Here is a 225,659-nt window from a genome sequence, read left to right as displayed (position 1 = left end):
GGGACTTCCCTCCGGGCGTCCCGGCGGAACCGGGGCCGTGATCCGGCCGCCGGCACCCAGGGCGGTGAGATCGAGGGCGACCCCGCCCCACTCCAGCCAGTCGAGCAGACCCTCCAGCTCGTCCGCGCTCCCCGCGGCCACCAGGAACCGCATCCTGCGCCCCGTGAGCGCCACCGGGCCCGTGGCGACCGGCCTGCGCAGCAGCTCCGTCCCCGCATCGGCCGGCAGCTCCAGTACGTCGAACCGGGCCCCGGTGACCAGCTGGGCGGGCGGCCCGCCCACCACGGCCCAGCCGAGCACCTCCTCGTACCAGGACGCGTACGCGCCCCAGGGCGAATCCGCGGGTGAATGCTCGGGCGCGACGCGGGGCAGCGGAACGGTGACGGCCATGCCCGGAGCAACTCCGATGGCGCCGTGGAGTTACGCTGCGCGCCGGTCTCAATGCGGAACGTAAACATCCGACGGGGTGGAGTCCCACATTCGGGACGCAATCGTGTTCGCCCGTAGCGGAGGGAACCGGTGCCACCGGCATGGAGTGTCGGTCCTTACGGGTAAGACATTCCTAGTGGATCGGGGCGACACGCTGTTTTGGGCAGCTTCCGTTCGCCATCGGCGTACACGTGTGACGGGTATCTGCCTGGCCTGCGGGAACATCGTCTCGCACCATCGGGTTGGAGCAGTTGTCGGCAGTTGAAGCCGGTTTTCCCCACTGACGTGGGGGTGAGCCGCGGACGGATGTCGGCAGTTGGAATGAGCTGTCCCGCCCCGCGGGACTAGCATGCGGAAGGACAGGGCGGGGACCGACCCCGAACTGCCCGACCGCTCTGAGGAGCGATAAACGATGTTCGAGAGGTTCACCGACCGCGCGCGGCGGGTTGTCGTCCTGGCTCAGGAAGAAGCCCGGATGCTCAACCACAACTACATCGGCACCGAGCACATCCTCCTGGGCTTGATCCACGAGGGTGAGGGTGTCGCCGCTAAGGCCCTGGAGAGCCTCGGGATTTCGCTCGAGGCTGTTCGCCAGCAGGTTGAGGAGATCATCGGCCAGGGGCAGCAGGCCCCGTCCGGCCACATCCCCTTCACCCCGCGGGCGAAGAAGGTCCTGGAGCTTTCGCTCCGAGAGGCCCTCCAGCTCGGCCACAACTACATCGGCACCGAGCACATCCTGCTCGGCCTCATTCGCGAGGGCGAGGGCGTCGCCGCCCAGGTCCTGGTGAAGCTGGGCGCCGATCTCAACCGAGTCCGGCAGCAGGTCATCCAGCTGCTCTCCGGCTACTCCGGCGGAGGCAAGGAGTCGGCCACGGCCGGCGGCCCGGCCGAGGGCACCCCCTCGACCTCCCTCGTCCTGGACCAGTTCGGCCGCAATCTCACGCAGGCCGCCCGCGAATCCAAGCTCGACCCGGTCATCGGGCGCGAGAAGGAGATCGAGCGGGTCATGCAGGTCCTGTCCCGCCGTACCAAGAACAACCCGGTCCTCATCGGCGAGCCCGGCGTCGGCAAGACCGCCGTCGTCGAGGGCCTGGCCCAGGCGATCGTCAAGGGCGAGGTCCCCGAGACCCTCAAGGACAAGCACCTCTACACGCTTGACCTGGGTGCCCTGGTCGCCGGTTCCCGCTACCGCGGTGACTTCGAAGAGCGCCTGAAGAAGGTGCTCAAGGAGATCCGCACCCGCGGCGACATCATCCTGTTCATCGACGAGCTCCACACCCTCGTGGGTGCGGGTGCCGCCGAGGGCGCGATCGACGCCGCCAGCATCCTCAAGCCCATGCTGGCCCGTGGTGAGCTCCAGACCATCGGTGCCACGACGCTTGACGAGTACCGCAAGCACCTCGAGAAGGACGCGGCCCTCGAGCGCCGCTTCCAGCCGATCCAGGTGGCGGAGCCTTCCCTCCCCCACACGATCGAGATCCTCAAGGGCCTGCGCGACCGCTACGAGGCCCACCACCGCGTCTCCATCACGGACGAGGCCCTCGTCCAGGCGGCGACGCTGGCCGACCGGTACATCTCGGACCGCTTCCTGCCGGACAAGGCGATCGACCTGATCGACGAGGCCGGTTCCCGGATGCGCATCCGCCGGATGACCGCGCCGCCGGACCTCCGCGAGTTCGACGAGAAGATCGCGGGCGTGCGCCGCGACAAGGAGTCGGCCATCGACTCCCAGGACTTCGAGAAGGCGGCTTCTCTCCGTGACAAGGAGAAGCAGCTGCTGGCGGCGAAGGCCAAGCGCGAGAAGGAATGGAAGGCCGGCGACATGGACGTCGTCGCCGAGGTCGACGGCGAGCTCATCGCCGAGGTCCTCGCGACCGCGACCGGCATTCCCGTCTTCAAGCTCACCGAGGAGGAGTCCTCGCGACTGCTCCGCATGGAGGACGAGCTCCACCGTCGGGTCATCGGCCAGAAGGACGCCATCAAGGCGCTCTCCCAGGCGATCCGCCGTACCCGTGCGGGTCTGAAGGACCCGAAGCGCCCGGGTGGCTCGTTCATCTTCGCCGGCCCGTCCGGTGTCGGTAAGACCGAGCTCTCCAAGACGCTCGCCGAATTCCTCTTCGGCGACGAGGACGCGCTGATCTCCCTCGACATGTCGGAGTTCAGCGAGAAGCACACGGTTTCTCGCCTCTTCGGTTCGCCCCCCGGCTACGTGGGCTACGAAGAGGGCGGCCAGCTCACCGAGAAGGTGCGCCGCAAGCCGTTCTCCGTCGTCCTCTTCGACGAGGTCGAGAAGGCCCACCCGGATATCTTCAATTCCCTTCTCCAGATCCTGGAGGACGGTCGCCTGACCGACTCCCAGGGCCGGGTCGTGGACTTCAAGAACACGGTCATCATCATGACGACCAACCTGGGTACCCGGGACATCTCGAAGGGCTTCAACCTCGGCTTCGCCGCCGTGGGCGACACCAAGACCGGTTACGACCGGATGAAGGCGAAGGTCAACGAAGAGCTCAAGCAGCACTTCCGGCCCGAGTTCCTCAACCGCGTCGACGACACGGTCGTCTTCCACCAGCTCACCGAGGAAGACATCATCCAGATCGTCGACCTCATGATCGCCAAGGTCGACGAGCGCCTGAAGGACCGCGACATGGGCATCGAGCTGAGCGGCGACGCGAAGCTCCTGCTCGCCAAGCGCGGCTACGACCCGATCCTGGGTGCCCGGCCGCTGCGCCGGACCATCCAGCGCGAGATCGAGGACATCCTGTCGGAGAAGATCCTCTTCGGCGAGCTGCGGCCCGGCCACATCGTGGTCGTGGGCAAGGAGGGCGACGGCGAAGAAGCCAAGTTCACCTTCCGCGGCGAGGAGAAGTCGGCTCTGCCGGACCTCCCCCCGATCGAGGCCTCGGGCTCCGGCCCGGACCTGAGCAAGGGCGCGTAACCGCTGCCCGCGGGGAGAACGACAAAGGGGCGGCCCCGGAACCGAAAGGTTCCGGGGCCGCCCCTTTGGCTTGCGTGCACGGTGACAAGCCGCACAGGGCAAATCGGACCTACTAGGGCGACTCGTAGATTCGATGTCCGTTTTGCCCCGTCTGGCCCACACCCTCGGCCCAGCAGGGATGCGGTCAACCGGCTGCGTCACACCTCCCGGGCCTACGAGCCCCGGTAGTAAACGGGACGTTTGGGGATGTGGAGGGACACGGGTTACCAAGGATGGGCAAGCCCGGCATCCGCTACCCAGCGTGCCGGGTGACTTCATGCCAGAACCGCCCTTGTCCCCGGCCCGGAGGTCTCCTTACATGTTCGCGAAGCGCGTCAGCACCCGTCGTACCCGTCTCGCCATCGGCGCCACCGCTGTCGGTGCGGCCCTGGCTCTCGGGGCCGGGACGACCGCCGCCTTCGCCGACACGGCCCCGCAGACCGCCCTGACCGGGACCGCCGGGATCGTCGCGGCCCAGGCCGCGGCCCAGGGCTCCGTCGCCGCCAAGAAGGCCGCCGCCTGGCAGAAGCCGGTCGCCAGCTACACGCTCTCCGCGACCTTCGGCAAGGGCGGCACCATGTGGTCCCACAAGCACTCGGGCCAGGACTTCGCCTGCCCCGTCGGCACCCCGGTCAAGGCCGCCTCCGCGGGCGTCGTCGTCAAGGCCGGCCCGAACGGCGGCGGCGACGGCCCGGCGTACGGCAACGCCATCGTGATCAAGCACGCGAACAACACGTACTCGCAGTACGCGCACCTCTCGAAGATCCAGGTCCGGATCGGCCAGAAGGTCTCCAAGGGCAAGCAGGTCGCGCTGTCCGGCAACACCGGCAACTCGAGCGGCCCGCACCTCCACTTCGAGATCCGGACCACCCCGAACTACGGCTCGGCCGTGAACCCGGTCGCGTTCCTGCGCAACGCCGGCGTCACCGTCTGAGCCCTCTGACCACGGTCAGTACAGGAGCCAGGAGCCCGTCGGCTTCGCCGCCGCGTCGACCCTGCCCGGCTTGAGGGTGTCGATCTGGGCGGGCGAGAGCACCACGTCGTAGGTCTGCACGGTCTCCATGGCCCCGCTCCACGGCGCGGTCCACTTGTCCTCGTGGCGCGAGCGCGCCAGCTGCAGCGGGCCCTGTGCCTGGAAGACGCCGGGGACGGGGGCCTCGCCGGTCTTCTTGCCGTTGACGTAGAGGGCGATCTGCTTGCGCTCCGCGTCGTAGGTCCCGGTCAGGGTGGAGAAGGTCTTCTCCATCTTGGGGCTCTCGCCGGTCACGGTCACCGCGGTCGCCTCAGCGCCCTGGTCGCCCGTCTGGACGCGGAAGACCCACGTCGGCTTGCCGTTCACCTGGTCCAGCCCCAGCTCGAACGAGAAGGACTTCTCGTTGCCCTGGCTGACGGCGATCTGGCGGCCCTTCGGGGCGCGGTTCCAGACGTGCGCCGAGACGGTGAAGCTCTTGGACGTGTCCACGACGCGCTTCGCGGACTCGGCGTACGAGTTCTCGTTGCCCTTCGTCCGGATCTCGAAGCGCTTCTCGATCGGGAAGACCCCGGCGTCCGGGCCCATCTTCAGCGGAGCCTTTCCGCTGCGGTCCCGGATCTGCGTCGGGTCGTCCTTGACGGTCGGGGTGTTGTCGACCGGGGTCTTGCTCTTCGACCCGGTAGGGGAGGGCGTGGGCGGCGCGGTCGGGGACGGCGTGTCGTCCTTCGCCGCGTTCTCGCCCTTGTCGTCGCCGCCCAGCAGCAGGAACGTTCCACCACCGGCGAGCAGCGCCAGTACGGTCACCGCGGCGCCGATCATCCACAGCCGCTTCTTGCGCTTCTCGGCCGCCGAGCGGTCGGCCATGGCCTCCCAGTCCGGCTGGTCCGACTGCGGCGCGAACGGCCCGGGGAGCCCGGGGCCCGCGGCGCCGGGCGCGGCCGGCCCGCCCATGTTCGGGAGCCCCTGGGCCCACTGCTGCGGCGCGGCGGGCGGGGCCGGAGCCTGCTGGTACGGGCCGGGCTGAGCGCCGGGCTGTGCATCCGCCTGCGGGTAGCCGTAGCCGCCGCCACCCGCGGGCGCGCCCGGCGGCGGGCCGAAGCTGCCGCCGCCACCCGGCGCCGGGGTGCCGGGCGGGTAGCCGTAGCCGGCCGCGGGGGCCGGCGGGACCGGCGGGAACCCGTAGCCCCCGTTCCCGGGGGCGGGCTCGGGCTGCGGGTTGCTGGGGGGATTCGTACCGTCGGTCATGCCACGGATGCTAAAACACGGGCCCGCACAGCTGTACGGCCCGGTCCCGATCCGCCGGCGATCAGCTCTTCACTTTGATGATCGGGAAGCTTCCCGTAGCCGTCGGCGCGTGCTCCGGCAGCCACAGCACCGCCACCGCTCCGGCCGCCGCGCCCTCGCGGTCCACGCCGCCCGGGGCCGCCACGTTGCGGAACGTCAGCCGGGCGCCCAGCACCCGCGCCTGCCCCTCCGCGATGGTCAGCCCTAGGCCGTGGCCCACCCCGGCGCGGTCCGTCGACCCGGTCCGGAACCGGCTCGGCCCCTCGCGCAGCAGCGCCTCCGGGAAGCCCGGCCCGTGGTCCCGGACCCGGACGACCCGCCCCTCGATGTCGACCTGGACCGGCGGCTGCCCGTACCGCGCGGCATTGGCCAGCAGGTTCCCCAGGATCCGCTCCAGCCGCCGCGGGTCGGTGCTGACTATCTCGTCCGCGACCACCCGTACCGAGGCCTCCGGCATCAGCGCGGTCACCCGCCGGCTCACGAACTCGCCCAGCGCCACGTCCTGGAGCTCCGCCCGCTCGGACGCGCTGTCCAGCCGGGCAACCTCCAGTACGTCCTCGACGAGCGCCCGCATCGCCTGCGCCCGGTCCCGCACCAGCTCGGTCGGCCGCCCCGGAGGCAGCAGTTCCGCCGCCGTGAGCAGGCCCGTCACCGGGGTCCGCAGCTCGTGCGCGATGTCCGCGGTCACCCGCCGCTCGGCCTCCAGCCGCTGCTGGAGCGCGTCCGCCATGGCGTCCACGGCCCGCGCGAGGTCGTCGGTCTCGTCGCGTACGACGCCACCGACCGCGTCCCGCACGCGTACGTCCGGATCCCCGTGCGCCACCCGCTGCGCGGCGGCCGCGGCCTTGCGCAGCCGGCGCGAGATCTGCCCGCCGATGAGTACGCCGAGCGCGGCGCCCGCGACGACGACGGAGATCGACCCGACGACCAGGGCCCGGTCCAGGTCGCGCACCATGTTGGCGCTCTCCTTGAACTCGCTGTGCAGCGACAGCACCTGCCCGTTGCCGAGCGGCACCGCGGCCCACACCTGCGGCACTCCCCTGCGGGACTCCTGGACGTACGTGCCGCGCCGCCCCGACCGCGCCTTCTCGCGCAGCGCGGCGGGCAGCTCGGGGTCGTTGAGCTTGGCCCCCAAGGCCGGCTTGCGCCCGGCTTCGACGAAGCGGGCGATCACGTTCACGTTGGCCAGCTGCGCGTCGCGGGCGCTCTCCAGCATCGAGACGCGGGCAGCACTGTGCACGACCAGGCTCAGTGCCACGGCGACGAGTGCGCCGACGGCGGTGATGGCGAGCGTGATCTTCCAGCGGATCCCCGTACGGAGGGTGAAGCGCCTCATGGTTTGAGCTTGTATCCGAATCCTCGGACCGTTTCGATGCGGTCCTGTCCGATCTTCGTGCGCAGCCGTTGGACGTGGACGTCCACGACGCGGGTGTCGCCGCCCCAGTCATAGTCCCAGACCCGCTCCAGGAGCCGGTCGCGGGACAGTACGGTGCCGGGCGCGGAGGAGAACTCCAGCAGCAGCCGCATCTCGGTCGGCGTCAGCGCCACCGGGACGCCGGCCCTGCGGACCTCCATGCCCTCGGTGTCGACCTCCAGGTCGCCGAAGACCAGCACCCCGCGCTCCTCGGAGCCGTCCTCGCCGTTCACCCCCGGCCGGCCGTTCTGCGGGCCGCCGGCGTGGCCGAAGCGGCGCAGCACGGCGCGGATCCGGGCGACGAGGACCGAGCCGTCGAAGGGCTTGGTGACGTAGTCGTCGGCGCCCGCCTCGAGGCCCAGGACGACGTCGATGGAGTCGGCGCGCGCCGACAGCATGATCACGGGGACGGTGGACTCGTCGCGGATCCGGCGGCACAGGCTCACGCCGTCCATGCCGGGCACCATCACGTCGAGCAGCGCGATGTCCGGCTGGTTGGCCCGGAAGGACTCGAGGCCGGACAGGCCGTCGGGCATGGCGGTGACCACGAACCCGTCGCGTTCCAGCGCCAGGGTCGTGGCCTCACGGATGACGTCGTCGTCCTCCACGAACAGGACATGGGTCTCGGCCATGCGGAAGCCTCGCCTCGGTTCTTCGCTTCTTCGGTACGTCGGTTCTTCTGGTCTTCGGGTCGTCAGTTCTTCTGGGTGACCGCGGGGGCCGGCTGGGCCGCGCCGTCGATGTTGCTGTAGTCGGTGTGCACCCGGTCCTGCTCGGTGAACTTCTCCCCGTTCCAGCGGTACGTGATCACGTCCTCGCCCGACGGATAGGCGAGGGCGTCGCTCTTCCCGTAGACGGGCTTGGTGACCACCAGGTCGCCCCGGTCGATCTCCGCGTAGACGGGCGGCTGCTCGTCCGAGAACACATTCTCGTACGTCCCGCCCTCCGCCCGGTACACGTACGAGCCCCGCCCCAACGCGTCGGCGCAGGACAGCACGTTGATGACGATGTCGACGACGGAGCCCCCGGTGACCTTCCCGTAGCTCACGTCGACCGGGTAGTCCTTGCCCGTGCAGGGCTTGAGGTCCCGCTTGACCTGGGCGCTGACCTTGGGGTCCGCCTGGAGCAGTGCGACGGGGTCGACCCGCTTGGCGGGCTTGCCCGAGGCCTCCGTCGTGGCCGGGACGTGGTCGGGCGGGGTGGCCGTCGGCGAGCCGCTCTTGGCCACGGCCTCGGTATGGGCGGGTCCGCCGTCCTTCAGGCCGGTGCCGCCGTTGGCGCAACCGACCGCGAGCAGCACTGTGCCGACGAGGACGACCGTCCCCGCCGACATCAGCACCAGCGGACTTCTGCCGCTCAAGCTCTGGCCATTCAGGCCGCGCACCGCTCACGCCCCTCGTACCGGATGGTGTGGTCACCGCGGTGGTCACCGCGCTCCAGCGCACGCATGTCCAGATCCCGGCTCTCCAACTCCTGCCGGAGCCGGGCCAGCGCGCGGTGCAGGGTGCTCTTCACAGTACCCGCCGACATTCCGAGCGCCGCGGCGGTCTCCTCGGTGCTCATCTGCTCCCAGTGTCGCAGCACGACCACGCTGCGCTGCTTGGGCGCGAGAACCTTGAGGATGTCCATCAGCAGCGCGCGGTCGGCGCGCTGGTCGGAGCCGTCCTCGACGGAGGCGTCCGGGAGCTGCTCGGTGGGGACCTCTTCGAGCTTGCGGGCGCGCCACCACTCGGTCCGGGTGTTGATCATGACGCGGCGCAGGTACGCGTCGGCCAGGGACTTGTCGGCGATGCCGTCCCAGCGGCCGTACGTGCGCACCAGCGCGGTCTGCAGGAGGTCCTGCGCGTCCGTGGGGTCCGGGACCAGGCGCCGGGCACTGCGCAGGAGCGCGTCCTGCCGAGTGCGTACGTACTCCTCGAATCCGAGTACCTCGCCGTGCGCCATCTCAGACCGCCTCCACCCGTCCAACCACTCATCCCCGTGTCCTACGCATTCGAAGGTACGGAGGGGTTGTCACGGGGTTGTGCGGGCCAGACTTCGGTGGGCGCACGGACACCCATAGGTTGTGTAACAGTGCCGTGAGCTGGGGTTTGGCCGGAACAAGCGGAATCCCCCACTCAGTTCGGCTCAGTCCGTCGCGGCGCCCTGGGCCGGGGGTCTCGCGGGGCCCTGCGGCAGCCGGTACATCCCCCCGGCGAGCGGTTCGACCAGCCCGTCGGAGACCAGCCCGTCCAGCGACCGGGCCCGCTGCACGGGCTCGTCCCAGACCGTGTCCAGCACCGCCTGCGGAACCGGCCCGACCGCGTCCCGCAGCACCGCGAGGAGCTTGCCGCGCACCTGCCGGTCCGTCCCCGCGTACGTCTGCCCGCGCCGCGGCGGCCCCTCGTGGGCCGGCTTCCCGGCCAGCCGCCACGCGCACAGCCCGGCCACCGGGCAGCGCACGCAGTCCGGGGACTTGGCCGTGCACACCAGGGCGCCGAGCTCCATCGAGGCCGCCGCCCAGCGGGCTGCGGTGTCCTCGTCCGTCGGCAGCAGGGCCCGGGCCAGGCGCCGCTCGGCCGCGGTGGTGGCGTTCGGCGGATACTCGACGCCGGTCGTGGTGCGGGCGAAGACCCGGCGCACGTTGGTGTCGAGCACGGCGTGCCGCTGCCCGTACGCGAACGAGGCCACGGCGGCCGCCGTGTACTCGCCGATCCCGGGCAGCGCGAGCAGCTGCGCGTGCTCCCGCGGTACGTCGCCCCCGTGCCGCTCCGTTATCGCGACGGCCGCGCCGTGCAGGCGCAGGGCCCGGCGGGGGTAGCCGAGCCGCCCCCAGGCCCGTACGGCCTCGCCGGGGGCCTCGGCGGCCAGGTCGGCGGGGCGGGGCCACCGGGCGAGCCACTGCTCGTACACCGGCAGGACCCGGCTGACCGGGGTCTGCTGGAGCATGAACTCGCTGACCATGACCCCCCAGGGGCCGGCCTCGGGGCGGCGCCAGGGCAGGTCGCGGGCGTGCTCCTCGAACCAGGCGATGACCGGGGAGTGCAGCGCGTGGGACGCGTCGGGGGACGTCTCGGGGGAAGGGCTGGTGGATGCAGTCATGGCAGACGGCATCCTGGCACGTTTCAGGGCCGCCGCGCGGGGCCCGGGCCGGTGAACCAGACAGCGGCGCGCCCCCCGCTCGCCCGCATGGCGGTGGTGATCGTAGTGATCGGACCGGTGAGGCCGAGGACGAAGAGCGCGGCGAGCGCACCGCCGAGCAGCAGGCCCACGCCGACGTCGTGGGGGTAGTGGACGCCGACGAACACCCGGGAGAAGGCCATCAGCAGGGCCAGCGGCACGGTCAGCAGCGCGAGGCGGCGTACGGCGAGCGCCAGCGCGACGGCGGCCGCGCCCGCGATGGCGGAGTGGTTGCTGGGGAAGGACCAGTCACCGGGGGCCGGGCAGGCCACGAGCGAGGCGGCGGCCCCGGCGACGGCCCGGCAGGGCCGCTCCTCGTCCACGGAGGACTTCACGACCTCGGAGGCGACGTACGCGACGGCGGTGGCGAGCGGCGCGAGGACGGCGAGGGCGACGGCCCGCGGGCCGGCCTGGGTGCGCGCACGCCACCACACGGCTATGAACAGCAGGCCGAAAAGCAGGAGCCCGTACTCCGTCCAGACCTCGAACGCCGACTGCACCCAGCCGGGTGCGGAGCGGGCGGAATCGGTGATGTCGCGGTAGAGGCCAGAGGTGTCCATGGTCACCGACCGTACTCAAACGCGACCGCGCCTGACGTGGGACTCTTGGCCGATTCTCATCGCTCGGGCCTCCGCCCGCAGGATGATCATCGGCAAAACAAGCCGCTTGCGCGGCATGTGGGGCGCGGATCGGGCCGCGGACTCTCGTAAAGTTCCGTCCGTGGGATCTATGCGCAATCCGGTCGGGCCGCTCCCCTCCTCCATCTACTGGCGACGGAGGGCTGTGCTGGCGTCCGTCGTCGCGCTGCTCGCGCTCCTCGCCGTATGGACCGTCAGTTCCGGTGGGGGGAAGTCGAGTACGAACGGCAAGGGCGGCGACAAGGGGCCCGACCCGGTCGCCTCGATCACCCCCGGGCCCGCGGGAACGGGGCCGGCGATCAGTCAGGCGCCGGGCGGGCGTGCGGAGTCGGGCGGCGGCGCGGGCAAGAACGGCGAGCCGGGCGGCACTCCGGGCACGGCGGCGGGCGCGGGTTCGGGCTCCGCCGGCAGCGGCGCCGGCGGTGGCGGCGGCGGTACGGGTGGCTCCACGTCCCAGGTCCCGGCGGACTCCCCGCTTCCCACGTGCGCCCCGAGCGGGCTGCAGTGGGAGGTCAAGAGCGTGAAGAACGAGTACGAGACGAGCGAGAAGCCCCGCCTCGAACTGGTCGCCCGCAATGTCTCCGGCACGACCTGCAAGGTCGACCTCGGCCCGAAGCAGGCGGTCCTGACCATCCTGCAGGCGAGCACCAGCAAGGCCGTCTGGTCCTCGTCGGACTGCCCGTCGGGCGCGGGCAACGCGTTCTTCCGGGTGCCGGCGCAGGGGGAGACGAAGCAGTCGCTGGAGTGGGACAGGAAGTTCAGCGCGGCGGACCAGTGCCAGACGCCTCCGGCGGGGAGCGCGGCTCCGGACACGTACGTGGTGGAGGTCAAGTCCCCGGGCATGCCGGTCGCCCGAACCTCGTTCGTCCTCAAGCAGGACTAGGACCCGGCCCGCGTAGAGGAATCAGACGTAGCGCTCGAGGATCGAGGACTCCGCCAGGCGGGACAGGCCCTCGCGGACGCTGCGCGCACGGGCTTCCCCGACCCCGTCGACCGTCTGCAGATCGTCCACCGACGCGGCCAGCAGCTTCTGCAGGCCCCCGAAGTGCTCCACCAGCCGCTCGATGATGGCCCCCGGCAGCCGCGGAATCTTCGCCAGCAGCCGGTACCCCCGCGGGGACACCGCCGAGTCGAGCGTCTCCGGCGAGCCCGTGTACCCCAGCGCCCGCGCCACGATCCCGAGCTCCAGCAGCTCCGGATGCGTCAGCGCGTCCAGCGCCGGCAGCGCCTCCTCCACCGTGCGGGAGCGCTTCGCCGTCGGCTCCGGCACATAGTCCCGGATCACCAGCTCCCGCTCCTGCTCGATGCCGACCGTCAGCTCGTCCAGCTGGAGCGACAGCAGTCGCCCGTCCGTGCCCAGCTCGACCACGTATTCAGCGATTTCCGTGGCAATGCGGCGCACCATTTCCAGCCGCTGCGCGACCGCCGTCACGTCGCGCACCGTGACCAGGTCCTCGATCTCCAGCGCCGACAGCGTCCCCGCGACCTCGTCGAGCCGCAGCTTGTACCGCTCCAGCGTGGCCAGCGCCTGGTTCGCCCGCGACAGGATCGCCCCGGACTCCTCCAGGACCCGGCGCTCCCCGTCCACGTACAGCGCGATCAACCGCATCGACTGCGACACCGACACCACGGGGAACCCGCACTGCTTCGAGACGCGGTCCGCGGTGCGGTGACGGGTGCCCGTCTCCTCCGTCGGGATCGACGCGTCCGGCACCAGCTGGACGCCGGCCCGCAGGATCTTGGTGATGTCCTTGTCCAGGATCAGCGCGCCGTCGAGCTTGCACAGCTCGCGCAGCCGGGTCGCGGTGAACTCCACGTCCAGGACGAAACCGCCCGTGCACATCGCCTCGACGCTCTTGTCCATCCCGAGGACGATGAGGCCGCCGGTGTTGCCGCGGACGATCCGTTCCAGACCGTCACGCAGGGGCTGACCAGGTGCGACCGCGCTCAGCGAGGCGCGCATCATGGCCTCCTGCTTGGAGCTCGCGCCCGACTTTCCGGATGCTGCTGCCCCGTCCTTGGCTGCCACTGCACTCCTCCGGTCGCGGGTTGCGCCGCCTGCGTACGGCCGGGCGGACCATCCAGAAGTCTACCGGCGCGCGCTGCGCGCCCGCCGTGGCTTGGCCAGGTGCGCCCCCGAGGGACCCCGTACGGGCCCCTCACCAGGCACTCCTGCCGCCAACTCCACCGCTCCTGCACGGCTCCTGCGCAGTCACTGCGCCACACCTTCGCGGGTGCCGACGTCGTGAGCGCCCACTGCGCGGCCCCCGCTCCCCGGACGCCTACTCCTTGGCCGCCGCCCGCGACCGCCCGCGCGGCAGGACCCGCAGGGCGTCGCCCATGTCCGCGACCTCGGTGACCTTCATCCCGGCCGGCACCTTCCCGGGATCGCCGGGCACCAGCGCGTGCGTGAAACCGAGCCGGTGCGCCTCCGCGAGCCGCCGCTGCACGCCGGTCACGCGCCGCACCTCGCCCGCGAGGCCGACCTCGCCGATCGCGACGAGGTTCTTCGGCAGCGGGACGTCGCTCGCCGCCGAGGCCAGCGCGAGCGCGATCGCCAGGTCGGCGGCCGGCTCCGTCAGCTTCACCCCGCCCACGGTGGCGGAGTAGATGTCGCGCTTGCCGAGCGCGGTGATCCGGCCGCGCTGCTCCAGCACCGCCAGCATCATCGAGACGCGTGAGGTCTCCAGGCCCGAGGTGGTCCGCCGGGGCGAGGGGATCTGCGAGTCCACGGTCAGCGCCTGCACCTCGGCGACCAGCGGGCGCTTGCCCTCCAGGGTCACCGTCAGGCAGGTCCCGGGGACGGCCTCCGCGCGCCGGGTCAGGAACAGCCCGCTCGGGTCGGCGAGCCCGGTGATCCCCTCGTCGTGGAGTTCGAAGCAGCCGACCTCGTCGGTGGCCCCGTACCGGTTCTTCACGCCGCGTACGAGGCGCAGGCGCGCGTGCCGGTCGCCCTCGAAGCTGAGGACCACGTCCACCAGGTGCTCCAGCAGCCGGGGGCCGGCGATCGCCCCGTCCTTGGTGACGTGCCCGACCAGCAGGGTGGCCATCCCGCGCTCCTTGGAGGCGCGGATCAGCGCCCCGGCCACCTCGCGGACCTGGGCCATGCCGCCGGGTGCGCCGTCGATCTCGGGGGAGGCCACGGTCTGTACGGAGTCCAGGATCAGCAGCGAGGGCTGCACGGCGTCGAGGTGGCCCAGTACGGCGGACAGATCCGTCTCGGCGGCGAGGAAGAGGTGGTCGCTCAGCGCGTTGATCCGGTCGGCCCGCAGCCGCACCTGGCTCGCCGACTCCTCGCCCGTGACGTACAGCGTGCGGTGCGCCTCGCTGGCCGCCTTCGCCGCCACGTCCAGCAGCAGCGTCGACTTGCCGACGCCGGGCTCGCCGGCCAGCAGGACGACGGCGCCGGGCACGAGCCCGCCGCCGAGGACCCGGTCCAGCTCGTCCACGCCGGTGCTGCGGGCGGTCGCCGTCCGGCCGTCGACCTGCGCGATCGGGAGCGCGGGCGCCGAGACCCGCCCGGCGGCGGTGGTCCGCACCGCGGGCGCCCCGCCCATCTCCTCCACGGTGCCCCACGCCTGGCATTCGGGGCACCGCCCGAGCCATTTCGCGGTCGTCCAACCGCACTCGGAGCAGCGGTAGGACGGCCGGTCCTTGGCGGATGAACGAGATGTACGGGCAGCCATGCGGCCCACGGTATCCGGCCCCTGTGACAGCGCCCGCGCCCCGGCCGCACGCGCGGCGTCAGGGCCGCCGTCAGCACGGGTTCGATCTGTTCACCCGTAAGGGCTAAAACAGCTGAAGGCTTCACGGCCGTCACCGACGTGCGGCCTACCTTCGCCAGGGTGAACAGCAGCAACCAGGAGAGCCCCGCCCAGCGCACCGGCGCACAACGGGCGCACGGGCGCACGCCCCCCGAGGGCCCCGAAGGCCGTGAAGGCCCCGAAGGAGAACGGCAGCCGCCCCCCTTCCGGCACGAGCCGTACCTCGACGGCCTGTTCACGTACTGCCTGTCGGTCCTCTGCGACCACGACACCGCCACCGAGGTGCTCGCCGACGTCCTCGCCGTCGCCGAGCGGCACCCCGGCCGATGTCCCGACGAGGGGGGCCGGCGGGCCTGGCTGTACGCCCTCGCCCGCTGGGGCTGTCTGGTGCGGCTGGCCGAGCACCGCCGGACCCGGCAGGGGGCGCATTCCGCCCGGCGCACGCCGGAGCGCATGGATGCCGAGCACGCGCCGGAGGCGCACCGTTCCCTGGACGTGAATGCCTACCGGCGCACCGAGCTGGCCCGCCTCGCCTGGCCCGAGGCCGCCGGGACCACGCCCGCGCAGCGCGAGGCCCTCGAACTCGCCGTCCGCCACCGCCTCGGAGTCCCCGAACTCGCCGCCGTCCTCGGCACGCCCCCCGCCACCGCCCGGGAGCTGCTGGCCGGCGCCGCCTGCGAGGTGGAGCGGACCCGCGCCGCCCTCGCCGTCGTGGAGACCGGCAGCTGCCCCTCCGTGTCCCGGCTCACCGGCGACGGCCAGGTGCTCCTGTCCACCACCCTGCGCGCCGAGCTGGTCCGCCACGTCGACGACTGCCCGCGCTGCCGCCGCGTCGCCGAACGCGTCGACGCCGCCGCCCCCTGGCCCGGCACCGGCGGCATCCACGCGGCGCTCCCGCTGGTCCCCGCCCCGCGCACCGCCGTCCACGCGGCCATGCTCCGCTCCGGCGGCGGTCGGCGCCGCCGCAAATCCGGCCCCCGCTTCGACCGCACCGGCTTCCCGATGGACCCCCGGGACCGCGCGGCCCGCCGCGACCGGCTGCGGGCCCGGGCCGTGACCACCACCGTCGTCGCCACCGTCGTCGCGGCCCCGGTCCTCGCGCTCTGGGCCGCGTACCGAGGCGCCCCGGAGACCGGCGAGCCCGTCGGCGCGGACTCCACCCGGATCTCCGCGAGCGAGTCCGAGATCCCCCTCCCGCACCAGGACGGCCGCCCGCCGCGCGCGTACGAGAACGCCGGCAACACCGCCCACACCACCGGCGAGCCCGGCTTCGCCACGGGCCGCGCCGCCCCGGACACCCCCGACGTCTCCGTCGAGGTGATCAGCACCGGGCCGACGTCCGCCCCCGACCGGGCCGGGAACCCCGGCCGGCTCTCAGTCGCCGCCTCCTCGCGCGGAAGCACCACCCTGCTCACCCTCACCGCGTCCGGCGGGGCCCCGGTGGACTGGCGGCTCTGGTCCGACGCCCCCTGGCTGCGCGCGAGCCGGACCGCGGGCACGCTGGCCCCTGGAGAATCGGTCACTCTGCAGATCACCGTGGACGCCGAGGCCCAGCCCGTGGGCGCCTGGTCCGCCCGGGTCGGCGTGGATCCGGGCGGCGCGGTGGTCTCCCTCCAGGGCCGCGGCCGCCCGGCGCCCACGCCGACGGAGCCCACGCACCCGACGCCGACCCCGACACCCACCCCGACGCCGACGCAAACCCCCACGCCCACGCCCACGCCGCCCCCCGCGCCGACGCCGAGCGCCTCAGCAGGAACGGTTTCCCCGCCCGCGGACCCGAGCGGTCCGGCGCCGGGCTAGGCCGGGTCGGGTCGGGTCGGGTCGGGTCGGGTCGGTCAGGCCGGGTCCGCGGGGTGCGGGGCCATCGGCAGCAGCGAGGACAGCCGTGCCTCGCAGAGCTTCACGAGGGCCTCGTAGCCCTCCTTGCCCATCAGCTCCGTCAGCTCCGCGCGGTACGACACGTACACCGGATCGCCGGCGCCGTGCGCGGACGTCGCCGACGTGCACCACCAGTGCAGGTCGTGCCCGCCCGGACCCCAGCCGCGCCGGTCGTACTCGCCGATCGACACCTGCAGCACCCGCGTGTCGTCCGGCCGGTCGATCCACTCGTACGTCCGGCGGATCGGCAGCTGCCAGCACACGTCGGGCTTGGTCTCCAGCGGCTCCTGGCCGCTCTTCAGCGCCAGGATGTGCAGCGAGCACCCGGCGCCGGCGGGGAACCCCGGCCGGTTCAGGAAGATGCAGGCGCCGTCCCAGCGGCGGGTCTGCTTCTCCCCGTCGTCGTCGTGCTGCGTCCACCCGGTCTCGCTGCCGACGTCGTGGAACTGCCACAGCTCGGGAGTCAGCCGTGCCACGTGCTCGGCGACCCGCTTCTCGTCGTCCTCGTCCGAGAAGTGCGCGCCGAGGGTGCAGCAGCCGTCATCGGCCCGGCCGGCCTGGATGCCCTGGCAGCCGCTGCCGAAGATGCACGTCCAGCGGGAGGTCAGCCAGGTCAGGTCGCAGCGGAAGACCTGCTCGGCATCGGCGGGGTCGGGAAACTCCACCCAGGCCCGCGGGAAGTCGAGCCCCTTCTCGTCGTCACGCACGACCGAGGCTTTGGCCTGGGGCTTCGCCTTCTTGGCCTTCTTGGCACTGTCGGCCTTCTCGGCCTTCTCGGCGGGCTTGGACTTGTTGGCCTTCTTCGTATTTGGCACAAACCCAAGCCTAAGCGCCCCTTACGCCGCCCATACTCCAGCCGCACAGTAGCGTTTCCTCGTATGAGACTCGGTGTCCTTGATGTGGGTTCGAACACGATCCATCTGCTGGTGGTGGACGCGCACCCCGGCGCGCGCCCGCAGCCGGCGCACTCGCACAAGGTGGAACTGCGGCTGGCGGAGCTGCTCGATGAGGCCGGGGCGGTCACCCCGGCGGGCATAGAGCGCCTCGTATCGGTGATCGGCGAGGCCGCGCAGGCCGCCGAGGACAAGGGCTGCGAGGACGTGCTGCCCTTCGCGACCAGCGCCGTACGGGAAGCCACCAACGCGGACGAGGTCCTGGCCCGGGTGAAGCTCGAGACCGGCGTCGACCTCCCCATCCTCAGCGGTGAGGACGAGGCACGGCTGACGTTCCTCGCCGCCCGCCGCTGGTTCGGCTGGTCCGCGGGCAAGCTGCTGGTCCTCGACATCGGCGGCGGCTCGCTGGAGATCGCGTACGGCATCGACGAGGACCCCGACGCGGCGGTCTCGCTGCCGCTGGGCGCGGGCCGCCTCACCACCGGCTGGCTCCCGGGCGACCCGCCGGACGCGGCGGACGTACGGGCCCTGCGCCGGCACGCGCGGGCCCAGATCGCGCGCACGGTTCGCGAGTTCAGCCGCTTCGGGACGCCGGACCACGTGGTGGCGACGTCGAAGACCTTCCGGCAGCTGGCCCGCATCGCGGGCGCGGCACGCTCGGCGGACGGGCTGTACGTACGGCGGGACCTGACCCGCAAGTCCCTGGAGGAGTGGGTCCCGAGGCTCGCGGCGATGACGACCGCGCAGCGGGCCGCCCTCCCGGGCGTCTCGGAGGGCCGCGCGTCCCAGCTGCTGGCGGGAGCGCTGGTCGCGGAGGGCGCGATGGACCTCTTCGGCGTCGACGAACTCGAGATCTGCCCCTGGGCCCTCCGCGAGGGCGTCATCCTGCGCCGCCTGGACCACTTGCCGTCCTGAGGCGCGTACGGGGCCTGCGGCGCGTGCGGGCGCTGTCGGCGCGGCCGGGGCTTCGGGGGCTTCCCCGGGACGGGGCCTTCACCTCCCTGGCTCCACCACCGCGCGGCGGTGGCTGCCCACCCGCCCCCCTCGGGGGAGAGGCCGATGGCCGGTAGCCCCCGTCGGGTCGGCACAGGCGGCATTTCGCTCAGGCAAGCGCCGCCTGCAAGACCAGGGCTTCGGGGCCGGTAGCCCACTGATCGGCATCGGGGAAGGTTTGGGGGTTTCCCGCCAGTCCCATCGTCTCTCCGCGTCGGGCCGGGCCCTCAAGGGCGCTCCCTGCGGTCGCGTCGCTTCGCGACGGCCTTCGGCCGCCCTTGACCGCCCGTCCCGCCCCGGAAAGACAAGGACTGTCGGGAAGCCCCCAAAAGGACGGTCACCTGGGCACAGGCCTTGAGCAGGGCGGCATCAGCGATCTCGCGGCTTGGTTCCGGGGGGCCGGATGCCCAGCCGGGGCCCATGAGCAGGCCCGCTCCGGGTCGGAGCTTGCCCGGCCGGAGCCGGACAGCGACCAGAACACCCATCGGCGCCGGGCAGGCGGGTAGGCGCGTCAGATCGCTACTCGCTTCGGTTGGTATCGCGGCTCCCGGGCGTCTGGGCTCTCTCCCGACCCCGTGTCGACGACGGCCCGGCCCGGTGCGGGCCGGCGTGGTCGGCGTCACGGTCCTCGGCGGCTGCGCCCCGTACCCTGTCCCCGTGGCAAAACCAGTCCGGATCCCGACCGCGAAAGTCGCCCTCTCGACCGCCTCCGTGTACCCGGAGTCGACGGCGACCGCCTTCGAGATCGCCGCGCGCCTCGGGTACGACGGCGTCGAGGTGATGGTCTGGACGGATCCGGTCAGCCAGGACATCGATGCGCTGCGGCGGCTGTCCGATCATCATCAGGTGCCGATCCTGGCCGTGCACGCCCCGTGTCTGCTCATCACCCAGAGGGTGTGGTCCACCGATCCCTGGACCAAGCTCCAGCGGGCGCAGACCGCTGCCGAGCGGCTGGGGGCGTCCACCGTCGTCGTGCACCCGCCCTTCCGGTGGCAGCGGCAGTACGCGCGGGACTTCGTCAGGGGCATCTGGCGGATGGCCGACGAGACCGACGTCCGGTTCGCCGTCGAGAACATGTACCCGTGGCGGTACCGGGACCGCGAGATGCTGGCCTATGCCCCCGAGTGGGATGTCACCAAAGACGATTACCGGCATTTCACTGTCGATCTTTCGCATACCGCCACCGCCCGTACGGACGCGGCCGCGATGATCGACCGCATGGGGGACCGCCTCGCGCACGTGCACCTCGCCGACGGCAACGGCTCGGCCAAGGACGAGCACCTCGTCCCCGGCCGCGGCACCCAGCCCTGTGCCGAGCTGCTGGAACGTCTCGCCACCAGCTCCTTCGCCGGGCACGTCGTCATCGAGGTCAACACCCGCCGCGCGATGTCCTCCGCGGAGCGCGAGGCAGACCTCGCCGAGGCCCTGGCCTTCACCCGGCTCCACCTCGCGGCCAGCGCCGCTGCCACCCCGGTTCGGACCCCCCGGCCATGACGGAACCCGTCAAGCCGCGGCGCGGGCCCGGCCGTCCCCGGCAGGACGAGGCCGACGACGGCCCCGGCACCCAGGAGCGGATCCGGCTCGCGGCCCGCGAGGTGTTCGCGGAGCGCGGGTACGACAAGACGTCGGTGCGCGGCATCGCGAAGGTCGCCGGCGTGGACCCGGCGCTGGTCCACCACTACTTCGGCAGCAAGGACGACCTCTTCGCCGCCGCCATCGAGGTCACGATGGAGCCCGCCCTCGTCGTCCCCGCGATCGTGGGGCAGGGCCCCGAGGGCATCGGTGAGCGGCTCGCGCGTTATTTCCTGGGGGTTTGGGAGAACCCGGCCACCCGGGCCCCCCTCCTCGCCGTCGTCCGCTCCGCCCTCACCCACGAGGCCGCGGCGGCCGTGCTGCGCCGGCTGATCCTGCGCCGGGTCCTGGAACGGGTCGCGGCCGACCTCCACGTCCCCGACCCCACCTTCCGCGCCGAGCTCGCCGCCTCCCACATGATCGGCATCGCGCTCCTGCGGTACGTGGTCCAGGTCGAGCCCCTCGCGTCCGCCGACCCGGAGGCCATCGTCGCCCTGGTGGCCCCGACCCTCCAGCGCTACCTGACCGAGGAATGAGCCCTGCTCGAGGAATGAGCCGGGCGTCCCGTCATGCGGACAACCTGTCCGCATCCCGAGCCGGGGGCGTAGCCTCGTAACCGAGCCATATCCACAGTCGTAAAGTCGCGGCGGGCGCCTCGCGTCACCGCACTCATGGGGAGTGAACCCGATGCCCGAGCTGAGGTCCCGCACCGTCACCCACGGCCGCAACATGGCGGGCGCACGCGCCCTTATGCGTGCGTCGGGCGTAGCGAGCGAGGACATCGGGAAGCCGATCATCGCGGTCGCCAACTCGTTCACCGAGTTCGTCCCCGGGCACACGCACCTGGCCCCGGTCGGCCGGATCGTCTCCGACGCCATCCGCGCCGCGGGCGCCATCCCGCGCGAGTTCAACACGATCGCGGTCGACGACGGCATCGCCATGGGCCACGGCGGCATGCTGTACTCCCTGCCCTCCCGCGACCTGATCGCGGACAGCGTGGAGTACATGGTCGAGGCGCACTGCGCCGACGCCCTCATCTGCATCTCCAACTGCGACAAGATCACGCCCGGCATGCTGATGGCCGCCATGCGCCTCAACATCCCCGTCGTGTTCGTGTCGGGCGGCCCGATGGAGGCCGGCCAGGCCATCCTCGTCGACGGCACCGTCCGCAAGCTCGACCTGATCGACGCCATGGTCGACGCCTCCAACGAGAACGTCTCCGACGAGGACGTGCTGCGGATCGAGGAGAACGCCTGTCCGACCTGCGGGTCGTGCAGCGGCATGTTCACCGCCAACTCCATGAACTGCCTCGCCGAGGCCATCGGGCTCGCGCTCCCCGGCAACGGCTCGGTCCTCGCCACGCACACCGCCCGCCGCGCCCTGTACGAGGACGCCGGCCGGACGGTCGTCGAGATCACCAAGCGGTACTACGAGCAGGACGACCACTCGGTCCTGCCGCGCTCCATCGCGACCCGCCAGGCCTTCGAGAACGCCATGGCCCTCGACATCGCGATGGGCGGCTCCACGAACACGATCCTGCACCTGCTGGCCGCCGCCCAGGAAGCGGGCCTGGAGTACGACCTCACCGACATCGACGAGGTGTCGAGGCGGGTCCCGTGCCTGGCCAAGGTCGCCCCGAACGTGGCGCCGGGCGGCACGTACTACATGGAGGACATCCACCGGGCCGGCGGCATCCCCGCCATCCTCGGCGAGCTGCACCGCGGCGGCCTCCTGAACAAGGACGTCACCACGGTCCACTCCGAGAACCTCGAGGACTGGCTCGCCAAGTGGGACGCCCGCAGCGGCACCGCCTCGGAGGTGGCCATGGAGCTGTGGCACGCGGCCCCCGGCTGCGTGCGTTCCGCCACCGCCTTCTCCCAGTCCGAGCGCTGGGACACCCTCGACCTCGACGCCGAGGGCGGCTGCATCCGCTCCGTCCAGCACGCGTACTCCAAGGACGGCGGGCTGGCCGTCCTGCGCGGCAACATCGCGGTCGACGGGTGCGTCGTGAAGACGGCCGGCGTCGACGAGTCGATCTGGACCTTCGAGGGTCCGGCGGTCGTCTGCGAATCGCAGGACGAGGCGGTCGACAAGATCCTCCGCAAGGAGATCAAGGCGGGCGACGTCGTCGTCATCCGGTACGAGGGCCCGCGCGGCGGCCCCGGCATGCAGGAGATGCTCTACCCGACGTCGTTCCTGAAGGGCCGCGGCCTCGGCAAGGTCTGCGCGCTGGTGACGGACGGCCGCTTCTCCGGCGGTACGTCGGGCCTGTCCATCGGCCACGCCTCCCCGGAGGCGGCCTCGGGCGGCGACATCGCGGTCGTCGAGGACGGCGACCGGATCCGGATCGACATCCCGAACCGCTCGATCGAGCTCCTGGTCGACGAGGCCACGCTGGCGGCCCGCCACGCGGCCCTGGGCGGTGTCTACGCCCCGAAGAACCGCGAGCGCAAGGTCTCGGCGGCCCTGCGCGCGTACGCGGCGATGGCCACGAGCGCCGACAAGGGCGCAGTCCGCGACGTGAGTCAACTTTGATGCGGCCCTCGCACCGCTCCGCGGGCTTCGGGCCGCTGCGCCGGACTCCGTCCGCCGTCGCCTGACCGGCAGCCGCTCCGCCCCGCCCGCAAACCCAGCCTCGCCGGCGTTTGAGGCGCGGGGGCCTGGGGGACGAGCCCCCAGGCTTTACGGGGTTCGGGGCGGAGCACCGGGGAACGGCGGAAGGGCGGGTAGGGGACAGCCCCGCGCAGCGGCACCCCGGACGGGCCTTGCCGGTGGCACCCCGACGGGCCGGCCCGGGGCCGTCACCACTCGGCGGGACCCGCCGGACGGGCCGGGGCCGTCACCGCCGTGGTGGGTCCGGCCGGAGCGGCGGCGTCACCAGCCTGCGGGGTTACCGGCGTCGACGGCGAACACCGACCCGTCGGGCGCCGTCCCGAACACCCGCCCGGCCGCGGCCACCGGCGCCGGCAGCGCCGCCGCGAAGCCGTCCCGCACGTCACCCATCCGCGGCTTCGTCTGCCCCACCAGCCGCCCGCTCCCCGCATCGACCGCCAACAGCCGCCCGTCCGGCGCCGCCAGGTGGATCCGGCCGTCGGCCGCCACCGGCCGGGAGGTCACGGCCAGGCCGGTCTCCAGCCGCCACTGCTCCCTCTCGGCGTCCACCGCGACCAGCCCGCCCGAGACCCCCACCACGTACACGACGCCGTCCGGGCCCACCACCGCCTCCGCGTCGAGCAGCGGCGCCGACAGCCGGACCCGCCGTACGGCGTGGGTCGTCACGTCCACCCGGACCACCGCGCCGGTCTTGGCCCCCGCGTCGCCGTCCAGCAGGTACAGCCCGCCGTGCGCGGCTCCGACCGGCCGCAGCCGCCCTCCGGTCCGCAGCTGCCAGCGCAGCGTTCCGCTCGCCGGGTCCACCGCCGCGAGCTGCGTCGTACCGCCGCCCCCGTCGGGCGTCGCCACGTACGTCACCGGCGCTCCGGATTCCCCGGGGCCGCCCCACCACACGGAGCCCACCCCGCCGAGCTGCTTCGTCCAGCGCGGGGTCCCGCTCGCCGCGTCGAGCGCCGTCACACTCCCGTTCGGCGGCACGAGCAGCACCTGCCCGCCCGCGGCCACCGCCCGCGCGCCGTCGGGCAGTTTCCGCTTCCAGCGCTCGGCGCCCGTCCCCGGATCCAGCGCCTGGAGCGTCCCGCTGCCCGGGGCGACCGCGAGGACCAGCCCGCCCGCGTGCAGCGGCGCGCTCTCCGTCGCCGTCCCGGTGGCCGGGGCGGCCGCCTTCACCGACCACAGCACCGAGCCGTCCGCCGGGTCGAGCCGGGCCGCGGTCAGACCCGGACCCGCGCAGTACAGGGCCGCCTCCCAGGAACAGGAGCCGGAGCCGGAGCCGTTCCGGTTGCCGGCACCCGGCGCGCCCAGCGCGACCGCCCACGGGACGAAGGGCTTCGCGGGCGCGGGCCCGGCCTTCGCCGCGGCGGTCTTCCCCGGCGGTCCGGCACCCGCCCCGAAGTGCAGGTATCCGCCCACGGCCCCGCCCGTCAGCAGCAGCCCGACGGCCACCGCCGCGGCCACCCGCGCCCCGCGCCGCCCACGACCGGGGCGCCCGGACCCGAGGCCGAGCCGCTCCCTGCGGTGCGTGGCGTCTTCGGCCGCCCCCGTCTCGGCCGGCGGCCCCGGCCGCGGCCGCGGGATGAACGTCTGCGTGTCCTCGGAGGTCGGGTACGCCACCGCCCGCATCTGCGCGATCAGCTGCTCCGCGGTGGGCCGGTCCGCCGGCTCCTTCGCCAGGCACCGCGCGACGAGCGGTACGAGCTGCTCCGGCAGCCCGCTCAGGTCGGGCTCGGCGTGCACGACCTGGTACGCCACGAGGTAGTGGCTGTCGGAGTCGAACGGCCCGTGTCCCGTCGCGGCGTGGACGAGCACCGCGCCCAGGGCGAAGACGTCCGCGGCCGATCCCACCTCCCGCGGCCGCTGGAACTGCTCCGGCGCCATGTACGGCGGCGTCCCGATCAGCTTCCCCGTCTCGGTCCGCAGATCGCTGTCCGCCGGCCGTGAGATGCCGAAGTCGATGACCCGCACCCCGTCCGGGGCCATCAGTACGTTGCTGGGCTTCAGGTCCCGGTGCACCACGCCCGCGCGGTGGATGTCCCGCAGGGCCTCCGCCAGCCCGGCGGCGAGCCTGGCCAGTTCGACGGGGTCCAGCACCCGCTCCCGTACGCGCTCGGCGAGCGTCGGGGCGTCGATGAACAGGGTGGCCATCCACGGCCGTTCGGCGTCCGGATCGGCATCCACGACGGGAGCGGTGAAGGCTCCGCTCACCCGCCGGGCGGCGGTGACCTCCTGCCGGAACCGGGCCCGGAACTCCGGATCGACCGCATGCTCGGCATGCACGATCTTGACGGCGAGTTTCAGCCCCGAATCGGAGGTGGCCAGGTGGACGACGCCCATCCCGCCGGAACCGAGCACCGATTCCAGGCGGTACTGCCCGGCGTACTCCGGAAAGCCCACGTAGTCCGCGCGCAGCGAATGCACCGCTCAACCACCCCCGCCGGAGCCTAGTCGATGGGCCGTACGAATCTCCAAGGGTCCTGCTACCCTGCGCGAGTTGCGCACGGCAACACCCGTGGGGGGAGATTTCGCATGTCGACAGAGAATGATTCCAGCCAAGTCCAGGACCTCGCAGCCGACTCCGGATTCCAGACATTTCCGGTCGCTCCGGGGTACCGCGTGAACGTCCGCAGCGGCCCGGGCACCAACTACTCGGTCATCGACGTCCTGCCCTACGGGGCTTCCGTCACGATCCGCTGCCAGAGCGACGGCACGACCGTCTCGGGCCCGTACGGCACATCGAACATCTGGGACTGCGTCGGCAACGGCCGGTTCGTCTCCGACGCCTACGTGAAGACGGGCAGCGACGGCTACGTCGCCACCCACTGCGGTTAGCGGCCCCCGTCTGCCACGTGAGACAACCCCGGCCGGGTCGGCGGGGCGGTGGATAATCGCTGGTGTGAGCGACGACGACCAGCGAGACCAGACCCCCGCCGAGCCGGCCGCGCAGGCTCCTGAGGCTCCCGCCCGCGCCGGCGGGCCCGAGCCCGAGCCGATCCGGTTCTTCGGCACCACCTGGGTGAACCACGACGGCGGCTACGCGCTGCTCCGCGTCGGCCTCGCCGTCGGCTCGCTCGTCACCGCCGTGGCCGCGGCCGTCCTGCTCCGCCTCGCCTACGAGGGCCTGGAGATCGGCAACGTCGGCTCGTTCCTGAGCATCTCCGTCGTCGTCCTCTTCGCGATCGCGAGCTCCATCGCCTTCGTCAAGACCTGGGACTCCTTCAACCGCCGTCCCGCCCCGTCCTCCGACGAGGCCGCCCTCAAGGGCCTGAAGACGATCGGTTTCATCGGCTCCCTCATCGCGTACTTCCTGCGCTGCCTCGCCGAGGCCCCCGGCGAGAAGCTGCGCCGCGCCGAGTACGAGCGCGCCACCGCCGAATTCGCCCGCCGACGCGGCACCCGTACGGGCAACCCGGCCGCGCGCCGCCCCAAGCGGAAGAAGTAGCCGGCCCCGCTCCTTCGGCCGACCCCGTCCTGTTGACGCCCCGGCACCGCCAGGAGCATTATTCATCACATGATGAATAATGCTGAGCGAGAGGCCGCCACGGCCACGGCGGAGGTCTCGGCGCAGGCCACCGCCGAGGCCACGGCCACCGCCGTGCACGCCCGCGGCCTCACCGTCCGCCGCGGCACCGGCCGCACCCCCCGCACCGTCATCGACGGCATCGCCTTCGACGTCCCCCGCGGCCGCATCACCGGCCTCCTCGGCCCCTCCGGCTGCGGCAAATCCACCCTCATGCGTTCCATCGTCGGCACCCAGGCCCACGTCACCGGCACCCTCGATGTCCTCGGCCGCCCCGCCGGCCACCCCGAGCTCCGCTCCCGCATCGGCTACGTCACCCAGGCCCCCTCCGTCTACGACGACCTCACCGTCCGCCAGAACCTCGACTACTTCGCCGCCGTCCTCGACCCCGGCCGCGCCGCCGCCGACCGCCGCCGCGCCACCGTCGCCCGCGCCATCGCCGACGTCGACCTCACCACCCACGCCGGCGCCCTCGCCGGCAACCTCTCCGGCGGCCAGCGCAGTCGCGTCTCCCTCGCCGTCGCACTCCTCGGCACCCCCGAGCTGCTCGTCCTCGACGAACCCACCGTCGGCCTGGACCCCGTCCTGCGCCGCGACCTGTGGAACCTCTTCCACGACATCGCCGCCACCCGGGGCGCCACGCTCCTCGTCTCCTCCCACGTCATGGACGAGGCCGAGCGCTGCCACGACCTGCTCCTCATGCGCGAGGGCCGCATCCTCGCCCAGGACACCCCCGACGCACTGCGCACCCGTACCCACTCCGCCACCGTCGAGGAGGGCTTCCTCCGCCTCGTCGACGAGGCCGACACCCTCGCCGCCCAGGAGCCGACCCCGTGAACAGTGCCCGCACCGCCGCCACCGCCGCCCGCGTCCTGCGCCAGCTGCGCCACGACCCGCGCTCCATCGCGCTGATGCTCCTGGTCCCCCTACTGATGCTGACGCTGCTGCGCTTCGTCTTCGACGGCGGCAACACTGCCGGGGGGCCGCGCACGTTCGACAGCATCGGCGCGTCCCTCCTCGGGATCTTCCCCCTCATCACCATGTTCCTGGTGACCTCGATCGCGACCCTGCGCGAGCGCACCTCCGGCACCCTCGAACGCCTCCTCGCCATGCCGCTCGGCAAGGGCGACCTGATCGCCGGCTACGCCCTCGCGTTCGGCGCCGTCGCCGTCGTCCAGTCCCTTCTCGCCACCGGCCTGGCCCTCTGGTGCCTCGGCCTCGACGTCGTCGGCTCCCCCTGGCTGCTCCTGCTCGTCGCGCTGCTCGACGCACTCCTCGGCACCGCGCTCGGCCTGTTCGTCTCCGCGTTCGCCGCCAGCGAGTTCCAGGCCGTCCAGTTCATGCCGGCCGTGATCTTTCCCCAGCTCCTGCTCTGCGGGCTGTTCGCCGCGCGCAACACCATGCATCCCGTCCTCGAAGGCGTCTCGAACGTGCTGCCCATGTCGTACGCCGTCGACGGCATGACCCAGGTCCTCACCCACACCGACATGACCGCCGACTTCGTCCGCGACGTCGTGATCGTCGCCGCCTGCGCGCTGCTCGTCCTCGCCCTCGGCGCGGCCACCCTCCGCCGCCGTACGCCCTGACCGCACTGCGGACAGCACCCCGCCGCCGCGTGCACGGGTGCAAGGATGAGGACGGAGAGCAAGCACACGTGCAACACAGTTCGGCGAGGTGAATCGGGCATGACCCAGACAGTCGCAGTCCTCGGTACCGGCAAGATCGGCGAGGCCCTGCTCAGCGGAATGATCCGCGGCGGCTGGCCCGCCGCCAAACTCCTCGTCACCGCCCGCCGCCCCGAACGCGCCGAAGAGCTCCGCGCCCGCTACGGCGTCGAGGCCGTCAGCAACGCCGAGGCCGCCAAGCGCGCCGACACCCTCATCCTCACCGTCAAGCCGCAGGACATGGGCAAGCTCCTCGAGGAGCTCGCCCCGCACGTTCCCGCCGACCGCCTGGTCATCAGCGGCGCCGCCGGCATCCCCACCTCCTTCTTCGAGGAGCGGCTCGCCTCCGGCACCCCCGTCGTCCGCGTCATGACGAACACCCCCGCCCTCGTCGACGAGGCCATGTCCGTCATCTCGGCCGGCAGCCACGCCACCGCGGAACACCTCGCCCACACCGAGGAGATCTTCGGCGGCGTCGGCAAGACCCTGCGCGTCCCGGAGTCCCAGCAGGACGCCGCCACCGCCCTGTCCGGCTCCGGACCCGCCTACTTCTACTTCCTCGTCGAGGCGATGACCGACGCCGGCATCCTCCTCGGCCTGCCCCGCGCCCAGGCCCACGACCTCATCGTCCAGGCCGCCATCGGCGCCGCCGTGATGCTCCGCGACAGCGGCGAGCACCCGGTCAAGCTCCGCGAAGCCGTCACCTCCCCGGCCGGCACCACCATCAACGCGATCGTCGAACTCGAACGGCACGGCGTACGGGCCGCCCTGATCGCAGCCCTCGAAGCAGCCCGCGACCGCAGCCGCGAACTGGCCTCCGGCAACAGCTGACACCGCCGGCACCGCCGGCACAGAGGTACGGGCCCCGCGCGCGGGGCCCGTACCTCCGCCTCCGTCAGGGCTCCAGCAGCCCGATCGCCCGGTACGCCCGGTCCACGACCGGCCGCGCCAGCGCCCGCGCCCGCTCGGCCCCCTCCCGCAGCACCTTCTCCACCGCCGCCGGATCGGCCGCCAGCTCGGCATGCCGCTCCTGCACCGGCCGCAGCACCTCCACCACCGCGTCGGCGACATCCCGCTTGAGCGCCCCGTACCCGCTGTACTCCTCGGCGAGGGCGGCCGGATCCCCGCCGGTGCAGGCGGCCAGCACGTCCAGCAGGTTCGCGACCCCCGGCCGCGCCGCCCGGTCGTAGACGACCCCGCCGTCCCCGCTGTCGGTCACGGCCCGCATGACCTTCTTCCGGATCACCCCGGGCTCGTCCAGCATGAACACCACGCCGGGTCCCGCCCCGCCGGACTTCCCCATCTTCGACGCGGGCTCCTGCAGGTCCATGACCCGCGCGGCCACCTCCGGCAGCGTCACCTTCGGCACCGTGAAGGTGTGCCCGTACCGCTGGTTGAACCGCACCGCCAGATCCCGGGCCAGCTCCACGTGCTGCCGCTGGTCCTCACCCACCGGGACCTCCTGCGTCCCGTACGCCAGGATGTCGGCGGCCATCAGCACGGGATACGTCAGCAGCGACAGCCGTACGCCCTGCCCGGACGCCTGCGCCTGCGCGGACTTCTCCTTGTACTGGACCATCCGCCGCATCTCCCCGTCGGTGGCGGTGCACTCCAGCAGGTACGAGAGCCGGGTGTGCTCGTCGACGTGGCTCTGCAGGAACAGGGTGCATTTCTCCGGGTCCAGCCCGGAGGCGAGGAACAGCGTCGCCGCCTGCCTGCTGAGCCGGCGGACCCGCGCGGGATCGTGCTCGACGGTCAGTGCGTGGAGGTCGACGACGCAGAACAGCGCCTCGTCCGGAGCCTGGTCGGCGGCGACCCACTGGCGGACGGCCCCCAGGTAGTTCCCCAGCGTCAGATGTCCGGACGGCTTGATCCCGCTGAAGATCCTCGTCATGTCCTGTCTCCCTGTTCGTGGCTGGTGTCGGGACCGCCGCGTCGGGCGACCGAGCCACTCCCGGGAGGGGAGAAACAGAAACGGCCGCCGTAAGCGGCGGCCGTGAGCGCATGCGTGCTCGCGTGGAAGGTCGGCCGCCGTCAGGCGGCCCACCAGCAGAGGCTGAGCGTGAGCGCATGCGTAGTCATGGGCCTCAGGCTAGCGCTCCCGGGGGCCCCTGTCCTGGAGTTGACACACGAGTCCGAGATCCGTAAGGTTCTTCGAGTTGTCCGACGTGAGCGCCGACTCCGGTCGGTCCCCGGACAGCCATCCCGCACTACACATTCGAACGAACGACGCACTGTGTCGTCTCGTTTTCATGCGTATTTGCGAATGAGGAATCCGTGTCCAAGGACGCGGCCGCCGATTAGGTTCGGGGGCAAGGAATCCGCTACTGTCTCACTCGCTGCAAGGGCCCAACAGCCCAAGCGGCACAACCCGCTGACTGGGAGTCAGGCCCGAAAGGATCTGATAGAGTCGGAATCGCCGGAAAGGGAAAACGCGAAAGCGAAGGACCTGGAAAGCAAGCGAGACCGACTCTGATAGAGTCGGAAACGCAAGAACGAAAGCCCGGAGGAAAGCCCCAGTAAGTGTTACTGAGGGTGAGTACAAAGGAAGCGTCCGTTCCTTGAGAACTCAACAGCGTGCCAAAAATCAACGCCAAAAGTTGATACCCCGTCCACTTCGGTGGATGAGGTTCCTTTGAAAAAGACCTGTGAGGTCGCGGTTCGCCGTGATGCTTGCAGGCAATTACACAGCGAGGACGCAGTGGTCAGTCGGTCATATTCCGACATGACTGACCCGCTCTAAGTGCGTGTGCACCCGATTACGGGTAAACATTCATGGAGAGTTTGATCCTGGCTCAGGACGAACGCTGGCGGCGTGCTTAACACATGCAAGTCGAACGATGAAGCCCTTCGGGGTGGATTAGTGGCGAACGGGTGAGTAACACGTGGGCAATCTGCCCTTCACTCTGGGACAAGCCCTGGAAACGGGGTCTAATACCGGATAATACTCCTGCCTGCATGGGCGGGGGTTGAAAGCTCCGGCGGTGAAGGATGAGCCCGCGGCCTATCAGCTTGTTGGTGGGGTAATGGCCCACCAAGGCGACGACGGGTAGCCGGCCTGAGAGGGCGACCGGCCACACTGGGACTGAGACACGGCCCAGACTCCTACGGGAGGCAGCAGTGGGGAATATTGCACAATGGGCGAAAGCCTGATGCAGCGACGCCGCGTGAGGGATGACGGCCTTCGGGTTGTAAACCTCTTTCAGCAGGGAAGAAGCGAAAGTGACGGTACCTGCAGAAGAAGCGCCGGCTAACTACGTGCCAGCAGCCGCGGTAATACGTAGGGCGCAAGCGTTGTCCGGAATTATTGGGCGTAAAGAGCTCGTAGGCGGCTTGTCACGTCGGATGTGAAAGCCCGAGGCTTAACCTCGGGTCTGCATTCGATACGGGCTAGCTAGAGTGTGGTAGGGGAGATCGGAATTCCTGGTGTAGCGGTGAAATGCGCAGATATCAGGAGGAACACCGGTGGCGAAGGCGGATCTCTGGGCCATTACTGACGCTGAGGAGCGAAAGCGTGGGGAGCGAACAGGATTAGATACCCTGGTAGTCCACGCCGTAAACGTTGGGAACTAGGTGTTGGCGACATTCCACGTCGTCGGTGCCGCAGCTAACGCATTAAGTTCCCCGCCTGGGGAGTACGGCCGCAAGGCTAAAACTCAAAGGAATTGACGGGGGCCCGCACAAGCAGCGGAGCATGTGGCTTAATTCGACGCAACGCGAAGAACCTTACCAAGGCTTGACATATACCGGAAAGCATTAGAGATAGTGCCCCCCTTGTGGTCGGTATACAGGTGGTGCATGGCTGTCGTCAGCTCGTGTCGTGAGATGTTGGGTTAAGTCCCGCAACGAGCGCAACCCTTGTCCTGTGTTGCCAGCATGCCCTTCGGGGTGATGGGGACTCACAGGAGACCGCCGGGGTCAACTCGGAGGAAGGTGGGGACGACGTCAAGTCATCATGCCCCTTATGTCTTGGGCTGCACACGTGCTACAATGGCCGGTACAATGAGCTGCGATACCGTGAGGTGGAGCGAATCTCAAAAAGCCGGTCTCAGTTCGGATTGGGGTCTGCAACTCGACCCCATGAAGTCGGAGTTGCTAGTAATCGCAGATCAGCATTGCTGCGGTGAATACGTTCCCGGGCCTTGTACACACCGCCCGTCACGTCACGAAAGTCGGTAACACCCGAAGCCGGTGGCCCAACCCGTAAGGGAGGGAGCTGTCGAAGGTGGGACTGGCGATTGGGACGAAGTCGTAACAAGGTAGCCGTACCGGAAGGTGCGGCTGGATCACCTCCTTTCTAAGGAGCACAGTACCGATTGCAGACAAACGTTCTGCACGGTCAGCTCATGGGTGGAACGTTGATTAGTTGGCACCAGACGGTCTGATGGTTCTCGAGTACTGCTTCGGCGTGGAAAGAGGAGACGGATGACTGACTGGTGCTTGGCACGTTGTTGGGTCCTGAAGGTACGGCCGTAAGGTCATGTCTTCAGTGCCGGCCCCAGTGAACTCGCCAGCTTGTCTGGTGGGGTGATGGGTGGCTGGTCGTTGTTTGAGAACTACACAGTGGACGCGAGCATCTGTGGCCAAGTTTTTAAGGGCGCACGGTGGATGCCTTGGCACCAGGAACCGATGAAGGACGTGAGAGGCCGCGATAGGCCCCGGGGAGCTGCCAACTGAGCTTTGATCCGGGGGTGTCCGAATGGGGAAACCCGGCAGTCGTCATGGGCTGTCACCCACTGCTGAACACATAGGCAGTGTGGAGGGAACGAGGGGAAGTGAAACATCTCAGTACCCTCAGGAAGAGAAAACAACCGTGATTCCGGGAGTAGTGGCGAGCGAAACCGGATGAGGCCAAACCGTATGCGTGTGATACCCGGCAGGGGTTGCGCATGCGGGGTTGTGGGAATTCTTTTGATCGGTCTGCCGGCCGGTCGGCGAGTCAGAAACCGTTGATGTAGTCGAAGGACATGCGAAAGGTCCGGCGTAGAGGGTAAGACCCCCGTAGACGAAACATCAGCGGCTTGCTTAAGAATCTCCCAAGTAGCACGGGGCCCGAGAAATCCCGTGTGAATCTGGCGGGACCACCCGCTAAGCCTAAATATTCCCTGGTGACCGATAGCGGATAGTACCGTGAGGGAATGGTGAAAAGTACCGCGGGAGCGGAGTGAAATAGTACCTGAAACCGTGTGCCTACAAGCCGTGGGAGCGTCGCCGTCATTCTTCGGAATGACGGTCGTGACTGCGTGCCTTTTGAAGAATGAGCCTGCGAGTTAGCGGTGTGTAGCGAGGTTAACCCGTGTGGGGAAGCCGTAGCGAAAGCGAGTCCGAATAGGGCGATTGAGTTGCACGCTCTAGACCCGAAGCGGAGTGATCTAGCCATGGGCAGGTTGAAGCGGAGGTAAGACTTCGTGGAGGACCGAACCCACCAGGGTTGAAAACCTGGGGGATGACCTGTGGTTAGGGGTGAAAGGCCAATCAAACTCCGTGATAGCTGGTTCTCCCCGAAATGCATTTAGGTGCAGCGTCACGTGTTTCTTGCCGGAGGTAGAGCACTGGATAGGCGATGGGCCCTACCGGGTTACTGACCTTAGCCAAACTCCGAATGCCGGTAAGTGAGAGCGTGGCAGTGAGACTGTGGGGGATAAGCTCCATGGTCGAGAGGGAAACAGCCCAGAGCATCGACTAAGGCCCCTAAGCGTACGCTAAGTGGGAAAGGATGTGGAGTCGCAGAGACAACCAGGAGGTTGGCTTAGAAGCAGCCACCCTTGAAAGAGTGCGTAATAGCTCACTGGTCAAGTGATTCCGCGCCGACAATGTAGCGGGGCTCAAGCGTACCGCCGAAGTCGTGTCATTGCAGCAATAGGGCCAACGCCCGCTGTGATGGGTAGGGGAGCGTCGTGTGCCGGGTGAAGCAGCAGCGGAAGCTAGTTGTGGACGGTTCACGAGTGAGAATGCAGGCATGAGTAGCGATACACACGTGAGAAACGTGTGCGCCGATTGACTAAGGGTTCCTGGGTCAAGCTGATCTGCCCAGGGTAAGTCGGGACCTAAGGCGAGGCCGACAGGCGTAGTCGATGGACAACCGGTTGATATTCCGGTACCCGCTTTGAAACGCCCAATATCGAATCAGGCGATGCTAAGTCCGTGAAGCCGTTCCGGACCCTTCGGGGAAAGGAAAGTGGTGGAGCCGACGAACCAGACTTGTAGTAGGTAAGCGATGGGGTGACGCAGGAAGGTAGTCCAGCCCGGGCGGTGGTAGTCCCGGGGTAAGGGTGTAGGCCGAGGGGTAGGCAAATCCGTCCCTCATTAAGGCTGAGACCTGATGCCGAGCCGATTGTGGTGAAGTGGATGATCCTATGCTGTCGAGAAAAGCCTCTAGCGAGTTTCATGGCGGCCCGTACCCTAAACCGACTCAGGTGGTCAGGTAGAGAATACCGAGGCGTTCGGGTGAACTATGGTTAAGGAACTCGGCAAAATGCCCCCGTAACTTCGGGAGAAGGGGGGCCATCACTGGTGATCGGATTTACTCCGTGAGCTGGGGGTGGCCGCAGAGACCAGCGAGAAGCGACTGTTTACTAAAAACACAGGTCCGTGCGAAGCCGTAAGGCGATGTATACGGACTGACGCCTGCCCGGTGCTGGAACGTTAAGGGGACCGGTTAGTGCGCTTTCGGGCGTGCGAAGCTGAGAACTTAAGCGCCAGTAAACGGCGGTGGTAACTATAACCATCCTAAGGTAGCGAAATTCCTTGTCGGGTAAGTTCCGACCTGCACGAATGGCGTAACGACTTCTCGACTGTCTCAACCATAGGCCCGGTGAAATTGCACTACGAGTAAAGATGCTCGTTTCGCGCAGCAGGACGGAAAGACCCCGGGACCTTTACTATAGTTTGATATTGGTGTTCGGTTCGGCTTGTGTAGGATAGGTGGGAGACTTTGAAGCAGCCACGCCAGTGGTTGTGGAGTCGCCGTTGAAATACCACTCTGGTCGTGCTGGATGTCTAACCTCGGTCCGTGATCCGGATCAGGGACAGTGTCTGATGGGTAGTTTAACTGGGGCGGTTGCCTCCCAAAGAGTAACGGAGGCGCCCAAAGGTTCCCTCAGCCTGGTTGGCAATCAGGTGTTGAGTGTAAGTGCACAAGGGAGCTTGACTGTGAGACCGACGGGTCGAGCAGGGACGAAAGTCGGGACTAGTGATCCGGCGGTGGCTTGTGGAAGCGCCGTCGCTCAACGGATAAAAGGTACCCCGGGGATAACAGGCTGATCTTCCCCAAGAGTCCATATCGACGGGATGGTTTGGCACCTCGATGTCGGCTCGTCGCATCCTGGGGCTGGAGTCGGTCCCAAGGGTTGGGCTGTTCGCCCATTAAAGCGGTACGCGAGCTGGGTTTAGAACGTCGTGAGACAGTTCGGTCCCTATCCGCTGTGCGCGTAGGAATATTGAGAAGGGCTGTCCCTAGTACGAGAGGACCGGGACGGACGAACCTCTGGTGTGCCAGTTGTCCTGCCAAGGGCATGGCTGGTTGGCTACGTTCGGGAGGGATAACCGCTGAAAGCATCTAAGCGGGAAGCCTGCTTCAAGATGAGTATTCCCACCTCCTTGAGAGGGTAAGGCTCCCAGTAGACGACTGGGTTGATAGGCCAGATGTGGAAGCCCGGTAACGGGTGGAGCTGACTGGTACTAATAGGCCGAGGGCTTGTCCTCAGTTGCTCGCGTCCACTGTGTTAGTTCTGAAATAACGAACAGCTGTGTTGTCGGCCAGCGTTCAAATTTCATAGTGTTTCGGTGGTCATAGCGTTAGGGAAACGCCCGGTTTACATTCCGAACCCGGAAGCTAAGCCTTTCAGCGCCGATGGTACTGCAGGGGGGACCCTGTGGGAGAGTAGGACGCCGCCGAACAATCATTGTAGAAAAGCCCCGTACCGGGATCCGGTACGGGGCTTTTCTGCGTTTACGGGCATCTTTTGCGTAGGGTCGGGGCCATGGGCTACGACCTCGTCATCTTCGACAACGACGGCGTGCTGGTGGACAGTGAGCCGGTCGCCAACAGCATTCTCGCCGGGTACCTGACCGAGCTGGGGCACCCCACCTCCTACGAGGACTCGCTCCGCGACTACATGGGCGCCGCCGTGCACCGGGTGCACGATCTCGTGCTCGAGCGGACCGGGGAGCGGCTGCCCGCCGCGTTCGATGCGACCCTGCACGCGCGGACGTTCGCCGCGTTCGAGCGGGAGCTGACGCCCGTCGCCGGCGTCGTGGACGTACTCGGTGCGCTGACCGCCCACGGGATGCCGTACTGCCTGGCCTCCTCCGGGAGTCACGAGCGGATCCGGGTCGGGCACAGGGCGGCCGGGCTCGACGGGTGGTTCGAAGAGGAGTGGATCTTCAGCTCGCAGGACGTGGGGAAGGGGAAGCCGGCTCCCGATCTGTTCCTGCACGCGGCCCGGGCCATGGGCGTCGAGCCGTCGCGGTGCGTGGTGGTCGAGGACAGCCCGCTCGGGGTGCAGGCCGCCGTCGCAGCAGGGATGGACGTGTACGGGTTCACCGGGATGATGCCCGCCGGGCGGCTGGCCGGGGCCACCGGTTTCTTCGGGGAGATGAAGGAGCTGACGGGGCTTCTGGAACTGCCTGTGTGATCTCTCTACCCACGGGTAGCCCGCGGGCCTACGCTGTGCCGCCATGACAGAAGACGTACGGCTGCGCCGGGGGCGGGGCTCCCTGGGGTTCAGCTTCTTCGTGCAGGGCGTGACCTTCGCCCTGCTCGTGACGCGGATCCCCGCCATCCAGGACCGGTACGGGATATCCGACGGGCTGCTGCCCGCCTTCCTCGCCGCCGTGCCGGTTCTCGCCGGGGTGTCCAGCGTCGCCACCGAGCACCTCGTGAAGCGGGTCGGGCCCGCCGCCGTACTGCGGTGGGCGCAGCCGCTGGTCCTGCTCTCCCTGCTGGGGGTCGGGGCCGGCAGCGCGATGTGGCATGTGGCGGTGGCCCTGGGGGCGTTCGGGCTGTCCGTCGGTGCGCTGGACGCCTCGATGAACATGCTCGGGGTCAGCCTGCAGCGGGCGTACGGGCGCAGCATCATGCTCGGCTTCCACGCCACGTACAGCCTCGGCGGGATCGTCGGTGCGTCCGCGGCCTGGGCCGGGGCGCACTGGCACCTGTCGCTGTTCACCTCGTACCTGCCGGCCGTGGTGCTGCTGCTGCCGTCGGCCTTCTACGGGAGCCGGTTCTACGTCGGCCGGCGGGGCGAGGGCGAAGTCCCCGAGAAGGGGCTGGGGGTCGGCGGGTTCAAGCTGCTGCTGCCGCTGTGCCTGGTGATGGCGTGTGCGTACATCGGGGACTCGACCGTCTCGAACTGGAGCGCCAAGTACCTCCAGGACGTGCTGGGGAGCTCGGAGCAGCTGGCGACGGTTCCGTACAACGTGTACATGGTGACCACGCTGATCGGGCGGGCGGTCGGGGACCTGGGCGTGCGGCGCTTCGGGGCGGTGGCCGTCGTACGGATCGGGACGGTGGTCGCGGCCGGCGGGTTCGCGGTGGTGGCGGCCGCGCCGGGGGCGTGGGCGGGGATGCTCGGGTTCACGCTGCTGGGGATCGGGCTGTGCGTGATCGTGCCGCAGACCTTCGCGGCGGCCGGGCGACTCTTCCCCGGGGCTTCCGACACCGCCATCGCGCGGCTGAACATCTTCAACTACGTCGGCTTCCTGATCGGGTCGCCGCTCGTCGGCGGGATCGGGGACGCCTGGAGCTACCGGGGCGCGATGCTCGTGCCGATGGCGCTGGTGCTCGTGACGCTCTTCCATGCCCGTTCGTTCGGCTCGCAGGGCGCCCGATACGGTGTCGGGCATGAGCGGCGAGCCGGTGACCGGGCTGTTGATGTGGGACGAGGCGGTAACGAGGTATGACTTCGGACCGAGCCATCCGATGGACCCGGTGCGCCTGGCGCTGACCATGGGCCTGGTGCGTGCCTTCGGGCTGGACCGGGAGATGGAGGTACGGGCGGCCCGCGCGGCCGGCGACTCGACGCTGCGGCTGGTCCACCGGGAGGACTACGTGGCCGCGGTGCGCGAGGTGTCCGCGGATCCGGGGGTGGCCGACGGGTCGTACGGGCTGGGGACGATCGACGATCCGGCCTTCCACGGGATGCACGAGGCGTCGGCGCTGATCGCGGGCCAGTCGGTGGCGGCCGCGGAGGCGGTCTGGCGCGGGGAGGCCGAGCACGCGGTGAACTTCGCGGGCGGGCTGCACCATGCGATGCCGGGCGGGGCCGCCGGGTTCTGCGTGTACAACGATGCGGCGCTGGCGATCGCGCGGTTGCTGGAGCTGGGGGCCGAGCGGGTCGCGTACGTGGATGTGGACGTGCACCACGGGGACGGGGTCCAGGCGGCGTTCTGGGACGACCCGCGGGTGCTGACGGTCTCCCTGCACGAGCATCCGCGGACGCTGTTCCCGCAGACCGGTTGGCCGGAGGAGACGGGCGGGCCGGCCGCGGAGGGCTCGGCGGTGAACGTGGCGCTGCCCGCCGGGACCGGGGACGAGGGGTGGCTGCGGGCCTTCCATGCGACGGTGCCCGAGCTGTTGGAGGACTTCCGGCCACAGGTGCTGGTGACCCAGCACGGGGCGGACACGCATTTCGAGGACCCGCTGGCGCATCTCGCGGTGTCGCTGGATGCGCAGCGGGCGGTGCAGGAGGCGTGTCACCGGCTCGCGCACGAGCATGCGGGAGGCCGGTGGCTGGCGCTGGGCGGCGGCGGGTACGCGGTCGTGGACGTCGTACCGCGGTCGTGGACGCATCTGGTGGGGATCGCGGCGCACCATCCGGTTGATCCGCAGTCGGTGGTGCCGGACGTGTGGCGGGACGAGGTGTACGCGCGGACGCGGCAGCCGGCGCCGGCCCGGATGACGGACGGGCGGACGGTGGCGTGGCGGGACTGGGAGGCGGGCTACGATCCGGCCGACCGGATCGATCAGGCCGTTCTGGCGACCCGGCGGGCGGTGTTCCCGTTGCGTGGCCTGCTCACGTAAGGCCGGCTGCGAGGCCTGGGCGTGGTGATGCATCGTTACGCCAACTGTGGGTCTGTTCCCCGGAATTGGTGATTCGCCAGGTCCGGTGCGGCAGCATCGGAGGGTGTTGAGCACCGGCGCGCTGCGTGCGCATCTGCTGGCCGCCCGGTTGGCCGGGCCCGTCGCCACCTCGCGGGAGGCGAGCCTGCGCAGTTACCGGCTGTTCGCGGCGCGGGATCCGCGGGTGCTGCTGGGGCTGGAGCCGGACTGGGGCTGGGGCGAGGGTGACCTGCTGAGGCTGATGGCGGACAGGTGCGGGGTCTCGGCGGATCCTGCGCACGTCAGCGGGCCGGACGCGATCGATCCGGAGCTGACGCTGGCGGCGTTGGAGGCGTTCGCGGAGCGGCTGCGCGAGGCGGCCGGGGCGCGGTCGCCGGTGTTGTTCGGGACGGGGCATCCGCACCGCCTCCTGGGGTTCTACGCCAGTTTGGCGCGGGCCCTGTCGGCGGTGGGATGTGTTGTGCTCACTCCGGCGCAGGGGGCCGGTGTCGACATGGCGACCCGGTTCGGCGTACGCAGGCACAGCATCGATTACGTACGGGGTGTCGCGTTGGTGCGGGAACCCGGCGCGCGGCCGCCGGGGAGTGCGACCGGCGTGCACACCCATTCACCCCTGCCGGTTCGGATCGCGCTCGGGGCGCTCGCGGAGGCCGGCGGGCCATTGCCGGAATTGGTGGTGGGGGATCACGGGTGGGTCTGCGGCGCAGGTCAGCTCGGCGTGGAGGCGATCGGGCTGGCGGATACGGACGACCCGGCGCTGTTCGTCGGCGAGGCGGAGGGGCGGGTGGCGGTGGCTGTTCCGCTTGATGACGCGGTGCGCGCGGACTACTACAGACCGCTCATTCGGTATCTACTCGATCGGGCGAGTCTGCCGGGTGCACAGGAGTGGCCGTAGCTCCTCTTCCCCACTCGTATCACACGCCCCTACTCTGGGGAGTGAGCGTGCGACGACGAGGAGTAACCGGAGGGGAAGCCGGTGCCCGTCATGCGCGGAAGGTCAAGGTGTGTCATGGCTGCTGGCGAGAGGCCTCTCAGTGAGGTTCAGTTCCTGACCGTGGCGGAGGTCGCCTCGGTGATGCGAGTGTCGAAGATGACCGTGTACCGCCTGGTGCACAACGGTCATCTGCCCGCTATCCGGGTGGGCCGGTCCTTCCGGGTCCCCGAGAACGCGGTTCACGAGTACCTCCGAGAGTCCTATGTGGGGGTGGAGTCGGCCTGAGACTGAAGCTCCGGCGAACTCTCCGAACCCCTCGGATTACAGGCTAAGAGCTCGGGCGGGTAGGCTAGGCCGACGTAGGTCGTGTGGGCCCAGACGCCCCGCACCGTTCCCCGCTGACGCGGGGATGTTCCGAGAAGTGAGCGAGGGTAGTCGTGGGCTCTGTTATCAAGAAGCGGCGTAAGCGGATGGCTAAGAAGAAGCACCGCAAGCTGCTCAAGCGCACCCGCGTCCAGCGCCGTAACAAGAAGTAAACGGCAGCTGTACGTGTTCTCCGCAGCCCCTCCACCATTCTTTGGTGGAGGGGCTGCGGTGTAGCCGGGGGACGACGAGGAAGGCGCTGAGCTCGTGGGGAAGGTCGTGCTCGTTACCGGGGCTGCCCGGCAGCTGGGGGGCCGCTTCGTGCGGCGGGTCCAGCGTGATCCCGAGGTCGAGCGGGTCATCGCGGTCGACGCGGTCGCGCCGCCGCACCGGCTGGGCTCGGCGGAGTTCGTCCGTACGGACATCCGGCAGTCGTCCATCGCCCGGGTGCTCGCCGAGCACGCCGTGGACACGGTGGTCCATCTCGCCGTGACCGGGAGCGGAGCGGGGCCGGGCGGCGCGGGGAGCGCCGTCAAGGAGACCAACGTCATCGGGACGATGCAGCTGCTGGGGGCCTGCCAGAAGTCGCCGACGGTACGGCGGCTGGTGGTGAAGTCCAGTACGAGCGTGTACGGGGGCGCCTCGCGGGATCCGGCCGTTTTCACGGAGACCACGCACCCCAAGTCGCTGCCGGCGGCGGGCTTCGCCAAGGACGCCGTCGAGGTCGAGTCGTACGTACGGGGCTTCGCGCGCAGGCGGCCCGACGTGGCGGTGTGCGTGCTGCGTTTCGCGAACATCCTGGGGCCGTACGCGGACTCCTCGCTCGCCGAGTACTTCTCGATGTCCGTGATGCCGACGGTGCTGGGGTACGACCCGCGGCTGCAGTTCGTCCACGAGGACGACGTGCTGGAGGTGCTGCGGCTGGCGGCGGCGGAGCCCCAGCGCGGGACGCTGAACAGCGGGACCTTCAACATCGCGGGTGACGGGGTGCTGTTGTTGTCGCAGTGCGCCCGGCGGCTGGGTCGGCCGACGGTGCCGCTGCTGCTGCCCGCGGTGACGTGGGTGGGGTCGGCGCTGCGGGCGGTGGGGGTCACCGATTTTTCGCCGGAGCAGATCAGACTCCTCACGCACGGGCGGGTCGTGGAGACTTCCCAGATGCGGGAGGTGCTGGGATTCAAGCCCATGTACACGACCGCCGAGACGTTCGCCGATTTCGCGCGCAGCCGAGGGAACGGGCTGCTGCCGCCGGAGCGCGCGGGGCGGGCCGTGGACCGGGTTGCCGGAGTGTTGAACGTGAACGTCGGGGTTGCCGGATCCGAAGAGGGAGCGCAGCGATAGTGGCGGACGCCAAGGTCATTCCGTTCGACGAGGACCGGCCGCGCCGGCGGGGCGCCGGGACCCGGAGAGTACGGGCGGTGCCCGCGCCGGAGCCGGTGGCGGAGGCCGCGGAGCCGGCCGTGCCGGAGTCCGCCGTTCCCGTGGAGTCCGGCGGGGCCGCGTGGGACCGGCGGATCGCCGGCGGGCTGGCGTTCCTGCGGCGGCGGGTCACCGGGGACTACGAGGTCGACGAGTTCGGCTACGACAAGGAGCTGACGGACCAGGTCCTGATGTCCCTGATGCGGCCGCTGTTCGACAAGTACTTCCGGGTCGAGGTCAAGGGCATCGAGAACATCCCGGCGGAGGGCGGCGCGCTGATCGTGGCGAACCACTCCGGGACGCTGCCGCTGGACGGGCTGATGATGCAGGTGGCGGTCCACGACCACCACCCGGCGCAGCGGCACCTGCGGTTGCTGGCGGCGGACCTGGTGTTCATGCTGCCGGTGGTGAACGAGCTGGCGCGCAAGGCCGGGCACACGCTGGCGTGTTCGGAGGACGCGCAGCGGCTGCTCGAGGCGGGGGAACTGGTCGGGGTGATGCCGGAGGGCTTCAAGGGGATAGGGAAGCCGTTCGGAGACCGGTACAAGCTCCAGCGGTTCGGGCGGGGCGGGTTCGTGTCGACGGCGCTGCGGGCGGGGACGCCGATCGTGCCGTGCTCGATCGTGGGGGCGGAGGAGATCTACCCGATGGTCGGCAACGCGAAGACGCTGGCGCGGTTGCTGGGGATTCCGTACTTCCCGATCACGCCGACGTTCCCGTGGCTGGGGCCGCTGGGGGCGGTGCCGCTGCCGACGAAGTGGACGATCCAGTTCGGCGAGCCGATCGCGACGGACGGGTATCCGCCGGAGGCGGCGGAGGACCCGATGCTGATGTTCAACCTGACGGACGAGGTCCGCGAACAGATCCAGCACACGCTGTACAAGCTGCTGGTGCAGCGGCGGTCCGTGTTCTTCTGAGTCTTCTTCCGACCCGTTCTGACGCGTTGTTTCATGGCGGCAGGCCCTCACCCCGTTCGGGGGTGAGGGCCTGCCGCCGTTCCGTCCTACTCGGAGTCCTCCGCCTTCAGGCCCAGGCCCGGGAGGAGGCCCGGGAGGAGGGGCGGCAGGGTGATGTCCGGTTGTACGTGCTCCGGGGAGGACGAGGCCCCCGGGGTGTCCTGACCCGAGGGCGGGTGCAGGAGGTCGCCCGTGCCGCCCAGGAGGCCGCCGCCGGGGGCCGGTGAAGGCTTGGCGCCGGTGGTCGCGGGCGGGGTCGGGCTGGCCGAGGGTGCGCCTGCTGCCGGTGCGGACTGGTGCTGCCCGGCCGGGGCGCTCGGCCTGGCCGGGGCACCGGAGCCGCCGCGGGCTTGCTCCGGGGCCTTGGGGAGCAGGCTCTGGAGGGGCGCCACGTCATCGTCTATGGCCTGGAAGACCGATTCGACCTCCCCGCCCACATCGGTGAGCTGCGCCGGGAGCTTCTCCCGGAGTCGGCCCCACGCGTCGCGGTGCGAGCGGGAGAACGACGACAGCGCCTGGATCGGGCCGAGCGAGCCGTCCCGTTGGTAGGCGGCCTGGAGGAGCCGGTGGCCCTCCGCTGCGTCGTGCTTCATGCCCGCCAGGGCCCGGCGGATCGCGCCGAGCGACTCGTGGTCCAGTGAGCCCGACCGGCCGCGCTCCATCAGCCTGCGGGCTTCCGACAGGCGGTTGGAGGCCTGGTCGAGGTAGAGCTCGCCCCGGTCCGCGTCCTCGTCGGCCATCCCGAGCTTCAGGTCCTCCATGCCCCGTTTGACGGGGTAGAGGGAGTCACCCGGCAGGGCGTCCGTGCTGGCAGCGGCCACGCCGCTGAAGGCCCCCGCGGCCACACCTACGGTGAGGCCGCCCGCTGCGATGCCCTTGGACCAGCGGGAGCGGGGTCGCAATTTCCGGAGCGAGGTCGCCCGGTGGGCGCCGCGGCCGGTCCGCTGCTCGGGCACTTGAGGGTCCGAGGCGGCACCGCCCCCGGCCCTCTCTTCCATCACCATGGCCTCCATGGCGGCCACGAGCTGGGCTCGTTGCACCACTTTGACCTCGGGGTCCAGCACCGGGCGCGGCATTCTTTCGCCGAACACGTTCGCCAGGGCCAACAACCGGTCGTGGTCGGCAGGTTCGGCAGGTGCCTCGGACTGCTCGGCCGCCGGATCCGGTTCCGAAAGGTCGGATGGGGTCCGATCCTCCAGGGCCTGGGCGAAGGCGTTCGCCCGCCGGTGCGGAGTCACGTTCGCGATCACTGGCGGCACCTCCTCTCGTCATGACGATCGACTCCCCAAGGTGTCCGGAAGGTTGCCTGCCTTGAGCACATCCACACTTTCGAGTGAGCGGCTTCGGGCAGGGCGTGTCCACAGGGAGCCTGCATTCCGCACAACGAGCGGCGCGGCACTTGGGTTACGGACGAAGGATGATCGGACCACAGCGTCATCGGGGGGTCACCGGTTGTGTGGATTGTCAGGAGGGTCGGTAGGCGCGGGGGGTCTGCGGGGCGTGGGGGGAGTCGCAGGGTGAGGCGCCCGGTGGCGGCGGTGCGGGGCGGGTCGGAGGTCAGCGGGCGTCGTCCGGGAGCAGGCGGGCCAGGGTGCGGACCGCCCGGTACTGGAGCGTCTTGATGGCGCCCTCGTTCTTCCCCATCACCCGGGCGGTCTCGGCGACCGACAGGCCTTGGAGGAACCGCAGGGTCACGCACTCCTGCTGCTGGGGATTGAGCTTGCGTACGGCTTCCAGCAGGGCGGCGTTGGAGAGGGACTCCAGGACCGAGTCCTCGGGGGATCGTTCCACCTCGTTCGCGTCCAGCATCTCGCCCGTGGTCACTTCCAGACGGAAGCGGCTGGACTTGAAGTGGTCCGCGACCAGGTTGCGGGCGATCGTGACGAGCCAGGCGCCGAAGTCGCGGCCCTGCCAGGTGAAGGTGGAGATGCGGCGCAGCGCGCGCAGGAAGGTCTCACTGGTGAGATCCTCCGCGGTCGCCTTGCCGCCGACGCGGTAGTAGATGTAGCGGTAGACCGTGTCGCTGTACTGGTCGTACAGCCGGCCGAAGGCCTCGGCCTCGCCGGCCTGGGCGCGTTCGACCAGGTCCATCATGCGGGCCTGGTCGCTGTCCGCGGTGGGGCGGCGGGCGGCGGGCGCGCTCGTACCGGTGGCGGCGCCGCTGGTGCCTCCCCCCGTGCGACCGCGTCTGCCCACCGTCGCTCCGCCGTCGGTCAGGGCATAGCAAGGACCGGCCGGGCCGAGGCCGGCAGGGACCGCGGCGGCGAAGGCGGGGACGGCGTACGCGGTGGGGACGAAGCCACGCAGGTGGTCGAGGACCGTTGCGCGCAGCGTAGCCAGGCCCGAGGCGTCAACCCCGACAGGTGGGTACACGGGACTCCCAGAGGCAGAGCTTCCATCACGTGCAGTGCGGGACCGTTCACCCGTCGTGGCGACAGATGGCCGGTGGCATGCGTTTGAGGAGAATAACGCTTCGTACAGGCAGTGCTACACCCAGTTGCTCAAATCACCGATTCCGACACTTCCGTTGCGTGTCCAAGGCATATTCAGTCGCAGTTGGTGATCGATTCTTGATCGGTTGAATACGCGGAATGGACGCTTCCACGCTGGCTCGCGACCGAGTCGGGCATGCAGGAGTGGCGCGCGGGGCGCAGGGGTAGAGGTGGGGGAATGCCCGCGGCGCAGCGGGCCGAGAACCCGCGGGGGGCGGCCCCGGGCGGCTCCGGCGCAGGCGGAAGCCGGGGTGCGGCCGGGCGGCGGGAGCGGGATCGGCTACTTGCGGCGGCGGTGCAGGGCGATGGCGGCGGCTGCGCCGCCCGCGATCGCGCCGACGCCGGCGGCGGCCGGGACGCCGACCTTCACGGCCTTGCGGCCGGTCCGATAGTCGCGCAGCCGCCAGTCGTGTGCCCGGGCATGCTTGCGCAGTTTTGTGTCGGGATTGATCGCGTACGGATGCCCGACCAGCGACAGCATCGGAATGTCGTTGTGCGAATCGGAGTACGCCGCGCAGCGTTCGAGGTCGAGGCCCTCGGCGGCGGCCAGCGCGCGGACGGCCTCGGCCTTCGCGGGTCCGTGGAGCGGCTCGCCGACGAGCCGGCCGGTGTAGATGCCGTCGACGGATTCGGCGACGGTGCCGAGCGCCCCGGTCAGGCCGAGCCGGCGGGCGATGATCGTGGCGGTCTCCACGGGCGCGGCCGTGACCAGCCAGACCTTCTGCCCGGCGTCGAGGTGGGCCTGGGCCAGGGCGCGGGTGCCCGGCCAGATCCGCTCGGCCATGTACTCGTCGTAGATCTCCTCGCCGATCGCCATGAGTTCGCAGACCTTGTGGCCCTTGACGATGGAGAGGGCGCTGTCGCGGGCGTCCTGCATGTGCTCGGGGTCCTCGACCCCGGCGAGCCGGAACCAGGCCTGCTGCCAGGCGAAGCGGGCGAGTTCGCGGCGGTGGAAGAACTCCCGCTTGTAGAGGCCGCGGCCGAAGTGGAAGATCGCGGCGCCCTGCATGACGGTGTTGTCGAGGTCGAAGAAGGCGGCGGCGAGGTCGTCGCCGGCGACGGGGAACTCGGGCTCGGCCGGTTCCGCTTCCTCGGCTGCCCGCGCCGCGGTCCCCTCGGGCTCGGCCGGTGGTCCGGCCTCCGTCTCGAGGGCCTGCGCGGTCTTGCGGGCGGCTTCGGCCGAGGCCTCGCCTGCCAGCACGCTCCGCGCGGTGGCGGAGCGCCTACGGGGGGTGAGCCATCCCAGAGCGGCCATGACGCGAGCATAGCCATTGTGTTCGGGAGTTCCCGAACCGATGGGGTGCCGGGGGCGTGAACTCTTCGGTGCCGTGGTGTTACGTGGTGGCGCGGGAGAATGGGGGGATGAGCCCTTTGCTGCGTCGTAAGGAAAAGAAGCGTCCCGGCGAGCGGTTGGTCACGCTCATCGGGAAGCCGGGGTGCCATCTGTGCGATGACGCCCAGGAGGTGATCGAGAAGGTCTGCGCGGAAGTCGGAGCACAGTGGGAGAAGAAGGACATCTCGCGGGACGCGGAGCTCTACCGGCTGCACTGGGAGCAGATCCCGGTGGTGCTGGTGGACGGCGAGCAGCACACCTTCTGGAAGGTGAACCCGGACCGGCTGCGTCGCGCATTGGAGGGCTGACCCTCCGGCCGGTTACCATCATGGGCGATTTGTGGGGTCTCGGGGGCGTATTGATGAGGAGTGTGTACTGTTTTGCACCCCTCGGGATTTGAACGGGTTCGGCGTGTTGTGGGTTCCCGTCCTTCAGGCCCGGGCCGCGTGACCCCGGTCACTTTGCTCGGACAAAGCGGACACAATCTTTGTGCACGCGTTCACAAAGACATAGCCTGCATTCGACGGGGCGGTCTTGGGACAAGTGACCGCCTGCAGCCCCGCTCATCCCGCAGGAGCATCGTGGCAACTGGCCGAACTCACCGACCGGCGACCCGCAGCCGAGGTATTCCCGAGGCCACTGTCGCCCGGCTTCCGCTGTACTTGCGCGCACTCACCGCGCTCTCCGAGCGATCGGTGCCCACGGTGTCCTCCGAGGAGCTCGCGGCAGCCGCCGGAGTCAACTCCGCGAAGCTGCGCAAGGACTTCTCGTACCTCGGTTCCTACGGCACGCGCGGCGTCGGCTACGACGTCGAGTACCTCGTCTACCAGATCTCCCGCGAGCTGGGCCTGACCCAGGACTGGCCGGTCGTCATCGTCGGCATCGGTAACCTCGGCGCCGCCCTGGCCAACTACGGCGGCTTCTCCGCGCGCGGATTCCGCGTCGCGGCGCTCATCGACGCCGACCCGGCGATGGCCGGCAAGCCCGTCGCGGGCATGCCCGTGCAGCACACCGATGATCTGGAGAAGATCATCTCGGAGAACGGCGTCTCGATCGGCGTGATCGCGACCCCCGCGGGCGCGGCCCAGCAGGTCAGCGAGCGCCTGATCGCCGCCGGCGTCACCTCCATCCTGAACTTCGCGCCGACCGTGCTGTCCGTGCCGGACGGCGTGGACGTGCGCAAGGTCGACCTGTCGATCGAGCTGCAGATCCTGGCGTTCCACGAGCAGCGCAAGGCCGGCGAGGAAGCGGCGGCCAACGCCGGGCCCTCCTCGTCCCCCTCCGCTGCTGCCTCCGCGTCGGGTGACACCGCCGAGACCGGCGCCGGTTCCGGCGCGGCCCCCGCCGCGGCCGTCGAGCCGCCCGCCGGACGGCCCGCCGCCGTCGCACGCAAGAACGGCCCCGAGGGCGATGTTCCGGCGGTGATGCCGGCATGAGTCTGCTCGTCGTAGGGCTGAGCCACCGCAGCGCGCCGGTGAGCGTGCTCGAACGTGCCTCCCTGTCGGCCGACGCCAAGGTCAAGCTCGTGCACGACACCCTCGCCGCGGAGCCGGCGACGGAGGCGACGGTGCTCGCCACGTGCAACCGGATCGAGCTGTACGCGGACGTGGACAAGTTCCACGCCGGTGTGGCCGAGCTGTCGACCCTGCTCGCGCAGCACAGCGGGGTGGCTCTGGAGGAGCTCACTCCGTACCTGTACGTCCACTACGAGGACCGGGCCGTCCACCACCTGTTCTCGGTGGCGTGCGGGCTGGACTCGATGGTGATCGGCGAGGGCCAGATCCTCGGGCAGATCAAGGACGCGCTGGCGCTGGGGCAGGAGCTCCACAGCGCAGGCCGCCTGATCAACGACCTCTTCCAGCAGGCGCTGCGCGTCGGCAAGCGGGCGCACTCCGAGACCGGGATCGACCGCGCCGGGCAGTCGCTGGTGACGTTCGGGCTGGAGCAGCTGACCGCCGGCCGCGAGCCGGTGGACGTGTGGGCCAAGGACAAGCGGGCGCTGGTGATCGGCGCCGGGTCGATGTCCTCGCTGGCCGCGGCCACGCTGGCGCGGGTGGGCGTCGCCGAGATCGTCGTCGCGAACCGCACCGCAGAGCGGGCGGACCGTTTGGTCGAGATTCTGGTTGCCTCAGGCACTGGGGTTGTGGCCAGGTCCGTTCCGATGGCGTCGGTCGCCGATGAGCTGACACGTGTTGACGTGGTCGTGTCCTGCACCGGGGCCACCGGGCTGGTGCTGACCGGCGAGGACGTGGCAGCCGTGGTCGAGGGCCCTGCCGGGCTTTCCCCCACCCCGCCCCTTCCCGATTCCCGGGGGCTCCGCCCCCGGACCCTCACGCCTCAAACGCAGGCGGGGCTGAAGGGAACGTCGGCGGGGCCGGATGCGGTCGGCGCTCGGCTGGATGCGGCCGGTGCCGATGTCCTGGCGCGGCTCGTGGCCGCCGCCGAGGCCGGGGTGCGGCTCGCCGACGGCGGGGTGGCGCGGACCATCGTGCCCGGGGCCGACCGCGACGGGTGTCCCGTCGAGGTGCCGGCCGGCGACGGACGGGCCGCGCTCACCGGAGTCGACGCCAACTCCCTCGAACTGCACGGCACATGGGCCGACCAGGGCGAGGCCGCCGCGCAGCGGCAGCCCCGCAAGGGCGCCCGCAGCCAGGTCGACGTGGCGCCCGTACGGCTGGCCCTGCTGGACCTGGCCATGCCGCGCGACATCGACGCCGCCGTGCACCGGATCCCGGGCGTGCGGCTCGTCGACATCGAATCGCTGGCCGAAGCCTCGGCCGACGCTCCGATGGCGGCCGACGTGGACGCCGTACGCGGCATCGTCGCCGAAGAGGTGGCAGCCTTCGGCGCCGCGCAGCGGGCCGCACACATCACGCCGACCGTCGTCGCCCTGCGGGCGATGGCCGCCGAGGTCGTGGCCATGGAAGTGGCACGGCTCGACGGGCGGCTCCCGGACTTGGACGAACGGCAGCGGGCCGAGGTCACCCAGACCGTACGCCGCGTCGTCGACAAGCTCCTCCACGCGCCGACCGTGCGCGTCAAGCAGCTCGCCAGCGAGCCCGGGGGCGCCGGGTACGCCGAGGCGCTGCGCGAACTCTTCGACCTCGACCCGCAGACGGTGGCCTCCGTCAGCCGGGCGGACGCGGCCGGCCAGGCCGGACAGGTCGACCAGGCCGGACAGGCCGACACGGCTGACAAGAACGACGACTCAGGACGGGCATCATGAATCCACGTCTCGACCAGCCTCTCCGGCTCGGCACGCGGCGCAGCAAGCTGGCCATGTCCCAGTCCGGCCATGTCGCCGACGCGGTAAGGGCGATCACTGGCCGGCCCGTCGAGCTCGTGGAGATCACGACCTACGGTGACGTGTCCCGTGAGAACCTCGCGCAGATCGGCGGCACCGGCGTGTTCGTCACCGCGCTGCGCGACGCGCTGGTGCGCGGCGAGGTCGACTTCGCCGTCCACTCGCTGAAGGACCTGCCGACCGCGCAGCCCGAGGAGCTCGTGATCGCGGCCATGCCGCTGCGCGAGGACCCGCGCGACGCGCTCGTCGCCCGCGACGGCCTGACCTTCGAGCAGCTGCCCGACGGCGCCCGCATCGGTACCGGTTCGCCGCGCCGCATGGCGCAGCTCAACCACTACGCGCGGACCCTCGGGAAGCGCATCGAGACCGTCGCCATCCGGGGGAACGTCGACACCCGGATCGGCTTCGTGCGCGACGGCGAGCTGGATGCCGTCGTCCTTGCCGCCGCCGGGCTGAACCGGATCGGCCGCAGCGCCGAGGTGACCGACTTCCTGTCGGTCGACAACGTGCTGCCCGCTCCCGGCCAGGGCGCCCTGGCCGTGGAGTGCCTCGCGTCCGACGCGGAGCTCATCGCTTCGCTCGCCGAGCTCGACGACCCGCACACCCGGGCCGCCGTGACCGCCGAGCGTTCCCTGCTCGCCGCCCTGGAGGCCGGTTGCAGTGCGCCTGTGGGTGCGCTCGCCGATCTTCTGGCCGACGGCCAGGTTGTCAATGAAATGCGCCTGCGCGGCGTCGTCGGTACCCTCGACGGCTCGACGCTCGTGCAGCTGTCCACCACCGGTCCCGTGCCCCAGTCGTATGACGAGGCCATGGCGCTCGGCCGCGAACTCGCGGACGAGATGCTGGCCAAGGGCGCGGCCGGTCTGATGGGGGAGCGATCGCTTTGAACCCCTCACGTCCGACCACCTCCGCTTTTCCGGTCGTCGCCGCTCACGGGCACGTCACCTTCCTCGGTGCCGGCCCCGGCGACCCGGGTCTGCTGACGCTCCGCGCCGTCGAGGCGCTCGCGGCCGCGGACGTACTGATCGCGGAGCCCGAGGTGCTCGAGGTCGTACGCACGCATGCGCGCGCGGGAGTGGACACGCCACAGCTGACGATTGCTGACGAAGTGTCAGCAGCCGCCGGTGTCCCGGTGATCCGGGATGCGGCCAATCTTGTCATGGAGGCCGCGCGCTCCGGCAGGCGGGTCGTCCGAGCCGTCACCGGCGACCCCGGGCTCGACGGCAACGCGGCCGAGGAGATGCTCGCCTGCGCCACCGGCGGCATCCCCTTCGAGGTGGTGCCCGGTGTCGCGACCGCCGTCGGCGTGCCCGCGTACGCAGGTGTGCCGCTGCGCGGCGGCCGGGGCGACGCAGGTACGGACGTGCGGTTCGTGGACGCGCGGGGCGCCTCCGCGCGCTGCTGGAGCGAGGTCGGTGCCAGCGACGGCACCCTCGTCGTCTCCGCGACGCTGGAGACCGTCTCGAGCGCCGCCGCCGAGCTGGTGTCCGCCGGGCGCAAGCCCGACACCCCGCTCACGGTGACGGTCGCCGGCACGACGACCCGCCAGCGGACCTGGAACGCCACCCTCGGGACCATCGCCCAGGTGTTCAAGCAGGGCAAGGTGCTCCCGTCGCCCGAGGGCGCCCGGCCGGTCATAGCCGTGGTCGGTGAGCACGGCGCCGCCGCGCGGCGCGAGGAGCTGGCCTGGTTCGAGTCGAAGCCGCTGTTCGGCTGGCGGGTCCTCGTACCGCGTACCAAGGAGCAGGCCGCTTCGCTCTCCGACCAGCTGCGTTCGTACGGCGCGGTGCCGCACGAGGTGCCGACCATCGCCGTGGAGCCGCCGCGCACCCCGCAGCAGATGGAGCGCGCGGTCAAGGGCCTGGTGACGGGCCGCTACGAGTGGATCGCCTTCACCAGCGTGAACGCGGTGAAGGCCGTCCGGGAGAAGTTCGAGGAGTACGGGCTCGACGCCCGTGCCTTCGCGGGCATCAAGGTCGCCGCCGTGGGCGAGCAGACCGCCGCCGCGCTGGTCGAGTTCGGCGTCAAGCCGGACCTGGTGCCGAGCGGCGAGCAGTCCGCGGCCGGGCTGCTGGAGGACTGGCCGCCGTACGACCCGGTCTTCGACCCGATCGACCGCGTGTTCCTGCCGCGCGCCGACATCGCCACCGAGACGCTGGTGGCCGGGCTGATAGAGCTGGGCTGGGAGGTCGACGACGTCACGGCCTACCGGACCGTGCGCGCGTCGCCGCCGCCGGCGGACACGCGCGAGGCGATCAAGGGCGGCGGCTTCGACGCCGTTCTCTTCACGTCGTCGAGCACGGTGCGCAACCTCGTGGGCATCGCCGGCAAGCCGCACAACGTCACCGTCATCGCCTGCATCGGGCCGGCCACGGCCAAGACGGCGGAGGAGCACGGCCTGCGGGTCGACGTCCTGTCGCCGGAGCCGAGCGTCGGCAAGCTGGCGGAGGCCCTGGCCGAGTACGGGGCGGCGCGCCGCGAGGCGGCCAAGGAGGCCGGCGAGTCGGTGTCCCGGCCGAGCGAGCGCCGGCCGGGGGCGCGGCGGCGCCGTACCACCTGACGCCGGGCGAGGTTCCCCCCGGGGCCCGGACGCACTCGCGTCCGGGCCCCGCGCCGTATCCGGTTGTGCCGGCGGCAGGCTGCGGCGAGGATCTTCGCTGGGGAACGGGGGACCGATGACGGAGCAGGACGCCGACCGGCGGCTCGCGGCGGCGGTACGGGCCGGGGATGCGGAGGCGGTCCGCACGCTGCTGGAGGCGGGGGCGGATCCGGGGAGGGCCGAGCTGCTGTGCACGGCGGTGGAAGCCTTCGCGTACGAGGTCGCCGAGGCCCTGGTGGCGGGCGGCGCCGACCCGGACCGGGAACTGCCGGACGGCACGACCCCGCTGCTGCGGGCCGTCGAGGGCGGCTCCCCGGCGACCGTCAGGGCGCTCCGGGGTGAGGTGCTGCGCCTGTCGGCGGCGCAGCGCGAGCGGCTGCTCGCGGCGGCCCGGAACTGGTACGGGGCGGGCGCGGAGGAGGAGCTGCGCCGCCGCACCGGGGCGACGGGCCCGGCGAAGTGGTCGTCCGCCGAGGAGGAGTGGTGCGATGTCGGGCAGGTCTCGCTCGGCGGCGTGACGGTCCGGGCGGGTCACGGGGCCGTCCTGACGGAGCTGGAGTGGGCCTTCCGGATCCTGGCACCCGTGGAGGAGCTGGTGGCCCGGGCCGTCCGGCACCCCGACGTCTGCCATGTGGACTGGTCCGCGTCCTCCATCGTGCTCGCGCAGCGCCGCAGCACGGAGACCTGGTCGGCGGTGGCGGCCTTGCGGCACCATCCGTCGCCGGACCACCGCCGGTTCGTCGTCAACTGCCTGAGCACCAGGGACTGGTTCGCGAGCATCGGCTTCGACTCCTCGCAGCGGGAGGGAGCCGGACTCTTCAGGGCCTGGGCGCTGGAGGAGACGGACGGCGGGGTGCTCTCCGCGGTGCTCGATGCCGTTTCGGACGACGGGTACGACGAACCCCTCGGGCTGCGCTACGCCGGGCACCCGGACCCGCGGGTGCGGCGGGAGGTTCCGTACCTCTTCGATGCCCCGCTGACTCCGGAGGCCACCGCCGCCCTGTTCGCCCTGGCGCGGGATCCGGACCCGGAGGTGCGGGGGCACGCCGGAGGCAGGCTCGGCCGCGAGCGGGGTGCCGGGCCGGAGGTCCGGGCGGTGGTGCTCGGTCTGGTCCGTGACCCGGAGCACGGCGTACGGGCCACGGCGGCGGCCGCGCTGGCCGCGGGCGACGACCGGACGGCTGAGGCCGCGGAGGCGCTGGTGGCGCTGCTCGCGGAGGAGGACCAGGAGCTCCGCCTGGAGGGCGCGTACGGCCTCGCCCTGCGCGACGACCCGCGCACGCGGGAGGCGTACGAGCGGGTGGGCCCGCTGGGCCCGCAGCACGAGCACGACCACCGCCGCAGCGGCCGGTGGCGGAACCTCTAGCGCCCGACCCAGTGGGTGAGCCCGGCCCAGGCGGCGGGGGCGAGGGCGAGCGTCGGCCCGTCGGCGACCTTGGAGTCACGGACGTGGCCCCGTCTGACGTCGTCGCCGCCGATTCGGTCACGCAGTGCCGATTCCGAGACGATGAAGCCGAGGTTGGGCGGGACGGTGCGGTGCGGGATCTCCTGACGTTTGATGCGGCGCGCTGTTTGGAGCTCGATCTTTTCCTCGCCCGTGTACGGAACGCGGCAGCCGAACACAGCGCGGGCATATTCCTCGGTCTGGAGCAGGCCTGGTACGAGCACGGCGTCGTACCAGGACAGGGCCACGGCCTCTGCCTCGCTGGCGAAGTATTCCTCCGCCCAGGGCGGGATGACCTCGACTTGCGGCATCTTGTTCGCCGCGACTGTGAGAAGGCCCGGCAGGCCTAGGACTCGGTCCATCGCTTCGGCGACGCTGGGCATCAAGGTCCGTCGGCCCTGCTCGATGGAAGCGACGCTCTGGACATCGATGTGCAGAGCATCGGCGAACGCGCGCTGCGTCAAGCCCTTGGAGACGCGCGCGGCGGCGACCTGGGCGCCGACCATTTTCATCGCCGTCTCATTGGGTCGGGCGTTCTTGCGTGATGGCATACCTGTGAACTCCCCGCATGCACACGTGAGGTACCGGCACCGACCCGTACTCGTGAAGGAGTACGGGTTGCACGTCTTGCTCACGCTAATCACGCAACGCGACCATCGCCCCGTGAACGTGGAAATCCATCCGGCCATGCTGCGTGAGCGGTACTTCCCCCGCAGCCGCCAATCCGTCTGCTCCACCAGGGAGTTCGCGGCGGTGACACTTGACGCGTGGGGTGTCACATGCCGCCGGGACGACCTGTTGCTCTGCGTGAGCGAGCTCGCCACCAACGCCCTGCTGCACGGTGTGCCGCCCGGCCGGTACTACCGGCTTCGGCTGCTGCTCTTCGAGGAGCTGGTCCGGGTCGAGGTGGCCGACAGCGGCGGTGGGCGGCCGCGGATCGCGGACCGGGATCCGGGTGCCGAGGGCGGGCGGGGGCTGCTGCTGGTGGCGGCCCTCGCCGAGCGGTGGGGGGTCGGGCCGCGCAGGCCCGGAAAGGTGGTGTGGTGCGAGCTGGCCGTGACGGGTCGCCCACGAGACACCCCCTAGGCTGGAAGCGACTGCTGTCCAGGCTCGAAGAGGCGACTGAGTATGAGCGCGTACGGATCCTTCCCCGGCTCGCGGCCCCGCCGGCTGCGCACCACCCCGGCGATGCGGCGGATGGTCGCGGAGAACCGGCTGCACCCCTCGGACCTGATCCTGCCCGCCTTCGTCCGGGAGGGGATCTCCGAACCGCTGGCGATCTCGGCGATGCCGGGCGTGGTCCAGCACACCCGTGACACGCTGCGCAAGGCGGCCGTGGAGGCGGTGGAGGCGGGGGTCGCGGGGATCATGCTCTTCGGGGTCCCGGCCGACGAGAACAAGGACGCGCTGGGCACGGCCGGCACCGAGCCGGACGGGATCCTCCAGGTCGCCATCCGCGACGTGAAGGCGGAGGTCGGCGACGACCTGGTGATCATGTCGGACCTGTGCCTGGACGAGTACACCGACCACGGGCACTGCGGGGTCCTGGACGAGCACGGGCGCGTCGACAACGACGCCACGCTGGAGCGGTACGCCGAGATGGCGCAGGTCCAGGCGGACGCGGGCGTCCACGTGGTGGGCCCGAGCGGCATGATGGACGGCCAGGTCGGCGTCATCCGCGACGCGCTCGACGAGACCGGGCACGAGGATGTCTCGATCCTCGCGTACACGGCGAAGTACACCTCCGCCTTCTACGGGCCGTTCCGCGAGGCCGTCGCCTCCTCGCTGCAGGGCGACCGCAAGACGTACCAGCAGGACCCGGCGAACGCCCGCGAGTCCCTGCGGGAGCTGGCGCTCGACCTGGAGGAGGGCGCCGACATGGTCATGGTCAAGCCGGCCGGCCCGTACCTGGACATCCTGTACCGGGTCGCGCAGGCCGTGGACGTCCCGGTGGCCGCGTACCAGATCAGCGGCGAGTTCGCGATGATCGAGGCGGCGGCGGAGAAGGGCTGGATCGAGCGCGACCGGGCCGTCCTGGAGACCCTGTTGGGCATCAAGCGGGCCGGCGCGGACACGATCCTGACGTACTGGGCGACGGAGGTCGCGGGCTGGCTGCGCGAGGCGCGCTGACCCTTGCCGGTGGGCCTCCGCCGGTCAGCGCAGCGGCCACACGTGCCGCTCGGACCCGGCGGGGGGCCCGGCTCTCCAGACCCGCCACCACAACCGCCACCGCCCCGACTTCGCCCGCCGTGCTCCGTCCATGGTCGGGAGCGTATGCAGGGCTGGTCGGCAGCTCACGGAGCGGGACTCGAGTCTGTCACTCCGCGGCTTCTGTACCGGTGGAGCTGCCAGGCCGCGTACGCCACGAACGGCACGGCGACGGCGGGCACGACCCACCACGGCAGGCCGATCAGGAACGCCGGTAGGGCCACGCCGACGCAGGTGAGCGCCATGCCGATGAGCAGCGGTTTCCCGAGCGAGCGCCACGTCCAGGGCCCCTGCCCGCCGTATCCGGCCAGGGAGGCCGCGGCGAAGGCGAGCCCCAGGGCCGCCACGAGACCGGCGAACGTGCCGATGCCGGCGGTCATCTGGGCGTCGTCGCGCGGCTCGTCGGCGGAACCCTGCCGGACGCCGTCCCTGCCGACCGCCGTGATCGTGCCGCGCCAGAAGACGGCGGTCACCTGGTCGCCGGGTGCGAGCCGGTCGAGCAGCGGGCCGGCGTCGCCGAAGCGCACGATCCAGGTCCGGGCGGGCGCGTCGGGGCTGGAGAGGGTCGCCTCGTACCTGGTGTTCCGGCCGGCGTCCTTGACCACGGTCTTGTCGACGGTGAAAGGGACGGTGCGCAGGCAGTCGTCACCGGCGGTGGTGCACGGCTCGGCGGCCGCGTAGCCGTCGTAGCGCTCGATGTCGGACGGCAGCCACGCGGCGAACACGAAGCCGCAGACCAGCGCGGGTATCAGCGACACCACGACCAGATACGCGCCCGTCAGGCGCCCCCAGCCCGTTCCGGTCTCCGTCACCACGTGCCTCCCCCGTACGTGCTTCCCCTGGCCTCAGCCTCCACGTCCGCCGGCGGGCACGCAACGGACTTGATCGGCGGGTCTCAGGGCCAGTCGACGATTCCGGCGAACACGAGGTAGTCCAGGACGACGGCGCCGGGGGCGAGCAGCGCGAACCCGATGCGGCGGGCGGAGTTCCGGCGCTGCCAGGGCAGCGCCCAGCTGGTCACGAGCACGGCCAGGACGAGCAGCAGGCCGGTGGTGAAGACGGGGAACGCGACGTCGTAGGAGGCGTCGAACCGGTCGCTCGCGGCGTCCCCGCAGGAGTCGCAGGCCATGGGGGACAGCCCGACGAAGAAGAACGCGACGAGGGCCATCGGCAGCGTCAGCAGGGTGGAGACGAGCGGTGCGACGAAGGCGCGCTTGTCGCGCGAGGTGTCCTGATCCATGGCATCAGTCAACTGCGCCGGCGGGAGAGGCACATGAGTGCCGGTACTCAGACCGGGGTGGGTGGCGGTCATGCGAGGACTAAGTCGAAGGTGCTCGGAGCACGGGGAAACCCCGGACTCCCTCCGACGCCGGTCAGCCCGGACCCCGCTCCCGCCCCCGCCCCCCGGCATTCCGTCCCGCCCCCCGCCCCGCCCCGCTCGCGTTCCCGTCACCCCGGGCGCACCCTGGAGTGAAGGGTGACCCCCCTGGAGGTGATGCACCATGCCCACACTCGTCGGGTGGCACGTGGAGCTCGAATTCACCGAGGAAGGCCACCGCACCAGTGCGGCGGCCATGGTCAGACTCGGCGACGGCTCCGAGATGAGAGCGCACGGCTACGCCATGCGCCACCCCTCCGACCCGGAGCAGCTGCGGGTCGGGGAAGAGATCGCCGGCGCTCGCGCGCTCATGGATCTCGCTTCCCAGATGTTGCAGAAGGCCCACTCGGAGATCGACGAGGCGACGGGCCGGCACTCCTATCCGCTCAACCAGTGAGTGAGCTGCGACCACGCGGTGGGAGTGAGGGCGAGAGAAGGGCCGTGAGGGACTTTCGAGTCCCTCACGTGCACCCGGGGAGGGCGTGGACGACGGTGGCAGGGCCGGGTCGACGGTCTCCGGGGTGCGGGCGGACTCCGGCCTGGCAAGGTGGTGGGGTGCGAGTGCCGAACCGGCCTTACCCGCATGCGTAGTTGGGGGACAAGTGCTCATGTGTCGGATCGGGAACGCCGGATGACGCGCGGACAGGTGGGCTGCCTGATCGCCCCGCTGGCCGGGGTGGGCACGGGGGTGCTCGGGGCGGTGCTGCTGAATGCCGCGTGGCGGGCCTGCGACGTCGGGGTCAACGGGTCGGCCAACGGCCTCGCCCTGTTCTTCTACGGGGCGCTGCTCGCGCTCCTCGCGACGGCCTGGTGGGGGGTGCTCGTCGGGTACGTCGGGCGGCGGAACCCGGCCGCCGGGCTGATCGGGGGCCTGGCCGGGGCCGTGGTGATGGTGTGGGTGTTCGTGGCGCTGTTGCAGGTGCCCGACGGGTATCGCTGCTAGCTCTGCTTCAAGCTCGCCCAGGCGGATCCGGCAGACCGGCGGCGGTGAGCAGGCCACGCCGATTCCGATATCCGGTGTCCGGCTTCCTCTGATCGGTGAGGGAAAGGCTTCCTTCGGAGGAAGCGATGGTGACAACTCATCAGTAGTTGGTTAAACGGCCGATGCGCTGGCCTGGGTCGGAAAAGTTAGGATTAGGGGTGGTGTTCCGATTTCACCGCGCCCTCTTCACTGCTACAGGCTGGAATGCGTGAGACCCTCAGCGAGTCCGTACTGCCCCTACTGTAAACTCGGCGAACCCGAGCGTTGGGACAATGAAACGGAATGGATCCGTCAAGGATTTCTCCGGATCCCGGATCTTACCGATCGGGAACTTGAGATGTTCAAGGAAATGACGTGCGGTCCGTCGAACGAAGAGCTCGGAAAAAGGCTCGGGATGACCGTGCGCACGGTGAAATTCCATCTGGAGAACATGCGCGGCAAACTGGGCGGCCTGTCCCGAGTCCAGACGTGTTTACTCGCCGTGCACCACCGCATCGCCACCTGCCCTGCCGGGCATGTCTGACGGGCACGTCTGACGGGCATTCCCGAGGCGGGCCCTCACGGTACGGGCGGTCCTTCCACGTACCGCCCTGCAGCGTCGTACGGCCACGCGTTGGGCAGGCAGCCGTCCAGCCCCTTGATCTGCTGCATCATCGCGGGCGCGAGCGCGCGCGGCCCGGCGCAGCTCTCGTGCCCGCGGCCTATTTCATGGCCGACCTCATGGTTGACGATGAGGGCCCGGTACTCCTGGATCGGCCCGTCGAACTGGGGGGATCCCTGCACCCAGCGCTTCAGGTTGACCACGACGGTGTGCCCCGTCCGGCAGTTCACATTGCCGCGGCTCTCCGGCGTGGTCACGTCGCACAGCCGGTCGGTGGTCGCGGGCGTGGCCACCTTGATCGTGAAGTCCACGGGTCCCGAGGAGACCAGCTGGAATCCGTAGGCCTTGTTCTTCGTCCAGCCGCGCGGATTCCCGAGGATGTCGGCCACCTCCTGCGCGGTCTGCGGCCCGGGCAGCCGGATGCCGTCCTCGATCTCCACCCGGTAGCGGCGGATCCGGCCCTGCCCGTACGCCTTGCCCTCGGCCGCCGCGACGCTGAAGGTGCCCGGTCCCGCGTCCGGCACGGCAGTGCCGGGGGACGCCGAGGGAGAAGGGGAGGGGGAGGGCGACGGCGAAGGTGACGGCGGCGGTGCGGCGGGAGGTGAGGGAGAGGCCGTGGGCGCCGGTGCCGGTGCCGGGCGGCTGCCCTGGGCCGCCCGCGCCGGCGGTTCGGACGGTGCCGGCAGGAGCACGAGGGCGGCACTCGCGCCGGCCAGGCCCGCCGCGGCCACGACGGTGGCGGCCAGGGTACGTTTCCGCCTCCGGAGCCGTGCCTCGGCGCGGGGCGGCAGGGCCGCTCGCTTCCCCACGGGTCAGGAGCCGGCGATCAGGGAGGCGGCGAGCTTCATGCGCTCGTCGAGCTGCCTCTTCGCCCGGTCCAGCGTCTCGGCGTTCTGCTCGATCAGCCGCTTCTGGTAGGCGGTTTCCACCGTGTACCAGGTGCCCACCAGGTTGGTCTGCTTCTTGCAGTCGATGTCCTGCTTGGCGGTGGAGATCGCCTGCGGGCTGTTCCTGTTGGAGTCGTTGATGCCGGGCGGTGGGTCCATCGGGTTGTCGACCGTGTATCCGCGCTCCTTCATGCAAGCGCTCCAGGACTTGAACGCCTTGACGACCCTGCTGTCCTTCCGGGAGCGGGCGTAGGAGTCCGTGGAGAAGCCCTGCACGAACATGTAGTCCACGGTGTCCTTGGTGGGTGCCAGCAGCTTCAGTGCGGCCTCGCGTCCGCAACCGCCCGCCGGCACCTTCTGCCCGCCGACGACCGTGGTCGCCACGTCGGACTTCTCCGCCTCCTCCTGGCTCATCGGAACCGGCAGCGAGGGGTCCACCTGCAGCCCGTGCAGCACCAACTCCTCGTTGGGTCCGAGGAGCGGCTGCGGAGGCCTCTCGGTGCGGACCAACTGCGGGTTGTCGTAGCCGTACCGGGCCGCCTCGGCCGGGTCGGAGAGTCCGTACCGCCGGTTGTAGTCCCTGGTCACCGGGCCGGCCTTGCGCCGCAGCTGGTAGCGGAAGCCGTAGCGCTGCATGCACTGGTCGGTGAGTACGTCCTGCGCCTCGTCGAGAACGGCGAGCTGGCGGGCGTCCGGCATGTACGAGGCGATCGGGAAGGTGAGGTTCCGGCTTTCGAGCAGCGTGGGCACCTCGCCGATCGCGGGTTCCTTGTCGGAGTCGCCGCCGTCCGACTGCGAGCACCCGGTCAGCAGGAGTGCCAGTACGGCTGCGGAGGCCGTCAGAACGGGACGGGGGGAACGCGGCAAGAACATGGTGGCTCCGATGCGGGGACGGCTAGGATGCGCGAAGCGGCAGCTCCGCCCGGCGATTACGGGCGGAGCTGCCGTTTTGCGTGCGAGGTCTAGGCCGATGCGCCTAGCGGACGTACGCCGACGAGACCGAGTTGAAGAAGGTCGAGCCGAAGTTGCCCTTGGTGTTGGGGGAGATGTAGCCGCCCGAGCCGCCGCCCCACGCGTCGGTGTAGACGTCCCACGTGTAGGAGTCCTTGCTCGAGAAGGACTCCGTGTAGTCGTTCGTGGTGTGGTTGGCGCAGCTCTGCGAGCCCTTGAAGTAGTCGTCCTGGAAGTCGCCCTCGGAGGTGTAGAGGTCGAAGACGGAGTTGCCCTGGTTGGAGTAGCAGAACAGGCCCAGCTCCCCGGAGGTGAGCCAGCCGTCCTTGGCGGCGGCCGAGGCCGAACCGGCACTGACGCCGATGGCGCCGAGGATCAGGCCGGCGGCCGCGAGGGAGCGGAGGGAATTACGAAGCTTCATCAGCCATCTCTTTCCGAATCATTGTGGCTTTTCCTGGTCCAGATTTCGGCCGTCGGGCCGGGTTTCGAACCGTTGAGGAGTGGATCACGCCATGGCCGACCTTCACAACTGTCCCTGAGTACAGGTGCATGATCTTTCTTTTCACCTAGGGTGTCGTTGATACAAGATGCCTCAGGAGGCCTGCTGTGCCATTTCGATGGGTCCGATCCGTGGCCGCCCCAGCTCTGTTGTCCGGCCTATTCCTGCTGGCCGGCTGCTCGGGCGGGGATTCCGCTTCGCCTTCGCCTTCGTCTTCCACTTCCGTTCCGCAGTCCGGGCAGTCCAAGGGAGCGGTCGACCCCAAGCAGGCCGACTTTTTCCGGTGCCTCAAAGAAAAAGGGCTGCCGATGAAGGAAACGGATTCCGATATTCCGGTCGTGGATTCGACCAAGGCGGATCCGGCCAAGGTGAAGGAAGCCGAAACCGCCTGCGACAGTCGCCGGTCGATCCCCCCGGTGACCGCTGGACAGATGGCCGAGGCGAAGGCGTACACGGAGTGCATGCGGGCGAACGGGGTGGCGAACTTCCCCGATCCCGATCCGCGGACCGGCCAGCACGCCATCGAAGAGCTCGGTCTGAAGGACTCGCCGCAGGGCATGGCGGCCCTGAAGAAGTGCGGCGACAAGGGCAGGGCCGTGAACCCGGGGCAGGGCGCGGCCGGATGACGAGGTACCCCGAACCCACCGAGGCCTCCGAGGCCGCGGAGCACACCGAGCACACCGAGCACAGCGAGCCGATCGAACCTGCGGCAGAACCCGACGGCGCGGAGGTCTCCGCCGGCCTGTCCCGGCGCCGTACGTGGGTGGCGGCCGTCGCGGTGGGCGCGGTCCTGCTCTCCGCTGCCGGTGTCGCCGCCTCGCTGGTGATCAAGTCGCCGGCGCAGACCGCGGCGGAGGCCGGCCCGCCGCCCCTGGACGTACTCATCGCACGCGTCGAGAAGCGCGTGCTGCGGGACACCGTCATCGTGCGCGGGACGGTCACCTCGGGCCAGGCCGTCCAGTTCACCCCGACCGCCACCGGCGGGGAGGGCGCCGCCGCTCCCGTCGTCACCAAGGTCGCCGTCCGGCAGGGTGATCAGGTCGAGGCGGGCAAGGTGCTGCTGGAGGTGTCCGGCCGGCCCGTCTTCGCGCTGCCGGGCCGGCTGCCCGTGTACCGGGACCTGAAGCCGGGCGCCACCGGTGACGACGTCAAGCAGCTCCAGAAGGCGCTCGCCGACCTCGGCCACGGCACGGGCTCCGACAAGGCGGGCACGTTCGGGGCCGGGACCAAGACGGCGCTGGCAGCGTTCTACAAGTCCCTCGGCTACGACCCGCTGCCCGCTCTCGCCGACCGCGGCGAGGCCCTGAAGGCCGCCGAGGACGCGGTCACGTCCGCCGAGCGCTCCCTGGAGGACGCCCGCGCCGCGGCCAAGGGCGGTACGGGGAGCACGGGGAGCACCGGTACCACGGGAGGTACGGGCGCCACGGGGAGTACGGGCGCCACGGGGAGTACGGGCGCCACGGGCGGCTCGGGTACCAAGGGCCCGGAGGGTTCCGGGAGTTCCGGCAGCGGCAAGGGCTCCGGCCAGGACGGGGCCCGAACGGTGGCCCGCGCCCAGGCGGACCTGACCAAGGCCCGTGAGCGCCTCACCGAGGCCCGCGCGGCGTCCGGACCGATGCTCCCGGCCGGCGAGGTCGTCTTCCTGGAGTCCTTCCCCGCCCGCGCCGACTCCGTCGCCGTCCGCCCGGGCTCCCCGGTCAGCGGCAGCGCGATGACCCTCTCCGCGGGCGCGCTCGTCGTGCGCGCGCAGCTCCAGGAACACCAGAAGGGCCTGGTCCGCGCCGGCCAGAAGGTCGAGATCCTCTCCGAGGTCAGCGGAGTCACGGCGGCCGCCGAGGTGCAGTCCGTCGCGGACACCCCGCAGTCGGCGCCGGCGCCCGCACCGGGCACCGGGTCCACCGGCGGCCAGGGCCAGGGCCAGCAGGCTCCCGCCCCCGGTGGACCGGCCGGGTACGAGCTCCTCGTACGGCCCCTCGCCCCGCTGGACGCCAAGCTCGTCGGCCAGGACGTACGGCTGACGGTGGAAGCCGCCGCGACCGACGGCAACGCGCTGGTCGTCCCGGTCTCCGCCGTCTCCGCCGGGGCCGACGGCCGCACCATCGTCACCGTCGTGGACGGCAAGGGAACCCAGCGCCGGGTCGAGGTCCGGCCCGGGACCACCGGCGACGGCTACGTGGAGGTCCGGCCCGCCGCGGACGGCGCTCTCGCGGAAGGCGACTCGGTCGTCACCGGCATCAATCCGGGCGTCGCCGGCAAGCAGACGGGCGGGAAGACCGGGGGAACGACCGGCGGCGGTGACAGCGGCTCCAAGAGCGGCGGTTCCAAGAGCGGCGGTTCCCAGGGCGGCGGCGGGTCATGACCGAGGCCGCACCACCCGTCATCGAGTTCCGGCAGGCGGGCCTGACCTACCCGGGCCCGCCTCCGGTGGCCGCGTTCAAACCGTGTGACCTCACCATCCGGCGCGGCGAGTTCGTCACGGTCGTCGGCCCCTCGGGCTCCGGCAAGTCGACCTTCCTCAACATCGCCGGCCTGCTCGACGCACCCACCGAGGGCCAGTACCTCCTCGACGGCCTCGACACCGGCGCACTCGGCGACAGCGACCGGACCGCCCTGCGCGGCCGCCGCATCGGATTCGTCTTCCAGTCCTTCCACCTGCTGCCCCACCGCTCGGCCCTGGAGAACGTGGCCCTGGCGATGTTCTACAACGGGGTGCCGCGCAAGGAGCGCCCCGCCCGCGCTCGGGAAGCCCTCACCCGGGTCGGGCTCGGCCACCGCCTCTCCGCGGTGCCCTCCCGCCTGTCCGGCGGAGAACGCCAGCGGGTGGCCATCGCCCGGGCCCTGGTCGCCCGGCCGTCCCTGCTGCTGTGCGACGAACCCACCGGAAACCTCGACTCCGCCAACGCCGACACCGTGCTGGCCCTCCTGGACGAGCTCCACACCGACGGGATGACCGTGCTGGTCATCACCCACGACCACGAGGTCGCCGCGCACGGCGGCCGTACCGTCGCGATCCGCGACGGCGTACTGCGCGAACAGGCACCCGTATGACGCTGCCCTCCATCAAGCTGCCCCCGTTCCGGCGGCGCCGCTCCCGTGCCGCCGACCGGATCGAGCCCTCCCGGCTCACCGTGCGCGATACCGTCGGGGAGGCCTTCGCCGGGGTACTGCAGCGCCCGGCCCGCTCGGCGCTGACCGCCCTCGGGACGGTGCTCGGCGTCGGAACCTTCGTCGCCGTCCTCGGGCTGACCGCCACCACCTCGTCCCAGATCGACAGCCGCTTCAACCTGCTCACCGCCACCGAGGTGAGCGTCGAGGACATCGCCAGGGAGAAGAACAACTTCGCCGGGCCCGGTTTCCCGGCGGACGCCGACCTCCGCGTCGAGCGCCTCAACGGGGTCCGGCACGCGGGTGTCTTCTACACCGTCCGCCTCGACAGCAACGCCGGCGGCGTCCGCGCCGCCCCGGTCGGCGGCGCCCAGGGCGGGGGCGAACGCACCGACGTGGTCGCGGCCTCCCCCGGCGCGCTGCAGGCCGCGGTTCCGCGGATGGCCCAGGGCCGCCTCTACGACGAGTACCACTCCCGCACCAAGCAGCGCGTGGCCGTCCTCGGCTCGGGCACGGCCGCCCGCCTCGGCATCACCACCCTGGACACCCGCCCGGCCGTCTTCATCGGAACGGAGCCGTTCACCGTGATCGGGATCATCGACGACGTGGAGCGCAAGGCCGACCTCCTCCTGTCGGTCATGGTTCCGCGCACCACCGCGGAGGACATCTGGGGGCCGCCCGAGGGCACCGGCACCACCATGCTCATCGCGACCGACATCGGCGCCGCCCAGCAGGTCGCCCGCCTCGCCCCCACCGCGCTGCGCCCCGACCACCCCGAGTACCTCAAGGCCGTACCGCCCCCCGACCCGCGCACCCTGCGCAGCGGGGTCACCTCCGACCTCGAACAGCTCTTCCTGGTCCTGGCCGGGATCTGCCTGGTCATCGGCGCGGTCGGCATCGCCAACACCACCCTGGTCGCCGTCCTGGAACGGACGGGGGAGATCGGCCTGCGCCGGGCCCTGGGAGCGCGCGGACGGCACGTCACCGCCCAGTTCCTCGCGGAATCGGGCGCGTTGGGTGCCCTCGGCGGGCTCGTCGGCACCTCCCTGGGCACCCTGACCGTGGTGGGCGTCGCCGTCATCCGGGACTGGACGCCCGTCATCCACCCGGCGACCGTCGCGACCGCGCCCCTCCTCGGCCTGATCACCGGCGTCCTGGCCGGGCTCTACCCCGCCGGGCGGGCCGCCCGCATCCAGCCCGCGGAGGCGCTCCGGCGCTGAGGCCGATGCCTGTGACCCCGTGCAGGCCCGGGCCGCGGCGCGCCAGGAGCCGCCACCGTCCCGGGCCGCACGGGCGGCTGCTCCGGGCCTGCACGGGCCACCGCCCCATGCCTCACGGGCCGCCGACCCGGGCCTTCAGCCGTTCCGCCGCCAGCTCCAGTTCGCGCTGCGCCCCGAACGGGACGATCGCCGCGCGGCCGGGGACCCGTACGCCGCCCGTCAGGGCCACGCGGGTGCCGCCCGACGGGTCGGGGGCGGCCGCCATGCCGATGATGATGAAACGGCTCTGCAGCCAGCACCAGCCCGGGCGCAGCACCCCCCGGAAGTGGGCGCGGAAGCCGTACTTGCTGCGGGCCAGCGCCTCCACCCGGTCGCCAGCCACCCGCAGGACGCGGATGCTGCGCATGTCCGGCTGGAAGCGGCCGAACTCGCCCTCCAGGTCGCCCATCACCGCCCAGACGGCGTCCAGGGGGGCCGGAATGACCCGTTCGGCCACGCGGGCGCCCCGGACTCCCGCCGCCATGATCCGGAGGCGGTTCACCTCGTCGAGTGCGTACGTCATGCGGACCATGCCCTTCGGAAGCTCGTACGGGCCCGGTGCAGCCGGGATTTGGCGGTGCCCGGCGGGACGCCGAGGAGGGCTGCCGCGGACTCCTCGTCCAGGCCCTCCACGTCCCGCAGGACCAGGACGGCCCGGTGGTCGGGCGAGAGGCGGGCCAGGACGTCGTCGATGTCGGCGGCGAGCTCGGGGTCCCCGGGGCCGGGCAGGTCGGCGAGTTCGGCGGGGCGGGCGCGGGCCGCGCGGCGGGCGGTGCGGACCGCCTCGCGAACGGCGATGGCGCGGACCCAGCCGTACAGGGTCTCCGGATCGCGCAGCGACCGCAGGGCGCGGAAGACCGCCACCAGGGCCTCCTGGCAGGCGTCCGGGCCGTCCGCGAGGGCGATGGGGGTGCAGATGCGGGCGATGTACGGGGTGAGGTGGTCGAGCAGGTCGTGCATCGCGAGGGTGTTGCCGGCGAGGGCGGCCCGGGCGAGGGCGACGCCGCGGTCGCGTTCCGCGGGGGTCACCGGGCGCGGGCCAGCCGGGCGGCCGCCCAGCCGAAGCCGAGGCAGGCGGGCGTGTAGAGGGCGAGGTTCAGCGTGTGGAACGGGCCGGCCGGGCTGTCGAGGAGCCCGGCCGCCCACCCCAGGCCGGCGAGGCCCCGTACGGCCAGCCCGGCCGCGACGGCCCCCGTGGCCACCCGTGTGACGCGCCCGCCGCGGCCGTGGGCGTGCGCGAGGACGGCCCCCGCGGCCGTCAGCGTGAGCCCCGCCAGCGGGAGGACGACGGGTGGGGCGAAGGAGACCTCCGTGCCGAGGACGGCGAGGGACAGGCTGCGCTCGCTCGCCGCGGGCCAGGTCCGCCCGGTGGCCCAGTACAGGTGCGCCAGCCCGTCCACGGCCAGCAGCCCGGCGAGCGCCGCTCCCGTGCGCCGCCGCGATGTGTCCTTCATGAGTGCCCCCTCGGTGTCGAGAACCAACACCCCGAAGAGGAGGCGCACGTGTGGAACGTTCCCTGTGTGCCGCGTCACATTCGGTTCAGAAGCTGCTCCGGAGGATGCTGCCGAACCCCGGGGCGAGAAGCAGTACGACCACGACGAAGAGGTTCAGCGTCGTACCCACGTACAGCAGCACGCTGGAGGGGCCGCGGAAGAGGAACAGGCCGCGGATGAGGCCGAAGAGGGCCATGAGCAGCGAAACGATCCCGATGGGGAAGGCGATGGTGAGGGACATACCCCTGGGCGCGAATGCGACCACGAGGCCGCCCACGCAGGCGAAGAACGCGAACTGCGGCAGCCCGAGCATGAAGACCAGCCACGCGCTCGAGCGGTACGGCCGGTACGCGGGCATCGGCGGGACCACCACCACCTGAGGCGGCAAGGGTGGCACGGGCGCCGCGGGCGGCGGTGGGGCCTGGGGCGGATGGAACGGGATCTGGTGCGCCGTCACCGAGCTCAGGCCGATCGACCCCAGCGCGGCGGTGGAGCCCGCGGCCGCGCTCCCGGCGGGCTGAACTCCGTACGCCGCCACGGCCGCCGGTCCGCCCAGCAACTGTTCCAGCAGGTCGTTCAGGGTGTCCCCGAACGCCGGGTCGCGAGAGATCTCGTCCGCCAGTACCGGTAGGGCGATGGCCGTGGACGCGTCACCCGGCTCGTCGCGCAGCTTCGTCAGCACGGCGGTACCCAGCGCGCCGCTGCGCAGCCGGTCCTCCACGTGGACCCGTACGCGCGCCTCGAGCGCGGACCGTGCCGGGGTGCCGCCCCCGGCGCCGGTCAGCACCCTCAGCGCGGCGCGCGCCAGCTGTAAACCCTGTGAACCGTTCACGATCGGCCTCCCCTGCCGTCAGGACGGGAAGGCCGATCGTACGGAGCTGCGTGCCCCGCGAACAGGGTCAGAGGCGCTCGGGAGTGCGGATCCCCAGCAGGGACATGCCCTTCGTGAGCGTGCGGGCGGTCAGCTCGCACAGGAACAGGCGGTTCTCGCCGACGACGAGCTCCGGCTCCGGCTTCACGACCGGGCACTCGGTGTAGAACGTCGTGCACAGCGAGGACAGCTGGTACAGGTACGCGGCCACCTTGTGCGGGGCGTGCTCCGCGGCCGCCTCGGCGATCACCTCGCCGAACTGGTCCAGGTGCAGGCCCAGCGCGCGCTCGGCCGGGGCCAGCGCCAGCTCCGGGTGGGCCACCGGGGAACGGTCGCCCGCGTTGCGCAGGATGGACCGGAGCCGGGCGTACGCGTACTGGATGTACACGGACGTGTCACCGGTCAGCGAGACCATCTGGTCCAGGTCGAACTTGTAGTCGCGCGCGGCGGAGGTGGAGAGGTCCGCGTACTTGACCGCGCCGATGCCGACCTGGAGGCCGTTCTCGACGATCTCCTGCTCGCCGAGGAAGCCGCGCCCCTTGTCCTTCTCCCGGACCACGGTGGTCGCCCGCTCCACGGCCTCGTCGAGCAGGTCGACCAGCCGGACCGTCTCGCCCTCACGGGTCTTGAACGGCTTGCCGTCCTTGCCGAGGACCGTGCCGAAGGCCAGCTGCACGGCCTTGACCTCGTCGTTCAGCCAGCCCGCGCGGCGGGCCGTCTCGAAGACCATCTTGAAGTGGAGCGACTGGCGGGCGTCGACCACGTAGATGAGGGTGTCGGCCTTCAGGTTGCCGACGCGGTCGCGGATCGCCGACAGGTCGGTCGCGGCGTAGCCGAAGCCGCCGTCCGACTTCTGGACGATCAGCGGGGTCGGGTTGCCGTCCGGGCCCTTGTACTCGTCGAAGAACACGCACAGCGCGCCGTTGGAGCGGACGGCGACGCCCGAGTCCTCCAGCAGCTTGCACGTCTCGACCAGCATGTCGTTGTAGCCGGACTCGCCGACGACGTCCGCGTCCTGGATGTCCATGTCCAGCTTGTCGAAGACGGAGTAGAAGTAGATCTTCGACTCGTCGACGAACCGCTGCCACATCGCGAGGGTCTCCGCCTCGCCCGCCTGGAGTTCGACGACCCGCGCCCGGGCCCGCGTCTTGAACTCCTCGTTCGAGTCGAAGAGCGCCCGCGAGGCCTTGTACAGCCGGTTCAGGTTGGACATGGCCTCCTCGCCGGAGACCTCCGCGTCCGACTTGTGGTCCAGCTCGTGCGGGTGCTCCAGCAGGTACTGGATGAGCATGCCGAACTGGGTGCCCCAGTCGCCGATGTGGTGGCGCCGGACCACCTTCTCGCCCGTGAACTCCAGGATCTCGACCATCGCCGCGCCGATGACCGCCGACCGCAGGTGGCCGACGTGCATCTCCTTCGCGACGTTCGGCTGCGCGTAGTCGATGACGGTCGTGCCCGCGTTCGCGGCGTACGGGACACCGAGGCGGTCGTCGCCGGCGCGGGCGGCGAGGGTCTCCATGATCGCCCGGTCGGAGACGGTGATGTTGAGGAAGCCGGGGCCCGAGACCTCGATGTCCTTGATCAGGTCACCGGAGGCGATGCCCTCGACCACGGTCGTCGCCAGCTCGCGCGGGTTGGCCTTGGCCTTCTTCGCGAGCGCCAGGATGCCGTTGGCCTGGAAGTCGGCCCGGTCGCTTCGTCGCAGCAGCGGGTCGGCGCCACCGGCCTCCGGCAGGGCCGAGGCGAGGGCGTCCGCGACGCGCTGATTGACCGAAGAAGCGAGGGAAGGGACCGAGGCCATGAGCTGCCGTTCCTGTGAGGTCGTGCCTGAAGCTGCACTTGGTTGTTCCGACAAGCCCCGAGTATCCCACGCGGGGCCCACCCGCAATCCGGGATTTCCCCGTCACTACAGTGCCGGGATGGACCGGATCACCCTGCACGGCGCCGCGGCTCTCCCCGAGGTCGGACCGCTTGAGCTCCGCGCCGTCGGACACGGCCGCCCAGCACTCGTCATGCTGCTGATCGGGTCCCCCTGCGTCGGGAGGCTCGTCACCGCACCCGACGGCTTCGGCCGCCTCCTGGCCGTGGGCTCCTGCGCCCTCATGGCCGTGGCCCTCGTGTTCCTGCTGGTCGTGCATGTCCGGCTACGCGCCCGGGGACCGCTGGTCCGGCTGGACGCGTACGGGGTCACCGTCGCAGTCGGGCCCGCCACGCCGTGGTCCGACCTGAGCGGGGTCCGCAGGGTGAAGGGCGTCGTGGTGCTGGTTCCCCGCCCGGGGGTCGAGCTGCCGGTGGTGCCCGACGGGGTGCCCTTCAGCCGGCCCGCGCGCAGGGCGGCCGCGTACACCCGCCGGTACGGCAGCCCCCTCGTGCTGATGCCCCAGACGCTGGACGCCACCGGGCCGCAGATCCTCGCCGCCGTGCAGCGGTTCGGGCGGATTCCGCTCGGCGCGTGCTGACAGGCAACCTCGGAGGGGCTGCTTCCGTCTGGGAGAATGGCTGAAGCCAGCATTCGAGATAGAAGGACGTGTCGTGGCTCAGAGCAGCACCGAGACCGACTGGGTCTCCCGTTTCGCGGACGAGGTCATCGCCGAGGCGGAGCGCCGAGCACCCGGCAAACCTGTCGTCGTCGCGTCCGGACTCTCCCCCTCCGGCCCGATCCACCTGGGCAACCTCCGCGAGGTCATGACCCCGCACCTGGTCGCCGACGAGATCCGCCGCCGCGGGTTCGAGGTCCGGCACGTCCTGTCCTGGGACGACTACGACCGCTACCGCAAGGTGCCGGCCGGCATCCCCGGCGTCGACCCCGAGACCTACGGCCAGTACATCGGCATGCCGCTGACCGCCGTCCCGGCCCCGGCCGGATCGGCGTACGCGACCTGGGCCGAGCACTTCAAGGCCGCCATGGTCGAGGCGCTGGACGAGCTGGGCGTCGAGTACGACCCGATCAGCCAGACCGAGCAGTACACCTCCGGCGCGTACCGCGAGCAGGTCCTGTTCGCGATGAAGCACCGCGGCGACATCGACGCCGTCCTCGACCAGTACCGCACCAAGCAGAAGCCGGGCGGCAAGAAGCCCCAGCAGAAGCAGGTCGACGAGGCCGAGCTGGAGGCCGCCGAGGGCTCCGGCGCGGCCGCCGAGGACGACGGCAGCAGCGCCGAGGGCGGGTACTTCCCGTACAAGCCGTACTGCGGCCAGTGCGGCAAGGACTTCACCAAGGTGACGTCCTACAACGACGAGACGACCGAGCTGACCTACGTCTGCACCGAGGACGAGTTCACCGAGACCGTCAAGCTCAGCGAGTTCAAGCGCGGCAAGCTGGTCTGGAAGGTCGACTGGCCGATGCGCTGGGCCTTCGAGGGCGTGATCTTCGAGCCCTCGGGCGTCGACCACTCCTCGCCCGGCTCGTCCTTCCAGGTCGGCGGCCAGATCGTGCACATCTTCGGCGGCGAGCAGCCGATCGGACCGATGTACGCGTTCGTCGGCATCAGCGGCATGGCCAAGATGTCCTCGTCGAAGGGCGGGGTCCCGACCCCGGCCGACGCGCTGAAGATCATGGAGCCGCAGCTGCTGCGCTGGCTGTACGCCCGCCGCAAGCCGAACCAGTCCTTCAAGATCGCCTTCGACCAGGAGATCCAGCGGCTGTACGACGAGTGGGACAAGCTCGAGGCCAAGGTCGCCGACGGCTCCGTGCTGCCGGCCGACGCCGCCGCACACACCCGCGCCGTACGCGTCGCCTCGCACGAGCTGCCGCGCACCCCGCGCCCGCTCCCGTACCGGACCCTCGCGTCGGTCGTGGACATCACCGCCGGGCACGACGAGCAGACCCTGCGCATCCTGGCCGACCTGGACCCGTCGCAGCCGCTGACCTCGCTGGACGAGGTACGGCCGCGCCTGGACCGCGCCGAGAACTGGATCACCACCCAGGTCCCGGCCGACCAGCGGACCCTCGTGCGCGAGGAGCCCGACACCGAGCTGTTGTCCTCGCTGGACGACGAGGGCCGCGAGTCGCTGCGGCTGCTCGTGGACGGGCTGGACTCGCACTGGTCGCTCGACGGGCTCACCACGCTCGTCTACGGCGTCCCGAAGGTGATGGCGGGCCTGGAGCCCGACGCCAAGCCCACCCCCGAGCTCAAGGTCGCACAGCGCTCGTTCTTCGCGCTGCTGTACCGCCTGCTCGTCACCCGGGAGACCGGGCCGCGCCTGCCCACGCTGCTTCTGGCGGTCGGGGCGGACCGGGTGCGCAAGCTGCTCGCCGCCTGACGCAGAGGTGGATGCGGAAGGGCCCGTACCCCCTCGGGGGTGCGGGCCCTTCCGCGTGCGTGCTGCGTGCTGCTTGCCGCGTGCTGTCCGGCTCAGGCGATGTGCTCGTTCTCCAGCTCGCGCTGGTAGCGCAGCTTCAGGCCCGGCATGAGCTTGCGGATCATCGAGGAGCTGCGCGGGTGGTCGATCCCGTGGCGGTCCGAGAGGTGTATGTCCACCTGCTCCGGGGTCGGGAAGTCGGAGTGCTCGTCGAGGTACGAGCGGAACACCTCGTAGGCCGCCTCGTTGAACTTGACCTGGTCGAAGCCGGAGTCGGAATCGGACTCGGAGTCGGCGTCGGAACCATCGCCATTTGCGGCAGGCGGTACGGGGAGCTGCTCCTGCTGCGGAACGTCCTCGTCCGGGCCGGTCGGGGGCATGACCGGGGTCGGCTCCAGGCCCTCTACGTACTGGGGGTTGTACCCGCCCTCGTACGCGGCCTGCGGGGCCAGCGGGGCGGCGAACCAGGCGCTGTCGTGGGCGGCGGGCATGGCCGTCGGGTCCACCGCGAAGGGGAGTGGGGTGTGGCCCTGCGGGGCTGCTCCCCTACCCGCCCCTTCCCGAAACTGGGGCTCCGCCCCAGACCCCGGGTGGGGCTCCGCCCCGGGGGCGTACGCGGAGGCCGGCGCCTGCGGCGCGGCCTGGCCCGGCTGGCCGGGGATTCCGGCGGCCGCACCGACAAGGCCCGGCTGGCCGGGGATGCCCGTGGCCGCACCGACAAGGCCCGGCTGGCCGGGGATGCCCGTGGCCGCGCCGACGAGGCCCGGCTGGCCGGGGATGGCCGTGGCCGCGCCGACGAGGCCCGGCTGGCCGGGGATGGCCGTGGCCGCGCCGACGAGGCCCGGCTGGCCTGCGGCCAGGCCCGGCTGGCCGGGCTGGCCGGGCTGGCCGGGGATTCCGGCGGCTGCGCCGACGAGGCCCGCCTGGCCGGTCTGGCCCGGTATGGCCGCCTGGCCCGGGATGCCCGTCACGCTCGAGCCCGCCGCCAAGGCCGGGGTCGATATCGCCCCGCCCGTCGCGATGGCCGCGGCCGCCGGGGGCAGCAGCGCCGGGTCGATGCCCGCCGCCGCCAGGCCCTCCGGGGCCGTCTGGGAGAGGGGGACGCCGATCCGGGCCAGCCGGAGCGGCATCAGCGCGTCCACCGGGGCCTTGCGGCGCCACGCCCGCCCGTACCGGGCCTGCAGCCGCGCCTGGTAGATCAGCCGGTCCTGCTCCATGCCGACGGCCTGCTCGTACGACCGCAGCTCCCACAGCTTCATCCGGCGCCACAGCTTGAACGTCGGGAGGGGGGAGAGCAGCCAGCGCGTGATGCGCACGCCCTCCATGTGCCGGTCCGCGGTGATGTCCGCGATCCGGCCCACCGCGTGCCGGGCCGCCTCCACCGTGACCACGAACAGGATCGGGATGACGGCGTGCATGCCCACACCCAGCGGGTCCGGCCAGGCCGCCGCGCCGTTGAACGCGATCGTCGCCGCGGTCAGCAGCCACGCCGTCTGGCGCAGCAGCGGGAACGGGATCCGGATCCACGTCAGCAGCAGGTCCAGCGCCAGCAGCACGCAGATGCCCATGTCGATGCCGATCGGGAACACCAGCGAGAAGTTCCCGAACCCCTTCTGCAGGGCGAGCGCGCGGACCGCGGCGTACGAACCGGCGAAACCGATCCCCGCGATGACCACGGCTCCTGCGACCACGACGCCGATGAGTATCCGGTGCGTACGAGTCAGCTGCATCGCGGCCACCCGCGATCCCCTCCCCTTGTCGAGCTACGGCAGGCACAGCGTACGGGTGACTGCACAGGTGACTGAATGTCAGCCTCCCGTTAAGCGCCCGCCCAGCCGCCCGGATCCGCCGGCGCCTACTGCGCGGAGGGAGAAGCCTGCTGCTCAGGCTGCTTCTGCTGCTCGTTGGCGGTGCCGACCGAGGCCGCCGCCTCCTTCGCCGCCGCGATCGCGTTCTCGAGGAGCTTGGCCTGATCCGGAGCGCCGGCACCCTCGTACGCCGCACCGTTGTAGTCGAGCGTGATCACGACGTTCTGCGTGCGCGCCACGATCGTCGTGTTGAAGAAGTCGACGTCCTTCTTCACGCCGTACACGACCGACGACGCCTGGTCGCCGATGCCGGTCGCCTGCTCGACCTTCACGTCGTGCGCGCCCTCGGTCGTCTTCGCGGTCTCGACCTGCTTGTTGAACTGGTCCTCGGCGCGCTTGTTCGCGCCGCCGAGCGAGGCGTGCGACTCGTAGCGGACCAGGGAGATCGACAGCCAGCGGTACTGCGAGCCCTTCAGGCCGTCCTCGTCCAGGCCGTTCCAGGAGCAGCTGGCACGGGAGGTCAGGTCGTTCGACTTGGTCGCGGTGCCGTTCTTGTCCTTCGCCTCGGGGACGAGGGTCTCGACCGTCTTCGTCTGGACCGACTTGCACGGGTCGGGCAGCGTCGCGAACGCCGCCTTCTCCAGCGCGGCCGACGCCTTGCCGCTCGGCTTGGCGGAAGAGGAAGCGCCGGGCTTCTTGTCGCCGCCCGAACCGGAGTCCTTGCTCGAGTCGGACGAACAGCCGGCGACGGTGAGGATCACCGGGACGGCTGCGCAGGCGAGAACGCGAGTGAGGCGCGAGGCTGATCGGTGCATGGTTCCTTCAGTACGTTGTGGGGCGCGTTCTGTGGACGCGGTACGGGCGTGGTGCAGGCGTGGTGCGGGCGCGGGACCCGAGCAACGGTAGCCCGACCCGGCGCGCGCCTGCTGTGCGCGCCGTCACCCCGAGCCCCCCGCGCCCGCTCTCGGGCGCTCTCTCAGTCGTTGAAACGCTCGACCAGAGCCTGCGCCAACTGCCGTGCCTTGTCCTGGGTTTCGGGGCTCGCCGGAACCGTACCGGGCAGCGCGGGCTGCACGTTGTACTCGACGGTGACGATCACATTCGAGGTGCGGAACACAATCCGCACGGTCCGCGCCTGCGCCGCGCTGGCGCCGGCCGCGCTCAGCTTGTCCTCGAGGAACGCCTCGGTCCCGAGTCCTTCGATGACGCGGGAACCGAGCTCGGGCGGCGGCGCGGAGGGGCTGCCGGCCGGCTGCGGCGACTGCCCGGTCGAGGGCGCGCCCGCGGCGGGCGGGGCGGTGGGCGCGGGGCTCGTACCAGGGCTCGCCGCCGCGCCGGGGGCCGTACCCGGAGCCGTGCCGGGGGCCGTGCCGGGGCTGGTGGCCGGGCTTGTCGTGGGGCCGGGGAAGGGCAGGTGCGCGTCCGTCAGCCGGCGCACGTACACCTGCCGCGCCTTGTCGTCGTCGCTCATGGTGGTCCGGTCGTACGAGACGACGCGCTCGAAGACGACCGACAGCAGCCGCGTCTCCTCGGGCGTCTGCGCCGTCCAGCGGCAGCCGACGTGCCGGTCGCCGTCGTACGAGGTGTCCGCGGTGCCGGCGTACAGCTGCGTGCGCTGCTCGTCGGTGAGGCTGTCCGCGGCCGGGAGCATGGCCTTGAGGCGCTTGCCGTCGGCGGCCCTGCACGGCGCGGGCAGGCTGCGGTACTTGCCGGCCGGTGCGGGTGCGGGGCTGCTGTCCCCCGCCTTGGAGTCGGTGTCGTCCCCGACGCCGTTTCCGCTGGTGCACCCGGTCAGGCCGGTCAGGCCGGCCATGAGTGCGGTCAGCATCGCGATGCCCGGCAGGACTCGTCGCCGTACCGCCTTGCGCTGCACGTCCACTGGCTCCCTTCGACCGGCCGGCGGCCCGGCGGTCAGGAAAATGCGTTGCCGCGCTTTGGACGCGGATGAACACAATGTCTATCGCACACGCTGGTGCTGGCGCCGGTCCCCTGTCTGGTTTGGGGCTAAGAGCGAGGCTTTTTGCGTATAACGAATTTTCTATGCTTCCCGGGGGATTGAAGCCGTATGTCGTATGTAGAGGTACCGGGGGCGAAGGTCCCGATCCGGATGTGGACCGACCCGGCCTCGGTCGAGGCCGGCGCGATGCAGCAGCTGCACAACGTCGCCACCCTTCCGTGGATCAAGGGCCTGGCGGTCATGCCGGACGTCCACTACGGCAAGGGCGCCACGGTCGGCTCGGTGATCGCGATGAAGGACGCGGTGTGCCCGGCGGCGGTGGGCGTGGACATCGGCTGCGGCATGTCCGCGGTGAAGACGTCCCTGACGGCGAACGACCTCCCGGGGGACCTGTCCAAGCTCCGCTCGAAGATCGAGCAGGCGATCCCGGTGGGTGCGGGCATGCACCGCGACCCGGTGGACCCGGACCGGCTGTACGGGTTCCCGGACGCGGGGTTCGGGGACCTGTGGGAGCGGTTCGACTACGTCGCGGATGCGGTGAAGTTCCGGCGGGACCGGGCGCTGAGGCAAATGGGAAGCCTTGGCCAAGGCAATCACTTTTGCGAACTTTGTATCGATACGTCCGGTTCGGTGTGGCTCATGCTGCACTCGGGCTCGCGGAACATCGGCAACGAGCTGGCCGCCTTCCACATCGACGTGGCCCGTGGACTCTCGCACAACCAGGGGTTGGTGGACCGTGACCTCGCGGTCTTCCTCGCGGCGACGCCCGAGATGGAGGCCTACCGCAACGACCTCTTCTGGGCACAGGAGTACGCCAAGTACAACCGGGCCGTGATGATGAGCCTGTTCAAGGAGGTAATCCGCCGGGAGTTCCGGAAGGCGAAGGTCTCCTTCGACCGGGAGATCAGCTGCCACCACAACTACGTGGCGGAGGAGCGGTACGACGGCATGGACCTGCTGGTCACGCGCAAGGGCGCGATCCGCGCCGGCAGCGGCGACTACGGAATCATCCCGGGTTCCATGGGGACGGGCTCTTACATCGTGAAGGGCCTCGGCAACGAGAAGTCCTTCAACTCGGCCTCGCACGGCGCGGGCCGGAAGATGAGCCGGACGGCCGCGAAGAAGCGCTTCTCGGCGCGCGACCTGGCGGATCAGACCAAGGGCGTCGAGTGCCGCAAGGACTCGGGCGTGGTCGACGAGATCCCGGGCGCCTATAAGTCGATCGAGCAGGTCATCGACCAGCAGACCGACCTCGTGCAGGTCGTGGCCAAGCTCAAGCAGGTCATCTGCATCAAGGGCTGAGCCCTGGGTGCAGTTGTCGGGGGAATGAAGGAGCCCGGGCCCTCACCGGCCCGGGCCCCTGCGCGGGTCGCGGCAGACCACGACCTCGTCGTGACGGCGGTCGGCGACGATGTAGAAGGGGATGTCGGCCTTGGCGTAGGCGTCGACCTCGGGGCCGGTGGGCAGCCGGACGCCGGTGCCCTGGACGTAGCGCAGGCCGGCCTTCTTGGCCCCGGCCTCGTAGAACCTCTCGATCAGCCGGCTCGGAGTGAGCGCGTGCGCCCCGTCGGCGGGTGGTGTCGCGGTGAGCCCGCCCTGGAGGATCTCGACTCGATGCCTGGGAAGCTCCTTGGAGAGTCGACCGGCGGCTTCCGCGATCGTGGTCTCGTGCTGCATCACGGCCGTAGCTTCCTCCTCTTCGCGGCTCACGCTTTCGGGGCGTAGTGGCGTGCGCTGACGATTCGCGTGGATTCACCCGTAGGGGCCTGGGCGGTTGCGGGGTGTCAACGTCCGCTTGCGGCGAGGGGGTTGACGGGCAAGTTGGTCTAGACCAAGGTGTTCGGCATGTGGAGAACTCGTGTGATGGTTGCCGCGCTCGCGGCGTTGTCGCTTGGCCTCGGGGCTGCCGGGTCGGCTCAGGCCGGGGTGGGGCTGCCGGCCGTCGTGTCGCATGTGCCGACCGGGGAGAAGGTCGTCTTCATCACCATCGACGACGGGTGGAATCACGACCCCGAGGCTGCGCGGATCCTGCTGGAGAAGCGGATCCCGGTGTCGTTGTTCCTGCTGCCCGGGGCGGCCTCGTACGACACCGGGTACTTCACCCGGCTCGTGGAGGACGGGCGGGCGAGTGTGGAGAACCACACCGTCAACCATCCGGACCTGACCACGCTCGACGCCGCCGGGAAGGACGCCGAGGTGTGCGGGGCCGGGGAGCGGTTGGCGGCGGCTTTCGGGCGGGAGCCGAAGCTGCTGCGGCCGCCGTACGGGGCCGTGAACGACGAGGTGCGGGCCGCGGCCAAGGCGTGCGGGGTGAAGGCGCTGGTCACGTGGACGTACGACTTCACGACCTGGGGCGAGACGCCGCCGACTCCGCAGCTCAAGGCCGGGGACATCGTGCTGCTGCACTTCACGCCGACGCTGGCCGCGGATCTGGAGCGGGCCCTGGGCGCGGCGAAGGCCGCCGGGTTGAAGCCGGCGGCCCTCATGCCGCACCTGAAGGCGGCGGGAATCGTCTAGAGGTCGCGGTGGACCTTGGTGTTCGAGGCCTGGGCGCGGGGGCGGACCACCAGGAGGTCGATGTTGACGTGGCTGGGGCGGGTCACGGCCCAGGTGATGGTGTCGGCCACGTCGTCGGCCGTGAGGGGGGCCGCGACGCCCGCATAGACCTTTTCGGCCTTGTCCGCGTCGCCGCGGAAGCGGGTCTTGGCGAATTCCTCGGTCTTCACCATGCCCGGGGCGATCTCGATGACGCGGACGGGCTGGCCGACGATCTCCAGGCGGAGCGTCTCGGCGAGGACGCGGGCGCCGTTCTTGGCGGCGACGTAGCCGGCGCCGCCCTCGTACGTGGAGTGGCCGGCGGTGGAGGACAGGACCACGACCGTGCCGTCGCCGGAGGCGACGAGGGCGGGGAGGAGGGCCTGGGTGAGGTTGAGCGTGCCGATGACGTTGACCTCGTACATCGTGCGCCAGTCGGCGGGGTCGCCGGTGGCGACGGGCTCGGCTCCGATGGCGCCGCCGGCGTTGTTGACGAGCACGTCGCAGCGGTCGAGGGAGGCCGCGAAGGCGTCGACGGCCGGGCGGTCGGTGACGTCGAGGGCGTGGGCCGCGGCGGAGTGGCCGGCTGCCGTCAGCTCCGCGGCGAGGGCCTCGATGCGGTCCTTGCGGCGGGCCGTGAGGACGACGTGGTAGCCGGCGTCGGCGAGCTGCCGGGCGGTGGCCGCGCCGATGCCGCTGCTCGCGCCGGTGACTACGGCGGTTCGGGTGGCCGTGCTCATGTGCGGGGCTCCTCGGGCGTTCGGTCGTTCGTACGGGCGAATACCCGCCAGCATAGGCGGGGGGTCAGCGGCCGCGCGGGGCGTACATGATCACCGCCATGCCGGCGAGGCAGACGAGGGCGCCGGCGATGTCCCAGCGGTCGGGGCGGTAGCCGTCGGCGGCCATGCCCCATACGAGGGAGCCGGCGACGAAGACCCCGCCGTACGCGGCGAGGACGCGGGCGAAGTCGCCCTGGGGCTGGAGGGTGGCGACGAAGCCGTAGAGGCCGAGGGCGATGACGCCGGCGCCGATCCAGGCCCAGCCCTTGTGCTCGCGGACGCCCTGCCAGACGAGCCACGCGCCGCCGATCTCGAGGAGGGCGGCGAGCGCGAACAGGGCGGCGGAGCGGGCGATCGGCATGGCTCGAAGCGTACGCAGGCGGGCCCGTGCCGCCGCCCGCCGGTTGGGCGAGGGCTCGCCCTCGTTCGTGTGATGGTCCGACCGGACGGGGGCGGTGCTGGCTAGCCTCCGCGCGTGGAGGTGGTGGCGGTGCGCCGTGGTGCCGTACGGAGTGTGGTGGTGGCGGGCTTGCTGGTGCTCGGGATGTCCGGGGCGTCCGGGGTACCCGGGGTGCCGGGGATGTCCGGGAGGGCCGCGGCGTGGAGCGGACCCGAGGCGGACCTGGCGTACCACGGCCGGGTGTCCCTGTCGCAGGGGCGGCTGAGGGTGTGGGTGGTGCCGCAGAACGAGGGGCCGGCCGCGCTGGCGAACGCGACGCTGCGGGTCCGGCTGTCGGCGGAGCTCGCGGACCGGCAGGAGCTGGCGGAGGGCTGCGCGCGGGCCGGGCTGCGCGAGGTGGTGTGCGAGACGGGCGCGCTGCCGCTGCACGGGCGGGGCCGGCACATCGGGCTGCTGCTGGAGCTGAAGGAGCGGGTGCCGGAGGTGGTGGTCCGGATCGACACGTGGTGGAACGGCGGGGCGTCCGACCGGGACCTGTCCAACAACCAGCACGCGGTGCTGGCGCTGGACACGGGCGACGCCTACGCCTTCTGAGCCGGGGGCCGGGCCGACCCCGGCTACGGGGTGGCCACGCCGCCGAACTCCTCCACGGCCTCGCTGACGATCCGCTCCAGGCGGGCGTGGTGGGCGCCGCGCCAGTAGACGCGCTCGCACGCCGTGCACTGGGCGAAGACGTCGTACGAGCGGTGCGTGCCGCTCTCGAGACGGTCGCCGACGCTGTCCTTGTCCGCGCTGCGCAGGGGCCCGTTGCACGCGGTGCAGCGGGTCCACGGGGTGAGGGCGGGGGCGAACCGGCCGAGGACGTCGCGCAGTTGCTCGTCGGGGTTGTCGCTGTAGACGTACGCGCCGGCGAAGAGCTCGCGGCGGCGCAGCAGTCCGCGGTCGCGGGAGAGCAGGACGCGCTGCTCGGCGGCGGAGCGGGTGGCGAGGGCGGGGTCGCCGATGTCCTCGTTCTCGTACGCGGCGTCCACGCCGAGCAGGCGCAGGCGGCGGGCGAGGGTGCCGAGGTGGACGTCGAGGAGGAAGCGCAGCGGCGGGGCGCCGGGGACGTGCTGGGGCCGTTCGACGCCGAAGACCTCGACGGACTGCCCGGCGCTGGGCACGTACGAGACGGGGACCTCGCGGCCGTCGACGAGGAGCCGGCCGACCTCGGTGAGCGGGACGCCGGCCGATTCGACGACGTGGCCGAGGCTGGAGGCGCCGTCGGTGGCCGTCGGTACGCGTTCGGCCCGCCGGCTGGGCGGGGCGAACAGGCGTAGTTCGGGGGCGAGGGTGAGCTGAATGCCGGGTCCGTTCACGCTGTCAGCATGCCATCGGGGCCGCGGCGGCGCGGCTGAATTTACGGTGTCGCCGCAGGCGGGCCGCCCGGGGGCGGCGACGGGCGAACAGGGGCGGCAGCCGGGCGGCAGGGCGCGCCGGATCGGTGCTGACCAGCGCGGACGACGCCGGCTGGCCCGCGTATCCGCGCGGTGGAACACTCGTTCCATGGGTGCCTCGACTGCGCCGGTACCGCTGCCCGATCCGGTCCGGCTGGACGACTCCGCGTACCACGAGCTGGCGCGTTCCTTCCGGGGGAGCCTGGTGCGGGCCGGGGACGCCCCGTACGAGGAGCGCCGGCGGATCTGGAACGGCGCGATCGACCGGCATCCCGCCCTGATCGCCCCCTGCACCGGTTCGGCCGATGTGGTGGCGGCGCTGAAGTGGGCGGTGGAGACGGGTGCGCCGGTCGCGGTGCGCAGCGGCGGGCACAGCTTCCCCGGGCATTCGGTCTGCGACGGCGGCGTGGTGATCGACCTGTCGGGGATGAAGGAGGTCCGGGTGGACCCCGAGGCCCGTACGGTCCGGGTCCAGGCGGGGGTGCTGCTCGGAGAGCTGGACGCGGCGACGCAGCCGTTCGGGCTGGCGGTGCCGTCGGGGATCGTGACGCACACGGGGGTCGCGGGGCTCACCCTGGGCGGCGGGATCGGCTGGCTGAGCCGCAAGTACGGGCTGAGCGTGGACCAGCTGCTGTCGGTGGACCTGGTCACCGCGGGCGGGGACCGGGTCACGGCGAGCGCCTCGCACGAGCCGGAGCTGTTCTGGGGGATGCGCGGGGCGGGCGGCAATTTCGGGATCGTCACGGAGTTCACGTTCCGGCTGAACCCGGTCGGCCCGACCGTGCTCGCCGGGCCGGTGATGTGGCCGGTGGAGGATGCGGCGCAGGTGCTCGGCTTCTACCGGGAGTGGATCGCGGGGGTGCCCGACGAGCTGACGACGATCGTGGTCCACCGCAAGGTCCCGCCGCTGCCGGCGATCCCGCCGGAGCTGTACGGCCGGCGGGTGGTGATGGTGATCGGCTGCTGGGTGGGGGAGGTGGGGGCCGGTGAGGACGTGATGCGGCCGATGCGGGAGTTCGGGCGGCCGCTGCTGGATCTGTGCCGGCCCAAGCCGTACCTGGCGCACCAGGCGATGTTCGACCCGTCGTTCCCGCACGGCTGGTGGTACTACTTCCGGGGCTGCGGCCTCGACCGGCTCGCCGACGGGGTGGTGGAGACGATGGCCGAGTACGCGGCGCGGATCGCCTCGCCGCAGAGCGGGTTCCCGCTGTTCCAGCTGGGCGGCGCGGTGGCCCGGGTCGGCGAGGACGACACGGCGGTCGGCGGGCGGGGTCTGGGCCACATGCTCAACATCAACGGGATCCGGGAGACGGCGGAGGGTTTCGCCGATGAGTGCCGGTGGGTCCGGGAGTTCTGGTCCGCGCTGGAGCCGTACCACGCGGGTGTGTACGTGAACTTCCTGATGGACGAGGGCGAGCAGCGGATACGCCAGGCCTACGGTGCGCGGGAGCGGAAGCTGGACCGGCTGCGGGCGCTGAAGGCGCAGTGGGACCCGGGGAACGTGTTCCGCCTCAACCAGAACATCCCGCCGGCGGCCCGGACCGCCGCCTAGCCGGAGCCCGCCGCCTGCCAGGCCCCCTGCCCGCCGCCTGCCAGGCCCTGCCCGGGCCGCCTCCGGCGCGGCTACGGGCACTCGCGCGGCGGCATGGCCAGGCTGGGCGGGGAGACCAGAGGGCCAGCACCGAGCCGGAGGCACAGATGAACCAGGCCGTACCGTTCACGACCGCCGAGACCAGCGGACTGCACGACGCGCTGCGCGAGATCGTCGCCGACGGCGCCACCCCGGGCGGGGTCGTCGTCTGCGGTACGGCGGCCGGGGACCGCACCGTCCGCTCGGCCGGCGTCGTCTCCCCGTTCACGGGCCCCGGCACTCCCGACGCGAGCACCGTCTACGACATCGCGTCCCTGACGAAGGTCACCGCGACCTGGCCGCTCGTGGGCCGTGCCGTCGACGCGGGCCTGCTCGAGCTCGACACCCCCGTACGGGAGTTCCTGCCGGCCATGGACGGGGCGATGCCGAGCGCGGAGGCCACCGTGCGGCAGCTGCTCTCGCACACCTCCGGCCTGCGGGCCGCCACCCGGCTCGACCTCTACGACCTGACCGCGAGGCCCCTGCACGAGCTGATCTGCCGCGAGCTCATGGAGAACCTGCCGGGCACCCACCGCTACATCAACCGCGGCTACATCCTCCTCGGCCTCGCGCTCGCCCACGTCCACCGGCAGCCGCTGGACGAGCTCGCCGCCGTCCTGTGGGCGGAGCTGGGCATGGAGGACACCGCGTACGGGCCCGTCGAGCAGTCGCCCCGGGTCGCGCCGACCGAGCGGCACGACGGCCACGACCGGCTCTGGGGTGCGGTCCACGACGAGAACGCGGCCGTCATGGGCGGCGTCGCCGGCCACGCCGGGGTCTTCGCTCCGGCCGCCGACCTCGCCACGTACGCCGAGCACCTGCTCGCCGGGGACGGGAGCCCGCTGGGCGGGTGGCTGCGGGCCGGCCTCGTCCCGCAGGCCGAGATCGAGCCCGGTCTGCAGCGCGGCCTGGGCTGGATCCTCGCCGCCGGAGGCACGGTGGCCTACCACCACGGATTCACCGGTACGAGTCTCCACCTCGCTCCCGCCACCGGCCGGTACGTGGTGATCACCACCAATGCCGTCCACAACGGCGCCGCCTCGCGCATCCGGATCACCCCGCTGCGCGAGCGGGCCCTCAAGACCCTCGCGGCCGGCTGACCGGGCGAGGGGCAGCCGTCAGGGCCAGACCAGGCAGTACGGCTGGTGGCCCGCCTCGTGCAGGCGGTGGCTGAAGTCCTGCCACTCGTGGAGCAGCTGGTAGACGTTGAAGGCGTCGCGCGGGCCGCCGCGGTCCGGGACCGTGGACCAGATGAACGCCGCGGCGCCGACCGACTCCTCGCCGATGCCGCGCAGCGGGTCGACCACCGTCATCGGGAGCTTGACCACCGCGTAGTCCGGGTGGAGGACGACCAGCTCCAGCGGGGGCACCTTGTTCAGGGGTATGCCCTCGATGCCGGTCAGGACCATCGCGGCCACCGTCTCCGGCTTGATCTTGCTGAACAGGCCGCCCATGCCGAGCTCGTCGCCGCCGAGCTCCTCCGGCCGCATCGTGACCGGGACCCGGGCCGCCGTCGCGCCGTCGGGCGCGCCGAAGTACTTGTACGTCACGCCCATGCCGCGGCCCTTGGGCAGGCCGTCGGTCTCCTCGAGGGGCCCGGGTACCGGATCCGCCGCGTCCGCTGCCCGGCGCCGGTGCTTGCCTCGGCGGCGGGCTTCGCGCGCCTCGCGGGCGCGCTGCGGGTCGAGGCCGTCCGTACCCTCGCCCGGTCCACCACCGCGTTGCATATCTCCACCCGACTGGTCTTGCCTGCCCCGGCCCCGCGGCCCCCGCCACGCAGCCTGATCATCATGGCAGTGACCTCCCCAGGGGCGGCGCGGTGAAACGCCCGTCCGCAAGTCAGTCGCGGCCTGATGAGACCATGGCTGGTGTGAGCTACCCGTACCCGTATGAAGCCAAAGTCTCGCAGACTCTCTTTGACCGCGCGTCCCTCGTGACGCCTGGCGGCGTGAACTCTCCCGTGCGCGCCTTCCGCGCCGTGGGTGGAACGCCCAGGTTCATGGTGTCCGGTACCGGTCCGTACCTGACCGATGCCGACGGCCGCGAGTACGTCGACCTGGTCTGCTCGTGGGGGCCGATGATTCTCGGCCACGCCCACCCGGCCGTGGTGGAGGCCATCCAGGCCGCCGTCGTCCGCGGCACCTCCTTCGGCACGCCCGGTGAGGGCGAGGTCGCGCTCGCCGAGGAGATCGTCGCGCGCATCGAGCCCGTCGAGCAGGTCCGCCTGGTGTCCTCGGGCACCGAGGCGACCATGTCGGCGATCCGCCTGGCGCGCGGCTTCACGGGCCGGGCCAAGGTCGTGAAGTTCGCCGGCTGCTACCACGGTCACGTGGACGCGCTGCTCGCCGCCGCCGGTTCCGGTTTGGCAACCTTCGCGCTTCCGGACACCCCCGGGGTGACGGGCGCGCAGGCCGGCGACACGATCGTGCTGCCGTACAACGACCTGGAATCGGTACGGGCGGCGTTCGCCGCGCACCCCGGCGAGATCGCCTGCGTGATCACCGAGGCCGCGCCCGGCAACATGGGCGTCGTGACCCCGGCCGACGGGTTCAACCAGGGGCTCGCCGACCTGTGCCGGGAGAACGGCGCGCTGTACATCTCCGACGAGGTGATGACCGGTTTCCGTACCTCCCGCGCCGGCTGGTACGGAGTCGACGGGGTCAAGCCCGACCTGATGACCTTCGGCAAGGTCATGGGTGGCGGCTTCCCGGCCGCGGCGTTCGGCGGCCGCGCCGACGTGATGGGCCACCTGGCCCCGGTCGGCCCGGTCTACCAGGCGGGCACGCTCTCCGGGAACCCGATCGCCACCGCCGCCGGCCTCGCGCAGCTGCGGCTGCTCGACGGGGCCGCGTACGAGAAGGTCGACGCGGTCTCCGCGCAGATCCAGGGCCTGGTCACGGACGCGCTCGCCAAGGAGGGCGTGGCGCACCGGCTGCAGACCGCGTCCAACATGTTCTCCGTCTTCTTCACCGAGGACGAGGTCAGGAACTACGACGACGCCAAGAAGCAGGAGTCCTTCCGCTTCAACGGCTTCTTCCACTCGATGCTGTCGCAGGGCGTCTACCTGCCGCCTTCGGCCTTCGAGTCGTGGTTCGTCTCCACCGCCCACGACGAGCGGGCGGTCGAGCGCATCGCGGCTGCGCTGCCCGCCGCCGCCCGCGCCGCCGCGCAGGCCACCCCGGAGGGGACCGCATGAGCAGCAGCGAGATCACCGTCGTCCACCTGATGCGGCACGGCGAGGTGCACAACCCGGACGGGGTGCTCTACGGGCGCCGTTCCGGCTACCACCTCTCCGAGCTGGGCCGGGAGATGGCCGAGCGGGTCGCCGAGCACCTGCAGAACCGTGACATCACGTACGTGGTCTCCTCCCCGCTGGAGCGGGCGCAGGAGACGGCGGCGCCGGTCGCCAAGAGCCACGGCCTGGACTTGGCGACGGACGCGCGGCTGCTGGAGGCGGAGAACGTCTTCGAGGGCAAGACCTTCGGTGTCGGGGACGGCGCGCTGCGCAAGCCCGCGAACTGGAAGCACCTGACGAACCCGTTCAAGCCGTCCTGGGGCGAGCCGTACGTGGAGCAGGTCGTCCGGATGACGAGCGCCATCGAGGCGGCGCGCGATGCGGCCCGCGGCCACGAGGCGGTGGCGGTCAGCCACCAGCTGCCGATCTGGATCGTGCGCAGCTTCGCGGAGAAGCGCCGGCTGTGGCACGACCCGCGGCGCCGGCAGTGCACGCTGGCCTCGCTCACGTCGTTCACGTACCAGGGCGACCGGCTGGTCTCGGTGGGCTACAGCGAGCCGGCCCGGGACCTGGTCCCGGCGCACCTCCTTGCGGGGGCGAAGCCGGTGAAGGGCAAGTCGAAGGCCTTCGGCGCCTAAAAATTCATACAAGTCCTCTCGAATCGCGGCGCGGAGTCTCGACTTCACTGAAAAGTCCGTTTATGTGACTATTCATGAGCGAAGCGAAGCGCGACCTCACCCGAAGGGGACTGCTCGGGCTCGGCGCAGCCGCGGTGGCGGCCGGGGTCGTCGGCTGCGGAGCCGACGGCCGCCCGGCCCGTCCCGGCCCCGGTCCCGGCGGCTCCGGCCCGTCCGGGTCCGCGGTCGCGGTCCGGCCGATCGGTGACGGCTCCACCGCCGACTCCGGGCCGCAGCCCCGGCAGCCGGACAAGCCCGTGCCGCTCCAGCCGGGCGAGACCCCGCCGCAGTTCGTCGTGTTCAGCTGGGACGGCGCGGGGGAGATCGGCAACGGCCTCTTCCCGCGCTTCCTCAAGCTCGCCAAGGACCACGGCGCGGCCATGACGTTCTTCCTCTCCGGCATCTACCTGCTGCCCGAGTCGAAGAAGGACCTCTACAAGCCGCCGAACAACCCGGCCGGGGCCTCGGACATCGGCTACCTCAAGGACGAGAACGTCCGCAACACCCTGAAGTGCGTCCGCGAGGCGTGGCTCGACGGCCACGAGGTCGGGACCCATTTCAACGGTCACTTCTGCGCCGGCTCCGGCTCCGTGGACCACTGGGGCCCGGACGACTGGCAGAGCGAGATCGACCAGGCCGTGTCCTTCGTCACCAACTGGCGCACCAACACCGGCTTCACCGACCTCGAGCCCCTGCCCTTCGACTACCGCAAGGAACTGGTCGGCGGCCGCACCCCCTGCCTGCTGGGCCGGGAAGGCCTGCTGCCGGTCGCGCAGAAGCTCGGCTGGCGCTACGACGCCTCCTCGCCCGGCGGCCTCCAGGTGTGGCCGGGGAAGAAGTCGGGCATCTGGGACCTTCCGCTGCAGTCCCTGCCGTTCCCCGGGCACTCCTTCGAGGTGCTGTCGATGGACTACAACATCCTCGCCAACCAGTCGAAGAACACCACCCGGGGCATGCCCTCCAACTACCCGGCCTGGCGCACCCAGGCCACCAGCACCTACCTTGGCGGCTTCCGGCGCGCGTACGAGACGAACCGCGCACCGCTCTTCATCGGCAACCACTTCGAGGAATGGAACGGCGGCATCTACATGGACGCCGTCGAGGAGGCCCTCAAGGGCATGTCGGACAAAAAGGACGTACGGCTACTCTCCTTCCGGCAGTTCACCGACTGGCTCGACGTCCAGGACCCCAAACTGCTCGCCCGGCTCCAGGAGCTGGCCCCGGGCCAGCCGCCGGCCGGCGGCTGGGGCGCGTACCTTTCGGCTGCCTGATCAGCGGGCCGGCCGACCGGCTGACCAGCGGCTCGGCACACCTCCGGGGGGCGGGAAAGATCCGCAAATCGCTCATGCGAAACTTTTCACATGAGAATTGGCCGTGCTCTCCTGCTCACCGCGGTGACCCTCGCGAGCGCCGTGACCCTGTCGGCGTGCGACGACGGCGGCAAGCCGAACGGCTCCGCCGGCGGCAACTACGTGACCGGCGCCGCCGGCATCTCCACCGTCGCCCAGGGCTCGCGCGCCGAGGCGCCCAAGCTCGACGGCGAGACCGTCGACGGCAAGACCCTCGACGTCACCAGCCTCAAGGGCAAGGTCGTCGTCCTCAACGTGTGGGGCTCCTGGTGCCCGCCGTGCCGCAACGAGGCCAAGTACTTCGCGAAGGTGTCCAAGGAGCTCGCCGACGCCGGCAAGGACGTCGCCTTCGTCGGCATCAACACCCGCGACAACAGCAAGCAGAACGCCACCGCGTTCGAGGAGAACTTCGGGATCACCTACCCGAGCCTCTACGACCCGGACGGGAAGCTGATGCTCCGCTTCCCCGCGGGCACCCTGAACCCGCAGGCCATCCCCTCCACGATCGTCCTCGACAAGCAGGGCCGGATCGCCGCCCGCACCCTCGTCGCGATCAACGACGAGCAGCTGCGCTCCATGATCGACCCCGTTCTCGCGGAGCAGTGACCTCGTGGTCTCCGAGCTCCTCACCCTGGCCGCCGAGCCGACCGGCGTGAACACGACGGTCCTCGACGGGGCCCTGATGCTGGCGCTGCCCATCTCGGTCCTCGCCGGACTCGTCTCGTTCTTCTCGCCCTGTGTGCTGCCGCTGGTCCCCGGCTACCTCTCGTACGTCACCGGCATCAGCGGGGCCGACCTCGCCGAGGCCCGGCGCGGCCGGATGCTGGCCGGCGCGGGCCTGTTCATCGTCGGCTTCACGGCCGTGTTCGTCTCCACCGGCGCGCTCTTCGGGTACTTCGGCGGCACGCTCCAGGAGAACCGGGAGATCATCTCCCGGGTCCTCGGCGGCCTGGTGATCGTCCTCGGCCTCTTCTTCATGGGCCTGATCCCGGGCCTGACGATGCGGGAGTTCCGCTTCCACAAGAAGCCGACCGCAGGCCTGATCGGCGCGCCGCTGCTCGGCGTGCTGTTCGGCGTCGGCTGGACCCCCTGCATGGGCCCGACCCTCGCCGCGGTCAGCACGCTCTCCCTCGACCAGGCGAGCGCCGGCCGGGGCGCGCTGCTGACCGTCGCCTACTGTCTGGGGCTGGGCCTGCCCTTCGTCCTCGCCGCGATCGCCTTCCGCAAGGCGCTCGGTGCTTTCGGCTGGGTGAAGCAGCACTATGCATGGGTGATGCGGATCGGCGGCGGCATGCTGGTTCTGACCGGTCTGCTGCTCGTCACAGGTTTGTGGGCCAGCATCGTCGACGACATGCGGATTTGGACCCAAGGCTTCACGGTGGGGATCTGAGGACTACACACACATGAGTACGACAGACAAGGCGTCCACCGAGGCGCCGAACCCGTCCGAGGAAACCGCGGATTCCGCCGAGGCCCGCGAGAACGCAGCCCAGGAAGCCGCAGGCGCGCAGCTGTCCACCGCCCCCGCGGAGGACACCGGCGGCCCCGTCGGCATCGGCGTGACCGGCTGGATCCGCTGGTTCTGGCGGCAGCTCACCTCCATGCGGGTGGCACTGATCCTCCTCTTCCTGCTCTCCCTGGGCTCCATCCCGGGCTCGCTCGTCCCGCAGAACCAGGTCGACGCGATGAAGGTGGCCCAGTGGAAGAAGGACCACTCCTTCTGGGTCCCGCTCGCCGAGAAGCTCCAGCTCTTCGACGTCTACAGCTCGGTGTGGTTCTCCGCGATCTACCTGCTGCTGTTCATCTCGCTGATCGGCTGCATCATCCCGCGCAGCTGGCAGTTCGTCGGCCAGCTCACCGGCCGCCCGCCCGGCGCCCCCAAGCGGCTGGACCGGCTGCCCGCGTACGCGACGTGGCGTACGGAGAAGGCCCCCGACGAGGTGCTCGCACACGCGAAGTCGGTCCTCGGCGGCCGGCGTTTTCGCACCGAGGCCGCAGCGGCCTCCGTCGCCGCCGAGAAGGGCTACCTCCGCGAGGCCGGGAACCTGGTCTTCCACATCGCCCTGATCGTGATGCTGGTCGCGTTCGCCTGGGGCCAGCTGTTCAAGTCCGAGGGCGGCAAGCTCGTGCTGCGCGGCAAGGGCTTCGCGAACACGCTGACCCAGTACGACGACTTCAAGTACGGCAGCTTCTTCAGCTCCGACGACCTGGCACCCTTCTCCTTCACGCTCGACAAGTTCGACGCCACGTACGAGGAGAGCGGCCCGCAGAAGGGCACCGCGCGCGACTTCAAGGCGTACGTCACCTTCAGCGACGGCGCGGACGGCGCACCGCAGAAGCGCGAGATCCAGGTCAACAAGCCCATGGAGGTCGACGGGTCCAAGGTCTACCTGCTCGGCCACGGCTACGCGCCGATCGTCTCGGTGACCGACCCGACCGGCAAGGTGGTCTTCAAGGACGCCGTGCCGATGCTGCCCTTCGACGCGAACCTCAGCTCCTCCGGCGCGGTGAAGGTCCCGGACGGATACAGCGACAAGGACGGCAAGAAGGAGCAGCTCGGCTTCAACGCCATGTTCGTGCCCACCTTCGCCGGTGAGGGCAAGGGCACGATGCTCTCCCAGTTCCCGGACCTGAAGTTCCCCGTCCTCGCGCTCAGCGCCTACCACGGCAGCCTGGGCGTGGACGCGGGCCTGCCGCAGAACGTGTACCAGCTGAACACCTCCAAGATGCAGGAGTTCAAGGACCCCGACGGGCAGCTGTTCAAGAAGCGGCTGCTGCCCGGTGAGGCCATGGAGCTCCCGAACGGCGCGGGCACCGTGAAGTTCGAGGGCGTCGAGCGCTGGGCCACCTTCTCGATCACCCGCCAGCCCGGCAGCGGCCTCGCCCTCTCGGGCGCGATCGCCGCGATCGGCGGCCTGGCCGCGTCGCTGTTCATCCAGCGCCGCCGGGTCTGGGTGCGCGCGGTGGCCGGCGAGGACGGCGTGACCGTCGTCGAGATGGCCGGCCTCGGCCGCAGCGAGTCGGCCAAGCTCCCGGAGGAGCTGGGGCAGCTCGCCGCCGCCCTCCACCAGCAGGCGCCCACGGCGCCCGACCAACCTGTCAAGGAAACTGTTGAAGGGGAGCGCGGATGACGCCGCTCGCAGCCGAAGTCAACGAGAATTTGGCTCAGATCAGTAACTACCTGATCTATTCGTCGATGGCGGTCTACATGCTCGCCTTCTTCGCCCACATCGCCGAGTGGACTTTCGGCAGCCGCAGCAAGGTGGGCCGTACGGCCGCGGCGCTGACCGCCGCCAAGGCCGCCGAGGCCGGGGCCGCCGACGCTCCCGGCGTCCAGGTGCGGGGCAAGGGGGGCACGGCCGTCCTCGACAAGCCGAAGGTCGTCACGCGCTCCGCCGCCGGCACCCGCGACGTCCCGGACGGCCCCGGCGCGGCCGGCGGCACCGAGAACGGCGACCTGTACGGCCGGATCGCCGTCTCGCTGACGGCGCTCGGCTTCCTCATCGAGGCGGCCGGCGTGGTCACCCGCGCGATGTCCGTACAGCGGGCCCCCTGGGGCAACATGTACGAGTTCTCGGTGACGTTCTCCGCCGTCGCCGTCGGCGCCTACCTGCTGCTCCTGGCGCTGAAGAAGAACGTCCGCTGGCTCGGCCTGATCCTGGTCACCACCGTCCTGCTGGACCTCGGCATCGCCACCACCTGGCTCTACACCGCCAGCGACCAGCTGGTCCCGGCCCTGCACTCGTACTGGCTGTGGATCCACGTCTCCACCGCGATCTTCTGCGGCGCCGTCTTCTACATCGGCGCGGCCGGCGCGGTGCTCTACCTCTTCCGCGACTCCTACGAGAGCCACCTTGAGCAGGGCCGCACGCCGGGCCGCTTCCGCTCCTCGGTGCTGGAGCGGCTGCCCTCGGCCGCCTCGCTCGACAAGTTCTCGTACCGGATCAACGCGGCCGTGTTCCCGCTGTGGACCTTCACCATCGTCGCGGGCGCGATCTGGGCGGGCGACGCCTGGGGCCGCTACTGGGGCTGGGACCCCAAGGAGGTCTGGTCCTTCGTGACCTGGGTGGCGTACGCCTGCTACCTGCACGCCCGCGCCACCGCCGGCTGGAAGGGCCGCAAGGCCGCGTACCTCGCGCTCTTCGCCTTCGCCTGCTGGATCTGGAACTACTACGGCGTGAACATCCTGCTCAGCGGCAAGCACTCGTACGCAGGCGTCTGACCCGCGGGAGTGGGACGCTGGTGGCATGGCACCTGTAAGTCATGCCACCAGTGAGAGCCGCGGCGGGAACCGCTGGCTGCTGCGCTTCGAGGCCCACGTGCCGAGCGCGTACGAGACCGTGTGGCCCGCCCTGACCACGCCGGACGGGCTGCGCGGCTGGCTGGCCGCGGCGGACGTCCTGGAGCGCAGGCTCGGCGGGGTCGTCACGCTGCACTGGCTGAACGGCGGGACGACGGTCTCCGGCCACGTCACGGCCTGGGACGTCGAGCGGGTCGTGGAGTACACGGTGAGCGAGCACGGCCGGATCCGCTTCCACCTGGAGGCGGTGGGGACGGACTCGACGGTGATCCGCTTCCTGAACGAGCGGGCCGGCTCGGACGAGGACCGCCTCGACTGCCTGGCCGGCTGGCACCACCACTTCGAGCTGCTGGAATCCGCGCTGCAAGGCCATCCGGCGGACTGGTCCCGGTGGACCGACGCCCGCTGGGCGGAGCTGCGCGCGTCCTACGCGTCCTTCTCCAGGACGTAGGCGCTGCGCCCGCCCGGTTCGCCGAGGAAGAAGTACAGCTCGAGGGTCTGCCGGTGATCGCGGCGCAGCTCGAAGGTCCACTTGTACCGTGCGGGCGCGGCCTGCCGGTCCGGTGCGCCGCCCCTGGCCCCGGCGGAGGCCGGGGCGGGCAGGTGGAGGCGGACGTGCTGGCCGTAGTTCCAGCCGGTGGGCTCCCGGCTGATCAGCTTCCAGCTGCCGGAGCCGGAGAGTCGCCAGCCGTGGTCGTAGTCCCGCTCCTGCCCGTCGAGGAGGGTGACGGTGGCGCTCCCGTCGGCCCGGAAGACGACCTCGGTGCCCCCGACGCAGCGCCAGGTGCCGACGATCTCGTCGGTGCGCGCGTCGTAGACGGCCGGGGCGGCGTGGTGGGTGTGCGGATTGCCGCCGGCCATGGCGAGCAGGGCGGCGACGGCGACCCCGTACGCGAGCAGATTGCGCAGGATCGTGTCGACGACCCGCGGCCCTCCGCAGTTCTCCGGCATCCGCCCATTGTTGCAGTCGCCTTGAACGTGTTCAATTGTGTGCTGCGCCACACGCAGGGCGCCGCGGCGCTCAGTCCTTGTCCGAATCCCGGTCCTTGTCCCGGTCCTTGTTCTTCTCGCGCTCCTCGCCGAGCGACCTCAGGAACTCCGGGTTGTCGTCGGGCGCGATCCACTGCGTCCGGCGCGCCCGGCCGCCGCCGACCGCGGAGCGCTGCCTGCCGGCGAACAGCCACACCACCGGGCCGACGATCGAGAAGAGCAGGATGATGATCACCCAGACCACCTTGGGGAGGTGCTTGACCTCCTCCTCCGGCGTGTTCAGGCAGTCGATGAAGGCGTAGATGGTCAGCGCGATGATCAGCAGGAACGGCAGATAGCGCAGCACGGTGTGGGACCGACTCCCCAGCAGTGACGGGGGACCCGCCTCGGGCCCCGGTGACGCTCCCAGGTTAGTCGGTGACGGATACTGGCCCCTATGGCTTACGACGATCTCCGCTCGCTGCTCCGGGCTCTGGAGCGGGAGGGCGACCTCAAGCGCATCAAGGCCGAAGTCGACCCCTACCTCGAGGTCGGGGAGATCGTCGACAGAGTGAACAAAGCGGGGGGTCCCGCCCTCCTCTTCGAGAACGTCAAGGGCTCGGCGATGCCGCTGGCCATGAACGTCTTCGGTACCGACCGGCGCCTCCTGAAGGCCCTCGGCCTCAAGTCGTACGGCGAGATCAGCGAGAAGATCGGCGGCCTGCTCAAGCCGGAGCTCCCGCAGGGCTTCATCGGGGTCCGCGAGGCGTTCGGCAAGCTCGGCTCGGTGGTGCACGTGCCGCCGAAGAAGGTGAAGGGCGAGTCCGCCCCCGTCCAGGAGGTCGTCCTCACCGGCGACGACGTCGACCTGGACCAGCTCCCCGCGCTCTTCACCTGGCCCAAGGACGGCGGGTCCTTCTTCAACCTCGGCCTCACCCACACCAAGCACCCCGAGACGGGCGTGCGCAACCTCGGCCTCTACCGCCTCCAGCGCCACGACAAGCGCACCATCGGCATGCACTGGCAGATCCACAAGGACAGCCGCAACCACTACGCGGTCGCCGCCAAGCGCGGCGAGCGCCTCCCGGTCGCGATCGCCTTCGGCTGCCCGCCGGCCGTGACGTACGCGTCGACCGCGCCGCTGCCCGGCGACATCGACGAGTACCTCTTCGCCGGCTTCGTCGCGGGCAAGCGCATCGAGATGGTCGACTGCAAGACCGTCCCGCTCCAGGTCCCGGCCAACGCCGAGGTCGTCATCGAAGGCTGGCTGGAGCCGGGCGAGATGCTGCCGGAGGGCCCCTTCGGCGACCACACCGGCTTCTACACCCCGCAGGAGCCGTTCCCGGCGCTGAAGATCGACTGCGTGACGATGCGCAAGCGCCCGCTGCTCCAGTCGATCGTCGTCGGCCGCCCGCCGACGGAGGACGGCCCGCTGGGCCGCGCCACGGAGCGCTTCTTCCTCCCGCTCCTGAAGATCATCGTGCCGGACATCGTGGACTACCACCTGCCCGAGTCGGGCGGCTTCCACAACTGCGCGATCGTCTCGATCGACAAGAAGTACCCGAAGCACGCCCAGAAGGTCATGCACGCCATCTGGGGCGCGCACATGATGTCGCTGACCAAGCTGATCATCGTGGTGGACGCCGACTGCGACGTCCACGACCTGCACGAGGTGTCCTGGCGGGCGCTCGGCAACACGGACTACTCCCGCGACCTCACGGTGGTGGAGGGCCCGGTCGACCACCTCGACCACGCCTCGTACCAGCAGTTCTGGGGCGGCAAGGCGGGCATCGACGCGACGAAGAAGCTCCCCGAGGAGGGCTACACCCGCGACGGCGGCTGGCCCGACATGGTGGAGTCCGACCCGGCGACGGCGGCCCTGGTGGACCGCCGCTGGAAGGAGTACGGCCTGTGAGCCCCACCGGCATGGGCGGCCCCGCCCTGTTCCTCGGCGGCGAGGAGACCTACGTCGCCCTGCTGCGCCCGCAGCTCGACCCGGCGGACCCGGACGTCCGCCGGTCGGCGGCCGAGGCGGGAGTGACGCCGGAGGAGTTCGCCGGGCCCGGCAACATCTGGGCGCTGATGCTCGACGAGGCGGACGGCGAGGGGGACGGCTTCGAGTTGCCCGGCGCGCGGGACATCGAGGCGGACGACTTCGCGGAGCAGCTCCAGCGGGCCCTGGCGGCCGGCGAGGAGTTCACGGCCGAGGCCGGCAACTTCCTGCGCCTGGAGGCGCGGCCGGCTGCCGACACCTGGCAGGTCACGGCGTACGTCACCCCGCCGGAGGGCCACGACGGCGCCCCCCACACCCTGGAGCTCGGCGTGCTCCCGGCGGCGGAACTGCTGACCGACCTCGAAGAGTTCCGGAGAGCCCTCGCATGATGACGACCGCCGACGGGGTGATCGGGCCGGGCCCGGCGCCGCAGCCGACCGGCAAGGTGAAGGCGTTCCTCCGGCTCGTGATGATCGAGCACTCGGTCTTCGCGCTGCCCTTCGCCTACATCGCGGCGCTGACGGCCATGTTCCGGCTCGACCGGACCATGCACTGGGCCGAGCTGCTGCTCGTCACCGTCTGCATGGTGGGGCTGCGGACCTTCGCGATGGCCGCGAACCGGATCATCGACCGGGAGATCGACGCCCGGAACCCGCGGACCGCCGGGCGCGAGCTCGTCACGGGCGCCGTGTCCGTACGGTCGGCCTGGACCGGGGCCGGGATCGCCCTGGCCGTGTTCCTCGGGTCGGCGGCGCTGCTGAACCCGCTGTGCCTGGCGCTGGCGCCGGTCGCGGTGATCCCGATGGTGGTGTACCCGTACGGCAAGCGGTTCACGAACTTCCCGCACGCCATCCTGGGCCTGGCCCAGGCGATGGGGCCCGTCGGGGCGTGGCTGGCGATCACCGGCGAGTGGTCCTGGGACGCGGTGATCCTGGGCCTGGCCGTGGGCGTCTGGATCGGCGGCTTCGACCTGATCTTCGCCTGCCAGGACGTGGCCGCGGACCGCGCGGACGGCGTCAAGTCCGTCCCGGCGCGGTTCGGTGTCCCGGCGGCCCTGTGGGGCGCGCGAGGCGCGCACGCGGTGACGACGGCCCTGCTGGCGTGGTACGCCGTGGCGACGGACGCCGGCCCGCTGTTCTGGTTCGGCCTGCTGATCGTGGTCGCGGCCTTCCTCTACGAGCACACGATCGTGAAGCCGCACGACCTGTCCCGCCTCAACCGCGCCTTCTTCACGGTGAACGGCTTCATCGGGATGGCGCTCTTCGTCTGTGCCCTGGCGGACCTGGTGGCCCGCGGCCTGACGCTGTAACCCGGTGGTGTGGCCGCCGCCGAAACCCGTGGTTCGCAGTCCGACCCGGCGAGTGGCGTCCGGCCTACCATCGAGTGCATGGACAGGGAGGCCGACGTGACCGTCTCGGAGAGCGACCGCCTGCACTCGCAGCTCAGCCGGTTCGAGGACATGTTCCCGGGCTACCGGATGGAGATTGTCGAGGGCGCCATCGTGATGAGTCCGCTCAAGCCGCACCGCAACGCCACCATCTGGCAGTTGTGGAGCGTGCTCAAGTCCCAGTTGTCTGACCAGTGGGGCTTCCTCAGCGATGTCGCGATCCCCTTCGACGGCGAGAACGAGTTCTGCCCCGACCTGGCCGTGGTGCCCGCGGTCGAGGCGGACAAGAACCTCAGCGCGTACTCGCCCGATCTGGTGGAGCTGGCCGTCGAGGTGGTCTCCCGCGGCAGCATCCGCAACGACTACGAGATCAAGGATCGCGCCTACGCGCGCCGTGGGATCCCGCACTACCTGATCTTCGACCCGTACAAGGCGCAGTGCGTGACCCTGTGGAACCCGGGCCCGGACGGCTACCTGGGCCGGGACGTGGTCCCGTACGGCAACACCGTCGTCGTCGAGACCGGGATCGGCAAGCTGACCGTCGACACCTCGGACCTGCCCGTGGACCCGGGCGCGACCGCCCCCTAGGCCCGGGCGGTCCGGCGGCCGAGCAGGAAGGCCGCGGCCACGCCCGTCAGGAGGCCGAAGAGGTGGCCCTGCCAGCTGACCGTGGTGTTCGTCGGCAGGATGCCGGTCAGGATCCCCGCCCCCCAGTACGCGGCGATGGCAACGGCGACCAGCACCCCCGGCACCCGCCGCTCCACGAACCCGCGGACCAGCAGATAGCCGAAGAGCCCGAAGATCAGCCCCGAGGCCCCGGCCGTGACGGTGTTCGACGCGGAAACCAGCCACACCCCGAGCCCGTCCACGAGCACGACCACCGCGCACAGCGCGAGGAACCGTCGAATTCCGCTCAACGCGGCGACGAACCCGAGCACCAGCAGCGGGACGCTGTTGGACGCCACATGGTCGAAGCCGAAGTGGAGGAACGGGGAGAGGGGGATCCCGGTCAGTCCGTCGGCGGTGCGCGGGACGATCCCGTACGCGTCCAGCGCGTGCCCGGTGGCCAGGTCCACCACCTCGATCAGCCACAGCAGGGCCACCCAGCCCAGCATCAGCTTCCCGGCGGCCTTGGCCCGTTCGGCCCGGCTCCACTCTTCGAGGTGTACCTCGGCCATGTCCTGATCCCCCTGCCCGCCCGGCGCCCGTCGACGCTCAGGTCACCTTACTCAGCGTCGTTTTGCAGTGGCCGGATAGTCTCGGAGCTATGACTGACGGCAAGCGCACCCCGTGGGTGGTAGGGGTTTCCGGGGCGTCCGGGACGCCGTACGCGGCCGCGGTGATCCGCGGACTGCTGGCGGCGGGGGAGAGCGTGGACCTGGTGGTCAGCCGGGCCTCGCGGCTGACCCTGCTGGACGAGACCGGGATCGCCTTCCGCGACGCGCACTGGCGCGACGATCTCGCCGCCTGGCTCGAGCACGGGGCGGACGGCAAGCCCGCGACCTTCGCCCGGCCGGAACTGGACGACGTCCGCTACTGGGGGGCCGGCGACCTGGCCGCCGGGCCGAGCTCGGGCTCGTACCCCGTGAAGGGGATGCTGATCGTGCCGGCGTCCACGGCCTGTGTGGCGGGGGTGGCGCTCGGACTGTCGAAGGACCTGCTCCAGCGCGTCGCGAGCGTGACGCTCAAGGAGCGGCGCCGACTGGTGGTCGCGGTGCGGGAGACCCCGCTGAACGGGCAGACGCTGCGGCATCTGGTGGCGCTGGACGAGGCGGGCGCAGTGGTGCTGCCCGCCTCTCCGGCGTTCTATGCGGGCGCGACGCACATCCAGGACCTGGTGGATTTCGTCGCGGGGCGGGTGCTCGATGCGGCAGGGGTGCCGCACGGGCTGTACCGCCGGTGGGAGGGGGAGCTCGGTGGCTCCCGCCCCCGGGAGGCAAGCAGTGACTAGCGCTTCTTCGCCGTGCTCGGCTTGCGGGTCCGGTCGACGCGATGGGCGGCGGCGGGCTGGTCGGTGCGGGATCGGTTGGCCAGCTCCTGGAGCTGTCGCATGTGCGCGTAGGCCATCTCGATCGTGTACACGGTGAACCACTCCTGATGTCGTCAGATCAGCGAGATCATCGCCGATCTGTTGAAAGATTCACAGGGTGTTGACCCTGTGCGCCTTTGATTCTATACGTAAACTTGCGGGATCGCCGAATAATGGAAGGCTCCAGGTATATGGACGCGGTGGATAGGCAGCTCATCCAGGCACTTCGTGAGAACGGACGTGCCTCGTACGCGGAGCTGGGCCGGCTCGTGGGCCTCTCCGGCCCCAGCGTCACCGACCGGATCAACCGGCTCGAGTCGGCCGGAGTGATCACCGGCTACCGTGCGACCGTCGACGCGGCCTCGCTCGGCCTCGGCGTCACGGCGCTGATCGGCATCTCCCTCTCCGACGCCGCGGACCACGAGGACGTGGCCCGCCGGCTGCGCGACCTGGCGGAGATCGAGGACTGCTGGTTCATCGCCGGCGACGACTCGTACATGCTCAAGGTGCGCGCGGGCGACGTGGACGGGCTGGAGCGGATCATCCGCAAGCTCTCCAGCACCAAGGGCGTCTCCCGCACCCGTACCACCATCGTGCTCTCCACCAAGTGGGAGAACCGGGTCGGGGACCTGCCCGAAGAGGGCTAAGAGTACGGTGGGTAGCGGTTTGCAGGCAGGACGGGACGCGTAGAGGAGACGACCGGGATGACCGGAATGGACGCTGGGCTCAAGCGCGAGCTGGAGGAGAAGGTCCGCTCCGGCGAGCGGCTGACCCGTGAGGACGGCATCGCCCTCTACGAGTCCGACGACCTGGCCTGGCTGGGCGGCCTCGCGCACGAGGTGCGCATGCGCAAGAACGGCGACGTCGTCCACTTCAACGTGAACCGCCACCTCAACATGACGAACGTGTGCACCGCGTCGTGCGCCTACTGCTCGTTCCAGCGCAAGCCGGGCGAGAAGGACGCGTACACGATGCGCATCGAGGAGGCCGTGCGCCTGGCCAAGGCCATGGAGAACGAGAACCTCACCGAGCTGCACATCGTCAACGGCCTGCACCCGAGCCTGCCGTGGCGGTACTACCCGCGCTCGCTCTCCGCGCTGAAGGAGGCGCTGCCGAACGTCTCGCTGAAGGCGTTCACGGCGACCGAGATCCACCACTTCGAGACGATCTCCGGGATGTCGGCCTCCGACATCCTGGACGAGCTGATCGAGGCCGGTCTGGAGTCGCTCACCGGCGGCGGCGCGGAGATCTTCGACTGGGAGGTCCGCCAGCACATCGTCGACCACCGCACCCACTGGGAGGACTGGTCGCGCATCCACCGGCTCGCGCACGAGAAGGGTCTCAAGACCCCGAGCACGATGCTGTACGGGCACATCGAGGAGCCGCGCCACCGCGTGGACCACGTGCTGCGGCTGCGCGAGCTCCAGGACGAGACCGGCGGCTTCCAGGTCTTCATCCCGCTGCGCTACCAGCACGACTTCGTGGACATGCAGGACGGCAAGGTCCGCAACAAGCTCCAGGCGCGGACGACGATGGCGACGGGCGCGGAGGCGCTGAAGACCTTCGCCGTCTCGCGGCTGCTGTTCGACAACGTGCCGCACGTCAAGGTGTTCTGGGTGATGCACGGCGTGCAGACCGCCCAGCTGGCGCTGCAGCACGGCGCGGACGACATGGACGGCTCGGTCGTCGAGTACAAGATCACGCACGACGCGGACAACTACGGCACGCCGAACAAGCTCGGCCGTGACGACCTGCTCGAGCTGATCCGCGAGGCGGGCTTCCGCCCGGTCGAGCGGAACACGCGCTACGAGATCATCCGCGAGTACCCCGGTCCGGACGCGGCCCTGCGCGAGACCCCGCAGGCGATGCGCGTCTGAGGCGCTCCGTTGCTCGAACGGCCCCGGTCCCACGAGGACCGGGGCCGTTCGCGTGTCGGCGCTTTTTCGTTGCCGAGGCGGCCGGTAATAGATAATCTTGCTCTATGACCCTTACCTTCACGGTCGACCCGGTCGTCGACCCCGCGCTGCGCGACGGCGTCACCGAACTCTGGACCGAGGTCTCCAACGCCGGCGGCGCCGTCGGGTTCGTGCCGCCCGTCACCGCCGAGGACATCCGGCCCGAGCTGGTGAAACACCTCGTCGCGATGGCCGAGGGGCGCCACCGGCTGGTCGTCGGCCGTGATGCGCACGGGCGGGTACTGGCCGCCGCCGTCCTCGCGTTCAACACGCACCGGTTGCAGACGCACTGGGTCTGGGCCTACACCGTCATGGTCAGCCCCGGCCTCCAGGGGCAGGGCTCCGGCCGGGCGCTGATGGAGGCCGTCGCCGACGCCGCGCGCTCGTTCGACGGCATCGAGGCGATCCGGCTCGGCTGCCGCGGCGGCATGGGCCTGGAGCACTTCTACGCGGCCTGCGGCTACAAGGAGGTCGGCCGCGTCCCGGACGCCATCCGGGTGGCCCCGGGCGACGACCGCGACGACATCACGATGCTGCTGCCGCTGCATTGACCCCCGGCGGGTTCGGTCGTGGCGGCGGCGTGCTTCACTGGACGGGCACCTGACGACGTACCGACGAGAGAGAAGGGGTCACCGTGTCCCTCAAGCCGAGCGCAACGATCCGCTACACCGCGATGCGCCTGGGCATCTTCGTCGGATGCCTCGTCCTGGTCGCCGTCCTGGTCAACGTGGGCTGGGTGCCCGCCGGCCTCGGCGACGCCAACCCCGCCTGGGTCGTGCTGCTCGCCCTCGTGATCTCCGCGCCGCTGTCCTTCGTGCTCCTGCGCAAGCAGCGCGACGAGATGTCCACGCAGATCTCCGGACGCGTCACGGGTGCGAAGGAGCGGCTCGCCGCGAACCGCTCCCAGGAGGACGCGGCCGACGACGCCGCTCGCGCGTAGTTAGCTCCGTCACAGCCCAAACCACACCGAACCGCCCCAGCACCGGGAACTTCCCCTGTGTGCCGGGGCGGTTCGGCGTTTCGGGGTGCCCCTGTCTCAAAGTGCACCTTTGAGATCCTCAAAGGGAAAGTGTTAGCGTGTTAAACATGTTGACCACAGTTGCGCACGAAATGACCACGGGTGTCCTGCTCGTGGCGCGCCTGCACGTCGACCTCTGCCGCCGCGTGTCCGCGGCCTGTTGTGGCTGTCGCTGAGTCCACGCCGTTCTTCCTTCCCCACTTTCTTTGCGCATCACCCCCGGAGTGTGTCCGTGTCCGCGACCCCTCAGGCCCCCGCCAAGGCCTCTTTCAAGTTCCCCTTCTGGGCCCAGATCGTCACCGGCCTCGTGCTCGGCGTCCTGTTCGGCTGGCTCGCCCGCAGCCAGGACGTCAGCTGGCTCGCCAAGACCCTCGAGCAGATCGGCGACATCTTCGTCCAGCTGCTGAAGCTGGCCGTGGCCCCCCTCGTCTTCTTCGCGATCCTGGTGTCCATCACCAACCTGCGGAAGGTGAACAACGCCGCCCGCCTCGCCTCGCGCACCCTGCTCTGGTTCATGATCACCTCGCTGATCGCCGTCGGCATCGGCCTCGCGATCGGCCTGCTGACCAACCCGGGCGCCGGCACCGGCCTCACCCCGCAGGACGGCAAGCTCCCCAAGCGCACCGGCTCCTGGCTCGACTTCCTGACCGGCATCGTGCCGACGGACGTCATCACGCCGTTCACCGAGCTGAACGTGCTCCAGATCGTCTTCCTGGCCGCCGTCGCCGGCATCGCCGCCCTCCAGCTCGGCGACAAGGCCCAGCCGCTGCTCACCGTCGCCGAGTCGGTCCTGGAGCTGCTCCAGAAGGCCCTGTGGTGGGTCATCCGCCTCGCCCCGATCGGCACCGTCGGCCTCATCGGCACCGCGATCGCCTCGTACGGCTGGGAACTCATCGGCAAGTACGCGACCTTCACCGCGGACGTGTACGTCGGCTCCGCGCTCGTGATGTTCGGCGTCTACCCGCTGCTCCTCGCGACGGTCGCCAAGGTCAACCCGATCCAGTTCTTCAAGGGCGCCTGGCCCGCGATCCAGCTGGCCTTCGTCTCCCGCTCGTCGGTCGGCACCATGCCGGTCACCCAGAAGGTCACCGAGCGCCTCGGCGTCCCGAAGGAGTACGCCTCCTTCGCCGTCCCGTTCGGCGCCACCACGAAGATGGACGGCTGCGCCGCGATCTACCCGGCGCTCGCCGCGATCTTCATCGCGCAGATCTTCGACGTCCAGCTGACGATCACCGACTACCTGCTGATCGCCTTCGTCTCGGTGGTCGGCTCGGCCGCCACGGCCGGCCTGACGGGCGCCACGGTCATGCTGACGCTGACCCTGTCCACCCTGGGCCTGCCCCTGGAGGGCGTCGGCCTGCTGATGGCGATCGACCCGATCCTGGACATGATGAGGACGGCAACGAACGTCGCCGGCCAGGCCCTGGTCCCGGTCGTGGTCGCGGCCCGCGAGGGAATCCTGGACAAGAAGGCCTACGAGGCCGCCTCGTCCTCCCCGCTGGACGAGCCCACCGCGGTCCCCGTCCCGGCCTGACCGTCCCCACCGCCCCGCAGCCCCCGCCCCCGTCCGGGCGGGGGCTGCGATGCGTTCGGGAGCGGATGCATTGACTTGTCTCCAACTCGTCTGCTCTCAAGGGAAGTTCACCCGTGGGAGCTCCGCTGAGCTGGAGGAACACGGTGCTGACAGAAACGCTGGAGTTACTGGCCGCCACGGGTGGTACGGCCTTGGTGAGCGCTGCCGCGACCGATGCGTGGCAGACGACCCGCTCCGGCTTCACCCGCCTCCTGGGCCGCGGGAACCCACAGGCCGAACAGACCGCGGCCGGCCGCCTCGACCGCCTCGCCGCGCAGCTGGGCCGGGCCGCCAACCCGCAGGAGCAGGGGGCCGTACGACGTGCACTCGAAGCCGAGTGGTGCGGCCGGCTGAAGGACCTCCTGGAGGAGCAGCCCGAGATGGCGGCGGAGCTCGGCGAGCTGATCGCCCGCATCCAGGGCGAGCTGCCGGCGGCGCAGCAGACGTACGTACAGAACAACACGGCGTACGGGGGCGGCATCCAGAACATCACCCAGGGCGGCGACATCATCGTCGGTGACCCCGCCCGGCGGCAGCGGTGACCGAGCCGGACCAGCCGGGCGGGCCCGTCCGCCAGGACAACGCCGCCCACGACGGTGGGACCCAGAACATCACCCACGGCGGCAACGTCATCAACAACAACTACTCCAAGGGGCACCGGGTGCAGTCCTCGGCCCGGGTCGCCGGCGAATCCGCCAGCGATACGGAAGTCGGGGACGCCAAGCTCGGCCTCGGGTGGGCGTTCGAGATCAACACGGACGGCACGGTCACGAAGGCCCCCTGAGACGGCTCAGCCCAGAGTCTCCCCGCGGATGAATGCCGTCAGGCCGAGGACGATCGGCGGGGCCAGCCACCACAGGCCCATCGTGCGGCGGACGCCCGGGATGATGGTGATGAGCAGGCCCAGTGCGCTCAGGGACATCGAGATCAGGCACATCGCGCCGACGCCCGCGTACCCCTGGTCGTCCCACTCGCCCTGTGGCCCGGCGTACAGGGCCGCGAACACGGCGACGGCATTCAGGACGTGGATGATCCCGAGGGGGACGCCCAGGACCCACTGGAGGCAGCCCCGGTCTTCGGGCAGGTCGATGCTCTCGCGCCCGCTCCCGTACGTCATTGCATGGCCTTCTTCACGTTGCCGAGGTTGTTCCGGAAATCATCGCCGTAGTCCTGCGCCTTCTTCGACTCCCAGTACGGGCCGCCGTTGTAGCGGGCGGCGATCTCCTGCATCTGGGCCTCGGTCAGCTGGTCCGCCGGGACGTTCGCGTAGCCGGTCTCCTCCTTGATCTGCGCCAGGAAGCCGGCGGCTATGAAGGCGTTCTGCTTCGGGTCCTGGAGCGCGGACTTCACCACGTTGCGCTGCTGGTCCGTGAGGTTCTCGGGGTCGTACCCGAGCACCTCCGCGCCGCGTCGTAGCTGGACCGCGATCGGGCCGAAGGAGGTCTCGTCCGGCTTGCCGCCCGCGCGGTCCGGCAGGTTCTCGGCCGTGACCGGGCTCAGGCCCCACGGGGCGTCCGCCGCCTGGCGGAAGAAGTCCACGCCGTCGTCGAAGATCCCCGGCTGTCCGCCGACCTCCTTCCAGGCGATGCCGGCGACCATCTCCTCCGGCAGCCCCGCCCGCTGCGCGGCCGCGCGCAGGATCTCCTTGTTGTTGCGGATCCACTCCGCCCGCCCCTCGTCCGACTGCGGCGGGTCCCAGTAGTTGTCGTCCGCCTCCGGCAGCCCCGCCACCCGCATCCGGATGTCGCGCAGCTCGGGGGAGACCGGCTCGTTCCCGAACGGGCCGGTCATCTCCTTCTTCGGGCCGCTGCCCGGCAGGTGCGTCAGGGGGTTGGTACGGGCCTCCGCCGCCTCGCGGCGGATGTCGGCCATCGCCGCGTAGACGTCGACCCCGCCGCCCGCACCGCCCTTGACCTTGAACTCGGGCAGCAGCTCGTACGCCTGCTTCAGCGCGTGCACGCACACGCTGCGCGCCTCCTGCTCGGCCGTCTTGGCCTGGTGGAAGCTGCCGCCCGCGTCGTCGTGGAGCCGGTTCGCCTCCTCGCGGATGTCGTCCACGTCCATGGTCAGCTCGGCGAAGAAGTCCATGACCCCGGTCGTCGCCCGCATGTCCTCCCACTGGCACATCGGCTCCGCCTCCTGCGCCGTGCGCGTGATCGCCGTGCCCTTCGTGGCGATGAGTGCCGCGAGCTTGCGCTCGGTGCGCTTGCCGTTCGAGTAGTGCGACTTGGCGGTCGTCAGGGCCGCCGCGTACGCGTGCAGCGCGCTTGCGGCCTTGTCGTATCCCTCGGCCATGTGGAGCACGAGCTGCCGGGCCTCCGACAGGCGGTCGGTGTACGTGTGGCTGCCGTCGCTCTGCCATTGCGTACCGGTCTCCGCGCGCCGCGCGGGCTCCTCGGCCTGGACCAGCAGCTCGCGCAGCCGCTTGAACTCGGCGGCGTTGCGCTCCACCAGCGCCGGGTTGCACTCCTCCAGGAACTCGACGTCCTTGCGGTGGCTCAGGCTCACTTGGACTCCGGCTTCACGTACTGGCCGCCGTCGAGGATGCCGTTCAGGAAGTTGCGGGCCGTTCCGTCGTCGACCTGGGCGAAGTTGGTGCCGGTGGTCTTGAGCTTGGTGGCGAGGGCGGCGAACAGGTTGATCGTGTCCTTGAACTGGTCGTCGGCGAAGCGGGCGAAGCGCAGCGCCTGCGCCGAGACGTCCGCGTGGGCCCGGGGGGCGCGGGCCATGGTGCTCGCGTCGCCGTCGGGCCGGCCTTCGTGGAGGAGCGCGGCGATCTCGATCAGCAGGTTGGCGTTGCCGTTGATGGACTGCGCCCCGGCGACGAGGCTCCCGGCCGGGCTGCCCGGGGTGCTCGCGTCGGCGGGCACGTGGTTGAGGCGCATGGCGGGCGACTGCTGCGCGAGTACGGCGGCCTTGTGCTGAGCCCATTCCGCGTCGAACGACATGAGTCCCCTGGGTAGTTGATAACCGGACATGACCAGAATTGATTGATCATGTTCATCTGGGACGCGGAATGAGGGCGTACGGTTCCAAGCGGCGGAAGCGGCGGACCGTTGCCCCGGCCGTGACGCCCGGGGCAACGGCTGCCCCTGCTCAGGCAGGCTGCTCCGGCGCAGAAGCCTTGATCACCGCGAAGGTGCCGCCCTGCGGGTCGGCGAGGACCGCCATCCGCCCGGCCGCCATGTCGAACGCCGGAGCCATGACGCTGCCGCCGGCCCGCTCCGCGGCCGCCTGGATGCTGTCGACGTCGTCGACGTGGAAGTACGGCAGCCAGTGCGGCGGAACCCCGGCCGGCAGGGCGGAGAGGTCCATCATCCCGCCGACCGCCCGCCCGCCGACCTTGAATTCGATGTACCCCTCGGCGCCCGGCATCTCCGTCGCGGCCGTGGTGAGCGGCAGCACGGCCGAGTAGAACGCGGCGGCGGCCTTGGTGTCGCCGGTGTTGAGCTCGTTCCAGATCAGCGCGCCGTGCTCGTTGACGATGCCGGCCCCGGCGAAGGTGCCGTACTGCCAGAGGCCGACCGCGGCACCGGTCGGGTCGGTGATGACGGCCATCCGCCCGAGGTCCATGACGTCCATCGGCCCCATCATCACCGAGCCGCCCGCGTCGGTGACCGACTTGAGGGTGGCGTCGATGCTGTCGGTGGCCAGGTACGTGGTCCACACGGTCGGCGGCATCGGGTCCGGCGCCGTCCCGTCGGGGTTCATCGCCTTCATGATCCCGGCCACCGGCCTGCCCTTGAGGGTGCAGACGGAGTACCCGCCGGTCTCCGCCGGGCCGATCTCCCCCTGCCAGCCGAAGAGGTCGCGGTAGAAGTCGAGGGCGGCCTGCTGGTCGGGGACCATCAGGTCGATCCAGCAGGGGGTACCGGCCTGGTAGGGGCCGTTCATTGCGGGCACGGATGCCTCCGGGGTTGCCGATGAGAGTTGGACGGGCCCTCCCTACCCCGCCCGTGCACTCCGAATCGGGCCATACGGATGAATGTGCGAGCGCTCACCTATAGTCGGTCGCTGTTGATCAACTGGGTTTGTATGGGGGCGTGGTGACGGTACGGGAGATACGCGCGGCAGCGCAGATGATCGGGCGGCGCAACGCGCTGCGCTACCTGGCGATCGGAGTCGGCGCCTCGCTGGTCGCGGCGTGCGGCGGCAAGGACAAGACCCCGGCCTCCGGGGGCGCGGCCGCATCGTCCGCGGCTCCGGCCTCGGCGTCGGCTTCGGCCTCGGCCCAGGCGTCGGGACCGGCCGGTGGCGGGGCGGCATCCTCCGCGGCCCCGACGCCGGCGGTGACCGCCTCCAGCGTGGTGACCAGGGCCTTCGACGCCTTCATCAAGGGCGACTGGCACCTCGAGTCGACCACGCCGAACGGCGAGACCGTGAAGGGCACCGCCACCGTGAACGCGGACGGCGGCGGGAACTCCGGCTGGACCATCACCTGGACCAGTGGTCCCGAGCCGATCACCTGGCACGGAGGCTGGCTGCACCGCGGCGGCCACCTGGTCCTCGACGTGTACGAGGCACCCAAGGGCGTCAGCCGGCTGACGGGCGGCGAGGCCCTCACCGTCCCCAACGAGGTCGGAGACGACGTCTCCCTCACCTTCCCCTGGAAGCCGCCGGGCCACAAAGACACGAGCGACGGCCAGGTGCTGAAGGTGACGTACAAGAACAACGTGCTGCGGATCGTCCACAGCGAGGGCGGGCACAGCGAGTCGGTGCACGTCTGCACCCGCGCCTAGGGTCGTCGTCAGATACCGGACGCGTGGGCCACGAACCCGGCCCACGCGTCGGGCCCGACCGTCAGGTGGGCACGCTGGAGGTCCTTGGAGTCCCGGACCAGAACCGCACCGGGGGTGTTGGCCACCTCGATGCAGTCGTTGATGTCGCTGCTGTCGCTGTAGCTGCTCTTGAACCAGGCGACCTCGACACAGTCGTTGCCGTCGCTGCTGCTGCTGTAGCTGCTCTTGAACCAGTCCAGCTCGGGGTGGTGGATCATGTTTCTCCCAGCAGTTCCTCGATGAAGGCCCTCGACTCTCGGGGCGTGAGCGCCTGAGCTCGGATGATGCCATAGCGCAGCTCAAGGATCTGAAGCTGTTTGGGATCAGAGACCGGGCGTCCGTGGAACGCCCCTTCCGCTCGGCCGACCGCCGAACCATCGCCGAACTTCAGTAGCTCGATCAGCCCTAGCATTCCGGCGTGGTCCTCGCGGAGGGTCGGCATCACCTGGAACTCGATGTTCGGCAACTCGATCACTTCCAAGAGGTGTTCGAGCTGTCGGCGCAACACCATTGTGCCTCCGATCGGACGGCGAAGCGTGACCTCTTCCTGGACGAAGCTGAGGGCGGGAGCGGGTGACCTCTCGAAGATCGACTGCCGTGCCATGCGACCCGACACCATCCGCTCCATCTCGTTCGGCGCGTAGGTCGGTCGCCATGTGCGAAAGAGGGCTCGTGTGTACTCCTCGGTCTGCAGCAGGCCATAGATGTTGTGGTTGTTGTACGTGCCGATCTCGACGGCCTTGGCCTCCCTGTTCTTCAGGTCACGGACCTTCTTGGGGTAGCGGACCTGCTCCAGGTCGGCCTTCATCGCCGAGATCTTTCCCCTCGCGTCCAAGACCTCATCAGCCCTGTCGAGGTACTCGGGGCGGGGGATCCGCTTGCCCGCCTCGACCTTGCGTACCAGGTCCTCCCCGTACTGGATGGCGGCCCCGAACTCGGCGGCCCGCATACCCGCCGACTCGCGCCAGGTCTTGAGCTGGCGGGCCAGCGCGGCGAGTACCGCCACGCCCTGTTCGTCCTCCGGGTCTACGTCCCAGCCGGGTTCTTCCGTACCGTCACTGTTGTCCACGCTCATTGCGCGCCCACTTCCGACGAGCCGATGTCCTCAGCGCCCCGTACCCGTCGGGTCGGTCCGGACAGCCGCGACAGCACTGGACAAGCGCCGGACAAACGCGGGACGTACGGGCGGTGTTGGTTCCCACGGTACGCACGGACGGCCACGCTGAGTGACGTGATTCCTCAACTCGTCGACTTTCACGTCCAGCTGTCCGCGACCCCGCGCGGCGCTCGACTCGGGCGCGTGCTCGCCATCGAACAACTCCGGGCCTGGGGGCTGCCCTTGGAGGTGCCGGGGCGGATCATCGCCGAGCTCTCCGCCAGCGCGATCACCCACGGGCGGGTGCCCGGGCGGGACTTCAAACTCGCCCTCACCGTCACCCCCGAAACGCTGCTGATCGAGGTGGCGGACACTCGGGGCGACCGGATCCCGCAGATCCACGACGCGGGGCGGGGGCTCGTACTGGTCGAAGCGCTCGCGGAGCGTTGGGGCGTACGGGAAGGGCCGGTTCCCTGCAAGGTGGTGTGGGCGGAAGTGTCGCTCGCCGCCGTGTCGCGGGGCGCTGAGATCCGGCGTGCCCGGACATAAAAGAGCCAAAGAACCGAGTTAAAGAACCAACCGACCCAACCCCACCGGCCCCGTCGCTCGGTCGGGTGAACTGTGCCAACTGGGCTGGATTTCGGGCCGGTTGGCGGGCATATGCTCGCCCCGACAACCGCAGACATGAGACGGCCCCCGGCGGGACTGGCATCCCGGTCGAGGGCCTGACCAAGCAGGAAGACACAACCTTCCCCATGGCTCCCCAGCACCCTAGCGCGCCCTCGCGCGCATCGTCCCGAGTTCAGCCCGGGACCCCCCGATCCGGTGTCATCCACGTCAACACGTGGCATGCCAGTCGCTACACCGTGGTCGGCAACCACCTCCTCCAGCACCGCGAGCTGTCGGCGACGGCGATCGGGGTCGCGGCGTACATCCAGTCGCTGCCCGACGGCGCCCCGGTCGGCATCAGGGCGCTGACCGAACGGTTCACGGAGGGCGAGATCAGGATCAGCGCCGCCCTGCGGGAGCTGGAGCGGCACGGCTACCTGGAACGGCGGCGCGAGCGGCTGGACACCGGGCAGGTGGTGACCCGTACGTACTCGTACAACAAGCCGCTGACCAGCGGCGACGAACCCCCTCCGCCCCCTCCGCCGCCGGACCGGGCGCCCGTACCGGAGCCGGAGCCGGAGCCGGAGGAGGCCCCGGAGCCGGAGCCTGCGCCCTCGCCCCCGCGGCAGCAGCTGCACCCCGGTGCGGCGGACCTGCTCGCCGGGCTACGGCGCCACGACCCGCGCCTGCTGCTGGCCGAGCGCGACGTGCAGCGACTCGCGCCCAAGGTCTCGGCGTGGCTGGAGCGCGGGGCGGACCCCGAGGCCGTGGGGCTGGCCCTGACCGGGAACCTTCCCGAGCCGATGCGCAGCCCCGCGTCCGTACTCGCGTACCGGCTCGAGGCGCTGCTCCCGCCGCGCCTGCCGGCGGCCCCGGCGGCGCGGCCGGTCAGACGGCCGGACCCGTTCCAGACCTGCGACGGCTGCGACCGCGCCTTCCGCGCCCCGCACCCGGGCCGCTGCCGCGACTGCCCTCCACCCGAGGCGCGCGAGGCCGCCTGAGCCGGGCCCGGGCGGGGCGACCGCCGTGCGTCGGCCAACAGCGGGCCGACGCACGGGGAGGTGCTCCTGCGTTACATCGTGTAGTAGCCGGCGACGTCGGCGATGAGGTCGACGGATCCTGCGTTGTTGTAGAAGCTGACCTTTCCGTTCACGACGGGGACGACCACGAGGTTCGGGATCGTCTGCCCGGCGGTGAAGTTGAGGTTCGAGGCGCTGGTGCGGGTCGTCCCGTTCGGGTAGACGGAGACGTAACTGCCGGTGGTGGGATCGGTGGCCGTGACGTTCAGGACGACGGCCGTCACCCCCGCCGCCGGGATTCCCGCGGTGCCCGTGGCCTGCAGGGTCACTGTTCCGCCTTGGCCCACCTTCGCCTTCGGTACGCCGAGTCCCTCGCGGGTGTCCATGAGCCGCGTGGGGGTGATCGGCTTGTACGTGGAGCCGGTGCCGTCGGTCGTGTAGTAGCCGGCGATGTCGGCGATGAGGTCGACGGCGCCTGCGTTGTTGTAGAAGCTGACCTTTCCGTTGACGACGGGGACGATGACCAGGTTCGGGATCGTCTGGCCCGCGGTGACGTTCAGGTTGGAGGCGCTGGTGCGGGTCGTGCCGTTGGGGTAGACGGAGACGTAGCTGGCGTCGGTGGGGTCGGTGGCCGTGACGTTCAGGACGACGGCCGTCACCCCTGCGGCGGGGAGTCCGGCGGCGCCTGTGACTTGCAGGGTTGCGGTGCCGCCCTGGCCGACCTTCGCCTTGGGGACGCCGAGTCCGCTGCGGGTGTCCATGAGTCGGGTGGGTGTGATCGGCTTGTAGGTGGAGCCGGTGCCGTCGGTCGTGTAGTAGCCGGCGATGTCGGCGATGAGGTCGACGGCGCCTGCGTTGTTGTAGAAGCTGACCTTTCCGTTGACGACGGGGACGATGACGAGGTTCGGGATCGTCTGGCCCGCGGTGACGTTCAGGTTGGAGGCGCTGGTGCGGGTCGTGCCGTCGGGGTAGACGGAGACGTAGCTGGCATCGGTGGGGTCGGTCGCCGTGACGTTCAGGACGACGGCCGTCACCCCCGCCGCCGGGATCCCCGCGGTGCCCGTGACCTGCAGGGTCGCGGTGCCTCCCTGGCCGACCTTCGCCTTGGGGACGCCCAGTCCACTACGGGTGTCCATGAGCCGGGTGGGCGTGATCGGCTTGTAGGTACCCAGGCCGGAGACCGGGGGCGCCGTCACCGTCAGCGTGCCGCGCGCGTACTCGCTGCCGAGCGCGACGACGCTGATGTTCCAGTTGCCTGCGGGAGCCGTACGCAGGTCCACGCTTGCCTTCAGCGTCCGGCCGTCGTCGGAGACCGAGACGGTCGTCGCCGTCAGCGGCGCCGGGCCGCCGGTCAGCCGGACGGTGGTGCCCATGCCCAGCGCGGTGCCCTGCACGGTGAGGGTGGCGACCGTACCGCTCTGCGCAGTGCCCGGCGTGACCGTCCCGACCGACACGTCCTCCGAGCCGCAGGGCGCGTTGGTGCAGACGAGATTCGCGCGGTAGGCCGAATGGTCGGCCCAGTTCTGCAGCGAGAGGACGAACAGGCCCTGGTCGGTGCCCTGGCAGTCGTACGTGGACGAGTTGGACGAGTTGCCCGTGCAGAGGTTGCGCGCCGCGTTGTCGTAGAGCGCGGGCTCCGGGCCGGGGGACCCGTCCGTGGCGGTGGAAGTGATGTCGGCCCTGAACCGGTCGCCCGAGACGCTCGGCAGGACAGCGCACACGCCGGTGTGCTGCTCGGAGAGCGTGCCGGTCAGCGGGCCGTACCCGTACGCGACCGATCCGACCCGGGTGCACTCGGGCGCGGGCCCGGCGGCCGTGGCGATCCGCCAGGCGTCGAGACGGTAGCCAGCGGGCAGGTGGTAGCCCTCCGGGACCTGGGTGACCACCTGGTAGCCGGTGGAGCCCGTGGGGGTGCACGCCGAGGTCCGCTGGTGGCAGGCGATGCCGCCGTTGTTGTCCATGACCAGCACGTTCGTGCCGTCGTGGGCGTCCCGGGGGTTGATGTACAGCCGGTCCGTGGCGGCGGCCGTGGTGATCCGGTGGCAGCGCAACGTACCGACCTTGCCGGACGTTCCGGTCGTGGCCGGGGCGCCGATCGCCGTCGCGGCGGACACGGTGCAGCCCCGGGCCGTGGCCGTGACGTCCCGGCGGTCCAGGGTGTGGCTGCGCGGGGCGTCCTGGCCCCGCAGGAGCACGGTGTACGCCTTGCCGGCGGTGAAGGAGCAGCTGGTGAGGCCGTCCGTCCGCAGCTGCTGGCCCGGGGCGGGGTGGTCGTAGCACGAGGGCGGCCCGTTGCCGTCGGTGTCGACCACGCTGAGCTCGTAACGCGGGAACAGGTCCGTGTCGTCCGGTACGCCGTAGCGGATGCGGAGGAGCTCGGAGGTGGAGTGCGCATCGGCCGGGATGGTCAGGCAGTGCGAGAAGACGCCGTCGCCGGTCTCCAGCCGCACGGCCGCCGCGTCGTCGGCGAAGCTCCCGGCGGGCAGGACCTGGCAGCCGTTCTGGGTCAGGTCCGTACGGACGAAGTGGACGCCGTACGGTCCGGTTTCGGTGGTGTCGTCGGCGTGCACCAGCGCACGGAACGGTGCCGTTCCGGTGAGGGCGCAGCCGCCCCGGTCGAGCTCCCCGGCGGTGCACTGGGCGGTGCCGTTCTTGTCGACCACCTCGACCTGGACGGGCACACCCGCGCCGCCGAGCGAGGTGAGGGCGGCGATCCGGGCGCCCTGGGGGCTCGGCAGTTCCAGGCAGTGCGTCTGCCCGGCGGTGGCGAACGTCCCTGCGTAGCGCCCCTCGGCGACGGCGACGCAGTCCTGAGCGACCGGCGCGGCATGCGCGGCGCTCAGCGGCAGGAGAAGTGCGGCGAGGACGGCGAACAGGCACGTCAGCGCGGTGGAAACCGGACGTCTTACGGCCGCCGATGGCGATGGCATGAGCGTTGGCATGAACCCCCCAGGGTGGTGTGCGACGAGTGATCGTCGCACAGCCGTGCGAGGTCGAGGCGTGGTGGGGACCGGCCTCGTGCACGCCCTTCAGCCGGCGTCGCGCAGCTCGGTCCAGGCGGCGCGCAGGACGCCGACCTCGCGGTCGACGTCGTAGTACATGTCGTTGAGGTGGAGGAGCGTCAGGCGTCGGCCGCCGGCCCGGTGGGCGTACGTGACCACGGTCGGCACCAGTCCTTCGCCGAGGGACGCGCCGCCGACGGGCCGGGCCTCGATGTCCTGGATCTCGGACCAGGCCAGCCGGCGCGTCCGCAGGGGCCCCTTGACCTTGAGGCCGGTGCGGTCCGCCGAGGTCCCGGACCGCGGGACGGTGACGACGATCCCCGCGACGAACAGCGCCACCGCGCTCGACAGCAGCTTCGCCCAGTAGGGGATGAGCTCCTCGGTCCACGCCTCCACCAACCACCCGAGGGTCATGAGCCCCAGGACGGTCAGGGCAACGGCTGCCTTCCGCCCCCCGGCCCGGTACTCGCGCGGCAGATCCTGTGCCCCCATACCCACCCCTCCCACAGGCGGCCCACTGTAGATGCCGACAGCAACTGCCGTTGCCCCGGGGGCTGTTCGGAATTCCGGGGTCGCGAAGCGGCTGTTGCTGGTGGTGCGGGTGGTGTGGAGGTGTCGGGTGGGTTCGGGTCGGGGTGGGCGGAGGGGTGGTCAGCTGGGGTGGAGGTGCATAGATTACCGGCGGTAACCCCCGAGTCGAGCCGAGGAGGGCGCCGTGGAAGCCGTGGGAGCCGAACCCAAGCTGGTACCGCCCGTGCTGACCGTCGTCGACGGGGTGGTGCGGCAGGTGGAGGTGCCCGCGCTGGCCGGCGTGCCGGGGAGCGGGTCGCTCGGGGACATCCCGTTCCAGAACGCCCGCGAGGCCCCCGGCGAGGTCGTGCTCGCCCGCAAGGAGCGGGACGGGAGCTGGCGGGACGTCACCGCCGCCGAGTTCGCGGCCGAGGTCATGGCCGTCGCCAAGGGGCTGATCGCCGAGGGGCTGCGCGAGGGCGACCGGCTCGCGATCATGGCCCGGACCACCTACGAGTGGACCCTGCTGGACTTCGCCGGATGGGCCGCAGGGCTGGTCACCGTACCCATCTACCCGACCTCCTCCGCGCTCCAGGCCCGCTGGATCATCCAGGACTCCGGCGCCGTGGCCTGCGCCGTCGAGGACACCGCGCAGGCCCGCATCGTCAGCGCCGAGCGGGCCCACCTGCCCTGGCTGGCGCACCTGTGGGAGTTCGACACCGGCGCGCTGGCACGGCTGGTCAAGGCCGGCGAGGATCTGCCCGACGCGGTCGTGCACGCGCGCCGGTCCGTCCGTACGCCGGACTCCGTGGCCACGCTCATCTACACGTCCGGCACCACCGGGCAGCCCAAGGGCTGCGTGATCACGCACGCCAACTTCTTCGCAGAGGCGGACAACGCGGTCGAGCTGCTGCATCCCGTCTTCAAGTCGGTCAGCACGGACCCGGCCTCCACGCTGCTCTTCCTGCCGCTCTCGCACGTGTTCGGGCGGATGGTGGCCGTCGGCTGCATGCGGGCGCGGGTGAAGCTCGGGCATGCGCCGAGCATCCAGACCGAGGACCTGCTCGCCGATCTCGCGGGCTTCCGGCCGACGTTCCTGCTGGCCATCCCGTACGTGCTGGAGAAGGTCTACAACACCGCGCGGGCCACGGCCGAACGGATGGGCCGGGCCTCGTCGTTCGACCGGGCGGCGCGGATCGCGCAGCGGTACGGGGAGATCGTCGAGGGCCGGACCCCGGGGGTGAGCCTGCGGGCGGCGCGGGCGCTGTACGACCCGCTCGTCTACCGGCGGATCCGGGCGGCGCTGGGCGGGCGCGTGCGGTACATCCTGAGCGGCGGCTCGCCGCTCGGGCGGCGGCTCGCGGCGTTCTACACCGGAGCCGGGATCGAGGTCTTCGAGGGGTACGGGCTCACGGAGACGACCGGGGCCAGCACCGTCACGCCGCCGCTGAGGCCGAGGCTCGGGACGGTCGGGTGGCCGCTGCCGGGCACGGCGGTGCGGATCGCGGACGACGGTGAGGTGCTGCTGTGGGGCCGGCACGTGTTCGCGGGGTACTGGAACACCGCCGCTCACGGGGGCGTGGGGGCCGGGGGCTGGCTCGCCACCGGGGACATCGGGGAGCTGGACGGGGAGGGGTACCTGACGATCACCGGGCGGAAGAAGGACCTGATCATCACGTCCGGCGGCAAGAACGTGGCCCCGGCCCCGCTCGAGGACTGGCTGCGGGCGCACCCGCTGGTCGGCCAGTGCATGGTGATCGGCGACAACCGGCCGTACGTCGTGGCGCTCATCACGCTGGAGCCCGACGGGCTGGCGCACTGGCGGCAGATGCGGAAGAAGACGGGCGTGCCGACCAGGGAGCTGGTACGGGACGAGGAACTGCGGGCGGACATCCAGCGGGCGGTGGACGAGGCGAACCGGCTGGTGTCGCGGGCGGAGTCGATCCGGCGGTTCACGGTGCTGGTGGGGGAGTTCACGGAGGCTCGGGGGCAGTTGACGCCGTCGCTGAAGCTGAAGCGGGGGGTCATCGCCCGGGACCACGAGCGGGAGATCGAGGACCTGTACCGCAGGGCCTGACCCTGCCGGTCCCGTGCCGGGTGCGGCTTGCCGAGGCCGAGGGCGGGGGCGGGGGTGGGGGTGGGGTGCCGCTGCTTCTCCCCGCCCCGCCCTTTCGCCGTTTCCCGGGCTCTGCCCGGACCCGTTCCGGGGGCGGAGGCTACTCGGTGATGGCGGTCAGGCCGGCCTCGGCGATCTTCACATCGTCCGACCAGTGGCCGCCGGAGACGCCGATTCCGCCGACGAGCTGGCCGGCCACGACGATCGGGAGACCGCCGCCGAAGGTGACCAGGCGGTCGATACCGGTCCGGGCGCCCGCCGACAGCTGCGCGTCGTTCTGGACGAACTCGTGCCAGTCGGTGGTGCTCAGGCCGAAGGCGGCCGCCGTGTAGGCCTTGTCCTGGGCGATCTGGATGGTCATCAGGCCCGAGCCGTCCATCCGGGCGAACGCGCTGAGGTGGCCGGACTCGTCGACCACCGCGATGGCGAACCGCAGCTCCGTCTCCCGGGCCGCGGCGAGGGCGGCGTCGACGATGGCGCGTGCGAGGTCGTTGCTGAGGGCGGGGCGGGTGCGGACGGCAGTCATGTCGAGCTCCTTGCAGAGGTGGCCGCGGATTGTTCGTATGCATGCAGCTAACAGCATGCGAATAGCTGTACGCAAGCTGCCTGTCATCTCGGCGGGAACTGGTGACCGTCTCCTACACTCGGCGCATGCATTACTCCGAGCGACTGTTGGTCTTCATCAAGCAGGCCGAGCGCGTGACCCAGGCCGCGAAGGAGGCCGCCGTGCGCGAGGCGGGGATCACCGCTGCGCAGCAGGGCGCGCTCGCCGTGCTCAGCGACAACCCCGGGATCAACGCCGCCGAGCTCGCGCGCAAGCTCTCGGTGACTCCGCAGACGATGAACAGCCTGCTCGGCCGGCTGGAGGCGCGCGGCCTGGTCGCCCGTACCCCGCACCCGATCCACGGCACGCTGATCGAGATCCGGATGACCGAGCGCGGCACGGAGGTGTTCGCCCAGGCCGACGCGCTGGTGGCGAAGCTCGACGCCCGGCTCGCCGAGGGGCTGTCCGAGGACGAGTCGGCCGCCGTACGGGATCTGCTCACCCGGATCATCCGGAACGCCGAGACCCCAGGCCTCTGAGTCCCGGGGCCTGGGCTCTGGGGCCTGGGGTCTCGGCGTTCCCGGTCCGTCCGTCAGCAGTTCGGGTGGGTCGGGCGGTCCGCGAAGCGGTCCGCCAGCCAGTTGCCCGCCGCCACGGAGTGGGTGATCACACCGCTGACGTGCTCCCCGACCCAGATCGTGTCCCACTCCACGTTCGCGCCCTTCGTGCACCACTCGGAGCGCAGCTGCCGCCCGACGGCGTACGGGATGAGCTCGTCGCCGAGCGCGTGGTACTGGAGCACCGGTGCGGCCGGGGCCGTCCGCCCGAGCCTGCTCTGGTTCAACCGGGCCTGCCAGTCCGGCTGTTCGAGGGGGTTGCGGGTCGTCAGGTCGGAGATCCGCTTGAAGGAGCCGGCGATGGCGTCGATCGCCACGCAGCTCTCCTTCATGCCGGCGACCAGGGTCTTGCCCGCCGGGTTGAGGTACGAGTCGAGCCGGAGCTCGGGGAACGCCGCGTCCTGACCGGCCGCCGCCATGAAGATGAGGCCGGAGCCGTACGAGCCGTTGTTGAACTCGGCCACCTTCATCAGGTCGGCCGGGACCCCGCCGGTCGCCGTGCCCTTCACCTTCAGCTCGGGCGCGTACGAACCCTGCAGCTCGGCGGCCCAGCTGCCGGCCTGGCCGCCCTGGGAGTAGCCCATGATGCCGACCGGGGTGCCGGCCCCCAGGCCCGCCTCCGGGAGGCGCTCGGCGGCGCGCGCCGCATCGAGCACGGCGCGGCCGGCCGAGGGGCCGACGGTGTAGGTGTGGACCCCCGGGGTGCCGAGGCCCTCGTAGTCGGTGACGACCACGGCCCAGCCGCGCAGCGTGAGCTGCTGGATCAGGTTGGCCTCCATGGCTGTGCCGTACGGGAGGTTGTTGCTCGGCGCGCAGGAGTCGCCCATGCCGACGGTGCCGACGGCGTACGTGACGAGCGGGCGCGGGCCCGTCCGGCCGTCCTGCGGGACGATCACGGTGCCGGAGACGGTGTTCGGGGCGCCGTCGGCGGTGGTGGAGCGGTAGCGGATCTTCCACGCCTTGGTGTCGGTCGGCTGGCCGGGCAGCGGATGGAAGGCCGAGGCGGCGACGTCGACGATGTCGCCGGGCCGGCCGGCTGCGGCTGCGGCTCCGGCTTCGGATGCGGTGGCCGTGGCCGCGGCGGGGATCCCGGTGGCCGAGAAGGCCAGCGCGGCCAAGGCCGTGGCGACGGCGGTCCTGCGGGTGGGGGTTCGCAAACGCATGGGCGGCTCTCCCAACGAAACGTCTCGTGCGGGGGCAGGTGAGGAGAAGGTAGTGACCGACCGGTCGGCACGTCGCTGACCGCGCAGCTCACCTTTCCTGACCCCGGATCGCACACGCCCGTTCGGCCCCGTCCGGCCCCGTCCGGCCCCTTCCCGCCCCCGTACGGCGGAGAAGGTGCGCCGGAAACGACCAGATCGACGGCGGGGGCGGCGACGACACCCTCTTCGGCGACAACTCCAACTTCGACGGGGACGCGACCGCCGGCACGGCAGGCGGCCGGGACCGGCTCCGCAGCCAGGCCGGCGACGACTCGATCTTCGCCGGCCCCGCCGACGACTTCCTCGACGGCGGAGCGGACACCGACTTCTGCGACGGGGAGGCGGGCACCGCCGACGCGGCCGTCAACTGCGAGACGACCGCCGGCATCCCGTAGGCGGCCGGCGCAGGCCGTTCACTGCCAACCACCGGACGCGATCCGGTACGCGCCCGGCGTCGTCCCCGTCCAGCGGCGGAACGCGCGGTGGAAGGCGGTGTCCTCCGAGAAGCCCAGCCGGGCCGCCAGTTCCGCGATCGGCTCCCCGCTCTCCGCCAGCCCCGCTATCGCCGCGTCCCGCCGCACATGGTCCTTCAGCTGCTGGAACGAGGTCCCCTCCTGCCGCAGCCGGCGCCGCAGCGTCGCCGGGGACACCGCCAGCCGCGCCGCCACCTCCCCCAGCGCCGGCAGCCGCGGAGAGCTGCGCAACTGCCGTGTCAGGGCCCGGCGGACCTGCTCCGCGACCGTCGTCCCGTACTCCGGCCGCGACAGCAGGTCGAAGGGCGCCCGGCGCAGCATCGCGTCCAGCGCGGCCTCGTCCCGTACGAGCGGTGCGGCCAGCCAGTGCGCGTCGAAGGCCGCGCCCGTACGGTCCGCCCCGAAGCGGACCGGACAGTCGAAGAGGATCGCGTACTCGGCCTCGTGCGGCGGCGGAGGGTACGCGAACGCGGCGTACGCGAGCGGGATGCGCCGCCCGATCAGCCAACTGCTCAACCGGTGCCAGATGGCGAGCACGCACTCGGTCAGGAAGCGCTCCTCGTCCCGCGCGAAATCGTTGTGCACGGTGAACCGCGCCTCGCCGCCGCTCACTTCGAGGGCCAGCTCGGGGCCGCCCGGGAAGAGGCCGTAGAACGTCGCGGCCCGCTCCACGGCCGCGCCGAGGTCCCGGCAGCCGAGCGAGGCGCAGCACATCATCGCGAACGTGCCCGGGCGGCTCGGCACCGCGGACAGCCCCAGGAACTCGTCCTGCGTCGTCCGGTACAACGCCCGGAACAGCCGGGCGAACTGCGCCGGCGTGATCCGCGCCCGGTCGTCGCCGAGCAGCAGCGGCGGGATCTGCGCCTCCTGGAGCAGCGGCACGGTGTCGATGCCGCTGCGCGCCGCCCCCGCGAGCACGGCGCGCACATGGTGCACGGTGATCGTCCGCCTTCCCATGGGTCCGACGGTAGCCCCGATGAGCGCTGGGGTCAGCGGGGGTGACGCTTCCGGTCATGTCGCGGGGCATGCGGGCCTGCCTAGCGTCTTTTCGTGCGTACGTACCTCGGACGTACCCCCAGGGAGGCGAGGGCGATGGACGCTGTGCGACCGGAGACGCTGGCGGTGTTCACGGAGTGGACGGGGGAGCGGTACGGCGGCGAGACCGCCCTGCGGTTCAGACGGGACGGGGGCTGGACGACCGTCACGTACGCCGAACTGCGCGCCCGCGTCCGGCAGACCGGGCGGGCGCTGCTCGGGCTGGGGGTCGCGCCGGGGGAGCGGGTGGCGGTCCTGGCCGAGACCCGGCCGGCGTGGACGTACACCCACTTCGGGATCCTGGCGGCGGGCGCCGTCCTCGTACCGGTGTACCCGACGGCGGGGGACCAGGAGCTGGCCTGGGTCCTGGCGGACTCGGAGGCGGTGCTCGTGGTCTGCGACGACGCGGCGCAGGCGGACCGGGTGGAGGCGCTGCGGGCGAAGCTGCCGGCGCTGCGCGCGGCCGTACGGATGGACGCGCTGACGGGGCTGTCGGGGCTGTCGGAGCTGCAGGAGTTGCCGGGGTTGCGGGGGATCGAACCCGCCCCGGAGGCGGAACTCCTGGAGCGGGCCCGGCGGGTGGCCCCGGGCGCCGACGCGTCGATCGTCTACACCTCGGGGACGACGGGCCTGCCGAAGGGCTGCCGCCTCACGCACGGCAACCTGGGCGCCATCCAGGACGCGACGCTCCCGCTGACCCGCGGCGGACCGGGCGACTCCACGTACCTGTACCTGCCGCTGGCGCACCTGCTGGCACAGCTGATCCAGTTCACGACGCTGCTGCAGGGCGGTGAGCTGTGCTACTTCGGCGGCCGGATCGAGGACGTGCTGTCCGAGCTCGCCGAGGCGCGGCCCACCCATCTCCCGTCCGTACCGCGCCTGTTCGAGAAGGTCCACTCGGTGGTGCTGTCCCTGGCGGAGTCCCGGGAGGGCGGTGCCGAGCGCTTCCGGGAGGCGGTGCGGCTCGGGGTGCTGGCGGCGGAGGGCCGGCTGCCCGAGTCCGCGCGGGCGGCGTACGAGGAGGCGGAGAGGAACCTGTACTCCCTGGTCAGGGGCGCCTTCGGGGGCCGGCTGAACTGGGCGCTGACCGGGGGAGCGCCGATCGCCCCGGCGACCCTGGACCTCCTGCGGGCCTGCGGGATCGCGGTCTACGAGGGCTACGGAATGACCGAGTCCGGCGGGGTGATCAGCCTGAACCACCCGGCGGCCGTCCGCCACGGCACGGTGGGCCGGCCGATCGCGGGCTGCGAGGTCCGCATCGCGGCGGACGGCGAGGTGCTGGCCCGGGGGCCGATGGTCTTCCCGGGCTACCACGCGAACCCGGCCGCGACGGCGCAGGCGCTGGACGCGCAGGGCTGGCTGCACACCGGGGACCTGGGGGAGCTGGACGCCGACGGGTTCCTGTCGATCACGGGCCGCAAGAAGGAGCTGATCATCACCTCCTCGGGGAAGAACATCACCCCGACGGAGGTCGAGTTCGCCGTCCAGCGCTCCCGGTACGTGTCGCGGGCGGTCCTGATCGGCGACCACCGGCCCCACCCGGTCGCCCTGATCACCCTGGACGCGGAGGAGATCGCGGCGTGGGCGCGGCAGGAGGGCGCCGAGGCCGTCGGGGCCGTCGGGGCCGTCGAGGGCATCGGCGGCCTCGACGGCCTCGCCCTGGACCTGCCCGCCGCGGCCGCCCACCCGGCGGTCCGCGCCCTGGTCGAGGAGGCGGTGACGGCGGCCAACGCCACGGTCTCCCGGCCTGCCCGCATCCGCGCCTTCCACGTCCTGCCCGAGGACTTCACCATCGAGGCGGGCACGTTGACCCCGACCCTGAAACTCCGCCGCACGGCGGTGGCGGAGCGGTACGCGGCGCAGATCGACGCGCTGTACGGGGACGGGCCCGACCGCCGCGACCCAGGGCGGGCTGGCTGAGGGGGACTGGCTGAGGGAGGAATGTCGGAGGGGCCCGCTACCGTGCCGCCATGGCGAACTACGTACTGGTGGCAGGTGCATGGCTCGGCTCGTGGGCGTGGGAGGAGGTGGCCGCGCAGCTGCGCGCGGCGGGGCACGACGCCCACCCGCTGACGCTGTCCGGCCTGGCCGAGCGGCAGGGCGTACCGGCCGGACAGCAGACGCACGTCAGGGACATCGTGGCGGAGGTCGAGCGCCTCGACCTCCGCGAGGTGGTCCTGGTCGGCCACAGCTACGCGGGCATCCCGGTCGGGCAGGCGGCCGAGCGGATCGGCGACCGGCTGGCCCGGGTGGTGTTCGTGGACGCCAACGTCCCGGTGGACGGCGGGTCGTTCGTATCGGGCTGGCCGGACGGCCGGGCGATGGTCGAGGCCGCGATCACCGCCCACGACGGCTTCTGGCCGCCGCTGACCGCGGCCGACTGCGCGGGCCAGGGCCTGGACGCGGAGCAGATCGCCCGCATAGTGGCGGGCGCGACCCCGCACCCCGGCGCCACGCTGACGGAACCGGCGGAGCTCGCGGCCCCGCTGTCCGAGCTCCCGGCGGTGTACGTGAAGTGCCTGCTGGACGGCGAGGACCCGGGCCCGGAGGTGGCCGCGCTCCTGAAGGGCGAGCGGTGGAGCCTGGTACGGATGCCGACGGGCCACTGGCCGATGTTCTCGCAGCCGGCGGAACTGGCACAGGTGCTGCTGGGGGTGGCGGTCGGGGCTTCAGTCGCGGGCGTACGAGCCTAGGCCGGCCAGGCAGTACACGTACTGGTTGATGGTGACCCCGCCCCGGCTGTAGCGGTACGAGAACGCGTACTGGGTCTTCGGATTGCTGTTGCAGCGGTCCAGCTCCGACGTCAGCGGGATGCTCTCGATCACCTTGTAGTGCGCGTCGGACGCCGAGCAGGAGACCTCCTCCACACCGCTGACCTTCGTCGGGGTCGTGGAGTCGGGAAGGGTCCCGTTGAGGCAGGTGCCCCGGTCGAACGGGCTGGGGGCCGGCTCCTCGGAGGGCGAGGCGAGCGGATCGCTCGAGCCGTTCACCGGGGGCGGGGCCGGGGCCGGCGACCAGGAGCTGTACGAGGGCGTGGGCCGCGGGGCGGCGGTGCCGCCCTTGTCGTCGTCCCCGCTGTTCAGCAGGATCGCGCCGATGACGATGGCGACGACGATTCCGAGTGCCACGAGGCACCCCCGCGAGCTCGAGGCGGGTGTGGGTGTGGGTCCGGGCGTGGGTGCGGGGCCGGGTGCGGGCCCCGGGGCGACCCGGATGCGCAGCAGCACCTCGTCCTCGCCGAGCCGGGCCCGCACGAGATCGCCGTTCCGGGAGGGCGGAATCCTGAGCCGGGCCGCGCCGGTCGCGAGCGTCACGGTCAGAATCACACCGTGGGCGGCCTGCTGCGGGGTGATGGTGATCGGGATCTCCTGAGACTCCACCGGCTGCTCCACGGGTAGGGGGCGGCTGTCTGATGAACCCTCATGAAGTGTGGGGGACATGCGCGTTGGGACGCAGTCGTTCCGCCGGGACGGTTCTCGCCGCCGCCACCTCCGTGCCGCTGTCCGCCCGCTGTCCCTGGTGTGGCGATCAGGGGCGGCGGGCGGCAGCGGCCGGGCCGTGCTCGTGCGTGATCAGCCGAACTGGCCCGGCTGGTAGTCGCCGGCCGGCTGCTGGACGATCACGTTCATCCGGTTGTAGGCGTTGATCAGGGCGATGAGGGAGACCAGGGCGGCCATCTGGTCCTCGTCGTAGTACTTGGCGGCGTCCGCCCAGGCCTCGTCCGTGACACCGCCGGCCGCATCGGCGATGCGCGTGCCCTGCTCCGTCAGCTCCAGGGCTGCCCGCTCGGCGTCGGTGAACACCGTCGCCTCACGCCAGGCCGCGACCAGGTTGAGCCGCACGGCGGTCTCCCCGGCGTGCACGGCGTCCTTGAAGTGCATGTCGGTGCAGAAGCCGCAGCCGTTGATCTGGCTGGCCCGCAGCTTCACCAGCTCCTGCGTCGAGGCCGGCAGGGTCGAGTCCGAGATGACCTTGCCTGCCGAGTTGATGTACCGCGCGAACTTGGCGGCGACGGCGTTGCCGAAGAAGTTGAGCCGAGCTTCCATCGTGATCTCCTTGCCGTATCGGACCGTTACACAGCTCTGACGGAACAGCCCGGGCGGATGTGACAGCTCGACGACGCGGCCGGGTGTGACGCGCGTCTCACTCGGTTAGGGGGTCTGTCGGCTCGGCGACGGAGGAGCGCCCTTGAGGGGCCGGCGCGACACGGAAGGACAGTGGACTGCCGGGAAACCCCCGGACACCCTCCGACGCCGAGTACGCGGACCCCGCCCACCGCAACCCCGCCCACCGCAACCCCGCCTACGAAACAGGGCCGGTGAGGACCTCGTCCTGGTTCGCCAGGATCTCGTGCCAGGCCGACTCGTGGGCGTCGCGGGCGGCCTCGTCGTAGAACCCGGCGTGTGTGAGGTGGAGCGTTGTGCCGATCGGGTGGGGGCTGAGCTCGACGGTGACCACCGTCTCGGCGCCGGCCGTGCCGGCCCGGCCCGTCACCCAGGTCAGCTCCACCAGCCGGTCGGGGACCAGGCGCAGGAAGCGCCCGTAGTGGGGATGTCTCGTCCGCGCAGCCCCCGGCTCCCTGGCGAACTCCGTTTCGAAGAAGAACGGCGCGTTCACCTCGGGCCGCATCACCACCGAGCCCGGCGCGGCGAACCAGCGGTCGAACTCCTCGGTCCACGCCGCGTACAGGGTGTGCTCGGAGGCGATCATCGCGCGCTCGACGGTCAGCCGGTGGGGGCGCTCCGTCAGGTCGGGGACGCGGATCGGGTCGGTGTCGGTCATGGCACCTCACCGTAGTGAGCGCGGGGCCCGGCACCCGGGTGCGACGCTCAGTACGACTGGAGCTCCCACAGATTCCCCTCGGGGTCGCGGACATGGGCGCTGCGCAGGGTCGGGCCCCACTCCGGGCGGTCGGCCGGCGGGCCGGCCGGGGTGGCGCCGCGGGCCAGGCAGGCGGCGTAGGCGGCGTCCACGTCCGGGACGCGGCTGACGAGCATCGTGCGGTCATCGGGACCGGCAGGTCCCCCGGCGGCGCCGGGCAGCGCCGTCGTCGTGGCGGCCATCGCCGCGCGGTCGAACAGTGCGAGCACGCCTTGGCCGTCCACGTCCCACGAGGCGTACGGGCCCTCGGCGCCGCCCCGTGTGCGCGTCGCGCCGAGCAGGGCGGGGAGCAGGGCGTCGTAGAAGCGGAAGGCGTCGCCGAAGCGGGCGACGAGCAGGCGGGTGTGCAGGGCATCCATGGGGCTGGGGCTCCGTTCACGCGCAATCAGTAGGGTGACACCAATGATTGGTGTCACCCTACAATATGGCCATGGTTGCCCCCTCGACGCCCCGACTGACCGCCCTCACCCCCTACTTGCTCTCCACGGTGGGCAAGGAGGCCCGCGCCCTCGTCGGCGACCGGGTCGCCGCACGCGGTCTGCGGCTGTGGGACATGGCCGTGCTCGCCGCCCTCGCCGATCACGGGCCGCAGCCGCAGCGCGATCTCGCCGAGCGGCTCGAGGTGCACCCGAGCGACGTGGTCAAGGTGCTCGACGGACTCGCCCGGGCCGGATACGTCGACCGGGAGCGGGACACGGCCGACCGCCGCCGGGTCCTGGCGAGCATCAGCACGCCGGGCCGGCGGCTCCTGGGCGAGCTGACCGCGGAGGTCGCGGCGGTCCGCGACGACCTGCTGGCCCCTCTCGACGAGGCCGAACAGGCCACCCTGCACGCGCTGCTGCTGCGCGTGCACACGCACGCGGCGAGCCGGTGACTCAGGACTTGGGCAGGGCCCGGAGCACGGCCAGTTCCTCGGCGTGGCGGCGCATGGCCAGGCTGACGCTGCCCGAGGTGTACTGGAAGACGCCGACGGCCGCGAGCGGGAGCGAGACCATGAGCATGCCGAGCAGGTCGGCCGAGTCCCGTGCGGCCGCGCAGCGGTCGCCCTCGACGGCGGCGTAGCTGCGCTTCCCGGAGTCGCCCTCGTCGTAGAAGACGCGGGAGGCGCACGTCTTGCTACTGCTCGAGCCGTAGCTGAGGCTGAAGGGGGCGAACAGCTGGTAGGCGAGCCAGAGCCAGATGCCTCCGGCCGCGATGAAAAGGAAGACCCCCAGGGTCCGCTTGCGCTCCGCCCGTTCGCGGAAGGTTATCTCGTACGCCTCAGCAGTCATGGGTGTCGAATCTAGCCGAGTACGGCAGGGTGTCCGGATCACTTCCTTCACGCGTGGCGCCGCACGCGCGCGAGCCAAGAACGGTCATACTGCCGCATGTTGGGGTGTTTCCGGCGTGAGCTCGGATCCTTTGTTCGTTCGGTCGTGAGGACCCGGTGAAGCCGAGACGAATGGTGTGTCACATCTACCCGGGCAGCGGCGAGTCGTATCCGAATACCTGATAGACAGTGGATATCCACGGCTCGACCCGCCGTATACCTTGTCGGCCGCCTTGGGGGGATCGCCGCACTGTGAAGCCGCTTCACCGTCACCTCGTCAACACCTCGCGCAAGGTCCTGTGCACCGCCGCGCTCGCGGCCAGCCTGACGACCGCCGCCGTGGTGACCAACACGCCCACCGCAGACGCGGGCGAGTCCGAGCCCACCCCGGACAGCCCCCAGGCCACCGACCGCGGCGACGCCCGCCTCGATCTGCCCGACCCGCTCGCCGACCCGGCCGTACCGCCCGTCGGCACCGGGGGAGAGGGAGCCAGCGGCATTCCCGCGACCGCCCTCGACGCGTACCGCCGCGCCGAGGTCTCCGTCGCCGCCGCGCTCCCCGGGTGCAAGCTGCCGTGGCAACTGCTCGCCGGCATAGGCCGGGTCGAGTCCGTGCACGCCTCCGGCTACGGGCTCAAGGCCGACGGCTACACCGAGAAGCCGATCCGCGGCCCCCGCCTCGACGGCAACGGCTTCGCCGAGATCAAGGACACCGACAAGGGCGAGTTCGACGGGGACGCCGTCTACGACCGCGCCGTCGGCCCGCTGCAGTTCATCCCCTCCACCTGGGCCACGTGGGGCGCCGACGGCAACGGCGACTCCAAGCGCGACCCGAACAACATCTACGACGCGGCGCTGGGCGCGGGCCTCTACCTGTGCGCCGGCGACCGGAACCTCTCGGACCAGGCGCAGCTCGACCGGGCGATCCTCAGCTACAACAACTCCCGCGAGTACGTGAACACCGTGGTCGGGTACATGCACCAGTACCAGAACGGTGCCGCCGGGGTGCCGAACCCGCCCGTCGGGAACTACCCGACGCCGCCCACGACGACGCTGCCCACGCCGTCGCAGACGAAGCCGAGCACTCCGAGCGGCCAGACGCCGAAGCCCACGCCGACGCCGACCCCGACGCCCACGCCGTCGAAGCCGGCCGAGCCTCAGAAGCCCACGCCCGCCCCGACCCTGGCCAAGCTGGAGCTGCTCGGCAGCCCGGAGCTCAAGGCCGAGGCCGGGTCCGCGTTCACCGCGGTCCCGCGGATCAAGGCGGTGCTCAGCGACGGCAAGCCGGCCGCCGCGAAGCCCATCCTGTTCGAGCTCAAGGACGACACCACGGGCAGCTTCATCGGCACCGAGGGCAAGACCTTCCTCGTGGTCGAGACCGACGCCGAGGGCATCGCGGCCCTGCCCGGCCTGAAGGCCGGGACCAAGGCGGGCGGGTTCAACCTGCGGGTGGCGGCCTACAACACCGAGTCCCAGCTCACCGTGAACTTCACCGGCACCGTCACGGCGAAGCCGGCCCCGGTCGCGGACAAGTTGACCCGCACCGACGCCGATGCGGCGAAGCCGCTGGAGGTCGTGGCGGGGACCAGCTTCACGGGCGTGCAGGTCACGGCCACCGCCAAGGACAAGCCGGTGGAGGGCGCGCAGGTCACCGCCGGGCTGGTCGAGCAGAATCAGGACGGCGCGTGGGTCCCGGTGGACCCGGCGAAGGCCAAGGGCCCGTGGTTCAAGGACAAGAGCGGCGCGAAGGTGACCAGCCTGCTGCTGGCCCCGACCGGCGCGGACGGCAAGATCGCGCTGCCGGAGCTGTTCACCACGGACGTCGCCCCGGGCACGTACCACCTCCGCCTGATCACGAAGGACAACGTGGTCCTGATCCTGGACCTGAAGATCACGGCGGCCCCGACGACGCCTCCGACGACGCCTCCCACGACGCCTCCGACGACGCCCCCGGCCACGCCGGCCGCCAAGCAGTAACGACCGGGCCTCCGGGACCGCTTCCCGCAGGCCGGGCTCGCGGGCCCGCCCGCAAACGCCGACCGCCCCGGTCACCGTGCAACGGTGACCGGGGCGGTCGGCGTTTGCCCCGTCCCCCCACCCGGGAGGGCTGCGGCGTTCGCACAAAGGCAGGAGCCCCGCGACCTCCGTCGGAACGGAGGAGGCAGGGCTCCTTGGGTACTGCTATCCAACCGCGATTTGGTTGGCCCAGGCGACTAGGCCGGGGTGACGTTCTCCGCCTGCGGGCCCTTCGGACCCTGCGTGACGTCGAAGTTCACCATCTGGTTCTCCTCGAGGGAGCGGAAGCCAGAGGCGTTGATCGCGGAGTAGTGGACGAAGACATCCGGGCCGCCGCCGTCCTGGGCGATGAAGCCGAAGCCCTTTTCAGCGTTGAACCACTTCACGGTTCCGGTAGCCATGAGCCCTCCTATGGGCCAAAGGGTCGCCCTGCTCCAGAACCTGCTAAGAAGTCTGAAAACTACAAAAGCCTGCGGGTCACATTCTCCGCAGGCCTCGTACTGCAAGGGAAACCAAACTGCAACTTGCGACGAGCCTAGCACGCACCCTGTGGCGGAGACCAGAGGGAAGGATCACGTCACCCGGACGTTTGAGGGCCGCCCGAAGGCTGACGGAGACCCGGGGGCTAGTCTCGCGATGTGGACGTCTATCGCAGCCGGCCCCGCGTCGGCCACATTCAGTTCCTGAACTGCCTTCCCCTCTACTGGGGACTGGCCAGAACCGGCACGCTGCTGGACCTGGAGCTGACCAAGGACACCCCCGAGAAGCTCAGTGAGCGACTCGTCCAGGGGGACTTGGACATGGGTCCGATCACCCTCGTGGAGTTCCTCCGCAACGCCGACCAACTCGTCGCGTTCCCCGATCTCGCGGTCGGCTGCGACGGCCCGGTCATGTCCTGCGTGATCGTTTCGCAGGTGCCGCTGGAGCAACTGGACGGGGCCCGGGTCGCCCTCGGCTCGACCTCCCGCACGTCCGTACGCCTCGCCCAGCTGCTGCTTTCCGAGCGGTACGGGGTCCAGCCGGACTACTACACCTGCCCGCCCGACCTGGGGCTGATGATGCAGGAGGCCGACGCGGCGGTGCTGATCGGCGACGCCGCTCTGCGCGCCTCGCTGCACGATGCGCCCCGGCTCGGCCTCGAGGTGCACGACCTGGGGCTGATGTGGAAGGAGTGGACCGGACTGCCGTTCGTCTTCGCCGTCTGGGCCGCCCGCAAGGACTACCTCGCCCGCGAGCCGGTCGTCGTACGCCAGGTCCACGAGGCCTTCCTCGACTCCCGCGACCTCTCCCTGGAAGAGGTCGCCAAGGTCGCCGAGCAGGCGGCCCGCTGGGAGGCCTTCGACGCCGATCTGCTCCAGCGGTACTTCACCACGCTCGACTTCCGCTTCGGACCCGAACAGTTGGCCGGTGTAAGGGAATTCGCGCGTCGCACGGGACCGACCACGGGCTATCCCGCGGATGTCGCGGTGGAGCTGCTGAGCGGGGACGGCGCCCTCCTCTGATCACTTCCGGCTCGCTTCCGGCCCCTTCTGCCGATCGAATTACCGGGCGGTAGACCGGGTTCCGGTAGTGGGGATATGCCGTTTCCCGGGAATTCCTCCTCTTTTCACTTTTCCGCCCGCTTCCCGTCCGCCGCCCCGCCGGAATGCGCGGACCCCGATGCGGGTTCGAGCCCGCCGGATCCACCTCGGCAGGCCCGTGACACCCCCTAAGGTGCTCTTGGCGATCAGGGACCGACGGGGGAGGGGGACGCGATGCAGCCGCTCGAAGCCGGCGAACCGCGGACCATCGGCGCGTACCGGCTGCTCGGCCGGCTCGGCTCGGGTGGCATGGGGCGGGTCTACCTGGGACGCAGTACGGGCGGCCGGACGGTGGCCGTCAAGATCGTGCACCCGCACTTCGCCTCCGACGAGGAGTTCCGCGCCCGGTTCCGCCGCGAGGTCGAGGCCGCCCGGCGGGTCGGCGGCGAGTGGACCGCGCCCGTGCTGGACGCCGACCCGGAGGCGCCGGTCCCGTGGGTGGCCACCGGGTACGTGGCGGGTCCCTCCCTGGGCGGCGCGGTGGCCTCGCACGGTCCGCTTCCGGAGGCCTCCGTACGGGCCATCGGCGAAGGCCTGGCCCGCGCCCTGGTGGCCGTCCACCGCCTGGGGCTCGTCCACCGGGACGTGAAGCCGTCGAACGTGATGCTGACCCTCGACGGCCCCCGGCTGATCGACTTCGGGATCGCCCGCGCCACGGACGGCACGGCGTCGCTCACCTCCACCGGCGTCTCCATCGGCTCGCCCGGCTACATGTCCCCCGAACAGATCCTCGGCAAGGGGATCACCGGCGCGGCCGACGTGTTCTCGCTCGGCGCCGTGCTGGCCTTCGCGGCGACCGGGCAGCCGCCGTTCACCGGGGACAACTCGGCGACCCTGCTCTACAAGGTGGTCCACGAACCGCCGGACCTCGACGCGGTCCCGGCCGGCGGGCTGCGCGAGCTGATCGCCGCCTGCCTGGCCAAGGCGGCGGCCGACCGGCCCGCGCCCGAGGCGATTGCGGAGGCGCTCGCCGACGCCCTGCGCGCCCCCGGATGGCTTCCCGGGCCCCTGGTGGAGGAGGCCAGCCGCGCGGCGGTGGCCCTGCTCGACCTGGAGGCCGCTCCGGCCGGCCCCGCCGCGCAGGCCGCCCCGGCGCCCGCCTCCGAATCCCCTTCGGGACCGGTGCCGTTCACGGCTTCCCCGTACGGGGGACCGGCCGTCGGTTTCGGGGCGCCGGACCCCTCGTACGGGAGCGCGGCCGTGTCCGGCGCCGGCTCGACGGGCGCCTCGTACGGCCCGTACGGTCCGCCCGCGGACTCGCTGCACGGCCCCTACGGGCCGCCGCCGGGCGCCGTCCACGCGAGCCCCGCCGCGACCGCGGGCAGCGGTGTGCCGCAGCCTCGGACCGCACCCGACCAGGCGCGCCAGGTCAGCTTCAGTGCGGCCGGGCGGCGGTTCAGCTGCTCACTGGTCCTCGCGGCGACGGCCGTTCTGGCCGTGCTGTCCGGGGGCGGGCTGTACGGGTTGGGGCTGCTGCCGGGCACGGGCGGCGACTTCGACCGGCACGCGTCGGGCGATGCCGCCGCCACGCCCCCGGCGACGGCGGCATCCGGCACCCCCGCCCCGGGGGGCTCGGCCACGCCCTCGGCGGCGACGCCGACCGGCACCCGAGGCGACGTCCCCAAGGAGCTCACCGGAACCTGGAAGGGCACGGTCACCACCGCCCGCGCCGGGGTCTCCAGCGAGTTCGAGATCACCATCAAGGGCGGCAAGGTCGGCGAGGTCGTCGCCCGGGACAAATCGATCCTCCCGCTCTTCGGCACGGACTGCAGCGGAGACTGGAAGCTCGCCTCCGCCACCGACCGCTCCCTCGTCCTGGACACCGCGGGCGGCCCCAACCCGGCCCCCGGCATCTGCTCGAACGGGTCCGCCGACGAGCGCTTCACCCTCAACACCAACGGGACGCTCCACTACAAGTCGGGCGACGGCCCGGCCGGGCACCCCGAAGGCGACCTGACCCGCATCCCCTGAAACCCGCGGACGGCCCCTGGCGTAGGCTGGATCGGTCCGTACCTCTTGACACACCGCCTTGACACACCGCCGAAAGGTGACGCACCGGTGACCGACCAGGCCGCTCTCCAGTCTGTCCTCGACCGCGCCGCCGCAGGGGGCCGGATCACCAAGGAAGAGGCGCTCGACCTCTACCGGGACGCCCCGCTGCACGCGCTCGGCCAGGCGGCCGACGCGGTGCGCCGACGCCGCTACGCCGGCACCGAGCACATCGCGACGTACATCATCGAGCGCAACATCAACTACACCAACGTGTGCGTCACGGCGTGCAAGTTCTGTGCCTTCTACGCGGCCCCGAAGGACACCAAGAAGGGCTGGTCCCGCGACCTCGACGACATCCTGCGCCGCTGCGCGGAGACCGTGGAGCTCGGCGGCACGCAGATCATGTTCCAGGGCGGGCACCACCCGGACTACGGCGTGGAGTACTACGAGGAGCACTTCTCCGCCATCAAGAAGGCGTTCCCGCAGCTGGTCATCCACTCCCTCGGCGCCTCCGAGGTCGACCACATGGCCCGCATCTCCGGCGTCTCCGCGCAGGAGGCCATCCGCCGCATCCACGCGGCCGGCCTCGACTCGTTCGCGGGCGCCGGCGCCGAACTCCTGCCGGAGCGGCCGCGCAAGGCGATCGCCCCGCTGAAGGAGTCCGGCGAGCGCTGGCTGGAGATCATGGAGATCGCCCACGCGCTGGGCGTGGAGTCGACCTCCACCATGCTGATGGGCACCGGCGAGACCAACGCCGAGCGCATCGAGCACATCGCGATGATCCGCGACACGCAGGACCGGACGGGTGGCTTCCGCGCGTTCATCCCGTACACGTACCAGCCCGAGAACAACCACCTCAAGGGCCGGACCCAGGCGACGGTCTTCGAGTACCTGCGGATGATCGCGATCGCGCGGCTCTTCCTCGACAACATCGCCCACATCCAGGGCTCCTGGCTCACCGTGGGCAAGGAGGCGGGCCAGCTCTCGCTGCACTACGGAGCGGACGACCTCGGCTCGATCATGCTCGAGGAGAACGTGGTCTCCTCGGCCGGTGCCAAGCACCGCTCCAACCGCCAGGAGATCATCGACCTGATCCGCAAGGCGGGTCGCGTCCCCGCGCAGCGCGCGACGACGTACGAGCACCTCCTCGTGCACGACGACCCGGCGAACGACCCGGTCGACGACCGCGTGGTCTCGCACATCTCGTCCACCGCGATCGAGGGCGGCACGGCGCACCCCGAGCTGAAGCTCATCTCGACGAACTGACGACGCGACGACCTGACGACGGACTGACGCACCCGTGCTGACCCTCCACACCGCCGAACTCCTCGTCCCGGGGGCCGGTTCCGCCGCGCTGCCGGGCGGGGCGGTCCTCGTCGACGGCGACGTGATCGCCCGCGTGGGCCCGTACACGGAGCTCGCCGCGGAGTTCCCGCACGCGCGGGTCCGGCGCTGGCCCGGGGTGCTGACCCCGGGGCTGCTCGTGCGCGGGGCGGACGTACTGCTGGAGCGCACGTACTACCCGGACGACCCGTACGAGACCACCGAGCTCGGCGCCGGTCCGATCACCGGCGCCGAGGCGCTGGCGGAGCTGAAGCTGACCGAGTCCCGCTGGGGCAACAGCGCCCGCCGGGCCACGCAGAAGCTGCTGGCCCGCGGGGTGGTGGCGGTGGCCGGGCGGCTCACGATCCCGGCGGTGCGGACGGCCGTGGTCCGCTCGGGGCTGACGCTGCTCCCGCCGGCGGCCGCGGTGTCCCCGGACCCGCCGTCGCTGGACCCGTTCGCCGGCCGGGACACGGCCGAGCAGGCCTTCTTCGGCATCCTGGAGCCGGGCGCCCCGGCCCGTTTCGCGGTGTTCGCGGCCCCCGACACCGGGGCACTGCTGGACCGGGGTGCCACCACCTGCGTGGCCACGGTCGTCACCGGCCGCCTCCTGCACCGCCGCCGCTAGGGGATGTCCGCCCTAGGTTCTGACGCCCTCGCGGGCCAGGGCGGCCAGGAGGCAGGCCTGGAGGCGGCTGATCCCGCCCAGCTTCGCCCGTATGTTGTGGACGTGGAACTTGACCGTGCTGACGGACAGCTGCAGCTCCCCGGCGAGTTCCGCGTTGGAGGCACCGGTCGCCAGGCACAGGAACACGGCCGACTCCTGCTCGGTGAGCTGGACTTCGCGCCGTACCTCCTCCCCGGTCCGGGGCGGGAACCAGGCCGGGACGCTGAAGCTGACGACGCGCACGGTTCCACTCCTCACCCCCGGCCGATGCCCCTGCGGTCAACCCATCGGCCCTCCCTGTGCCCTAAGGGACGGCCGGTCCCGACAGGTAGGTTCCATTTCCGTCGAACGGCCACGCATTCGCCTGGCAGCCGAGCAGCCCCTTGATCTGCTGCATCATCGCCGGAGCGGGTTTGCCGGGGCCCGGGCAGGTCTCGTGGTCGCGGCCTATCTCGTGGCCCACCTCGTGGTTGACGATCAGCGCCCGGTACTCCTCCACAGGGCCCTTGAACTGCGGAGATCCCTCTTGCCAGCGCTTGAGGTTCACCACGACCGTGTGACCGGCCCGGCAGTTGGTCTCGCCGACGAGCTCCGGGGTGACCACCTCGCACAGCCGGTCGGTGGTCTTGGGTGTGGCGATCTTCACCGTGAAGTCCACCGGCTGGCCGGCCCCGACGAGCTGGAAGCCGTACGCCGGGTCCTTGATCCAGCCGCGCGGGTCCCCGAGGATCGCCTCCACCGACTGGGCGGCGGCGTTGGCGTCGACCCCGCTGCCCTCCTCCACCTCGATCCGCCAGCGGCGGGCGGGCCCCTTGCCCTGCGGCTGCCCGGTGCGCGAGGACGCCGCGAACACCCCCGGCCCGGACTGGGGGACCGTCGGGGCCGAGCTGCCGCCGCCCGGCTTCGACGGCGCGGCGCCCGGGTCGGGCGCGGCGGCGGAGGGCTGCCCGGCCGCGGGCGAGGCGGGCGAGGCCGACGGGGACGGAGCGGCGGCGGGATCCTGGGAGGGCGATGCGGCAGCCGGCGCGGCCACGCTGTCGGAGACGGGGGCGGCGTCGTCCAGCGGCACGATCGCGTACGCGGTCGCCGAGACGGCGACCACCGCGGCCGAGCCGAGGAGCGTACGGCGCAGCCGCCTGCGCCGCTCGGCCCGGCGCTTGGCGCGGGGGCCGAGGGCGGAGCGTCGACCGGTGGAATGGCCTGCCGGCATCGTGAACCCTTTGTTCGTCAATATCTTCGAGATCTTCACGAACGTGGTCGTGAAAATGCCCGTGAATGCTGCGTTTCGGTAGGCCTTGTCAGCCTGTACCGGCCAGTCAACGCGGGCGCGCGGGCTCCGCGTAACTGTCCTTCGGGCCAGTTGTGCCCCCGGCGGTGGGGCCTGGGGGCGCCTGCGAGAATGGCCCGGTATCCGCCCACCCGCACCACACCGCACCTGAGGGGCCAACGCCAGTGACCCGCGCTTCCCTGGACAAGCAGCCGCACGAAGTCGCCTCCATGTTCGACGGTGTGGCGGCGAACTACGATCTCACCAACGACGTCCTCTCCCTCGGGCAGGCCCGCCTGTGGCGCAAGGAGGTCGCCAAGGCGGTCGGTGCGCGCCCCGGGCACAAGGTGCTGGACCTGGCTGCCGGAACCGCGACCTCCTCGCTGCCGTTCGCCGCGACGGGCGCGTACGTCGTCCCCTGCGACTTCTCCCTCGGCATGCTGCGCGAGGGCAAGAAGCGGCACGCCTGGCTGCCGCTGACCGCGGGCGACGCGACGAAGCTGCCGTTCAAGGACGACGTCTTCGACACGGTGACGATCTCCTTCGGGCTGCGGAACGTGCAGGACACCGACGCCGCGCTGCGCGAGCTCCACCGGGTGACCAAGCCCGGCGGCCAGGTCGTCATCTGCGAGTTCTCGCAGCCGACGTGGGCTCCGTTCCGCACGGTGTACATGGAGTACCTGATGCGCGCCCTGCCGCCGGTGGCCCGCGCCGTGTCCTCCAACCCCGACGCGTACGTGTACCTCGCCGAGTCGATCCGCGAGTGGCCGGACCAGCCGGCGCTGGCCGCGCTGCTGCAGAAGGCCGGCTGGTCCAAGGTCGCCTGGCGCAACCTGAGCGGCGGGATCGTCGCGCTGCACCGCGGTTTCAAGGCGTAGGGAGCGTGGACTACCAGGCCCTCCTCGAGCAGATCGCGGCGGACGTCGCCCCGTTGGTGGGCAGCGGCACCCCGGCCGAGTACATCCCGGCGCTCGCGTCCGTGGATCCCGGGCAGTTCGGGATGGCCGTCGCCGATCTCGACGGCAACGTCTTCGGAGTGGGGGACTGGGAGGTTCCGTTCTCCGCCCAGTCGATCACCAAGGTCTTCGCCCTGGCCCTGGCGCTGGCCGAGGGCGGCGACAGCCTGTGGGAGAAGGTCGGCCGGGAGCCGTCGGGCAACCCGTTCAACTCCCTCGTGCAGCTCGAGTACGAGAACGGCATCCCGCGCAATCCGTTCATCAACGCGGGCGCGCTCGTGGTCACCGACCGGCTGCAGACCCTGACGGGCGACGCGAGCAGCGAGCTCCTGAAGTTCCTCCAGGAGGAGAGCGGGAACCCGGACCTCGGCTTCGACGCGGAGGTGGCGGCCTCGGAGCAGGAGCACGGGGACCGCAATGCCGCGCTGGCGCACTTCATGGCCTCGTACGGGAACATCGACAACCCCGTGCCCGCGCTGCTCGACCACTACTTCTGGCAGTGCTCGATCGAGATGTCCTGCGCCGACCTGGCGCGGGCGGGCCGCTTCCTGGCCCGCCACGGGCTGCGCGCGGACGGCTCCCGTCTCCTCACGCGCAGCGAGGCGAAGCAGGTCAACGCGGTGATGCTGACCTGTGGGACGTACGACGCGGCGGGGGAGTTCGCGTACCGCGTCGGCCTGCCGGGCAAGAGCGGCGTGGGCGGCGGGATCGTGGCGGTCGTCCCGGGCCGCTGCACGCTGGCCGCGTGGAGCCCGGGCCTCGACCTCCACGGCAACTCCGTCGCAGCGGCAGCCGCTCTCGACCGCTTCACGACCCTGACGGGCCTTTCCGTCTTCTGACCGCCTCCCGCGTCCCGGGGCCGGCAGGGGTCACTCGGGCGCGAGGGACAGTTCGTAGCGGCGGCCGTAGCGGAGGCCGTTCGGGAGGAGGAAGCGTTCTGCGAGCTTCATGCCCAGCCGCTCGGCGACCGCTATCGAGCGCCGGTTCTCGTCGTTGATCATCGCCACCACCTGCGGAACGCCCGCCTCCCGGAGCCGGTCGAGGGTGGCCAGCGCCGCGGCGTACGCGTAGCCCTGGCCCCAGGCGGAGCGGGCCAGGCGCCAGCCGATCTCGATCTCGCCCACCGGGCCCCACTCCTTCTCCGCCGGCCACGGCTGCGCGCCCGTGAAACCGATCACCGCACCCTCCGCGTCCAGCAGCGTCCACAGGCAGTAGCCGAGCAGTGCGTCGTGCATCCGCTGCCGCGCGGTGAACTCCTCGTACAGGGACAGCTCGGCGGGACCGCCGAGGAACTCCATGACGTCGGGGTCGTCGAAGACCCCGTGCCAGGCCCGCGCGTCCTCATCGGTGGGCACGCGCAGCTGTACGACGGGGAGCGAGGCGGGCGAAGCAGGCGAGGTGGTCATCGGGAGCAGCCCTTCGGGTTCGTGATCTCTCTCGCTGCATAGACTGCACATGTCCTGTGCCGTTGGGCACCCCTTATCGAGCCTTCGGGAGACCCCGCAGTGACCGAGCCCCTCTCCGAACACTCCGCGGATGTGATCGTCGTCGGAGCCGGGCCCGCCGGCTCGACCACCGCCTACTACCTCGCCAAGGCCGGACTGGACGTCCTGCTGCTGGAGAAGACGGCCTTCCCTCGCGAGAAGGTCTGCGGCGACGGCCTGACCCCGCGCGCCACCAAGCAGCTGGTGGCGATGGGCATCGACATCTCCGAAGAGGCCGGCTGGCTCCGCAACAAGGGCCTGCGGATCATCGGCGGCGGTCAGCGGCTCCAGCTGGACTGGCCGGAACTCGCCTCCTTCCCGGACTACGGACTCGTCCGCAAGCGCGACGACTTCGACGAGACCCTGGCCCGCCAGGCCCAGAAGGCCGGCGCGCGCCTGTACGAGCGCTGCACCGTCGGCGAGCCCGTCCGCGACCCCCGCACCGGCCACATCACGGGCGTGCACGCGAAGCTGGGCGAGGAGAAGACCCCGGTCACCTTCAGCGCCCCGCTGGTCGTCGCCGCCGACGGCAACTCCTCGCGCCTGTCGCTCGCGATGGGCCTGCACCGGCGCGAGGACCGCCCGATGGGCGTCGCGGTCCGTACGTACTTCACCTCGCCCCGGCACGACGACGACTACCTCGAGTCCTGGCTGGAGCTGTGGGACCGGCGCGGTGCGCAGGACCGGCTGCTGCCGGGCTACGGCTGGATCTTCGGCATGGGCGACGGCACGTCCAACGTCGGCCTCGGCATCCTCAACTCCTCCTCCGCCTTCAAGGAGCTGGACTGGCGCGAGGTCCTCAAGGCCTGGTGCGCGTCCATGCCGCAGGACTGGGGCTACACCCCGGAGAACATGACGCAGCCGATCCGCGGCGCGGCCCTGCCGATGGCCTTCAACCGGCAGCCGCACTACACCAAGGGCCTGCTGCTGGTCGGTGACGCGGGCGGGCTCGTCAACCCGTTCAACGGCGAGGGCATCGCCTACGCGATGGAGTCCGGCCAGATCGCCGCCGACGTCATCGTCCAGGCGCACTCCCGGGCCACCCCCGCGCTGCGCGAACTGACGCTGCACAGCTACCCGAGGGTGCTCAAGGAGACCTACGGCGGCTACTACACGCTCGGCCGCGCCTTCGTGAAGCTGATCGGCAACCCGAAGGTCATGAAGATCGCCACCCAGCGCGGCCTGACCCACCCGGTGCTGATGAAGTTCACGCTGAAGATGCTGGCCAACCTGACCGACCCGGCGGGCGGCGACGCGATGGACCGCATCATCAACGGCCTCTCGAAGGTGGCCCCCAAGGCCTGAGTCGCGCTGTGTCCGCTACGGAGCGGGTCGGGCCGGGGTTCCACCGGTTCGGCCCGCTTAGTCGTTTCCGTCCCCGTACGTCGGCTGCCGCGGGCCGTGGACCGTCCGTACGCAGCGGGCCACCAGCACCGTGCCCCACAGCAGCAGCGCGAGCGCAACGGCCCAGCCGAGCCCCAGGATGACGGGATGTCCGGGTTTGTGCCACGGGCGGGTGATGTTCAGCAGCCAGCCGCCGACGGCGAGCAGGAAGAGCCCGGCGGCGGCAGGCAGGGGGGTGGGGTCGGCCGCGGGGTCGGCGGTCTCCCCGCCGGAGCCGTGTTCCTCGTACGCGTCGGTCATCACGGTCCGACACCTCCTGGCCTGAATCGGGCGCTGCGCACCGCCATCCTCTCAGGGCGCCGGCGAACGCGGAAAGGGCCGGCACTCCGCCCCCGAGCGGGGGGGTGCCGGCCCTCGGGCCGTGCTGAGACGTGCTGAGGCGCGCCGAGACGCACTGAGAGGGGCTCAGGAGCCCCTGGGGAACCTCAGGGACGTCAGGGGGGCCTCAGGGACGTCAGGGGGCCTCAGAGGATGCGGACGGCGCCCGTCGGCTTGTCGTAGCTCAGGGAGCGCTCGACGATGCCCGTGCTGGGGTTCTGGGCGCCCACGAACTTGCCGCCGCCGACGTAGAGGGCGACGTGGTAGGCGTTGCCGCGGGAGCCCCAGTACAGGACGTCGCCCGGCTGGAGGGCGCTCAGGGAGACCGAGGAGCCCTCCGAGGACTGGTCCTGCGACATGCGCGGCAGGGAGATGCCGGCCTGGCGGTAGGCGGCCTGGACGAGGCCGGAGCAGTCGAACGAGGACGGGCCGGTGCCGCCCATGACGTACGCCTTGCCGACCTGCGCGCGGGCGAAGTTCACGATGGCGGCGGCGGAGCCGGTCGCCGGGGCGGTGACGGTGCCCACGCCCTGCTCGCCGGAGTCGGACGCGGAAGTGCTCTGCAGCGAGGTGCGGTCGGAGCTGCGGGTGGCGCGCTCGGCCGCGGCCTTGCGGTCCGCCTCGTCCTTCGCCTTCTTCTCGGCGTCGGCCTTCTCGGCGTCTTCCTTGGCCTTCTTGGCCTCGGCGGCGGCGCCGGTGCGCGCCTGCTCCTCCTGGGAGCGGAGCTCACCGGTGACGGCGGCGGCGGCCGTGTTCTCGGCGGCGGTGGTGACGGCGGAGGAGACGCCGGCGGCCAGGTCCAGGTTCAGGACCGGCATTTCGAGCGTCGTCTCGGTCACGGGCTCGGACGGGGACGCGCTCGCCGTGCCGGCCATCGCCAGGGTGCTGAGGACGCCACCGGCAACTCCGGCGCGGACCGCGAGCTTCGAGGCGCTGCGACGGGGCTTCCGGTGGCTGGGTATGTGAGCGGTGTGGGACATGAGGACAACCGCTATCAGGGCGTCCGGGTTCCCTTCAAGAAACGTGGTCTGCGCCACAGTTGCGCGCGAAGCGGGCTAACCGGGCGCGTCGCGCGTCTTATTGACGCCGTAACGGACGTATCGGACACGCTTTCACAAGGCTGTGATCAAGGGGTTTCTGTATTAAGTCCGAATTGATCCGCGGACTACCATCCCTGCCCACAGATGGCCAAGCCCTCTTTCGGAACCAAGAATTCGGCGTGGCGCAGGTCACAGGAACGTCTCACTGTGAGGGCGCTGTGGTCCGTCCGTGACCCAGCCGTGAAGTTGCCGTGAGGTGGGACCCGGCGCTCGTGAATGCGTGCACGCGTCCACCCCCGTCCCCGGGGGCTCCCCCGACCGGGCGATGCGGTTTCCTTTACCCTGCAAGGCTTGATGGCGCAAATTTGCCTGCACCGGACATCGTTTGATAGGGCCAGCCGCCTTCTACCTGCGGTAACGGGGTCGGATGTCACCTTTGGTGATCATGTGGATGCTTCGCGTATGAAGATCACGGCTCATCTGACTTCATGATCGTTCGTCAGGTGGTGGAGATCACAAACTCCTTGTTGTTACCCGTGTCGCAGATCACAGACCAGCGGGCATAAGATGCGCAGCAGTCCGGCTTGTGAACTGCCTCACATGCAAGTGCTCGATCACGGAGTGATCTTCGCGAGGCGGCTCGCTCGGCGCCGGCACAGCGGTCCAACGGTCAAGGACGACTGGAAGGAGCGAGGAGCGTGAATGCGTACGCGCCCATCCTCGTGCTCGGCGCCCTCGGCGCAGGGTTTGCGATCTTCTCCGTGGTCATGGCCACGCTGATCGGCCCAAAACGGTACAACCGGGCGAAGCTCGAGGCGTACGAGTGCGGCATCGAGCCGACGCCCACGCCGGCCGGTGGCGGTCGCTTCCCCATCAAGTACTACCTGACGGCGATGCTCTTCATCGTCTTCGACATCGAAGTTGTCTTCCTCTACCCCTGGGCCGTCACCTTCGACTCCCTGGGGATCTTCGGGCTCGTCGAGATGCTGCTCTTCGTGCTCACCGTCTTCGTCGCCTACGCCTACGTGTGGCGCCGCGGCGGCCTGGAATGGGACTGAGGGGCTGAATTTCCCATGGGACTGGAAGAGAAGCTGCCGAGCGGCTTTCTGCTGACCACCGTCGAACAGGCCGCGGGCTGGGTGCGCAAGTCATCCGTCTTCCCCGCGACCTTCGGCCTCGCCTGCTGCGCCATCGAGATGATGACCACCGGAGCGGGCCGGTACGACCTGGCCCGCTTCGGCATGGAGGTCTTCCGCGGCTCCCCGCGCCAGGCCGATCTGATGATCGTGGCCGGCCGGGTCAGCCAGAAGATGGCGCCGGTGCTGCGGCAGGTGTACGACCAGATGCCCGCTCCCAAATGGGTCATCTCCATGGGGGTTTGTGCATCTTCAGGCGGAATGTTCAATAACTACGCGATTGTCCAGGGCGTCGACCACATCGTCCCCGTGGACATCTATCTGCCCGGCTGCCCGCCCCGCCCCGAGATGCTGATCGACGCGATCCTCAAGCTCCACCAGAAGATCCAGGGCGGAAAGCTCGGCGTGAATCGGGAAGAGGCGGCCCGCGAGGCGGAGGAGGCGGCCCTCAAGGCCCTTCCCACGATCGAGATGAAGGGGCTGCTCCGGTGAGCGACACGAGCGACACCACCCCGGGCACCGACGAGAACGGCAACGGGAACAACGTTCCTGCCCCGAGGGACTCCGCCGGCGGCCCCGAGGTGATCGGCGTCCGCAAGGGCATGTTCGGAGCGCGGAACGGCGGAGACACCAGCGGCTACGGCGGGCTCGTCCGCACCGTGGCCATGCCCGGTGCGAGCCACCGGCCGTACGGCTCCTACTTCGACGAGGTCGTCGACGAGCTCGAAGGGGCGCTGGAGGAGCAGGACCTGCTCCCGGAGAACGCGATCGAGAAGGTCGTCGTCGACCGGGGCGAGCTGACGCTCCACATCGCCCGCGAGCACCTGGTCCGCGTCGCGAAGACCCTGCGCGACGACCCGGCCCTGCGCTTCGAACTCTGCACCGGCGTCAGCGGGGTGCACTTCCCCGCCGACAAGAGCCGCGAGCTGCACGCCGTCTACCACCTGCGCTCGATCACCCATGGCCGGGTGGTGCGCCTGGAGGTCACGGCCCCGGACGCCGACCCGCACGTCCCGTCGCTCGTCCCCGTCTACCCGACGAACGACTGGCACGAGCGCGAGACGTACGACTTCTTCGGCCTGATCTTCGACGGGCACCCGGCGCTCACGCGGATCATGATGCCGGACGACTGGCAGGGCTTCCCGCAGCGCAAGGACTACCCGCTCGGCGGCATCCCCATCGAGTACAAGGGCGCCCAGATCCCGGCTCCCGACCAGCGGAGGTCGTACAGCTGATGTCCACGTCAAACAACGCCTCCTCCGCCGGCCACGCCTCCGCGCGCGAGACGACCGAGGGCACCGTCTACACCGTCACCGGCGGCGACTGGGACGAGATCGTCCAGTCGGCGGCCAAGGCAGACGACGAGCGGATCGTCGTCAACATGGGTCCGCAGCACCCGTCCACCCACGGAGTGCTCCGGCTGATCCTTGAGATCGACGGCGAGACCGTCACCGAGGCCCGCTGCGGCATCGGCTACCTGCACACCGGCATCGAGAAGAACCTCGAATTCCGGAACTGGACGCAGGGCACCACCTTCGTGACGCGCATGGACTACCTGACGCCGTTCTTCAACGAGACGGCGTACTGCCTCGGCGTCGAGAAGCTGCTCGGCATCACCGACCAGATCCCGGACCGCGCCACCGTCATCCGCGTCCTGCTGATGGAGCTCAACCGGCTCTCCTCCCACCTGGTGTGCATCGCCACCGGCGGCATGGAGCTGGGCGCGACCACGATCATGATCTACGGCTTCCGCGACCGCGAGCTGATCCTCGACATCTTCGAGCTGATCACCGGCCTGCGCATGAACCACGCGTTCGTCCGCCCCGGCGGCCTCGCGCAGGACCTGCCCCCGGGCGCCGTCGACCAGCTGCGCGACTTCCTCAAGACCATGAAGAAGAACCTGCCGGAGTACGACAAGCTCGCCACCGGCAACCCCATCTTCAAGGCCCGCATGCAGGACGTCGGCTACCTCGACCTCACCGGCTGCATGGCGCTCGGCGCCACCGGCCCGATCCTGCGCTCCGCCGGCCTGCCGCACGACCTGCGCAAGGCGGATCCGTACTGCGGCTACGAGACCTACGAGTTCGACGTGCCGACCACCGAGAGCTGCGACTCGTACGGGCGGTTCCTGGTCCGCCTGGAGGAGATGCGCCAGTCCCTGCGGATCGTCGAGCAGTGCCTGGAACGGCTCGAGCCGGGCCCGGTCATGGTCGCCGACAAGAAGATCGCCTGGCCGGCGCAGCTCGCGATGGGCCCGGACGGCCTCGGCAACTCGCTCGACCACATCAAGAACATCATGGGCACCTCCATGGAGGCCCTCATCCACCACTTCAAGCTGGTGACCGAGGGCTTCCGGGTACCGGCCGGGCAGGCGTACGCGGCCGTCGAGTCGCCCAAGGGCGAGCTCGGCGTCCACGTCGTCTCCGACGGCGGCACCCGCCCCTACCGGGTCCACTTCCGCGACCCGTCCTTCACCAACCTTCAGGCCATGGCCGCGATGTGCGAGGGCGGCCAGGTCGCCGACGTGATCGTGGCCGTCGCGTCCATCGACCCCGTAATGGGAGGCGTCGACCGATGACAGACGTCAGTCTGGGCATGCCCCAGCTACCGGCGCCCGACTTCCCTGCGGACGTACGGTCTCGGCTCGAAGCCGATGCCGCCGAGGTCATCGCCCGCTACCCCGACAGCCGCTCCGCGCTGCTGCCGCTGCTGCACCTGACCCAGGCCGAGGAGGGCTTCGTCTCGCGCACCGGCATCCGGTTCTGCGCCGAGGTGCTGGGCCTGACCACCGCCGAGGTCACGGCCGTCGCCACCTTCTACACGATGTACCGGCGCAAGGCCTCCGGCGACTACCAGGTCGGCGTCTGTACCAACACCCTGTGCGCGGTCATGGGCGGCGACGCCATCTTCGACGAGCTCAAGCAGCACCTCGGGGTCGGCAACAACGAGACCACGCCCGACGGCAAGGTCACCCTCGAGCACATCGAGTGCAACGCGGCCTGCGACTACGCCCCCGTGGTGATGGTCAACTGGGAGTTCTTCGACAACCAGACCCCCGAGTCCGCCAAGGCCATGGTCGACGACCTGCTCGCCGGCCGACCCGTCGCGCCGACCCGGGGCGCGCCGCTGTGCACGTACAAGGAGACCGCCCGGATCCTGGCCGGCTTCCCGGACGAGCGCGACGGAGCGGTCGAGGCGAGCGGCGGGGCCGGCCCCGCCTCCCTGATCGGCCTGCGCATCGCGCGCGGCGAGAGCACGCAGCTCGGCAAGGTCGTGCACCCGCGTGGTGAGGCTTCGGCTGCCACCGAGGAGGGGGAGTGATGACGGTGACTGCCGAAATGCATGAGAACGGCGCCCCGGAAAAGCTGCTGGCGCCCGTGCTGTCGGCCTTTTGGGACGAGCCGCAGTCGTGGACGCTGGAGACCTACCGGCGGCACGAGGGGTACGAGGGCCTGCGCAAGGCGCTCGCGATGACCCCGGACGATCTCATCGCATACGTGAAGGACTCCGGTCTGCGCGGCCGCGGCGGCGCGGGCTTCCCCACCGGAATGAAGTGGCAGTTCATCCCGCAGGGCGACGGAAAGCCGCACTACCTCGTCGTGAACGCGGACGAGTCGGAGCCGGGAACCTGCAAGGACATCCCCCTTCTCTTCGCCAACCCGCACTCCCTCATCGAGGGAATGATCATTGCCTGTTACGCGATCCGGTCGGAGCACGCCTTCATCTACCTGCGCGGCGAGGTCGTGCCGGTGCTGCGACGCCTGCACGAGGCGGTGCGCGAGGCGTACGAGGCCGGCTACCTCGGGGAGAACGTTCTCGGGAGCGGACTGAAGCTCGACATCACGGTGCACGCGGGGGCGGGCGCGTACATCTGCGGTGAGGAGACGGCACTCCTCGACTCCCTCGAAGGCCGGCGCGGTCAGCCCCGGCTGCGTCCCCCCTTCCCTGCCGTCGAGGGGCTCTACGCGTGCCCCACTGTCGTCAACAACGTGGAGTCGATCGCGTCGGTTCCCGCGATCCTGAACAAGGGCAAGGACTGGTTCAAGTCGATGGGGACCGAGAAGTCCCCCGGCTTCACCCTGTACTCGCTCTCCGGGCACGTCGCCGGACCCGGCCAGTACGAGGCCCCGCTCGGCATCACCCTGCGCCAGCTGCTCGACATGAGCGGCGGGATGCGCCCCGGGCACCGGCTGAAGTTCTGGACCCCGGGCGGCTCGTCCACCCCGATGTTCACGGACGAGCACCTGGACGTCCCGCTGGACTACGAGGGCGTCGGCGCGGCCGGCTCCATGCTCGGCACCAAGGCGCTCCAGTGCTTCGACGAGACGACCTGCGTGGTGCGGGCCGTCACCCGCTGGACCGAGTTCTACGCCCACGAGTCCTGCGGCAAATGCACCCCGTGCCGCGAAGGCACGTATTGGCTGGTCCAGTTGCTGCGCGACATCGAGGCCGGCAAGGGCGTCATGTCGGACCTCGACAAGCTGAACGACATCGCCGACAACATCAACGGCAAGTCGTTCTGCGCGCTCGGCGACGGCGCCGCCAGCCCGATCTTCTCCTCGCTCAAGTACTTCCGCGAGGAGTACGAGCGGCACATCACGGGCAAGGGCTGCCCCTTCGACCCCAGGAAGTCGACCCTCTGGGCTGACACGGAGGTGAACGCATGACCGTCACCACTAACGCTCCCGCCGGTGGCGGCGAGGCGGCGGTGCCGCCGGAGAATCTGGTCTCCCTGACCATCGACGGCATCGAACTGTCGGTGCCCAAGGGGACCCTGGTCATCCGGGCCGCCGAGCAGATCGGCATCGAGATTCCCCGGTTCTGCGACCACCCCCTCCTCGACCCGGTCGGCGCCTGCCGCCAGTGCATCGTCGAGGTCGAGGGCCAGCGCAAGCCGATGGCCTCCTGCACCATCACCTGCACCGACGGCATGGTCGTCAAGACGCAGCTGACCTCCCCTGTCGCCGAGAAGTCCCAGCGCGGCGTGATGGAGCTGCTGCTCATCAACCACCCGCTGGACTGCCCGGTCTGCGACAAGGGCGGCGAGTGCCCGCTGCAGAACCAGGCGATGTCCCACGGGCAGAGCGACTCGCGTTTCGAGGGCAAGAAGCGCACGTACGAGAAGCCCGTCCCGATCTCCACCCAGGTGCTGCTCGACCGCGAGCGGTGCGTGCTGTGCGCGCGCTGCACCCGGTTCTCGACCCAGGTGGCCGGCGACCCGATGATCGAGATGCTGGAGCGCGGCGCGCTCCAGCAGATCGGCACCGGCGAGGGCGACCCCTTCGAGTCGTACTTCTCCGGCAACACCATCCAGATCTGCCCCGTCGGCGCCCTCACCTCGGCCGCCTACCGGTTCCGCTCCCGCCCGTTCGACCTCGTCTCCTCCCCGAGCGTGTGCGAGCACTGCGCGGGCGGCTGCGCGACCCGGACCGACCACCGCCGCGGCAAGGTGCTGCGCCGGATGGCCGCCGAGGACCCCGAGGTCAACGAGGAGTGGATCTGCGACAAGGGCCGCTTCGGGTTCCGCTACGCGCAGCGCCCGGACCGGCTCACCACCCCGCTGGTGCGCGGCACGGACGGGGTCCTCGCCCCGGCCAGCTGGCCCGAGGCCCTGGAGGCCGCGGCCGCCGGGCTCGCCGCCGCGCGCGGCCGGGCCGGGGTCCTGACCGGCGGGCGGCTCACCGTCGAGGACGCGTACGCGTACGCCAAGTTCGCGCGGGTGGTCCTCGACACCAACGACATCGACTTCCGGGCCCGGATCCACAGCGCGGAGGAGGCCGATTTCCTGGCCGCCACCGTGGCCGGCACCGGCAAGGACCTCGACGGCGCCGGAGTCACCTACGCGAAGCTGGAGGCGGCCCCCGCCGTCCTGCTCGCCGGCATCGAGTCCGAGGAGGAGGCCCCCGGGGTCTTCCTGCGGCTGCGCAAGGCCCACCGCAAGCACGAGCAGCGGACCTTCGCCCTCGCCCCGTTCGCCACCCGCGGCCTGGAGAAGGCGGGCGGCACGCTGCTGGCCGCCGCCCCCGGCACGGAGCCCGAGTGGCTGGACGCCCTGGCCACCCGGACCGGCCTGGAGGCCGGCGGGGCCGAGGCCGCCGACGCGCTGCGGCAGGCCGGCGCGGTCCTCGTCGTCGGGGAGCGCCTCGCCGGCGTGCCCGGCGCGCTGACCGCCGCCGTACGGGCCGCAGCCGCGACCGGCGCGCAGCTGGTGTGGATCCCGCGCCGGGCCGGGGAGCGGGCCGCCGTCGAGGCGGGCGCGCTGCCGTCCCTGCTGCCGGGGGCCCGCCCGGCCACCGACCCGCGGGCCCGCGACGAGGTCGCCACCGCCTGGGGACTGGACGAGCTCCCGCACCGCTACGGCCGGGACACCGGCCAGATCGTCGAGGCCGCGGCGGGCCGGGAACTCTCGGCCCTGCTGGTCGCCGGCGTCGAGGTCGCCGACCTGCCGGATCCGGCCCGCGCGCTCCTCGCCCTCGAGGAGGCCTTCGTGGTCTCGCTGGAACTGCGGCCCGGCCAGGTCACCGACCACGCGGACGTGGTCTTCCCGGTCGCCGCCGTCGCCGAGAAGGCCGGCGCGTTCATCAACTGGGAGGGCAGGGTCCGGCCGTTCGAGGCCGCGCTCAAGCCCGACCAGATGACCCGCCCGCTCGCCCCCGCCGACGCCCGCGTGCTGCACATGCTGGCCGACGCGGCCGACCGGCCGATCGCGCTGCCCGACGTACACGCCGTACGCCGCGAGCTCGACGCGCTCGGCCCGTGGACCGGGGAGCGGGCCGCCGGACAGTCCGCGGACACCGCGCCGCTGCCCCGCCCCGGGGCGGGCGAGGCGGTCCTCGCGGGCCACCGGCTCCTCCTCGACCAGGGCCGGCTCCAGGAGGGCGACGACGCCCTGGCCGGCACCCGGCACGAGGCGAGCGCCCGGCTCTCGGCCGCCACAGCCGCCGAGACGGGTGTCAAGGACGGCGACGTCCTCGCGGTGACCGGCCCGGCCGGCTCCGTGGAACTGCCGCTGCGGATCACCGAGATGCCGGACCGCGTGGTCTGGCTCCCGCTGAACTCCACCGGCCACGGCGTCCTCGCCGACACCGGGGCCCACCCGGGCACCCTCGTACGGATCGGCCCGGCGACCCCGGCCGACAGCAGCGGCACCGATGCGGAGGTGGGCGCGTGAACGCGGTACAGCTCGCTGCCGAGGACCTCTCCCTGTTCGGCAGGGACGTCTGGTGGCTGGTCGTCGTCAAGGCGGTGTTCTGCTTCGCCTTCCTGATGGTGACCGTGCTCTTCTCCATCGTGTGGGAGCGCAAGGTCGTCGCCTGGATGCAGCTGCGCATCGGCCCCAACCGGCACGGCCCCTGGGGCATGCTCCAGTCGCTCGCCGACGGCGTGAAGCTGATGCTCAAGGAAGACATCATCGTCAAGCGGGCCGACAAGGTGGTGTACGTCCTGGCCCCGATCATCGCGGCGATCCCGGCCTTCATGGCCATCGCGGTGATCCCGTTCGGCCCGGCCGACGACGAGGTCTCGATCTTCGGCCAGCGCACCACGATGCAGCTGACCGACCTGCCGATCGCGATGCTCTACATCCTCGCGGTCGCCTCGGTCGGCATCTACGGCATCGTCCTGGCCGGCTGGTCCTCCGGTTCGACCTACCCGCTGCTCGGCGGACTGCGCTCCTGCGCACAGATGATCTCGTACGAGATCGCGATGGGCGCGGCCTTCGCCTCCGTCTTCCTCTACTCCGGGTCGATGTCGACCTCGGCGATCGTGGAGGCGCAGGCCGACCGCTGGTACATCGTGCTGCTGCCGGTCTCGTTCATCATCTACGTCATCACGATGGTCGGCGAGACGAACCGCGCGCCGTTCGACATGCCGGAGTCCGAGGGCGACCTCGTCGGCGGCTTCAACACCGAGTACTCCTCCATCAAGTTCGCGCTGTTCATGCTGGCCGAGTACGTCAACATGGTCACCGTCTCGGCGGTCTCGGTCACCCTCTTCCTCGGCGGCTGGCGGGCCCCCGCGCCGATCTCCACGTACTGGGAGGGCGCGAACCACGGCTGGTGGCCGATGCTCTGGTTCGTCATCAAGGTCCAGCTGCTGCTGTTCTTCTTCATCTGGCTGCGCGGCACGCTGCCCCGCGTCCGCTACGACCAGCTGATGAAGCTCGGCTGGAAGGTCCTGATCCCGGTCTCCGTGGTCTGGCTGATGCTGGTGGCGACCGTCCGGGCGCTGCGCAACGAGCAGTACGACTTCTCGGAGATCGTGCTGTACGTCGGCGGCGCCGTCGTCGCGATCCTGCTGCTGTCCTTCGTCGCGGACCTCTTCCGCGACCGGAAGGAGAAGGCGGCCGCCGAGCAGGCCGACGAGGCTTCCGCGGCCGAGCCGTTCGACCCGCTGGCGGGCGGGTTCCCCGTACCGCCCAAGCCCGGCCAGCACCTGGCACCCGTACCGCGCAGGCGGCCTCGCAGTGAGCGGGAGCTGATTGTCAGTGGCGGGACGAATACTGACAGTGACCGAGAGGAGGGTGCTGAGAATGCCTGACGCGGACCGGAACGAGAAGAACGAACAGTGGCAGAACCCGGTGGCCGGCTTCGGCGTGACCTTCAAGGCCATGTTCAAGAAGCGCCTCACCGAGCAGTACCCGGAGCAGCAGAAGACGACCGCTCCGCGCTTCCACGGACGGCACCAGCTGAACCGGCACCCGGACGGTCTGGAGAAGTGCATCGGGTGCGAGCTGTGCGCCTGGGCCTGTCCCGCCGACGCCATCTACGTGGAGGGCGCGGACAACACCGAGGAGGAGCGGTACTCCCCGGGTGAGCGGTACGGCCGGGTCTACCAGATCAACTACGCCCGCTGCATCCTGTGCGGGCTGTGCATCGAGGCCTGCCCGACGCGGGCGCTGACGATGACGAACGAGTTCGAACTGGCCGACTCCAGCCGCGAATCGCTCATCTACACCAAGGAGCAGCTGCTCGCCGGCCTGACCGAGGGCATGGTGGAGTCGCCGCACTCGATCTTCCCGGGCATGGACGAGCAGGACTACTACCGCGGGCTGGTGACCGGGGCGGCTCCCGGGACGGTGCGTCAGACAGCCGTCTCGAAGGGCGAGCAGGCGGCGCCCTCCGAGGAGGTGCAGGCATGAGCGCCCTCGCAGCGGCCACCCTGACCTCCACGGGCGAGGCGGTCCAGTTCTGGGTTCTCGCCACCGTCGCCGTCATCGGTGCGCTGTCCACGATCCTGATGAAGAAGGCCGTGCACAGCGCGCTGAGCCTGGCCGGGACGATGATCATCCTGGCGGTCTTCTACCTCGCCAACGGGGCGTACTTCCTGGGCGTGGTCCAGGTCATCGTCTACACCGGCGCGATCATGATGCTCTTCCTCTTCGTGGTCATGCTCGTCGGCGTCACCGCCGCCGACTCGCTGAAGGAGACCCTCAAGGGGCAGCGCTGGCTGGCCGCCCTGTGCGGGCTCGGCTTCGGCGTCCTGCTGATCGCCGGCATCGCCAACGCCGGTCTCAGCCACTTCAACGGGCTCGGCCGGGTCAACTCCGCCGGGCACGTGGAGGGGCTGGCCACGCTGATCTTCACCAAGTACGTGTTCGCCTTCGAGATCACCGGCGCGCTGCTGATCACGGCCGCCGTCGGCGCGATGGTCCTCACCCACCGCGAGCGCACCGAGCGGGCCGCCACGCAGCGCGAGCTCGCCGAGCGCCGCGTCCGCGAGGGCGTGCAGCTCCCGCCGCTGCCCGCACCCGGCGTCTACGCCCGGCACAACGCGGTGGACGTCGCCGGTCTGCTGCCGGACGGCACCCCGTCCGAGCTGACCGTCAACAAGACGCTCCGTGCCCGGGGTCAGATCCGGGACGTCTCCAGCGAGGCGCTGAACGACCTGAAGGCGCTGGAGCAGGCGTCGGCCGAGCGGCTCGGCCGTGAGGAGGCCTCGAAGTGAACCCGGTCAACTACCTGTACCTGTCGGCGCTGCTGTTCACCATCGGCGCCGCCGGAGTACTGATCCGGAAGAACGCGATCGTGCTGTTCATGTGCGTCGAGCTGATGCTCAACGCCTGCAACCTCGCCTTCGTCGTCTTCTCCCGGATGCACGGCAACCTCGACGGCCAGATCATCGCCTTCTTCACGATGGTCGTCGCCGCCGCGGAGGTCGTGGTGGGCCTCGCGATCATCGTGTCGCTGTTCCGTACCCGCCACTCGGCCTCGGTCGACGACGCCAGCCTGATGAAGCTGTAAGGGGCGCTCACAGTGGAGAATCTGATTGGGCTGCTGATCGCGGCGCCCCTGCTCGGAGCGGCGGTGCTGCTCTGCGGCGGCCGCCGCCTCGACAAGGCCGGCCACTGGCTCGGCACCCTCCTCGCCGCCGCCTCCTTCGGCATCGGCGTGGTCCTGTTCGCCGACCTGCTCGGGCGCGGCGCCGAGGACCGGACCCTGTACGAGAAGCTGTACACCTGGATCCCCGTCGAGGGTTTCCAGGCGGACGTCGCCTTCCAGCTCGACCAGCTGTCGATGACGTTCGTCCTGCTGATCACCGGGGTCGGCACGCTCATCCACATCTACTCCATCGGGTACATGGAGCACGACGAGCGCCGCCGCCGCTTCTTCGGCTACCTGAACCTGTTCCTCGCGGCGATGCTGCTGCTGGTCCTCGCCGACAACTACCTGCTGCTGTACGTCGGGTGGGAGGGCGTCGGCCTCGCCTCGTACCTGCTCATCGGCTTCTGGCAGCACAAGCCCAGCGCGGCGACCGCCGCGAAGAAGGCCTTCCTGGTCAACCGGGTCGGCGACATGGGCCTGTCGATCGCGATCATGCTGCTGTTCACCACCTTCGGGACCTTCGCCTTCGGGCCGGTGTTCGCCTCCGTGGGCAACGCCACCGAGGGCAAGCTGACGGCGATCGCCCTGATGCTGCTGCTCGCCGCGTGCGGCAAGTCGGCCCAGGTGCCGCTGCAGTCCTGGCTCGGCGACGCGATGGAGGGCCCGACCCCGGTCTCGGCCCTGATCCACGCGGCGACGATGGTGACGGCGGGCGTGTACCTGATCGTCCGCTCGGCCGCCGTTTTCAACGGTGCGCCGGACGCCCAGCTGGTGGTCACCATCGTGGGCGCGGTCACGCTGATCTTCGGTGCGATCGTCGGTTGCGCGAAGGACGACATCAAGAAGGCACTCGCCGGGTCGACGATGTCGCAGATCGGCTACATGATCCTCGCGGCGGGCCTCGGCCCCATCGGGTACGTCTTCGCGATCATGCACCTGGTGACGCACGGCTTCTTCAAGGCCGGCCTCTTCCTCGGCGCGGGTTCCGTCATGCACGGGATGAACGACGAAGTGGACATGCGCAAGTACGGCGCCCTGCGGAAGTTCATGCCGGTCACCTTCGTCACCTTCGGCCTCGGCTACCTGGCGATCATCGGCTTCCCCGGACTGTCCGGCTTCTTCTCCAAGGACATGATCATCGAGGCGGCCTTCGCCAAGGGCGGCACCCAGGGCTGGATCCTCGGCGGGGTCGCCCTGATCGGCGCCGGCATCACCGCCTTCTACATGACCCGGGTCATGCTCCTCACCTTCTTCGGTGAGAAGCGCTGGCAGCCGGACGCAGGCGGCCACGAGCCGCACCCGCACGAGTCCCCGAAGTCCATGACCATCCCGATGGTCATCCTGGCGTTCGGGTCGGTCTTCGCCGGCGCGTTCTTCGAGATCGGCGAGCGCTTCCTGAAGTGGCTCGAGCCCGTCACCGGTTACGAGCACGGCAACTCGCCGGTCAGCGCCATGACGGTGACCGCGTCCACCATGGTCGTCCTGGTCGTCGGCGTCGCCGTCGCCTGGTCGATGTACGGCCGCAGGCCCGTCCCGGTGGTCGCCCCGCGCGGCTCGCTCCTCACCCGGGCGGCCCGGCGGGACCTGCTCCAGGACGATTTCAACCACGTCGTGCTGGTGCGCGGCGGGGAGCACCTGACCCGCTCGCTCGTGTACGTCGACCACAGCCTGGTCGACGGGGTGGTCAACGGGACGGCCGCCTCGGTCGGCGGACTGTCGGGCCGGCTGCGCAAGCTGCAGAACGGCTACGCCCGCAGCTACGCGGTCTCGATGTTCGGGGGCACGGCGATCCTCATCGCCGCGACCCTGCTGATGAGGGCGGTGTGAGATGAGTTTCCCGCTTCTGACGGTGACGGCCGCGGTCCCCGCGGTCGGCGCCGTCCTGACGGCGGCCGTCCCGGCCGCCCGCAGGACCGCCGCCAAGTGGCTCGCGCTGCTGTTCTCGCTGGCGACGCTGGCCCTGGCCGTGCTCGTCGCGGTCCGCTTCGAGCCCGGTGGCGCTCGCTACCAGCTCACCGAATCACACGCCTGGATCGCCGACTTCGGCGTCCGCTACGAACTGGGCGTCGACGGCATCGGGGTGGCGCTGATCGCGCTCACCGCCCTGCTGATCCCCTTCGTCATCGGGGCCGGCTGGCACGACGCCGACCCCCTTGAGACGCATTCGTCCCGCTGGCGGCCGACGCAGGGCTTCTTCGCCCTGATCCTGCTGGTCGAGGCGATGGTGGTCATCTCCTTCGAGGCCACCGACGTCTTCCTCTTCTACGTCTTCTTCGAAGCCATGCTCATCCCGATGTACTTCCTCATCGGCGGCTTCGGGGACCGGGCACATACCGGGTCCGATGAGAACGCGGCCGCGCAGCGCTCGTACGCGGCGGTCAAGTTCCTCCTCTACAACCTGGTCGGCGGCCTCATCATGCTGGCCGCGGTCATCGGGCTGTACGTGGTCGCCGGGAACTTCTCGCTCCAGGAGATCGCCGCCGCCCGTGCCGCGGGCACGCTCGACATGACGACCAACACCGAGCGGCTGCTGTTCCTCGGCTTCTTCTTCGCCTTCGCGGTGAAGGCCCCGCTGTGGCCGCTGCACACCTGGCTGCCGAACGCGATGGGCGAGTCCACCGCCCCGGTCGCCGTACTGATCACCGCGGTCGTCGACAAGGTCGGCACCTTCGCGATGCTCCGCTTCTGCCTCGGGCTGTTCCCCGACGCCAGCAAGTGGGCCACGCCGGTGATCCTCGTCCTCGCCCTGATCAGCATCGTCTACGGCGCGCTGGTCGCGGTCGGGCAGCGGGACATCAAGCGGCTGGTCGCGTACGCCTCGATCTCGCACTTCGGGTTCATCATCATGGGCATCTTCGCGATGACCTCCCAGGGGCAGTCGGGCGCGACGCTCTACATGGTCAACCACGGGATCTCGACGGCCGCGCTGATGCTGGTGGCCGGCTTCCTGATCTCGCGGCGCGGCTCCCGGCTCATCGCCGACTACGGCGGTGTGCAGAAGGTGGCCCCGGTGCTGGCCGGCACCTTCCTGATCGGCGGCCTCGCCACGCTGTCGCTGCCGGGCCTCGCGCCCTTCGTCAGCGAATTCCTGGTCCTGGTCGGCACGTTCGCCCGGTACCCCGTCATCGGCATCATCGCCACCATCGGCATCGTGCTGGCCGCGCTTTACACCCTGGTGCTCTACCAGCGCACGATGACCGGCCCCGTGAAGGAGGAGGTCCGCACGATGAAGGACCTGCACCTGCGGGAGGTGCTGGTGGTCGCCCCGCTGATCGCGCTGCTGATCGCGCTGGGCGTGTACCCGAAGCCGCTCACCGAGATCGTCAACCCGGCGGTGGAGCACACCATGTCCGACGTACACCAGAAGGACCCGAAGCCACAGGTGGCTGTCGAGGCCAAGAACGGGGAGGCGGCGAAGTGAGCACCATGGCTGCTGCCCAAGGGCTGCTGACGCTGGCGGCCGCGGAACCGGTCGACCGGATCCCGGCCCCGCACATCGAGTACGCGCAGCTCGCGCCCACGCTGATCGTGGTGGGCGCGGCGGTGGTCGGAGTCCTCGTCGAGGCCTTCGTACCGCGCAAGTCCCGCTACTACGTCCAGGTGTTCCTCGCCGTCGCCGCGCTGGCCTCGGCCTTCGCGGCGGTCGTCGGCCTCGCCGCCGGCGGGTACGCGAGCGGCAAGGCGCACATCGCGGCGATGGGCGCCGTGGCCGTGGACGGCCCGGCGCTGTTCCTGCAGGGCACCATCCTGCTGGCCTCGATCGTCGCGGTCTTCACCTTCGCCGAGCGGCGCCTGGACCCGGCGGCGCACGGCAACCGGGTGGACTCGTTCGCCGCGCAGGCGGCGTCCGTACCGGGCAGCGACAGCGAGAAGGCCGCCGTCAAGGCGGGCTTCACCACCACCGAGGTCTTCCCGCTGGTGCTGTTCGCGATCGCCGGGATGCTGATCTTCCCGGCGGCCAACGACCTGCTGACGCTGTTCGTGGCCCTGGAGGTCTTCTCCCTCCCGCTGTACCTGCTCTGCGCCGTCGCCCGCCGCCAGCGGCTGATGTCGCAGGAGGCGGCGGTCAAGTACTTCCTGCTCGGGGCGTTCTCCTCGGCCTTCCTCCTCTTCGGCATCGCGCTGGTCTACGGGTACGCGGGCTCGGTCTCGTACGCGGCCATCGCCGACGTGGTCGACGGCACGGTCACGAAGATCGACCCGGCGCTCGCCGACACCATGGGCAACGACGCACTGCTGCTGATCGGCGGGGCGCTGATCATGATGGGCCTGCTCTTCAAGGTCGGCGCCGTCCCGTTCCACATGTGGACCCCGGACGTCTACCAGGGCGCCCCGACCCCGGTCACGGGCTTCATGGCGGCGGCGACGAAGGTGGCCGCCTTCGGCGCGATGCTGCGGCTGCTGTACGTGGTCCTCCCGGGCCTGCGGTGGGACTGGCGGCCGGTCATGTGGGGCGTGGCCATCGTGACGATGCTGGCCGGCGCGGTGATCGCGGTGACCCAGACCGACGTCAAGCGCCTGCTGGCGTACTCCTCGATCGCGCACGCGGGCTTCATCCTGGCCGGTGTGATCGCGACGTCGGCGCAGGGCGTCCAGTCCGTCCTCTTCTACCTGCTCGCCTACTCCTTCGTGACGATCGGCGCCTTCGCGGTGGTCACGCTGGTGCGCGACGCGGGCGGCGAGGCGACGCACCTGTCCAAGTGGGCGGGCCTGGGCCGCCGTTCCCCGATGACGGCGGCGGTCTTCGCGGTGTTCCTGCTGGCCTTCGCCGGCATCCCGCTGACGTCCGGCTTCGCCGGCAAGTTCGCCGTGTTCAAGGCGGCGGCGGAGGGCGGCGCGGGCGTGCTGGTCGTGGTCGGTGTCATCTCGTCCGCGATCGCCGCGTTCTTCTACATCCGGGTGATCGTCCTGATGTTCTTCAGCGAGCCGAAGGCGGACGGCCCGACGGTGGCCGTCCCGTCGCCGCTGACGATGACGACCATCGCGGTGGGCGTGGCGGTGACCCTGGTCCTGGGCCTGGCGCCGCAGTACTTCCTGGACCTGGCGGGACAGGCGAGCACGTTCGTCCGCTGACCGGCTGTCGCGTGTTGGTGCCGGGGCCCGGCTCCCTTGGGGGGAGCCGGGCCCCGGCGCGTGTGGGTGCTACTCGCCGCTGCGGCGCTTCGGCGTGATGGCGGCGAGGTCCAAGTCCATGGGGAAGGGGACCGAGACCTTGAGGCGGTCGTGGAAGATGCCGGTGGCCACGTATGCCTCGGTGGCGGGGTCGAGTTCGTAGACGTAGACCACGGCTCGGCCCTCCTTGTTCTCCACCCGCCAGAAGTGCGGGATCTTGGCGTGGGCGTACTTGATCGGCTTGGTCTCGCGGTCCCGGCCCACCGACTCCGGCGAGACCACCTCGATGGCCAGCCGGACGAGCGACGCGGGGAGCCGGGTCTGGTCCGGATCCTCGCCGTCCTCCTCGGCGACGATCACGTCCGGCTCGGGCCTGTTGCGCCGGTCGATGTCGATCGTGAACTCTCTGATCACCTCGAGCCCCTCCGGCACCACGGATTCAAGCTGCTGCTCGAAGAACCTCAGGGCGCGCATGTGAAAACGAGTCTGCGGACTCACGAAGACCAGGCTCCCGTCGATCAGCTCCGTATGCGGAGGCAGGTTGGGAAGCCGGTCGAGGTCGTCTGCTGTCCAGCCGCCCGCGGGCGGGACGGGCCAGCGGTATGTCGGCTCGGTTTCCTCGGGATCGACGCTCATCGGTAGTGCTCCCATGTGACGGAGTCTCGTGAGTCCGTCCAGCGTATCGCCGGGGATCCTTCCGGGACCGTCCCCACGTGTGAACGGGGTCGTGATGTTGACCCCGTCAGTGGCGGCTGGCATATGCGCGGACATCGGCGTCCGGGTCCGAGGTGGCCGTGGCCAGGGCTGTGCGGGCCTGGGGGGTGGCGCGGTGGGTGCGCAGGGAGAGGACGGCGGCCTTGCGGACGTCCGCGTTGTCGTCCTTCAGGGCCGTGGCCAGCGGGGCGACCGCCGCGGCGGGGTCGGCCGCCGAGAGGGCGGTGGCTCCGCCCGCGCGGACCTGCCAGGCCGGGTCGGCCAGGGCCGTGATGGCGGTGGCGGCGTACGGCGCCGGGCAGCCCGTGGCGGCCAGGGACGCCAGGGCCGCGCCCCGGACCAGCGGGTCCGGGTCCGAGAGGAGGGGGTCCAGCGGGGCAGGGGCGGGGGAGTGGACCGCCGCGAGGCCCTTGGCCACCGCCACGCGGACCTCCCGGGCCGGGTCGCCCGCGGCCTGCGCGAGGGCCGGGACGGCGTCCACCGAGACCAGCGCCCGGACCGCGTGGATACGGACCTCCGGGTCGGGGTCCGCGAGGGACTCCGCGTACGCCTCGGCGTCCCCGAGACGCAGCGCGCGCAGGGCTTCGAGCGCCGCCGAGCGGACCGCCGGGTCGGGGACCCCCAGGGCGGCGCGCAGGGCGGTCCCGAGTTCCGCGTCGGCCGGCAGGACCTCGAGCAGCTCCCGCAGCGCGGCCGCGGCGGCCGCCCGTACCGCCGGATCCGGATCGCCGAGGCGGGCCGCCAGCTCCGGGCCCGCCCCCGCCGGGACGGTCTCGCCGATCACGGCCACGGCTGCGGCCCGTACCGCCGGATCGGGATCGGTGAGGTACGGGCGCAGGGCCGCGAGGTCCGGCGACTCCTCGGCCAGGGCGAGCAGTTCGAGGATCCGGGGCGAGGGGCCGGCCGCCCCGGCCGGGACCGTCGCGCAGGCCGCAGCCGCCGGGGCCGAGGGCTCGGGCCCTGCGCCGGCCGCGGTCATGGAGGCAGCCGCAGCTGCCCCCGGGAGCGCTGCGCGCGCCGCGGAGGCCGCTGCTGCGCGGGGAGTCGCCGTGCGCGGGCCCGCCGTCGCCACGCCGACCAGTGCGACCTCGCCCAGGTGCCGCGACGCCCCGCCCGTCGGGGTGAATTCGGGGACGGGGACCACGTACGGCTCCACCGGCCGGGCCGTGAACTCCATCGCCCCCGAGGCCGATTTGCGCAGGTCCAGGTGGTGCAGCCAGCCCGCGTCGTCGCGCCCCGGGTGGTCGAGCCGCTCGTGGTACAGGCCCCAGCGGGACTCCGTCCGCGCCAGCGACGCCCGGGCCGCCATCTCCGCGCAGTCCCGGATGAAGGACACCTCCGCGCACCGCATCAGCTCGTGCGGGGTCTGCGCCCCCATCTCCTCGATCTCGCCGCTCATCCGGGTGAACGCCTCCACGGCCAGCGAGAGCTTCGCGCCCGTCTTCGGCGGGGCCACGTAGTCGTTGACGAAGCGCCGCAGCTTGTACTCCACCTGCGGCTGCGGCGGCCCGTCCGGCCGGCGCAGCGGCCGGTAGACCAGCTCGTGGGCCGCCGCCACCTGGTCCGCCGGGAGCGGGCCCTCGTACGCCGTGTACTGCGCCGCGTCCTCGCCCGCCAGGTCGCCGAAGACGAACGCCCCGATCATGTAGTTGTGCGGTACGGAGGCCAGGTCGCCGGCCGCGTACAGCCGGGGCACGGTGGTGCGTGCGTGGTCGTCGACGCGCACGCCCGACGCCGAGTGGCCCCCGCACAGTCCGATCTCCGAGATGTGCATCTCGATGTCGTGCGTGCGGTAGTCGTGGCCGCGGCCCGCGTGGAAGGTGCCGCGGGTCGGCCGCTCCGTGGTGTGCAGGATCGATTCGAGGGAGGAGACGGTCTCCTCCGGGAGGTGGCTGAGCTTCAGGTACACCGGCCCCCGGTCCGAGGCGAGTTCGGCCGCGAACTCGGACATCATCTGCCCCGACCAGTAGTCGGAGTCGACGAACCGCTCGCCGTGCCGGTTGACCTGGTAGCCGCCGAAGGGGTTCGCGACGTACGCGCACGCCGGCCCGTTGTAGTCCTTGATCAGCGGGTTGATCTGGAAGCACTCGATTCCGGTGAGGGCCGCGCCCGCGTGGTAGGCCATGGCGTAGCCGTCGCCCGCGTTGGTGGGGTTCTCGTAGGTCCCGTAGAGGTATCCGGAGGCGGGGAGTCCGAGCCGCCCGCAGGGGCCGGTCGCGAGGATCACGGCGCCCGCGCGGACCGTCACGAAGGCGCCGGTACGGGTGTTGAAGGCGGCCGCGCCGATGGCCCGGCCGTCCTCGGGCGAGGTGAGGATCCGGACCGGCATCACCCGGTTCTCGATCCGGATCCGCTCGCGCATCTCGCGGCGGCGCAGCTGCCGGTAGAGGACCTTCTTGACGTCCTTGCCCTCGGGCATGGGCAGCACGTACGAGCCGGAGCGGTGGACCCGGCGGACCGCGTACTCGCCGTGCTCGTCCTTCTCGAACTTCACGCCGTACGACTCCAGGCGCTGCACCATCGCGAAGCCGCGGGTGGCGGTCTGGCGGACGGTGGACTGGTCGACGACGCCGTCGTTGGCGCGGGTGATCTCGGCGACGTAGTCGTCGGGCTCGGCGCGGCCGGGGACGACCGCGTTGTTGACCCCGTCCATGCCCATGGCGAGGGCGCCGGAGTGGCGTACGTGCGCCTTCTCCAGCAGCAGGACCCGCGCACCGCGGCCGGCGGCGGTCAGGGCCGCCATGGTGCCGGCGGTGCCGCCGCCGATGACGAGGACGTCGCAGGAGAGTTCCTCGGCGTCGGCGATCGCGGGGATGTCCATGGTGGGGCTGCCCTTCGGGGGTCGGGGGGTCGGGGGCCGGGGCCGGGCCGGTGGCCGGGGATCGGCGGTCAGAGGGAGGAGAGGATCCGGCGGCGGAGGGCCGAATGATCGGCGGACCGGTCGCGGGGAAGCGGTACGTCGACCACGGTGTCGGCGTGGAGCAGCGCGACGCGGTCGCCCACGAAGAGGGCCTCGTCCACGTCGTGGGTGACGAAGACGACCGTCGCCCCGGTGCCGGCGAGGACGTCTACCAGGAGGTCCTGCATGCCGGCGCGGGTCTGGGCGTCGAGCGCCCCGAAGGGCTCGTCCATGAGGACGGCGCGGGGGCGCGCGGCGAGGGCGCGGGCCAGCTGGACGCGCTGGCGCTGGCCGCCGGAGAGCTGGTGCGGGAGCCTGTGTGCGTGGTCGCCGAGGCCGACGCGGGCCAGCCACCCTTCGGCGGTCCCCCGCCGCTCGGCGCGGGGCACGCGCCGGATGGCGAGGGGCAGTTCGACGTTCGCCCGTACGGTGCGCCAAGGCAGCAGGGCGTCGCCCTGGAAGATGAGCGCCCGGTCGGCGTCGGGCCGGGTGATCGGGGTTCCGTCCTGCGTGACCGTGCCGGAGAGCGGGGGCAGCAGCCCGGCCAGGGTGCGCAGCAGCGTGGACTTCCCGCATCCGGAGGGCCCGACGACGGCCAGCACCTCGCCGGGCCGGATGTCGAGGTCGAGCCCTTCGAGGACGGCCGGGCCGCCGGCGCGTCCGAGCCGAACCCCCTTCAGCCGGAGGGCTGCGCCGGGAGGTGCGGTGGTGGTGGCGAGTACGGCCGCTGATGCGGACATCGGGGGACCTCCTGCGACGAGTCGAATGCCGGTCGGCGGCGCCGGCCCCGGCGATGGGGGCGCGGGGTCACGGAACGGCCGGTTCCGGGGTCGGGCGGCGGGGGTTCGCCCCCCGGGCGGCGGCTGCGGTGGCAGCGGGCGGCCCTGCGGAGGGGCGCTCGGTGCGGGTCGGGAGCCATCGCGTCAGGCGGCGGCCCAGGCGTTCCACCGCCGTCGAGGTCAGCCAGCCCAGCGCGCCGATCGTGGCCATGCCGACGAAGACCCCCGGGTAGTCCACCACCGTGTAGTCCTGCCACGTGCGGTAGCCCACCCCGTACTCGCCCGAGATCATCTCCGCCGAGATCACGCAGATCCACCCGACCCCGATGCCGACCGACAGGCCGCCGAAGATCCCGGGGAGCGCCCCGGGCAGGACCACCGACAGCAGGATCCGCCCCCGGCCCCCGCCCATCGTCAGGACCGCCTCCTCCCAGACCGGGGACAACGCCGCCACCGCGTGGCGGGTCGACACCAGGACGGGGAAGAACGCCGCCGTGCACGTGATGAACACGATCCCCTGCTCGTTCGAGGGGAAGAGGAGGATCGCGACCGGGACGAGCGCGATCGCCGGGATCGGGCGCAGTACCTCCAGCACCGGGCCGAGCACGTCCGCCGCCACCCGCGAGCGGGCGATCGCCGTGCCCACCGCCACCCCCAGCACCGCCGCCAGCGCGAAGCCCGACACGATCCGGCTCAGGCTGGAGACGAGGTCCTGCCAGTACGGACCGGTCGACGCCCGCTCGGCGAGCTTCGCCGCGACCTCCCCCACCGTCGGGAACTGCCCGAACCGGAGCCAGAGTTCCACGTCCAGCGAAGTCAGCAGCTGCCACGCCACCAGGGCCGCCCCCAGCGAAGCCAGGCGCAGCAGCCGGCGCCCCGGGGTCATGAGGCGATGCCTCCGGCTTCGGCGAAGCTCACGATCCGCGCCCCGGATCCCTGGTGCCGGTCGACGTACGACGTGGCGCCCGCCCGGGTGACGAACGCCCGCAGTGCGGAGCCCTCCGCCACCCACACCGCCTTGTCGGCGAACCAGAGGGTCCCGGTCTCCGCGTCCGGTACGTACGCCGCCCGGACGTCCGCGCCCTTCAGGGCCTTCAGGAGGGCCGCCGGGGTGTCGAACGTCCGGGTGGCGGGCTCGTTCTTCAGCCACAGCTCGGGCCGGGCGGGGGCCGCCGCCGGATAGTCCGCGTCCGGTACGGCCCGCTTGAGCGGCGCCGGGTCCACGAACGCGTCCACGTCCACGTCGCCGACCAGCTTCGCGTCCTTGAGGACCGGCACGTCCTCCTTCAGCGCCGCCAGCAGCTCCGGCCGCAGCGCCGGGTCGAAGGTCGCGATCCCGTTCGCGCCGTTGTACAGGTAGACGACCTCCGCGGGCAGCCCGGTCTCCTTCGCCACCGACTCGGCCGCCGCGACCGGCTGCGTCCGCAGGTACTCGGTCGCCTTGCGCTGCGCCCGCAGGAAGTCGTCCAGCACGCCGGCCCGTTCGGCCGCGAACTCCTGCCGCACCGTGACCCCGTGGAAGGTCGGCAGGTTCAGCTCGGCGCCGTCGTAGAGCGCCTTGGCCTTCCCCTCGTACGCGAGCTGCCCCGGCCAGGCCACGAACTGCGACAGCGCGTCCGCACTGCCCGCCTGGAGGGCGGAAGCGCCCACGCTGGGCTGCTGGTTGAGCTTCTGGATACCGCTCGAAGGATCGATCCCGGCACGCTGCAGGGCCCGTACGAGGGTCCCGTCCGCGGCGGAGCCGACCGAGGTCGACACCTTCTTGCCGCGCAGGTCGGCCAGCGACTCGAACTTCGCGTTCGGCGCGGTGACGACGGTGTTGAGGCCGCCGCGCAGGTTGTAGCCGGTCACGGAGACGAGGCGGGTCGGCTGCTTCAGCTCCTTGCCGCGGGCCGCGTTGATCAGCAGCGGGAAGTCGCCCATCGAGCCGATGTCGATCTTCCCGGCGGTCATCTGGGCGGTGATGGGCGCGCCCGTGGCGTAGTCCTGCCAGTCGACCTTGTACGTGACGCCGTCCTTCTTGCCGCGCGCCGCGAGCTCCTGCTCGAAGTAGCCGAGGGAGCGCAGCAGGGTGCCGGCGGTGACGGTGTTGATGGTCTTGGACTGGTAGCCGACGGTCACGGTCACCGTCCCGGGGCCGTCCGCCCCGGAGGCGTCCCCGCCGCACCCGCCGGCCAGCGGAGCGAGGAGCAGCAGGGCGGCGGGTGCGAGAGCTCTTCTACGGAGCATCGGAACGGGGCCTTTCACCAGGGTCACCAGGGTCGCCAGGGTCATCGGAGCAGGTAGGGCATGTTGACGGTCACCGCGCCCGTGGGGCAGCGGGCGGCGCACGGGCCGCAGTACCAGCACTCGTCCACGTGCATGTACGCCTTGCCGCTGTCCTGGTGGATCGCGAGGGAGTCGAGCGGGCACATGTCGACGCAGAGGGTGCAGCCGTCGATGCACAGGGACTCGTCGATGGTCACGGGCACGTCGCCGCGCTGGGGGACCAGAGGCATGGCTGTCTCCAGGGAGGAAGGTGGGGGAGGGCGGGGCTCAGAGGGAGCGGCGGAGCAGGCCGCTCATGGTGATCCGGTCGCCGCGGAAGCGGATGAACTCCAGGTCCACGGGCCGGCCGTCGCCCAGATGGGTGAGCCGCTCCAGCATCAGCACGGCGGCCCCGCGCGGGGCCTGCAGGACGGCGGCCGAGTGCGCGTCGGCGTTGACGGCCTCGAGGGTGATCTCGGCGTGGCCGAGGGGCTGTCCCGTCAGGGACTCCAGCAGCCGGAAGACGTCGGTGTTCTCCAGGTCGCAGCCGAGCAGTTCGGCGCCGATGTCCAGGGGGACGTACGTGAGGTCGAGGGAGAGCGGGAGCCCGTTCAGGCGGCGCAGCCGCTCGATGTAGAGCACGTCGGCGTGCTCGGGAAGCCGCAGTCGGCCGGCGACGGGGGCGGGGGCGCGCACCGGGCCGACGGTGCGGACCTCGTTGGTGACCCGGCCGTGCTCGTGCAGGGTTTCGGCCAGGCCCTGGAGGCGGTGTAGGCCGTGGGGGTACTTCTCGCAGACGACGACGGTGCCGACCCCGGGCCGGCGTTCGACGAGCCGCTCGCCGCGCAGCAGGTCGAGGGCCTGGCGGACGGTGTTGCGGCCGGCTCCGTAGTCGGCGGCGAGGGCGTCCTCCAGGGGGAGGACCCCGCCGGGGTAGCCGCCGGCCAGGATCTGGTGGCGCAGCAGGTCGGCGAGCTGCCGCGCCTGGTCCGCGCGCAGTCGCCGCCGGCGCGCGGCGGCGACCGGGACGGTGTGCTCACGGGTGCGTTCGGCTGGCATGGCAGGGAACATACCGACGGCTTCCGGCCAGTGGTGTTGCCGCAGTATTGCGCCACCGCGAGGGCCCGGCGTCAGGGCTGTGACCTGCTGCGACGCCGGGGTGGCGGAAAGATCCGCCACCCCGGTGATGTCATTCGTCCCGAGGGGCGGACTAGCGGGATCCCACAATGCGGCCGGTGACCTCGCCGAGGCCCACGCGGGTGCCCTCGGGGCCCGGGGCCCAGGCGGTCATGGTGACGGTGTCGCCGTCCTCGAGGAAGGTGCGCTTGCCGTCGGCGAGCTCGATGGCGTCGCGCCCGTTCCACGTCAGCTCCAGCAGCGAGCCGCGCTGTCCGACCTCGGGTCCGCTGACCGTGCCCGAGCCGAAGACGTCGCCGGTGCGCAGGGAGGCGCCGTTGACGGTCATGTGCGCGAGCTGCTGGGCGGCGGTCCAGTACATCGTCGCGAACGGCGGCTGCGCGACCTCCTGCCCGTTGATCGACACGGTGATGTGCAGGTCGAAGCCGCCGGGCCGGTCGGCGTCGGCGTCGTCGAGGTAGGGCAGGAGGGGGAAGTCGCGGGCCGGCGGGGCGACCCGGGCCGCCTCCAGGGCCTCCAGCGGGGTCACCCAGGCGGAGACGGAGGTGGCGAAGGACTTGCCGAGGAAGGGGCCCAGCGGCACGTACTCCCAGGCTTGGATGTCGCGCGCCGACCAGTCGTTGAGCAGGAACAGCCCGAACACGTGGTCCTCGAAGGCGCCCAGCGGCACCGGGCTGCCGAGCTCCGACGGGGTGCCGACGACGAAGCCGACCTCGGCCTCGATGTCGAGCTTGACGGACGGGCCGAAGACGGGCGCCGGGTCGGCGGGCGCCTTGCGCTGCCCGGAGGGGCGGGCGACGTCGGTGCCGGAGACGACGATCGTGCCGGAGCGGCCGTGGTAGCCGATCGGCAGGTGCTTCCAGTTGGGGGTGAGCGCGTCCCCGTCCGGGCGGAACATCCGGCCGACGTTGGTGGCGTGGTGCTCGCTCGCGTAGAAGTCGACGTAGTCGGCGACCTCGTACGGCAGGTGCAGGGTGACGGCGTCCAGCGGGACGAGGTGCGGCTCGACCGTCACGCGGTGGCCGGGGTCGGTCACCCAGGCGGTCAGCGCGCGGCGCACGTCGCGCCAGGCGGTGCGGCCGGCGGCCAGCAGCGGGTTGAGCGAGGACTGCCCGAGCAGCGCGGCGTACGGGGAGCCGAGCGCGGCCGCGGCCGCCCCCGCGTCGAGCACGTGTCCGCCGATGCGCACACCGATGCGACGGCGGCCGGGCTCCGCGGAGGTGGAGAAGACGCCGTACGGGAGGTTGTGCGGCCCGAACGGGTCGCCCTCGGGCACATCGAGGGGGCTCTGCTGGGGCATGGGGTACTGCCTCGCTTTCGACGCGGTCCGGGGGTGTCCCGGCGGGCTGGTTGATACGTTACGTGGCCAGTGGGGCGTGCGGGAGGCCGGATACGGGCTCTATTTGTAGGACTTGTCCAAAGGGGTCCGTATCCTTGCGCCGTGACTTCCGCCCCGCTTTCGGCCCTCCCCTATGCCTTGATCGCCACTGACCTGGACGGGACGCTGCTGCGCGCCGGAGACACCGTCTCCGCGCGGTCGTACGCGGCGCTCGCGACGGCGCGCGCCGCCGGCGCCCAGCACATCATCGTCACCGGGCGCCCCGTTCCACAGGTCCGGCACGTCCTGGACGACCTCGGCTACACAGGGCTCGCGGTGTGCGGGCAGGGCGCGCAGGTGTACGACACGGCGTGCGCCCGCCTGTTGCACTCCATTCCGCTGGACCGGGATCTGGCGGACGTGGCGCTCGGGAAGATCGAGGCGGAGATCGGCGAGGTGTACGCGGCGGTCAACCAGGAGGGGTTGGACGCCGAGATGCTGATAGGGCCGGGTTACCGGATGTGGCACCCGCACCTCCCGACGGTCCGGGTGCACCGGCGCAGCGACCTGTGGGCCGCGCCGATCAACAAGGTGCTGCTCCAGCACCCGGAGCTGGACGACGACGAGCTGACGCGGGTCGCCCGTTCGGTGGTCGGGGACCTGGTGAACGTGACGATGGCGGGGGAGCACACGGTGGAGCTCCAGCCGCCGGGTGTCAGCAAGGCGAGCGGGCTGGCCCTGGCGGCGGAGCTGCTGGGCGTCGGCCCGTCGTCGACGATCGCCTTCGGCGACATGCCGAACGACATCCCGATGTTCGCGTGGGCGGCGCACGGCGTGGCGATGGCCAACGCCCACCGAGAACTGATGGCCGTGGCCGACGAGCTGACGCTCTCGAACGAGCAGGACGGCATCGCGGTGGTCCTGGAACGCCTCTTCCCCGGCTGATCCGCCCTGCAGGGCCGTCAACCCGCCGCCCGCGGCAACCGCCGCTCCCACGTCCGGTGGAAGACCACTTCGTCCCCCTCCCGGCACACCACCTCGTTCGACGTGACGAAGCCGCCCTCGTCGCACGAGACCTCCGACCGGGTCTCCACCCGTACGTCCCATGCCAGTTCCGGCCGGTGCAACCGGATCCGCCAGTCCGAGCGGGTCCGGGCCGACAGCGGATCCGCCGAGTCGATCTCGTACACCTCCAGCGCGTCCTCGCCGTACTCCAGCCCGTCCGGATACACCCGCGTGCCCCCGTACCGCGGGTCCACCTCCAGCCGCCACCGCCCGCGCGCGACGTCCCGTACGACCAGCCGCTCAGGCCGCGGCTCGTCCAGCGTGGCCGGGACGACCACACCCAGCGGCTCCGACTGCTCCGGCGGCTCGAAGCCGATGGGCGGATCCGGGTCGGCGGCGGCACGGACCGGCAGGACCAGCGCACTGCCCGCCGGATCCAGCGTCCACCCCGCCTGCGACCCGGCCCGCGGCCAGATCCACGGCCAGTACGCCGAGGAGAGCGCGAGCCGGATCCGGTGGCCGGCCGCGAAGCGGTGCCCGATGCCGTTCAGCTCGAACACCACGTCCTCGTACGCGCCCACCGGCCACGGCACCGCCTTGTCCCGCCCCAGCCGCGCCGAGAGGTTCAGCGCGCCCCGGGTGACCAGCGTCGAGGAGCCGTCGGGCGCCACGTCGCACAGGCGGGCCACCACCTGGCCGTACGGGACGTCCATCCGCAGCCGGGCCGTCACCTGTGCGCGGCCCAGGACCTCCACCGGCTCGCGCCCCACCGGGAACTCGAAGCAGGCCGACTTCGCGTCCTCCTCCCGCTGGTCCGGCGGCAGGTCCGCCTCGTTGCCGAACGGGAAGAACCGCCCCGCGTCCAGCCCCGTGTGCTGCGGGGAGGCCACGGCCACCGGCGCGCCCTGGAGCGCGTACGTGACGGGGGTGACGGCGGGGGAGGGCCACTCGGCGTCCCCGACCCAGCGGCCCGGCAGCACCTCGTACGTGGTCGCCGGCGGATGGGACTCCGAGATCCAGGAGCGCAGCAGGGGCTCGTCCATCACCCCGTTGTCGCCCGCGCCGGAGGCGCTGTCGGAATCGGTCTTCAGCCAGTGGTCCCACCACCGCAGGGTCTCCTGGAGGAACCCGATCGCCGGACCGGGCGGCAGCCCGCGGTCCGGGTACTGGTGCGACCACGGGCCGATCAGCCCCCGCACCCGTTCGGCGGGCAGACGGGAGACCAGTCGCAGCACCGCGTCCCGGTACGGGTCGTGCCAGCCGCCCACCGCGAGGACGGCCGCGCCGATCGCCGGGTAGTCCTCGCAGACGCTGCCGTGGCGCCAGTAGTCGTCCCGCGTCTGGTGGGCCAGCCAGGTGTGGATCAGGGGTTCGACGGATTCCAGCCGCGCCAGCCACTGCTCGCGCCAGCCGTCGCCGACGAACAGCGGGTCCGGCGGGCGCGCCGCGAAGGCCAGCATGGTCGCCGCCCACGCGTGCATGTCCACGGCCAGCACCGAGCCGCCCATGTAGTGGACGTCGTTGTCGTACCGGTCGTCCGTCGAGCAGACCGTGACGACCGCCTTCAGGGCCTGCGGTGCCAGCGCCGCGATCTGGAGGGAATTGAACCCGCCCCACGAGATCCCGAACATCCCCACCGCCCCCGTGCACCACGGCTGCGCCGCCAGCCACTCCACCACCGCGACCCCGTCGGCCAGCTCCCGCGCGTCGTACTCGTCGCCCGGGTTCCCGCCGCTGCAGCCGTGGCCGCGTACGTCCACCCGAACGGACGCGTAGCCGTGGCCGGCGTACCAGGGGTGGCGCTGCCGGTCCCGCGGGGCGGTCCAGTCCGTCAGCCGGTACGGCAGGTACTCCAACAGGGCCGGAACGGGCTCGTCCGTCACGGGGCGCCAGATCCGGGCGTACAGCTCCACTCCGTCGGCCATCGGGATCCGGACGTCCTCGTGCGACGTCTCGTACGGGAACTCGGTACGGATGATCATTCGGCAACCACCTCGGTGGACGGGGTGCATCGTGCGCCGCAGCCACGGCGCCAGGGGTCCGTGGTCAGCCGGCCGGCGGCGGCCGGAAGGGTGGCGGGCGCGCCCGCGGCGAGGAGGCCGGCGACGATGCGGCGCAGGCGATCAGGACGCCGCCCCGGAGCGCGGCCCGGTACGAACCGGGGATCCGGTCGGCGAGCCACCCGCCGGCGACGGACCCGAGGTAGACCATGGTCCCGTGGGCCGCGGAGACGGAGGGCGTGGTCTTCGGCGGGCGGCGGCCGGTCCGCTTCCGGGCCGACCGGTTCCGCAGCTTGCCCCATTTCGGTTGCAGTTCTGGACAAAACGCATTCTCCGGTTGTTTCGGCTCCTGACGAACATACCGGTGCGCATCGGGCGCTGCGCGGGTGGCGACATGGCGGGCGCTCTCGGTGATCGAAAACAGACCGGATACGCTGGCTTGAGTGATGGCAGCGACACATCGACAATCCAGGTGATCGTCAGCGTGATCGTCAGCAGACAGGAGTACCCCTCGTGACCGTCGTCGGGCCGTTCGGACTGAGCGTGCGGGACCAGGCTCTTGAGACCGATGTCCAGGCCGGACTGGCCGCCGTCGAGGCGGGTCTGCTGGAGGCCACCAAGAGCGAAGTCCCCTTCATCACCGATGCCGCACAGCACCTGCTGCGCGCCGGGGGCAAGCGGTTCCGGCCGCTGCTGGTGATGCTGGCCTCCCGATTCGGCGACCCCTACGCGCCCGGCATCGTGCCCGCCGCGGTGGTCGTCGAACTCACCCATCTGGCGACGCTCTACCACGACGACATCATGGACGAGGCGGACGAGCGCCGCGGCGTGGCCAGCGCCAACGCCCGCTGGGGCAACTCGGTTGCCGTCCTGACGGGTGACTTCCTGTTCGCCCGCGCCTCGCACATCCTGGCCGACCTCGGGCCGGAGGCCGTGCGCATCCAGGCGGAGGCCTTCGAGCGGCTGGTGACGGGCCAGATCCTGGAGACGGCCGGCCCGCGCGACGGCCGCGACCCGGTCGCGCACTACCTCGACGTCATGGCCGGCAAGACGGGTTCGCTGATCGCGGTCTCCGGCCGGTTCGGCGCGCTGATGTCCGGCGCCGACGAGTCGGTCGTCGACATCCTGACGCAGTACGGGGAGCGCCTCGGCATCGCCTTCCAGCTCGCCGACGACGTCCTCGACATCGCCTCCGACTCGCACGAATCCGGGAAGACCCCGGGGACGGACCTGCGCGAAGGCATCCCGACGCTGCCCGTGCTGCGGCTGCGCGAGATGGCGGCCCAGGGCGGCGACCCCGACGACCTGGAGCTCGTGGCCCTCCTCGACGGGGACCTGACCGATGACGTCCTGCACGCGGAGGTGCTCGCCCGGCTGCGGGTGCACCCCGCCCTGGAGCAGGCCCGCCGCGACACCATCCGCTACGCGCAGGAGGCGCGGGCCACGCTCGCCCCGCTGCCGGAGTGCTTCGCCAAGTCGGCGCTCGAGGAGCTGTGCGACGCAGTGGTGCACCGGGCCGGCTAGGAGCCGTTCGGCAGAGGTGAGGGTCCGGCATCCCCTACGGGTGGGGGGTGCCGGACCTTCGTCGTGTCATCCCTGGGGCGTACGCGGAGTTGGCCCCGGGGAGTGACGCCCCGACCCCCACCCCTTTGGTCAGATGGAGACACACCAGAACGGGTGACAAAGAGGTAGGGCAGACATGGCAACGAACGCAAAGACCCGCAAGGCCGCCCGGTACGCCGTACCGGTCGCGGTGGCGGGTGTGGCCGCCGCGACCGTGGCGATGGTCCCGGCCTTCGCGAACTCCGGCAGCCCGGACCTGCCGAAGGTGACGGCACAGCAGCTCATCGAGAAGATCGTCGCCTCGGACGTGCAGCAGCTGTCCGGCAGCGCGAAGATCAGCACCGACCTGGGCCTGCCGACCCTGGCGAGCGGCCTGCTCGGCGGCGGGGGCGTCACGGGCGGCTCGGCCAACCCCGAGGACAAGATCGCGCAGTTGGCGAACGGCACGCACACCGTGCGCGTCGCGGCCGACGGCCCGGACCGCCAGAAGCTCACGTTCGTGGACGGCAAGGACGAGTACAGCCTCATCCACAACGGCGCCGACGTCTGGGGGTACGACAGCAAGGCCAACGAGGTCTGGCACGAGAAGGACACCGAGGGCGCGGCGCAGGGCAAGGACCACAAGAAGACGGCCGACCGGATGGGCGGCGGCTCGCCCCAGCAGCTGGCCCAGGACATCCTGACGGCCGCCGGCCCGACCACGGACGTCAGCGTGGGCGACACCGCTCAGGTGGCCGGCCGGGACGCGTACCAGCTGGTGCTCAAGCCCAAGCACGGCGGATCCACGGTCGGCTCGGTCAAGATCGCGGTGGATGCCAAGAACTTCGTGCCGCTGCGGGTGCAGCTGCTGGCGGCCGAAGGCGGCAAGCCGATCGTCGACGCCGGGTTCACCAAGGTGGACTTCGCCAAGCCGTCCGCCGACACCTTCGCGTTCACCGCGCCCAAGGGCGCCAAGGTGACCGAGGGCGCGGCCGAGGCGGGCAAGGGCGGCGCCGGCCACGGCAAGGAGTTCAAGGGCCTGGACTCCCTCCCCGGCCTCGGCGCACTGACCGGCGGCATGGGCGGTGCGGGCGGCAAGGGCGGCGAGACGAAGGTGCTCGGCGAGGGCTGGTCGACGATCGCCCGGATCGACACGGGCGCAGGCAAGAGCTTGAAGGACATCGAGAACGACAAGAACGCGCCGAAGGAGGCCAAGCAGTTCCTCGACTCCCTCGGGGGCAAGGTCACCGGCAAGTTCGGCGAGGGCCGGGTCTTCAAGACCCGCCTGGTCAACGCTCTGATCACCGACGACGGCAAGGTCTACGTCGGTGCGGTCACCAAGGACGCGCTGGTGAAGGCGGCCGACGCCAACAAGTAGCCGCAGCAGGGCGGATGCGAGCGTAGGACTGTCCGAAGGGTGGGCGGGGACTGTGTCCCTGCCCACCCTTCGGCCGTTCCGGCCCTGTGTACAGCAGGCTCGCTGTACCGTGAAAAGCATGTCGAAACACGTCACCATCCGCCTGGACGAAGAGTTCCACGAGCGCCTCAAGGCGCGCGCGGCGGCGCTGGGGACGACGGTCACCGCGCTGATCACCGAGGTGACGGAGCGCGAACTCGACGAGGACCGGAAGAACTTCCTTTCCGGCATCGAGGAGTTCGCCGACCACTGGAGCTACTTCCAGGAGCGGTTCGGCAATTGAAGATCACCATGGAGTGGGCCTGGACCGCTCTGGCCCACCATCTCCCGTCGGATCCCGCCGTGTGGGATCCCTCCGGGGTGGCCGCCGCGGTCGCCCGGCACCAGAACGACCTCGTCCTGGTGCCCGAACAGCCCGCCCCGGACACCGCGTGGCGGGCCGCCGCGTTTCTGCACACCCTCGCGGTGTGCCCCGCGCTGGAATCGCCGATGAACGAGTTCTACGCGGCCGCCGCCACCCGCTCGTACCTGCAGGTGGCGGGAGCCAAGCAGCTGCCCTCGCCGGAGGACCTCGGTGATCTGGTGGAGGCTGCGAAGCTGGGCCGCGCGGACATCGGCGCGGTGGCCGAGGAGCTCCGCGCGCTGATACGGGAGCCGCTGACGGTCCCGCCGCAGGCCCGTACGGAGGACGCGCCCTGAGTGGGTGCGCCCCCCGGGGCGAGCGCTAGAAGGTGATCTTCCAGCTGTTGATGTAGCCGACGTCCTGCGCCGCCCCGTCCTTGGCCTGGAGCTTCCAGACGCCGTTGGCCGCCTCGCTCGAGGCGTTGACGGTGTACGTCTGGACGAGGTTGTCGGCGCTGCCGCCGCTGCGGTTGTGGAGGTTGTAGACGGTGCCGTCGGGGGCGATCAGGTCGACCACGAGGTCACCGCGGTAGGTGTGGACGATGTTCACGTCGACCTTGGTGGTGGCCGGGGCGTTGCCCGTGACGCCGGAGACCGTGATCGGCGAGGTCACCGCGGCGCCGGGGGAGTCCGGGATGTTCACGTCCGCCGTGTTCTCGAAGGACTGGCCCGGCGGGACCTGGGTGGCCGCACCGAGGTTCCAGATCGCGTAGGCGATCGCGTCGGAGTTGCGGTCCAGGGCGGTGTCGTCGATGTTCGCCGAGGTGTCGCACGAGGAGTGGTAGCAGCGGTCGAAGGCCTGCCCGGAGGTGCCGCCCCACTTCTGCGCCTGAGCCGCCGTCTTCGTGTAGTCGGCGCCGGAGAACAGGCCGCCGACCGGGATGCCCGCGCTCTTGAACGGGGCGTGGTCGGAACGGCCGTCGCCCTCGGTCTCGATCTCCGTCGGGATGCCGATCCCCGCGTAGTAGTTCTTGAAGGTCTGCTCGATGGTCGGGTCGTCGTCGTAGACGAAGTAGCCCGGGTTCGGCGAGCCGATCATGTCGAAGTTCAGGTACCCGGAGATCTTCGACTTCTCGGCGGCCGGCAGGTTGTTCACGTAGTACTTCGAGCCGATCATGCCGAGCTCCTCCGCGCCCCACCAGCCGAACCGCAGGTGCTTGGTGGGCTGGAGCTGTGCGCGCGAGACGGCCAGCGCCGTCTCCAGGATCGCGGCCGAGCCGGATCCGTTGTCGTTGATGCCGGGACCGGCGGTCACCGAGTCCAGGTGCGAGCCGGTCATCAGCACCGAGTTCGGGTCGCCGCCCGGCCAGTCGGCGATCAGGTTGTAGCCGGTCGCGCCGCTGCTGGTGAAGGTCTGCAGGGTGGTCGTGAAGCCGGCCGCGTCGAGCTTGGCCTTCACGTAGTCGATCGAGGCCTTGTAGCCGGCCCTGCCGTGGGCGCGGTTGCCGCCGTTGGCGGTGGCTATGGACTGGAGCTGCGCCAGGTGTGCCTTGACGTTGGCCACCGGGATGTCGGGCGGTGTCGGCGCCGCGGCCGCCGCCGTGGGGGCGGCGAGTGCGGCGGGGGCGGTGGAGGCGAACAGGCCGGCGACCGCGATCGCGGTCACGGCGGCGAGACGCCGGGAGACGGACAGGCTCATGTGGGGGACTCCGGAATTCCGTTGGGGATTGAACGGAACGTGCGGGGTGGCGCAAGTGAGCGATCGTGCGTCAGTGCGAGCCTGATGTTCAGTGGGAGTGTGACTGTCCGTCAAGACCGAGATTCGGTCAGGGTGGTTCGGAAAACGGACGATCCCCGCTACTGGGGGCACCTCCCAGCGGTAGCTGGGGGAGAGTTCCGTAGCGGGGATCGTGGGGGTATGGGGGCGGGGCGCCCGGTGCTACCCGGTCTTACGCGGGCTCGGGCTCGGGCTCCGGGGCCGTCGCCGGCCGGGCGGCCCGGGCCGCTTCGAGCCGGGCCCGGTTCTTGCCCGCCGTACGCAGCGCATCCCAGGTCAGCAGCGCCAGCGCGGCCCAGACCAGGGAGAACCCGGCCCAGCGCTCGGGCGGCATCGCCTCGTGGAAGTACACGACGCCGAGCCCGAACTGGAACACCGGGGCCAGGTACTGGAGCAGCCCGAGCGTGGACAGCGGGACCCGGATCGCGGCCGCCCCGAAGCAGACCAGCGGGATCGCGGTGACCAGCCCGGTCGCGGCGAGCAGCGCCCCGTGCCCGAGGCCCTCTGTGGCGAAGCTCGACCTGCCCTGCGCGCCGAGCCACAGCAGGTAGCCGAGGGCGGGCAGGAACAGCAGCGCGGTCTCGGCGGCGAGCGACTCGACCCCGCCCATGTTGAGCTTCTTCTTGATCAGCCCGTAGGCCGCGAACGAGAAGGCCAGCACCAGCGAGATCCACGGCGGCCGCCCGTACCCGACGGCGAGCACCACCACCGCGCAGACGCCGATGGCGACCGCCGCCCACTGCGCCCGGCGCAGCCGCTCACCGAGGACCAGCACGCCGATCGCGATGGTGACGAGCGGGTTGATGAAGTAGCCCAGGCTGGCCTCGACGACCGCGCCGTTGTTCACGGCCCAGATGTACAGGCCCCAGTTCACGGAGATCACCGAGGCGGCGAGCGCGGTCAGGGCGAGCTTGCGGGGCTGGCGGAGCAGCTCCCGTATCCAGGCCCAGCGGCGCATGGCCAGCAGCAGGATCCCGACCACGCCCAGCGACCACACCATGCGGTGGGCGAGGATCTCGATGGCCCCGGAGGGCTTGAGCAGCGGCCAGAAGAGGGGGACCAGCCCCCACATTCCGTATGCGCCGAATCCGTAGAGCAAACCCGTGCGCTGCTCGTTTTCCGCCTTCACGGGGGCCTCCAGTCACAATCCAGCCAACTTGACGAAGGTAGCGCCGGACGAGCCGGATGTCATGCCCGTAAGTGGGAGATACTCATGACACCTCCGAGGTCTTGTGCGACCGGGGCGGTGCGGGCTCAGGCCGTGGCCGGTGGGGCCCGGGCCGTGGGCGGTCCGGCTCAGGCCGTGGCCGGTCCGGCTCAGGCCAGGGCGGAGGTGATCGCGTGGGCCACCGGGGTCGTCGGACGGCCGATGAGCCGGGACAGGTCTCCGCCGGTGTGCGCCAGCCGGCCGCGGGAGATCGCCGCGTCCACGTCGACGAGGATCGCCGCGAAGCCCTCGGGGACCCCGGCGCCGGTCAGGATCGACAGGTGCGCGTCGGCCGGGACCTCGGTGTACGCGACCTCCTTGCCGGACTGCGCCGCGATCTCGGCCGCGTACTCCGCCAGGCTCCACGCCGTGTCGCCGGAGAGCTCGTACACCTGGTTCAGGTGGCCCTCGCCGGTCAGTACGGCGGCCGCCGCGGCCGCGTAGTCCGCCCGCGCGGCGGAGGCGATCCGGCCTGCGCCCGCGCTGCCCACGACCGCGCCGTGCTCCAGGACGGTGGGGAGGTGGTGCGTGTAGTTCTCGTGGTACCAGCCGTTGCGCAGGAAGGTGTACGGGAGGCCGGAGTCGAGGATCGCCTGCTCGGTGACCTTGTGCTCGGCGGCCAGGTCGAAGTCGGCCTCGGGGCCGCCGAGGATCCCGGTGTACGCGAGCTGGGCCACGCCGGCGGCCTGCGCGGCCTCGATCACCGCGGTGTGCTGCGGCACCCGGCGGCCGACCTCGTTGCCGGAGATCAGCAGGACGCGGTCGCCGGAGCGGAAGGCGGCGGCCAGGGTCTCGGGGGCGTCGTAGTCCGCGACGCGCACCTCGACGCCGCGCTCGGCCAGTTCGGCGGCCTTCTCCTTGCTGCGGACGACGACGGCGACGCGCTCGGCGGGGACCCGGTTCAGCAGCTCCTCGACGACGAGGCGGCCGAGGGCTCCGGTGGCTCCGGTGACGACGATGCTCATGGGGTGCGCTCCTTGCGTTCGGGGGGCCGCGTGTTGCTTCGCGGTACGGCACCACACTAAAAGGAAGCGCTAACCTTTCGTAAGTACCCACTTCAAAGTAAGGTACTGGCATGAAGGTAAGTGTGAAGGCCCCGATGTGCCCCTCCCGCGGAGTGCTGGAGCACGTCACCAGCCGCTGGGGCGTGCTGGTTCTGGCCGCCCTCGTCGAGCGCTCGTACCGGTTCAGCGAACTGCGCCGGGAGGTGGGCGGCGTCAGCGAGAAGATGCTGGCCCAGACCTTGCAGACGCTGGAGCGCGACGGGTTCCTGCTGCGCGACGCCCAGCCCGTGATCCCGCCGCGGGTGGACTACTCGCTCACCGAGCTGGGGCGCGAGGCCGCCGAGCAGGTGTGGGCCCTCGCCCGCTGGACCGAGCGGCGCACCGCCGACGTCCAGGCGGCCCGCGCCGTGTACGACGAAGCCCGGAGCTCCTGAGGCTGGAACTCCGGGCCGGGCCGGGCCGTCGCCGGTACGGGCGCATCCGCGCAGCGGCGTACAGGGGTGCGGGTCGCAGGGGTCAGCCGACGACCGTCCACGTGTCGTTGCCGGCGAGCAGGGTGCTGAGGTCGCCCTTGCCCTTGTTGTCGATGGCCGTGTCGAGCTGCTCGGCCATCAGCGTGTCGTAGACCGGCCGCTCCACGCTGCGGAACACCCCGATGGGCGTCTGGTGCAGGGTGTCGGGGTCGGCCAGCCGGGACAGCGCGAACGCGGCGGTCGGGCCGGTGGTGTGCGCGTCGTGGACCAGGATCCGGGACTCGTTCTCCGGGGTCACCGCGACGACCTCCAGCTCCCCGGTGGCCTGGTTGCGTACGACGCCCTTGTGCCCGTCGACGCCGAAGCGGATCGGCTGCCCGTGCTCCAGCCGGATCACCGCCTCCTGCGCCTGCGTGTTGTCCTTCAGGACCTCGAAGGCGCCGTCGTTGAAGATGTTGCAGTTCTGGTAGATCTCCACCAGCGCCGTGCCCTGGTGGTCCGCGGCCGCCCGGAGCACCTCGGTGAGGTGCTTGCGGTCGGAGTCGACGGTCCGGGCCACGAAGGAGGCCTCGGCGCCGAGCGCCAGGGACACCGGGTTGAAGGGGGCGTCCAGCGAGCCCATCGGCGTGGACTTGGTGATCTTGCCGACCTCGGAGGTCGGCGAGTACTGGCCCTTGGTCAGCCCGTAGATCCGGTTGTTGAAGAGCAGGATCTTGAGGTTGACGTTGCGGCGCAGCGCGTGGATCAGGTGGTTTCCGCCGATGGAGAGCGCGTCGCCGTCACCGGTGACCACCCACACCGACAGGTCGCGGCGCGAGGTGGCCAGGCCGGTGGCGATCGCCGGGGCGCGGCCGTGGATGGAGTGCATTCCGTACGTGTTCATGTAGTACGGGAAGCGGGAGGAGCAGCCGATGCCGGAGACGAAGACGATGTTCTCCTTCGCCAGTCCGAGCTCGGGCATGAAGCCCTGGACGGCCGCGAGCACCGCGTAGTCGCCGCAGCCGGGGCACCAGCGGACCTCCTGGTCCGACTTGAAGTCCTTCATGGACTGCCTGGCCTCGGCCTTGGGGACGAGCGAGAGCAGGTGGGGGGCGTCGGTCACCTCAGTCATTGATGGCCTCCTCGAGAACCTTCGCGAGCTGCTCAGCCTTGAACGGCATTCCGTTGACCTGGGTGTACGACTGGGCGTCGACCAGGTACTTCGCCCGGATCAGGGTGGCGAGCTGCCCGAGGTTCATCTCCGGCACCACTACCTTGTCGTAACCCTTCAGGACCTCTCCGAGATTCCTCGGGAAGGGGTTGACGTGGCGCAGATGTGCTTGTGCGATCGGGATCCCGGCGTTCCGCAGCCGGCGGACCGCGGCGGTGATCGGGCCGTAGGTGGAGCCCCAGCCGATGACGAGGGTGCGGGCCCGGTCGGGGTCGTCGACCTGCAGGTCGGGAACCTCGATGCCGTCGATCTTGGCCTGGCGGGTGCGGACCATGAAGTCGTGGTTGGCCGGGTCGTACGAGATGTTGCCCGTGCCGTCCTGCTTCTCGATGCCGCCGATCCGGTGCTCCAGACCGGGCGTCCCGGGGACCGCCCACGGGCGGGCCAGCGTCTGCGGGTCGCGCTTGTACGGCCAGAAGACCTCGGTGCCGTCCGCGAGCTGCTGGTTGGGGCCCGTCGCGAAGGGCGTCTTCAGGTCCGGGAGATCCGCGATGTCCGGGATCCGCCAGGGCTCGGAGCCGTTCGCGAGGTACCCGTCGGAGAGCAGGAACACCGGCGTCCGGTACGTCAGCGCGATCCGCGCCGCGTCCAGGGCCGCGTCGAAGCAGTCCGCGGGGGTCTTCGGGGCCACGATCGGCACCGGGGCCTCGCCGTTGCGCCCGTACATGGCCTGGAGCAGGTCCGCCTGCTCGGTCTTGGTCGGCAGGCCCGTGGAGGGGCCGCCGCGCTGGATGTCCACGACCAGCAGCGGCAGCTCGAGCGAGACCGCGAGCCCGATCGTCTCGGACTTGAGCGCGACTCCGGGGCCGGAGGTGGTGGTCACGCCGAGGGCGCCGCCGAAGGCCGCGCCGAGCGCCGCGCCGATGCCGGCGATCTCGTCCTCGGCCTGGAACGTGCGCACGCCGAAGTTCTTGTGCTTGCTCAGCTCGTGCAGGATGTCCGAGGCCGGGGTGATCGGGTACGAGCCCAGGTAGAGCGGCAGGTCGGCCTGCCGGCCCGCAGCGATCAGCCCGTAGGCGAGGGCCAGGTTCCCGGAGATGTTGCGGTACGTGCCGGTCGGGAAGGCGCGGGTCGCCGGGGCCACCTCGTAGGAGACCGCGAAGTCCTCCGTCGTCTCGCCGAAGTTCCAGCCCGCCCGGAAGGCGGCCACGTTCGCCTCGGCGATGTCGGGCTTCTTCGCGAACTTCTGCCGCAGGAAGCTCTCCGTGCCCTCGGTGGGCCGGTGGTACATCCACGACAGCAGGCCCAGCGCGAACATGTTCTTGCTGCGCTCGGCCTCCTTGCGGGGGAGCCCGAAGTCCTTCAGCGCCTCGACCGTGAGCGTCGTCAGCGGCACCGGGTGGATGTTGTAGGCGCCCAGCGAGCCGTCTTCCAGCGGTGAGGTCTCGTAGCCCACCTTGGCCATCGGGCGCTTCGTGAATTCATCGGTATTGATGATGATCTCGGCGCCGCGCGGGACGTCCCCGATGTTCGCCTTCAGCGCCGCCGGATTCATCGCCACCAGTACGTTCGGGGCGTCGCCCGGCGTCAGGATGTCGTGATCGGCGAAATGCAGCTGGAACGAGGAGACGCCCGGCAGGGTGCCGGCAGGGGCGCGGATCTCGGCCGGGAAGTTCGGCAGTGTGGAGAGGTCGTTCCCGAAGGAAGCCGTCTCCGAGGTGAACCGGTCGCCGGTGAGCTGCATGCCGTCACCCGAGTCACCTGCGAACCGGATGATCACCCGGTCGAGGCGGCGTACTTCCTTGCCGCTCGGGTCCGGGGGTGTCCGTTGTTCGCCGACTACAGCCCCTTCGGCCCCGTCGGCCTGTTCGGCTGGGCTACTGACCTGGCTGGTCACTGAACTGGACCTCCTTCGAGGCTTGGCGTTCCCGCTCCCAAGGTCAACCCTACGTCGGTAGGAGTGGCCTCCTCGGGGGACGCTCGTATTCTGGACCGTCGTCTGCGGCGGTCTGTCGAGAGAATTCCGCGGGATTCCGCGGAATTCCGAGAGATTCCGAGATTGCGTGCCGTGCAGAAATAGTTCGAGCTCCCTGCGGCCAGGTGCGGTACTGCCGTACCTGACAGAGTGTCAGTTGATCAAGGTTTTGATCAATGCCCCCGTGTTTCGATCAGGACGTGGTCCGATCAGGACCGCAGGTAGGTGAGGACGGCCAGGACGCGCCGGTGGTCCCCGTCGCTCGGGGACAGCCCGAGCTTCATGAAGATGTTGCTGACGTGCTTCTCCACCGCTCCGTCGCTGACCACGAGCTGCTTGGCCACCGCCGAATTGGTCCGGCCCTCGGCCATCAGGCCCAGCACCTCGCGCTCGCGCGGGGTCAGCCCCGCCAGCACGTCCTGCTTCCGGCTGCGCCCGAGCAGCTGGGCGACCACCTCGGGGTCCAGGGCGGTCCCGCCCCGGGCCACGCGTACGACGGCGTCCAGGAACTCCCGTACGTCGGCCACGCGGTCCTTGAGCAGGTACCCCACTCCGGTACTGGAACCGGCCAGCAGTTCGGTGGCGTACTGCTCCTCCACGTACTGCGACAGCACGAGCACGCCTATCCCGGGATGCTCCCGGCGCAGCCGTACGGCGGCCCGTACGCCTTCGTCGGTGTGCGTCGGCGGCATCCGTACGTCGGCCACCACCACATCCGGCAACGCGTTCTCGTCCGCCAGCTCCGCCACCGTCTTGATCAGGGCTTCCGCGTCCCCGACGCCCGCTACGACGTCATGCCCCCGGTCGGTCAGCAACCGGGTCAGGCCCTCACGCAGCAGCACTGAATCCTCGGCGATGACCACCCGCACCCTGTCTTCCACGATCCAGCAGCTCCCGCGTTCACACGTTCCCCGATGTCCCTGACTCAGCCAAGCATCCCAGCCTCGAGGACGGATGTAGGCGAGACCGGATCAACGCGTGGCCGCGGGAGCCGAAGCCGTGGTGCTGTCGGGGTTCGTCCGGGATCTACCGGGTACGCCAGGGGAGCTCTGCGGTGACGGTGGTGCCGCTGCCGGCCGGCGAGTCCACGACCAGCACCCCGTCCACGGCGCCCAGCCGCTCGGCGAGCCCCGCCAGCCCGGTGCCCGTGCCGTCGGTGGCCGCGCCGCCGCGCCCGTCGTCCGCGACCTGGATCAGCAGCCGGTCCCCGGACTTCCACACGTCCACACCTGCGGTACGGGCCCCCGAGTGCTTGCTGACGTTCTGCAGCAGCTCCGAGACGGTGAAGTACGCGATCCCCTCGACGGCGGAGGCCGGCCGGTCCGGCAGGTCCACGGACACCCGCACCGGCACCGCGCACCGGGAGGCCACGGAGGACAGCGCCGCGTCCAGACCGCGGTCCGTCAGCACGGCCGGGTGGATCCCGCGGGCCAGGTCGCGCAGCTCCTGCAGCGCGATCTTCACCTCCCCGTGCGCCTCGTCCACCATCCGGGCGGCGGCGCGGGGGTCCTCGGCGAGCTTCTCCTTCGCCAGCCCCAGGTCCATGGCCAGCGCCACGAGGCGGGCCTGCGCGCCGTCGTGCAGGTCCCGCTCGATGCGCCGCAGGTCGGCGGCGGCGGTGTCGACCACGACCCCGCGGTCCGACTCCAGCTCCGTGACGCGGTGGTCGAGGCGCGACGGCCCGAGCAGCCCGCCGACGAGGACGCGGTCGACGGTGGTCAGGGCCCGCACCACCCAGGGCGTGGCCAGGGTGAGCCCGAGCCCGGCCAGGCAGGCGAGGGCGATGTCGAGCGGCGTGTCCAGGTACAGGGTGTAGTCGCCGTTCTGGAACAGCTGCAGCCCCGGCATGTCGGTGTAGGCCGGGAAGACCCAGAACCACGCCGGGTACAGCAGGAAGGCCCATCCGTACGCCCAGAACACCAGTGCCACGGTGAAGGCGAAGATCGCCCACGGGAGGTGGATCACCGAGTACAGCGCGTGCCGCCAGGCGCTGCCGCTCTTGAGCATCGCGCCCATGGCGGCGAGCGGACCCCGCTTCCCGGCGCGGACGGGCGCGGGCTCGGCGATCTCGACCCCGAGCAGCCCGCGCACCCGGGCCCGCTCGAGCCGCCCGAACCCGCGGCACATGGCGAGCACCCCGGCGAGGACCGGGATCCCGAGGAAGGTGACGAGCAGCCCGGCGCCGAGGCTGACGCCGGTGATCGCGAGCGAGAAGTACAGCACGCTCAACGGCAGCCCGAGCATCAGGTACCCGAACTCCCGCCACGTCCGCCGCTCGACCGGAGCCCGCAGCACCCCACCGATCCGCATGATCCCAACCCGCCCTTCGCCATCCCGATGACCCACCCCCACCCTCCCGCCCGGCCCCGCCCCGGATCCATCGGGCAGGTAGGCGTCCCGACAGGGGGGATAACCCCACCACCCCCTCCACCGGTCGCATAACCGGACGGGACCCCCGCCCACACCCCGGACGGGAGTCCCGATCAGTCAGCCCGCAGCCCGCAGCCCGCAGCCCGCAGCCCGCAGCCCGCAGCCCGGGCCCGCGCCCGGGCCCCGGCATCAGCCGCGCCCGGGCCCCGGCATCAGCCGCGCCCGGGCCCCGGCATCAGCCGCGCCCGGGCCCCGGCATCAGCCGCGCCCGCGCCACGGCATCAGCCGCGCCCGCGCCACGGCAACTCCGCCGTCACCACCGTCCCCTCCCCCTCGGGGGAGTCGACGACGAACACCCCGTCCACGGCCCGCAGCCGCTCCGCCAGCCCCGCCAGACCCGACCCGCCCACCGCATCGGCCCCGCCCCGCCCGTCATCCGACACCCGTATCAAAAGCCGCGCCCCGGCCCCGGGTTCGCCCCCGGCCCGGCCGCCGCCCGCGGCCGCAGTCCGCCACACCTCCACGCTCGCGATGCGCGCCCCCGCATGCTTGCTCACGTTCTGCAGCAGCTCCGACACCGTGAAGTACGCGATCCCCTCGATCGCGGCCGCAGGCCGCTCCGGCAGATCCACCGCCACCTTCACCGGCACCACGCACCGCGACGCCACCGACGACAGCGCCGCATCCAGCCCCCGGTCCGTCAGCACCGCCGGGTGGATCCCCCGCGCCAGGTCCCGCAGCTCCTGCAGCGCCAGCTTCACTTCCCCGTGCGCCTCGTCCACCATCGCCGCCGCCCCCTCGGGATCCTCCAGCAGCTTCTCCTTGGCCAGGCCCAGCCCCATCGCCAGCGCCACCAGCCGCGCCTGCGCGCCGTCGTGCAGGTCCCGCTCGATGCGCCGCAGGTCGGCCGCCGCCGTGTCGACGACCACCCCCCGGTCGGACTCCAGCTCCGCGATCCGCCGCTCCAGCTCGTCCGAGGGCGACAGCAGCCCCCGTACCATCAGCCGGTCCACGTTCGACAGCCAGCGCACCACGTACGGCAGCACCGGCCACAGCACCAGCAGCCCGACCAGCGCCACCGCGAAGGTCAGCACCCCCCACGGCAGCCGCACCAGCTCGTACAGCACGGTCCGCCAGGCCACCGGGTCCTTCACGCCCGCCCACAGCCAGGGGAAGAACCCGCCGGCCCGCCGCGGCCCCGGCAGCGGGGTCGGCTCCTCCACCCGTACGCCGAGCAGTGCGCGCGCCCTCGTCCGCTCCAGCCGTCCCAGCTGGCGGGACGCGAGCAGGCCGCCTGCGAGCAGCGGAAGACCGATCGCGGTCACGGACAGGCCGCCCGCGGTCGCCACCATGGTCACGGTGTAGACGAACCCGACGAGTGCGAGCGGAAGATTGCTCAACAGATGGACGGTCTCTTTCCACGCCACGGACCCCAGGGCCGGGCGTACGGGGGGAGGCCGGTCGTTGTCGGGATCCTGGTGGGAGACTTGAATGCGCGCGGTCATGCGCCCCAGCCTGCCAATATCGCCGCGCGGGTGCCATGGGGCAGCCGGGCCGCAGTAAACGGGGGATAACCCCACCCTGTGTGAACCAGGCCCTAGACTCCCGTCCGTACCAGATCGTCGACAGTGGCCAAGGAGCGAGGAACGGACGTGCCCGACCCAACGGTATCGACCGTAACCGTGCTCGCAGCGGACTATTTCCGGAGTTATTCGGTCGTCGGCCTGCTGGCCGTCCTCGGTGTGCTCTTCGTGGCCGTCGCGTTCGGCGCGGGCCGCCTGCTGAGACCGGTCGTCCCGACCCCTGAGAAGCTGCTGACGTACGAGTGCGGTGTCGACCCCGTCGGCGAGGGCTGGGCGCACACCCAGGTCCGCTACTACGTGTACGCGTTCCTCTACGTCATCTTCGCCGTCGACTCGATCTTCCTCTTCCCGTGGGCGACGGTGTTCGCCGCCGCCGGTTACGGCGCCACGACGCTCGTGGAGATGTTCATCTTCCTGGGCTTCCTGGCCGTCGGCCTGCTCTACGCGTACAAGAAGGGCGTCCTCGAATGGACGTGACACCGGCCGCGACGCCGGCCGAGCCCCAGCTGCTCCCGGAGCCCAGGAGACTGGGAGTCCTCTCCCGCCTCGCCCCGGAACCCATGAAGGTGGTCCTGAACTGGGGCCGCCGCTACAGCCTGTGGGTCTTCAACTTCGGCCTCGCCTGCTGCGCGATCGAGTTCATCGCCGCGTCGATGGCCCGGCACGACTTCATCCGGCTCGGCGTGATCCCCTTCGCCCCCGGCCCGCGCCAGGCGGACCTGATGATCGTCTCGGGCACGGTGACGGACAAGATGGCCCCGGCCGTGAAGCGGCTCTACGAGCAGATGCCGGAGCCGAAGTACGTCATCTCCTTCGGCGCCTGCTCCAACTGCGGCGGGCCGTACTGGGACTCGTACTCGGTGACGAAGGGTGTCGACCAGATCATCCCCGTCGACGTCTACGTCCCCGGCTGCCCGCCGCGCCCGGAGGCGCTGCTGCAGGGCATCCTCAAGCTCCAGGAGAAGATCGCTCGGGAATCGCTGGCGGACCGCTACGCGGCGGGGCCGTCGGTCGGGCAGCTCACCAGCGGCCTGATCACGCCGCCGCCCGCACCGGGGGCCGACGCATGAACCTCTACGACTCCCTCCCCGACGCGGCTGCGACGATCTTCGGCGCGGAGGCGGTGGCCGAGTACGCGTACGACGTCCTGACCGTCGACGTGCCGGTCGGCAGCTGGATCCCGTCGCTGGAGATCGCCCGCGACAAGCTGGGCTGCACGTACTTCGACTGGCTGAGCGCGGTGGACGAGCCGGGCACCGGCTTCCGGATCTGCGCCCACGTCGTGTCCCTCGAGAACCACCGCGTACGCCGCCTGCTCCTGCGCACGACGGTCCCGCACTCGGCGCCCTCCCTCCCTTCCGCGGTCGCGATCTACGCGGGCGCGGAATGGCACGAACGCGAAACGTACGAGATGTTCGGGGTCGTCTTCACCGACCACCCGCACCTGGTTCCCCTCCTCCTCCCGGAGAACTTCGAGGGCCACCCGCTGCGCAAGGACTTCGTCCTGGCCGCGCGCGTCGCGAAGGCCTGGCCGGGCGCCAAGGAGCCGGGCGAGGCGCACGACCCCGACGCCCCGAAGCGCCGCCAGATGCTCCCGCCGGGCGTCCCGGACCCCAACGACTGGGGCCCGCTCAAGGGCCAGCTCCCGCCGGCCCCCGCCCGCCCGGCCCGCACCGCCCGCGCCCCCCGCGAGGGCGCCCCGACCCGCCGCCCCCGCCCGGCAACGGACGCCCCGACCGACCCGGCGACCCCGCCGGCGGAGGCCGGAGCCGAGACCCCGCGCCCGGCCCGTCGTACTCGCACGGCTTCGGAAGGCTCGGCCAGCCAGGCCGTCCCGCCGGCGGAGGCCGGAGCCGAGACCCCGCGCCCGGCCCGCCGTGCCCGCACGGCATCGGAAGGCTCGGCCAGCCAGGCCGTCCCGCCGGCGGAGGCCGGAGCGACGCCGGCCGCGCCGGGAGCCGATGCCCCGGCCGGGGCCGCGTCCCAGGCCGTCCCCCCGGGGCAGCCGGGGACCGAGGACGCGGCGCAGACCGACGCCGCTCCGCGTCCGGCCCGCCGTGCCCGCACGGCAGCCGACGGCTCGGCGAGCCAGGCGGCCGCCGGGCGCACGGTGGCGCCGGGCAGGCGCCCGGCCCCCCGCAGCACGGACGCCCCCTGGCACAACCCCCAGCCAGCCTTCGCGGACCAGGACTCGGACCAGGGCTCGACACCGGAACCGACACCGGCACCGGCACCGGCACCGGCACTGGCACCGGCACCGGCACCGGCACCGGAGCCGAAGTCCGGCGCCGCACCCGCGGCCGAGCCGGGCCCGAAGGCCGAGCCGATGTCCACCCCGGGCCCGAAGGCCGAGCCGAAGGCCGGCCCTCGGCCCGAGGCCGAGCCGAAGGCACCCGCCCCCGGCACGGCCGACCCCGGCGCGGAGCCCGAGGCCGGCACCGGCCACACCCCTGAATCCGAATCCGACAACGGAGGCGACGCGTGAACGACGTCCTCGACGTCGCCCTGCGACTCATCGTCGTCTTCGCCGTCTTCCTCGTGCTCCCGCTCGTCGTCGGGCAGACCGAGCACAAGGTGATGGCGCACATGCAGGGCCGCCTCGGCCCCATGTACGCCGGTGGTTTCCACGGCTGGGCCCAGCTCGTCGCCGACGGCGTGAAATTCGCGCAGAAGGAAGACGTCGTCCCGGCCAACGCCGACCGCCGCATCTTCCAGCTCGCCCCCGCCGTCGCCCTGCTCCCGTACCTCCTCGTCCTCATCGCCATCCCCATCGGCCCGGGCGAAGGCGCGGTCGGCCAGGTCATCGACGCCGGGCTGTTCTTCGTACTCGCCGTCATGGGCGTCGGCGTCCTCGGCAGCCTCATGGCCGGCTGGGCCTCCGCGAACAAGTTCTCCCTGCTGGGAGGCCTGCGCACCGCCGCGCAGCTCCTCGCGTACGAGCTCCCCATGCTGCTCGCCGCCGCCTCCGTCGCCATGGCCGCCGGGACCGTGTCCCTCCCCGGCATCGTCGGCGCCTTCCACTGGTGGTGGCTGCCCTGGCAGATCACCGGCGCGCTCGTCTTCTTCACCGCCGGCCTCGCCGAACTCCAGCGTCCCCCCTTCGACATGCCCGTCGCCGACTCCGAGATCATCTTCGGCGCGTACACCGAGTACACCGGCCTGCGCTTCGCGCTGTTCCTGCTCGCCGAGTACGCCGGCATCGTCGTCCTCTGCGCCCTCACCACCGTCCTGTTCCTCGGCGGCTGGCACGGGCCCGTCGCCGACGGCTGGGTCTGGACCCTCCTCAAGACCGCGGTCCTCGCCTTCGTCGTGATCTGGCTCCGCGTCACCTACCCGCGACTGCGCGAGGACCAGCTCCAGAAGCTCGCCTGGACCACACTCATCCCGCTCGCGCTCGCCCAGATCGCGCTCACCGGCATCGTGAAGGTGGCGATCAGCTGATGCCCATCCCCGGATCCGGCCTGGCCAAGGGCCTTGCCGTCACCCTGCGCACGATGACGAAGCGCGCGCACACCGCCCAGTACCCCGAGGTGCAGCCCGAGCTCCCGCCCCGCACCCGCGGGGTCATCGGCCTGTTCGAGGAGAACTGCACGGTCTGCATGCTGTGCGCCCGCGAGTGCCCCGACTGGTGCATCTACATCGACTCCCACAAGGAGACGGTCCCGGCCGCCGCCCCCGGCGGCCGCGAGCGCAGCCGCAACGTCCTCGACCGCTTCGCCATCGACTTCTCCCTCTGCATGTACTGCGGCATCTGCATCGAGGTGTGCCCCTTCGACGCCCTCTTCTGGTCGCCGGAGTTCGAGTACGCGGAGACGGACATCCTCGAACTCACCCACGAGCGCGACAAGCTGCGCGAGTGGATGTGGACCGTCCCGGCGCCGCCCGCCCTGGACCCGGCCGCGGAGGAACCCAAGGAGATCGCCGCCGCCCGCAAGGCGGTGGAGAAGGCCGAGGCCGCAGCCGCGGCAGCCGCCGCTGCCGCCGCACCCGCCGAGCCCGCGGCGCCCGGGACCGATGCCCCGAACACCCCGGAGGGAGACGCGTGACCCCCGCAGCCACCGCCCTGGCCGCCGCGGCGACGGGCAACGGGTTCCTCTCCCCGACCGGCGTCGAGATCGCCTTCGTCCTCGTCGGCCTCGCCACCCTCGGCGCGGCCGCGATCACGGTCACCACCAAGCAGCTCGTGCACGCCGCCCTCTGGCTGGTCGTCGCGCTCGGCGGGATCGCCGTCGAGTACCTGCTGCTGACCGCCGAGTTCATCGCCTGGGTCCAGGTCCTGATCTATCTCGGTTCCGTGGTCGTCCTCCTCCTCTTCGGGCTGATGCTCACCAAGGCCCCCATCGGCCGCTCCCCGGACGCCGACTCGAACAACCGCTGGGTCGCCCTCGGCGTCGCCCTCGTCGCGGCCACCGCGCTCGTCTGGGTCGTCGTCGACGCGTTCCGCACCACCTGGATCGATCTCGACGGCCCCGCCCAGGGCTCCACCCAGGTGACCGGCGAGATGCTCTTCCAGCACTGGGTACTGCCCTTCGAAGCGCTCTCCGTCCTCCTCCTCGCGGCCCTGATCGGCGCCATCGTGCTCTCCCGCAGGGACGCCGCCGGTGAGCCCGATGACAAGAAGGGGCAGCAGCGCTGATGCACCTCGCCTATCCCGCCGTGCTCGCGGCGCTCCTCTTCAGCACGGGCCTGTACGGAGTGCTCGCCCGCCGCAACGCCATCCTGGTCCTGATGTCCGTCGAGCTGATGCTCAACGCCGTCAACCTCAACCTGGTGGCCTTCGACGTCTGGCTGCGCGACACCCTCCACGCCGGCCAGGCCCTCACCCTGTTCACGATCGCCATCGCCGCCGCCGAGATCGGCATCGGCCTCGCCATCGTGCTGATGGTCTACCGCAACCGCGGCACCTCCGACGTCGACCGGCTGCGCGACACCGCCGAGGGCCACGAACCCGCCCCGAACAACCAGAGCGAGGTCACCGCGTGAGCACCACGACCCTCGCGGTCCTCGTCCCGCTCCTGCCCTTCCTGGGCGCGGTGGCGGGACTGCTGCTCGGCCGCAGCGCACCCGGATTCGTCCGGCCCCTCGCGGTACTGCCGGTGCTGGCCGCGGCCGTGCTGGCCGTGCTCGTCGCCGTCCGCCAGGGCGGCGGCCAGCCGATCGCCGCCTCGACGGAGCTGACCCCGACCGGCTCGGTGCCGATCGACCTCGCGCTCTACCTGGACGGCTTCGCCGTGCTGGTCGCCGTGCTGGTCGGCGTCGTCGCCACCTGCGTACAGCTCTACTCGACGGCGTACCTCCGCGAGGACCCGCGCTACCCGTCGTATGCCGCTCTGGTGTCACTGTTCACCTCCGCCATGCTGCTCGTCGTCTACTCCGGCGACCTGATGGTGCTGCTGGTCGGCTGGGAGATCATGGGCATCTGCTCGTACTTCCTCGTCGGCCACTACTGGGAGACCGAGGCGGCCCGCTCCGCCTCCCTCAAGGCCTTCCTCGTCACCAAGCTCGGCGACGTCCCCTTCCTGATCGGCCTGTTCGCGCTCGCCGCCGACGCCGACTCCTTCGAGATCCCCAAGATCCTGGGCACCGTCGCCGCGGGCGGGCTCGACCACCCGACGCTGATCGCGCTCCTCCTGCTCGCCGGCGTCGCGGGCAAGTCCGCGCAGTTCCCGCTGCACACCTGGCTCCCGGACGCCATGGCGGGCCCCACCCCGGTCTCCGCACTGATCCACGCCGCGACGATGGTCGCCGCCGGTATCTACTTCGTCGCCCGCCTCCTCCCGGTCTTCGCGGCCTCCCGGGCCGCACTGGTGGTCATGGCCGTCATGGCGGCCGTCACGATGCTCGGTTCCGGCCTCGCCGCCCTGGCCCAGGACGACATCAAGCGCGTGCTCGCCTACTCCACGGTCGGCCAGCTCGGCTACATGCTCGGGGCCCTGGCCGTCGGCGACCGCGGCGCCGCCGTCTTCCACCTCCTGTCCCACGGCTTCTTCAAGGCACTCCTGTTCCTCGGTGCGGGCGTGATCATCCACGCCGCCGGGACGAACTCCCTGGCCGCCATGTCCCGGATGGACGGCCTGGCCAAGCGCATCCCCGACGCCTTCTGGACCATGACGATCGCGCTGCTCGCGCTCGCCGCGATTCCGCCCTTCGCCGGCTTCTTCTCCAAGGAAGCCGTCCTCGTCGCCGCCGAGCACGCCGCCGGCGGGCACTCGCAGTCCGCTCCCAGCGCCGCCGGCTGGGTCGTCCTCGTCGCCGGCGTGCTGACCGCCCTGCTCACCGCCGCCTACGCCACCCGGCTGTGGCTGATGGCCTTCCGCGGCCGGGGCGCCGCCGCCCCCGACCACGGCAAGGAGCCCGTCGCCATGACCGGCGTGCTGTGGCTGCTCGCGATCCCGACGATCGGCTTCGGCCTCGTCGCCGGCCCGATCGCCGACTGGTTCGACGGCAACGAACTCACCCCGTCCCTGACCACCTCGGTGCTCGGCACGGGAGCCGCCGCCGTCGGCGCGGTGCTGACCTACGCCCTGTGGCAGCGGGCCACGGCCAAGGCCGTCGCCGTCGGCTACGGAGCCGGCGCGTCCGCGTCCTCCGCCGCCGCGGAGTCCGCCGCCGAGACCCCCGAGGTCGCCGAGGTCACCCACGACCACCCCGCCGTCCCGGCCGGAGCAGCCCCCGACCCCGGCCGGGCGCTGCTCGGCCCGCTGCACCGCCACGCGGCCGACGGCTTCCACCTCGACGCCCTCTACGACCGGCTGTTCGTCCGCCCCGTCCGCGCCGCCGCGAGCCTCGTCCGCTTCCTCGACCGCGAGGTCGTGGACACGTACGTCCGCGGCGCGGGCGCCGGCCCCCGGCTGCTCGGCAGCCTCGTACGCCGGGCCCAGACCGGCAACGTGCAGAGCTACCTGAGCGCCCTGCTCGCCGGCGCCGTGGTCCTGGCGATCGCCACCGCCGTCCTCGCCAACGTCAACGCCGGATCGTGAGCCGTGAGTCAGCCGTGATTGATATCAGCCCGTCCGTGATGCAGTTCCTTCTGGCGTTCGTCGTGGCCGCACCGCTCCTCGGCGCCGCCGCGGCCCTCCTGCCGGCCCCGCCCGGCCTCAAGGGCAAGAGCCCCGAACAGGCCGTGCTGCGCCACGGCGTGACCGTGACCGGCGTGATCCTCGCCGCGGCGATCGCCCTCGCCCTGGGCTTCGACCACGACGCCCCGGCCCGCTTCCAGGCGACCACGGACATCAGCTGGATCCCGGCGCTGAACGTCCGGATCCACCTCGGCATCGACGGCATCTCGCTCCCCCTCCTCCTGATGACCGCGCTGCTGTTCTTCCTCTGCGCGCTCTACAGCTACTTCAAGTTCCCCGAAGGCCCGTCCCCGAAGGCCTTCGTCGCGCTGCTCCTCGTCCTCGAGTCCGGCACCCTCGCGACCTTCGCCGTCCTCGACCTGCTGCTGTTCTTCCTCGCCTTCGAGATGGTCCTCATCCCGATGTACTTCCTCATCGCCCGCTGGGGCGGTGCTCAGCGGCAGGCCGCCGCCTGGAAGTTCATCCTCTACACCCTCCTCGGCTCCGTCGTCATGCTGCTCGGACTGCTGCTGATCGGGCTGAACAGCGGCACTTTCGACATGGTGGCCCTCGCCTCCGACAACGGCCGCGAACTGAGCCACACCACCCAGCTCCTGGCCGTCCTCGCCATCGGCATCGGCCTCGCCGTGAAGACCCCGATGTGGCCGCTGCACAGCTGGCTGCCCGACGCCCACACCGCCGCGCCGACCGTGGGCTCCGTCCTGCTGGCCGGCGTGCTGCTCAAGATGGGCACGTACGGGTTCGTGCGCATCCTGCTCCCCGCCACGCCCGACGGCATGGCGACCTTCGCCCCCTACCTGGGCGCCTTCGCCGCCATCGGCATCGTCTACGGGTCCCTCGCCTGTCTCTCGCTCGCCCGCAAGGGCAACAAGGGCGACCTCAAGCGACTCATCGCGTACTCCTCCGTCGGCCACATGGGCTTCGTCCTCCTCGGCATCGCCTCGATGACTCCCACCGGTGTGAACGGCGCGCTGTTCGCCAACATCGCGCACGGTCTGATCACCGGCCTTCTCTTCTTTCTTGTCGGTGCGCTCAAAGACCGTTACAAGACCGCGGATCTGGACACCCTCGCCGGAGCCACCGGGGCCGCCCTCTACGGCCGCGCCCCCCGCCTCGGCGCCCTCCTCGCCTTCGCCGCCGTCGCCTCCCTCGGCCTGCCCGGCCTAGCCGGCTTCTGGGGCGAGATGCTGGCCCTCTTCGGCGCGTTCGACCCGGCGCAGGGCCTGTCCCGGCCCGCCTTCCTCACCTACATGGCCTTCGGCGCGTTCGGCACCCTGCTCACCGCCGCCTACCTGCTGATCGTCGTACGGCGCATCTGCATGGGCGACCCCAAGGCCCGGCCCGGGTCCGAGCCCGCGCTCGAACTCGCGGACATCCAGCGCTACGAGTTCGCCGCCTGGACCCCGCTCGCCGCCCTCACCGTCCTCGCCGGCCTGTGGCCCGCTGTCCTCCTCGGCCTCACCGACCCGGCCGTCCAGAAGCTCCTCGCAGGAGGCAACGCATGACGGCCCTGTCCGCCCTGTCCGCGGCCCCGGCCGCCGAGACCGCGAGCCTCGTCCAGAGCGTCGACTGGCTCGCGATCACCCCCGTGGTGCTGCCCGCCGCCGTCGCCCTGGTCGTCCTGGTCGCCGACCTCTTCGTGCCGGAACGGCTCAAGCCGCTGCTCGGCTGGCTCTCCGTCGCCGGCCTCGCCGCCGCGATCGTCACCCTGCTGCCGCTGCGCGCCGGCGACCGCGCCACCTTCTGCCTCGCCACCGACCCCGGTGCGTGCAGCTACACCGCCGACCACTTCACGCTCGTCATCCAGTTCCTGGTGCTGGTCGGCGCCCTGGTCACCGCCCTGCTGTCGGTCACCACCGTCCGCGACGCGCGCATGCCGGCCGGCGAGTACTGGTTCCTGCTGCTGTCCTCCGCCGCCGGCGCCGCCCTGCTGCCCGCCTCCCGCGACCTCGCCACCCTGATCGTCGCCCTCGAAGTCGCCTCGCTGCCCGCCTTCGCCCTCGTCGGCATGCGCCGCGGCGACCGGCTCTCCTCCGAAGCCGCCCTCAAGTTCTTCCTCTCCTCCGTCACCGCCACCGCCGTGTCGCTGATGGGCGTCAGCTTCGTCTACGCCGCCACCGGCTCCCTGCACCTCACCCAGGTCGCCGACCGCCTCGAGGACGTCCCCGGGCAGCTCGACACCCTCGCCATGGCCGGCGTCGCGCTCACCCTCGTCGGCTTCGCCTTCAAGACCGCCGCCGTCCCCTTCCACTTCTGGGTCCCGGACACCTACGTCGGCGCGCCGCTGCCCATCGCGGGCTACCTCTCCGTGATCGGCAAGGCCGTCGGCTTCACCGGCCTCATCCTCGTCACGGTGATCGCCTTCCCGGCGTACTCCGACATCTGGGGACCGGCCCTGGCCGTCCTCGCCGCGCTCACCATGACGCTCGGCAACGCCGCCGCCCTGCGCCAGCGCGCGGACCGGCCGGGCAGCGCCGTCCGGCTGCTCGCCTGGTCCTCGGTCGGCCAGGCCGGCTACCTGCTGGTCCCGATCGCGGCCGCCGCGTACTCCGATCGCGACCAGATCGGCTCCACCGTCGCGTACGCCCTCATGTACGCCGCCGTGAACCTCGGCGCCTTCGCCGTGGCGGCCCTGGTCGCCCGTAGCAAGCCGCTCAACCGCCTCAGCGACTACCGCGGCCTGTACGCCGAGCGCCCGCTGGCCGCCCTCTCGCTGGCCTTCTTCCTGCTCTGCCTGGCCGGCCTGCCGCCGGGCCTCATCGGCCTGTTCGCCAAGGTCACCGTGTTCCGCTCCGCGGTCGACGCGGGCCTGGGCTGGCTGGCCGTGGTCATGGCGGTCAACGTCGTCATCGCCCTGTACTACTACCTGCGCTGGACGGCGCTGCTCTTCCGCGCCCCGGAGGGCCCCGCCGAGGCCGTCCGGACGAAGGCCCCGTGGCCGGTCACCGTCGCGATCGCGATCACGGCCGTCACAGCCGTGGTGCTCTCGGGCGCCCCGCAGCTGGTCCTGCGCTTCGCCGCGGGCAGCCTGTTCCCGCAGTAGCCCGCTCCGGCAGCCCGGTACGCCGGCCCGTACATCAGCTCGTACGCCGTCCCGTACGCCGGTCCGGCCGTACGCCGTGACCCGTACGGAGCATCGCCCGCCGCCGCACCGCCGCCCCGGACACCGGGGCGGCGGCCCCGGCACGCCCTGGGAACCAGATGCCCTCACCTCGCGTTGACCGAGAAGGGAGGGTCCACTGGACCGTAGACCCTCAGATCCGCAGATCCTGGACGGGGGTCCCCCTGCCGCACCATTTGGAGGGCGTACCGTGCACCGCCGGCACAACGGGCTGAAGACCGCCGTACTCCTCGGCGGGCTGTCCGCACTCATCATCGTCATCGGAAGCTTCTTCGGGCGGGGCGGCCTGATCATCGCCGTCCTCGTCGCCCTCGGGACGAACGCGTACGCGTACTGGAACAGCGACAAGCTGGCTCTACGCGCGATGCGCGCCCGCCCCGTCAGCGAGTTCGAGGCCCCCCAGCTCTACCGCATGGTGCGCGAGCTCTCCACCTCCGCGCGCCAGCCCATGCCACGGCTCTACATCTCGCCGACCGACGCGCCGAACGCCTTCGCCACCGGCCGCAATCCGCGCAACGCCGCGGTCTGCTGCACCGAGGGCATCCTGCGCATACTCGACGAGCGCGAGCTGCGCGGGGTGATCGGCCACGAGCTGAGCCACGTCTACAACCGCGACATCCTGATCTCGTCCGTCGCCGGAGCCCTCGCCTCCGTCATCATGTTCCTGGTGAACTTCGCCTGGCTGATCCCGATCGGTCGGTCGAACGACGACGAGGGGCCCGGCATCCTCGGCATGCTGCTGATCATGATCCTGGGCCCGCTGGCCGCATCCGTGATCCAGCTGTCCATCAGCCGTTCGCGCGAGTACGAGGCCGACGCGTCCGGCGCCCAGCTCACCGGCGACCCGCTCGCCCTGGCGAGCGCCCTGCGCAAGCTGGACGCAGGCGTCAAGCAACTCCCGCTGCCCCCCGAGCCCAGGCTGGAGACCGCGAGTCACATGATGATCGCCAATCCGTTCCGCCCGGGTCAGGGCCTTTCTAAGATGTTCTCCACGCACCCACCGATGGCCGAGCGCATCGCCCGGCTCGAACAGATGGCAGGCCGTAGTCAGTGAAGACCATCCTCAACATCATTTGGCTCGTCCTCAGCGGCGTCTGGCTGTTCCTGGGCTACTGCCTCGCGGGCGTGCTCCTGTGCATCACCATCATCGGCATCCCGTTCGGCATCGCGGCCTTCCGCATCGCCGTGTACGCCCTCTGGCCCTTCGGCTACACCACGGTCGAGCGCCGGGACGCGGGCGCGGCCTCCTGCATCGGCAACGTCCTGTGGCTGATCCTGGCGGGCTGGTGGCTGGCCCTCAGCCACATCGTCACCGGCATCGCCCTGTGCGTCACGATCATCGGCATCCCGTTCGGCATCGCCAACTTCAAGATGGTCCCGCTCGCCCTGCTCCCGCTGGGCCGCGAGATCGTCCCGACCGACGCGCCGTTCGCCTCCCGGTAGGCGGCGGGGCGGCGAGGGAATCACGGGCAGGGAGAACCAGTGTCGGCTGCGAGCACGGCCACGACCCTGTCGGTCATCGTGCCGATGTACAACGAGGAGGAGGCCCTCCCCGCCCTGGTGAGCCGCCTGCGGCCGGTCCTCGATGACACCGGGGTCCCGTACGAGGTCCTCGCGGTCGACGACGGCAGCACCGACCGGACCGCCGAGCTCCTCGAGAAGTTCCGTACGGACTGGCCCGAGCTCCGCATCGTCCGGCTGCGCGGCAACTCCGGCCACCAGGCCGCGCTGCGCGCCGGGCTGCACAGCTCGGTCGGGGCGTACGTGGCCAGCATCGACGCCGACCTCCAGGATCCGCCGGAGAAAATACCGGAGATGCTGGACCTGGCCCGGTCCGAGAACCTCGACATCGTCTACGGCGTCCGCTCCGACCGCAGCACCGACACGGGCTTCAAGCGCCGCACCGCCGCCGCCTATTACTGGCTGATGCGCCGCATGGTCGGCAAGCAGGTGCCCGCGCAGGCCGGGGACTTCCGGCTGCTCAGCCGCGAGGCCGTGGAGGCCCTCAAGGCCCTGCCCGACCAGCAGCAGGTCTACCGGCTGCTGGTGCCCTGGCTCGGCTTCCCGAGCGGGCAGGTCACGTACCGCCGGGGCGAGCGGGTGGCGGGCGAGACCAAATACCCGCTGAGCAAGATGATCCGCCTCGCCGTGGACGGCATCACCAACTTCTCCGCCGCCCCGCTGCGGCTCGCGACCTGGCTCGGCGTCATCAGCTTCGTCACCTGCCTCTTCATGATCGTCTGGACGCTGGTGGTGTTTCTGCTCGGCAAGACCGTGCCCGGCTGGACCTCGCTGTTCGTCGGCATGCTGTTCCTCGGCGGGGTGCAGCTGATCTGCGTCGGGCTGCTCGGCGAGTACATCGGCAGGATCTACACCGCCGTACAGCGCCGGCCCACGTACTTCATCGGGTACGACTCGGCGCGCGACGACGCGGGCAAGGGCCCGGGGGAGACCGGGAGCTGACGGCCGATCCGAGGCCCTGCGTGCAGCCTCCCCGGGGCGCCGGTGCAGGTCAGGGTGATTGTCAGTGGCGTGGGTCACTATGAACGCATGAACGAGACCGAGCAGTTGCTGGAGCAAGTCGCCCTACATGTCCGCGGCTTCGGGCCCGAGGGCGGCACCCTGGTGCCCGGGCGCCTGCCGGCTCCCGTGGACCCGGGGGCGCTGCGTCGGTCCGAGGACATGCTCGGCTTCGCCCTGCCCCCGCTCCTGGCCGGTCTCTACACCCGGATCGCGGACGGCGGGTTCGGCCCGGAGTACGGACTGCTCTCGCTGGAGGCCGCCGTCACGCAGTACACCGCGATGCGCACCTCGGACTGGGGCTGGCCCGAGGGCGTTCTGCCGATAACCGACTACGGCTGCGCCATGCTGGGGTGCGTGGACTGCCGCTCCGAGACCGCCCGAGTCCTGCTGTTCGAGCCGAATCCGGGCGATCCCGACCTCGCCTGGTACGCGGACTCGCCCGCCCTCGCCGACTGGCTGCGCGGCTGGCTCGACGGCACCGCCTGGTTCTGCGACGACTCGGAGGAGGCGGGTCTGGAGATGACCCCCTGGGAGGAGTTCAGAGCCCGGGTCTGAGCCGGCTGCGCACCCCGTAGGCAGCGCCGCCCACGGCCAGTACCGCAGCCCCCGCGCCCGCCGACGCAAGGGGCAGCGCGCAGGCCAGCACGACACAGCCGGACAGCCCGACCGCTGCCACGGCCCGGCCCTTGACACCTGAATCGAGAGTCCACGCGGAAGCGTTCGCGATCGCGTAGTAGGCCAGCACCCCGAACGAGGAGAAACCGATCGCGCCCCGCAGATCGGTGGTCGCCGCCAGCACCGCGACCACCGCACCCACGGCGAGCTCGGCATGGTGCGGCACCTGATGCCGTGGATGTACGGCGGCCAGCGCGCGGGGGAGATGGCCGTCCCGCGCCATCGCCAGGGTGGTCCGCGACACCCCGAGCACCAGGGCCAGCAGCGAGCCCAGCGCCGCCAGGGCGGCACCGACCCGGACCACGGGGGTCAGTCCGGGCCGTCCGGCCGCCCGTACCGCGTCGGCCAGCGGGGCCGTCGAAACCGCCAGGGCGTCGGCGCCCAGCACCGCCAGCGCCGCCACCGCCACCGCGGCGTACACGAGCAGGGCGATCCCCAGGGCGAGGGGCACCGCCCGCGGGATCGTGCGCTCCGGATCACGCACCTCCTCGCCCAGGGTGGTGATCCGGGCGTATCCCGCGAAGGCGAAGAACAGCAGGCCGGCCGCCTGGAGCAGGCCGCCGACGCCGCCTCCGGCGAGGCCGCCGAGCCGTCCCGCGTCGGCCGCGCCCGAGGTCAGGCACACCACCACGACCCCGGCCAGCACGGCCAGTACCGCCGCCACGATGACCCGCGCGATCCGGGCGGACTTCTGCACGCCTCCGTAGCTCGCGCCGGTCAGCGCCACCACCGCTGCGACGGCCACGGCATGCTGCTGCCCGGGCCACACGTACGCCCCCACGGTGAGCGCCATCGCCGCACACGAGGCGGTCTTGCCGACCACGAAGCCCCAACCGGCCAGATATCCCCAGAACGGGCCGAGCCGTTCCCGCCCGTACACGTAGGTCCCGCCGGAGGCCGGATACCGGGCGGCCAGCCGCGCCGAGGAGTGCGCGTTGCAGTAGGCGATCAAGGCCGCCACCGCGAGGGCGGCGAGCAGCGCTCCGCCCGCAGGGCCCGCCGCGCCTGCCGCCGGGGCGAGCGCGGCGAAGATCCCGGCCCCGACCATCGCCCCGAGCCCGACGACCACGGCGTCGAAGACTCCCAGCGTGCGCTTCAACTCGTTGTCCACGGGCGGAGGGTAACCGCCCTAGATGACGCCTTCCCGGCCGGTCAGTGGCGTCCGGTTCTGCTCCCACCCGTGGAGGGCGGTCAGGCAGGCGTGATCGAGGTGGCGCAGCCCGCTGAGGTCGAGGCGTACGGGCTGGCCGGCCGGCAGCGCGTCCAGCGCATCGAGCAGCTTCGGCAGCCGCAGGAAACTGGCGCTCCCCATGACCTGGACGCGGAGCTCCCCGCCCTCCCACACCTCCTCGATCTGCACCTGGGAGGTCTCCCAGGCCGCCTTGACCACGGCCAGCCCCAGCCCGACCAGCACCCCCTCGAAGAGGTTGGTCGCCACGATCGCGGAGGCCGTCGCCACCAGCACCACCGCCTCGCCCCGGTGCGTCTTCCACAGCCCGGCGACGGCCCGGGCCGGCAGCAGTTTCCATCCGGCGTGCAGCAGCACCCCGGCCAGCGCGGCGAGCGGCACCACTTCCAGCAGTTGGGGGACCGCGACGGCGAACAGCAGCAGCCAGCCGCCGTGCAGGACCCGGGACGCCCGGGTGCGGGCCCCCGCTTCCACGTTGGCGGCGCTGCGCACGATCACGGCGGTCATCGGCAGCGCCCCGAGCAGCCCGCAGACGGTGTTGCCGACGCCCTGGGCCATGAGCTCCCGGTCGTAGTGGGTCCGGGTCCCGTCGTGCATCCGGTCCACGGCGGCCGCGCTGAACAGGGTCTCGGCGGAGGCGATCAGCGCCAGGGCGATCACGGTTCCGAGGGCCCCGACGGAGGCCAGCAGCCCGAAGTCCCCCCAGCCGGGCGGGGCCACGGCGTCCAGGACCCCGGTCACCGTCACCTTCTCGACGGGCAGCTGCAGCAGCATCGACACGGCGGTGGCGGCCGCCACCCCGACGAGCGCGCCCGGTACGAGCCGCAGCCGGGCAGGCATCCGGCGCCAGGCCGCCAGGACGGCGATGGTCCCGGCCCCGAGCGCCACGGCGGACCAGTCGGCCTGCCCGGCGAGCCCCGGCACCGCGGCCAGCTTCTCCAGGGTTCCGCCGGGGGCCTGCACGCCGCCCAGGGCGTACAGCTGCCCGGCGATCAGCACGAGCCCGATCCCGGCCAGCATCCCGTGCACGACGGCGACGGAGATCGCCCGGAACCACCGCCCGAGCCGCAGCGCCCCCATGCACAGCTGCAGCAACCCGGCGGCCAGCACCAGGACCCCGAGCGCGCGGGCACCGTGCGTGTGCACCGCCTCGTAGACGAGCACGGTGAGCCCGGCGGCCGGCCCGCTCACCTGGAGCGAACTCCCCGGGAACCACCCGGTGACCAGCCCGCCCACCACCCCGGTGACGATCCCCAGCTCGGCCGGCACACCGGAGGCGACGGCCACGCCGACGCAGAGAGGCAGCGCGACGAGCGCCACGACGACGGACGCCCCGAAGTCTTCGCGAAACGTGTCGACTCCAGACATCCGAGAACCTCCCCTGTCCCGCGGTGATGATTGCCACCAGAGTGGTGGGCGCGCGCAGGGCTTCCCAAGTGCCCATCGGGGGCCGTTGGGGCGCATGCGCCGCGCACGCCGGGCACGTGAACCGCACGCCCCCGGAAACGGCCGCGGCCCGGCGGTCCTGGTAGGACCGCCGGGCCGCCGGGCGGCAGGTGGGGAACCGCGGTCAGCGGTAGTTCACGAACTGGATCGCGAAGTCCAGGTCCTTGCCCTTGAGCAGCGCCTGGATGGCCTGCAGGTCGTCACGGCTCTTGGAGCTGACACGCAGCTCCTCGCCCTGCACCTGGGCCTTGACGCCCTTGGGACCCTCGTCCCGGATGATCTTCGCGACCTTCTTGGCGTTCTCCTGGGAGATGCCCTCCTCGATGGAGGCGAAGATCTTGTACTCCTTGCCGGACAGCTGCGGCTCGCCGGCGTCGAGCGCCTTCAGCGAGATCCCGCGCTTGACCAGCTTGGTCTCGAACACGTCCAGGACGGCCTTGACGCGCTCCTCGGAGTTCGCCTCCATGAGGATCTTCTCGCCGGACCAGGCGATGGTGGCGCCGGTGCCCTTGAAGTCGTAGCGCTGCGAGAGTTCCTTGGCGGCCTGGTTGAGGGCGTTGTCGACCTCCTGCCGCTCGACCTTCGAGACGATGTCGAAACTGGAGTCGGCCATGTGCTGTGGCTCCTTGAAATCGGCTGTCATTGCCCCGGAGGGCGCGGCCGGACACACCCGGCCCGCTCCGCAAAGCCTAGCCACCGCACCCACCGGCAGCGCTGATCAATCCGGTGGCGAAACACCCCCGCACATCAGGTATTGTTTACGTCGTTGCCAGGGAGCGCCGCCGTAAGGCGGAAAAAATGGCAGCGTCTCTTGGCGGTGTGCCCGAGTGGCCAAAGGGAGCAGACTGTAAATCTGCCGGCTCAGCCTACCCAGGTTCGAACCCTGGCGCCGCCACGCGATGTGAGACCCCCGTAACTGCGGAAGCGCAGTGACGGGGGTCTTCTCGCATGCCCGGTGATCCGAACGCGGGGCTTCCGCGTCCGGATCCGGTCAGGGCGTGAGGGACGCGCGCCAGGACCAGGTGGTGCGGCGGGGGTGGGTCGGGAGGGCCAGGCGGCCGGCCGACCAGAGGAGGACCTCCGGGGCCGGGCCGGACGGAGAGTCCGGGAACAGGCGGGCCAGGACCGGGGCCGAGAGGCCGGCCGGCGGGAGCCAGGGGAGGGCGAGGCCCTGGCCGATGTCGTACGTGTGGAGCAGGATCTCCGCCACGCCCATCGCCGCGAAGCCGCCCGGATCGCAGGGTCCCCAGTGCCACGCCCGCGCGGACTCCGGCGCCGCGTCCACGGCCGTGCCCAGCAGCCGGGCCGCCGCCGAGATCACCTGGAGGACCGCCTCGGGCGGGGTGGCCTCCCGTACGCACAGGTCCAGCGGCAGATAGGCGTCCGAGGGCAGTGCGGCCACCTGCGCTGCGTACGCCAGCAGGTCGTGGGCGACGTGCGCCGCCGTCGTCCAGCAGGTCCAGTCGAGCGAACCGGCCTTCACCTGCCAGTCCCGTCCGGTGTGCGGGGCCAGGGCCGACACCATTTCGGCTGCCGCCCGTTCGACGTCGGAGCCGGTCATCGGCCGCATCGTCCTGATCTCCTGTTCGTTCTCCGGTCGTGAACTTCATTTCTGACACGCGCGGGAAGGTCGGCGGCGGCGTGCTCCTCGCCCTCCTCGGGGCCGGGATCCCGGCCCTGGTCGGGGCGGCACTGCACGACCATGTGGGCGAGCCCTACCAGGAAACCAGGCTCTACTTCGGGACCGAACGCCCAGGCGGCCGGGACCCGGTCGCGGAACAGGAGTTCATGCGCTTCCTGGACCACGAGATCACCCCCGCCTTCCCCGAGGGCCTCACCCTCCAGGACGGGCACGGCCAGTGGCAGCGGGACGGCAAGGTCATCCAGGAGACCTCGTACGAGGTGGTGCTGCTTTACCCGGAGAAGGAGGCCGACGAGCGCAGCGCGCGCATCGAGCGGATCCGGCAGGCCTACGAGGACCAGTACCAGCAGGACTCCGTCGGGCGCTCCGACGACGAGGTGACCGCCCAGTTCTGAGGATGACTCAATTGCCGGCGACGTCCTTGACGGCCACCGCCACCGGGGTCGAGCCCTCGACCAGCTCCAGGGTCAGGCCGGCCGTCGCCGGGGTCTCGATCAGCTCCGCCAGCACGGCCGCCACGTCGTCGCGCGGCACCGCCCCGCGGCCCGTCCGCGCCTCCAGCCGTACCTGCCCGCTCCCGGGGTCGTCGGTCAGCGACCCCGGCCGCAGGACCGTCCACTCCAGGCCCAGCCGCGTCCGTACGTGATCGTCCGCCTCCCCCTTCGCCCGCAGGTAGACGTCGAAGACGTCGTCGCCTTCGTGGTACGCGTCCGCGCCCATCGAAGAGACCATCAGGAAGCGCCGTACCCCCGCCCGTTCGGCCGCGTCCGAGAACAGCACCGCCGCTCCCCGGTCGACGGTGTCCTTGCGCCCGACACCGCTGCCGGGCCCCGCGCCGGCCGCGAACACCGCCGCGTCCGCGCCCTGCAGGATGCCCGCCACGTGCTCGACCGAAGCCGACTCCAGGTCGCAGAGCACCGGTTCGGCGCCCGCCTCCCGCAGGTCGTCGCCCTGCGCCGGGTCGCGGATGATGCCCGCGACCTCGTACCCGCGCGCGGCGAGCAGTTGCTCCAGCCGCAGCGCGATCTGACCGTGTCCACCCGCGATGACGATGCGCATGCCCCGACCGTACGACGAGCCGGGCGCCTCCGCCCGCGAAAGTGTCCACCGGCGGGCCGGCGAACGTTCAGGGACCGGGCTCCGCGCGGCCCTGCCGGGGCAGGTCCAGGGCCACCGCGACCGCCGAGTCGCAGTACTCCCGTACGGCACTCGTCCGGGCTACCACCCGGCCGCGGTGGATCACGATCCGGCTGTAGGCCAGGGACAGCACGCCCGAGATCCGGTCCCCCCGTACGGCGAGCAGCTCCGCCGGGAACCCGGCCTCCACCCGGACCTCCGGCAGGCCCATGGCCTCCCGGGCGGCGCCGCTGACCGACGCGTAGGCCTCCGCCGCCCGCAGCCCGCCCTGGGAGGCCAGCAGGAACGCGGCCTCCAGCGGGTCGCCGCGGCCGACCGGGTTCCCGGCGTCCCGCAGCGCCCCGCTGCCGGCCGCGACCCGGACCCCGGCGGCCCGCAGCAGCCGTACGGGCGCGGTGCGCAGGCCGCGCCGTTCCAGGGCCGCACAGTCGCCCTGGGGCAGGCAGGTCACCCGTACGCCGGCCGCGGCCAGCTGGTCGGCGGCCCGGTGCGCCACGTCCAGCGGGAGCCGCGACAGGCCGCCGCAGGGGCCGATCGTCACCCCCGGGCGCAGCCCGCCGGCCATCGCCGCGAGCCGGGCAAGGCGGCCGGGATCGTCACCGTCCGTGTGCAGGTCCACGGGGCAGCCGTGCTCGGCGGCGAGTTCCAGGACGGCTTCGAGGAAGCCCGTCGGGTCGGGGTCCAGGTCCGGGCAGCCGCCGATGACGGAGGCGCCCATCTTCACCGCGTCCCGCAGCATGGCGAACCCGTCGGCGCCGGCGAGCCCGGTGAGGAGCCGGGGCACGGCGACGGTGGTCAGGTCGGTGAGCCCGCGCAGCGAGCGGCGGGCCTGGAGCACGGCCTCCATGGGGCCGAGGCCGTGCACGTCGCCGATCCGGACGTGGGAGCGCACGGCCGTGGCGCCGTGCCCGAGCTGGAGCAGGGCGGCCTCCGTGGCCCGGCGCTGCACCTCGTCGGGCGTGTACGAGACGGGCCCCTCGCCGTCGGCGGTCAGGGCGGTGTCCCCGTGGGCGTGCGGCTCGGCGGGGGCGGGGAGCAGCAGATAGCCGCCGAGATCCACCCGGGAGAGGGCGGGGGCGGGGAGGCTGCCCGCGGTGCCGACGGCCTGGATCCGGCCGCCGCCGAGCCGGACGTCGACCGTACGGCCGTCCGTGAGGCGGGCTCCGGTGAGCAGGAGGGTGGTGGACTCGGCGGCGGCCGCGTTCGCGTTGCCGGTCGGGCGCTGCGGCCCGTGACCGCCGCCCTCGCCGCGGCCCTTGCGCGGGGAGGAGGACGGCTGCTGCGGCTGGCTGTCGGACATCGCGCTCCTGCGGTGGCTCGGGCGGTTCCTGGGCCGGGTGGCCGCGGCCTGCGGCCCAAGATCACGCAGCGTGCTCAGAGCCTAGGGCGCAGGGCTCTCCGCTTCAGGGAGGAGCGCAATAGTCGTACCGGTGTGGTGCCCACGCGCCGTGGCGCCCGCCTGCGCGCCCCGTGGGCAGGGGACGGCCCGTCGGGCTTCGTGTGTTTCCGGTGCCGCGGGTGCGTGGCCGCTGCCTCACGTGCCCGGGGTGCGGCCTCACAGGGGGCGCTTCGGGCGTGCCTCCGCGAACGGGCCACAGTCGAACGGGCCACAGTCGAACGGCCACAGCCGAACGGGCCGCTTCGCGTGCGCTCGGCGTGCCGCCGGGGGCGGCGGGTTTGTGAGCCCGGACACAATCTGCCCCGAAAAGGGCTCCGGGACCGCCTGGGGGCTGATCAAGAAAGCCTTGCCCGCCCCCTCGGAGGCCAGTCCCCGCAAAGGATTTGGGCGATGGGCGGGCAACCGTGTAATGTCTTCATCGCTCGCCCCAATAGCTCAGTCGGTAGAGCGTCTCCATGGTAAGGAGAAGGTCTGCGGTTCGATTCCGCATTGGGGCTCTGGTGAGAGAGGTTCCCCGCCCTCGGGTGGGGAGCTGATCACATCAAAGCGGCGTAGCTCAGTCGGTAGAGCAAGCGGCTCATAATCGCTGTGTCACCGGTTCAAGTCCGGTCGCCGCTACCCAACAGTAGCCGATTGCGGGGTCGGTCTCCCGATCGGCTACTCTTTTATGCGTTCATCCGTCCCATAGTCCGTCAAGGAGCACTCACGTGGCTGCCACCGACGTCCGCCCGAAGATCACGCTGGCCTGCGTGGAGTGCAAGGAGCGGAACTACATCACCAAGAAGAACCGGCGTAACAACCCGGACCGCATGGAGATGAAGAAGCACTGCCCGCGCTGCAACTCGCACACCGCGCACCGCGAGACCCGCTGACCCCAGCGAAGTCTCGAATAACAGGCACCGTCATGAGGTCGTCCCCTTCATCGGGGGGCGGCCTCGTGTCGTTTCCGTGATCGTTTCCGTGACCGTCTTTTTCAACAGGAGGTAGGGAGCCATGGCGCTCGACCAGTCCTTCGTGGGGCGTAGCTACCCGCCCACCGATCCGTACGAGGTCGGCCGGGAGAAGATCCGCGAATTCGCGGTTGCGGTGGGTGACGCGAATCCCGTCTACACCGACCCCGAAGCCGCCAAGGCGTTCGGCCACCTGGATGTGATCGCTCCGCCGACTTTTGTGTTTGCGATCACGTTCGCGGCGGCCGGCCAGGTCGTGGAGGACCCGCAGCTTGGTCTGGACTACAGCCGCGTCGTGCACGGCGACCAGAAGTTCGCGTACTCGCGCCCCGTGCGTGCCGGTGACCGGCTCTCGGTGACCTCCACGATCGAGGCCGTGAAGTCGATGGCGGGCAACGACATCATCGACATCCGCGGCGAGGTCCACGACGAGACCGGCGAGCACGTGGTGACGGCGTGGACGAAGCTCGTCTCCCGCGCCCCCGAGGAGGCCTGAGATGACTGCGCAGATCAAGTACGCCGACGTCGAGGTCGGCACCGAGCTGCCGGCGGCGTCCTTCCCCGTGACGCGGGCGACGCTCGTGAAGTACGCGGGTGCCTCGGGCGACTTCAACCCGATCCACTGGAACGAGAAGTTCGCCAAGGAGGTCGGACTGCCGGACGTCATCGCGCACGGCATGTTCACGATGGCCGAGGCGATCCGCGTGGTCACCGACTGGGTCGGCGACCCGGGGGCGGTCGTGGAGTACGGCGTGCGGTTCACGAAGCCCGTGGTGGTCCCGAACGACGACGCGGGTGCGGTGATCGAGGTCACGGCCAAGGTCGCGGCGAAGCTGGAGGACAACCGCGTGCGGGTCGACCTGACGGCCATGAGTGCGGGCCAGAAGGTCCTGGGCATGTCCCGAGCCATGGTCACCCTGGCCTGACCCTCCCCGGGCCCCGCCTGGACCCGGTGCCGCCGCCTGCGCCTGCGCCTTCGCGGCTGCGGCACCGTTCCCGGGGGCTCCGCCCCCGGACCCCAAGCGCCTCAAACGCCGGCGGGGCTGAGGGGTTGACGAAGTTAGTGATTGAGTACTAACTTCGAAACATGGCAAGGATGAGTGCGGACGAGCGGCGCGAGAGCGTCATCCGGGCGGCGATGCACGAGTTCGCCCGGGGCGGCTACTACGGGACCTCCACCGAGGCGATCGCCAAGCGCGTCGGGGTCTCGCAGCCGTACCTGTTCCGGCTCTTCCCCAACAAGCCGGCCATCTTCCTCGCCGCCGCCGAGCGCTGCCTGCGGGACACCCGTGAGGTGTTCGCGGCCGCCGCCGAGGGGCTCGAGGGCGAAGAGGCCACGCACGCCATGGCCAACGCGTACGTCCGGCTCATCGCCGAGGATCCGGACAAGCTCCAGATGCAGCTCCAGATGTACGTCACCGTCGCCGCGGCCGAGGCGGCCGGCGACCACCAGCTCGGTGAGCTCGTCCGCAAGGGCTGGATGGACCTCTGGGACACCGTCCACGTGCCCCTCGGCGGCGACGTGAACGAGACCACGACCTTCATGGCCTACGGGATGCTGATCAACAACCTGGCCGCGATGGGCTTCCCGCCCGGGCACCGGGTCTGGGAGGGGCTGTACCCCTCCGCCCGCGTGAAGGGCCTGGACGAGCCGGAGGAGTGAGCTACGGTCCGCCCGCCCTGTGCGGCGCATCTTCATGCGCGTGAAAGTTAGTCAGCAATAACTAACAATTCGGTCCTCACCCTCAGGGGGAAATCGTGAACGGCACGCAAGGCACCCACGACACCCAAGGCGCCCAAGACACCGCCCTCCGCGGCCCCGCCGTCTGGGCCCTCGTCCTCACTTCCGTGGCCGGTTTCATGGCCGCCCTCGACAACCTCGTCGTCACCACCGCCCTCCCCGCCATCCGCAACGACCTCGGCGGAGCGCTGGAGGACCTGGAGTGGACGGTGAACGCGTACACGCTCACCTTCGCCGTCCTCCTCATGTTCGGCGCGGCCCTCGGCGACCGCTTCGGCCGGCGCCGGCTCTTCATGTCCGGCCTCGCGATATTCACCGGCGCCTCCGCCGTCGCCGCCCTGTCGCCCGGCATCAACGAGCTCATCGCCGCCCGCGCCGTCCAGGGCGTGGGCGCCGCGATCATGATGCCGCTCACCCTCACCCTGCTCACCGCAGCCGTCCCGCCCGCCCGCCGCGGCATGGCCCTCGGCATCTTCGGCGCCGTCGGCGGCCTCGCCGTCGCCAGCGGCCCGCTCATCGGCGGCACCCTCACCGAGCACATCTCCTGGCAGTGGATCTTCTGGCTGAACGTCCCGATCGGCCTGGCCCTGATCCCGCTCGCCCGCCTCAAGCTGACCGAGTCCACCGCCCCGGGCGCCCGTCTCGACGTACCGGGCACGCTCCTCATCAGCGGCGGCCTCTTCGGCATCGTCTACGGGCTCGTCAACGCCAACGCCCACGGCTGGACCAGCGCCCCGGTGCTCACCAGCCTGATCGTCGGGACCGCACTCGTCGGCGGATTCGTCGTCCACGGTTTCCGCCACGCGAACCCGATGCTGCCCATGCGCCTCTTCCTGGGCCGCGGCTTCCTCGGGATCAACGCCGCCAGCCTCCTGATGTACCTGGGCATGTTCGGCTCGATCTTCCTGCTCAGCCAGTTCCTCCAGGGCGTCGCCGGCTACACGCCCACCCAGGCCGGCGTGCGCATGCTCCCCTGGACCGCCATGCCGATGATCGCCGCCCCGATCGCGGGCATCCTCTCCGACCGGATCGGCGGCCGCCCCGTCGTCGCCACCGGGCTCGCCCTGCAGGCCATCGGCCTCGGCTGGTTCGCGACGGTCCTGAGCGCCGACGTCTCCTACGCCGCCCAGCTCCCGGCGCTGATCCTCAGCGGCATCGGCATGGGCCTGTTCTTCGCCCCCGCCTCCAACATCCTGATGTCAACGGTGTCCCCCGCCGACCAGGGCAAGGCCTCCGGCGCCAACAACGCCCTGCGCGAGGTCGGCGGCGCCCTCGGTGTCGCGGTCCTGGCCTCGGTCTTCTCCGCCCAGGGCGGCTACGAGTCCCCGCAGGCCTTCACCGACGGGACCGTGCCCGCGCTGTGGATCGGCGCCGCCGCGGTGGCCGTGGCAGCCGCCTTCGCCCTCCTGGTCCCGGGCAAGGGAGCCCGCAAGGCCGCCGCCCCCGTCACCCCCGCCCCCGTCACCTCCGCCGCCGTCACCCCCGCCCCCGCCCTCGCCGACAAGGTCCCCGCCGCGCGCTGACCGGCACCGGACCGCAACGGAAAGGAGTCCACGCCATGCCCGACATCCCCTGGTCCACGCCCACCCCGCCCGCTCCCGACGCCGAGGTGTACGTCATGGCCTCCCGCTTCGAGACCGAGACCCTCGCCGGCGCCTTCCGGTTCTTCCTCAAGGCGCCCGGCATCATCCGCCAGATCCGCTCCGCCCCCGGCGCCCACGGCGTCGCCCTGCGGGCCCGGATCTTCAGCCGGACCTTCCTGACCCTCTCCGCCTGGGAGGACCGCGACGCGCTCTACCGCTTCGCCCGCAGCGAGCCGCACCGCTCCAGCTCCCGCGCCGCCGCCGCGTTCATGCGGGAATCGGCCTTCACCTTCTGGATCGCCCCGGCCTCCGCCCTCCCGGTCACCTGGGCCGAAGCCGAGCGCCGGCTCGCCGAGGAGGCCGCCCGCTCGTGACGTACGGTCCGTGGCCCCGCAGGGATGCGAGGGGTGCGGACCGTACTCTTGTCCACGTGCAGGAACTCCATGACGCCCCCCTCGCCCCCCTGACCACCTTCCGCCTCGGTGGCCCCGCCACCCGTCTGGTCACCGCGACCACCGACGCCGAGGTGGTCGACGCCGTCCGCACCGCGGACGAGAGCGGCACCCCGCTCCTCGTCATCGGCGGCGGCAGCAACCTGGTCATCGGCGACCGCGGCTTCGAGGGCACCGCCCTGCGCATCGCGACCACCGGCTTCCACCTCGACGGGACGCGCCTCGAGCTCGCCGCCGGCGAGAACTGGAGCGACGCCGTCGCCCGCAGCGTCGAGGCGGGCCTGGCCGGCATCGAATGCCTGGCCGGAATCCCCGGCTCCGCCGGTGCCACCCCGATCCAGAACGTCGGGGCGTACGGCCAGGAGGTCTGCGACACCATCACCGAGGTCGTCGCGTACGACCGCACCACCGGCGAGACGGTCACCCTCACCGCCGCCGAGTGCGCCTTCCGCTACCGGGGCAGCACCTTCAAGGACCAGCCCGACCGCTACGTCGTCCTGCGCGTCCGCTTCGCCCTGGAGGACGCGGGCGGCCTGTCCGCGCCGATCAAGTACCCCGAGACCGCCCGCGCCCTCGGCGTCGAGGCCGGCGACCGGGTCCCGGCCACGCAGGCCCGCGAGACCGTACTGCGCCTGCGCGCCGGCAAGGGCATGGTCCTCGATCCCGCCGACCACGACACCTGGTCCGCCGGCTCCTTCTTCCACAACCCGATCCTGAGCGACGAGGCGTACGCCGCCTTCCTCACCCGCGCCCAGGACCGGCTCGGCCCCGAGACCGCCCCGCCCGCGTACCCCGTCGGCGACGGCCGTACGAAGACCAGCGCGGCCTGGCTGATCGACAAGGCCGGTTTCACCAAGGGCTACGGCACCGGCCCGGCCCGGATCTCCACCAAGCACACCCTCGCGCTGACCAACCGCGGCGAGGCCACCACCGAGGACCTCCTCGCCCTGGCCCGCGAGGTCGTCGCGGGCGTCCACGCGGCCTTCGGCGTCACCCTGGTCAACGAGCCGGTGACGGTCGGCGTCAGCATCTGAGGAGTCCCGGCCGCCATGCTCTGTCCACTGCACGGGGCCGGTACGGACCCCACCCGCCTGGTGGGGCGCACGATCAGCAGGATCGTCGCGTCCTGGCACGTCTACGAGGGCGAACGCTCCGAGGCGCCGCTCGACGTCTGGCTGATCGACAGCGAGGGCGAGGCCACCAGGATCAGCACCGGGTCCGACTGGTGCCTCATCGTCGAATCCGCGGCGCCGCACGAGCCGTACGACATGGGGGAGTGGGGCCGGATCGAGGTCGGCGAGGACCTCGGCGACCACCCCTTCCTGCGCCACCTCGGGGACACCGTGGCGACCGTCGCCGAGTTCGCGGCGCCGGAGACCGGGCGCACGCAGCTGGAGATCGGCTTCCCCGACGGCGACCGGGTACGGGCCGACTGCTGGGAGGGCGACCTGCGGCTCACCCGGTGACCCTCAGGAAGCCAGCCAGTGGTCGATCCCGGCCAGCAGCTTGTCCTGTACGTCCTCCGGCGCCGCCGAACCGCGCACCGACTGCCGGGCCAGCTCGGCCAGCTCCGCGTCCGTGAAGGCGTGGTGGCGGCGGGCGATCTCGTACTGCGCCGCCAGCCGGGATCCGAACAGCAGCGGGTCGTCCGCGCCCAGCGCCATCGGCACCCCGGCCTCGAAGAGGGTGCGCAGCGGGACGTCCTCGGGCCGCTCGTAGACCCCGAGGGCGACGTTCGACGCCGGGCAGACCTCGCAGGTGATCTGCCGGTCCGCGAGCCGCTTGAGCAGGCGCGGATCCTCGGCGGCCCGTACGCCGTGGCCGATCCGGGAGGCGTGCAGATCGTCCAGGCAGTCCCGGACGGAGGCGGGCCCGGTGAGCTCACCGCCGTGCGGAGCCGCGAGCAGGCCGCCCTCGCGGGCGATGGCGAAGGCCCGGTCGAAGTCGCGGGCCATGCCGCGGCGCTCGTCGTTGGAGAGCCCGAAGCCGACGATGCCGCGGTCTGCGTAGCGGACGGCGAGGCGGGCGAGGGTCCGGGCGTCGAGGGGGTGCTTCATGCGGTTGGCGGCGATGAGGACCCGCATGCCGAGCCCGGTCTCGCGGGATGCCGTGTCGACGGCGTCCAGGATGATCTCGACGGCCGGGATCATGCCGCCGAGCAGGGGGGCGTAGGAGGTGGGATCCACCTGGATCTCCAGCCAGCCGCTGCCGTCCCGCACGTCCTCCTCGGCCGCCTCGCGCACGAGGCGCCGGATGTCCTCGGGCTCGCGCAGGCAGGAGCGGGCGGCGTCGTAGAGGCGCTGGAAGCGGAACCAGCCGCGCTCGTCGGTGGCGCGGAGCTTGGGTGGCTCGCCGGCGGTGAGGGCGTCGGGGAGGCGCACGCCGTACTTGTCGGCGAGCTCCAGGAGGGTCGATGGGCGCATCGACCCCGTGAAGTGCAGGTGGAGGTGGGCTTTCGGCAGAAGCGTCAGATCGCGTACGTGCTCCATCTGGTGATCCTGCCGTACCGCTGCGCTCTGCGGGAGGGGGTTTTACCGATCGGGGGCTTGCCCGAACGCGAGAGCGGTGCCGGTGCGGCCCTGCGGGGGCTGTCCCCCACCCGCCCTTCGCCCGTTCCCCGGGGCAGGCCCCGGACCCCGAACGGCGGTGGGGCGGGACCCGTACGGGTCCCGCCCCACCGCCGTTCACCGCTCCGCGGGCCGCTCAGGCCTAGGCCTTGGCCTCGGCGAGGAGCTTCTGGATGCGGGACACGCCCTCGACCAGGTCCGCGTCGCCCAGGGCGTACGACAGGCGCAGGTAGCCCGGGGTGCCGAAGGCCTCGCCCGGGACGACCGCGACCTCGGCCTCGTCCAGGATCAGGGCCGCGAGCTCGACGGAGGTCTGCGGGCGCTTGCCGCGGATCTCCTTGCCGAGGAGCTCCTTGACGGAGGGATACGCGTAGAACGCGCCCTCGGGGGTCGGGCAGAGGACGCCGTCGATCTCGTTCAGCATCTTGACCATCGTCTGACGGCGGCGGTCGAAGGCCTTGCGCATCTCCGCGACCGCGTCCAGGTTGCCCGAGACGGCGGCCAGCGCGGCGACCTGGGCCACGTTGGAGACGTTGGAGGTGGCGTGCGACTGCAGGTTCGTCGCCGCCTTGATGACGTCCTGCGGGGCGATGACCCAGCCCACGCGCCAGCCGGTCATGGCGTACGTCTTGGCGACGCCGTTGACGACGATGCACTTGTCGCGCAGGGCCGGGACGAGCACGGGCAGCGAGGTGAACTTCGCGTCGCCGTAGACGAGGTGCTCGTAGATCTCGTCGGTCAGGACCCACAGGCCGTGCTCGGCCGCCCACTCGCCGATCGCACGGGCGTCGGCCTCGGAGTACACGGCGCCGGTCGGGTTCGACGGGGAGACGAACAGGACGACCTTGGTGCGCTCGGTGCGGGCGGCCTCGAGCTGCTCGACGGACACGCGGTAGCCGGTGGTCTCGTCGGCGACGACATCGACAGGGACACCGCCGGCGAGGCGGATCGACTCGGGGTAGGTGGTCCAGTACGGAGCCGGGACGATGACCTCGTCACCCGGGTCCAGGACGGCGGCGAACGCCTCGTAGATCGCCTGCTTGCCGCCGTTGGTCACCAGGACCTGCGACGCGTCGACCTCGTAGCCGGAGTCGCGCAGCGTCTTCGCGGCGATCGCGGTCTTCAGCTCGGGCAGACCCCCGGCCGGCGTGTAGCGGTGGTACTTCGGGTTGCGGCAGGCCTCGACCGCCGCCTCGACGATGTAGTCCGGGGTCGGGAAGTCGGGCTCGCCCGCACCGAAGCCGATGACCGGGCGCCCGGCGGCCTTGAGGGCCTTGGCCTTGGCGTCCACGGCGAGGGTGGCGGACTCGGAGATGGCGCCGATACGGGCGGACACCCGGCGCTCGGAGGAAGGCGTTGCAGAGGTCATGCGGCCAATCGTCCCAGACGCCCCAGAGACGCCGCACACCGTTTCAGTCATCGGACGGAGCAGCCGGAAATGTGCTCTGTTCGACGTCAGGGCCCGGACCACGTACACTCACCTGTCGTTGGACCCCGCCGATCACTCCAGAGCGCGAGCACTCCGTGCACTCGTCTGGATGCGGTAGGTTGGGGGACGCAAAGGGTCGTAGCTCAATTGGTAGAGCACTGGTCTCCAAAACCAGCGGTTGGGGGTTCGAGTCCCTCCGGCCCTGCTCCACACTCCTTCTCGGATGTGTGCGCAGGTACGTACTTCGATGCAACGCCGTGCGGCGCAACCGGGCGCGGCTACGGCCACGACCCGGATTCAGGTGAGAGACGTGACGGACGCCCTGGGCTCCATCGACATGCCTGACGCCGAGGACGACACCCGCGAGAAGAAGGCCCGAAAGGGCGGCAAGCGCGGGAAGAAGGGTCCTCTGGGCCGGCTTGCACTGTTCTACCGCCAGATCGTCGCGGAGCTCCGCAAGGTCGTCTGGCCGACGCGCAATCAGCTCACGACGTACACCACCGTGGTGATTGTCTTCGTCGTCATCATGATCGGTCTGGTGACCGTGATTGACTATGGGTTCCAGGAAGCCATCAAGTTCGTCTTCGGCTGATCCCCGCGGAGGGCGGCGCCTTGATGGGTGCCGCCCGTTTTCGCATGTTCGACCACCTTTTGTATCCAGGAAGAAGCAGCCACCGTGTCTGACCCGAACCTGAACGCGAGCCCCGACTCCGTCGAGTCCGTCGAGGACGCGCTCGACATCGTCGAGGCGGCAGACGCTGTGGACCCCGACGAGGTCGAGCTCGCCGACGCCGAGGCCGGTGTCGCCGCCGAAGAGGCCGCGCTGCACATCGAGGACGAGGTCGACGCCGAGTCCGAGGACGACGCCGAGATCGAAGAGGCCGCCGACGAGGACGAAGAGGCGGCCGAGGAGACCGAGGCTGCCGACGAGGTCGAGGCCGCCGCGGACGAGGCCGAAGAGGCCGAGCCCGCCGAGCCCGTCGACCCCATCCAGGCCCTGCGCGAGGAGCTGCGCCTCCTGCCCGGCGAGTGGTACGTGATCCACACCTACGCGGGCTACGAGAAGCGCGTGAAGGCCAACCTGGAGCAGCGCGCCGTCTCGCTGAACGTCGAGGAGTTCATCTACCAGGCCGAGGTGCCCGAGGAAGAGATCGTCCAGATCAAGAACGGCGAGCGCAAGAACGTCCGGCAGAACAAGCTGCCCGGCTACGTTCTCGTCCGCATGGATCTGACGAACGAGTCCTGGGGCGTCGTCCGCAACACCCCCGGTGTCACCGGCTTCGTCGGCAACGCGTACGACCCGTACCCGCTGACGCTGGACGAGATCGTCAAGATGCTCGCCCCGGAGGCGCAGGAGAAGGCCGCCAAGGCCGCCGCGGAAGAGGCCGGCCTGCCCGCGCCCGCCGTCAAGCGCACCATCGAGGTCCTGGACTTCGAGGTCGGCGACTCGGTCACCGTCACCGACGGCCCGTTCGCGACGCTGCAGGCGACCATCAACGAGATCAACCCCGACTCGAAGAAGGTCAAGGGCCTCGTCGAGATCTTCGGCCGCGAGACTCCGGTCGAGCTCAGCTTCGACCAGATCCAGAAGAACTGAACTGATCTTCTGAAGCAAGCTTCCGGACAGGTCAGATCGCCCCGCAAAGGGCGGTCTGACCTGCTCGGTTTTTAGCCCCGCTCCGATACCCGTTATTGTGGTGCGGTATGCCTCCATCCGGATGACCGGATCGGCGGCGAAAACTCTCACTAGGACCCGGAGAGAGCAATGCCTCCCAAGAAGAAGAAGGTCACGGGGCTTATCAAGCTCCAGATCAAGGCCGGTGCGGCCAACCCGGCTCCGCCGGTCGGCCCCGCGCTCGGTCAGCACGGCGTCAACATCATGGAGTTCTGCAAGGCCTACAACGCCGCGACCGAGTCGCAGCGTGGCATGGTCGTGCCGGTGGAGATCACGGTCTACGACGACCGCTCCTTCACCTTCATCACCAAGACTCCGCCGGCCGCGCGCCTGATCCTGAAGGCCGCGGGCATCGAGAAGGGCTCCGGCGAGCCGCACAAGACCAAGGTCGCCAAGCTCACCGGCGCCCAGGTCCGCGAGATCGCCGAGCTGAAGATGCCCGACCTCAACGCCAACGACGTCGATGCCGCGATGAAGATCATCGCCGGCACCGCGCGCTCGATGGGCGTCACGGTCGAAGGCTGATCCAGCCACCCCAGCACCACCAGTGGTAGGGCCAAGCGCTGGTCCGCACCACGACTCCATGCCTGAAGCCGAAATACAGGAGCAGAAGTGAAGCGCAGCAAGACTCTCCGCGCTGCGGACGCCAAGGTCGACCGGGAGAAGCTGTACGCCCCGCTCGAGGCCGTCCGTCTCGCCAAGGAGACCTCCGCGACCAAGTTCGACAGCACCGTCGAGGTCGCCTTCCGCCTGGGTGTCGACCCGCGCAAGGCCGACCAGATGGTCCGCGGCACCGTGAACCTCCCGCACGGCACCGGCAAGACCGCCCGGGTCCTGGTCTTCGCGACCGGTGACCGTGCTGCGGCCGCGGAAGCCGCCGGCGCCGACATTGTCGGCGACGACGAGCTGATCAACGAGATCGCCAAGGGCAACCGCCTGAACGAGTTCGACGCCGTTGTGGCCACCCCGGACCTCATGGGCAAGGTCGGCCGCCTCGGCCGCGTGCTCGGTCCCCGTGGCCTCATGCCGAACCCGAAGACCGGCACCGTCACGATGGACGTCGCGAAGGCTGTCACCGAGATCAAGGGTGGCAAGATCGAGTTCCGCGTCGACAAGCACTCGAACCTGCACTTCATCATCGGCAAGGTCTCCTTCTCCGATGAGCAGCTGGTCGAGAACTACGGCGCGGCCCTGGACGAGATCCTTCGTCTGAAGCCGTCCGCCGCGAAGGGCCGCTACATCAAGAAGGCCGCCCTGAGCACCACGATGGGCCCCGGCATCCAGCTGGACTCGAACCGCACCCGGAACCTCCTCGTCGAGGAAGACCCGGCCGCTGTCTGAGCCCCACGCTGAGCCTCCGGCTCACCTGAGTGGCTGAAACGGGCCCCTCGCCCCCTCACAGGGCGGCGAGGGGCCCGTTTTCTCGCTTCCGGACGGCTTCGGACGGCCTCGGACGCTGACCGATTTGCCTGACCGCTGCCGGGTCACGTACTCTTCACGAGAAGCCAAAGACCGCTGGTCGTTGCCGTGCCCGCAAGGGTTCGGTGGCCGAAGGATCCGTTGAATGCGGACGACCCGCGTAGGTGACTGTGGAAGGTTCCCGGAATTCGTTCCGGTTGAGCCACGCCCTGGCGCCTGCGCCGGGGCGTTTCTTATTTCAGCCCCTTCTGAGCGGTCCTCATCACCCGGAAGGAGGCGAACGCACCATGCCGACGCCCAACAAGGCTGCATCGGTAGCCGAGCTCAAGGACGCGTTCCAGAGCTCGAACGCCGCCGTGCTGACCGAGTACCGGGGTCTCACCGTCGCGCAGCTCAAGACGCTGCGTCGCTCCCTTGGTGAGAACGCCCAGTACGCCGTGGTGAAGAACACGCTGACCAAGATTGCGGCCAACCAGGCCGGGATCACCGCGCTGGACGAGCACTTTGCTGGTCCGACCGCGGTCGCCTTCATCACCGGTGACCCGGTGGAGTCGGCGAAGAGCCTGCGTGACTTCGCCAAGGACAACCCGAACCTCATCATCAAGGCGGGTGTCCTTGATGGTAAGGCGCTCACCGCCGATGAGATCAAGAAGCTTGCGGACCTCGAGTCCCGCGAGGTTCTGCTCAGCAAGCTGGCCGGCGCGTTCAAGGGCAAGCAGTCTCAGGCTGCCTCGCTCTTCCAGGCGCTGCCGTCGAAGTTCGTCCGCACCGCGGAAGCGCTTCGCGTCAAGCTCGCCGAGCAGGGCGGTGCCGAGTAATTCGGCTCGCGCACTGATCCACGCCGCCTAGTGCGTGGGTCGTAGCGGGCCGTTACGCCCGCCTCTATATACATCCGGCACCTGCCGAATTAGTGGAAGGATCGCCCATCATGGCGAAGCTCTCTCAGGACGACCTCCTCGCCCAGTTCGAGGAGATGACCCTCATCGAGCTCTCCGAGTTCGTGAAGGCCTTCGAGGAGAAGTTCGACGTCACCGCCGCCGCGGCCGTCGCCGTTGCCGCCCCGGGTCAGGGTGGCGCTGCCCCCGAGGCCGCCGAGGAGCAGGACGAGTTCGACGTCATCCTCACCGGTGCCGGCGACAAGAAGATCCAGGTCATCAAGGTCGTGCGCGAGCTGACCTCCCTGGGTCTGAAGGAGGCCAAGGACCTCGTGGACGGCGCTCCGAAGCCGGTCCTCGAGAAGGTCGCCAAGGAGGCCGCTGACAAGGCCGCCGAGTCCCTCAAGGCTGCCGGCGCGGCTGTCGAGGTCAAGTAACACCTCTGGGGCCCTCTGGGGCCCCAACCAAGGGCGATCACCCGTAAGGGTGGTCGCCCTTTGGCGTACCCGCGGTGCCTGACTTGCCCTGGTCTCGTTGGGGAGTAGGGTGATCATCGTTGCCCCGCGGCCGGGTCCGGAGATGATCCGCACGGAGCAGGGGGCCTTGACGAACGGCACGCGGCGCGCAATTCTCAGACCCGTTGCGGGATCGGTCCGCCCGATCCGGGATCCGGGACACGGATCCGAGATCCGAGGCATGGATCGGCTACGAAGAGGGCAGTACTGATACGCGCTCTGTAGGCGCGAGCCGCAATGTTGGACGCAGGGTTGCAGGGTTGGTTTAGACGACATGGGGAAGGCCTGTTGCCGGTTTCCGGAAACCTGGTCTGGACATCAGTGAGCCAAGTGGCTACACTGACCCTTTGCGCTGCCTGTTAGCTGCCCCCTGCCCGTCGCCAGGGGCATGCCCACGCTCGAGCACACTTGATTGATACGCCCTGACCAGGCCTTATCGGCCGGATCAGGGGGGTTGTCTTCTGTGTCAGCTGGGACCGGTACGCGCGTAGTGAGTCCGAGCCCTCGGAAGGACCCCCTCTTGGCCGCCTCGCGCAACGCCTCGACCAATACGAACACCGGTGCCAGCACCGCCCCGCTGCGCATCTCCTTTGCAAAGATCAAGGAGCCCCTCGAGGTTCCGAACCTCCTGGCGCTGCAGACCGAGAGCTTTGACTGGCTGCTCGGCAATGCCGCCTGGAAGTCTCGCGTCGAGTCGGCGCTCGAGAGTGGACAGGACGTTCCCACCAAGTCCGGTCTGGAAGAGATCTTCGAGGAGATCTCGCCGATCGAGGACTTCTCCGGTTCCATGTCGCTGACGTTCCGCGACCACCGGTTCGAGCCGGCGAAGAACTCCGTCGACGAGTGCAAGGACCGCGACTTCACGTACGCGGCGCCGCTGTTTGTCACGGCCGAGTTCACGAACAACGAGACCGGAGAGATCAAGTCTCAGACGGTCTTCATGGGCGACTTCCCGCTCATGACCAACAAGGGCACCTTCGTCATCAACGGCACCGAGCGTGTCGTCGTGTCGCAGCTTGTCCGCTCCCCCGGTGTCTACTTCGACTCCTCCATCGACAAGACGTCCGACAAGGACATCTTCGCCGCCAAGATCATCCCGTCCCGGGGTGCCTGGCTGGAGATGGAGATCGACAAGCGCGACATGGTCGGTGTCCGCATCGACCGCAAGCGCAAGCAGTCCGTCACCGTCCTCCTGAAGGCTCTCGGCTGGACCACCGAGCAGATCCTCGAGGAGTTCGGCGAGTACGAGTCCATGCGCGCCACCCTGGAGAAGGACCACACCCAGGGCCAGGACGACGCGCTGCTCGACATCTACCGCAAGCTGCGCCCGGGCGAGCCGCCGACCCGCGAGGCCGCTCAGACGCTGCTCGAGAACCTCTACTTCAACCCGAAGCGCTACGACCTCGCGAAGGTCGGCCGCTACAAGGTGAACAAGAAGCTCGGCGCCGATGAGCCGCTCGACGCCGGTGTGCTGACCACCGACGACGTCATCGCGACCATCAAGTACCTGGTCAAGCTGCACGCGGGCGAGACCGAGACGGTCGGCGAGTCGGGCCGGGAGATCGTCGTCGAGACCGACGACATCGACCACTTCGGCAACCGTCGTATCCGCAACGTCGGCGAGCTCATCCAGAACCAGGTCCGCACGGGTCTGGCTCGTATGGAGCGCGTCGTGCGCGAGCGCATGACGACTCAGGACGTCGAGGCGATCACGCCGCAGACCCTGATCAACATCCGGCCGGTCGTCGCCTCCATCAAGGAGTTCTTCGGCACCAGCCAGCTGTCGCAGTTCATGGACCAGAACAACCCGCTGTCGGGTCTGACGCACAAGCGTCGTCTCAACGCCCTCGGCCCGGGTGGTCTGTCCCGTGAGCGGGCCGGCTTCGAGGTCCGTGACGTTCACCCGTCGCACTACGGCCGCATGTGCCCGATCGAGACGCCTGAAGGCCCGAACATCGGTCTGATCGGCTCGCTGGCCTCCTACGGCCGGATCAACCCGTTCGGTTTCATCGAGACCCCGTACCGCAAGGTCGTCGAGGGTGTCGTCACCGACGAGGTCGACTACCTCACGGCCGACGAGGAAGACCGCTTCGTCATCGCCCAGGCGAACGCCGCCCTGAACGATGAGATGCGCTTCACCGAGAACCGCGTCCTGGTCCGCCGTCGTGGTGGCGAGATCGACTACATCGCCGGCGGCGACGTCGACTACATGGACGTCTCGCCGCGCCAGATGGTGTCCGTCGCGACCGCGATGATCCCCTTCCTCGAGCACGACGACGCCAACCGTGCCCTCATGGGCGCGAACATGATGCGCCAGGCCGTTCCGCTCATCAAGGCGGAGGCGCCGCTCGTCGGCACCGGCATGGAGTACCGCTGTGCGGTCGACGCCGGTGACTCGATCAAGGCGGAGAAGGACGGTGTCGTCCAGGAGGTCTCGGCCGACTACATCACCGTCGCCAACGACGACGGCACGTACACCACGTACCGCGTCGCCAAGTTCTCCCGCTCGAACCAGGGCACCTCGGTCAACCAGAAGGTCATCGTCAACGAGGGTGACCGCATCATCGAGGCTCAGGTCCTCGCCGACGGTCCTGCGACCGAAGAGGGCGAAATGGCCCTCGGCAAGAACCTGCTCGTCGCGTTCATGCCCTGGGAAGGTCACAACTACGAGGACGCGATCATCCTGTCGCAGCGCCTCGTGCAGGACGACGTCCTCTCCTCGATCCACATCGAGGAGCACGAGGTCGACGCCCGTGACACCAAGCTGGGCCCCGAGGAGATCACCCGGGACATCCCGAACGTCTCCGAAGAGGTCCTCGCCGACCTCGACGAGCGCGGCATCATCCGCATCGGTGCGGACGTCGTCGCCGGCGACATCCTGGTCGGCAAGGTCACGCCCAAGGGTGAGACCGAGCTGACCCCGGAGGAGCGCCTGCTCCGCGCGATCTTCGGTGAGAAGGCCCGCGAGGTGCGTGACACCTCGCTCAAGGTGCCTCACGGTGAGATCGGCAAGGTCATCGGTGTCCGCGTCTTCGACCGCGAGGAGGGCGACGAGCTTCCTCCGGGCGTGAACCAGCTGGTCCGCGTCTACGTCGCCCAGAAGCGCAAGATCACCGACGGTGACAAGCTCGCCGGCCGCCACGGCAACAAGGGTGTCATCTCCAAGATCCTTCCGATCGAGGACATGCCCTTCCTTGAGGACGGCACGCCGGTCGACATCATCCTGAACCCGCTGGGTGTCCCGTCCCGAATGAACCCGGGACAGGTCCTGGAGATCCACCTCGGCTGGCTCGCCAGCCGCGGCTGGGACGTCTCCGGCCTCGCGGAGGACTGGGCCGAGCGTCTGAAGGTCATCGGTGCCGACCGCGTCGAGCCCGGTACCAACGTCGCCACCCCGGTGTTCGACGGTGCCCGCGAGGACGAGATCTCCGGTCTCTTCGAGCACACCATCCCGAACCGCGACGGGGACCGCCTGGTCCTGCCGACCGGCAAGGCGCACCTGTTCGACGGCCGCTCCGGCGAGCCGTTCCCGGACCCGATCTCGATCGGGTACATGTACATCCTCAAGCTCCACCACCTGGTCGACGACAAGCTCCACGCCCGGTCGACCGGTCCGTACTCGATGATCACGCAGCAGCCGCTGGGTGGTAAGGCGCAGTTCGGTGGCCAGCGCTTCGGTGAGATGGAGGTGTGGGCGCTCGAGGCTTATGGCGCCGCTTACGCCCTCCAGGAGCTGCTGACCATCAAGTCCGACGACGTCACCGGCCGCGTGAAGGTCTACGAGGCCATCGTCAAGGGCGAGAACATCCCCGAGCCGGGCATTCCCGAGTCCTTCAAGGTGCTCATCAAGGAAATGCAGTCGCTCTGCCTCAACGTGGAGGTGCTGTCCTCGGACGGCATGTCCATCGAGATGCGCGACACCGACGAGGACGTCTTCCGCGCGGCGGAGGAGCTCGGTATCGACCTGTCCCGGCGCGAGCCGAGCAGCGTCGAAGAGGTCTGACGGGCCTGACGGGGGGCTCGCTCAAGAGCCCCCCGTCATCCCCGGGACCGTTCAGACCATGATTGAGACTCGACCCCGAAAGAGGGATTGACGCACAGTGCTCGACGTCAACTTCTTCGACGAGCTGCGGATCGGCCTTGCCACCGCGGACGACATCCGAACCTGGTCGCACGGCGAGGTCAAGAAGCCGGAGACCATCAACTACCGCACCCTCAAGCCCGAGAAGGACGGACTCTTCTGCGAGAAGATCTTCGGTCCGACCCGGGACTGGGAGTGCTACTGCGGCAAGTACAAGCGTGTCCGCTTCAAGGGCATCATCTGTGAGCGTTGTGGCGTCGAGGTCACGCGCGCCAAGGTGCGCCGTGAGCGGATGGGCCACATCGAGCTTGCCGCTCCCGTCACCCACATCTGGTACTTCAAGGGCGTCCCGTCGCGCCTCGGATACCTGCTGGACCTCGCGCCGAAGGACCTCGAGAAGGTCATCTACTTTGCCGCGTACATGATCACGTTCGTCGACGACGAGCGTCGCACCCGCGACCTCCCGTCGCTGGAGGCGCACGTCTCCGTCGAGCGCCAGCAGATCGAGAACCGCCGTGACGCGGACCTCGAAGGCCGTGCCAAGAAGCTCGAGACCGACCTGGCCGAGCTCGAGGCCGAGGGCGCGAAGGCCGACGTACGCCGCAAGGTGCGCGAAGGTGCCGAGCGCGAGATGAAGCAGCTGCGTGACCGCGCCCAGCGCGAGATCGACCGCCTCGACGAGGTGTGGGCCCGCTTCAAGAACCTCAAGGTCCAGGACCTCGAGGGCGACGAGCTGCTCTACCGCGAGCTGCGTGACCGCTTCGGCACGTACTTCGACGGTTGCATGGGCGCCGCCGCGCTGCAGAAGCGCCTGGAGTCCTTCGACCTCGAGGAGGAGGCCGAGCGCCTCCGCGAGATCATCCGTACCGGCAAGGGCCAGAAGAAGACCCGTGCGCTCAAGCGCCTCAAGGTCGTCTCCGCGTTCCTGCAGACCAGCAACAAGCCCAAGGGCATGGTTCTGGACTGCGTGCCGGTGATCCCGCCGGACCTGCGTCCGATGGTGCAGCTGGACGGTGGCCGCTTCGCGACCTCCGACCTGAACGACCTGTACCGCCGCGTGATCAACCGCAACAACCGTCTGAAGCGTCTCCTCGACCTCGGTGCCCCCGAGATCATCGTGAACAACGAGAAGCGCATGCTTCAGGAGGCCGTGGACGCCCTCTTCGACAACGGTCGTCGTGGTCGTCCGGTGACCGGTCCCGGCAACCGTCCGCTGAAGTCCCTGAGCGACATGCTCAAGGGCAAGCAGGGTCGTTTCCGTCAGAACCTTCTCGGCAAGCGCGTGGACTACTCCGCGCGTTCCGTGATCGTCGTCGGTCCGCAGCTGAAGCTGCACCAGTGTGGTCTGCCCAAGGCCATGGCGCTGGAGCTCTTCAAGCCGTTCGTGATGAAGCGCCTGGTCGACCTGAACCACGCGCAGAACATCAAGTCGGCGAAGCGCATGGTCGAGCGCGGCCGCACGGTCGTGTACGACGTGCTCGAAGAGGTCATCGCCGAGCACCCGGTGCTGCTGAACCGTGCACCCACGCTGCACCGCCTCGGCATCCAGGCCTTCGAGCCCCAGCTGGTCGAAGGCAAGGCCATCCAGATCCACCCGCTCGTCTGCACCGCGTTCAACGCGGACTTCGACGGTGACCAGATGGCCGTGCACCTGCCGCTCTCCGCGGAGGCGCAGGCCGAGGCCCGCATCCTGATGCTGTCCTCGAACAACATCCTGAAGCCCGCCGACGGCCGTCCGGTCACGATGCCGACCCAGGACATGGTCCTCGGTCTGTTCTTCCTGACCACCGACGGTGAGCTCCGTGACACCAAGGGCGAGGGCCGCGCGTTCGGCTCCACGGCCGAGGCGATCATGGCGTTCGACGCCGGCGAGCTCGCGCTGCAGTCGTCCGTCGACATCCGCTTCCCGGTGGGCACCATCCCGCCGCGCGGCTGGGCGGCGCCGGTAGCCGAAGAGGGCGAGCAGGAGTTCCAGCCGGGCGACAGCTTCCGTCTGCGCACCTCCCTGGGCCGCGCGCTCTTCAACGAGCTGCTGCCCGAGGACTACCCGTTCGTCGACTACTCGGTGGGCAAGAAGCAGCTCTCCGAGATCGTCAACGACCTGGCGGAGCGCTACCCCAAGGTCATCGTGGCGGCGACGCTCGACAACCTGAAGGCGGCCGGCTTCCACTGGGCGACCCGTTCGGGCGTCACCGTGGCCATCTCCGACGTCGTCGTGCCCGAGGCCAAGAAGGCCATCGTCGCGGGCTACGAGGCGATGGACGAGAAGGTCCAGAAGCAGTACGAGCGCGGTCTGATCACCAAGGACGAGCGCACGCAGGAGCTCATCGCGATCTGGACCAAGGCGACCAACGAGGTTGCCGAGGCGATGAACGCGAACTTCCCCAAGACGAACCCCATCTTCATGATGGTTGACTCGGGTGCCCGAGGAAACATGATGCAGATGCGACAGATCGCCGGTATGCGTGGTCTGGTGTCGAACGCGAAGAACGAGACCATCCCGCGTCCGATCAAGGCGTCCTTCCGTGAGGGCCTCACCGTTCTGGAGTACTTCATCTCCACGCACGGTGCCCGTAAGGGTCTGGCGGACACCGCCCTGCGTACCGCCGACTCGGGTTACCTGACCCGTCGTCTGGTGGACGTCTCGCAGGACGTGATCATCCGCGAGGAGGACTGCGGCACCGAGCGCGGCCTGAAGCTGAAGATCGCCGTTCGCGGCGAGGACGGCGTGCTGCGCAAGGCCGACGACGTCGAGACCTCGATCTACGCCCGCATGCTGGCCGAGGACGTCGTCATCGACGGCAAGGTCATCGCGCCGGCCAACGTCGACCTCGGTGACGTCCTGATCGACGCCCTGGTCGCCAACGGCGTCGAGGAGGTCAAGACCCGCTCGGTCCTGACCTGTGAGTCCGCGGTCGGCACCTGTGCCTTCTGCTACGGACGCTCGCTCGCCACCGGCAAGCTGGTCGACATCGGTGAGGCGGTCGGCATCATCGCCGCCCAGTCCATCGGTGAGCCCGGTACCCAGCTGACGATGCGTACCTTCCACACCGGTGGTGTGGCCGGTGACGACATCACGCAGGGTCTGCCGCGTGTCGTCGAGCTCTTCGAGGCCCGTACCCCGAAGGGTGTCGCCCCGATCTCCGAGGCCGCCGGCCGCGTGCGGATCGAGGAGACCGAGAAGACGAAGAAGATCGTCATCACGCCGGACGACGGCAGCGACGAGACGCCCTTCCCGATCTCGAAGCGCGCCAAGGTCATCGTGCACGAGGGTGACCACGTCGAGGTGGGCCAGAAGCTCACCGCGGGTGCCACCAACCCGCACGACGTGCTGCGCATCCTCGGCCAGCGTGCGGTCCAGGTCCACCTGGTCGGCGAAGTCCAGAAGGTCTACAACTCGCAGGGCGTGTCGATCCACGACAAGCACATCGAGATCATCATCCGGCAGATGCTCCGCCGCGTGACGATCATCGAGTCCGGCGATGCGGAGCTCCTGCCGGGCGAGCTCGTCGAGCGCTCGCGCTTCGAGACCGAGAACCGTCGTGTGGTCACCGAGGGCGGTCACCCCGCCTCCGGCCGTCCGCAGCTGATGGGTATCACCAAGGCCTCGCTGGCGACGGAATCCTGGCTGTCGGCCGCCTCCTTCCAGGAGACGACCCGAGTCCTGACGGACGCGGCGATCAACGCCAAGTCCGACAGCCTCATCGGCCTCAAGGAGAACGTCATCATCGGTAAGCTCATCCCGGCCGGTACGGGCCTCGCCCGCTACCGCAACATCCGGGTCGAGCCCACCGAGGAAGCGAAGGCCGCGATGTACTCGGCCGTCGGCTACGACGACATCGACTACTCGCCCTTCGGCACCGGCTCCGGCCAGGCTGTCCCGCTGGAGGACTACGACTACGGCCCGTACAACGGCTAACAGCTCGTAAGAAGAAGCCCCCCGCTGCTCCGAGAGGAGCGGCGGGGGGCTTCTTCGTGTCCGGGTTCGTGTCCGGGTCGTGTCCGGCTTCCCGTCCCGGGGCCCGGGGGTTCCCCCGGGCCCTGGGATGCCGTCAGGCGCGGCGGCGGCGGAGGGCCGTCACCGTCGTCGACGCGAGGGCCAGGAGGGCCAGGGCGGCGGCTGCCAGGCCCGGGGTGAGGCCCTTCGGGGTGAAGGTGCAGGAGACCTTGTCCGTGC

Annotated in this window: 219 protein-coding genes, 4 tRNA genes, 3 rRNA genes and 1 pseudogene (2 of these 227 only partly in view); 138 read left to right on the top strand and 89 right to left on the bottom strand. The window is 70.9% G+C overall.

Going from position 1 to position 225,659, the window contains the following annotated elements; genetic code table 11:
* On the bottom strand, positions 1–390 hold the 5' portion of the coding sequence (locus OG299_RS18120) for an SCO3374 family protein (protein ID WP_266626836.1). The gene continues 201 nt to the left of window position 1, outside the view; only the first 390 of its 591 coding nucleotides appear in the window; the start codon lies at positions 388–390; its stop codon lies beyond the left edge, outside the window.
* Between the two features lie 451 nt (positions 391–841).
* Between OG299_RS18120 and OG299_RS18115 the strand changes: the two genes are divergently transcribed.
* Positions 842–3,367: an ATP-dependent Clp protease ATP-binding subunit gene (locus OG299_RS18115; RefSeq protein ID WP_266626834.1), complete on the top strand. Its 2,526-nt coding sequence runs from the start codon at positions 842–844 to the stop codon at positions 3,365–3,367.
* Between the two features lie 358 nt (positions 3,368–3,725).
* On the top strand, positions 3,726–4,340 hold the full coding sequence (locus OG299_RS18110; protein WP_327362007.1) for a M23 family metallopeptidase: 615 nt from the start codon (positions 3,726–3,728) through the stop codon (positions 4,338–4,340).
* 15 nt (positions 4,341–4,355) lie between these two features.
* Here the strand turns inward: OG299_RS18110 and OG299_RS18105 are convergent, their stop codons facing one another.
* From OG299_RS18105 to OG299_RS18075, 7 genes are all read right to left on the bottom strand, one after another.
* On the bottom strand, positions 4,356–5,624 hold the full coding sequence (locus OG299_RS18105) for a LamG domain-containing protein (RefSeq protein WP_327362006.1): 1,269 nt from the start codon (positions 5,622–5,624) through the stop codon (positions 4,356–4,358).
* Between the two features lie 61 nt (positions 5,625–5,685).
* Positions 5,686–6,999 carry a two-component system sensor histidine kinase CseC gene (gene cseC / locus OG299_RS18100; RefSeq protein ID WP_266626828.1) on the bottom strand — a complete coding sequence of 438 codons (1,314 nt, stop codon included), beginning with the start codon at positions 6,997–6,999 and terminating at the stop codon, positions 5,686–5,688.
* Positions 6,996–7,709 carry a two-component system response regulator CseB gene (gene cseB, locus OG299_RS18095; protein ID WP_266626826.1) on the bottom strand — a complete coding sequence of 238 codons (714 nt, stop codon included), beginning with the start codon at positions 7,707–7,709 and terminating at the stop codon, positions 6,996–6,998. Before cseB ends, cseC begins: the two co-directional genes overlap by 4 nt.
* A 62-nt stretch (positions 7,710–7,771) precedes the next feature.
* Positions 7,772–8,410, bottom strand: a complete 639-nt coding sequence (locus OG299_RS18090; protein ID WP_327364543.1) for a hypothetical protein — start codon at positions 8,408–8,410, stop codon at positions 7,772–7,774.
* Between the two features lie 38 nt (positions 8,411–8,448).
* On the bottom strand, positions 8,449–9,021 hold the full coding sequence (locus OG299_RS18085; protein WP_030158464.1) for a SigE family RNA polymerase sigma factor: 573 nt from the start codon (positions 9,019–9,021) through the stop codon (positions 8,449–8,451).
* Positions 9,022–9,204: 183 nt separating this feature from the next.
* Entirely contained in the window at positions 9,205–10,158 is a 954-nt protein-coding gene (locus tag OG299_RS18080) for an iron-sulfur binding domain-containing protein (RefSeq protein WP_266626824.1), read from the bottom strand.
* A gap of 23 nt (positions 10,159–10,181) precedes the next feature.
* A complete protein-coding gene (locus OG299_RS18075; RefSeq protein WP_327362005.1) occupies positions 10,182–10,796 on the bottom strand; it encodes a phosphatase PAP2 family protein in 615 nt (204 codons plus the stop codon).
* Between the two features lie 169 nt (positions 10,797–10,965).
* On the opposite strand from OG299_RS18075, the gene OG299_RS18070 reads away from it, so the two are divergent.
* The gene (locus OG299_RS18070; protein ID WP_327364542.1) at positions 10,966–11,757 is read left to right on the top strand and encodes a hypothetical protein; all 792 of its coding nucleotides are present in this window, start codon (positions 10,966–10,968) and stop codon (positions 11,755–11,757) included.
* Positions 11,758–11,778: 21 nt separating this feature from the next.
* Here OG299_RS18070 and disA read toward each other — a convergent pair whose 3' ends face one another.
* Together disA and radA are read right to left on the bottom strand one after the other, a co-directional pair.
* Positions 11,779–12,903 carry a DNA integrity scanning diadenylate cyclase DisA gene (gene disA, locus OG299_RS18065; RefSeq protein ID WP_266626819.1) on the bottom strand — a complete coding sequence of 375 codons (1,125 nt, stop codon included), beginning with the start codon at positions 12,901–12,903 and terminating at the stop codon, positions 11,779–11,781.
* Between the two features lie 253 nt (positions 12,904–13,156).
* Positions 13,157–14,560, bottom strand: coding sequence for a DNA repair protein RadA (gene radA / locus OG299_RS18060; RefSeq protein ID WP_266626817.1), 1,404 nt, complete (start codon positions 14,558–14,560; stop codon positions 13,157–13,159).
* 159 nt (positions 14,561–14,719) lie between these two features.
* On the opposite strand from radA, the gene OG299_RS18055 reads away from it, so the two are divergent.
* Positions 14,720–16,438, top strand: a complete 1,719-nt coding sequence (locus OG299_RS18055; RefSeq protein WP_327362004.1) for a BACON domain-containing protein — start codon at positions 14,720–14,722, stop codon at positions 16,436–16,438.
* 35 nt (positions 16,439–16,473) lie between these two features.
* On the opposite strand, the gene OG299_RS18050 is transcribed toward OG299_RS18055, so the two are convergent.
* On the bottom strand, positions 16,474–17,223 hold the full coding sequence (locus OG299_RS18050; RefSeq protein WP_389874932.1) for a DUF3109 family protein: 750 nt from the start codon (positions 17,221–17,223) through the stop codon (positions 16,474–16,476).
* A 171-nt stretch (positions 17,224–17,394) separates the two neighbouring features.
* On the opposite strand from OG299_RS18050, the gene OG299_RS18045 reads away from it, so the two are divergent.
* The 4 genes from OG299_RS18045 (at position 17,395) to ilvD (ending at position 22,509) form a co-directional block, all read left to right on the top strand.
* Positions 17,395–18,324, top strand: coding sequence for a Ppx/GppA family phosphatase (locus OG299_RS18045; protein WP_327362002.1), 930 nt, complete (start codon positions 17,395–17,397; stop codon positions 18,322–18,324).
* Positions 18,325–19,059: 735 nt separating this feature from the next.
* Positions 19,060–19,896 (top strand): sugar phosphate isomerase/epimerase family protein, encoded by an 837-nt coding sequence (locus OG299_RS18040; protein ID WP_266626809.1) that lies wholly within the window; start codon positions 19,060–19,062, stop codon positions 19,894–19,896.
* On the top strand, positions 19,893–20,510 hold the full coding sequence (locus OG299_RS18035) for a TetR/AcrR family transcriptional regulator (RefSeq protein WP_266626807.1): 618 nt from the start codon (positions 19,893–19,895) through the stop codon (positions 20,508–20,510). Before OG299_RS18040 ends, OG299_RS18035 begins: the two co-directional genes overlap by 4 nt.
* Before the next feature lie 151 nt (positions 20,511–20,661).
* Positions 20,662–22,509, top strand: a complete 1,848-nt coding sequence (ilvD, locus tag OG299_RS18030; protein WP_266626805.1) for a dihydroxy-acid dehydratase — start codon at positions 20,662–20,664, stop codon at positions 22,507–22,509.
* Between the two features lie 339 nt (positions 22,510–22,848).
* Here ilvD and OG299_RS18025 read toward each other — a convergent pair whose 3' ends face one another.
* Entirely contained in the window at positions 22,849–25,005 is a 2,157-nt protein-coding gene (locus OG299_RS18025) for a serine/threonine-protein kinase (RefSeq protein WP_327362001.1), read from the bottom strand.
* 108 nt (positions 25,006–25,113) lie between these two features.
* On the opposite strand from OG299_RS18025, the gene OG299_RS18020 reads away from it, so the two are divergent.
* From OG299_RS18020 to proC, 5 genes are all read left to right on the top strand, one after another.
* Complete coding sequence (locus tag OG299_RS18020) at positions 25,114–25,416, top strand: SH3 domain-containing protein (RefSeq protein WP_327362000.1); 303 nt, start codon at positions 25,114–25,116, stop codon at positions 25,414–25,416.
* A gap of 64 nt (positions 25,417–25,480) precedes the next feature.
* On the top strand, positions 25,481–26,026 hold the full coding sequence (locus OG299_RS18015; protein ID WP_399848506.1) for a hypothetical protein: 546 nt from the start codon (positions 25,481–25,483) through the stop codon (positions 26,024–26,026).
* Positions 26,027–26,095: 69 nt separating this feature from the next.
* On the top strand, positions 26,096–26,941 hold the full coding sequence (locus tag OG299_RS18010) for an ABC transporter ATP-binding protein (protein WP_327361999.1): 846 nt from the start codon (positions 26,096–26,098) through the stop codon (positions 26,939–26,941).
* Positions 26,938–27,690 carry an ABC transporter permease gene (locus OG299_RS18005; protein ID WP_327361997.1) on the top strand — a complete coding sequence of 251 codons (753 nt, stop codon included), beginning with the start codon at positions 26,938–26,940 and terminating at the stop codon, positions 27,688–27,690. Before OG299_RS18010 ends, OG299_RS18005 begins: the two co-directional genes overlap by 4 nt.
* Before the next feature lie 99 nt (positions 27,691–27,789).
* A complete protein-coding gene (gene proC / locus OG299_RS18000; protein ID WP_266626795.1) occupies positions 27,790–28,599 on the top strand; it encodes a pyrroline-5-carboxylate reductase in 810 nt (269 codons plus the stop codon).
* Between the two features lie 64 nt (positions 28,600–28,663).
* Here the strand turns inward: proC and trpS are convergent, their stop codons facing one another.
* Positions 28,664–29,662: a tryptophan--tRNA ligase gene (trpS, locus tag OG299_RS17995; protein ID WP_327361996.1), complete on the bottom strand. Its 999-nt coding sequence runs from the start codon at positions 29,660–29,662 to the stop codon at positions 28,664–28,666.
* An 878-nt stretch (positions 29,663–30,540) separates the two neighbouring features.
* On the opposite strand from trpS, the gene OG299_RS17990 reads away from it, so the two are divergent.
* The 11 genes from OG299_RS17990 to OG299_RS17940 all read left to right on the top strand — a co-directional run bounded on the left by OG299_RS17990 (position 30,541) and on the right by OG299_RS17940 (position 42,460).
* Positions 30,541–32,065: ribosomal RNA gene (locus tag OG299_RS17990) — 16S ribosomal RNA — on the top strand.
* Between the two features lie 284 nt (positions 32,066–32,349).
* Positions 32,350–35,472: ribosomal RNA gene (locus OG299_RS17985) — 23S ribosomal RNA — on the top strand.
* A 77-nt stretch (positions 35,473–35,549) separates the two neighbouring features.
* A 5S ribosomal RNA gene (rrf, locus tag OG299_RS17980) occupies positions 35,550–35,667 on the top strand.
* Together the 16S, 23S and 5S rRNA genes form the textbook arrangement of a ribosomal RNA operon.
* An 83-nt stretch (positions 35,668–35,750) precedes the next feature.
* The gene (locus OG299_RS17975) at positions 35,751–36,404 is read left to right on the top strand and encodes an HAD family hydrolase (RefSeq protein WP_327361995.1); all 654 of its coding nucleotides are present in this window, start codon (positions 35,751–35,753) and stop codon (positions 36,402–36,404) included.
* A 43-nt stretch (positions 36,405–36,447) separates the two neighbouring features.
* Positions 36,448–37,671: an MFS transporter gene (locus OG299_RS17970; protein ID WP_327361994.1), complete on the top strand. Its 1,224-nt coding sequence runs from the start codon at positions 36,448–36,450 to the stop codon at positions 37,669–37,671.
* On the top strand, positions 37,643–38,791 hold the full coding sequence (locus OG299_RS17965) for an acetoin utilization protein AcuC (RefSeq protein WP_266633336.1): 1,149 nt from the start codon (positions 37,643–37,645) through the stop codon (positions 38,789–38,791). Before OG299_RS17970 ends, OG299_RS17965 begins: the two co-directional genes overlap by 29 nt.
* Positions 38,792–38,894: 103 nt before the next feature.
* Positions 38,895–39,725, top strand: coding sequence for a phosphatase (locus OG299_RS17960; RefSeq protein ID WP_327361993.1), 831 nt, complete (start codon positions 38,895–38,897; stop codon positions 39,723–39,725).
* 114 nt (positions 39,726–39,839) lie between these two features.
* Complete coding sequence (locus tag OG299_RS17955) at positions 39,840–40,049, top strand: helix-turn-helix domain-containing protein (RefSeq protein ID WP_008738568.1); 210 nt, start codon at positions 39,840–39,842, stop codon at positions 40,047–40,049.
* A 152-nt stretch (positions 40,050–40,201) separates the two neighbouring features.
* Positions 40,202–40,300 (top strand): 30S ribosomal protein bS22, encoded by a 99-nt coding sequence (locus OG299_RS17950; RefSeq protein ID WP_003948845.1) that lies wholly within the window; start codon positions 40,202–40,204, stop codon positions 40,298–40,300.
* A 94-nt stretch (positions 40,301–40,394) separates the two neighbouring features.
* Entirely contained in the window at positions 40,395–41,465 is a 1,071-nt protein-coding gene (locus tag OG299_RS17945; protein WP_266626785.1) for an NAD-dependent epimerase/dehydratase family protein, read from the top strand.
* Positions 41,465–42,460 (top strand): lysophospholipid acyltransferase family protein, encoded by a 996-nt coding sequence (locus tag OG299_RS17940; protein ID WP_266626783.1) that lies wholly within the window; start codon positions 41,465–41,467, stop codon positions 42,458–42,460. The genes OG299_RS17945 and OG299_RS17940 overlap by 1 nt, the downstream gene beginning before the upstream one ends.
* Positions 42,461–42,546: 86 nt before the next feature.
* Here OG299_RS17940 and OG299_RS17935 read toward each other — a convergent pair whose 3' ends face one another.
* From OG299_RS17935 to OG299_RS17925, 3 genes are all read right to left on the bottom strand, one after another.
* The gene (locus OG299_RS17935) at positions 42,547–43,749 is read right to left on the bottom strand and encodes a DUF5667 domain-containing protein (protein ID WP_266626781.1); all 1,203 of its coding nucleotides are present in this window, start codon (positions 43,747–43,749) and stop codon (positions 42,547–42,549) included.
* A 307-nt stretch (positions 43,750–44,056) separates the two neighbouring features.
* Positions 44,057–44,872, bottom strand: coding sequence for an ECF subfamily RNA polymerase sigma factor, BldN family (locus OG299_RS17930; protein WP_327361992.1), 816 nt, complete (start codon positions 44,870–44,872; stop codon positions 44,057–44,059).
* Positions 44,873–45,271: 399 nt separating this feature from the next.
* The gene (locus OG299_RS17925) at positions 45,272–46,246 is read right to left on the bottom strand and encodes an HAD family hydrolase (RefSeq protein WP_266626777.1); all 975 of its coding nucleotides are present in this window, start codon (positions 46,244–46,246) and stop codon (positions 45,272–45,274) included.
* A 107-nt stretch (positions 46,247–46,353) separates the two neighbouring features.
* Between OG299_RS17925 and OG299_RS17920 the strand changes: the two genes are divergently transcribed.
* From OG299_RS17920 to OG299_RS17895, 6 genes are all read left to right on the top strand, one after another.
* The gene (locus OG299_RS17920; protein ID WP_327361991.1) at positions 46,354–46,632 is read left to right on the top strand and encodes a glutaredoxin family protein; all 279 of its coding nucleotides are present in this window, start codon (positions 46,354–46,356) and stop codon (positions 46,630–46,632) included.
* A gap of 273 nt (positions 46,633–46,905) precedes the next feature.
* Positions 46,906–47,760, top strand: a complete 855-nt coding sequence (locus tag OG299_RS17915) for a redox-sensing transcriptional repressor Rex (protein ID WP_327361990.1) — start codon at positions 46,906–46,908, stop codon at positions 47,758–47,760.
* The gene (locus OG299_RS17910) at positions 47,757–49,550 is read left to right on the top strand and encodes a glutamyl-tRNA reductase (RefSeq protein ID WP_327361989.1); all 1,794 of its coding nucleotides are present in this window, start codon (positions 47,757–47,759) and stop codon (positions 49,548–49,550) included. Before OG299_RS17915 ends, OG299_RS17910 begins: the two co-directional genes overlap by 4 nt.
* Positions 49,547–50,515, top strand: coding sequence for a hydroxymethylbilane synthase (gene hemC / locus OG299_RS17905; RefSeq protein WP_266626770.1), 969 nt, complete (start codon positions 49,547–49,549; stop codon positions 50,513–50,515). Before OG299_RS17910 ends, hemC begins: the two co-directional genes overlap by 4 nt.
* Positions 50,512–52,188: a bifunctional uroporphyrinogen-III C-methyltransferase/uroporphyrinogen-III synthase gene (locus OG299_RS17900; protein WP_266626768.1), complete on the top strand. Its 1,677-nt coding sequence runs from the start codon at positions 50,512–50,514 to the stop codon at positions 52,186–52,188. The genes hemC and OG299_RS17900 overlap by 4 nt, the downstream gene beginning before the upstream one ends.
* Positions 52,189–52,303: 115 nt before the next feature.
* Positions 52,304–53,593, top strand: coding sequence for an ankyrin repeat domain-containing protein (locus tag OG299_RS17895; protein WP_327361988.1), 1,290 nt, complete (start codon positions 52,304–52,306; stop codon positions 53,591–53,593).
* Here OG299_RS17895 and OG299_RS17890 read toward each other — a convergent pair.
* Positions 53,590–54,222 carry a Scr1 family TA system antitoxin-like transcriptional regulator gene (locus tag OG299_RS17890; RefSeq protein ID WP_327361987.1) on the bottom strand — a complete coding sequence of 211 codons (633 nt, stop codon included), beginning with the start codon at positions 54,220–54,222 and terminating at the stop codon, positions 53,590–53,592. The two genes, OG299_RS17895 and OG299_RS17890, sit on opposite strands and share 4 nt — an antisense overlap.
* Before the next feature lie 112 nt (positions 54,223–54,334).
* Between OG299_RS17890 and OG299_RS17885 the strand changes: the two genes are divergently transcribed.
* Positions 54,335–54,757 (top strand): ATP-binding protein, encoded by a 423-nt coding sequence (locus OG299_RS17885; RefSeq protein WP_442817515.1) that lies wholly within the window; start codon positions 54,335–54,337, stop codon positions 54,755–54,757.
* A 42-nt stretch (positions 54,758–54,799) separates the two neighbouring features.
* Positions 54,800–55,801 carry a porphobilinogen synthase gene (hemB, locus tag OG299_RS17880; protein ID WP_327361986.1) on the top strand — a complete coding sequence of 334 codons (1,002 nt, stop codon included), beginning with the start codon at positions 54,800–54,802 and terminating at the stop codon, positions 55,799–55,801.
* Between the two features lie 164 nt (positions 55,802–55,965).
* Here hemB and OG299_RS17875 read toward each other — a convergent pair whose 3' ends face one another.
* Together OG299_RS17875 and OG299_RS17870 are read right to left on the bottom strand one after the other, a co-directional pair.
* On the bottom strand, positions 55,966–56,691 hold the full coding sequence (locus OG299_RS17875) for a hypothetical protein (protein WP_266626758.1): 726 nt from the start codon (positions 56,689–56,691) through the stop codon (positions 55,966–55,968).
* An 83-nt stretch (positions 56,692–56,774) separates the two neighbouring features.
* Complete coding sequence (locus tag OG299_RS17870) at positions 56,775–57,119, bottom strand: hypothetical protein (protein ID WP_266626756.1); 345 nt, start codon at positions 57,117–57,119, stop codon at positions 56,775–56,777.
* Between the two features lie 262 nt (positions 57,120–57,381).
* On the opposite strand from OG299_RS17870, the gene OG299_RS17865 reads away from it, so the two are divergent.
* Positions 57,382–57,654, top strand: a complete 273-nt coding sequence (locus OG299_RS17865) for a DUF1876 domain-containing protein (protein ID WP_266626754.1) — start codon at positions 57,382–57,384, stop codon at positions 57,652–57,654.
* On the opposite strand, the gene OG299_RS17860 is transcribed toward OG299_RS17865, so the two are convergent.
* Positions 57,636–57,842, bottom strand: coding sequence for a DUF397 domain-containing protein (locus tag OG299_RS17860; RefSeq protein ID WP_327361985.1), 207 nt, complete (start codon positions 57,840–57,842; stop codon positions 57,636–57,638). The two genes, OG299_RS17865 and OG299_RS17860, sit on opposite strands and share 19 nt — an antisense overlap.
* A gap of 46 nt (positions 57,843–57,888) precedes the next feature.
* Between OG299_RS17860 and OG299_RS17855 the strand changes: the two genes are divergently transcribed.
* Both OG299_RS17855 and OG299_RS17850 read left to right on the top strand, forming a co-directional pair.
* Positions 57,889–58,200, top strand: coding sequence for a hypothetical protein (locus OG299_RS17855; RefSeq protein WP_266626752.1), 312 nt, complete (start codon positions 57,889–57,891; stop codon positions 58,198–58,200).
* Between the two features lie 247 nt (positions 58,201–58,447).
* Positions 58,448–58,762 carry a helix-turn-helix domain-containing protein gene (locus tag OG299_RS17850; RefSeq protein WP_266626750.1) on the top strand — a complete coding sequence of 105 codons (315 nt, stop codon included), beginning with the start codon at positions 58,448–58,450 and terminating at the stop codon, positions 58,760–58,762.
* A gap of 35 nt (positions 58,763–58,797) precedes the next feature.
* Here the strand turns inward: OG299_RS17850 and OG299_RS17845 are convergent, their stop codons facing one another.
* The 3 genes from OG299_RS17845 to OG299_RS17835 form a co-directional block, all read right to left on the bottom strand.
* The gene (locus OG299_RS17845; RefSeq protein ID WP_327361984.1) at positions 58,798–59,364 is read right to left on the bottom strand and encodes a DUF3152 domain-containing protein; all 567 of its coding nucleotides are present in this window, start codon (positions 59,362–59,364) and stop codon (positions 58,798–58,800) included.
* 288 nt (positions 59,365–59,652) lie between these two features.
* The gene (locus OG299_RS17840) at positions 59,653–60,600 is read right to left on the bottom strand and encodes a hypothetical protein (RefSeq protein WP_327361983.1); all 948 of its coding nucleotides are present in this window, start codon (positions 60,598–60,600) and stop codon (positions 59,653–59,655) included.
* Between the two features lie 103 nt (positions 60,601–60,703).
* Positions 60,704–61,099 carry a hypothetical protein gene (locus OG299_RS17835; protein WP_266626744.1) on the bottom strand — a complete coding sequence of 132 codons (396 nt, stop codon included), beginning with the start codon at positions 61,097–61,099 and terminating at the stop codon, positions 60,704–60,706.
* A gap of 209 nt (positions 61,100–61,308) precedes the next feature.
* Between OG299_RS17835 and OG299_RS17830 the strand changes: the two genes are divergently transcribed.
* The 4 genes from OG299_RS17830 to OG299_RS17815 are packed head-to-tail and all read left to right on the top strand — an operon-like array spanning position 61,309 to position 65,502.
* Entirely contained in the window at positions 61,309–61,803 is a 495-nt protein-coding gene (locus OG299_RS17830) for a hypothetical protein (protein WP_266626742.1), read from the top strand.
* Positions 61,800–63,536 (top strand): peptidoglycan-binding protein, encoded by a 1,737-nt coding sequence (locus OG299_RS17825; protein WP_327361982.1) that lies wholly within the window; start codon positions 61,800–61,802, stop codon positions 63,534–63,536. The genes OG299_RS17830 and OG299_RS17825 overlap by 4 nt, the downstream gene beginning before the upstream one ends.
* A complete protein-coding gene (locus OG299_RS17820) occupies positions 63,533–64,225 on the top strand; it encodes an ABC transporter ATP-binding protein (protein ID WP_266626738.1) in 693 nt (230 codons plus the stop codon). The genes OG299_RS17825 and OG299_RS17820 overlap by 4 nt, the downstream gene beginning before the upstream one ends.
* Complete coding sequence (locus tag OG299_RS17815) at positions 64,222–65,502, top strand: ABC transporter permease (RefSeq protein ID WP_266626736.1); 1,281 nt, start codon at positions 64,222–64,224, stop codon at positions 65,500–65,502. The genes OG299_RS17820 and OG299_RS17815 overlap by 4 nt, the downstream gene beginning before the upstream one ends.
* Before the next feature lie 112 nt (positions 65,503–65,614).
* On the opposite strand, the gene OG299_RS17810 is transcribed toward OG299_RS17815, so the two are convergent.
* The 5 genes from OG299_RS17810 to argS all read right to left on the bottom strand — a co-directional run bounded on the left by OG299_RS17810 (position 65,615) and on the right by argS (position 69,706).
* Positions 65,615–66,064: a hypothetical protein gene (locus OG299_RS17810; protein ID WP_327361981.1), complete on the bottom strand. Its 450-nt coding sequence runs from the start codon at positions 66,062–66,064 to the stop codon at positions 65,615–65,617.
* Positions 66,061–66,570 (bottom strand): RNA polymerase sigma factor, encoded by a 510-nt coding sequence (locus tag OG299_RS17805; RefSeq protein WP_266626734.1) that lies wholly within the window; start codon positions 66,568–66,570, stop codon positions 66,061–66,063. The genes OG299_RS17810 and OG299_RS17805 overlap by 4 nt, the downstream gene beginning before the upstream one ends.
* Positions 66,567–66,995, bottom strand: coding sequence for a DUF3995 domain-containing protein (locus OG299_RS17800; RefSeq protein ID WP_266626733.1), 429 nt, complete (start codon positions 66,993–66,995; stop codon positions 66,567–66,569). The genes OG299_RS17805 and OG299_RS17800 overlap by 4 nt, the downstream gene beginning before the upstream one ends.
* Before the next feature lie 85 nt (positions 66,996–67,080).
* A complete protein-coding gene (locus OG299_RS17795; RefSeq protein WP_327361980.1) occupies positions 67,081–67,866 on the bottom strand; it encodes a hypothetical protein in 786 nt (261 codons plus the stop codon).
* Between the two features lie 67 nt (positions 67,867–67,933).
* Entirely contained in the window at positions 67,934–69,706 is a 1,773-nt protein-coding gene (gene argS, locus OG299_RS17790; protein ID WP_266626731.1) for an arginine--tRNA ligase, read from the bottom strand.
* A gap of 118 nt (positions 69,707–69,824) precedes the next feature.
* On the opposite strand from argS, the gene OG299_RS17785 reads away from it, so the two are divergent.
* Both OG299_RS17785 and lysS read left to right on the top strand, forming a co-directional pair.
* Positions 69,825–70,364, top strand: coding sequence for a hypothetical protein (locus OG299_RS17785; RefSeq protein ID WP_266626730.1), 540 nt, complete (start codon positions 69,825–69,827; stop codon positions 70,362–70,364).
* Between the two features lie 73 nt (positions 70,365–70,437).
* A complete protein-coding gene (gene lysS, locus OG299_RS17780) occupies positions 70,438–72,168 on the top strand; it encodes a lysine--tRNA ligase (protein ID WP_327361979.1) in 1,731 nt (576 codons plus the stop codon).
* Between the two features lie 92 nt (positions 72,169–72,260).
* Here lysS and OG299_RS17775 read toward each other — a convergent pair whose 3' ends face one another.
* The 3 genes from OG299_RS17775 to OG299_RS17765 form a co-directional block, all read right to left on the bottom strand.
* Positions 72,261–73,946, bottom strand: coding sequence for a DUF2637 domain-containing protein (locus OG299_RS17775; RefSeq protein WP_442817514.1), 1,686 nt, complete (start codon positions 73,944–73,946; stop codon positions 72,261–72,263).
* 116 nt (positions 73,947–74,062) lie between these two features.
* Positions 74,063–74,830: a DUF3558 family protein gene (locus OG299_RS17770; protein WP_327361977.1), complete on the bottom strand. Its 768-nt coding sequence runs from the start codon at positions 74,828–74,830 to the stop codon at positions 74,063–74,065.
* 161 nt (positions 74,831–74,991) lie between these two features.
* Positions 74,992–75,888, bottom strand: a complete 897-nt coding sequence (locus OG299_RS17765) for a DUF3558 domain-containing protein (protein ID WP_327361976.1) — start codon at positions 75,886–75,888, stop codon at positions 74,992–74,994.
* A gap of 192 nt (positions 75,889–76,080) precedes the next feature.
* Between OG299_RS17765 and OG299_RS17760 the strand changes: the two genes are divergently transcribed.
* Positions 76,081–77,274, top strand: a complete 1,194-nt coding sequence (locus OG299_RS17760) for an RtcB family protein (RefSeq protein WP_266626720.1) — start codon at positions 76,081–76,083, stop codon at positions 77,272–77,274.
* Positions 77,275–77,316: 42 nt separating this feature from the next.
* Here OG299_RS17760 and OG299_RS17755 read toward each other — a convergent pair whose 3' ends face one another.
* Positions 77,317–77,682: a PDDEXK family nuclease gene (locus tag OG299_RS17755; protein WP_327361974.1), complete on the bottom strand. Its 366-nt coding sequence runs from the start codon at positions 77,680–77,682 to the stop codon at positions 77,317–77,319.
* 135 nt (positions 77,683–77,817) lie between these two features.
* Here OG299_RS17755 and OG299_RS17750 point away from each other — a divergent pair, with 135 nt between their 5' ends.
* Positions 77,818–78,489 (top strand): polysaccharide deacetylase family protein, encoded by a 672-nt coding sequence (locus tag OG299_RS17750; RefSeq protein ID WP_327361973.1) that lies wholly within the window; start codon positions 77,818–77,820, stop codon positions 78,487–78,489.
* Here OG299_RS17750 and OG299_RS17745 read toward each other — a convergent pair.
* Together OG299_RS17745 and OG299_RS17740 are read right to left on the bottom strand one after the other, a co-directional pair.
* Positions 78,486–79,247 carry an SDR family NAD(P)-dependent oxidoreductase gene (locus OG299_RS17745; RefSeq protein WP_266626715.1) on the bottom strand — a complete coding sequence of 254 codons (762 nt, stop codon included), beginning with the start codon at positions 79,245–79,247 and terminating at the stop codon, positions 78,486–78,488. The two genes, OG299_RS17750 and OG299_RS17745, sit on opposite strands and share 4 nt — an antisense overlap.
* A gap of 64 nt (positions 79,248–79,311) precedes the next feature.
* Positions 79,312–79,647 (bottom strand): YnfA family protein, encoded by a 336-nt coding sequence (locus OG299_RS17740; RefSeq protein ID WP_266626713.1) that lies wholly within the window; start codon positions 79,645–79,647, stop codon positions 79,312–79,314.
* Between the two features lie 114 nt (positions 79,648–79,761).
* On the opposite strand from OG299_RS17740, the gene OG299_RS17735 reads away from it, so the two are divergent.
* The gene (locus OG299_RS17735; protein ID WP_327361972.1) at positions 79,762–80,280 is read left to right on the top strand and encodes a hypothetical protein; all 519 of its coding nucleotides are present in this window, start codon (positions 79,762–79,764) and stop codon (positions 80,278–80,280) included.
* 23 nt (positions 80,281–80,303) lie between these two features.
* Here OG299_RS17735 and OG299_RS17730 read toward each other — a convergent pair whose 3' ends face one another.
* Entirely contained in the window at positions 80,304–81,044 is a 741-nt protein-coding gene (locus OG299_RS17730) for a Mut7-C RNAse domain-containing protein (RefSeq protein WP_266626709.1), read from the bottom strand.
* Between the two features lie 187 nt (positions 81,045–81,231).
* On the opposite strand from OG299_RS17730, the gene OG299_RS17725 reads away from it, so the two are divergent.
* Together OG299_RS17725 and OG299_RS17720 are read left to right on the top strand one after the other, a co-directional pair.
* Positions 81,232–82,674 (top strand): FAD-binding oxidoreductase, encoded by a 1,443-nt coding sequence (locus tag OG299_RS17725; protein WP_266626707.1) that lies wholly within the window; start codon positions 81,232–81,234, stop codon positions 82,672–82,674.
* 146 nt (positions 82,675–82,820) lie between these two features.
* The gene (locus tag OG299_RS17720; protein WP_327361971.1) at positions 82,821–83,852 is read left to right on the top strand and encodes a serine hydrolase domain-containing protein; all 1,032 of its coding nucleotides are present in this window, start codon (positions 82,821–82,823) and stop codon (positions 83,850–83,852) included.
* 18 nt (positions 83,853–83,870) lie between these two features.
* Here OG299_RS17720 and OG299_RS17715 read toward each other — a convergent pair whose 3' ends face one another.
* A complete protein-coding gene (locus OG299_RS17715) occupies positions 83,871–84,308 on the bottom strand; it encodes a hypothetical protein (RefSeq protein WP_266633330.1) in 438 nt (145 codons plus the stop codon).
* 305 nt (positions 84,309–84,613) lie between these two features.
* Between OG299_RS17715 and hemL the strand changes: the two genes are divergently transcribed.
* The 8 genes from hemL to OG299_RS17675 all read left to right on the top strand — a co-directional run bounded on the left by hemL (position 84,614) and on the right by OG299_RS17675 (position 92,764).
* A complete protein-coding gene (hemL, locus tag OG299_RS17710) occupies positions 84,614–85,948 on the top strand; it encodes a glutamate-1-semialdehyde 2,1-aminomutase (RefSeq protein WP_266626704.1) in 1,335 nt (444 codons plus the stop codon).
* On the top strand, positions 85,945–86,625 hold the full coding sequence (locus tag OG299_RS17705) for a histidine phosphatase family protein (RefSeq protein WP_266626703.1): 681 nt from the start codon (positions 85,945–85,947) through the stop codon (positions 86,623–86,625). The genes hemL and OG299_RS17705 overlap by 4 nt, the downstream gene beginning before the upstream one ends.
* Before the next feature lie 74 nt (positions 86,626–86,699).
* The gene (locus tag OG299_RS17700) at positions 86,700–87,935 is read left to right on the top strand and encodes a polysaccharide deacetylase family protein (protein ID WP_327361970.1); all 1,236 of its coding nucleotides are present in this window, start codon (positions 86,700–86,702) and stop codon (positions 87,933–87,935) included.
* 90 nt (positions 87,936–88,025) lie between these two features.
* A complete protein-coding gene (locus tag OG299_RS17695) occupies positions 88,026–88,619 on the top strand; it encodes a TlpA family protein disulfide reductase (protein WP_266626700.1) in 594 nt (197 codons plus the stop codon).
* Between the two features lie 76 nt (positions 88,620–88,695).
* Positions 88,696–89,403, top strand: a complete 708-nt coding sequence (locus OG299_RS17690; RefSeq protein ID WP_389871114.1) for a cytochrome c biogenesis CcdA family protein — start codon at positions 88,696–88,698, stop codon at positions 89,401–89,403.
* Positions 89,404–89,416: 13 nt separating this feature from the next.
* The gene (gene resB, locus OG299_RS17685; RefSeq protein ID WP_327361968.1) at positions 89,417–91,144 is read left to right on the top strand and encodes a cytochrome c biogenesis protein ResB; all 1,728 of its coding nucleotides are present in this window, start codon (positions 89,417–89,419) and stop codon (positions 91,142–91,144) included.
* Complete coding sequence (ccsB, locus tag OG299_RS17680) at positions 91,141–92,235, top strand: c-type cytochrome biogenesis protein CcsB (protein WP_266626696.1); 1,095 nt, start codon at positions 91,141–91,143, stop codon at positions 92,233–92,235. Before resB ends, ccsB begins: the two co-directional genes overlap by 4 nt.
* A gap of 25 nt (positions 92,236–92,260) precedes the next feature.
* On the top strand, positions 92,261–92,764 hold the full coding sequence (locus tag OG299_RS17675; protein WP_266626694.1) for an SRPBCC domain-containing protein: 504 nt from the start codon (positions 92,261–92,263) through the stop codon (positions 92,762–92,764).
* On the opposite strand, the gene OG299_RS17670 is transcribed toward OG299_RS17675, so the two are convergent.
* Both OG299_RS17670 and OG299_RS17665 read right to left on the bottom strand, forming a co-directional pair.
* A complete protein-coding gene (locus OG299_RS17670) occupies positions 92,740–93,264 on the bottom strand; it encodes a hypothetical protein (RefSeq protein ID WP_327361967.1) in 525 nt (174 codons plus the stop codon). The two genes, OG299_RS17675 and OG299_RS17670, sit on opposite strands and share 25 nt — an antisense overlap.
* Positions 93,265–93,334: 70 nt before the next feature.
* The gene (locus OG299_RS17665) at positions 93,335–93,649 is read right to left on the bottom strand and encodes a PLD nuclease N-terminal domain-containing protein (RefSeq protein WP_266626690.1); all 315 of its coding nucleotides are present in this window, start codon (positions 93,647–93,649) and stop codon (positions 93,335–93,337) included.
* Between the two features lie 90 nt (positions 93,650–93,739).
* On the opposite strand from OG299_RS17665, the gene OG299_RS17660 reads away from it, so the two are divergent.
* The 4 genes from OG299_RS17660 (at position 93,740) to OG299_RS17645 (ending at position 97,250) form a co-directional block, all read left to right on the top strand.
* On the top strand, positions 93,740–95,197 hold the full coding sequence (locus OG299_RS17660; protein ID WP_327361966.1) for a menaquinone biosynthesis decarboxylase: 1,458 nt from the start codon (positions 93,740–93,742) through the stop codon (positions 95,195–95,197).
* On the top strand, positions 95,194–95,664 hold the full coding sequence (locus OG299_RS17655) for a hypothetical protein (RefSeq protein WP_327361965.1): 471 nt from the start codon (positions 95,194–95,196) through the stop codon (positions 95,662–95,664). The genes OG299_RS17660 and OG299_RS17655 overlap by 4 nt, the downstream gene beginning before the upstream one ends.
* A complete protein-coding gene (gene mqnP, locus OG299_RS17650; protein ID WP_327361964.1) occupies positions 95,661–96,584 on the top strand; it encodes a menaquinone biosynthesis prenyltransferase MqnP in 924 nt (307 codons plus the stop codon). Before OG299_RS17655 ends, mqnP begins: the two co-directional genes overlap by 4 nt.
* A gap of 78 nt (positions 96,585–96,662) precedes the next feature.
* A complete protein-coding gene (locus OG299_RS17645) occupies positions 96,663–97,250 on the top strand; it encodes a Uma2 family endonuclease (RefSeq protein WP_327361963.1) in 588 nt (195 codons plus the stop codon).
* Here the strand turns inward: OG299_RS17645 and OG299_RS17640 are convergent.
* Positions 97,247–97,840, bottom strand: coding sequence for a rhomboid family intramembrane serine protease (locus OG299_RS17640; protein ID WP_266626681.1), 594 nt, complete (start codon positions 97,838–97,840; stop codon positions 97,247–97,249). The two genes, OG299_RS17645 and OG299_RS17640, sit on opposite strands and share 4 nt — an antisense overlap.
* A gap of 89 nt (positions 97,841–97,929) precedes the next feature.
* Between OG299_RS17640 and OG299_RS17635 the strand changes: the two genes are divergently transcribed.
* Positions 97,930–98,613, top strand: a complete 684-nt coding sequence (locus OG299_RS17635) for a UbiX family flavin prenyltransferase (RefSeq protein WP_266626679.1) — start codon at positions 97,930–97,932, stop codon at positions 98,611–98,613.
* On the opposite strand, the gene OG299_RS17630 is transcribed toward OG299_RS17635, so the two are convergent.
* Positions 98,610–98,744, bottom strand: a complete 135-nt coding sequence (locus tag OG299_RS17630) for a hypothetical protein (RefSeq protein WP_266626677.1) — start codon at positions 98,742–98,744, stop codon at positions 98,610–98,612. The genes OG299_RS17635 and OG299_RS17630 overlap by 4 nt on opposite strands.
* Positions 98,745–98,882: 138 nt before the next feature.
* Between OG299_RS17630 and OG299_RS17625 the strand changes: the two genes are divergently transcribed.
* The 7 genes from OG299_RS17625 to OG299_RS17595 all read left to right on the top strand — a co-directional run bounded on the left by OG299_RS17625 (position 98,883) and on the right by OG299_RS17595 (position 104,021).
* Positions 98,883–99,338, top strand: a complete 456-nt coding sequence (locus OG299_RS17625) for an Lrp/AsnC family transcriptional regulator (protein ID WP_266626675.1) — start codon at positions 98,883–98,885, stop codon at positions 99,336–99,338.
* A gap of 66 nt (positions 99,339–99,404) precedes the next feature.
* On the top strand, positions 99,405–100,568 hold the full coding sequence (mqnE, locus tag OG299_RS17620; RefSeq protein ID WP_030302185.1) for an aminofutalosine synthase MqnE: 1,164 nt from the start codon (positions 99,405–99,407) through the stop codon (positions 100,566–100,568).
* Between the two features lie 104 nt (positions 100,569–100,672).
* The gene (locus tag OG299_RS17615; protein WP_327361962.1) at positions 100,673–101,197 is read left to right on the top strand and encodes a GNAT family N-acetyltransferase; all 525 of its coding nucleotides are present in this window, start codon (positions 100,673–100,675) and stop codon (positions 101,195–101,197) included.
* A gap of 122 nt (positions 101,198–101,319) precedes the next feature.
* Complete coding sequence (locus OG299_RS17610; RefSeq protein ID WP_389871117.1) at positions 101,320–101,586, top strand: DUF4229 domain-containing protein; 267 nt, start codon at positions 101,320–101,322, stop codon at positions 101,584–101,586.
* Between the two features lie 304 nt (positions 101,587–101,890).
* Positions 101,891–103,198 (top strand): dicarboxylate/amino acid:cation symporter, encoded by a 1,308-nt coding sequence (locus OG299_RS17605; protein WP_266626668.1) that lies wholly within the window; start codon positions 101,891–101,893, stop codon positions 103,196–103,198.
* A gap of 143 nt (positions 103,199–103,341) precedes the next feature.
* Positions 103,342–103,779 carry a hypothetical protein gene (locus OG299_RS17600; protein ID WP_327361961.1) on the top strand — a complete coding sequence of 146 codons (438 nt, stop codon included), beginning with the start codon at positions 103,342–103,344 and terminating at the stop codon, positions 103,777–103,779.
* Positions 103,776–104,021, top strand: coding sequence for a hypothetical protein (locus tag OG299_RS17595; protein WP_327361960.1), 246 nt, complete (start codon positions 103,776–103,778; stop codon positions 104,019–104,021). Before OG299_RS17600 ends, OG299_RS17595 begins: the two co-directional genes overlap by 4 nt.
* Before the next feature lie 6 nt (positions 104,022–104,027).
* On the opposite strand, the gene OG299_RS17590 is transcribed toward OG299_RS17595, so the two are convergent.
* From OG299_RS17590 to OG299_RS17575, 4 genes are all read right to left on the bottom strand, one after another.
* A complete protein-coding gene (locus tag OG299_RS17590) occupies positions 104,028–104,354 on the bottom strand; it encodes a hypothetical protein (protein WP_327361959.1) in 327 nt (108 codons plus the stop codon).
* Positions 104,351–105,745 (bottom strand): hypothetical protein, encoded by a 1,395-nt coding sequence (locus OG299_RS17585; protein ID WP_266626660.1) that lies wholly within the window; start codon positions 105,743–105,745, stop codon positions 104,351–104,353. The genes OG299_RS17590 and OG299_RS17585 overlap by 4 nt, the downstream gene beginning before the upstream one ends.
* The gene (locus OG299_RS17580) at positions 105,742–106,185 is read right to left on the bottom strand and encodes a hypothetical protein (protein ID WP_266626658.1); all 444 of its coding nucleotides are present in this window, start codon (positions 106,183–106,185) and stop codon (positions 105,742–105,744) included. The genes OG299_RS17585 and OG299_RS17580 overlap by 4 nt, the downstream gene beginning before the upstream one ends.
* 148 nt (positions 106,186–106,333) lie before the next feature.
* The gene (locus tag OG299_RS17575) at positions 106,334–107,131 is read right to left on the bottom strand and encodes a VOC family protein (protein WP_327364541.1); all 798 of its coding nucleotides are present in this window, start codon (positions 107,129–107,131) and stop codon (positions 106,334–106,336) included.
* A gap of 149 nt (positions 107,132–107,280) precedes the next feature.
* Between OG299_RS17575 and OG299_RS17570 the strand changes: the two genes are divergently transcribed.
* The gene (locus tag OG299_RS17570) at positions 107,281–107,976 is read left to right on the top strand and encodes a hypothetical protein (RefSeq protein WP_327361958.1); all 696 of its coding nucleotides are present in this window, start codon (positions 107,281–107,283) and stop codon (positions 107,974–107,976) included.
* A gap of 8 nt (positions 107,977–107,984) precedes the next feature.
* Here OG299_RS17570 and OG299_RS17565 read toward each other — a convergent pair whose 3' ends face one another.
* Together OG299_RS17565 and OG299_RS17560 are read right to left on the bottom strand one after the other, a co-directional pair.
* A complete protein-coding gene (locus OG299_RS17565) occupies positions 107,985–108,233 on the bottom strand; it encodes a DUF397 domain-containing protein (protein WP_327361957.1) in 249 nt (82 codons plus the stop codon).
* On the bottom strand, positions 108,230–109,090 hold the full coding sequence (locus OG299_RS17560) for a helix-turn-helix domain-containing protein (protein WP_327361956.1): 861 nt from the start codon (positions 109,088–109,090) through the stop codon (positions 108,230–108,232). Before OG299_RS17560 ends, OG299_RS17565 begins: the two co-directional genes overlap by 4 nt.
* 156 nt (positions 109,091–109,246) lie before the next feature.
* Here OG299_RS17560 and OG299_RS17555 point away from each other — a divergent pair, with 156 nt between their 5' ends.
* Entirely contained in the window at positions 109,247–109,660 is a 414-nt protein-coding gene (locus OG299_RS17555) for an ATP-binding protein (protein ID WP_327361954.1), read from the top strand.
* Positions 109,661–109,977: 317 nt separating this feature from the next.
* Positions 109,978–110,721, top strand: coding sequence for a helix-turn-helix domain-containing protein (locus OG299_RS17550; RefSeq protein ID WP_323179035.1), 744 nt, complete (start codon positions 109,978–109,980; stop codon positions 110,719–110,721).
* A gap of 71 nt (positions 110,722–110,792) precedes the next feature.
* Here the strand turns inward: OG299_RS17550 and OG299_RS17545 are convergent, their stop codons facing one another.
* Together OG299_RS17545 and OG299_RS17540 are read right to left on the bottom strand one after the other, a co-directional pair.
* On the bottom strand, positions 110,793–113,669 hold the full coding sequence (locus tag OG299_RS17545; protein ID WP_327361953.1) for a hypothetical protein: 2,877 nt from the start codon (positions 113,667–113,669) through the stop codon (positions 110,793–110,795).
* Between the two features lie 99 nt (positions 113,670–113,768).
* On the bottom strand, positions 113,769–114,233 hold the full coding sequence (locus OG299_RS17540; protein WP_327361952.1) for a PH domain-containing protein: 465 nt from the start codon (positions 114,231–114,233) through the stop codon (positions 113,769–113,771).
* Between the two features lie 223 nt (positions 114,234–114,456).
* Here OG299_RS17540 and OG299_RS17535 point away from each other — a divergent pair, with 223 nt between their 5' ends.
* A complete protein-coding gene (locus OG299_RS17535; protein WP_327361951.1) occupies positions 114,457–116,328 on the top strand; it encodes an AMP-dependent synthetase/ligase in 1,872 nt (623 codons plus the stop codon).
* A 139-nt stretch (positions 116,329–116,467) separates the two neighbouring features.
* Here OG299_RS17535 and OG299_RS17530 read toward each other — a convergent pair whose 3' ends face one another.
* Positions 116,468–116,893, bottom strand: a complete 426-nt coding sequence (locus tag OG299_RS17530) for a GlcG/HbpS family heme-binding protein (protein ID WP_266626634.1) — start codon at positions 116,891–116,893, stop codon at positions 116,468–116,470.
* A 125-nt stretch (positions 116,894–117,018) separates the two neighbouring features.
* Between OG299_RS17530 and OG299_RS17525 the strand changes: the two genes are divergently transcribed.
* The gene (locus tag OG299_RS17525) at positions 117,019–117,450 is read left to right on the top strand and encodes a MarR family winged helix-turn-helix transcriptional regulator (protein WP_266626632.1); all 432 of its coding nucleotides are present in this window, start codon (positions 117,019–117,021) and stop codon (positions 117,448–117,450) included.
* 53 nt (positions 117,451–117,503) lie between these two features.
* On the opposite strand, the gene OG299_RS17520 is transcribed toward OG299_RS17525, so the two are convergent.
* Entirely contained in the window at positions 117,504–118,691 is a 1,188-nt protein-coding gene (locus OG299_RS17520; protein WP_327361950.1) for a lipase family protein, read from the bottom strand.
* A gap of 107 nt (positions 118,692–118,798) precedes the next feature.
* Here OG299_RS17520 and OG299_RS42755 point away from each other — a divergent pair, with 107 nt between their 5' ends.
* Positions 118,799–119,125 carry a hypothetical protein gene (locus OG299_RS42755; protein ID WP_442817593.1) on the top strand — a complete coding sequence of 109 codons (327 nt, stop codon included), beginning with the start codon at positions 118,799–118,801 and terminating at the stop codon, positions 119,123–119,125.
* Positions 119,126–119,143: 18 nt separating this feature from the next.
* Here the strand turns inward: OG299_RS42755 and OG299_RS17515 are convergent, their stop codons facing one another.
* Positions 119,144–120,160 carry an AraC family transcriptional regulator gene (locus OG299_RS17515; protein WP_327361949.1) on the bottom strand — a complete coding sequence of 339 codons (1,017 nt, stop codon included), beginning with the start codon at positions 120,158–120,160 and terminating at the stop codon, positions 119,144–119,146.
* Between the two features lie 135 nt (positions 120,161–120,295).
* On the opposite strand from OG299_RS17515, the gene OG299_RS17510 reads away from it, so the two are divergent.
* Both OG299_RS17510 and OG299_RS17505 read left to right on the top strand, forming a co-directional pair.
* Positions 120,296–122,158: an AMP-dependent synthetase/ligase gene (locus tag OG299_RS17510; protein ID WP_327361948.1), complete on the top strand. Its 1,863-nt coding sequence runs from the start codon at positions 120,296–120,298 to the stop codon at positions 122,156–122,158.
* A gap of 50 nt (positions 122,159–122,208) precedes the next feature.
* Entirely contained in the window at positions 122,209–122,931 is a 723-nt protein-coding gene (locus OG299_RS17505; RefSeq protein WP_266626626.1) for an alpha/beta fold hydrolase, read from the top strand.
* On the opposite strand, the gene OG299_RS17500 is transcribed toward OG299_RS17505, so the two are convergent.
* From OG299_RS17500 to OG299_RS17485, 4 genes are all read right to left on the bottom strand, one after another.
* Positions 122,908–123,618: an LppU/SCO3897 family protein gene (locus tag OG299_RS17500; RefSeq protein WP_327361947.1), complete on the bottom strand. Its 711-nt coding sequence runs from the start codon at positions 123,616–123,618 to the stop codon at positions 122,908–122,910. The two genes, OG299_RS17505 and OG299_RS17500, sit on opposite strands and share 24 nt — an antisense overlap.
* Before the next feature lie 192 nt (positions 123,619–123,810).
* Positions 123,811–124,284 carry a carboxymuconolactone decarboxylase family protein gene (locus OG299_RS17495; protein WP_266626624.1) on the bottom strand — a complete coding sequence of 158 codons (474 nt, stop codon included), beginning with the start codon at positions 124,282–124,284 and terminating at the stop codon, positions 123,811–123,813.
* A gap of 256 nt (positions 124,285–124,540) precedes the next feature.
* Positions 124,541–125,020 carry an SRPBCC family protein gene (locus tag OG299_RS17490; protein ID WP_266626621.1) on the bottom strand — a complete coding sequence of 160 codons (480 nt, stop codon included), beginning with the start codon at positions 125,018–125,020 and terminating at the stop codon, positions 124,541–124,543.
* A 47-nt stretch (positions 125,021–125,067) separates the two neighbouring features.
* Positions 125,068–125,478: a VOC family protein gene (locus OG299_RS17485; protein ID WP_266626619.1), complete on the bottom strand. Its 411-nt coding sequence runs from the start codon at positions 125,476–125,478 to the stop codon at positions 125,068–125,070.
* Between the two features lie 71 nt (positions 125,479–125,549).
* Here OG299_RS17485 and OG299_RS17480 point away from each other — a divergent pair, with 71 nt between their 5' ends.
* On the top strand, positions 125,550–125,993 hold the full coding sequence (locus OG299_RS17480; protein WP_266626617.1) for a MarR family winged helix-turn-helix transcriptional regulator: 444 nt from the start codon (positions 125,550–125,552) through the stop codon (positions 125,991–125,993).
* A 1-nt stretch (position 125,994) separates the two neighbouring features.
* On the opposite strand, the gene OG299_RS17475 is transcribed toward OG299_RS17480, so the two are convergent.
* The gene (locus OG299_RS17475) at positions 125,995–126,390 is read right to left on the bottom strand and encodes a hypothetical protein (RefSeq protein WP_266626615.1); all 396 of its coding nucleotides are present in this window, start codon (positions 126,388–126,390) and stop codon (positions 125,995–125,997) included.
* A 290-nt stretch (positions 126,391–126,680) separates the two neighbouring features.
* Between OG299_RS17475 and OG299_RS17470 the strand changes: the two genes are divergently transcribed.
* Positions 126,681–128,405, top strand: a complete 1,725-nt coding sequence (locus OG299_RS17470) for a lytic transglycosylase domain-containing protein (protein ID WP_327361946.1) — start codon at positions 126,681–126,683, stop codon at positions 128,403–128,405.
* 236 nt (positions 128,406–128,641) lie between these two features.
* Here the strand turns inward: OG299_RS17470 and OG299_RS17465 are convergent, their stop codons facing one another.
* Positions 128,642–128,845, bottom strand: coding sequence for a cold-shock protein (locus tag OG299_RS17465; RefSeq protein ID WP_030162033.1), 204 nt, complete (start codon positions 128,843–128,845; stop codon positions 128,642–128,644).
* Positions 128,846–129,082: 237 nt separating this feature from the next.
* Between OG299_RS17465 and OG299_RS17460 the strand changes: the two genes are divergently transcribed.
* The 4 genes from OG299_RS17460 to OG299_RS17445 all read left to right on the top strand — a co-directional run bounded on the left by OG299_RS17460 (position 129,083) and on the right by OG299_RS17445 (position 133,967).
* The gene (locus tag OG299_RS17460; RefSeq protein WP_266626611.1) at positions 129,083–129,946 is read left to right on the top strand and encodes a menaquinone biosynthetic enzyme MqnA/MqnD family protein; all 864 of its coding nucleotides are present in this window, start codon (positions 129,083–129,085) and stop codon (positions 129,944–129,946) included.
* Positions 129,947–130,198: 252 nt separating this feature from the next.
* Positions 130,199–131,995 (top strand): serine/threonine-protein kinase, encoded by a 1,797-nt coding sequence (locus OG299_RS17455; RefSeq protein WP_327361945.1) that lies wholly within the window; start codon positions 130,199–130,201, stop codon positions 131,993–131,995.
* An 87-nt stretch (positions 131,996–132,082) separates the two neighbouring features.
* Positions 132,083–133,282 (top strand): cyclic dehypoxanthinyl futalosine synthase, encoded by a 1,200-nt coding sequence (gene mqnC / locus OG299_RS17450; protein ID WP_266626607.1) that lies wholly within the window; start codon positions 132,083–132,085, stop codon positions 133,280–133,282.
* A 34-nt stretch (positions 133,283–133,316) separates the two neighbouring features.
* Positions 133,317–133,967, top strand: coding sequence for an imidazolonepropionase-like domain-containing protein (locus OG299_RS17445; RefSeq protein WP_327361944.1), 651 nt, complete (start codon positions 133,317–133,319; stop codon positions 133,965–133,967).
* 12 nt (positions 133,968–133,979) lie between these two features.
* Here the strand turns inward: OG299_RS17445 and OG299_RS17440 are convergent, their stop codons facing one another.
* Positions 133,980–134,249, bottom strand: a complete 270-nt coding sequence (locus tag OG299_RS17440; RefSeq protein WP_030298013.1) for a response regulator transcription factor — start codon at positions 134,247–134,249, stop codon at positions 133,980–133,982.
* Between the two features lie 61 nt (positions 134,250–134,310).
* Entirely contained in the window at positions 134,311–135,216 is a 906-nt protein-coding gene (locus OG299_RS17435) for a DUF3152 domain-containing protein (RefSeq protein ID WP_266626603.1), read from the bottom strand.
* A 242-nt stretch (positions 135,217–135,458) separates the two neighbouring features.
* Between OG299_RS17435 and OG299_RS17430 the strand changes: the two genes are divergently transcribed.
* Together OG299_RS17430 and OG299_RS17425 are read left to right on the top strand one after the other, a co-directional pair.
* Positions 135,459–136,151 (top strand): demethylmenaquinone methyltransferase, encoded by a 693-nt coding sequence (locus tag OG299_RS17430; RefSeq protein ID WP_266626601.1) that lies wholly within the window; start codon positions 135,459–135,461, stop codon positions 136,149–136,151.
* Between the two features lie 5 nt (positions 136,152–136,156).
* Positions 136,157–137,068, top strand: coding sequence for a glutaminase (locus OG299_RS17425; protein ID WP_266626599.1), 912 nt, complete (start codon positions 136,157–136,159; stop codon positions 137,066–137,068).
* A 30-nt stretch (positions 137,069–137,098) separates the two neighbouring features.
* On the opposite strand, the gene OG299_RS17420 is transcribed toward OG299_RS17425, so the two are convergent.
* The gene (locus OG299_RS17420; protein WP_266626597.1) at positions 137,099–137,635 is read right to left on the bottom strand and encodes a GNAT family N-acetyltransferase; all 537 of its coding nucleotides are present in this window, start codon (positions 137,633–137,635) and stop codon (positions 137,099–137,101) included.
* Positions 137,636–137,734: 99 nt separating this feature from the next.
* Between OG299_RS17420 and OG299_RS17415 the strand changes: the two genes are divergently transcribed.
* Positions 137,735–139,018, top strand: a complete 1,284-nt coding sequence (locus OG299_RS17415; protein WP_327361943.1) for a geranylgeranyl reductase family protein — start codon at positions 137,735–137,737, stop codon at positions 139,016–139,018.
* 57 nt (positions 139,019–139,075) lie between these two features.
* Here the strand turns inward: OG299_RS17415 and OG299_RS17410 are convergent, their stop codons facing one another.
* Together OG299_RS17410 and OG299_RS17405 are read right to left on the bottom strand one after the other, a co-directional pair.
* Positions 139,076–139,357 (bottom strand): hypothetical protein, encoded by a 282-nt coding sequence (locus OG299_RS17410; protein ID WP_327361942.1) that lies wholly within the window; start codon positions 139,355–139,357, stop codon positions 139,076–139,078.
* A 224-nt stretch (positions 139,358–139,581) separates the two neighbouring features.
* Positions 139,582–140,415, bottom strand: coding sequence for a C40 family peptidase (locus tag OG299_RS17405; RefSeq protein ID WP_327361941.1), 834 nt, complete (start codon positions 140,413–140,415; stop codon positions 139,582–139,584).
* Between the two features lie 758 nt (positions 140,416–141,173).
* Here OG299_RS17405 and OG299_RS17400 point away from each other — a divergent pair.
* The 14 genes from OG299_RS17400 to nuoN are packed head-to-tail and all read left to right on the top strand — an operon-like array spanning position 141,174 to position 157,006.
* Complete coding sequence (locus OG299_RS17400) at positions 141,174–141,533, top strand: NADH-quinone oxidoreductase subunit A (RefSeq protein ID WP_030028256.1); 360 nt, start codon at positions 141,174–141,176, stop codon at positions 141,531–141,533.
* A 15-nt stretch (positions 141,534–141,548) separates the two neighbouring features.
* A complete protein-coding gene (locus tag OG299_RS17395) occupies positions 141,549–142,103 on the top strand; it encodes a NuoB/complex I 20 kDa subunit family protein (protein WP_266626589.1) in 555 nt (184 codons plus the stop codon).
* The gene (locus OG299_RS17390) at positions 142,100–142,846 is read left to right on the top strand and encodes an NADH-quinone oxidoreductase subunit C (protein WP_266626587.1); all 747 of its coding nucleotides are present in this window, start codon (positions 142,100–142,102) and stop codon (positions 142,844–142,846) included. Before OG299_RS17395 ends, OG299_RS17390 begins: the two co-directional genes overlap by 4 nt.
* Positions 142,846–144,189, top strand: a complete 1,344-nt coding sequence (locus tag OG299_RS17385) for an NADH-quinone oxidoreductase subunit D (protein ID WP_266626585.1) — start codon at positions 142,846–142,848, stop codon at positions 144,187–144,189. Before OG299_RS17390 ends, OG299_RS17385 begins: the two co-directional genes overlap by 1 nt.
* Positions 144,186–144,932, top strand: a complete 747-nt coding sequence (gene nuoE / locus OG299_RS17380; RefSeq protein ID WP_266626583.1) for an NADH-quinone oxidoreductase subunit NuoE — start codon at positions 144,186–144,188, stop codon at positions 144,930–144,932. Before OG299_RS17385 ends, nuoE begins: the two co-directional genes overlap by 4 nt.
* Positions 144,929–146,278, top strand: a complete 1,350-nt coding sequence (nuoF, locus tag OG299_RS17375; protein ID WP_266626581.1) for an NADH-quinone oxidoreductase subunit NuoF — start codon at positions 144,929–144,931, stop codon at positions 146,276–146,278. Before nuoE ends, nuoF begins: the two co-directional genes overlap by 4 nt.
* Positions 146,275–148,782, top strand: coding sequence for an NADH-quinone oxidoreductase subunit G (locus OG299_RS17370; RefSeq protein ID WP_327361939.1), 2,508 nt, complete (start codon positions 146,275–146,277; stop codon positions 148,780–148,782). Before nuoF ends, OG299_RS17370 begins: the two co-directional genes overlap by 4 nt.
* On the top strand, positions 148,779–150,149 hold the full coding sequence (gene nuoH, locus OG299_RS17365) for an NADH-quinone oxidoreductase subunit NuoH (protein WP_266626577.1): 1,371 nt from the start codon (positions 148,779–148,781) through the stop codon (positions 150,147–150,149). Before OG299_RS17370 ends, nuoH begins: the two co-directional genes overlap by 4 nt.
* The gene (nuoI, locus tag OG299_RS17360; protein WP_266626575.1) at positions 150,142–150,750 is read left to right on the top strand and encodes an NADH-quinone oxidoreductase subunit NuoI; all 609 of its coding nucleotides are present in this window, start codon (positions 150,142–150,144) and stop codon (positions 150,748–150,750) included. Before nuoH ends, nuoI begins: the two co-directional genes overlap by 8 nt.
* Positions 150,747–151,556, top strand: coding sequence for an NADH-quinone oxidoreductase subunit J (locus OG299_RS17355; RefSeq protein WP_266626574.1), 810 nt, complete (start codon positions 150,747–150,749; stop codon positions 151,554–151,556). The genes nuoI and OG299_RS17355 overlap by 4 nt, the downstream gene beginning before the upstream one ends.
* A complete protein-coding gene (gene nuoK, locus OG299_RS17350) occupies positions 151,553–151,852 on the top strand; it encodes an NADH-quinone oxidoreductase subunit NuoK (protein ID WP_266626572.1) in 300 nt (99 codons plus the stop codon). The genes OG299_RS17355 and nuoK (OG299_RS17350) overlap by 4 nt, the downstream gene beginning before the upstream one ends.
* A gap of 12 nt (positions 151,853–151,864) precedes the next feature.
* Positions 151,865–153,760, top strand: coding sequence for an NADH-quinone oxidoreductase subunit L (gene nuoL / locus OG299_RS17345; protein WP_266626570.1), 1,896 nt, complete (start codon positions 151,865–151,867; stop codon positions 153,758–153,760).
* Position 153,761: 1 nt separating this feature from the next.
* Complete coding sequence (locus OG299_RS17340) at positions 153,762–155,354, top strand: NADH-quinone oxidoreductase subunit M (protein WP_266626568.1); 1,593 nt, start codon at positions 153,762–153,764, stop codon at positions 155,352–155,354.
* 5 nt (positions 155,355–155,359) lie between these two features.
* Positions 155,360–157,006: an NADH-quinone oxidoreductase subunit NuoN gene (nuoN, locus tag OG299_RS17335; protein WP_266633324.1), complete on the top strand. Its 1,647-nt coding sequence runs from the start codon at positions 155,360–155,362 to the stop codon at positions 157,004–157,006.
* 69 nt (positions 157,007–157,075) lie between these two features.
* Here the strand turns inward: nuoN and OG299_RS17330 are convergent, their stop codons facing one another.
* The 8 genes from OG299_RS17330 to fahA all read right to left on the bottom strand — a co-directional run bounded on the left by OG299_RS17330 (position 157,076) and on the right by fahA (position 166,121).
* The gene (locus OG299_RS17330; protein WP_327361938.1) at positions 157,076–157,681 is read right to left on the bottom strand and encodes a Uma2 family endonuclease; all 606 of its coding nucleotides are present in this window, start codon (positions 157,679–157,681) and stop codon (positions 157,076–157,078) included.
* A 106-nt stretch (positions 157,682–157,787) separates the two neighbouring features.
* Positions 157,788–160,580 carry a fumarate reductase/succinate dehydrogenase flavoprotein subunit gene (locus OG299_RS17325; RefSeq protein WP_327361937.1) on the bottom strand — a complete coding sequence of 931 codons (2,793 nt, stop codon included), beginning with the start codon at positions 160,578–160,580 and terminating at the stop codon, positions 157,788–157,790.
* Between the two features lie 68 nt (positions 160,581–160,648).
* Positions 160,649–161,398, bottom strand: a complete 750-nt coding sequence (locus tag OG299_RS17320; RefSeq protein WP_266626562.1) for an ABC transporter ATP-binding protein — start codon at positions 161,396–161,398, stop codon at positions 160,649–160,651.
* Positions 161,399–161,465: 67 nt separating this feature from the next.
* Positions 161,466–162,323, bottom strand: a complete 858-nt coding sequence (locus tag OG299_RS17315; protein ID WP_327361936.1) for an ABC transporter permease — start codon at positions 162,321–162,323, stop codon at positions 161,466–161,468.
* Positions 162,320–163,711: an ABC transporter substrate-binding protein gene (locus OG299_RS17310; RefSeq protein WP_327361935.1), complete on the bottom strand. Its 1,392-nt coding sequence runs from the start codon at positions 163,709–163,711 to the stop codon at positions 162,320–162,322. Before OG299_RS17310 ends, OG299_RS17315 begins: the two co-directional genes overlap by 4 nt.
* The gene (locus tag OG299_RS17305; protein WP_030298062.1) at positions 163,708–163,935 is read right to left on the bottom strand and encodes a 4Fe-4S dicluster domain-containing protein; all 228 of its coding nucleotides are present in this window, start codon (positions 163,933–163,935) and stop codon (positions 163,708–163,710) included. The genes OG299_RS17310 and OG299_RS17305 overlap by 4 nt, the downstream gene beginning before the upstream one ends.
* A gap of 37 nt (positions 163,936–163,972) precedes the next feature.
* Positions 163,973–164,743 (bottom strand): GntR family transcriptional regulator, encoded by a 771-nt coding sequence (locus tag OG299_RS17300; RefSeq protein WP_327361934.1) that lies wholly within the window; start codon positions 164,741–164,743, stop codon positions 163,973–163,975.
* Positions 164,744–164,894: 151 nt separating this feature from the next.
* Positions 164,895–166,121, bottom strand: coding sequence for a fumarylacetoacetase (gene fahA, locus OG299_RS17295; protein ID WP_266626553.1), 1,227 nt, complete (start codon positions 166,119–166,121; stop codon positions 164,895–164,897).
* 141 nt (positions 166,122–166,262) lie between these two features.
* Between fahA and OG299_RS17290 the strand changes: the two genes are divergently transcribed.
* Complete coding sequence (locus tag OG299_RS17290; protein ID WP_266626551.1) at positions 166,263–167,084, top strand: Cof-type HAD-IIB family hydrolase; 822 nt, start codon at positions 166,263–166,265, stop codon at positions 167,082–167,084.
* A gap of 17 nt (positions 167,085–167,101) precedes the next feature.
* On the opposite strand, the gene OG299_RS17285 is transcribed toward OG299_RS17290, so the two are convergent.
* Positions 167,102–169,126, bottom strand: a complete 2,025-nt coding sequence (locus OG299_RS17285) for a CocE/NonD family hydrolase (protein ID WP_266626549.1) — start codon at positions 169,124–169,126, stop codon at positions 167,102–167,104.
* A 115-nt stretch (positions 169,127–169,241) separates the two neighbouring features.
* A pseudogene (locus tag OG299_RS42750) lies at positions 169,242–169,394 on the bottom strand (peptide MFS transporter); the annotation flags it as partial.
* Between the two features lie 263 nt (positions 169,395–169,657).
* Between OG299_RS42750 and OG299_RS17280 the strand changes: the two are divergent.
* From OG299_RS17280 to OG299_RS17265, 4 genes are all read left to right on the top strand, one after another.
* Positions 169,658–170,668: a polyprenyl synthetase family protein gene (locus OG299_RS17280; RefSeq protein WP_327361933.1), complete on the top strand. Its 1,011-nt coding sequence runs from the start codon at positions 169,658–169,660 to the stop codon at positions 170,666–170,668.
* 175 nt (positions 170,669–170,843) lie between these two features.
* Positions 170,844–172,064, top strand: a complete 1,221-nt coding sequence (locus OG299_RS17275; RefSeq protein WP_327361932.1) for a LolA family protein — start codon at positions 170,844–170,846, stop codon at positions 172,062–172,064.
* Positions 172,065–172,182: 118 nt separating this feature from the next.
* Positions 172,183–172,386, top strand: a complete 204-nt coding sequence (locus tag OG299_RS17270; protein WP_266626543.1) for a plasmid partition protein ParG — start codon at positions 172,183–172,185, stop codon at positions 172,384–172,386.
* On the top strand, positions 172,383–172,802 hold the full coding sequence (locus OG299_RS17265) for a hypothetical protein (RefSeq protein WP_327361931.1): 420 nt from the start codon (positions 172,383–172,385) through the stop codon (positions 172,800–172,802). The genes OG299_RS17270 and OG299_RS17265 overlap by 4 nt, the downstream gene beginning before the upstream one ends.
* A gap of 25 nt (positions 172,803–172,827) precedes the next feature.
* Here the strand turns inward: OG299_RS17265 and OG299_RS17260 are convergent, their stop codons facing one another.
* The 3 genes from OG299_RS17260 to OG299_RS17250 form a co-directional block, all read right to left on the bottom strand.
* A complete protein-coding gene (locus tag OG299_RS17260) occupies positions 172,828–174,144 on the bottom strand; it encodes a M28 family metallopeptidase (RefSeq protein ID WP_327361930.1) in 1,317 nt (438 codons plus the stop codon).
* Positions 174,145–174,394: 250 nt separating this feature from the next.
* On the bottom strand, positions 174,395–175,351 hold the full coding sequence (gene rarD, locus OG299_RS17255; RefSeq protein WP_266626538.1) for an EamA family transporter RarD: 957 nt from the start codon (positions 175,349–175,351) through the stop codon (positions 174,395–174,397).
* Positions 175,352–175,539: 188 nt separating this feature from the next.
* Entirely contained in the window at positions 175,540–176,394 is an 855-nt protein-coding gene (locus OG299_RS17250) for an SDR family oxidoreductase (protein ID WP_327361929.1), read from the bottom strand.
* A 110-nt stretch (positions 176,395–176,504) separates the two neighbouring features.
* On the opposite strand from OG299_RS17250, the gene OG299_RS17245 reads away from it, so the two are divergent.
* Positions 176,505–176,867, top strand: a complete 363-nt coding sequence (locus OG299_RS17245) for a winged helix-turn-helix transcriptional regulator (protein WP_266626534.1) — start codon at positions 176,505–176,507, stop codon at positions 176,865–176,867.
* An 82-nt stretch (positions 176,868–176,949) separates the two neighbouring features.
* Here the strand turns inward: OG299_RS17245 and OG299_RS17240 are convergent, their stop codons facing one another.
* From OG299_RS17240 to OG299_RS17220, 5 genes are all read right to left on the bottom strand, one after another.
* Entirely contained in the window at positions 176,950–178,017 is a 1,068-nt protein-coding gene (locus OG299_RS17240) for a 2-oxoacid:ferredoxin oxidoreductase subunit beta (protein WP_266626532.1), read from the bottom strand.
* Complete coding sequence (locus tag OG299_RS17235; protein ID WP_327361928.1) at positions 178,010–179,953, bottom strand: 2-oxoacid:acceptor oxidoreductase subunit alpha; 1,944 nt, start codon at positions 179,951–179,953, stop codon at positions 178,010–178,012. The genes OG299_RS17240 and OG299_RS17235 overlap by 8 nt, the downstream gene beginning before the upstream one ends.
* Positions 179,954–180,240: 287 nt before the next feature.
* The gene (locus tag OG299_RS17230) at positions 180,241–180,900 is read right to left on the bottom strand and encodes a response regulator transcription factor (RefSeq protein WP_323179101.1); all 660 of its coding nucleotides are present in this window, start codon (positions 180,898–180,900) and stop codon (positions 180,241–180,243) included.
* A gap of 157 nt (positions 180,901–181,057) precedes the next feature.
* Positions 181,058–182,341: a sensor histidine kinase gene (locus tag OG299_RS17225; RefSeq protein WP_266626528.1), complete on the bottom strand. Its 1,284-nt coding sequence runs from the start codon at positions 182,339–182,341 to the stop codon at positions 181,058–181,060.
* Between the two features lie 341 nt (positions 182,342–182,682).
* Positions 182,683–183,906, bottom strand: a complete 1,224-nt coding sequence (locus tag OG299_RS17220) for a sensor histidine kinase (RefSeq protein WP_327361927.1) — start codon at positions 183,904–183,906, stop codon at positions 182,683–182,685.
* A 147-nt stretch (positions 183,907–184,053) separates the two neighbouring features.
* On the opposite strand from OG299_RS17220, the gene OG299_RS17215 reads away from it, so the two are divergent.
* From OG299_RS17215 to OG299_RS17150, 14 genes are all read left to right on the top strand, one after another.
* Positions 184,054–184,461: an NADH-quinone oxidoreductase subunit A gene (locus tag OG299_RS17215; protein ID WP_030163040.1), complete on the top strand. Its 408-nt coding sequence runs from the start codon at positions 184,054–184,056 to the stop codon at positions 184,459–184,461.
* On the top strand, positions 184,452–185,054 hold the full coding sequence (locus tag OG299_RS17210; protein WP_327361926.1) for an NADH-quinone oxidoreductase subunit B: 603 nt from the start codon (positions 184,452–184,454) through the stop codon (positions 185,052–185,054). The genes OG299_RS17215 and OG299_RS17210 overlap by 10 nt, the downstream gene beginning before the upstream one ends.
* Entirely contained in the window at positions 185,051–186,469 is a 1,419-nt protein-coding gene (locus OG299_RS17205) for an NADH-quinone oxidoreductase subunit C (protein ID WP_327361925.1), read from the top strand. Before OG299_RS17210 ends, OG299_RS17205 begins: the two co-directional genes overlap by 4 nt.
* Positions 186,466–187,425, top strand: coding sequence for a complex I subunit 1/NuoH family protein (locus tag OG299_RS17200; protein ID WP_266626517.1), 960 nt, complete (start codon positions 186,466–186,468; stop codon positions 187,423–187,425). The genes OG299_RS17205 and OG299_RS17200 overlap by 4 nt, the downstream gene beginning before the upstream one ends.
* Positions 187,425–188,030 (top strand): NuoI/complex I 23 kDa subunit family protein, encoded by a 606-nt coding sequence (locus OG299_RS17195; protein WP_327361924.1) that lies wholly within the window; start codon positions 187,425–187,427, stop codon positions 188,028–188,030. Before OG299_RS17200 ends, OG299_RS17195 begins: the two co-directional genes overlap by 1 nt.
* On the top strand, positions 188,027–188,620 hold the full coding sequence (locus tag OG299_RS17190; protein ID WP_266626514.1) for an NADH-quinone oxidoreductase subunit J family protein: 594 nt from the start codon (positions 188,027–188,029) through the stop codon (positions 188,618–188,620). Before OG299_RS17195 ends, OG299_RS17190 begins: the two co-directional genes overlap by 4 nt.
* A complete protein-coding gene (nuoK, locus tag OG299_RS17185) occupies positions 188,620–188,967 on the top strand; it encodes an NADH-quinone oxidoreductase subunit NuoK (RefSeq protein WP_266626512.1) in 348 nt (115 codons plus the stop codon). The genes OG299_RS17190 and nuoK (OG299_RS17185) overlap by 1 nt, the downstream gene beginning before the upstream one ends.
* Positions 188,964–190,964 carry an NADH-quinone oxidoreductase subunit 5 family protein gene (locus OG299_RS17180; protein WP_327361923.1) on the top strand — a complete coding sequence of 667 codons (2,001 nt, stop codon included), beginning with the start codon at positions 188,964–188,966 and terminating at the stop codon, positions 190,962–190,964. The genes nuoK (OG299_RS17185) and OG299_RS17180 overlap by 4 nt, the downstream gene beginning before the upstream one ends.
* A 38-nt stretch (positions 190,965–191,002) precedes the next feature.
* Positions 191,003–192,568 (top strand): complex I subunit 4 family protein, encoded by a 1,566-nt coding sequence (locus OG299_RS17175; RefSeq protein WP_327364540.1) that lies wholly within the window; start codon positions 191,003–191,005, stop codon positions 192,566–192,568.
* Positions 192,565–194,106 carry an NADH-quinone oxidoreductase subunit N gene (locus tag OG299_RS17170; protein ID WP_327361922.1) on the top strand — a complete coding sequence of 514 codons (1,542 nt, stop codon included), beginning with the start codon at positions 192,565–192,567 and terminating at the stop codon, positions 194,104–194,106. The genes OG299_RS17175 and OG299_RS17170 overlap by 4 nt, the downstream gene beginning before the upstream one ends.
* A 268-nt stretch (positions 194,107–194,374) precedes the next feature.
* Positions 194,375–195,238, top strand: coding sequence for a zinc metalloprotease HtpX (htpX, locus tag OG299_RS17165; protein WP_266626506.1), 864 nt, complete (start codon positions 194,375–194,377; stop codon positions 195,236–195,238).
* Positions 195,235–195,627: a YccF domain-containing protein gene (locus OG299_RS17160; RefSeq protein ID WP_266626505.1), complete on the top strand. Its 393-nt coding sequence runs from the start codon at positions 195,235–195,237 to the stop codon at positions 195,625–195,627. The genes htpX and OG299_RS17160 overlap by 4 nt, the downstream gene beginning before the upstream one ends.
* 39 nt (positions 195,628–195,666) lie before the next feature.
* A complete protein-coding gene (locus OG299_RS17155) occupies positions 195,667–196,647 on the top strand; it encodes a glycosyltransferase family 2 protein (protein WP_266626503.1) in 981 nt (326 codons plus the stop codon).
* Positions 196,648–196,734: 87 nt separating this feature from the next.
* Entirely contained in the window at positions 196,735–197,262 is a 528-nt protein-coding gene (locus tag OG299_RS17150) for an SMI1/KNR4 family protein (protein WP_327361921.1), read from the top strand.
* Here OG299_RS17150 and OG299_RS17145 read toward each other — a convergent pair.
* The 3 genes from OG299_RS17145 to OG299_RS17135 all read right to left on the bottom strand — a co-directional run bounded on the left by OG299_RS17145 (position 197,246) and on the right by OG299_RS17135 (position 200,630).
* On the bottom strand, positions 197,246–198,493 hold the full coding sequence (locus OG299_RS17145) for an APC family permease (RefSeq protein ID WP_327361920.1): 1,248 nt from the start codon (positions 198,491–198,493) through the stop codon (positions 197,246–197,248). The two genes, OG299_RS17150 and OG299_RS17145, sit on opposite strands and share 17 nt — an antisense overlap.
* Before the next feature lie 18 nt (positions 198,494–198,511).
* The gene (locus OG299_RS17140; protein ID WP_327361919.1) at positions 198,512–199,939 is read right to left on the bottom strand and encodes a SulP family inorganic anion transporter; all 1,428 of its coding nucleotides are present in this window, start codon (positions 199,937–199,939) and stop codon (positions 198,512–198,514) included.
* Positions 199,940–200,141: 202 nt separating this feature from the next.
* Entirely contained in the window at positions 200,142–200,630 is a 489-nt protein-coding gene (locus tag OG299_RS17135) for a YajQ family cyclic di-GMP-binding protein (protein ID WP_030163016.1), read from the bottom strand.
* Positions 200,631–200,830: 200 nt separating this feature from the next.
* Here OG299_RS17135 and OG299_RS17130 point away from each other — a divergent pair.
* A tRNA-Tyr gene (locus OG299_RS17130) sits at positions 200,831–200,912 on the top strand.
* Between the two features lie 96 nt (positions 200,913–201,008).
* On the opposite strand, the gene OG299_RS17125 is transcribed toward OG299_RS17130, so the two are convergent.
* A complete protein-coding gene (locus tag OG299_RS17125; protein WP_327361918.1) occupies positions 201,009–201,578 on the bottom strand; it encodes a maleylpyruvate isomerase N-terminal domain-containing protein in 570 nt (189 codons plus the stop codon).
* A gap of 38 nt (positions 201,579–201,616) precedes the next feature.
* Between OG299_RS17125 and OG299_RS17120 the strand changes: the two genes are divergently transcribed.
* Positions 201,617–202,054, top strand: coding sequence for a DUF3574 domain-containing protein (locus OG299_RS17120; protein WP_266626494.1), 438 nt, complete (start codon positions 201,617–201,619; stop codon positions 202,052–202,054).
* Between the two features lie 7 nt (positions 202,055–202,061).
* Here OG299_RS17120 and OG299_RS17115 read toward each other — a convergent pair whose 3' ends face one another.
* Positions 202,062–202,718 (bottom strand): SDR family oxidoreductase, encoded by a 657-nt coding sequence (locus OG299_RS17115; RefSeq protein WP_327361917.1) that lies wholly within the window; start codon positions 202,716–202,718, stop codon positions 202,062–202,064.
* Between the two features lie 67 nt (positions 202,719–202,785).
* Entirely contained in the window at positions 202,786–204,096 is a 1,311-nt protein-coding gene (locus OG299_RS17110) for an amidohydrolase family protein (RefSeq protein ID WP_266626491.1), read from the bottom strand.
* Positions 204,097–204,619: 523 nt separating this feature from the next.
* Between OG299_RS17110 and OG299_RS17105 the strand changes: the two genes are divergently transcribed.
* From OG299_RS17105 to OG299_RS17060, 10 genes are all read left to right on the top strand, one after another.
* Positions 204,620–204,692: transfer RNA gene (locus OG299_RS17105), tRNA-Thr, on the top strand.
* Between the two features lie 48 nt (positions 204,693–204,740).
* Positions 204,741–204,813, top strand: a tRNA-Met gene (locus OG299_RS17100).
* A gap of 89 nt (positions 204,814–204,902) precedes the next feature.
* Complete coding sequence (rpmG, locus tag OG299_RS17095; protein ID WP_007265873.1) at positions 204,903–205,067, top strand: 50S ribosomal protein L33; 165 nt, start codon at positions 204,903–204,905, stop codon at positions 205,065–205,067.
* A 121-nt stretch (positions 205,068–205,188) separates the two neighbouring features.
* Positions 205,189–205,641 carry a MaoC family dehydratase N-terminal domain-containing protein gene (locus tag OG299_RS17090; RefSeq protein WP_266626489.1) on the top strand — a complete coding sequence of 151 codons (453 nt, stop codon included), beginning with the start codon at positions 205,189–205,191 and terminating at the stop codon, positions 205,639–205,641.
* A gap of 1 nt (position 205,642) precedes the next feature.
* The gene (locus OG299_RS17085) at positions 205,643–206,071 is read left to right on the top strand and encodes a MaoC family dehydratase (RefSeq protein ID WP_266626488.1); all 429 of its coding nucleotides are present in this window, start codon (positions 205,643–205,645) and stop codon (positions 206,069–206,071) included.
* Positions 206,072–206,232: 161 nt separating this feature from the next.
* Positions 206,233–206,808, top strand: coding sequence for a TetR/AcrR family transcriptional regulator (locus tag OG299_RS17080; RefSeq protein WP_327361916.1), 576 nt, complete (start codon positions 206,233–206,235; stop codon positions 206,806–206,808).
* Between the two features lie 95 nt (positions 206,809–206,903).
* Positions 206,904–208,409 (top strand): DHA2 family efflux MFS transporter permease subunit, encoded by a 1,506-nt coding sequence (locus OG299_RS17075; protein ID WP_327361915.1) that lies wholly within the window; start codon positions 206,904–206,906, stop codon positions 208,407–208,409.
* Positions 208,410–208,444: 35 nt separating this feature from the next.
* The gene (locus tag OG299_RS17070) at positions 208,445–208,843 is read left to right on the top strand and encodes a DUF3291 domain-containing protein (RefSeq protein ID WP_327361914.1); all 399 of its coding nucleotides are present in this window, start codon (positions 208,445–208,447) and stop codon (positions 208,841–208,843) included.
* Positions 208,840–209,955, top strand: coding sequence for a UDP-N-acetylmuramate dehydrogenase (locus OG299_RS17065; protein WP_327361913.1), 1,116 nt, complete (start codon positions 208,840–208,842; stop codon positions 209,953–209,955). Before OG299_RS17070 ends, OG299_RS17065 begins: the two co-directional genes overlap by 4 nt.
* Before the next feature lie 15 nt (positions 209,956–209,970).
* Entirely contained in the window at positions 209,971–210,387 is a 417-nt protein-coding gene (locus OG299_RS17060) for a hypothetical protein (protein WP_266626480.1), read from the top strand.
* A gap of 3 nt (positions 210,388–210,390) precedes the next feature.
* Here OG299_RS17060 and OG299_RS17055 read toward each other — a convergent pair whose 3' ends face one another.
* Both OG299_RS17055 and OG299_RS17050 read right to left on the bottom strand, forming a co-directional pair.
* Entirely contained in the window at positions 210,391–211,410 is a 1,020-nt protein-coding gene (locus OG299_RS17055) for an adenosine deaminase (protein ID WP_266626478.1), read from the bottom strand.
* A gap of 220 nt (positions 211,411–211,630) precedes the next feature.
* Entirely contained in the window at positions 211,631–212,857 is a 1,227-nt protein-coding gene (locus OG299_RS17050) for a pyridoxal phosphate-dependent aminotransferase (RefSeq protein ID WP_266626476.1), read from the bottom strand.
* Between the two features lie 192 nt (positions 212,858–213,049).
* Between OG299_RS17050 and OG299_RS17045 the strand changes: the two genes are divergently transcribed.
* From OG299_RS17045 to OG299_RS17005, 9 genes are all read left to right on the top strand, one after another.
* Positions 213,050–213,122 (top strand) — tRNA-Trp (locus OG299_RS17045).
* 105 nt (positions 213,123–213,227) lie between these two features.
* Entirely contained in the window at positions 213,228–213,509 is a 282-nt protein-coding gene (gene secE / locus OG299_RS17040) for a preprotein translocase subunit SecE (protein WP_030298162.1), read from the top strand.
* A gap of 84 nt (positions 213,510–213,593) precedes the next feature.
* Complete coding sequence (gene nusG / locus OG299_RS17035; RefSeq protein WP_327361912.1) at positions 213,594–214,514, top strand: transcription termination/antitermination protein NusG; 921 nt, start codon at positions 213,594–213,596, stop codon at positions 214,512–214,514.
* Positions 214,515–214,682: 168 nt separating this feature from the next.
* Positions 214,683–215,117: a 50S ribosomal protein L11 gene (gene rplK / locus OG299_RS17030; RefSeq protein ID WP_008739735.1), complete on the top strand. Its 435-nt coding sequence runs from the start codon at positions 214,683–214,685 to the stop codon at positions 215,115–215,117.
* Between the two features lie 87 nt (positions 215,118–215,204).
* On the top strand, positions 215,205–215,933 hold the full coding sequence (gene rplA / locus OG299_RS17025; RefSeq protein WP_030710300.1) for a 50S ribosomal protein L1: 729 nt from the start codon (positions 215,205–215,207) through the stop codon (positions 215,931–215,933).
* 365 nt (positions 215,934–216,298) lie between these two features.
* A complete protein-coding gene (rplJ, locus tag OG299_RS17020) occupies positions 216,299–216,829 on the top strand; it encodes a 50S ribosomal protein L10 (protein WP_030008449.1) in 531 nt (176 codons plus the stop codon).
* A 110-nt stretch (positions 216,830–216,939) separates the two neighbouring features.
* Positions 216,940–217,323: a 50S ribosomal protein L7/L12 gene (gene rplL / locus OG299_RS17015; protein ID WP_266626470.1), complete on the top strand. Its 384-nt coding sequence runs from the start codon at positions 216,940–216,942 to the stop codon at positions 217,321–217,323.
* Positions 217,324–217,921: 598 nt separating this feature from the next.
* A complete protein-coding gene (gene rpoB / locus OG299_RS17010) occupies positions 217,922–221,404 on the top strand; it encodes a DNA-directed RNA polymerase subunit beta (protein WP_266626468.1) in 3,483 nt (1,160 codons plus the stop codon).
* A 97-nt stretch (positions 221,405–221,501) separates the two neighbouring features.
* The gene (locus OG299_RS17005) at positions 221,502–225,401 is read left to right on the top strand and encodes a DNA-directed RNA polymerase subunit beta' (RefSeq protein ID WP_327361911.1); all 3,900 of its coding nucleotides are present in this window, start codon (positions 221,502–221,504) and stop codon (positions 225,399–225,401) included.
* A gap of 133 nt (positions 225,402–225,534) precedes the next feature.
* Here OG299_RS17005 and OG299_RS17000 read toward each other — a convergent pair whose 3' ends face one another.
* Positions 225,535–225,659, bottom strand: the end of a protein-coding gene (locus OG299_RS17000) for a YfhO family protein (protein ID WP_327361910.1). It continues 2,338 nt past the right edge of the window; the window shows 125 of its 2,463 coding nt (coding positions 2,339–2,463); the start codon falls outside the window, past its right edge; it ends in the stop codon at positions 225,535–225,537.

Source organism: Streptomyces sp. NBC_01296, assembly GCF_035984415.1.
In the GTDB taxonomy this organism is placed as follows: domain Bacteria; phylum Actinomycetota; class Actinomycetes; order Streptomycetales; family Streptomycetaceae; genus Streptomyces.
This window is presented reverse-complemented; position numbering and strand designations above follow the sequence as displayed.

Coding starts and splice junctions, on each gene's coding strand:
- OG299_RS18115 (WP_266626834.1), top strand. CDS start 842: ATGTTCGAGAGGTTCACCGACCGCGCGCGGCGGGTTGTCGTCCTGGCT.
- OG299_RS18110 (WP_327362007.1), top strand. CDS start 3,726: ATGTTCGCGAAGCGCGTCAGCACCCGTCGTACCCGTCTCGCCATCGGC.
- OG299_RS18105 (WP_327362006.1), bottom strand. CDS start 5,624: ATGACCGACGGTACGAATCCCCCCAGCAACCCGCAGCCCGAGCCCGCC.
- cseC (WP_266626828.1), bottom strand. CDS start 6,999: ATGAGGCGCTTCACCCTCCGTACGGGGATCCGCTGGAAGATCACGCTC.
- cseB (WP_266626826.1), bottom strand. CDS start 7,709: ATGGCCGAGACCCATGTCCTGTTCGTGGAGGACGACGACGTCATCCGT.
- OG299_RS18090 (WP_327364543.1), bottom strand. CDS start 8,410: ATGTCGGCGGGGACGGTCGTCCTCGTCGGCACAGTGCTGCTCGCGGTC.
- OG299_RS18085 (WP_030158464.1), bottom strand. CDS start 9,021: ATGGCGCACGGCGAGGTACTCGGATTCGAGGAGTACGTACGCACTCGG.
- OG299_RS18080 (WP_266626824.1), bottom strand. CDS start 10,158: ATGACTGCATCCACCAGCCCTTCCCCCGAGACGTCCCCCGACGCGTCC.
- OG299_RS18075 (WP_327362005.1), bottom strand. CDS start 10,796: ATGGACACCTCTGGCCTCTACCGCGACATCACCGATTCCGCCCGCTCC.
- OG299_RS18070 (WP_327364542.1), top strand. CDS start 10,966: ATGCGCAATCCGGTCGGGCCGCTCCCCTCCTCCATCTACTGGCGACGG.
- radA (WP_266626817.1), bottom strand. CDS start 14,560: ATGGCTGCCCGTACATCTCGTTCATCCGCCAAGGACCGGCCGTCCTAC.
- OG299_RS18045 (WP_327362002.1), top strand. CDS start 17,395: ATGAGACTCGGTGTCCTTGATGTGGGTTCGAACACGATCCATCTGCTG.
- OG299_RS18035 (WP_266626807.1), top strand. CDS start 19,893: ATGACGGAACCCGTCAAGCCGCGGCGCGGGCCCGGCCGTCCCCGGCAG.
- ilvD (WP_266626805.1), top strand. CDS start 20,662: ATGCCCGAGCTGAGGTCCCGCACCGTCACCCACGGCCGCAACATGGCG.
- OG299_RS18020 (WP_327362000.1), top strand. CDS start 25,114: ATGTCGACAGAGAATGATTCCAGCCAAGTCCAGGACCTCGCAGCCGAC.
- OG299_RS18010 (WP_327361999.1), top strand. CDS start 26,096: ATGATGAATAATGCTGAGCGAGAGGCCGCCACGGCCACGGCGGAGGTC.
- proC (WP_266626795.1), top strand. CDS start 27,790: ATGACCCAGACAGTCGCAGTCCTCGGTACCGGCAAGATCGGCGAGGCC.
- trpS (WP_327361996.1), bottom strand. CDS start 29,662: ATGACGAGGATCTTCAGCGGGATCAAGCCGTCCGGACATCTGACGCTG.
- OG299_RS17975 (WP_327361995.1), top strand. CDS start 35,751: ATGGGCTACGACCTCGTCATCTTCGACAACGACGGCGTGCTGGTGGAC.
- OG299_RS17970 (WP_327361994.1), top strand. CDS start 36,448: ATGACAGAAGACGTACGGCTGCGCCGGGGGCGGGGCTCCCTGGGGTTC.
- OG299_RS17965 (WP_266633336.1), top strand. CDS start 37,643: ATGTGGGACGAGGCGGTAACGAGGTATGACTTCGGACCGAGCCATCCG.
- OG299_RS17955 (WP_008738568.1), top strand. CDS start 39,840: ATGGCTGCTGGCGAGAGGCCTCTCAGTGAGGTTCAGTTCCTGACCGTG.
- OG299_RS17925 (WP_266626777.1), bottom strand. CDS start 46,246: ATGGCCGCTCTGGGATGGCTCACCCCCCGTAGGCGCTCCGCCACCGCG.
- OG299_RS17920 (WP_327361991.1), top strand. CDS start 46,354: ATGAGCCCTTTGCTGCGTCGTAAGGAAAAGAAGCGTCCCGGCGAGCGG.
- OG299_RS17910 (WP_327361989.1), top strand. CDS start 47,757: ATGAGTCTGCTCGTCGTAGGGCTGAGCCACCGCAGCGCGCCGGTGAGC.
- hemC (WP_266626770.1), top strand. CDS start 49,547: ATGAATCCACGTCTCGACCAGCCTCTCCGGCTCGGCACGCGGCGCAGC.
- OG299_RS17895 (WP_327361988.1), top strand. CDS start 52,304: ATGACGGAGCAGGACGCCGACCGGCGGCTCGCGGCGGCGGTACGGGCC.
- OG299_RS17890 (WP_327361987.1), bottom strand. CDS start 54,222: ATGCCATCACGCAAGAACGCCCGACCCAATGAGACGGCGATGAAAATG.
- hemB (WP_327361986.1), top strand. CDS start 54,800: ATGAGCGCGTACGGATCCTTCCCCGGCTCGCGGCCCCGCCGGCTGCGC.
- OG299_RS17870 (WP_266626756.1), bottom strand. CDS start 57,119: ATGGATCAGGACACCTCGCGCGACAAGCGCGCCTTCGTCGCACCGCTC.
- OG299_RS17865 (WP_266626754.1), top strand. CDS start 57,382: ATGCCCACACTCGTCGGGTGGCACGTGGAGCTCGAATTCACCGAGGAA.
- OG299_RS17860 (WP_327361985.1), bottom strand. CDS start 57,842: ATGCGGGTAAGGCCGGTTCGGCACTCGCACCCCACCACCTTGCCAGGC.
- OG299_RS17855 (WP_266626752.1), top strand. CDS start 57,889: ATGACGCGCGGACAGGTGGGCTGCCTGATCGCCCCGCTGGCCGGGGTG.
- OG299_RS17840 (WP_327361983.1), bottom strand. CDS start 60,600: ATGTTCTTGCCGCGTTCCCCCCGTCCCGTTCTGACGGCCTCCGCAGCC.
- OG299_RS17835 (WP_266626744.1), bottom strand. CDS start 61,099: ATGAAGCTTCGTAATTCCCTCCGCTCCCTCGCGGCCGCCGGCCTGATC.
- OG299_RS17825 (WP_327361982.1), top strand. CDS start 61,800: ATGACGAGGTACCCCGAACCCACCGAGGCCTCCGAGGCCGCGGAGCAC.
- OG299_RS17820 (WP_266626738.1), top strand. CDS start 63,533: ATGACCGAGGCCGCACCACCCGTCATCGAGTTCCGGCAGGCGGGCCTG.
- OG299_RS17815 (WP_266626736.1), top strand. CDS start 64,222: ATGACGCTGCCCTCCATCAAGCTGCCCCCGTTCCGGCGGCGCCGCTCC.
- OG299_RS17810 (WP_327361981.1), bottom strand. CDS start 66,064: ATGACGTACGCACTCGACGAGGTGAACCGCCTCCGGATCATGGCGGCG.
- OG299_RS17800 (WP_266626733.1), bottom strand. CDS start 66,995: ATGAAGGACACATCGCGGCGGCGCACGGGAGCGGCGCTCGCCGGGCTG.
- argS (WP_266626731.1), bottom strand. CDS start 69,706: ATGGCCTCGGTCCCTTCCCTCGCTTCTTCGGTCAATCAGCGCGTCGCG.
- OG299_RS17785 (WP_266626730.1), top strand. CDS start 69,825: ATGGACCGGATCACCCTGCACGGCGCCGCGGCTCTCCCCGAGGTCGGA.
- OG299_RS17770 (WP_327361977.1), bottom strand. CDS start 74,830: ATGCACCGATCAGCCTCGCGCCTCACTCGCGTTCTCGCCTGCGCAGCC.
- OG299_RS17760 (WP_266626720.1), top strand. CDS start 76,081: ATGTCGTATGTAGAGGTACCGGGGGCGAAGGTCCCGATCCGGATGTGG.
- OG299_RS17750 (WP_327361973.1), top strand. CDS start 77,818: ATGTGGAGAACTCGTGTGATGGTTGCCGCGCTCGCGGCGTTGTCGCTT.
- OG299_RS17745 (WP_266626715.1), bottom strand. CDS start 79,247: ATGAGCACGGCCACCCGAACCGCCGTAGTCACCGGCGCGAGCAGCGGC.
- OG299_RS17740 (WP_266626713.1), bottom strand. CDS start 79,647: ATGCCGATCGCCCGCTCCGCCGCCCTGTTCGCGCTCGCCGCCCTCCTC.
- OG299_RS17725 (WP_266626707.1), top strand. CDS start 81,232: ATGGGTGCCTCGACTGCGCCGGTACCGCTGCCCGATCCGGTCCGGCTG.
- OG299_RS17720 (WP_327361971.1), top strand. CDS start 82,821: ATGAACCAGGCCGTACCGTTCACGACCGCCGAGACCAGCGGACTGCAC.
- OG299_RS17715 (WP_266633330.1), bottom strand. CDS start 84,308: ATGGGCGTGACGTACAAGTACTTCGGCGCGCCCGACGGCGCGACGGCG.
- hemL (WP_266626704.1), top strand. CDS start 84,614: ATGGCTGGTGTGAGCTACCCGTACCCGTATGAAGCCAAAGTCTCGCAG.
- OG299_RS17705 (WP_266626703.1), top strand. CDS start 85,945: ATGAGCAGCAGCGAGATCACCGTCGTCCACCTGATGCGGCACGGCGAG.
- OG299_RS17700 (WP_327361970.1), top strand. CDS start 86,700: ATGAGCGAAGCGAAGCGCGACCTCACCCGAAGGGGACTGCTCGGGCTC.
- OG299_RS17695 (WP_266626700.1), top strand. CDS start 88,026: ATGAGAATTGGCCGTGCTCTCCTGCTCACCGCGGTGACCCTCGCGAGC.
- OG299_RS17690 (WP_389871114.1), top strand. CDS start 88,696: ATGCTGGCGCTGCCCATCTCGGTCCTCGCCGGACTCGTCTCGTTCTTC.
- resB (WP_327361968.1), top strand. CDS start 89,417: ATGAGTACGACAGACAAGGCGTCCACCGAGGCGCCGAACCCGTCCGAG.
- ccsB (WP_266626696.1), top strand. CDS start 91,141: ATGACGCCGCTCGCAGCCGAAGTCAACGAGAATTTGGCTCAGATCAGT.
- OG299_RS17675 (WP_266626694.1), top strand. CDS start 92,261: ATGGCACCTGTAAGTCATGCCACCAGTGAGAGCCGCGGCGGGAACCGC.
- OG299_RS17670 (WP_327361967.1), bottom strand. CDS start 93,264: ATGCCGGAGAACTGCGGAGGGCCGCGGGTCGTCGACACGATCCTGCGC.
- OG299_RS17660 (WP_327361966.1), top strand. CDS start 93,740: ATGGCTTACGACGATCTCCGCTCGCTGCTCCGGGCTCTGGAGCGGGAG.
- mqnP (WP_327361964.1), top strand. CDS start 95,661: ATGATGACGACCGCCGACGGGGTGATCGGGCCGGGCCCGGCGCCGCAG.
- OG299_RS17645 (WP_327361963.1), top strand. CDS start 96,663: ATGGACAGGGAGGCCGACGTGACCGTCTCGGAGAGCGACCGCCTGCAC.
- OG299_RS17640 (WP_266626681.1), bottom strand. CDS start 97,840: ATGGCCGAGGTACACCTCGAAGAGTGGAGCCGGGCCGAACGGGCCAAG.
- OG299_RS17635 (WP_266626679.1), top strand. CDS start 97,930: ATGACTGACGGCAAGCGCACCCCGTGGGTGGTAGGGGTTTCCGGGGCG.
- OG299_RS17625 (WP_266626675.1), top strand. CDS start 98,883: ATGGACGCGGTGGATAGGCAGCTCATCCAGGCACTTCGTGAGAACGGA.
- mqnE (WP_030302185.1), top strand. CDS start 99,405: ATGGACGCTGGGCTCAAGCGCGAGCTGGAGGAGAAGGTCCGCTCCGGC.
- OG299_RS17615 (WP_327361962.1), top strand. CDS start 100,673: ATGACCCTTACCTTCACGGTCGACCCGGTCGTCGACCCCGCGCTGCGC.
- OG299_RS17610 (WP_389871117.1), top strand. CDS start 101,320: ATGCGCCTGGGCATCTTCGTCGGATGCCTCGTCCTGGTCGCCGTCCTG.
- OG299_RS17590 (WP_327361959.1), bottom strand. CDS start 104,354: ATGACGTACGGGAGCGGGCGCGAGAGCATCGACCTGCCCGAAGACCGG.
- OG299_RS17580 (WP_266626658.1), bottom strand. CDS start 106,185: ATGTCGTTCGACGCGGAATGGGCTCAGCACAAGGCCGCCGTACTCGCG.
- OG299_RS17575 (WP_327364541.1), bottom strand. CDS start 107,131: ATGAACGGCCCCTACCAGGCCGGTACCCCCTGCTGGATCGACCTGATG.
- OG299_RS17565 (WP_327361957.1), bottom strand. CDS start 108,233: ATGATCCACCACCCCGAGCTGGACTGGTTCAAGAGCAGCTACAGCAGC.
- OG299_RS17560 (WP_327361956.1), bottom strand. CDS start 109,090: ATGAGCGTGGACAACAGTGACGGTACGGAAGAACCCGGCTGGGACGTA.
- OG299_RS17545 (WP_327361953.1), bottom strand. CDS start 113,669: ATGCCATCGCCATCGGCGGCCGTAAGACGTCCGGTTTCCACCGCGCTG.
- OG299_RS17540 (WP_327361952.1), bottom strand. CDS start 114,233: ATGGGGGCACAGGATCTGCCGCGCGAGTACCGGGCCGGGGGGCGGAAG.
- OG299_RS17530 (WP_266626634.1), bottom strand. CDS start 116,893: ATGACTGCCGTCCGCACCCGCCCCGCCCTCAGCAACGACCTCGCACGC.
- OG299_RS17525 (WP_266626632.1), top strand. CDS start 117,019: ATGCATTACTCCGAGCGACTGTTGGTCTTCATCAAGCAGGCCGAGCGC.
- OG299_RS17520 (WP_327361950.1), bottom strand. CDS start 118,691: ATGCGTTTGCGAACCCCCACCCGCAGGACCGCCGTCGCCACGGCCTTG.
- OG299_RS17515 (WP_327361949.1), bottom strand. CDS start 120,160: ATGGGAAGGCGGACGATCACCGTGCACCATGTGCGCGCCGTGCTCGCG.
- OG299_RS17510 (WP_327361948.1), top strand. CDS start 120,296: ATGGACGCTGTGCGACCGGAGACGCTGGCGGTGTTCACGGAGTGGACG.
- OG299_RS17505 (WP_266626626.1), top strand. CDS start 122,209: ATGGCGAACTACGTACTGGTGGCAGGTGCATGGCTCGGCTCGTGGGCG.
- OG299_RS17495 (WP_266626624.1), bottom strand. CDS start 124,284: ATGGAAGCTCGGCTCAACTTCTTCGGCAACGCCGTCGCCGCCAAGTTC.
- OG299_RS17490 (WP_266626621.1), bottom strand. CDS start 125,020: ATGACCGACACCGACCCGATCCGCGTCCCCGACCTGACGGAGCGCCCC.
- OG299_RS17485 (WP_266626619.1), bottom strand. CDS start 125,478: ATGGATGCCCTGCACACCCGCCTGCTCGTCGCCCGCTTCGGCGACGCC.
- OG299_RS17480 (WP_266626617.1), top strand. CDS start 125,550: ATGGTTGCCCCCTCGACGCCCCGACTGACCGCCCTCACCCCCTACTTG.
- OG299_RS17475 (WP_266626615.1), bottom strand. CDS start 126,390: ATGACTGCTGAGGCGTACGAGATAACCTTCCGCGAACGGGCGGAGCGC.
- OG299_RS17465 (WP_030162033.1), bottom strand. CDS start 128,845: ATGGCTACCGGAACCGTGAAGTGGTTCAACGCTGAAAAGGGCTTCGGC.
- OG299_RS17455 (WP_327361945.1), top strand. CDS start 130,199: ATGCAGCCGCTCGAAGCCGGCGAACCGCGGACCATCGGCGCGTACCGG.
- OG299_RS17435 (WP_266626603.1), bottom strand. CDS start 135,216: ATGCCGGCAGGCCATTCCACCGGTCGACGCTCCGCCCTCGGCCCCCGC.
- OG299_RS17420 (WP_266626597.1), bottom strand. CDS start 137,635: ATGACCACCTCGCCTGCTTCGCCCGCCTCGCTCCCCGTCGTACAGCTG.
- OG299_RS17410 (WP_327361942.1), bottom strand. CDS start 139,357: ATGACCGACGCGTACGAGGAACACGGCTCCGGCGGGGAGACCGCCGAC.
- OG299_RS17405 (WP_327361941.1), bottom strand. CDS start 140,415: ATGTCCCACACCGCTCACATACCCAGCCACCGGAAGCCCCGTCGCAGC.
- OG299_RS17395 (WP_266626589.1), top strand. CDS start 141,549: ATGGGACTGGAAGAGAAGCTGCCGAGCGGCTTTCTGCTGACCACCGTC.
- OG299_RS17385 (WP_266626585.1), top strand. CDS start 142,846: ATGTCCACGTCAAACAACGCCTCCTCCGCCGGCCACGCCTCCGCGCGC.
- nuoE (WP_266626583.1), top strand. CDS start 144,186: ATGACAGACGTCAGTCTGGGCATGCCCCAGCTACCGGCGCCCGACTTC.
- OG299_RS17370 (WP_327361939.1), top strand. CDS start 146,275: ATGACCGTCACCACTAACGCTCCCGCCGGTGGCGGCGAGGCGGCGGTG.
- nuoI (WP_266626575.1), top strand. CDS start 150,142: ATGCCTGACGCGGACCGGAACGAGAAGAACGAACAGTGGCAGAACCCG.
- OG299_RS17355 (WP_266626574.1), top strand. CDS start 150,747: ATGAGCGCCCTCGCAGCGGCCACCCTGACCTCCACGGGCGAGGCGGTC.
- OG299_RS17340 (WP_266626568.1), top strand. CDS start 153,762: ATGAGTTTCCCGCTTCTGACGGTGACGGCCGCGGTCCCCGCGGTCGGC.
- nuoN (WP_266633324.1), top strand. CDS start 155,360: ATGGCTGCTGCCCAAGGGCTGCTGACGCTGGCGGCCGCGGAACCGGTC.
- OG299_RS17330 (WP_327361938.1), bottom strand. CDS start 157,681: ATGAGCGTCGATCCCGAGGAAACCGAGCCGACATACCGCTGGCCCGTC.
- OG299_RS17325 (WP_327361937.1), bottom strand. CDS start 160,580: ATGGACATCCCCGCGATCGCCGACGCCGAGGAACTCTCCTGCGACGTC.
- OG299_RS17320 (WP_266626562.1), bottom strand. CDS start 161,398: ATGTCCGCATCAGCGGCCGTACTCGCCACCACCACCGCACCTCCCGGC.
- OG299_RS17315 (WP_327361936.1), bottom strand. CDS start 162,323: ATGACCCCGGGGCGCCGGCTGCTGCGCCTGGCTTCGCTGGGGGCGGCC.
- OG299_RS17310 (WP_327361935.1), bottom strand. CDS start 163,711: ATGACCCTGGCGACCCTGGTGACCCTGGTGAAAGGCCCCGTTCCGATG.
- OG299_RS17305 (WP_030298062.1), bottom strand. CDS start 163,935: ATGCCTCTGGTCCCCCAGCGCGGCGACGTGCCCGTGACCATCGACGAG.
- OG299_RS17300 (WP_327361934.1), bottom strand. CDS start 164,743: ATGCCAGCCGAACGCACCCGTGAGCACACCGTCCCGGTCGCCGCCGCG.
- fahA (WP_266626553.1), bottom strand. CDS start 166,121: ATGCCCCAGCAGAGCCCCCTCGATGTGCCCGAGGGCGACCCGTTCGGG.
- OG299_RS17285 (WP_266626549.1), bottom strand. CDS start 169,126: ATGATCATCCGTACCGAGTTCCCGTACGAGACGTCGCACGAGGACGTC.
- OG299_RS17275 (WP_327361932.1), top strand. CDS start 170,844: ATGGCAACGAACGCAAAGACCCGCAAGGCCGCCCGGTACGCCGTACCG.
- OG299_RS17270 (WP_266626543.1), top strand. CDS start 172,183: ATGTCGAAACACGTCACCATCCGCCTGGACGAAGAGTTCCACGAGCGC.
- OG299_RS17260 (WP_327361930.1), bottom strand. CDS start 174,144: ATGAGCCTGTCCGTCTCCCGGCGTCTCGCCGCCGTGACCGCGATCGCG.
- OG299_RS17250 (WP_327361929.1), bottom strand. CDS start 176,394: ATGAGCATCGTCGTCACCGGAGCCACCGGAGCCCTCGGCCGCCTCGTC.
- OG299_RS17245 (WP_266626534.1), top strand. CDS start 176,505: ATGAAGGTAAGTGTGAAGGCCCCGATGTGCCCCTCCCGCGGAGTGCTG.
- OG299_RS17240 (WP_266626532.1), bottom strand. CDS start 178,017: ATGACTGAGGTGACCGACGCCCCCCACCTGCTCTCGCTCGTCCCCAAG.
- OG299_RS17225 (WP_266626528.1), bottom strand. CDS start 182,341: ATGCGGATCGGTGGGGTGCTGCGGGCTCCGGTCGAGCGGCGGACGTGG.
- OG299_RS17220 (WP_327361927.1), bottom strand. CDS start 183,906: ATGACCGCGCGCATTCAAGTCTCCCACCAGGATCCCGACAACGACCGG.
- OG299_RS17210 (WP_327361926.1), top strand. CDS start 184,452: ATGGACGTGACACCGGCCGCGACGCCGGCCGAGCCCCAGCTGCTCCCG.
- OG299_RS17205 (WP_327361925.1), top strand. CDS start 185,051: ATGAACCTCTACGACTCCCTCCCCGACGCGGCTGCGACGATCTTCGGC.
- OG299_RS17195 (WP_327361924.1), top strand. CDS start 187,425: ATGCCCATCCCCGGATCCGGCCTGGCCAAGGGCCTTGCCGTCACCCTG.
- nuoK (WP_266626512.1), top strand. CDS start 188,620: ATGCACCTCGCCTATCCCGCCGTGCTCGCGGCGCTCCTCTTCAGCACG.
- OG299_RS17175 (WP_327364540.1), top strand. CDS start 191,003: ATGCAGTTCCTTCTGGCGTTCGTCGTGGCCGCACCGCTCCTCGGCGCC.
- OG299_RS17170 (WP_327361922.1), top strand. CDS start 192,565: ATGACGGCCCTGTCCGCCCTGTCCGCGGCCCCGGCCGCCGAGACCGCG.
- OG299_RS17150 (WP_327361921.1), top strand. CDS start 196,735: ATGAACGAGACCGAGCAGTTGCTGGAGCAAGTCGCCCTACATGTCCGC.
- OG299_RS17140 (WP_327361919.1), bottom strand. CDS start 199,939: ATGTCTGGAGTCGACACGTTTCGCGAAGACTTCGGGGCGTCCGTCGTC.
- OG299_RS17135 (WP_030163016.1), bottom strand. CDS start 200,630: ATGGCCGACTCCAGTTTCGACATCGTCTCGAAGGTCGAGCGGCAGGAG.
- OG299_RS17125 (WP_327361918.1), bottom strand. CDS start 201,578: ATGACCGGCTCCGACGTCGAACGGGCGGCAGCCGAAATGGTGTCGGCC.
- OG299_RS17115 (WP_327361917.1), bottom strand. CDS start 202,718: ATGCGCATCGTCATCGCGGGTGGACACGGTCAGATCGCGCTGCGGCTG.
- OG299_RS17110 (WP_266626491.1), bottom strand. CDS start 204,096: ATGTCCGACAGCCAGCCGCAGCAGCCGTCCTCCTCCCCGCGCAAGGGC.
- OG299_RS17090 (WP_266626489.1), top strand. CDS start 205,189: ATGGCGCTCGACCAGTCCTTCGTGGGGCGTAGCTACCCGCCCACCGAT.
- OG299_RS17085 (WP_266626488.1), top strand. CDS start 205,643: ATGACTGCGCAGATCAAGTACGCCGACGTCGAGGTCGGCACCGAGCTG.
- OG299_RS17080 (WP_327361916.1), top strand. CDS start 206,233: ATGGCAAGGATGAGTGCGGACGAGCGGCGCGAGAGCGTCATCCGGGCG.
- OG299_RS17070 (WP_327361914.1), top strand. CDS start 208,445: ATGCCCGACATCCCCTGGTCCACGCCCACCCCGCCCGCTCCCGACGCC.
- OG299_RS17060 (WP_266626480.1), top strand. CDS start 209,971: ATGCTCTGTCCACTGCACGGGGCCGGTACGGACCCCACCCGCCTGGTG.
- OG299_RS17055 (WP_266626478.1), bottom strand. CDS start 211,410: ATGGAGCACGTACGCGATCTGACGCTTCTGCCGAAAGCCCACCTCCAC.
- OG299_RS17050 (WP_266626476.1), bottom strand. CDS start 212,857: ATGACCTCTGCAACGCCTTCCTCCGAGCGCCGGGTGTCCGCCCGTATC.
- rplK (WP_008739735.1), top strand. CDS start 214,683: ATGCCTCCCAAGAAGAAGAAGGTCACGGGGCTTATCAAGCTCCAGATC.
- rplJ (WP_030008449.1), top strand. CDS start 216,299: ATGCCGACGCCCAACAAGGCTGCATCGGTAGCCGAGCTCAAGGACGCG.
- rplL (WP_266626470.1), top strand. CDS start 216,940: ATGGCGAAGCTCTCTCAGGACGACCTCCTCGCCCAGTTCGAGGAGATG.